The 228887-nt window shown below is 42.0% G+C and carries 245 protein-coding genes, 5 pseudogenes and 2 riboswitches (1 of these 252 cut by a window edge); of the genes and pseudogenes, 134 read left to right on the plus strand and 116 right to left on the minus strand.

Going from position 1 to position 228887, the window contains the following annotated elements; genetic code table 11:
• Positions 1–275: 275 nt before the first annotated feature.
• Both ACZ43M_RS04595 and ACZ43M_RS04600 read right to left on the minus strand, forming a co-directional pair.
• Positions 276–1418: an IS91 family transposase gene (locus ACZ43M_RS04595; RefSeq protein ID WP_464503642.1), complete on the minus strand. Its 1143-nt coding sequence runs from the start codon at positions 1416–1418 to the stop codon at positions 276–278.
• On the minus strand, positions 1415–2281 hold the full coding sequence (locus ACZ43M_RS04600; protein WP_464503641.1) for a tyrosine-type recombinase/integrase: 867 nt from the start codon (positions 2279–2281) through the stop codon (positions 1415–1417). Before ACZ43M_RS04600 ends, ACZ43M_RS04595 begins: the two co-directional genes overlap by 4 nt.
• 424 nt (positions 2282–2705) lie before the next feature.
• Here ACZ43M_RS04600 and ACZ43M_RS04605 point away from each other — a divergent pair, with 424 nt between their 5' ends.
• A complete protein-coding gene (locus ACZ43M_RS04605) occupies positions 2706–3212 on the plus strand; it encodes an N-acetyltransferase family protein (protein ID WP_464506256.1) in 507 nt (168 codons plus the stop codon).
• A gap of 284 nt (positions 3213–3496) precedes the next feature.
• On the opposite strand, the gene ACZ43M_RS04610 is transcribed toward ACZ43M_RS04605, so the two are convergent.
• Complete coding sequence (locus tag ACZ43M_RS04610) at positions 3497–4012, minus strand: RNA polymerase sigma factor (RefSeq protein WP_464506257.1); 516 nt, start codon at positions 4010–4012, stop codon at positions 3497–3499.
• Between the two features lie 856 nt (positions 4013–4868).
• Between ACZ43M_RS04610 and ACZ43M_RS04615 the strand changes: the two genes are divergently transcribed.
• Both ACZ43M_RS04615 and ACZ43M_RS04620 read left to right on the plus strand, forming a co-directional pair.
• Positions 4869–5735 carry a tyrosine-type recombinase/integrase gene (locus tag ACZ43M_RS04615; protein ID WP_464503641.1) on the plus strand — a complete coding sequence of 289 codons (867 nt, stop codon included), beginning with the start codon at positions 4869–4871 and terminating at the stop codon, positions 5733–5735.
• Entirely contained in the window at positions 5732–6874 is a 1143-nt protein-coding gene (locus ACZ43M_RS04620; protein ID WP_464503642.1) for an IS91 family transposase, read from the plus strand. The genes ACZ43M_RS04615 and ACZ43M_RS04620 overlap by 4 nt, the downstream gene beginning before the upstream one ends.
• A gap of 257 nt (positions 6875–7131) precedes the next feature.
• Here the strand turns inward: ACZ43M_RS04620 and ACZ43M_RS04625 are convergent, their stop codons facing one another.
• Both ACZ43M_RS04625 and ACZ43M_RS04630 read right to left on the minus strand, forming a co-directional pair.
• Positions 7132–8715, minus strand: a complete 1584-nt coding sequence (locus ACZ43M_RS04625; RefSeq protein ID WP_464506258.1) for a glycine betaine uptake BCCT transporter — start codon at positions 8713–8715, stop codon at positions 7132–7134.
• Positions 8716–8766: 51 nt separating this feature from the next.
• The gene (locus ACZ43M_RS04630; RefSeq protein WP_464506259.1) at positions 8767–9429 is read right to left on the minus strand and encodes a hypothetical protein; all 663 of its coding nucleotides are present in this window, start codon (positions 9427–9429) and stop codon (positions 8767–8769) included.
• Between the two features lie 206 nt (positions 9430–9635).
• Between ACZ43M_RS04630 and ACZ43M_RS04635 the strand changes: the two genes are divergently transcribed.
• Positions 9636–10187: a cupin domain-containing protein gene (locus ACZ43M_RS04635; RefSeq protein ID WP_464507954.1), complete on the plus strand. Its 552-nt coding sequence runs from the start codon at positions 9636–9638 to the stop codon at positions 10185–10187.
• A 48-nt stretch (positions 10188–10235) separates the two neighbouring features.
• Here the strand turns inward: ACZ43M_RS04635 and ACZ43M_RS04640 are convergent, their stop codons facing one another.
• Positions 10236–10760, minus strand: coding sequence for an ECF transporter S component (locus ACZ43M_RS04640; RefSeq protein ID WP_464506260.1), 525 nt, complete (start codon positions 10758–10760; stop codon positions 10236–10238).
• A 224-nt stretch (positions 10761–10984) separates the two neighbouring features.
• Between ACZ43M_RS04640 and ACZ43M_RS04645 the strand changes: the two genes are divergently transcribed.
• On the plus strand, positions 10985–12514 hold the full coding sequence (locus tag ACZ43M_RS04645; protein WP_464506261.1) for an ATP-binding protein: 1530 nt from the start codon (positions 10985–10987) through the stop codon (positions 12512–12514).
• Between the two features lie 50 nt (positions 12515–12564).
• Here ACZ43M_RS04645 and ACZ43M_RS04650 read toward each other — a convergent pair whose 3' ends face one another.
• The 3 genes from ACZ43M_RS04650 to ACZ43M_RS04660 form a co-directional block, all read right to left on the minus strand.
• Positions 12565–13191, minus strand: a complete 627-nt coding sequence (locus ACZ43M_RS04650) for a metal-dependent hydrolase (protein ID WP_464506262.1) — start codon at positions 13189–13191, stop codon at positions 12565–12567.
• Between the two features lie 237 nt (positions 13192–13428).
• The gene (locus ACZ43M_RS04655) at positions 13429–13902 is read right to left on the minus strand and encodes a DUF3291 domain-containing protein (RefSeq protein WP_464506263.1); all 474 of its coding nucleotides are present in this window, start codon (positions 13900–13902) and stop codon (positions 13429–13431) included.
• Positions 13903–14008: 106 nt separating this feature from the next.
• Positions 14009–14419, minus strand: a complete 411-nt coding sequence (locus tag ACZ43M_RS04660) for a PTS sugar transporter subunit IIB (RefSeq protein WP_464506264.1) — start codon at positions 14417–14419, stop codon at positions 14009–14011.
• 148 nt (positions 14420–14567) lie between these two features.
• Between ACZ43M_RS04660 and ACZ43M_RS04665 the strand changes: the two genes are divergently transcribed.
• Positions 14568–15395 (plus strand): MBL fold metallo-hydrolase, encoded by an 828-nt coding sequence (locus ACZ43M_RS04665; RefSeq protein ID WP_464506265.1) that lies wholly within the window; start codon positions 14568–14570, stop codon positions 15393–15395.
• A gap of 651 nt (positions 15396–16046) precedes the next feature.
• Here ACZ43M_RS04665 and ACZ43M_RS04670 read toward each other — a convergent pair.
• Positions 16047–16457, minus strand: coding sequence for a hypothetical protein (locus ACZ43M_RS04670; RefSeq protein WP_464506266.1), 411 nt, complete (start codon positions 16455–16457; stop codon positions 16047–16049).
• Positions 16458–16705: 248 nt separating this feature from the next.
• On the opposite strand from ACZ43M_RS04670, the gene ACZ43M_RS04675 reads away from it, so the two are divergent.
• The 4 genes from ACZ43M_RS04675 to ACZ43M_RS04690 all read left to right on the plus strand — a co-directional run bounded on the left by ACZ43M_RS04675 (position 16706) and on the right by ACZ43M_RS04690 (position 24163).
• Entirely contained in the window at positions 16706–18946 is a 2241-nt protein-coding gene (locus ACZ43M_RS04675) for an ATP-binding cassette domain-containing protein (RefSeq protein ID WP_464506267.1), read from the plus strand.
• Between the two features lie 55 nt (positions 18947–19001).
• Positions 19002–21335: a helix-turn-helix domain-containing protein gene (locus ACZ43M_RS04680; RefSeq protein ID WP_464506268.1), complete on the plus strand. Its 2334-nt coding sequence runs from the start codon at positions 19002–19004 to the stop codon at positions 21333–21335.
• A gap of 187 nt (positions 21336–21522) precedes the next feature.
• Complete coding sequence (locus ACZ43M_RS04685; RefSeq protein ID WP_464506269.1) at positions 21523–22929, plus strand: MFS transporter; 1407 nt, start codon at positions 21523–21525, stop codon at positions 22927–22929.
• A gap of 46 nt (positions 22930–22975) precedes the next feature.
• Positions 22976–24163 carry an amidohydrolase gene (locus tag ACZ43M_RS04690; protein WP_464506270.1) on the plus strand — a complete coding sequence of 396 codons (1188 nt, stop codon included), beginning with the start codon at positions 22976–22978 and terminating at the stop codon, positions 24161–24163.
• 60 nt (positions 24164–24223) lie between these two features.
• On the opposite strand, the gene ACZ43M_RS04695 is transcribed toward ACZ43M_RS04690, so the two are convergent.
• On the minus strand, positions 24224–25165 hold the full coding sequence (locus ACZ43M_RS04695) for an SDR family NAD(P)-dependent oxidoreductase (protein WP_464506271.1): 942 nt from the start codon (positions 25163–25165) through the stop codon (positions 24224–24226).
• A complete protein-coding gene (locus ACZ43M_RS04700) occupies positions 25165–25761 on the minus strand; it encodes a TetR/AcrR family transcriptional regulator (RefSeq protein ID WP_464506272.1) in 597 nt (198 codons plus the stop codon). Before ACZ43M_RS04700 ends, ACZ43M_RS04695 begins: the two co-directional genes overlap by 1 nt.
• Before the next feature lie 399 nt (positions 25762–26160).
• Here ACZ43M_RS04700 and ACZ43M_RS04705 point away from each other — a divergent pair, with 399 nt between their 5' ends.
• The 3 genes from ACZ43M_RS04705 (at position 26161) to ACZ43M_RS04715 (ending at position 28286) form a co-directional block, all read left to right on the plus strand.
• Complete coding sequence (locus tag ACZ43M_RS04705) at positions 26161–26487, plus strand: PadR family transcriptional regulator (protein ID WP_464506273.1); 327 nt, start codon at positions 26161–26163, stop codon at positions 26485–26487.
• Positions 26484–27131, plus strand: coding sequence for a permease prefix domain 1-containing protein (locus ACZ43M_RS04710; RefSeq protein WP_464506274.1), 648 nt, complete (start codon positions 26484–26486; stop codon positions 27129–27131). The genes ACZ43M_RS04705 and ACZ43M_RS04710 overlap by 4 nt, the downstream gene beginning before the upstream one ends.
• A 117-nt stretch (positions 27132–27248) precedes the next feature.
• On the plus strand, positions 27249–28286 hold the full coding sequence (locus tag ACZ43M_RS04715; protein WP_464506275.1) for a DUF3231 family protein: 1038 nt from the start codon (positions 27249–27251) through the stop codon (positions 28284–28286).
• A gap of 224 nt (positions 28287–28510) precedes the next feature.
• Here the strand turns inward: ACZ43M_RS04715 and rpiA are convergent, their stop codons facing one another.
• Positions 28511–29191, minus strand: coding sequence for a ribose-5-phosphate isomerase RpiA (gene rpiA, locus ACZ43M_RS04720; RefSeq protein WP_464506276.1), 681 nt, complete (start codon positions 29189–29191; stop codon positions 28511–28513).
• Positions 29192–29883: 692 nt separating this feature from the next.
• Here rpiA and ACZ43M_RS04725 point away from each other — a divergent pair.
• From ACZ43M_RS04725 to ACZ43M_RS04770, 10 genes are all read left to right on the plus strand, one after another.
• Positions 29884–30834, plus strand: coding sequence for an ABC transporter ATP-binding protein (locus ACZ43M_RS04725; protein ID WP_464506277.1), 951 nt, complete (start codon positions 29884–29886; stop codon positions 30832–30834).
• Entirely contained in the window at positions 30831–32348 is a 1518-nt protein-coding gene (locus ACZ43M_RS04730) for an ABC transporter permease/substrate-binding protein (RefSeq protein ID WP_464506278.1), read from the plus strand. The genes ACZ43M_RS04725 and ACZ43M_RS04730 overlap by 4 nt, the downstream gene beginning before the upstream one ends.
• 33 nt (positions 32349–32381) lie before the next feature.
• On the plus strand, positions 32382–33224 hold the full coding sequence (locus tag ACZ43M_RS04735) for an SPL family radical SAM protein (RefSeq protein ID WP_464506279.1): 843 nt from the start codon (positions 32382–32384) through the stop codon (positions 33222–33224).
• 280 nt (positions 33225–33504) lie between these two features.
• Positions 33505–33708: an HAD hydrolase family protein gene (locus ACZ43M_RS04740; RefSeq protein ID WP_464507955.1), complete on the plus strand. Its 204-nt coding sequence runs from the start codon at positions 33505–33507 to the stop codon at positions 33706–33708.
• A 66-nt stretch (positions 33709–33774) separates the two neighbouring features.
• Positions 33775–34353, plus strand: a complete 579-nt coding sequence (locus tag ACZ43M_RS04745) for an RNA polymerase sigma factor (RefSeq protein ID WP_464506280.1) — start codon at positions 33775–33777, stop codon at positions 34351–34353.
• Positions 34343–35452 (plus strand): DUF4179 domain-containing protein, encoded by a 1110-nt coding sequence (locus tag ACZ43M_RS04750; RefSeq protein ID WP_464506281.1) that lies wholly within the window; start codon positions 34343–34345, stop codon positions 35450–35452. The genes ACZ43M_RS04745 and ACZ43M_RS04750 overlap by 11 nt, the downstream gene beginning before the upstream one ends.
• 260 nt (positions 35453–35712) lie before the next feature.
• Positions 35713–36114, plus strand: coding sequence for a hypothetical protein (locus ACZ43M_RS04755; protein ID WP_464506282.1), 402 nt, complete (start codon positions 35713–35715; stop codon positions 36112–36114).
• On the plus strand, positions 36114–36677 hold the full coding sequence (locus ACZ43M_RS04760; RefSeq protein ID WP_464506283.1) for a histidine phosphatase family protein: 564 nt from the start codon (positions 36114–36116) through the stop codon (positions 36675–36677). The genes ACZ43M_RS04755 and ACZ43M_RS04760 overlap by 1 nt, the downstream gene beginning before the upstream one ends.
• Positions 36678–36853: 176 nt before the next feature.
• The gene (locus tag ACZ43M_RS04765) at positions 36854–37969 is read left to right on the plus strand and encodes an IS4 family transposase (protein ID WP_464506284.1); all 1116 of its coding nucleotides are present in this window, start codon (positions 36854–36856) and stop codon (positions 37967–37969) included.
• A 364-nt stretch (positions 37970–38333) separates the two neighbouring features.
• Positions 38334–38825 carry an arsinothricin resistance N-acetyltransferase ArsN1 family A gene (locus ACZ43M_RS04770; protein ID WP_464506285.1) on the plus strand — a complete coding sequence of 164 codons (492 nt, stop codon included), beginning with the start codon at positions 38334–38336 and terminating at the stop codon, positions 38823–38825.
• Between the two features lie 45 nt (positions 38826–38870).
• Here ACZ43M_RS04770 and ACZ43M_RS04775 read toward each other — a convergent pair whose 3' ends face one another.
• A complete protein-coding gene (locus ACZ43M_RS04775) occupies positions 38871–39449 on the minus strand; it encodes an HAD-IA family hydrolase (RefSeq protein WP_464506286.1) in 579 nt (192 codons plus the stop codon).
• An 84-nt stretch (positions 39450–39533) separates the two neighbouring features.
• Here ACZ43M_RS04775 and ACZ43M_RS04780 point away from each other — a divergent pair, with 84 nt between their 5' ends.
• Positions 39534–39917 carry a ribosomal maturation YjgA family protein gene (locus tag ACZ43M_RS04780; RefSeq protein ID WP_464506287.1) on the plus strand — a complete coding sequence of 128 codons (384 nt, stop codon included), beginning with the start codon at positions 39534–39536 and terminating at the stop codon, positions 39915–39917.
• 240 nt (positions 39918–40157) lie between these two features.
• Here the strand turns inward: ACZ43M_RS04780 and ACZ43M_RS04785 are convergent, their stop codons facing one another.
• Positions 40158–41645, minus strand: a complete 1488-nt coding sequence (locus tag ACZ43M_RS04785) for a carboxylesterase/lipase family protein (RefSeq protein ID WP_464506288.1) — start codon at positions 41643–41645, stop codon at positions 40158–40160.
• A gap of 529 nt (positions 41646–42174) precedes the next feature.
• Between ACZ43M_RS04785 and ACZ43M_RS04790 the strand changes: the two genes are divergently transcribed.
• The 3 genes and pseudogenes from ACZ43M_RS04790 to ACZ43M_RS04800 all read left to right on the plus strand — a co-directional run.
• Positions 42175–43134 (plus strand): glycine-rich domain-containing protein, encoded by a 960-nt coding sequence (locus ACZ43M_RS04790; protein ID WP_464506289.1) that lies wholly within the window; start codon positions 42175–42177, stop codon positions 43132–43134.
• Between the two features lie 727 nt (positions 43135–43861).
• Complete coding sequence (locus ACZ43M_RS04795) at positions 43862–44605, plus strand: hypothetical protein (RefSeq protein ID WP_464506290.1); 744 nt, start codon at positions 43862–43864, stop codon at positions 44603–44605.
• 34 nt (positions 44606–44639) lie between these two features.
• Positions 44640–45077, plus strand: a pseudogene (locus ACZ43M_RS04800) (Uma2 family endonuclease); the annotation flags it as partial.
• Between the two features lie 132 nt (positions 45078–45209).
• Here ACZ43M_RS04800 and ACZ43M_RS04805 read toward each other — a convergent pair.
• The 5 genes from ACZ43M_RS04805 to ACZ43M_RS04825 all read right to left on the minus strand — a co-directional run bounded on the left by ACZ43M_RS04805 (position 45210) and on the right by ACZ43M_RS04825 (position 50074).
• The gene (locus ACZ43M_RS04805; protein ID WP_464507956.1) at positions 45210–45725 is read right to left on the minus strand and encodes a M15 family metallopeptidase; all 516 of its coding nucleotides are present in this window, start codon (positions 45723–45725) and stop codon (positions 45210–45212) included.
• A 544-nt stretch (positions 45726–46269) separates the two neighbouring features.
• Positions 46270–47277 carry a FecCD family ABC transporter permease gene (locus tag ACZ43M_RS04810; protein WP_464506291.1) on the minus strand — a complete coding sequence of 336 codons (1008 nt, stop codon included), beginning with the start codon at positions 47275–47277 and terminating at the stop codon, positions 46270–46272.
• The gene (locus ACZ43M_RS04815) at positions 47274–48281 is read right to left on the minus strand and encodes a FecCD family ABC transporter permease (protein WP_464506292.1); all 1008 of its coding nucleotides are present in this window, start codon (positions 48279–48281) and stop codon (positions 47274–47276) included. Before ACZ43M_RS04815 ends, ACZ43M_RS04810 begins: the two co-directional genes overlap by 4 nt.
• 73 nt (positions 48282–48354) lie before the next feature.
• Positions 48355–49278, minus strand: a complete 924-nt coding sequence (locus ACZ43M_RS04820; RefSeq protein ID WP_464506293.1) for an iron-hydroxamate ABC transporter substrate-binding protein — start codon at positions 49276–49278, stop codon at positions 48355–48357.
• Positions 49229–50074: an ABC transporter ATP-binding protein gene (locus ACZ43M_RS04825; protein WP_464506294.1), complete on the minus strand. Its 846-nt coding sequence runs from the start codon at positions 50072–50074 to the stop codon at positions 49229–49231. Before ACZ43M_RS04825 ends, ACZ43M_RS04820 begins: the two co-directional genes overlap by 50 nt.
• Positions 50075–50243: 169 nt before the next feature.
• Here ACZ43M_RS04825 and ACZ43M_RS04830 point away from each other — a divergent pair, with 169 nt between their 5' ends.
• Positions 50244–51293, plus strand: a complete 1050-nt coding sequence (locus tag ACZ43M_RS04830) for an NAD(P)/FAD-dependent oxidoreductase (protein WP_464507957.1) — start codon at positions 50244–50246, stop codon at positions 51291–51293.
• Positions 51294–51398: 105 nt separating this feature from the next.
• On the plus strand, positions 51399–52298 hold the full coding sequence (locus ACZ43M_RS04835; protein WP_464506295.1) for a DUF2971 domain-containing protein: 900 nt from the start codon (positions 51399–51401) through the stop codon (positions 52296–52298).
• Between the two features lie 60 nt (positions 52299–52358).
• On the opposite strand, the gene ACZ43M_RS04840 is transcribed toward ACZ43M_RS04835, so the two are convergent.
• Positions 52359–53309, minus strand: a complete 951-nt coding sequence (locus ACZ43M_RS04840) for a C40 family peptidase (RefSeq protein ID WP_464507958.1) — start codon at positions 53307–53309, stop codon at positions 52359–52361.
• Between the two features lie 349 nt (positions 53310–53658).
• Between ACZ43M_RS04840 and ACZ43M_RS04845 the strand changes: the two genes are divergently transcribed.
• On the plus strand, positions 53659–56772 hold the full coding sequence (locus ACZ43M_RS04845; protein WP_464506296.1) for an SNF2 helicase associated domain-containing protein: 3114 nt from the start codon (positions 53659–53661) through the stop codon (positions 56770–56772).
• A gap of 281 nt (positions 56773–57053) precedes the next feature.
• Here ACZ43M_RS04845 and ACZ43M_RS04850 read toward each other — a convergent pair whose 3' ends face one another.
• The 12 genes and pseudogenes from ACZ43M_RS04850 to ACZ43M_RS04905 form a co-directional block, all read right to left on the minus strand.
• On the minus strand, positions 57054–58127 hold the full coding sequence (locus tag ACZ43M_RS04850; RefSeq protein WP_464506297.1) for a sulfate/molybdate ABC transporter ATP-binding protein: 1074 nt from the start codon (positions 58125–58127) through the stop codon (positions 57054–57056).
• Between the two features lie 15 nt (positions 58128–58142).
• Positions 58143–58544, minus strand: a pseudogene (locus ACZ43M_RS04855) (ABC transporter permease subunit); the annotation flags it as partial.
• Positions 58545–58796: 252 nt separating this feature from the next.
• A complete protein-coding gene (locus ACZ43M_RS04860; protein ID WP_464503290.1) occupies positions 58797–60233 on the minus strand; it encodes an IS6 family transposase in 1437 nt (478 codons plus the stop codon).
• A 114-nt stretch (positions 60234–60347) separates the two neighbouring features.
• A complete protein-coding gene (locus ACZ43M_RS04865) occupies positions 60348–60842 on the minus strand; it encodes an ABC transporter permease family protein (protein WP_464506298.1) in 495 nt (164 codons plus the stop codon).
• A gap of 15 nt (positions 60843–60857) precedes the next feature.
• On the minus strand, positions 60858–61709 hold the full coding sequence (cysT, locus tag ACZ43M_RS04870; RefSeq protein ID WP_464506299.1) for a sulfate ABC transporter permease subunit CysT: 852 nt from the start codon (positions 61707–61709) through the stop codon (positions 60858–60860).
• A gap of 134 nt (positions 61710–61843) precedes the next feature.
• Complete coding sequence (locus ACZ43M_RS04875; RefSeq protein WP_464506300.1) at positions 61844–62899, minus strand: sulfate ABC transporter substrate-binding protein; 1056 nt, start codon at positions 62897–62899, stop codon at positions 61844–61846.
• Positions 62900–63027: 128 nt separating this feature from the next.
• Complete coding sequence (locus tag ACZ43M_RS04880; protein ID WP_464506301.1) at positions 63028–63219, minus strand: YezD family protein; 192 nt, start codon at positions 63217–63219, stop codon at positions 63028–63030.
• Positions 63197–63652 carry an RrF2 family transcriptional regulator gene (locus ACZ43M_RS04885; RefSeq protein ID WP_464506302.1) on the minus strand — a complete coding sequence of 152 codons (456 nt, stop codon included), beginning with the start codon at positions 63650–63652 and terminating at the stop codon, positions 63197–63199. The genes ACZ43M_RS04880 and ACZ43M_RS04885 overlap by 23 nt, the downstream gene beginning before the upstream one ends.
• Positions 63653–63941: 289 nt before the next feature.
• On the minus strand, positions 63942–64850 hold the full coding sequence (locus tag ACZ43M_RS04890; RefSeq protein WP_464506303.1) for a phosphotransferase: 909 nt from the start codon (positions 64848–64850) through the stop codon (positions 63942–63944).
• A 20-nt stretch (positions 64851–64870) separates the two neighbouring features.
• Positions 64871–65767: a DMT family transporter gene (locus ACZ43M_RS04895; protein WP_464506304.1), complete on the minus strand. Its 897-nt coding sequence runs from the start codon at positions 65765–65767 to the stop codon at positions 64871–64873.
• A 30-nt stretch (positions 65768–65797) separates the two neighbouring features.
• The gene (locus ACZ43M_RS04900; protein ID WP_464507959.1) at positions 65798–66811 is read right to left on the minus strand and encodes a S66 family peptidase; all 1014 of its coding nucleotides are present in this window, start codon (positions 66809–66811) and stop codon (positions 65798–65800) included.
• Positions 66812–66905: 94 nt separating this feature from the next.
• A complete protein-coding gene (locus ACZ43M_RS04905; RefSeq protein WP_464506305.1) occupies positions 66906–67187 on the minus strand; it encodes a YggT family protein in 282 nt (93 codons plus the stop codon).
• Positions 67188–67349: 162 nt separating this feature from the next.
• On the opposite strand from ACZ43M_RS04905, the gene ACZ43M_RS04910 reads away from it, so the two are divergent.
• Positions 67350–68171, plus strand: a complete 822-nt coding sequence (locus ACZ43M_RS04910; RefSeq protein ID WP_464506306.1) for a pentapeptide repeat-containing protein — start codon at positions 67350–67352, stop codon at positions 68169–68171.
• 203 nt (positions 68172–68374) lie between these two features.
• On the opposite strand, the gene ACZ43M_RS04915 is transcribed toward ACZ43M_RS04910, so the two are convergent.
• From ACZ43M_RS04915 to ACZ43M_RS04930, 4 genes and pseudogenes are all read right to left on the minus strand, one after another.
• The gene (locus ACZ43M_RS04915) at positions 68375–69367 is read right to left on the minus strand and encodes a PTS fructose transporter subunit IIC (RefSeq protein WP_464507960.1); all 993 of its coding nucleotides are present in this window, start codon (positions 69365–69367) and stop codon (positions 68375–68377) included.
• Between the two features lie 153 nt (positions 69368–69520).
• Positions 69521–70165 (minus strand): annotated as a pseudogene (locus ACZ43M_RS04920) (fructose PTS transporter subunit IIA); the annotation flags it as partial.
• A gap of 94 nt (positions 70166–70259) precedes the next feature.
• Positions 70260–71177 (minus strand): 1-phosphofructokinase, encoded by a 918-nt coding sequence (gene pfkB / locus ACZ43M_RS04925; protein ID WP_464506307.1) that lies wholly within the window; start codon positions 71175–71177, stop codon positions 70260–70262.
• Positions 71174–71923, minus strand: coding sequence for a DeoR/GlpR family DNA-binding transcription regulator (locus ACZ43M_RS04930; RefSeq protein WP_464506308.1), 750 nt, complete (start codon positions 71921–71923; stop codon positions 71174–71176). Before ACZ43M_RS04930 ends, pfkB begins: the two co-directional genes overlap by 4 nt.
• A 244-nt stretch (positions 71924–72167) precedes the next feature.
• Here ACZ43M_RS04930 and ACZ43M_RS04935 point away from each other — a divergent pair, with 244 nt between their 5' ends.
• On the plus strand, positions 72168–72359 hold the full coding sequence (locus ACZ43M_RS04935) for a hypothetical protein (RefSeq protein WP_464506309.1): 192 nt from the start codon (positions 72168–72170) through the stop codon (positions 72357–72359).
• Positions 72360–72386: 27 nt separating this feature from the next.
• Here the strand turns inward: ACZ43M_RS04935 and ACZ43M_RS04940 are convergent, their stop codons facing one another.
• The gene (locus ACZ43M_RS04940) at positions 72387–72605 is read right to left on the minus strand and encodes a hypothetical protein (RefSeq protein ID WP_464506310.1); all 219 of its coding nucleotides are present in this window, start codon (positions 72603–72605) and stop codon (positions 72387–72389) included.
• Positions 72606–73191: 586 nt separating this feature from the next.
• Here ACZ43M_RS04940 and ACZ43M_RS04945 point away from each other — a divergent pair.
• From ACZ43M_RS04945 to ACZ43M_RS04965, 5 genes are all read left to right on the plus strand, one after another.
• Entirely contained in the window at positions 73192–73971 is a 780-nt protein-coding gene (locus ACZ43M_RS04945; protein WP_464506311.1) for a CAP domain-containing protein, read from the plus strand.
• A 148-nt stretch (positions 73972–74119) separates the two neighbouring features.
• Positions 74120–74467, plus strand: a complete 348-nt coding sequence (locus ACZ43M_RS04950) for a YkgJ family cysteine cluster protein (protein ID WP_464506312.1) — start codon at positions 74120–74122, stop codon at positions 74465–74467.
• Complete coding sequence (locus tag ACZ43M_RS04955) at positions 74467–75273, plus strand: aminoglycoside adenylyltransferase domain-containing protein (protein ID WP_464506313.1); 807 nt, start codon at positions 74467–74469, stop codon at positions 75271–75273. Before ACZ43M_RS04950 ends, ACZ43M_RS04955 begins: the two co-directional genes overlap by 1 nt.
• Before the next feature lie 327 nt (positions 75274–75600).
• Positions 75601–76473, plus strand: coding sequence for an NAD-dependent epimerase/dehydratase family protein (locus ACZ43M_RS04960; protein WP_464506314.1), 873 nt, complete (start codon positions 75601–75603; stop codon positions 76471–76473).
• Between the two features lie 14 nt (positions 76474–76487).
• The gene (locus ACZ43M_RS04965; RefSeq protein ID WP_464506315.1) at positions 76488–76766 is read left to right on the plus strand and encodes a hypothetical protein; all 279 of its coding nucleotides are present in this window, start codon (positions 76488–76490) and stop codon (positions 76764–76766) included.
• Positions 76767–76814: 48 nt separating this feature from the next.
• Here the strand turns inward: ACZ43M_RS04965 and ACZ43M_RS04970 are convergent, their stop codons facing one another.
• Positions 76815–77255 (minus strand): SRPBCC family protein, encoded by a 441-nt coding sequence (locus tag ACZ43M_RS04970; protein ID WP_464506316.1) that lies wholly within the window; start codon positions 77253–77255, stop codon positions 76815–76817.
• Between the two features lie 60 nt (positions 77256–77315).
• Positions 77316–77822, minus strand: a complete 507-nt coding sequence (locus ACZ43M_RS04975) for a GNAT family N-acetyltransferase (protein ID WP_464506317.1) — start codon at positions 77820–77822, stop codon at positions 77316–77318.
• Between the two features lie 214 nt (positions 77823–78036).
• On the opposite strand from ACZ43M_RS04975, the gene ACZ43M_RS04980 reads away from it, so the two are divergent.
• Positions 78037–78699: a hypothetical protein gene (locus tag ACZ43M_RS04980; protein ID WP_464506318.1), complete on the plus strand. Its 663-nt coding sequence runs from the start codon at positions 78037–78039 to the stop codon at positions 78697–78699.
• 44 nt (positions 78700–78743) lie between these two features.
• Here ACZ43M_RS04980 and ACZ43M_RS04985 read toward each other — a convergent pair whose 3' ends face one another.
• Entirely contained in the window at positions 78744–78998 is a 255-nt protein-coding gene (locus ACZ43M_RS04985) for a DUF3949 domain-containing protein (RefSeq protein WP_464506319.1), read from the minus strand.
• 284 nt (positions 78999–79282) lie between these two features.
• Here ACZ43M_RS04985 and ACZ43M_RS04990 point away from each other — a divergent pair, with 284 nt between their 5' ends.
• The 8 genes from ACZ43M_RS04990 (at position 79283) to ACZ43M_RS05025 (ending at position 85408) form a co-directional block, all read left to right on the plus strand.
• Entirely contained in the window at positions 79283–79918 is a 636-nt protein-coding gene (locus ACZ43M_RS04990; protein ID WP_464506320.1) for a nucleoside deaminase, read from the plus strand.
• 5 nt (positions 79919–79923) lie between these two features.
• Entirely contained in the window at positions 79924–80637 is a 714-nt protein-coding gene (locus ACZ43M_RS04995; protein ID WP_464506321.1) for an MOSC domain-containing protein, read from the plus strand.
• Between the two features lie 672 nt (positions 80638–81309).
• Positions 81310–81714 carry a flavoprotein gene (locus tag ACZ43M_RS05000; RefSeq protein ID WP_464506322.1) on the plus strand — a complete coding sequence of 135 codons (405 nt, stop codon included), beginning with the start codon at positions 81310–81312 and terminating at the stop codon, positions 81712–81714.
• A 12-nt stretch (positions 81715–81726) separates the two neighbouring features.
• The gene (locus ACZ43M_RS05005; protein WP_464506323.1) at positions 81727–82536 is read left to right on the plus strand and encodes a GNAT family N-acetyltransferase; all 810 of its coding nucleotides are present in this window, start codon (positions 81727–81729) and stop codon (positions 82534–82536) included.
• A 10-nt stretch (positions 82537–82546) separates the two neighbouring features.
• Positions 82547–83023, plus strand: coding sequence for a GNAT family N-acetyltransferase (locus ACZ43M_RS05010; protein WP_464506324.1), 477 nt, complete (start codon positions 82547–82549; stop codon positions 83021–83023).
• Positions 83020–83811, plus strand: coding sequence for a protein phosphatase 2C domain-containing protein (locus tag ACZ43M_RS05015; protein WP_464506325.1), 792 nt, complete (start codon positions 83020–83022; stop codon positions 83809–83811). The genes ACZ43M_RS05010 and ACZ43M_RS05015 overlap by 4 nt, the downstream gene beginning before the upstream one ends.
• 11 nt (positions 83812–83822) lie before the next feature.
• Positions 83823–84491, plus strand: a complete 669-nt coding sequence (locus tag ACZ43M_RS05020) for an alpha/beta family hydrolase (protein ID WP_464506326.1) — start codon at positions 83823–83825, stop codon at positions 84489–84491.
• Between the two features lie 80 nt (positions 84492–84571).
• A complete protein-coding gene (locus ACZ43M_RS05025; protein ID WP_464506327.1) occupies positions 84572–85408 on the plus strand; it encodes a DUF4362 domain-containing protein in 837 nt (278 codons plus the stop codon).
• A 171-nt stretch (positions 85409–85579) separates the two neighbouring features.
• On the opposite strand, the gene ACZ43M_RS05030 is transcribed toward ACZ43M_RS05025, so the two are convergent.
• The 6 genes from ACZ43M_RS05030 to ACZ43M_RS05055 form a co-directional block, all read right to left on the minus strand.
• Complete coding sequence (locus tag ACZ43M_RS05030; RefSeq protein WP_464506328.1) at positions 85580–85735, minus strand: hypothetical protein; 156 nt, start codon at positions 85733–85735, stop codon at positions 85580–85582.
• 1 nt (position 85736) lies between these two features.
• On the minus strand, positions 85737–86972 hold the full coding sequence (locus ACZ43M_RS05035; RefSeq protein WP_464506329.1) for a Ger(x)C family spore germination protein: 1236 nt from the start codon (positions 86970–86972) through the stop codon (positions 85737–85739).
• Positions 86947–88056 (minus strand): GerAB/ArcD/ProY family transporter, encoded by a 1110-nt coding sequence (locus ACZ43M_RS05040; RefSeq protein WP_464506330.1) that lies wholly within the window; start codon positions 88054–88056, stop codon positions 86947–86949. The genes ACZ43M_RS05035 and ACZ43M_RS05040 overlap by 26 nt, the downstream gene beginning before the upstream one ends.
• A gap of 6 nt (positions 88057–88062) precedes the next feature.
• Positions 88063–89607, minus strand: coding sequence for a spore germination protein (locus ACZ43M_RS05045; RefSeq protein ID WP_464506331.1), 1545 nt, complete (start codon positions 89605–89607; stop codon positions 88063–88065).
• A 257-nt stretch (positions 89608–89864) separates the two neighbouring features.
• A complete protein-coding gene (locus ACZ43M_RS05050) occupies positions 89865–90242 on the minus strand; it encodes a VOC family protein (RefSeq protein ID WP_464506332.1) in 378 nt (125 codons plus the stop codon).
• 1 nt (position 90243) lies between these two features.
• Positions 90244–90654: a VOC family protein gene (locus ACZ43M_RS05055; protein ID WP_464506333.1), complete on the minus strand. Its 411-nt coding sequence runs from the start codon at positions 90652–90654 to the stop codon at positions 90244–90246.
• A gap of 141 nt (positions 90655–90795) precedes the next feature.
• Here ACZ43M_RS05055 and ACZ43M_RS05060 point away from each other — a divergent pair, with 141 nt between their 5' ends.
• The 5 genes from ACZ43M_RS05060 (at position 90796) to ACZ43M_RS05080 (ending at position 93811) form a co-directional block, all read left to right on the plus strand.
• On the plus strand, positions 90796–91185 hold the full coding sequence (locus ACZ43M_RS05060) for a VOC family protein (RefSeq protein ID WP_464506334.1): 390 nt from the start codon (positions 90796–90798) through the stop codon (positions 91183–91185).
• 488 nt (positions 91186–91673) lie between these two features.
• Positions 91674–92921: an MFS transporter gene (locus ACZ43M_RS05065; protein WP_464506335.1), complete on the plus strand. Its 1248-nt coding sequence runs from the start codon at positions 91674–91676 to the stop codon at positions 92919–92921.
• 14 nt (positions 92922–92935) lie between these two features.
• Positions 92936–93403 carry an HIT family protein gene (locus ACZ43M_RS05070; RefSeq protein ID WP_464506336.1) on the plus strand — a complete coding sequence of 156 codons (468 nt, stop codon included), beginning with the start codon at positions 92936–92938 and terminating at the stop codon, positions 93401–93403.
• A gap of 17 nt (positions 93404–93420) precedes the next feature.
• The gene (locus ACZ43M_RS05075; protein ID WP_464506337.1) at positions 93421–93615 is read left to right on the plus strand and encodes a hypothetical protein; all 195 of its coding nucleotides are present in this window, start codon (positions 93421–93423) and stop codon (positions 93613–93615) included.
• 10 nt (positions 93616–93625) lie between these two features.
• Positions 93626–93811 carry a YnfA family protein gene (locus tag ACZ43M_RS05080; RefSeq protein WP_464507961.1) on the plus strand — a complete coding sequence of 62 codons (186 nt, stop codon included), beginning with the start codon at positions 93626–93628 and terminating at the stop codon, positions 93809–93811.
• A gap of 235 nt (positions 93812–94046) precedes the next feature.
• Here ACZ43M_RS05080 and ACZ43M_RS05085 read toward each other — a convergent pair whose 3' ends face one another.
• Positions 94047–95285, minus strand: a complete 1239-nt coding sequence (locus ACZ43M_RS05085; RefSeq protein WP_464506338.1) for a hypothetical protein — start codon at positions 95283–95285, stop codon at positions 94047–94049.
• 216 nt (positions 95286–95501) lie between these two features.
• Between ACZ43M_RS05085 and ACZ43M_RS05090 the strand changes: the two genes are divergently transcribed.
• Positions 95502–96017, plus strand: coding sequence for a GrpB family protein (locus ACZ43M_RS05090; RefSeq protein ID WP_464506339.1), 516 nt, complete (start codon positions 95502–95504; stop codon positions 96015–96017).
• Between the two features lie 91 nt (positions 96018–96108).
• Here the strand turns inward: ACZ43M_RS05090 and ACZ43M_RS05095 are convergent, their stop codons facing one another.
• Positions 96109–97395: a prolyl oligopeptidase family serine peptidase gene (locus ACZ43M_RS05095; RefSeq protein ID WP_464507962.1), complete on the minus strand. Its 1287-nt coding sequence runs from the start codon at positions 97393–97395 to the stop codon at positions 96109–96111.
• A gap of 487 nt (positions 97396–97882) precedes the next feature.
• Here ACZ43M_RS05095 and ACZ43M_RS05100 point away from each other — a divergent pair, with 487 nt between their 5' ends.
• Positions 97883–98290 (plus strand): NUDIX hydrolase, encoded by a 408-nt coding sequence (locus tag ACZ43M_RS05100; protein WP_464506340.1) that lies wholly within the window; start codon positions 97883–97885, stop codon positions 98288–98290.
• A 50-nt stretch (positions 98291–98340) separates the two neighbouring features.
• On the opposite strand, the gene ACZ43M_RS05105 is transcribed toward ACZ43M_RS05100, so the two are convergent.
• Positions 98341–98772, minus strand: coding sequence for a winged helix-turn-helix transcriptional regulator (locus ACZ43M_RS05105; RefSeq protein WP_464506341.1), 432 nt, complete (start codon positions 98770–98772; stop codon positions 98341–98343).
• Positions 98773–98980: 208 nt separating this feature from the next.
• Here ACZ43M_RS05105 and ACZ43M_RS05110 point away from each other — a divergent pair, with 208 nt between their 5' ends.
• Together ACZ43M_RS05110 and ACZ43M_RS05115 are read left to right on the plus strand one after the other, a co-directional pair.
• On the plus strand, positions 98981–99763 hold the full coding sequence (locus ACZ43M_RS05110) for an MBL fold metallo-hydrolase (protein ID WP_464506342.1): 783 nt from the start codon (positions 98981–98983) through the stop codon (positions 99761–99763).
• 2 nt (positions 99764–99765) lie between these two features.
• Positions 99766–99957, plus strand: coding sequence for a DUF1272 domain-containing protein (locus ACZ43M_RS05115; RefSeq protein ID WP_464506343.1), 192 nt, complete (start codon positions 99766–99768; stop codon positions 99955–99957).
• Between the two features lie 185 nt (positions 99958–100142).
• Here the strand turns inward: ACZ43M_RS05115 and lepB are convergent, their stop codons facing one another.
• Positions 100143–100670, minus strand: coding sequence for a signal peptidase I (lepB, locus tag ACZ43M_RS05120; protein ID WP_464506344.1), 528 nt, complete (start codon positions 100668–100670; stop codon positions 100143–100145).
• Between the two features lie 156 nt (positions 100671–100826).
• Here lepB and ACZ43M_RS05125 point away from each other — a divergent pair, with 156 nt between their 5' ends.
• From ACZ43M_RS05125 to ACZ43M_RS05140, 4 genes are all read left to right on the plus strand, one after another.
• Positions 100827–101444 (plus strand): LysE/ArgO family amino acid transporter, encoded by a 618-nt coding sequence (locus tag ACZ43M_RS05125; RefSeq protein ID WP_464506345.1) that lies wholly within the window; start codon positions 100827–100829, stop codon positions 101442–101444.
• Between the two features lie 73 nt (positions 101445–101517).
• Positions 101518–102684, plus strand: coding sequence for a DNA polymerase III subunit beta (gene dnaN, locus ACZ43M_RS05130; RefSeq protein WP_464506346.1), 1167 nt, complete (start codon positions 101518–101520; stop codon positions 102682–102684).
• Between the two features lie 11 nt (positions 102685–102695).
• Positions 102696–103055 (plus strand): hypothetical protein, encoded by a 360-nt coding sequence (locus tag ACZ43M_RS05135; protein WP_464506347.1) that lies wholly within the window; start codon positions 102696–102698, stop codon positions 103053–103055.
• Positions 103052–103564 (plus strand): P-loop NTPase family protein, encoded by a 513-nt coding sequence (locus ACZ43M_RS05140; RefSeq protein WP_464506348.1) that lies wholly within the window; start codon positions 103052–103054, stop codon positions 103562–103564. The genes ACZ43M_RS05135 and ACZ43M_RS05140 overlap by 4 nt, the downstream gene beginning before the upstream one ends.
• A 357-nt stretch (positions 103565–103921) precedes the next feature.
• On the opposite strand, the gene ACZ43M_RS05145 is transcribed toward ACZ43M_RS05140, so the two are convergent.
• Complete coding sequence (locus tag ACZ43M_RS05145; RefSeq protein WP_464507963.1) at positions 103922–104515, minus strand: LysE family translocator; 594 nt, start codon at positions 104513–104515, stop codon at positions 103922–103924.
• A gap of 118 nt (positions 104516–104633) precedes the next feature.
• Between ACZ43M_RS05145 and solA the strand changes: the two genes are divergently transcribed.
• A complete protein-coding gene (gene solA / locus ACZ43M_RS05150; RefSeq protein WP_464506349.1) occupies positions 104634–105764 on the plus strand; it encodes an N-methyl-L-tryptophan oxidase in 1131 nt (376 codons plus the stop codon).
• Between the two features lie 499 nt (positions 105765–106263).
• Here solA and ACZ43M_RS05155 read toward each other — a convergent pair whose 3' ends face one another.
• Both ACZ43M_RS05155 and ACZ43M_RS05160 read right to left on the minus strand, forming a co-directional pair.
• A complete protein-coding gene (locus ACZ43M_RS05155; RefSeq protein WP_464503228.1) occupies positions 106264–107700 on the minus strand; it encodes an IS6 family transposase in 1437 nt (478 codons plus the stop codon).
• Positions 107701–108105: 405 nt separating this feature from the next.
• Complete coding sequence (locus ACZ43M_RS05160) at positions 108106–109542, minus strand: IS6 family transposase (protein ID WP_464506350.1); 1437 nt, start codon at positions 109540–109542, stop codon at positions 108106–108108.
• A gap of 164 nt (positions 109543–109706) precedes the next feature.
• On the opposite strand from ACZ43M_RS05160, the gene ACZ43M_RS05165 reads away from it, so the two are divergent.
• Positions 109707–110687 carry a quinone oxidoreductase family protein gene (locus ACZ43M_RS05165; protein ID WP_464506351.1) on the plus strand — a complete coding sequence of 327 codons (981 nt, stop codon included), beginning with the start codon at positions 109707–109709 and terminating at the stop codon, positions 110685–110687.
• 786 nt (positions 110688–111473) lie between these two features.
• Here ACZ43M_RS05165 and ACZ43M_RS05170 read toward each other — a convergent pair.
• The 3 genes from ACZ43M_RS05170 to ACZ43M_RS05180 are packed head-to-tail and all read right to left on the minus strand — an operon-like array spanning position 111474 to position 112384.
• Positions 111474–111752 (minus strand): DUF3784 domain-containing protein, encoded by a 279-nt coding sequence (locus ACZ43M_RS05170; RefSeq protein ID WP_464506352.1) that lies wholly within the window; start codon positions 111750–111752, stop codon positions 111474–111476.
• 22 nt (positions 111753–111774) lie between these two features.
• Complete coding sequence (locus ACZ43M_RS05175) at positions 111775–112146, minus strand: hypothetical protein (RefSeq protein ID WP_464506353.1); 372 nt, start codon at positions 112144–112146, stop codon at positions 111775–111777.
• A gap of 25 nt (positions 112147–112171) precedes the next feature.
• Positions 112172–112384, minus strand: a complete 213-nt coding sequence (locus tag ACZ43M_RS05180) for a helix-turn-helix transcriptional regulator (protein ID WP_464506354.1) — start codon at positions 112382–112384, stop codon at positions 112172–112174.
• 154 nt (positions 112385–112538) lie between these two features.
• On the opposite strand from ACZ43M_RS05180, the gene ACZ43M_RS05185 reads away from it, so the two are divergent.
• Positions 112539–113246, plus strand: a complete 708-nt coding sequence (locus tag ACZ43M_RS05185) for a YjjG family noncanonical pyrimidine nucleotidase (RefSeq protein ID WP_464506355.1) — start codon at positions 112539–112541, stop codon at positions 113244–113246.
• Positions 113247–113359: 113 nt separating this feature from the next.
• On the opposite strand, the gene ACZ43M_RS05190 is transcribed toward ACZ43M_RS05185, so the two are convergent.
• The gene (locus tag ACZ43M_RS05190; protein ID WP_464506356.1) at positions 113360–113704 is read right to left on the minus strand and encodes a YqzG/YhdC family protein; all 345 of its coding nucleotides are present in this window, start codon (positions 113702–113704) and stop codon (positions 113360–113362) included.
• A gap of 99 nt (positions 113705–113803) precedes the next feature.
• On the opposite strand from ACZ43M_RS05190, the gene ACZ43M_RS05195 reads away from it, so the two are divergent.
• The gene (locus ACZ43M_RS05195) at positions 113804–114229 is read left to right on the plus strand and encodes a DUF1801 domain-containing protein (protein WP_464506357.1); all 426 of its coding nucleotides are present in this window, start codon (positions 113804–113806) and stop codon (positions 114227–114229) included.
• On the opposite strand, the gene ACZ43M_RS05200 is transcribed toward ACZ43M_RS05195, so the two are convergent.
• Positions 114226–114408: a hypothetical protein gene (locus tag ACZ43M_RS05200; RefSeq protein ID WP_464506358.1), complete on the minus strand. Its 183-nt coding sequence runs from the start codon at positions 114406–114408 to the stop codon at positions 114226–114228. The two genes, ACZ43M_RS05195 and ACZ43M_RS05200, sit on opposite strands and share 4 nt — an antisense overlap.
• Positions 114409–114492: 84 nt before the next feature.
• Here ACZ43M_RS05200 and ACZ43M_RS05205 point away from each other — a divergent pair, with 84 nt between their 5' ends.
• Entirely contained in the window at positions 114493–114990 is a 498-nt protein-coding gene (locus ACZ43M_RS05205; protein ID WP_464506359.1) for an N-acetyltransferase family protein, read from the plus strand.
• A gap of 12 nt (positions 114991–115002) precedes the next feature.
• Here ACZ43M_RS05205 and ACZ43M_RS05210 read toward each other — a convergent pair whose 3' ends face one another.
• Together ACZ43M_RS05210 and ACZ43M_RS05215 are read right to left on the minus strand one after the other, a co-directional pair.
• A complete protein-coding gene (locus ACZ43M_RS05210; protein WP_464506360.1) occupies positions 115003–115137 on the minus strand; it encodes a hypothetical protein in 135 nt (44 codons plus the stop codon).
• A gap of 42 nt (positions 115138–115179) precedes the next feature.
• Positions 115180–115416, minus strand: a complete 237-nt coding sequence (locus ACZ43M_RS05215) for a hypothetical protein (RefSeq protein ID WP_464506361.1) — start codon at positions 115414–115416, stop codon at positions 115180–115182.
• 134 nt (positions 115417–115550) lie between these two features.
• Between ACZ43M_RS05215 and ACZ43M_RS05220 the strand changes: the two genes are divergently transcribed.
• On the plus strand, positions 115551–116123 hold the full coding sequence (locus ACZ43M_RS05220) for a GNAT family N-acetyltransferase (protein WP_464507964.1): 573 nt from the start codon (positions 115551–115553) through the stop codon (positions 116121–116123).
• A gap of 339 nt (positions 116124–116462) precedes the next feature.
• Here the strand turns inward: ACZ43M_RS05220 and ACZ43M_RS05225 are convergent, their stop codons facing one another.
• Both ACZ43M_RS05225 and ACZ43M_RS05230 read right to left on the minus strand, forming a co-directional pair.
• Positions 116463–117155: a Type 1 glutamine amidotransferase-like domain-containing protein gene (locus ACZ43M_RS05225; RefSeq protein ID WP_464506362.1), complete on the minus strand. Its 693-nt coding sequence runs from the start codon at positions 117153–117155 to the stop codon at positions 116463–116465.
• Between the two features lie 22 nt (positions 117156–117177).
• Positions 117178–117351, minus strand: a complete 174-nt coding sequence (locus ACZ43M_RS05230) for a hypothetical protein (protein WP_464506363.1) — start codon at positions 117349–117351, stop codon at positions 117178–117180.
• 128 nt (positions 117352–117479) lie between these two features.
• Here ACZ43M_RS05230 and ACZ43M_RS05235 point away from each other — a divergent pair, with 128 nt between their 5' ends.
• Positions 117480–117779 carry a hypothetical protein gene (locus tag ACZ43M_RS05235; protein ID WP_464506364.1) on the plus strand — a complete coding sequence of 100 codons (300 nt, stop codon included), beginning with the start codon at positions 117480–117482 and terminating at the stop codon, positions 117777–117779.
• 34 nt (positions 117780–117813) lie between these two features.
• On the opposite strand, the gene ACZ43M_RS05240 is transcribed toward ACZ43M_RS05235, so the two are convergent.
• Positions 117814–118431 (minus strand): NUDIX hydrolase, encoded by a 618-nt coding sequence (locus ACZ43M_RS05240; RefSeq protein WP_464506365.1) that lies wholly within the window; start codon positions 118429–118431, stop codon positions 117814–117816.
• Between the two features lie 79 nt (positions 118432–118510).
• Here ACZ43M_RS05240 and ACZ43M_RS05245 point away from each other — a divergent pair, with 79 nt between their 5' ends.
• The 6 genes from ACZ43M_RS05245 (at position 118511) to ACZ43M_RS05270 (ending at position 122605) form a co-directional block, all read left to right on the plus strand.
• Positions 118511–118975, plus strand: a complete 465-nt coding sequence (locus tag ACZ43M_RS05245; protein WP_464506366.1) for a GNAT family N-acetyltransferase — start codon at positions 118511–118513, stop codon at positions 118973–118975.
• Between the two features lie 266 nt (positions 118976–119241).
• Positions 119242–120483 (plus strand): MFS transporter, encoded by a 1242-nt coding sequence (locus tag ACZ43M_RS05250; RefSeq protein ID WP_464506367.1) that lies wholly within the window; start codon positions 119242–119244, stop codon positions 120481–120483.
• Between the two features lie 89 nt (positions 120484–120572).
• Positions 120573–121109 (plus strand): HD domain-containing protein, encoded by a 537-nt coding sequence (locus ACZ43M_RS05255; RefSeq protein ID WP_464506368.1) that lies wholly within the window; start codon positions 120573–120575, stop codon positions 121107–121109.
• Positions 121110–121131: 22 nt separating this feature from the next.
• A complete protein-coding gene (locus ACZ43M_RS05260; RefSeq protein ID WP_464506369.1) occupies positions 121132–121638 on the plus strand; it encodes a GNAT family N-acetyltransferase in 507 nt (168 codons plus the stop codon).
• Positions 121639–121648: 10 nt separating this feature from the next.
• Positions 121649–122050: a GNAT family N-acetyltransferase gene (locus ACZ43M_RS05265; protein WP_464506370.1), complete on the plus strand. Its 402-nt coding sequence runs from the start codon at positions 121649–121651 to the stop codon at positions 122048–122050.
• Between the two features lie 12 nt (positions 122051–122062).
• On the plus strand, positions 122063–122605 hold the full coding sequence (locus ACZ43M_RS05270; protein WP_464506371.1) for a GNAT family N-acetyltransferase: 543 nt from the start codon (positions 122063–122065) through the stop codon (positions 122603–122605).
• Between the two features lie 71 nt (positions 122606–122676).
• Here ACZ43M_RS05270 and ACZ43M_RS05275 read toward each other — a convergent pair whose 3' ends face one another.
• A complete protein-coding gene (locus tag ACZ43M_RS05275; protein ID WP_464506372.1) occupies positions 122677–122901 on the minus strand; it encodes a hypothetical protein in 225 nt (74 codons plus the stop codon).
• Between the two features lie 165 nt (positions 122902–123066).
• Here ACZ43M_RS05275 and ACZ43M_RS05280 point away from each other — a divergent pair, with 165 nt between their 5' ends.
• The 3 genes from ACZ43M_RS05280 to ACZ43M_RS05290 all read left to right on the plus strand — a co-directional run bounded on the left by ACZ43M_RS05280 (position 123067) and on the right by ACZ43M_RS05290 (position 124489).
• The gene (locus ACZ43M_RS05280; protein WP_464506373.1) at positions 123067–123522 is read left to right on the plus strand and encodes a DUF2269 family protein; all 456 of its coding nucleotides are present in this window, start codon (positions 123067–123069) and stop codon (positions 123520–123522) included.
• A gap of 89 nt (positions 123523–123611) precedes the next feature.
• On the plus strand, positions 123612–123917 hold the full coding sequence (locus ACZ43M_RS05285; RefSeq protein ID WP_464506374.1) for a hypothetical protein: 306 nt from the start codon (positions 123612–123614) through the stop codon (positions 123915–123917).
• A gap of 11 nt (positions 123918–123928) precedes the next feature.
• Positions 123929–124489 (plus strand): maltose acetyltransferase domain-containing protein, encoded by a 561-nt coding sequence (locus tag ACZ43M_RS05290; RefSeq protein WP_464506375.1) that lies wholly within the window; start codon positions 123929–123931, stop codon positions 124487–124489.
• Between the two features lie 16 nt (positions 124490–124505).
• Here ACZ43M_RS05290 and ACZ43M_RS05295 read toward each other — a convergent pair whose 3' ends face one another.
• Complete coding sequence (locus ACZ43M_RS05295) at positions 124506–124997, minus strand: YobA family protein (protein ID WP_464506376.1); 492 nt, start codon at positions 124995–124997, stop codon at positions 124506–124508.
• A gap of 105 nt (positions 124998–125102) precedes the next feature.
• On the opposite strand from ACZ43M_RS05295, the gene ACZ43M_RS05300 reads away from it, so the two are divergent.
• From ACZ43M_RS05300 to ACZ43M_RS05315, 4 genes are read left to right on the plus strand one after another with little or no spacing between them, the layout of a single operon-like run.
• Positions 125103–125732 (plus strand): pyridoxamine 5'-phosphate oxidase family protein, encoded by a 630-nt coding sequence (locus tag ACZ43M_RS05300; protein ID WP_464506377.1) that lies wholly within the window; start codon positions 125103–125105, stop codon positions 125730–125732.
• A gap of 13 nt (positions 125733–125745) precedes the next feature.
• Positions 125746–126063, plus strand: coding sequence for an alpha/beta fold hydrolase (locus ACZ43M_RS05305; protein ID WP_464506378.1), 318 nt, complete (start codon positions 125746–125748; stop codon positions 126061–126063).
• A complete protein-coding gene (locus ACZ43M_RS05310) occupies positions 126060–126551 on the plus strand; it encodes a hypothetical protein (RefSeq protein ID WP_464506379.1) in 492 nt (163 codons plus the stop codon). Before ACZ43M_RS05305 ends, ACZ43M_RS05310 begins: the two co-directional genes overlap by 4 nt.
• Positions 126552–126572: 21 nt before the next feature.
• Complete coding sequence (locus ACZ43M_RS05315) at positions 126573–126956, plus strand: hypothetical protein (protein WP_464506380.1); 384 nt, start codon at positions 126573–126575, stop codon at positions 126954–126956.
• Between the two features lie 27 nt (positions 126957–126983).
• On the opposite strand, the gene ACZ43M_RS05320 is transcribed toward ACZ43M_RS05315, so the two are convergent.
• Both ACZ43M_RS05320 and ACZ43M_RS05325 read right to left on the minus strand, forming a co-directional pair.
• On the minus strand, positions 126984–127385 hold the full coding sequence (locus ACZ43M_RS05320; RefSeq protein WP_464507965.1) for a YbaN family protein: 402 nt from the start codon (positions 127383–127385) through the stop codon (positions 126984–126986).
• A 70-nt stretch (positions 127386–127455) separates the two neighbouring features.
• Positions 127456–128241 (minus strand): alpha/beta hydrolase, encoded by a 786-nt coding sequence (locus ACZ43M_RS05325; RefSeq protein WP_464506381.1) that lies wholly within the window; start codon positions 128239–128241, stop codon positions 127456–127458.
• A gap of 144 nt (positions 128242–128385) precedes the next feature.
• On the opposite strand from ACZ43M_RS05325, the gene ACZ43M_RS05330 reads away from it, so the two are divergent.
• From ACZ43M_RS05330 to ACZ43M_RS05340, 3 genes are all read left to right on the plus strand, one after another.
• Positions 128386–128628 (plus strand): hypothetical protein, encoded by a 243-nt coding sequence (locus ACZ43M_RS05330; protein ID WP_464506382.1) that lies wholly within the window; start codon positions 128386–128388, stop codon positions 128626–128628.
• A gap of 210 nt (positions 128629–128838) precedes the next feature.
• Positions 128839–130086 (plus strand): cation:dicarboxylate symporter family transporter, encoded by a 1248-nt coding sequence (locus ACZ43M_RS05335; protein WP_464506383.1) that lies wholly within the window; start codon positions 128839–128841, stop codon positions 130084–130086.
• A 202-nt stretch (positions 130087–130288) separates the two neighbouring features.
• A riboswitch (cyclic di-GMP riboswitch) is annotated at positions 130289–130376 on the plus strand.
• Positions 130377–130429: 53 nt separating this feature from the next.
• The gene (locus ACZ43M_RS05340) at positions 130430–131467 is read left to right on the plus strand and encodes a GGDEF domain-containing protein (RefSeq protein ID WP_464506384.1); all 1038 of its coding nucleotides are present in this window, start codon (positions 130430–130432) and stop codon (positions 131465–131467) included.
• Between the two features lie 78 nt (positions 131468–131545).
• Here the strand turns inward: ACZ43M_RS05340 and ACZ43M_RS05345 are convergent, their stop codons facing one another.
• Positions 131546–132217: a response regulator transcription factor gene (locus tag ACZ43M_RS05345; protein ID WP_464506385.1), complete on the minus strand. Its 672-nt coding sequence runs from the start codon at positions 132215–132217 to the stop codon at positions 131546–131548.
• A gap of 261 nt (positions 132218–132478) precedes the next feature.
• Here ACZ43M_RS05345 and ACZ43M_RS05350 point away from each other — a divergent pair, with 261 nt between their 5' ends.
• Positions 132479–134791 (plus strand): YhgE/Pip family protein, encoded by a 2313-nt coding sequence (locus ACZ43M_RS05350; RefSeq protein WP_464506386.1) that lies wholly within the window; start codon positions 132479–132481, stop codon positions 134789–134791.
• A 483-nt stretch (positions 134792–135274) separates the two neighbouring features.
• Here the strand turns inward: ACZ43M_RS05350 and ACZ43M_RS05355 are convergent, their stop codons facing one another.
• A complete protein-coding gene (locus tag ACZ43M_RS05355; RefSeq protein WP_464506387.1) occupies positions 135275–135694 on the minus strand; it encodes a hypothetical protein in 420 nt (139 codons plus the stop codon).
• The gene (locus ACZ43M_RS05360) at positions 135694–136254 is read right to left on the minus strand and encodes a GNAT family N-acetyltransferase (RefSeq protein ID WP_464506388.1); all 561 of its coding nucleotides are present in this window, start codon (positions 136252–136254) and stop codon (positions 135694–135696) included. Before ACZ43M_RS05360 ends, ACZ43M_RS05355 begins: the two co-directional genes overlap by 1 nt.
• 169 nt (positions 136255–136423) lie before the next feature.
• Here ACZ43M_RS05360 and ACZ43M_RS05365 point away from each other — a divergent pair, with 169 nt between their 5' ends.
• Positions 136424–136831, plus strand: coding sequence for a VWA-like domain-containing protein (locus ACZ43M_RS05365; RefSeq protein WP_464506389.1), 408 nt, complete (start codon positions 136424–136426; stop codon positions 136829–136831).
• Between the two features lie 110 nt (positions 136832–136941).
• On the opposite strand, the gene ACZ43M_RS05370 is transcribed toward ACZ43M_RS05365, so the two are convergent.
• Positions 136942–137049 carry a YjcZ family sporulation protein gene (locus ACZ43M_RS05370; RefSeq protein ID WP_464506390.1) on the minus strand — a complete coding sequence of 36 codons (108 nt, stop codon included), beginning with the start codon at positions 137047–137049 and terminating at the stop codon, positions 136942–136944.
• A gap of 163 nt (positions 137050–137212) precedes the next feature.
• On the opposite strand from ACZ43M_RS05370, the gene ACZ43M_RS05375 reads away from it, so the two are divergent.
• From ACZ43M_RS05375 to ACZ43M_RS05385, 3 genes are all read left to right on the plus strand, one after another.
• Positions 137213–138277: an undecaprenyldiphospho-muramoylpentapeptide beta-N-acetylglucosaminyltransferase gene (locus ACZ43M_RS05375; protein ID WP_464506391.1), complete on the plus strand. Its 1065-nt coding sequence runs from the start codon at positions 137213–137215 to the stop codon at positions 138275–138277.
• A gap of 10 nt (positions 138278–138287) precedes the next feature.
• On the plus strand, positions 138288–138527 hold the full coding sequence (locus ACZ43M_RS05380) for a DUF6886 family protein (RefSeq protein WP_464506392.1): 240 nt from the start codon (positions 138288–138290) through the stop codon (positions 138525–138527).
• Positions 138528–138593: 66 nt separating this feature from the next.
• Complete coding sequence (locus tag ACZ43M_RS05385; RefSeq protein ID WP_464506393.1) at positions 138594–138983, plus strand: nucleoside 2-deoxyribosyltransferase; 390 nt, start codon at positions 138594–138596, stop codon at positions 138981–138983.
• 230 nt (positions 138984–139213) lie between these two features.
• On the opposite strand, the gene kynB is transcribed toward ACZ43M_RS05385, so the two are convergent.
• From kynB to ACZ43M_RS05415, 6 genes are all read right to left on the minus strand, one after another.
• Positions 139214–139840 (minus strand): arylformamidase, encoded by a 627-nt coding sequence (kynB, locus tag ACZ43M_RS05390; RefSeq protein WP_464506394.1) that lies wholly within the window; start codon positions 139838–139840, stop codon positions 139214–139216.
• Positions 139841–139887: 47 nt separating this feature from the next.
• Positions 139888–140751, minus strand: coding sequence for a tryptophan 2,3-dioxygenase (gene kynA / locus ACZ43M_RS05395; protein WP_464506395.1), 864 nt, complete (start codon positions 140749–140751; stop codon positions 139888–139890).
• Positions 140752–140781: 30 nt separating this feature from the next.
• Complete coding sequence (gene kynU / locus ACZ43M_RS05400; RefSeq protein ID WP_464506396.1) at positions 140782–142068, minus strand: kynureninase; 1287 nt, start codon at positions 142066–142068, stop codon at positions 140782–140784.
• 415 nt (positions 142069–142483) lie between these two features.
• On the minus strand, positions 142484–143344 hold the full coding sequence (locus ACZ43M_RS05405) for an amidohydrolase family protein (RefSeq protein WP_464506397.1): 861 nt from the start codon (positions 143342–143344) through the stop codon (positions 142484–142486).
• A 60-nt stretch (positions 143345–143404) separates the two neighbouring features.
• Positions 143405–146479: a GNAT family N-acetyltransferase gene (locus ACZ43M_RS05410; RefSeq protein ID WP_464506398.1), complete on the minus strand. Its 3075-nt coding sequence runs from the start codon at positions 146477–146479 to the stop codon at positions 143405–143407.
• A gap of 478 nt (positions 146480–146957) precedes the next feature.
• Entirely contained in the window at positions 146958–147464 is a 507-nt protein-coding gene (locus ACZ43M_RS05415; protein ID WP_464507966.1) for a nucleotidyltransferase family protein, read from the minus strand.
• Positions 147465–147687: 223 nt separating this feature from the next.
• Here ACZ43M_RS05415 and ACZ43M_RS05420 point away from each other — a divergent pair, with 223 nt between their 5' ends.
• Both ACZ43M_RS05420 and ACZ43M_RS05425 read left to right on the plus strand, forming a co-directional pair.
• The gene (locus tag ACZ43M_RS05420; protein WP_464506399.1) at positions 147688–148212 is read left to right on the plus strand and encodes a sigma-70 family RNA polymerase sigma factor; all 525 of its coding nucleotides are present in this window, start codon (positions 147688–147690) and stop codon (positions 148210–148212) included.
• Entirely contained in the window at positions 148205–149512 is a 1308-nt protein-coding gene (locus ACZ43M_RS05425; RefSeq protein WP_464506400.1) for a DUF4179 domain-containing protein, read from the plus strand. Before ACZ43M_RS05420 ends, ACZ43M_RS05425 begins: the two co-directional genes overlap by 8 nt.
• A gap of 41 nt (positions 149513–149553) precedes the next feature.
• On the opposite strand, the gene ACZ43M_RS05430 is transcribed toward ACZ43M_RS05425, so the two are convergent.
• Positions 149554–149904, minus strand: coding sequence for a VOC family protein (locus ACZ43M_RS05430; RefSeq protein WP_464506401.1), 351 nt, complete (start codon positions 149902–149904; stop codon positions 149554–149556).
• 141 nt (positions 149905–150045) lie between these two features.
• Here ACZ43M_RS05430 and ACZ43M_RS05435 point away from each other — a divergent pair, with 141 nt between their 5' ends.
• From ACZ43M_RS05435 to ACZ43M_RS05465, 7 genes are all read left to right on the plus strand, one after another.
• Complete coding sequence (locus tag ACZ43M_RS05435) at positions 150046–150708, plus strand: HAD family hydrolase (protein ID WP_464506402.1); 663 nt, start codon at positions 150046–150048, stop codon at positions 150706–150708.
• Positions 150709–150902: 194 nt separating this feature from the next.
• Positions 150903–151655 carry a nucleoside phosphorylase gene (locus tag ACZ43M_RS05440; protein WP_464506403.1) on the plus strand — a complete coding sequence of 251 codons (753 nt, stop codon included), beginning with the start codon at positions 150903–150905 and terminating at the stop codon, positions 151653–151655.
• A gap of 15 nt (positions 151656–151670) precedes the next feature.
• Positions 151671–152276 carry an ECF transporter S component gene (locus ACZ43M_RS05445; protein WP_464506404.1) on the plus strand — a complete coding sequence of 202 codons (606 nt, stop codon included), beginning with the start codon at positions 151671–151673 and terminating at the stop codon, positions 152274–152276.
• Positions 152277–152391: 115 nt separating this feature from the next.
• Complete coding sequence (locus tag ACZ43M_RS05450) at positions 152392–153159, plus strand: energy-coupling factor transporter transmembrane component T family protein (RefSeq protein WP_464506405.1); 768 nt, start codon at positions 152392–152394, stop codon at positions 153157–153159.
• The gene (locus ACZ43M_RS05455) at positions 153156–154001 is read left to right on the plus strand and encodes an energy-coupling factor ABC transporter ATP-binding protein (protein ID WP_464506406.1); all 846 of its coding nucleotides are present in this window, start codon (positions 153156–153158) and stop codon (positions 153999–154001) included. Before ACZ43M_RS05450 ends, ACZ43M_RS05455 begins: the two co-directional genes overlap by 4 nt.
• Positions 154001–154792: an energy-coupling factor ABC transporter ATP-binding protein gene (locus tag ACZ43M_RS05460; RefSeq protein ID WP_464507967.1), complete on the plus strand. Its 792-nt coding sequence runs from the start codon at positions 154001–154003 to the stop codon at positions 154790–154792. Before ACZ43M_RS05455 ends, ACZ43M_RS05460 begins: the two co-directional genes overlap by 1 nt.
• A 188-nt stretch (positions 154793–154980) precedes the next feature.
• Positions 154981–155202: a hypothetical protein gene (locus ACZ43M_RS05465; RefSeq protein ID WP_464506407.1), complete on the plus strand. Its 222-nt coding sequence runs from the start codon at positions 154981–154983 to the stop codon at positions 155200–155202.
• A gap of 447 nt (positions 155203–155649) precedes the next feature.
• Here ACZ43M_RS05465 and ACZ43M_RS05470 read toward each other — a convergent pair whose 3' ends face one another.
• From ACZ43M_RS05470 to ACZ43M_RS05490, 5 genes are all read right to left on the minus strand, one after another.
• The gene (locus ACZ43M_RS05470; protein WP_464506408.1) at positions 155650–156723 is read right to left on the minus strand and encodes an ABC transporter substrate-binding protein; all 1074 of its coding nucleotides are present in this window, start codon (positions 156721–156723) and stop codon (positions 155650–155652) included.
• On the minus strand, positions 156720–157526 hold the full coding sequence (locus ACZ43M_RS05475; protein WP_464506409.1) for an ABC transporter permease: 807 nt from the start codon (positions 157524–157526) through the stop codon (positions 156720–156722). Before ACZ43M_RS05475 ends, ACZ43M_RS05470 begins: the two co-directional genes overlap by 4 nt.
• Position 157527: 1 nt before the next feature.
• Entirely contained in the window at positions 157528–158331 is an 804-nt protein-coding gene (locus ACZ43M_RS05480) for an ABC transporter permease (RefSeq protein ID WP_464506410.1), read from the minus strand.
• Entirely contained in the window at positions 158321–159439 is a 1119-nt protein-coding gene (locus ACZ43M_RS05485; RefSeq protein ID WP_464506411.1) for an ABC transporter ATP-binding protein, read from the minus strand. The genes ACZ43M_RS05480 and ACZ43M_RS05485 overlap by 11 nt, the downstream gene beginning before the upstream one ends.
• Before the next feature lie 143 nt (positions 159440–159582).
• On the minus strand, positions 159583–160092 hold the full coding sequence (locus ACZ43M_RS05490) for a DoxX family membrane protein (protein ID WP_464506412.1): 510 nt from the start codon (positions 160090–160092) through the stop codon (positions 159583–159585).
• Between the two features lie 248 nt (positions 160093–160340).
• Here ACZ43M_RS05490 and ACZ43M_RS05495 point away from each other — a divergent pair, with 248 nt between their 5' ends.
• From ACZ43M_RS05495 to ACZ43M_RS05505, 3 genes are all read left to right on the plus strand, one after another.
• The gene (locus ACZ43M_RS05495; protein WP_464506413.1) at positions 160341–161048 is read left to right on the plus strand and encodes an MBL fold metallo-hydrolase; all 708 of its coding nucleotides are present in this window, start codon (positions 160341–160343) and stop codon (positions 161046–161048) included.
• Positions 161049–161060: 12 nt separating this feature from the next.
• A complete protein-coding gene (locus ACZ43M_RS05500) occupies positions 161061–161633 on the plus strand; it encodes a TetR/AcrR family transcriptional regulator (protein WP_464506414.1) in 573 nt (190 codons plus the stop codon).
• Positions 161634–161717: 84 nt separating this feature from the next.
• Complete coding sequence (locus tag ACZ43M_RS05505; RefSeq protein ID WP_464506415.1) at positions 161718–162326, plus strand: exonuclease domain-containing protein; 609 nt, start codon at positions 161718–161720, stop codon at positions 162324–162326.
• A 54-nt stretch (positions 162327–162380) separates the two neighbouring features.
• On the opposite strand, the pseudogene ACZ43M_RS05510 reads toward ACZ43M_RS05505, so the two are convergent.
• Positions 162381–162808 (minus strand): annotated as a pseudogene (locus ACZ43M_RS05510) (VOC family protein).
• A gap of 233 nt (positions 162809–163041) precedes the next feature.
• On the opposite strand from ACZ43M_RS05510, the gene ACZ43M_RS05515 reads away from it, so the two are divergent.
• Positions 163042–163419: a hypothetical protein gene (locus tag ACZ43M_RS05515; RefSeq protein ID WP_464506416.1), complete on the plus strand. Its 378-nt coding sequence runs from the start codon at positions 163042–163044 to the stop codon at positions 163417–163419.
• Positions 163420–163516: 97 nt separating this feature from the next.
• Here ACZ43M_RS05515 and ACZ43M_RS05520 read toward each other — a convergent pair whose 3' ends face one another.
• On the minus strand, positions 163517–164605 hold the full coding sequence (locus ACZ43M_RS05520; RefSeq protein ID WP_464506417.1) for a citrate synthase/methylcitrate synthase: 1089 nt from the start codon (positions 164603–164605) through the stop codon (positions 163517–163519).
• A gap of 113 nt (positions 164606–164718) precedes the next feature.
• Between ACZ43M_RS05520 and ACZ43M_RS05525 the strand changes: the two genes are divergently transcribed.
• Positions 164719–165597: a LysR family transcriptional regulator gene (locus tag ACZ43M_RS05525; RefSeq protein ID WP_464506418.1), complete on the plus strand. Its 879-nt coding sequence runs from the start codon at positions 164719–164721 to the stop codon at positions 165595–165597.
• Between the two features lie 92 nt (positions 165598–165689).
• On the opposite strand, the gene ACZ43M_RS05530 is transcribed toward ACZ43M_RS05525, so the two are convergent.
• Positions 165690–166214 (minus strand): DinB family protein, encoded by a 525-nt coding sequence (locus ACZ43M_RS05530; protein ID WP_464506419.1) that lies wholly within the window; start codon positions 166212–166214, stop codon positions 165690–165692.
• Positions 166215–166342: 128 nt separating this feature from the next.
• Positions 166343–166873, minus strand: coding sequence for a QueT transporter family protein (locus tag ACZ43M_RS05535; RefSeq protein ID WP_464507968.1), 531 nt, complete (start codon positions 166871–166873; stop codon positions 166343–166345).
• Between the two features lie 36 nt (positions 166874–166909).
• Positions 166910–166954, minus strand: a riboswitch (PreQ1 riboswitch).
• Between the two features lie 124 nt (positions 166955–167078).
• On the opposite strand from ACZ43M_RS05535, the gene ACZ43M_RS05540 reads away from it, so the two are divergent.
• On the plus strand, positions 167079–167267 hold the full coding sequence (locus tag ACZ43M_RS05540; protein ID WP_464506420.1) for a DUF4177 domain-containing protein: 189 nt from the start codon (positions 167079–167081) through the stop codon (positions 167265–167267).
• Between the two features lie 38 nt (positions 167268–167305).
• On the opposite strand, the gene ACZ43M_RS05545 is transcribed toward ACZ43M_RS05540, so the two are convergent.
• A complete protein-coding gene (locus ACZ43M_RS05545; RefSeq protein ID WP_464506421.1) occupies positions 167306–167683 on the minus strand; it encodes a VOC family protein in 378 nt (125 codons plus the stop codon).
• Positions 167684–167817: 134 nt separating this feature from the next.
• Here ACZ43M_RS05545 and ACZ43M_RS05550 point away from each other — a divergent pair, with 134 nt between their 5' ends.
• From ACZ43M_RS05550 to ACZ43M_RS05560, 3 genes are read left to right on the plus strand one after another with little or no spacing between them, the layout of a single operon-like run.
• A complete protein-coding gene (locus tag ACZ43M_RS05550) occupies positions 167818–168201 on the plus strand; it encodes a VOC family protein (protein WP_464506422.1) in 384 nt (127 codons plus the stop codon).
• Positions 168202–168229: 28 nt separating this feature from the next.
• Entirely contained in the window at positions 168230–168922 is a 693-nt protein-coding gene (locus ACZ43M_RS05555) for a copper homeostasis protein CutC (protein WP_464506423.1), read from the plus strand.
• The gene (locus tag ACZ43M_RS05560) at positions 168919–169044 is read left to right on the plus strand and encodes a hypothetical protein (RefSeq protein WP_464506424.1); all 126 of its coding nucleotides are present in this window, start codon (positions 168919–168921) and stop codon (positions 169042–169044) included. The genes ACZ43M_RS05555 and ACZ43M_RS05560 overlap by 4 nt, the downstream gene beginning before the upstream one ends.
• Before the next feature lie 155 nt (positions 169045–169199).
• Here ACZ43M_RS05560 and ACZ43M_RS05565 read toward each other — a convergent pair whose 3' ends face one another.
• On the minus strand, positions 169200–169514 hold the full coding sequence (locus ACZ43M_RS05565; RefSeq protein ID WP_464506425.1) for a DMT family transporter: 315 nt from the start codon (positions 169512–169514) through the stop codon (positions 169200–169202).
• Positions 169515–169516: 2 nt separating this feature from the next.
• The gene (locus ACZ43M_RS05570; RefSeq protein ID WP_464506426.1) at positions 169517–169864 is read right to left on the minus strand and encodes a DMT family transporter; all 348 of its coding nucleotides are present in this window, start codon (positions 169862–169864) and stop codon (positions 169517–169519) included.
• Between the two features lie 188 nt (positions 169865–170052).
• On the opposite strand from ACZ43M_RS05570, the gene ACZ43M_RS05575 reads away from it, so the two are divergent.
• From ACZ43M_RS05575 to gtfA, 3 genes are all read left to right on the plus strand, one after another.
• Positions 170053–170460 (plus strand): globin domain-containing protein, encoded by a 408-nt coding sequence (locus ACZ43M_RS05575; protein ID WP_464506427.1) that lies wholly within the window; start codon positions 170053–170055, stop codon positions 170458–170460.
• A 125-nt stretch (positions 170461–170585) separates the two neighbouring features.
• Entirely contained in the window at positions 170586–171539 is a 954-nt protein-coding gene (locus tag ACZ43M_RS05580; protein WP_464506428.1) for a carbohydrate kinase family protein, read from the plus strand.
• A gap of 12 nt (positions 171540–171551) precedes the next feature.
• Complete coding sequence (gtfA, locus tag ACZ43M_RS05585; protein ID WP_464506429.1) at positions 171552–173021, plus strand: sucrose phosphorylase; 1470 nt, start codon at positions 171552–171554, stop codon at positions 173019–173021.
• Between the two features lie 94 nt (positions 173022–173115).
• On the opposite strand, the gene ACZ43M_RS05590 is transcribed toward gtfA, so the two are convergent.
• Positions 173116–174138, minus strand: a complete 1023-nt coding sequence (locus ACZ43M_RS05590; RefSeq protein WP_464506430.1) for a LacI family DNA-binding transcriptional regulator — start codon at positions 174136–174138, stop codon at positions 173116–173118.
• Positions 174139–174300: 162 nt separating this feature from the next.
• On the opposite strand from ACZ43M_RS05590, the gene ACZ43M_RS05595 reads away from it, so the two are divergent.
• The 5 genes from ACZ43M_RS05595 to ACZ43M_RS05615 all read left to right on the plus strand — a co-directional run bounded on the left by ACZ43M_RS05595 (position 174301) and on the right by ACZ43M_RS05615 (position 181639).
• Entirely contained in the window at positions 174301–175608 is a 1308-nt protein-coding gene (locus tag ACZ43M_RS05595; protein ID WP_464506431.1) for an ABC transporter substrate-binding protein, read from the plus strand.
• A 98-nt stretch (positions 175609–175706) separates the two neighbouring features.
• Positions 175707–176588, plus strand: a complete 882-nt coding sequence (locus tag ACZ43M_RS05600) for a carbohydrate ABC transporter permease (protein WP_464506432.1) — start codon at positions 175707–175709, stop codon at positions 176586–176588.
• Positions 176588–177424 (plus strand): carbohydrate ABC transporter permease, encoded by an 837-nt coding sequence (locus tag ACZ43M_RS05605; RefSeq protein ID WP_464506433.1) that lies wholly within the window; start codon positions 176588–176590, stop codon positions 177422–177424. Before ACZ43M_RS05600 ends, ACZ43M_RS05605 begins: the two co-directional genes overlap by 1 nt.
• A 112-nt stretch (positions 177425–177536) precedes the next feature.
• Positions 177537–179207, plus strand: coding sequence for a glycoside hydrolase family 13 protein (locus ACZ43M_RS05610; RefSeq protein WP_464506434.1), 1671 nt, complete (start codon positions 177537–177539; stop codon positions 179205–179207).
• Between the two features lie 215 nt (positions 179208–179422).
• Positions 179423–181639: a sensor domain-containing protein gene (locus ACZ43M_RS05615; protein WP_464506435.1), complete on the plus strand. Its 2217-nt coding sequence runs from the start codon at positions 179423–179425 to the stop codon at positions 181637–181639.
• 201 nt (positions 181640–181840) lie between these two features.
• Here the strand turns inward: ACZ43M_RS05615 and ACZ43M_RS05620 are convergent, their stop codons facing one another.
• From ACZ43M_RS05620 to liaG, 3 genes are all read right to left on the minus strand, one after another.
• On the minus strand, positions 181841–182233 hold the full coding sequence (locus tag ACZ43M_RS05620; protein WP_464506436.1) for a hypothetical protein: 393 nt from the start codon (positions 182231–182233) through the stop codon (positions 181841–181843).
• Between the two features lie 140 nt (positions 182234–182373).
• The gene (locus tag ACZ43M_RS05625) at positions 182374–183729 is read right to left on the minus strand and encodes an MATE family efflux transporter (RefSeq protein WP_464506437.1); all 1356 of its coding nucleotides are present in this window, start codon (positions 183727–183729) and stop codon (positions 182374–182376) included.
• Positions 183730–183872: 143 nt separating this feature from the next.
• Positions 183873–184736: a LiaG family protein gene (liaG, locus tag ACZ43M_RS05630; RefSeq protein WP_464506438.1), complete on the minus strand. Its 864-nt coding sequence runs from the start codon at positions 184734–184736 to the stop codon at positions 183873–183875.
• 202 nt (positions 184737–184938) lie between these two features.
• On the opposite strand from liaG, the gene ACZ43M_RS05635 reads away from it, so the two are divergent.
• The 10 genes from ACZ43M_RS05635 to modA all read left to right on the plus strand — a co-directional run bounded on the left by ACZ43M_RS05635 (position 184939) and on the right by modA (position 192844).
• Entirely contained in the window at positions 184939–186243 is a 1305-nt protein-coding gene (locus ACZ43M_RS05635) for a purine/pyrimidine permease (protein WP_464506439.1), read from the plus strand.
• Positions 186244–186378: 135 nt separating this feature from the next.
• Positions 186379–186798 (plus strand): SRPBCC family protein, encoded by a 420-nt coding sequence (locus ACZ43M_RS05640; protein WP_464506440.1) that lies wholly within the window; start codon positions 186379–186381, stop codon positions 186796–186798.
• On the plus strand, positions 186799–187149 hold the full coding sequence (locus ACZ43M_RS05645; RefSeq protein WP_464506441.1) for an ArsR/SmtB family transcription factor: 351 nt from the start codon (positions 186799–186801) through the stop codon (positions 187147–187149). It abuts the gene before it with no gap.
• A 631-nt stretch (positions 187150–187780) separates the two neighbouring features.
• Complete coding sequence (locus tag ACZ43M_RS05650) at positions 187781–188305, plus strand: PadR family transcriptional regulator (RefSeq protein WP_464506442.1); 525 nt, start codon at positions 187781–187783, stop codon at positions 188303–188305.
• Between the two features lie 99 nt (positions 188306–188404).
• Positions 188405–189397 (plus strand): alpha/beta fold hydrolase, encoded by a 993-nt coding sequence (locus ACZ43M_RS05655; protein ID WP_464506443.1) that lies wholly within the window; start codon positions 188405–188407, stop codon positions 189395–189397.
• A 77-nt stretch (positions 189398–189474) separates the two neighbouring features.
• Entirely contained in the window at positions 189475–190410 is a 936-nt protein-coding gene (locus ACZ43M_RS05660) for a dipeptidase (RefSeq protein WP_464506444.1), read from the plus strand.
• A complete protein-coding gene (locus tag ACZ43M_RS05665) occupies positions 190407–191435 on the plus strand; it encodes a DmpA family aminopeptidase (RefSeq protein ID WP_464506445.1) in 1029 nt (342 codons plus the stop codon). Before ACZ43M_RS05660 ends, ACZ43M_RS05665 begins: the two co-directional genes overlap by 4 nt.
• 2 nt (positions 191436–191437) lie before the next feature.
• Complete coding sequence (locus tag ACZ43M_RS05670) at positions 191438–191668, plus strand: helix-turn-helix domain-containing protein (RefSeq protein WP_464506446.1); 231 nt, start codon at positions 191438–191440, stop codon at positions 191666–191668.
• Positions 191669–191690: 22 nt separating this feature from the next.
• Positions 191691–192065: a DUF488 domain-containing protein gene (locus tag ACZ43M_RS05675; protein WP_464506447.1), complete on the plus strand. Its 375-nt coding sequence runs from the start codon at positions 191691–191693 to the stop codon at positions 192063–192065.
• A complete protein-coding gene (gene modA / locus ACZ43M_RS05680; RefSeq protein ID WP_464506448.1) occupies positions 192065–192844 on the plus strand; it encodes a molybdate ABC transporter substrate-binding protein in 780 nt (259 codons plus the stop codon). Before ACZ43M_RS05675 ends, modA begins: the two co-directional genes overlap by 1 nt.
• 28 nt (positions 192845–192872) lie before the next feature.
• On the opposite strand, the gene trhA is transcribed toward modA, so the two are convergent.
• Positions 192873–193520, minus strand: a complete 648-nt coding sequence (gene trhA / locus ACZ43M_RS05685) for a PAQR family membrane homeostasis protein TrhA (RefSeq protein WP_464506449.1) — start codon at positions 193518–193520, stop codon at positions 192873–192875.
• A gap of 130 nt (positions 193521–193650) precedes the next feature.
• Between trhA and ACZ43M_RS05690 the strand changes: the two genes are divergently transcribed.
• Complete coding sequence (locus ACZ43M_RS05690) at positions 193651–194241, plus strand: DUF1836 domain-containing protein (RefSeq protein ID WP_464506450.1); 591 nt, start codon at positions 193651–193653, stop codon at positions 194239–194241.
• A gap of 13 nt (positions 194242–194254) precedes the next feature.
• On the opposite strand, the gene ACZ43M_RS05695 is transcribed toward ACZ43M_RS05690, so the two are convergent.
• Complete coding sequence (locus ACZ43M_RS05695) at positions 194255–195808, minus strand: glycosyl hydrolase family 28-related protein (protein WP_464506451.1); 1554 nt, start codon at positions 195806–195808, stop codon at positions 194255–194257.
• 405 nt (positions 195809–196213) lie between these two features.
• Between ACZ43M_RS05695 and ACZ43M_RS05700 the strand changes: the two genes are divergently transcribed.
• Positions 196214–197125, plus strand: a complete 912-nt coding sequence (locus ACZ43M_RS05700) for a hypothetical protein (protein ID WP_464506452.1) — start codon at positions 196214–196216, stop codon at positions 197123–197125.
• A gap of 105 nt (positions 197126–197230) precedes the next feature.
• On the opposite strand, the gene ACZ43M_RS05705 is transcribed toward ACZ43M_RS05700, so the two are convergent.
• A complete protein-coding gene (locus tag ACZ43M_RS05705) occupies positions 197231–197971 on the minus strand; it encodes an RDD family protein (RefSeq protein WP_464506453.1) in 741 nt (246 codons plus the stop codon).
• A 129-nt stretch (positions 197972–198100) separates the two neighbouring features.
• Between ACZ43M_RS05705 and ACZ43M_RS05710 the strand changes: the two genes are divergently transcribed.
• Together ACZ43M_RS05710 and ACZ43M_RS05715 are read left to right on the plus strand one after the other, a co-directional pair.
• On the plus strand, positions 198101–198415 hold the full coding sequence (locus ACZ43M_RS05710; RefSeq protein ID WP_464506454.1) for a DUF3892 domain-containing protein: 315 nt from the start codon (positions 198101–198103) through the stop codon (positions 198413–198415).
• Between the two features lie 102 nt (positions 198416–198517).
• A complete protein-coding gene (locus tag ACZ43M_RS05715) occupies positions 198518–199093 on the plus strand; it encodes a GNAT family N-acetyltransferase (RefSeq protein WP_464506455.1) in 576 nt (191 codons plus the stop codon).
• Positions 199094–199135: 42 nt separating this feature from the next.
• On the opposite strand, the gene leuD is transcribed toward ACZ43M_RS05715, so the two are convergent.
• The 15 genes from leuD to ACZ43M_RS05790 form a co-directional block, all read right to left on the minus strand.
• A complete protein-coding gene (gene leuD / locus ACZ43M_RS05720; RefSeq protein WP_464506456.1) occupies positions 199136–199720 on the minus strand; it encodes a 3-isopropylmalate dehydratase small subunit in 585 nt (194 codons plus the stop codon).
• A gap of 3 nt (positions 199721–199723) precedes the next feature.
• Positions 199724–201142, minus strand: coding sequence for a 3-isopropylmalate dehydratase large subunit (gene leuC, locus ACZ43M_RS05725; RefSeq protein ID WP_464506457.1), 1419 nt, complete (start codon positions 201140–201142; stop codon positions 199724–199726).
• A 208-nt stretch (positions 201143–201350) separates the two neighbouring features.
• Positions 201351–202457, minus strand: coding sequence for a 3-isopropylmalate dehydrogenase (gene leuB, locus ACZ43M_RS05730; protein ID WP_464506458.1), 1107 nt, complete (start codon positions 202455–202457; stop codon positions 201351–201353).
• Positions 202458–202486: 29 nt separating this feature from the next.
• A complete protein-coding gene (locus tag ACZ43M_RS05735; protein WP_464506459.1) occupies positions 202487–204031 on the minus strand; it encodes a 2-isopropylmalate synthase in 1545 nt (514 codons plus the stop codon).
• On the minus strand, positions 204018–205049 hold the full coding sequence (ilvC, locus tag ACZ43M_RS05740; protein WP_464506460.1) for a ketol-acid reductoisomerase: 1032 nt from the start codon (positions 205047–205049) through the stop codon (positions 204018–204020). The genes ACZ43M_RS05735 and ilvC overlap by 14 nt, the downstream gene beginning before the upstream one ends.
• Positions 205050–205077: 28 nt before the next feature.
• The gene (gene ilvN, locus ACZ43M_RS05745; RefSeq protein WP_464506461.1) at positions 205078–205599 is read right to left on the minus strand and encodes an acetolactate synthase small subunit; all 522 of its coding nucleotides are present in this window, start codon (positions 205597–205599) and stop codon (positions 205078–205080) included.
• Positions 205596–207323: a biosynthetic-type acetolactate synthase large subunit gene (ilvB, locus tag ACZ43M_RS05750; protein ID WP_464506462.1), complete on the minus strand. Its 1728-nt coding sequence runs from the start codon at positions 207321–207323 to the stop codon at positions 205596–205598. The genes ilvN and ilvB overlap by 4 nt, the downstream gene beginning before the upstream one ends.
• Before the next feature lie 446 nt (positions 207324–207769).
• Positions 207770–209437: a dihydroxy-acid dehydratase gene (ilvD, locus tag ACZ43M_RS05755; RefSeq protein ID WP_464506463.1), complete on the minus strand. Its 1668-nt coding sequence runs from the start codon at positions 209435–209437 to the stop codon at positions 207770–207772.
• A gap of 11 nt (positions 209438–209448) precedes the next feature.
• Positions 209449–210357: a branched-chain-amino-acid transaminase gene (gene ilvE, locus ACZ43M_RS05760; RefSeq protein ID WP_464507969.1), complete on the minus strand. Its 909-nt coding sequence runs from the start codon at positions 210355–210357 to the stop codon at positions 209449–209451.
• A 529-nt stretch (positions 210358–210886) separates the two neighbouring features.
• Positions 210887–211621: an exonuclease domain-containing protein gene (locus ACZ43M_RS05765; RefSeq protein WP_464506464.1), complete on the minus strand. Its 735-nt coding sequence runs from the start codon at positions 211619–211621 to the stop codon at positions 210887–210889.
• On the minus strand, positions 211608–212594 hold the full coding sequence (locus tag ACZ43M_RS05770) for a DUF294 nucleotidyltransferase-like domain-containing protein (protein ID WP_464506465.1): 987 nt from the start codon (positions 212592–212594) through the stop codon (positions 211608–211610). Before ACZ43M_RS05770 ends, ACZ43M_RS05765 begins: the two co-directional genes overlap by 14 nt.
• Before the next feature lie 87 nt (positions 212595–212681).
• Positions 212682–213980 carry an ammonium transporter gene (locus tag ACZ43M_RS05775; RefSeq protein WP_464506466.1) on the minus strand — a complete coding sequence of 433 codons (1299 nt, stop codon included), beginning with the start codon at positions 213978–213980 and terminating at the stop codon, positions 212682–212684.
• Positions 213981–214148: 168 nt separating this feature from the next.
• Complete coding sequence (locus tag ACZ43M_RS05780) at positions 214149–214490, minus strand: MerR family transcriptional regulator (protein WP_464506467.1); 342 nt, start codon at positions 214488–214490, stop codon at positions 214149–214151.
• A gap of 357 nt (positions 214491–214847) precedes the next feature.
• A complete protein-coding gene (locus ACZ43M_RS05785; protein WP_464506468.1) occupies positions 214848–215183 on the minus strand; it encodes a hypothetical protein in 336 nt (111 codons plus the stop codon).
• Between the two features lie 135 nt (positions 215184–215318).
• The gene (locus ACZ43M_RS05790; protein ID WP_464506469.1) at positions 215319–217598 is read right to left on the minus strand and encodes a nitric-oxide reductase large subunit; all 2280 of its coding nucleotides are present in this window, start codon (positions 217596–217598) and stop codon (positions 215319–215321) included.
• Between the two features lie 379 nt (positions 217599–217977).
• On the opposite strand from ACZ43M_RS05790, the gene ACZ43M_RS05795 reads away from it, so the two are divergent.
• From ACZ43M_RS05795 to ACZ43M_RS05805, 3 genes are all read left to right on the plus strand, one after another.
• A complete protein-coding gene (locus ACZ43M_RS05795) occupies positions 217978–218784 on the plus strand; it encodes a basic amino acid ABC transporter substrate-binding protein (RefSeq protein WP_464507970.1) in 807 nt (268 codons plus the stop codon).
• A 107-nt stretch (positions 218785–218891) separates the two neighbouring features.
• Positions 218892–219548 (plus strand): amino acid ABC transporter permease, encoded by a 657-nt coding sequence (locus tag ACZ43M_RS05800; RefSeq protein WP_464506470.1) that lies wholly within the window; start codon positions 218892–218894, stop codon positions 219546–219548.
• Positions 219545–220267 carry an amino acid ABC transporter ATP-binding protein gene (locus ACZ43M_RS05805; RefSeq protein ID WP_464506471.1) on the plus strand — a complete coding sequence of 241 codons (723 nt, stop codon included), beginning with the start codon at positions 219545–219547 and terminating at the stop codon, positions 220265–220267. The genes ACZ43M_RS05800 and ACZ43M_RS05805 overlap by 4 nt, the downstream gene beginning before the upstream one ends.
• Positions 220268–220316: 49 nt before the next feature.
• On the opposite strand, the gene ACZ43M_RS05810 is transcribed toward ACZ43M_RS05805, so the two are convergent.
• The 3 genes and pseudogenes from ACZ43M_RS05810 to ACZ43M_RS05820 form a co-directional block, all read right to left on the minus strand.
• The gene (locus ACZ43M_RS05810) at positions 220317–220826 is read right to left on the minus strand and encodes a hypothetical protein (RefSeq protein WP_464506472.1); all 510 of its coding nucleotides are present in this window, start codon (positions 220824–220826) and stop codon (positions 220317–220319) included.
• Between the two features lie 161 nt (positions 220827–220987).
• A complete protein-coding gene (locus tag ACZ43M_RS05815) occupies positions 220988–222139 on the minus strand; it encodes an RNA-guided endonuclease InsQ/TnpB family protein (protein WP_464506473.1) in 1152 nt (383 codons plus the stop codon).
• A pseudogene (locus tag ACZ43M_RS05820) lies at positions 222136–222733 on the minus strand (IS607 family transposase). Before ACZ43M_RS05820 ends, ACZ43M_RS05815 begins: the two are co-directional and overlap by 4 nt.
• Before the next feature lie 285 nt (positions 222734–223018).
• Between ACZ43M_RS05820 and ACZ43M_RS05825 the strand changes: the two are divergent.
• The 4 genes from ACZ43M_RS05825 to ACZ43M_RS05840 all read left to right on the plus strand — a co-directional run.
• The gene (locus ACZ43M_RS05825) at positions 223019–225775 is read left to right on the plus strand and encodes a dynamin family protein (RefSeq protein WP_464506474.1); all 2757 of its coding nucleotides are present in this window, start codon (positions 223019–223021) and stop codon (positions 225773–225775) included.
• Positions 225776–225920: 145 nt separating this feature from the next.
• Positions 225921–227147 carry an RtcB family protein gene (locus tag ACZ43M_RS05830; protein WP_464506475.1) on the plus strand — a complete coding sequence of 409 codons (1227 nt, stop codon included), beginning with the start codon at positions 225921–225923 and terminating at the stop codon, positions 227145–227147.
• Positions 227148–227980: 833 nt separating this feature from the next.
• Positions 227981–228673, plus strand: coding sequence for a response regulator transcription factor (locus tag ACZ43M_RS05835; RefSeq protein WP_464506476.1), 693 nt, complete (start codon positions 227981–227983; stop codon positions 228671–228673).
• A 2-nt stretch (positions 228674–228675) separates the two neighbouring features.
• On the plus strand, positions 228676–228887 hold the 5' portion of the coding sequence (locus ACZ43M_RS05840; protein ID WP_464506477.1) for a sensor histidine kinase. The gene runs 724 nt beyond the window's last position; only the first 212 of its 936 coding nucleotides appear in the window; its start codon is at positions 228676–228678; its stop codon lies off the right edge, out of view.

The raw sequence follows: 228887 nt of genomic DNA on the forward strand, positions 1-228887 counted from the left end.
GTAAAAAGGCACAGCTAGTGAACTGAACTAGCTGTGCCTTAGTGCTTTCTAATGAAACGCGTCCATTTGCGCAAAATTTTTGATTGCCCGAGAAGAATGAAGTCGCGGCCCCCTTCTCTATGGGGATTCAATCTTTTTCTTACCCTATTAATTTTTGTTTTTTCTTCTATTTTGAATCTGCTACCAGCGTTCCTCTTTGATTTTCATTGTTTTTGGGTAAACTTTCCCCCTCCCCACTGAAGAGGCTTTTTAAAATGGTATTCAGTTTTTTCTGCTTAAGGCAGCCCGTCTGATACGGCAGCCACCAGGTGTGCTTTTTTACAGGAAGGACATAAAGTGATGTCTTTCCCAATAAGTTTAGAAACTATTTCAATGGTACTAAGTCCTTCAAAAGCTGGTTTGTAGACTCGGCTTTGGGTTAAAATCCTGCAGATTCTTAGTTTGGTTTTCTTATTCCGGTTGGCCAGTATTCCGTAATGCCTGATTTTCACTAATCCCTTCGGGAGAATATGCATGAGAAATCGGCGAATAAATTCCACACCTCTCATCGTAATAGTGTTTTTCCGACTATTGTCCCGATAATTTTTTGCCCGAAAGGTGACAGTATCTTTACCAATTGAAATAATTCGTTGATTGGAGATCGCGATTCGATGAGTATAACGGCCAAGATATTGCACCACTGCCAATGGACCTGAGAAGGTTCTTTTCGTATAGCTATACCAGTTTATTGAATAACATTTGTCTATTAACCGCTGAAATTGTTTTGGATCTTCGTAACTCTTTGCCTCGTTATAAAACTGGAGTCGGTTCTGTTCATAATATTGCTTTAAAAAGTATAGATACTTCCCACGGAATTTCTTAGATAACACTTTTACAGGGATGAAAAACTTATGACTGGAGTTACACCAGCGATTTAGTTTGTTTAATCCTCCAGCCAATACCACGGTATGAATGTGAGGATGATAATGCAAATTTTGACCCCAAGTATGCAAGACAGAAAAAAAACCGATTTGGGCTCCCAAATATTTAGGGTCTTGGGCTAGTTCCGATAAGGTCTCCGAGACGGCTTTATACATTAAATCATAAAGTAGTTTCTGATTATGATAAATTAACATGTGCAGCTGTTCCGGCATGGTAAAAACCACATGAAAATATGGGGCGTTAAGGATATCCTTTTTCCTTTTATCAATCCAGACCTCTTTTGTCACCCCTTGGCACGACGGGCAGTGCCGATTCCGGCAAGAATTATAACTTACTTGAGTATGACCACAATTATGACATCCATAGGCATGGCCACCGAGGGTGGCCGTTCTGCAGTTCATGATTGCCCTAGCTGCCTTGGCTTGCCCTTTTGATGGTCTGTACTTTTCTACATACATGGGATAGAATTTCCGAAAAATTTCTTGGATTGTACTCATGCCTTATCCCCTCCGGTATCTAAGGGGCTCTTGATTCCCATGACACTCTTGGAGGTCATATGCAGGTACGTTAAAGTAGTTTTCAAACTCTTATGCCCAAGCATCTGTTGGATGAACACTGGTTCCACCCCATCTTCTAAAAGATGCGTGGAAAAACAATGTCTAAGTGTATGAGCAGAAATATTCGGATCAAGTTGAAGCTTGTCTTTTAACTTAATTAAGGTATTTTTTATCGTTTTGACATGAATAGGGTCCGACTTATCTCGACCTGGAAATAACCAATCATTCCGTGTATAATCTTTGGAAAAGTAATGTTTAAAATATTCCCTCAGCACTATCAGTGCTGTCTCGGATAGAATGGTATATCGATTGGTATTGTGTTTAGCGTTTTGGACGCGAACTCGCATACTCTTACTATCAATATCGCAAATTTTTAATTTAGCTACTTCGCTAACTCGAAGTCCACTGCCGTAAATTAATGCAAGAATGGCTTTATGCTTCAAGTTATTGGTTGAATTTAATAGTAAAAGAACTTCTTCTTTAGGTGGGATGACAGGGAAACTTTGGGCTCTTTTCATCCTCGGAACCTTAATAGAATTCCATTCCTTTTCTAAAACATAGGTATAGAAGAACTTAATCGCAGAAATGTAATTATTAATGGTTCCTGGGGATAGACCCTTGTCTTTTTTGAGGTAAAGGATGTATTGTTGGACATCCTCCAAGGTCATTTCTTCTATGGGTCTAGTGTGTTCCTGCATATAACTCAGAAAAGCGTTCATTCTGCGCCAGTACGATTCTTTTGAGGAATCCGGGGTGCCCTTAAGCTCAAAGTATAACTCCACTTTTTGTTCATATTGATTCATGATGTTTCCTCCTGATGTTGATTAATAGCTAAGTAATAGATCAATAATCAGAAGGCAGGAGGAGCCCTGTTTGGAAAAGGGAAAATATGTAGATTTATTTTTTGGAAAGTGCGTGATATAATCTTCAAGTGAAAAAGTATGTCCTTCCTTGGTTGTTTTGTTTGGCGATAAAACAATACCACAGAGAACATACTTTTTCATTTTTTTTATACTTTTTTAGGTGCGAGTGGGGTTTTAAAAAGCCATCGCGTAGCGATTTCGTTCTTCTTCTGGTTCCCTATGGGGTGTAAGTTGTTAAGCACCAGTGGAACCGTCCCCATGGTGCCCGTTTTGATGACAAAAAATAAAGGAATTTAGCGAGCTGGGTTGAATTAGTAAAGATAAATTCCAGTGAGTAAACCATGAGGGAAGAGGAGTTTGAGTAATGGTACATAGAGTTGAAATTGAAGAATTAGTGGAAGTTGGAGGGAACCTGGATGAGCTTTCTGAGCTTTTGGTAAAGGTTGTTGATGAGGGAGCGTCAATTGGATTTTTGCCGCCAATGGAGGTCGCGGCAGCACGCCAGTATTGGCAGGAGGTGATGCAGCCAGGCGTCATTCTGTTTATTGCCAAAATGGGAGATAAGATTGCCGGCAGTGTGCAACTGCATTTGTGCGGTAAGCAAAATGGGGGACACCGGGCGGAAATCGCCAAATTAATGACCCATCCCGATTTTAGAAGAAACGGAATTGGCCGTTTACTAATGCAGCAAGCGGAAGAACGGGCCAGACAGGAAGGTCGTTCACTTTTGGTACTCGATACAAGAGAAGGAGACCCTTCTAACCAGCTTTATACATCGATTGGGTTTATTGAGGCCGGCCGCATTCCGAACTATGCACAGTCAGCCAATGGGGAATTGCATGCTACCGTCTTTTATTATAAGAACCTTTAAACCAAAGGAGGGGGGGCCAGGGGGACGGTTCTAATATAGGCAATCGGAAGTTTTGCTCAAGTTTCGAAGCACTTTATAAGTAAACGGAATTTTAATCTAAAGGAATTACTTCTAAGGAATTATCGCAAAATTTTTGATTGCCTGAGTAAGCAGGAAGTTTTAAAGTTTTTGTACAAGTAATTCGACATCCATAGTCAAATTTCCTGCTTCTCCTGGTTCCCGTTGAGGTTTATATCATCCGGCGCCATTGGAACCGTCCCCCCGGTTCCTCCGGCTTTTTTCCTTTACGCGCTAATTTGCTCATGGAATAGCTGCTTCAACTGTTTTCTTCCCCGGTGAATTCGTACTTTTACGGTATTAAGGTTTAGGCCAAGGACGCTGGCAATTTCTTGTTCATTTAAGCTCTGATTTACTTTCAGCGTGAGGACATCCCGATACTGCTCATTCAATCCCTGAATCGCACATTCAACTTGCTCCTGCAAAATCGCTGTTTCCACTTCAACCTCTACATTCTGATCCATTTGCTTCCCTAAAATCTCCAGCATTTCTGCCTCAAACGGCAGCCCTTTCCTTTTCCGCTCTCTGCGGATAAAGTCGATGGCTGTTCGAGTGGTAATCGAGGAAAGCCATGCACCTAATTTGCTTCCATCTTCAATCGTATCGATTTTTCTAAAAGCTTTAATAAACGCTTCCTGAACAACGTCTTCTGCTAAATGCCAATCTTTCGTAATGGAATAGCCTATATATAACATTCGTTGCTTATAATTTTCATAAGCCTGCGAAATATCGATTTTACTCATTGTGTATCTCTCCATTCCCGTTCATCTAAAGGAGCTTGGTATATCAAAATGAATCTCGTTAACTCCTAAAAAAATCTTCATAACTATATACCCTTAAAGGGAATGGAAAGTTTGCGAAACTTTGGAAAAAGTTGAGGAGCCTTTTCCCTACAGACAGAAACGCTTTATTCCTGCTGCAGTTCATTATATGAAGGACAAAAAGGGAGGGCTATAAGGAAAAATGTTCCTCATCTAGGTTATGAAGGACAGAACAAGGCAGGACAACAAAAAAATGTCCTTCATCGAGGTTATGAAGGACAAAACACGATTGGACAATTAGAAAAATGTCCTTCATCCAGAGACTGGAACCAGTAGAAGCAGGAAATTTGACTATGGATGTCGAATTACTTGTACAAAAACTTTAAAACTTCCTGCTTACTCAGGCAATCAAAAATTTTGCGATAATTCCTTAGAAGTAATTCCTTTAGATTAAAATTCCGTTTACTTATAAAGTGCTTCGAAACTTGAGCAAAACTTCCGATTGCCTAAATTAGAACCGTCCCCGTGGCCCTCCGCCGGCCCCCCGCAACCCCTCTAAGCAGGACCAACAGAAGAACGAAATCGCTACGCGATGGCTTTTTAAAACCCCACTCGCACCTAAAAAAGTATAAAAAAAATGAAAAAGTATGTTCTCTGTGGTATTGTTTTATCGCCAAACAAAACAACCAAGGAAGGACATACTTTTTCACTTGAAGATTATATCACGCACTTTCCAAAAAATAAATCTACATATTTTCCCTTTTCCAAACAGGGCTCCTCCTGCCTTCTGATTATTGATCTATTACTTAGCTATTAATCAACATCAGGAGGAAACATCATGAATCAATATGAACAAAAAGTGGAGTTATACTTTGAGCTTAAGGGCACCCCGGATTCCTCAAAAGAATCGTACTGGCGCAGAATGAACGCTTTTCTGAGTTATATGCAGGAACACACTAGACCCATAGAAGAAATGACCTTGGAGGATGTCCAACAATACATCCTTTACCTCAAAAAAGACAAGGGTCTATCCCCAGGAACCATTAATAATTACATTTCTGCGATTAAGTTCTTCTATACCTATGTTTTAGAAAAGGAATGGAATTCTATTAAGGTTCCGAGGATGAAAAGAGCCCAAAGTTTCCCTGTCATCCCACCTAAAGAAGAAGTTCTTTTACTATTAAATTCAACCAATAACTTGAAGCATAAAGCCATTCTTGCATTAATTTACGGCAGTGGACTTCGAGTTAGCGAAGTAGCTAAATTAAAAATTTGCGATATTGATAGTAAGAGTATGCGAGTTCGCGTCCAAAACGCTAAACACAATACCAATCGATATACCATTCTATCCGAGACAGCACTGATAGTGCTGAGGGAATATTTTAAACATTACTTTTCCAAAGATTATACACGGAATGATTGGTTATTTCCAGGTCGAGATAAGTCGGACCCTATTCATGTCAAAACGATAAAAAATACCTTAATTAAGTTAAAAGACAAGCTTCAACTTGATCCGAATATTTCTGCTCATACACTTAGACATTGTTTTTCCACGCATCTTTTAGAAGATGGGGTGGAACCAGTGTTCATCCAACAGATGCTTGGGCATAAGAGTTTGAAAACTACTTTAACGTACCTGCATATGACCTCCAAGAGTGTCATGGGAATCAAGAGCCCCTTAGATACCGGAGGGGATAAGGCATGAGTACAATCCAAGAAATTTTTCGGAAATTCTATCCCATGTATGTAGAAAAGTACAGACCATCAAAAGGGCAAGCCAAGGCAGCTAGGGCAATCATGAACTGCAGAACGGCCACCCTCGGTGGCCATGCCTATGGATGTCATAATTGTGGTCATACTCAAGTAAGTTATAATTCTTGCCGGAATCGGCACTGCCCGTCGTGCCAAGGGGTGACAAAAGAGGTCTGGATTGATAAAAGGAAAAAGGATATCCTTAACGCCCCATATTTTCATGTGGTTTTTACCATGCCGGAACAGCTGCACATGTTAATTTATCATAATCAGAAACTACTTTATGATTTAATGTATAAAGCCGTCTCGGAGACCTTATCGGAACTAGCCCAAGACCCTAAATATTTGGGAGCCCAAATCGGTTTTTTTTCTGTCTTGCATACTTGGGGTCAAAATTTGCATTATCATCCTCACATTCATACCGTGGTATTGGCTGGAGGATTAAACAAACTAAATCGCTGGTGTAACTCCAGTCATAAGTTTTTCATCCCTGTAAAAGTGTTATCTAAGAAATTCCGTGGGAAGTATCTATACTTTTTAAAGCAATATTATGAACAGAACCGACTCCAGTTTTATAACGAGGCAAAGAGTTACGAAGATCCAAAACAATTTCAGCGGTTAATAGACAAATGTTATTCAATAAACTGGTATAGCTATACGAAAAGAACCTTCTCAGGTCCATTGGCAGTGGTGCAATATCTTGGCCGTTATACTCATCGAATCGCGATCTCCAATCAACGAATTATTTCAATTGGTAAAGATACTGTCACCTTTCGGGCAAAAAATTATCGGGACAATAGTCGGAAAAACACTATTACGATGAGAGGTGTGGAATTTATTCGCCGATTTCTCATGCATATTCTCCCGAAGGGATTAGTGAAAATCAGGCATTACGGAATACTGGCCAACCGGAATAAGAAAACCAAACTAAGAATCTGCAGGATTTTAACCCAAAGCCGAGTCTACAAACCAGCTTTTGAAGGACTTAGTACCATTGAAATAGTTTCTAAACTTATTGGGAAAGACATCACTTTATGTCCTTCCTGTAAAAAAGCACACCTGGTGGCTGCCGTATCAGACGGGCTGCCTTAAGCAGAAAAAACTGAATACCATTTTAAAAAGCCTCTTCAGTGGGGAGGGGGAAAGTTTACCCAAAAACAATGAAAATCAAAGAGGAACGCTGGTAGCAGATTCAAAATAGAAGAAAAAACAAAAATTAATAGGGTAAGAAAAAGATTGAATCCCCATAGAGAAGGGGGCCGCGACTTCATTCTTCTCGGGCAATCAAAAATTTTGCGCAAATGGACGCGTTTCATTAGAAAGCACTAAGGCACAGCTAGTTCAGTTCACTAGCTGTGCCTTTTTACGCGCAAAACTTCCGATTGTCCCCTATAAGAACCGTCCCCATGGTTCCCTTGCATGCTTCGTTTGCCACTCCTTTGTACGGCCATTTCGCTTTTTAGTCCTTTGAGCAGGGAGAAGCACATGACGATTAGGATGATGGCAAAGGGCAGGGCGGCGGCGATGGAGGCTGTTTGCAGGACGTTCAGACCGCCTGCTAGTAGTAATACTCCGGCCAATGCGGATTGGATGACACCCCATGTCATTTTTATTTTGTTTGATGGATTTAAGGTACCTCCTTCACTCAGCATCCCTAATACAAAGGTGGCCGTATCGGCAACGGTTATATAATAAATGGCAACCACGGCAAACCCCAAAATGCTTAATACCCAACTTAGTGGAAGATAGTCAAAAAATATAAAGATAGACAATTCTGAGTTTCCGGCGATTTCTTTCGCTAGATGTTTGAAGCCGGGTTTTTGGACAATATCAAGCGCAGCCCCGCCAAATATGGACATCCACAGACAGGTACCGAGGGTCGGGACAACCAACACACCAATGACAAATTCCCTTAATGTCCTTCCTTTGGAAACCCGTGCAATAAACATGCCGACAAATGGTGCCCATGCAATCCACCAGGCCCAATAAAAAAGCGTCCAGGAAGCAATCCATTTCCCTTCGCCAAAGGGCTTCAGCCGTAAACTCATATGGATAAAATCATTTAAATAAAGCCCAGTCGTATTAAAGAACACTTTAATAATGGTTACCGTAGGTCCAACAACTAAGATCAAAAGCATAATCGCAAAAGAAAAAATCATCGCCGCATTCGATAAGTATTGGATTCCTCTCTCCAAGCCTGAATTGATGGAGATGATAAAGATGACCGTAGCGACAACAATGACAATCAGCTGAACGAACAATTCGTTTGGCAATCCAAAAATATCATGCATTCCGGCTGTCACCTGCATGGCGCCAAGGCCTAAAGAAGTGGCAATCCCAAAGACGGTTGCAAAAATGGACAGGATGTCAATGGTTTTCCCAATCGGCCCGTAAATCCTGTCACCTAATATTGGGTAGAAGGCTGAACTGATGGCAGCTGGCAGCCTTTTGTTGTATTGGAAAAAAGCAAGCGCCAGCCCGATGACAGTGTAAATCGCCCATGGATGCAGCCCCCAATGAAAAAATGTATACTGCATGGCTGTATTAGCTGCATCAACTGTGAAGCCTTTCCCATAGGGAGGGTTGGTATAGTGCGTGACCGGTTCACCGACACTCCAGTAAACAATCCCGATTCCCATCCCGGCACCAAATAACATCGCCAGCCATGAAGCCGTGTTGAAATCAGGCCGGTCATTTTTTCGGCCAAGCCGAATATCGCCATATTTAGAGAGCAGTAAATAAACAGAAAACACCACAAAGAATAGAGTGGCACCAACGTATACCCAGCCTAGATAATCAATCGAGGCATTATAAATCATGTCGGTGACTTTTGTGAGATTATCCGTAAAGAAGACTCCCCAAACAATGAAAATGAGTGTAAGAAATAAAGAGATGAAAAACACACTGTTTCCTGCATTCTTGTTGTTATCCATAGAAACCTCCGAGTAAGGCTAAGTGTAAGTATATAACGTGATATCGCTAGATCATTTATCGAGGAGATTATATAAAAATTCCCACTTATCGGTATTCATTAACTCTTCCTGCGATAGTTCTAAACCGCCACCCAGGTAAACCGTCCCACCTTTTATGGCGATGACCATTGCTTCAACTGCTTCATGACTGTCCTTCTTTTTATAAATGTCCCCTAAAGTGGGCAAAAGTTCACTGTTAGGAAGATTGCTGGTAATGTCTTGTAAATCTTCGGCTTCAGTACCTTCAGCATTTTGATAATCGATGCGGTGGCTGTCAGGAGCACGCCCGGGAACCATTAATAAGTACTCATAATGCTTGATTCCATGAGAATTGCTAGTAATGACCCCGCGTTGATCAACCGATTCGGCGACATCAATTTCGTTTAATGTATAGGTATCAAGTGAATCAGGCATCGGATTATGGATTAAAACGTAATCTCCGACTTCGGCTTTTCGATTTTGATAGAGCGTATAGGCCTTATGATTAAAAGTAAAGCTGTCCATATCTTTTGGTCTGTATCTCTCCACGCTGGCGGCATTGGTTATATGCTGTGTTAAATCGCGCAATCGTAAAAGATGAACGGAAAGCTTGTACATGGGTTTAACGCCATAAACCTTATGTAGTTCATTGTTATAATAGACAAATTGCCCTTTTCTAACTTGATACAGTTTCATGCAACTGAACCCCTTTCAATCCATAGTTCACCTTAAAAACATTTTTAACATATTTGGTTGGTATTTTTAGATTGCCTTATTTTTGAAAAAACATGTCTGAGGTAATTAAGGGGGGAGAGCAGGAGGCCTAAAAAAATAACAACAATGTACGATTTTTGAATAGGTGCATAGGATGGTTTTATAAAAGGTGAAGGGAAATGAGTAAAATGTACAATCATCCTTATATGAATCATTATCCATATCCTAATTATGTGAATAATGCGACCTATAATTATTACAGACAACCAAGTAACTGGAATTATCAGCATGCATACGGATATGATCCATACCGGCCAACGACAGTGCTAAAAGACTATGGACCAAACCCATTTGTCATTAATATCAATGAGGCAGCAAGGCAAAATAATACGTATCGCACTGCGTTGTGGACGGGAGAGCATTTTCAACTTACATTAATGAGTTTAAATGTTGGCGAAGACATTGGGTTAGAGATTCATCCTCATGTGGATCAGTTCTTACGAATTGAGCAAGGACAAGGAATCGTTCAAATGGGAAAAACGAAAGACAATTTAAACTTTCAAAGGAATGTTTCAGATGACTTTGCCATCTTCGTCCCGGCTGGAACATGGCATAATCTAACCAATACAGGGAATGTTCCATTAAAGCTGTACTCCATTTATGCTCCTCCTAACCATCCATTTGGCACAGTTCACCCAACAAAAGCAGCTGCAATGGCTGCGGAACAAGGTCATTCATAAGAAAATGGCTCGGTCAACGTGAACCGAGCCATTCTCTTTATTTCAAGTCTATAACGCTCTTTTCTTTATGCGTCCTACCAAAGGTACGACAATAATCCCTGCTACGGCAACCTGCAAAATGTTGCCTGGAACGGAGCCGAATGGCTGAATCCAGTTGCCGTATAGGATGACTTCGGTGAAATAGTAGCCAATCACTTTAATAATGAGTGCAGTCGCAATGGCCAGCGTGTTCACAAAATATCGATTACCTGGTACTTTTTCGGAAATGAGACCGACAACATAGCCCATGGTACCGACGATGACAAAGGTAAATGGCGCCCATAGTGCCCACCCGGAGATTACATCGAACAAGCCCATTCCGAACGCGCCGGCAATGGCTCCTGTTTTTCTGCCAAAAACAATGGCTGCGATAAACAGTGGCACGTTGCCAAGGTGGATTAAACCGCCATTCCCCATGATTGGCAGCCTAATGTTGATAAACATAGTGGCTACGAGGGTTAATGCGATGAAAAGTGCATTAATGACCAAGGTTCTTGTTTTTGTTGTTCCACCTGTTGAAATTGTTGTATTCATTACCCTACCCCTTCTTTTTTTAAAAATAATCATATCATATAAATACTTTATCATTGTATAATAAAATTTATTTTAGAGGGTAAAATCAGCCCGCAGGGACCACTAGAACCGTCCCCATGGTGCCATGGTTCCGCCTTGTGTGTGAAAATTTTTATAAATAGAGGAATTTAGTAGAATTTTGTCAAAGTATTAAGTGATATTAATACATAACTTCGAGGGATAAGATGAGCGGGCATATTGAGTATATTGGTAGAAGGGTAATTGAATTAAGCAGAACTATTTTTCAGGGAATCGATTCACTTCCAGGGAATTCATGTCCTTTATTGGAGGAACTGGATGTTCAATTGGACCCCGAGGAGAACCTATTTATTTATATAGGGAAGTTTTTAATTAGCCAGACTGATGAATACAAAAATAAGTTGAATACCTTTGCAGAATTACTTGGTTATAGATTAATTACATCTAGGGCCACTCAAGATCAAATAATTAGTGTTGTGTATCGTTTCCGTCTTTCTATTTTTAATTTACTTGAACAAGAATTACTTCAAAAAAAGATCTCCATTGAAAGCTATTTTGAGTGTGTTAAATTAATTGAAAGTCTATTCCAGCTTATCTCTAGTACTCTTTTAAAATTTTACACAGAAGAAATAACATTTATGAAGCTTGCTTTAGAAGAATCGAAAAAGGATTTAACCATGACCCTTAGAGAACTGGCGGATTTAGAGAGAGCCTTAAATGAAGCGACCATTTTTGCCATTTCCGATCATGAAGATAGAATCTTACATGTGAATGATAACTATTGCAAGTTATTCAAGTATTCAAGAGAAGAATTGATAGGGAAAAACCATAGCATAATTGGTTCAAACTATCATTCTTCTGAATTCTTCCATGAAATATGGGAGACTATCCAAAGTGGGGAAGCATGGAAAGGCGAAATTTATAATCAAGCGAAAGATGGAAGTAAATATTGGCTGGATACAACATTGATTCCATTTATTGATTCAAATGGCGTAAGGTATAAGCATATCTCCATCCAATATGATATTACCGAGAAAAAGAATTCGGAAGAAACGTTACAGAAAACCGAGAAGCTGTCGATGATCGGAGAATTGGCAGCCGGTATTGCTCATGAAATCCGAAACCCGTTAACCACCATTAGGGGATTTGTGCAGCTTTTGAATAATGACGGAATAGAGCCGTATTATGCAGAGACGATTCTTGATGAAATTGATCGAATCAATTTTATTGTCAGTGAATTGATGGTCTTTGCCAAGCCCCATCAGATTCATTTCAGTGACTGTAATATTAATAGTATATTAACTAGTGTCACTAAATTTCTGGAACCGGAAGCCAATCTTAAAAATGTCTATTTTGAATCCAAACTTCCAATTGAGGATGTCGTGATTTCTGGAGAGAAGAATCAATTAAAACAAGTATTTCTAAACTTTATCAAGAATTCAATGGAAGCTATGCCTGCTGGAGGAAAAATAGAGATTATGGTGGAAAGGACAGCTCAAAATATAGTCGTCACCATTAAGGATGAAGGGATCGGCATGGAAGCAGCACAGGTGAAGAAGCTAGGGGAGCCATTTTTTACAACTAAGCAAGAAGGGAATGGTTTAGGGCTTATGGTCAGCTTTAAAATTATTCAAAACCATAAGGGCTCCATTCATGTGGATAGCAAATTGAATCAAGGGACCACCTTTACTATTTCATTTAAAAATCCAGCCAATCAAAGGATCATAAGCAATTAAAAAGGGTGAGACTCCCAAGCGTATTGGGGGTGTCACCCTTTTTTCATAGGTTATATCTCTTTGGAAGACAGTGGTAAAAACAGCTTAACCCCGCGTTTATTAAATGGCAGGATTTTCAAATCCGCCACCAGGTGGCTGATGTACCCAATGAGGCAGGTATAGAAAACCCCTTGTATCCCTAGAGAAGTCTCCAAATGAAAAGCAATCACCCCAAAGAAAACAACGCCCAAGATAGAATGGGTATAGCTGCGATGTGAAGTAAACGACGCAACGACAGTGAAAATCCCCAGTAGAATGATCCAAAGTTCGTCTAATGAAAATCCTCCCGCCAGAACTGCTAAACCTGTAATCGTTAGCATATGCTTTTGCTTAATGAGGGAGGCCACTACGAGAATCAAGCATCCGATTCCCGCTCCAAGCCATCTTTCCATGGATGTTTTTTCTATGAAACTATACAGGATCATCATGATTCCAATGATAGAAGCAGAGAGCCGAATCATCTCATGCGATAGAGTAATTTTCCCGCGAAGTTTCCCGTCAATATCCAGGTCAGGGATTAAGCCTGAGACTGCTCCCAATCCGACAAACAAGAGTGTTGCAGATGGAGAAGTTTCATATGTTTGAGCGACAACAAATCCTGCCGCTGCTCCTATTGCTGCGTGTGATGTACCATTCAATTTGTTCACCTCTAAAAATATGAAAATAGGTCCTTCCTAATTTTATATCAAAACATTTGTTCTGTTCAGGGTCTTAAGACCCCTATAGCTTTCTTTTTTTGGCTTTGTAGGCATTGATTAAGTGTTATAGTTAAATAATGGAATATGTACGGAAGCAACTGTCATTTAAGAACCCTGCATAATGGTGCACAGATTGTCGGGAGGGTTCATTCAGTTCCTGCTATTCATTGGCCCCTCCTATTTAAGCAGGAGCGTTTCTCCACTTTCATCAAATGCCTGCTTCAAGTCAAACGCATACGGAGTTGGCCCATGCTGAATATAATAGTTGTATCGTTTGAAAGCCTCCTCCCAGGATACATCCTTCACCTGCTCTGACCACCACACCACATAGGTGGGGCGTTTCCCTTGATGAGCTTCAATCCACTTGCTCCGATTTTGTAAGGCCTGCATATGTTTGCCATTATAGGTAAAGTGGTGTAGAGATTGAAGGCTTTTCCACACCGTAAGGGTAAGAACAGGCTCACCGTCCCCCTTGATTGTTTCCGTTTCCTTAGGATCTGGCACCCCATAAGTTGAAAACTCCTTGACCATTTGGCCAGAAAATTCAGCCTGCATCATAACTTTGTATCCCACTTCAAAAAATTCACGAGAGGCAGGGTGTTCGTTTGGATGTTTCAGCCTGCCAACCGTATAGATTGCAACAAATGCCATGATCATCTCTCCATCTATGCTTTTTACCAACTTATATTCAAGAGAGGTTTGGTCCATTCCAACTGAATTCTATTAAATAAAAAAAGAGAGAAATTCCTCTCTTTGCTCACTTTGCCTTCATCATTTTTCTATAGGCCACATTTCTGGTAATCCTGATTGTGTTTTCTTCCCCAGGGAAATGCACTGGGTTTATTTTTGTTCTATTGAATAATTCAATGGCATCAATGGCATCTAAAGACAAATCGCGAATATCAAGGAGGCCGTACATTCTTGGAGGCAGAATATAAAACGGTTTATCAGGATGTACAGTATCTATCATTCTTTTCACTTCGAATCGTAAATGAGGGCAGCAGACCACGATATCAAAGTCCTGCATTTTCTCCTTTGCCAATCCAAATGGAGAAAATTCAATATAATATTCATTTTGTAAGTGATGTTCTAAAATATCCTTTTGGACTTTAGTTGCTAACGCACTCGAGGAGAAGCCTCCGCCACAGCATAATAGAATTTTAATCATGTTCAATCCCTCACTAGTAGAAGTTGTTAATCTATTATACTACATTCAGCGACAGCGCTTTCATGTGCTGGATAGATTTTTGAATTTAATGAATAGTCATTCAGTTTATGCTACTATAGAAAAAGGATAGTGCATAGGAGGAGCGTCCATGTGGCTTAAAAAGAATTTTATTCAAACCACCGTAAACGGGGTGCAGATGGGCAATGGAACGGTAGCTTTCCGAGGTGTAAAGCTAAATGTTCATTGCTTCTGCATAGATGGTATTTTAATTGATACAGGTGCAAAGTCATTGGAAAAGTTATTTAAGCCATTTTTTAAACAGCTTGATATAGATAAAGTGGTGCTGACCCACTTTCATGAAGATCATACCGGCTGTGCGGCATTTTTACAGGAGGAGCTTCAGCTGCCGCTTTTCATGAATGACATCATGATTCCATACTGCAGAAAGAAGGCAGACTATCCGCTCTATCGCCAAGCGTTTTGGGGGAAGCGCAAACCGTTTCGTGCAGAACGCATTGGTGACACATTCCATTCTCGAAATGCCACATGGGCAGTAATCAGAACTCCCGGGCATGCCATTGACCATTTGGCCTTTTTAAACGATGAAACAGGTCAACTGTTCACCGGGGACCTCTATTGTCAGGAAAAAACAAAAGTGGTACTAAGGGAGGAGAATATCCCTGTACTGATCGACTCGCTGAAAAAAATCTTAACCTATGATTTTGCTCAGGTGTTTTGCAGCCACGCAGGCCACTTGAAAAATGGACGCATGGCGTTAGAGCGAAAGCTGGAGTATTTATTAGAGCTGCAAGGGAATATTTTAAAACTGTATCATGAAGGAAAGTCCCCTGAAGAAATAAATAGCACTTTGTTTCCAAAAAAATATCCCATTATGTATTTCTCTTCCGGTGAATGGGATTCAGCCCATATTGTCCATTCGATTATTAAACAACATGAAAAAACGCTGATAACCTAATTGATAGGGTGGTTAGACGGGATGTAATGCTCCGGCGGATCACCCCTGCTTTATTTTTACCTGTGAAGTGGTGAAAAGAGGTATAGCGGTAAATATGAAGCCTTGATTTTACCCGAGAAGGCTAAGAAGCAGGGGTCACCGGTAAAAAAGAAGCCTTGATTTTACCCGAGAAGCAGTAAAAAGAAGGACAACGGTAAAAAAGAGACCTCGATTTTACCCGTGAAGTAGTAAAAAGAGGGCCACCGGTAAAAAAGAGGCCTTGATTTTACCCGAGAAGGTTAAGAAGCAGGGGTCACCGGTAAAAAAGAAGCCTTGATTTTACCCGAGAAGCAGTAAAAAGAAGGACAACGGTAAAAAAGAGACTTCGATTTTACCCGTGAAGTAGTAAAAAGAGGGCCACCGGTAAAAAAGAGGCCTTGATTTTACCCGAGAAGGTTAAGAAGCAGGGGTCACCGGTAAAAAAGAAGCCTTGATTTTACCCGAGAAGCAGTAAAAAGAAGGACAACGGTAAAAAAGAGACCTCGATTTTACCCGTGAAGTAGTAAAAAGAGGGCCACCGGTAAAAAAGAAGCCTTGATTTTCCCCGTGAAATAGTAAAATTAAAAAGGATAGATGAGCGGGCCACCATTTGCTCATCTATCCTTCTTGTGATTACTCTATTTTTTCATCGTTAATTCCCAATAACACAATTTGATAAGGCTGTTGATATTCTTTGTCTAGAGCTGCTTTTACATCGGACTTTATCAGATCAGCCACTGCCAATTGTTCTTTAGTATAGGTGTCTATCGATGCTTTGATGGTGATAACAAGCTGACCTTCTGTTGCATACTTGAAATATTCGACCCTATATTCTTTCTTTGCAACCAGGTTTTCAAAAATGGTGTACAAGTCCCGTTTTAGTTTTGTTTCCGGGTCCATCTTGCCAGGGCTGACCGTTCTGATATCTAAAGAAAATTCATTAAAATTGTCTTTTTGAAAATCTTGAATAATCGCCCGAATCTCGTTTACACGTTGTTCTGTATCAGGAAGAATCACGAAAATCTCATCAGACTCCCGATTCATCCCGACAAACTATACCAGCCCAAGGTTAAGCGGATTTAAAAGCTATTATTCTCTGATTTCCATAAGGTTTTGGTTGCCATGATAATATCGCTATTGATATGATTGGATTCCGTATAGGTTGGAAAAAAAGTGTAATAATGGAAGTTTATTTTTTCCAATTAAAAGCTATCATAGAAACTAGACTGTTGTCATGTTTGGAAAGAGCGGATTTTTTGATAGGTGGAAGATTTTCTAAGGAGAGGATTCAAATGGCCCAAGAGTTGATCGAGATTGTGAATGCTAGAGAGAACAACCTGAAAAATATTAATCTGCAGATTCCAAAAGGGAAAATTACTATTTTCACAGGGGTATCCGGTTCAGGGAAGTCCTCGATTGTTTTTGATACGATTGCCCAAGAAGCAGGGCGGCAATTGAACGAAACTTATAGCAGCTTTACACGTCTGTTTCTGCCGCGATACAGCAGGCCGGATGCGGATGAAATAAGAAATTTGTCCACGGCGGTTGTGGTCGATCAAAAACGGTTGGGAGGCAACGCACGGTCTACACTTGGAACCGCCACAGACATTAATCCTCTGTTACGCTTGTTGTTTTCCCGTTTTGCCCAGCCCCATCTCGGTTATAGTAATGCTTATTCTTTTAATGATCCCGCAGGCATGTGCCCTAAATGTGAAGGGATCGGCAAGATTATTACGTTGAATCTCGATGCTGCGCTGGATATGGAAAAGTCCCTAAACGAAGGAGCCATTTTACTTCAAGGATTTGCACCAGGCACATGGCAATGGAAAGCTTATGCTGAATCTGGTTTCTTTAATCAGGATAAAAAAATTAAAGACTATACAAAAGAAGAATTTGATAAGCTGGTCTACGCTGAACCGCAAAAGGTCGTCGTCACGCACATGAATAGTGAATTCAATGCAACCTACGAAGGCTTGGCTGTAAAATTCATGCGTCAGAATGTGAAAAAAGATAAAGAGACGTCAAAAGCTGGCGAGAAGAAGCTGCAGAACTATACAACCACTTGCACCTGCCCTTCGTGCGGCGGGGCACGATATAACGAGAAAGTCCTATCATCCAAGGTCAATGGTTACTCTATTTATGACCTGACCTCGATGCAGTTGGATGAGTTAATCAAAGTTCTTCCGCAGGTTGGTGATTCCCAGGCCAAACCAATTGTAGACGGCATTATGGAACGCTTGAAAAATCTCTGCGAAATTGGCTTGAGCTATATGACTCTCACTAGGGAAACTCCCACCTTATCAGGGGGTGAATCGCAACGGGTCAAAATGGTGAAATATTTGTCCAGTACCTTAACGGGGTTAATGTACATATTTGATGAGCCGAGCACCGGCCTTCACCCACGTGATGTTCACCGGTTAAATGAATTGCTTGTCAAACTGCGCGACAAGGGCAATACCGTTTTAGTGGTCGAGCATGACCCGGATGTTATTCAAATCGCTGATTATATTGTTGATGTTGGACCCAATGCGGGGTCTAATGGCGGAATTATCATGTATAGCGGAAGTTATCAGGACTTCCTGTATTCAGATACCCTTACATCGAACTATTTAAGCCGCAAAACAGAAATTAATCCAAAGCCGAGGCAGGTTTCTGAGTTTTTGGAAAGCCGAAAAAGTAATCTACATAATTTGAAAAACGTAAGTATTCGTGTCCCAAAAGGGGTTTTTACTGCTGTTACAGGAGTGGCAGGGTCCGGTAAAAGTACATTGGTTAATGAAGTTTTTGCAAAGGATTATCCAGAGGCTATTACCATTGACCAAAGTGCGGTACACGCCAATATCCGTTCGAATCCAGCGACATACACGGGCATTATGAATTCCATTCGCAAAGCATTTTCAGATGCGAACAATGTGGAAAGCGGATTGTTCAGCTATAATTCTACTGGTGCCTGTGAAACATGCGGCGGGACTGGAACAGTGAAGCTCAATTTGTCCTTTATGGATGAAATGGAAGTGGAGTGCAGCGACTGCCAAGGCTCCCGTTTCAAACAGGATGTGCTTCACTATCACTACAAGGGAAACAATATCGTCGATGTTATGGAAATGTCAATTGCGGAAGCAGTGGAGTTCTTTGAGGCAAAAGATATCCGAAGCAAATTGAAAAGCCTGAATACAGTAGGACTTGGCTATCTTTCTTTAGGACAGCCGCTGAATACTTTATCGGGCGGGGAATGCCAACGGCTGAAACTGGCAAAGGAACTAACGACAAAGGGGAACATCTATATTCTCGATGAACCTACAACCGGATTGCACATGTCTGATGTATCTAATATTCTGGCTATTATTGATAAGCTGGTAGAAAAGGGCAATACGGTCGTTGTAATTGAGCATCACCTGGACGTGATCAGGAATAGCGATTGGATCATCGACTTGGGACCGGATGGCGGTACGGGCGGCGGCGAAATTTTGTACGAAGGGCCGCCGGCGGGGATTCTGAATTGCGAGCGGTCGGTTACGGCACGGTATTTATAAGCGGATAACTGCCAATTCAATTAATATAATAAAAAAATCGAAAAGAGGGTAATGGATGGAAAAGGCAGATAGTTTCCAATTGCTCTTGCAGAATATAGAGTTTTTATCGTCAAGAATCTACCAAGGAGTAAAAATTCTTCTTGTGCTTGAAGGTGAAATACTCGTTGAAATGGACCACGGATTTTATCAGCTGAAAGAAAATGATGTGCTTGTCATTAATCGAAATGAATTATATCAAGTGCATGCTGTAAGAAATAACACCGTGTTATCGCTGGGAATTCCTGATCCTTTTATCTCAAAGTATTATCCGGAATATCGTCATTATCATTTTCAGTTATTTTCCCAGCAAATTAATCGAGGAAAAGAAAATATCCTAGCACAAATGCGTAAATTCCTCTCTGAATTGCTGCTAGCCTATTGCAGACAAGAAGAAGGAAGTCAGCTTGAGATTCATATTCTAATTTGTAAAATCTTGCTTACTTTAATTCAACAATTTAAGGGAACAAGATCGGATAGTAATCAAATAGATTCGAATGACCAGCGATTACGGGAGATTATCTCCTATGTAAATCAGCATTTTGACGAACCGATTACCTTAGAGGATGTTGCGAAACATTTTTATCTTTCGCCCAGTTATTTTTCACGGTATTTTAAACAGCATTTCGGGACTGGGTTTAGCCGTTATGTCATGAAGATTCGTTTAGAACATAGCGTAAAAGATCTACAATATACCAAGGATTCCATCACCTATATTTCCATGAAAAATGGCTTTCCTAATACAAAATCGTTTTCCACTTTATTTAAAGAGGTGTACGGAGAGACACCCCATACTTTTCGTGAAAAGAACGTGAAAGAACAAGTGAATTTGGTTAAGTATTACCAGTTGGAGGATCGAGGCGCCTTTCTGAATTCCCCTGAAATGATGCTGAAATTAGGTGAATTCCTTTCAGAAGGAGATCAACCAACAACTTATAGTAGGACAGAGACATATTCCGAAGAATTAAACATCGATTTAACATCGGCCAACAGTAAACGATTGACTCATCCTGATCAAATTGTACATATTGGCGAATTGAAGGAATTGCAAAAAGAACACGTCCGCAGGCAAGTGTTATTAGCCAAACAAGGGTTAAATATAACCTATATCAGCATTAATAAATTAATCAGTGGAAGGACGATAAACCAGGCAGTAGAAACGGATGAATTGATTCCAACCACATCTCCTTACTATAACTCGGATGATGTGATCGATTTTTTAAAGACACATAAACTGTCCTTATTCATCCAAGTTACCTTTAGAGGTACCGACGAAGAGTCCTATTTTCAATTACTCCGCCATTTTGTATGCCATTGCGTGCAAATGTTCAGTGAAGATTATGTTGGCTCTTGGCATGTTCTGTATATAACGGATGAAGCTGCATTAGACAGCCGCCAGTCTCAACGATTTTATTTAAGATTGTACCAATTGTTGAAAGGAATCGTTCCTTCCATCCAGGTAGGGGTATACCTGCCATTTTCTTATCAAACCGAAACAACGAATGACGTCCATAAGTGGATTCTCCATCAACATGAACAACTTGATTTCATTGCTTTTCAGGCAAGTCCAAATGAAATTGTCCATTATAAATATGACCTTGATGAAAATTATTTACGGGCAAAAGATTTTATTCGAAAAAAAACAATCAAATTGACTCACTACTTAAAAAGCCACTCGATTGAAAAACCGCTTCATTTAATGAACTGGAGTTCTTTTTCAGGAAATACCAGGTATACAAATGGGACATTTTTTCGTGGTGCGTTAATCTTACATGATGCGATTGCCGTGGCAGAAGAGGTGAAGTCACTGGGTTTCTGGATCAATACCGAAATCCATGAAAGAAATGTAGAGGGTAAGAATATTCCGCTGGAAGGAATGGAGCTGTATCATTATTTTACTGGAAAGCGGCCGGCTTATTATGCTATGTCATTTTTCAACAGGATGAGGGGGAAAGTCGTTTCACAAGGTGCTTATCACATCATGACCGAAAATGAAACGGGCTATCAAATCATTTTAATGAATAACAATATTGTGAATCCCTATTTTTCAATAGAAGATACCTTTCTGCAAAAGTTAGTAAAAGAAGTGCGGGTCACAATCAAAGGAATCCCCAAAGGCGAATATCAGGTGCGTAAGTTTGTCTTTGACAAGGACAATGGCGCCTTGTATAAAAATTGGTGGGAAAATAACAGTAAATATGGATTGGACAAAGAGATTATTGATTATATTACCCGTTCCAGTCATCCATTACTAAAAGTCTTTGATGAGAAAATTGACGGGGAATGGTCGTTTTATTCCTACTTAACGATTAATGCGATTCACTTTTTTGAACTGAGAAGAGCATTCAGGTAAAAAAAATACAGTTAATTTTTGTCTAGATTCTTACCATGTAAATAATATGACCTATATTAGCACTTAAACTGGTTGAAAAATGACTCCTTTAAAAAGGGGTCATTTTTTATAATAAATACATACCGCGGGTGATGTGAAAAATAGTAGCAGATGGCAATAATATGTTGCAATCTAGGAGGTCAATGAAATGGAAACGTACAGAGGGACCAATAAATTAATTACCGGAATTGTATTTGGTGTCATTACATTCTGGCTGTTCGCCCAAGCTATGGTGAACATCGTGCCAGCCGTACAATCAGATTTAGGGATATCGCTTGGAACACTTAATATTGCAATCAGTTTAACCTCACTTTTCTCAGGAATGTTCATCGTCGGAGCCGGCGGCTTAGCAGATAAAGTAGGACGAAAAAAGATTACTTATATAGGGTTGATCTTAAGTATTGTTGGGTCGTTGCTGCTTGTCTTGGCCCAAGGGGCGGCATTATTAATTATCGGCCGTATCATTCAAGGCCTTTCAGCCGCATGTATTATGCCTGCAACCATTGCCTTAGTGAAAGAGTATTTTGAGGGAGCGGAGCGGCAGCGCGCTTTAAGTTACTGGTCAATTGGATCATGGGGCGGTTCCGGTGTTTGTTCCTTCGCTGGAGGTGCGATTGCCACCTATATGGGCTGGAGATGGATATTTATCTTTTCGATTATTTTTGCTCTTCTTGGCATGTGGCTGATTAAAGATACCCCCGAAAGTAAAGCGAAATCAACAGGCGCCTTTAAATTTGACGTGAAGGGTCTAGCTATTTTGGTGGTTACGATGCTGGCATTAAATCTGTTCATAACTCGCGGAGCAGATTGGGGCTGGACAAGCTCCTTTACCTTAATCTGTTTGGCCATCGCGATTGTTGGAATTGTCGTGTTTGTTAAAGTTGAAAGAAATAATGCGATTGCGCTGATTGATTTCTCCCTGTTTAAAAATAAACCATATGCCGGTGCAACCTACTCTAACTTCTTACTAAATGCAGTAGCCGGTACCTTAGTGGTTGCGAATACGTATGTTCAAGTGGCTCGAGGATTTACTGCTTTCCAATCAGGGATGTTATCGCTTGGTTACTTAGTTGCAGTCCTTGGAATGATTCGTGTTGGCGAGAAAATTCTTCAGAAATCTGGCGCTAAATCACCGATGATATGGGGTACTGTCATCACGACAATTGGCGTAGCGCTGATGGGTCTAACCTTCTTGCCGGGCTTTGCTTATACCGTAACGGTGTTCATTGGTTTTGCCTTATTTGGACTGGGACTTGGCATTTATGCCACTCCATCGACAGATACTTCTGTATCCAATGCACCTTCTGATAAGGTGGGAGCTGCTGCCGGAGTTTACAAGATGGCCAGCTCACTTGGCGGCGCTTTCGGAGTGGCGATTTCAGCAGCCGTGTATGCGGGAATTGCAGCTGTCGGCAGTAAGGAAATAGCAGCAACATCCGGGATTATTGTCAACGTCATCTTCGGTGTACTGGCACTCCTTTCCATTATGTTTATGGTTCCAAAGAACGCGGGAAAAGAGCACCAAGAGGTTGTTACGGCTAAAAAGGCTAGTTAATGTAATTCGGAAGCGTAAAGTACAAGATGCAGGGAGGTAATGGGAAATGAAACAACAATTAATGAGCATGTTAGAAAGTCGTAAAGAAGAAATCATTGAGATCCGCCGCTATCTTCATGAACACCCCGAGCTTTCATTTGAAGAAGAGAACACAAGCAAGTACATTGAGGAGTTTTATAAAGGCAAAGATGTCAAAGTTGACACCAAAGTGGGCGGCGGCAATGGTCTGATCGTGACAATTAAAGGCGGTAAGCCTGGAAAAACCATCGGCCTGCGCGCTGATTTCGATGCCCTTCCGATTATGGAAGAAACGGATGTACCGTTTAAGTCGAAAAATCCGGGCGTGATGCACGCCTGCGGCCATGATGGCCATACTGCCTATCTCATGGTTTTGGCAGACTGCCTCATTCAGTTAAAGGATGAAATTCCAGGTACGATAAAAATTATCCATCAACCTGCTGAAGAAGTACCGCCTGGCGGGGCGATTGGAATGATACAATCTGGGTTACTGGATGATTTAGACGATATATTCGGGATACATTTACTGCCGCTTGGCCCAGCAGGTGTGGTCGGCTACAACAGCGGCTATGTTTTTCCAGGCCGTGCCTACTTTAAGCTAAAAGTCCAAGGCACTGGCGGCCATGGTTCTTCGCCACACATGGCTAACGATGCGATCGTCGCGGGCGCTCATTTTGTCACAGCGATTCAAACAGTGATCAGCCGCCGCTTAAACCCATTTGAAATGGGGGTTATCACCATCGGTTCATTTGACGGCAAAGGGACGTTCAATGTCATCAAAGATAGCGTCGAACTTGAAGGCGATGTTCGTGCCATGACAGATGAGACGAGGGAATTGATTGAACAAGAAATTCGCCGGATTGCCAAGGGCATTGAGCAGGAATTTAATGTAACGTGTGAACTGACGTATACACCGGACTATCCGCCATTGTATAACAATCCAGAACTGACCGAGAGGGTGGCTGGATATTTGCAAAATGCCAATGATCAAGACATTACAGAAGTGAAGGAATTCCCTAAAATGTCGCCATCAGAGGATTTTGCCCATTATGCAAAAAAATTCCCAGCCTGCTTCTTTTACATTTGCTGCACACCAAAAGGGGTAGAAAAGCCATATTTCAATCACCATCCAAAATTTGATATTGATGAGGATGCCCTTTTAGTGGCCGCCAAAGCAGTCGGCCAAGTGGTTTGCGGGTATTATAATATAGACTAACTTATCCCCCCTTCATTGAATGTAGGGGGGCTGGATTAACTAAAACATTTGACTAAAAAATTACACGTTTTCGGTAAGCGTGGTGCTCAACTTCCATATTCGATCTACATTTTGAGGATTTGACGCATAGCTAGGGTACGTTTTGTTACCGAGTATGTTCTTTAATTGTGCGAAGCCCGTCTCGGCCTTAGCTGGTTCAATTATTTCTCCTGTATGGTTAATCAGCTGGCCCGTGATCGTTTTAAATTCTTCAGAGGTGCATATGTGAAAATAGTTATCGGCCATCCCAGAAGGCAACGGATTCGTGAGATTCTGCAGGTAAGCAAATATCCTCCAAAAAGAGTGCATCTTTTGAATGGTCTCTTTTGATAGTTTGACACGGTTTATTTGGATAGCATTGACTTTGATGCCTCTGCTTTTAAATTCATCTGCCATTTTAAAGGTTAGCATTAAAAGGGCCATTTTCGAGTCTCCGTACATCTTATAGACACTGTATGGCCTTATCTCGCGCAGTTCTCCGCGCAAATTATCGAACTCAATCTTCCGTTTTGGGTCGAAGAAATGTTTGATGTTTGTCGTGCAGGCATTGAGGACTCTCGGATCTTGAGATTTTTCGAGATGGTCTGCCAACAATCGGGTCAACAAAAACGGACCAAAAGTATTGGTAGCAAAAGACAATTCGATATTCTCGGGACTAAGCTTAAATTCTTTCTCCCCGTGATTTAAGTAGGCGGCGTTATTGATGAGGATGTCTAGGTGCGGGTATGTTGCCTTAAATGCTGTGGAAAATCTACAAATGGAGTCAAAGGAAGAAACATCAAGCTCCATTAAATCTACATTCATATTCTTGGTTCTTTCAATAATTTCTTTTTGTACGGCTGCACTAATCTTCAGATTGCGGCAAGCCATAATCACATGATAGCCTTCAGCCGCAAATTTTAAAGCTGCTGCTTTGCCAATCCCCGAATTTGCACCAGTTATGATTACAATCTTATCGTTCATTATGAACCTCCTGTTTTGTCACCTGAATTTTTACCTTTCCGTATTTGGGCTGAGGTAATGATATCCCCGGCGGTACTGCCCAGCATGTGCATCATTTTTTTCTCGTCAAAATCTTCCGGAAGCAATTCGTTTGCCACCATTATGGAAAGTCCAATCTGGAAAATTCTCATTTTTAATAAGATAGTTCTGAGTTCATAATCAGAAAGGCCCTCGAGTGTAGGATCTTGTTTCATCATTCCAACAAGCATATCCTCATCCTGTTCCAAATTGTTGATGTAATCGTTTTTCTTCATTATAAGGTCGCGAAACAGGGCGCTATACTCCTTAGCAAATTTAAGACTGGCGGCTCCAATATCATGAAATGGATTGCCTGTATTCTGTTCCTTTATCAGTTGTCTGTTCACTTCAAAAGTTTTGTAGATTACTTCCTGAATCAATTCATCAACATCTTTAAAATTTACATAGATTGGAGCGATCGAACTCCCCAGCTTATCAGCCACCTTTCGGATTGTAATACCATCTATTCCTTCAGTTCTGGCGATTTCAAATGCAGCATCGATGATTTGGTCTTTATTGAACTTTGACTTAGGGGCCATGTTATACTCCTTAAAGTTGTATTTCTGTTGAGTTGTTACATATCAAGTGTTATATATCATTTATTATATATTGATTTTATTAATTTGCAACCATATTTTAGGAAAAATAATAGTCCTTAGAAGATTTACCGGCGCTTATAAGGATTTTACCGGCGGTTACACGGACTTTACCGGCGCATTTTGCCTTTTACCGGCGGTTAGAAGGACTTTACCGGCGCATTTAGCCTTTTACCGGCGCTATTTCGTTTTTACCGGCAATTTTCCCGTTTTACCAGCACTTTCCCTGTTTACCGCCACCTAGGGAGGACCTGCTAAAAAATAGCGGTCACTAATCCTTGTGCGTTGCCTAACAACATACCTTGTTATACAATGGTATTAACAAAATTTGGAGGAATTACGATGGACAGGGAGCTATTAAAAGGAAGTATTGAGATTTTGTTGCTGTCCTTGTTGGCTGAACAGGACTGTTATGGCTACGAAATGACGAAAAAGCTGCGGGTGCTTAGTGAGGATGCCTACCATATGAATGAAGGTACCCTATACCCAGCCCTAAAACGATTGGAAACGAAAGATTGTGTGGTTTCCTATTGGCAGGACGGGCTTGATGGGGGCAGACGGAAGTACTACACGATCACAGATACCGGCCGAAAAGTGCTCACTGATAAGCTGCGCAGCTGGAAACAAATCAATCAGTTAATCGACAAAACGCTGGAGGGTTATTCATGAAAAAACTGGATCAGTATGTGGAAAGAATCGTCGCCGATTTGCCGATGGCCGATGAGGAGAGAAAGGACTTCCAGGAAGAGTTGTCACTACACTTGGAGGAGCATGTAAACGAACTAATCATCAAAGGCTACACAGAAGATGAAGCCATTAGGCAGGCAATCAAGGCATTCGGCCATGAGGATAAAATTATTTGGGAAATGAAAAAGGCCATTTTTCCGTTTTACAAGCTTGCGCGGTTTGTTTCGAATGTCCTTTTTGTAACGGCAGGCCTATGTGTCATCTCTTACTCTGTCTCGGAAATTTATCACCCGGAATTTGCTAATACAATTCCTTGGGAAAGTGCCGTCGGTGGATTTTTCATTGTCTTTTTAATCGCAGGGGCCATTGAGGCTATCTATGAGGCGATAATGGATCAATTCAACTGGCGCTGGCTGGCCAATGCCTGGCTTGTCTTTTTACCGCCTGCACTGGTGATTGCGGGCATCCAGACTCTTAACCTAATGGGAAATTCAGAACAGTACCAGGATGGTTTTTGGATAGATTTATATGCGATACCAATCGCGACAATCCTTTATTTAATCGCAAGGCAGCTGTTTACCTTTGTATTTCCTCGCCAGAAGTTGAATAGGAAAACGGCTGTCTGATTGCAAAAAGCCGCTGAAGCCCGTCTTCAGCGGCTTTTACATTTCTTAGAAAAATTCATATGTCAGTGTAATTCGGAGATAGTAATACTAACTAAAAATATGAAAAAGGGAGTCGCTATGGAAACTATAAAGCCAATTAAATTAGGTTCGTTTAAAACAGAAACCAATGAGCCACTGACATCTGCGGAAATGGGAAAACTGTGGGCAACCTATATCGGGAATAGTATGTCCAAATGCGTAATAAGCTACTTCCTTCAGCACTGCAACGATCCCGACATCAAAACCTTACTGAATAATGCCATCCATTTATGCGAAGATTTCATGAAAAGAACGGAAGAAATATTTATAAAGGATAACTTCCCTATTCCAAAAGGATTTCATGAAGAAGATATCAATTTAGGTGCTCCCCGGTTATTTCAAGATGAATTTTATGTTCATTATTTGAAATATACGTCAAAAGCAGGATTAAGCATTTATAGCGTAGGCATCCCTCTCGTTTTTCGGAGGGATGTAAAAGAATTTTTTCGATATTGCATTGATTGCACATTGGATCTAATTGAACAAATTAAAGAAATTCTCATAAGTAAGGGACTTACGATTAAGCCGCCGTTAATTCCCGTTCCAGAAAAAGTGGAATTTATTCAACAGGATTTTCTAAATGGTTTCTTAGGGCACGTTAGACCTTTACATGCGTTAGAAATTGCCCACCTTTATGATAATATCGAAAACAATGTAACGAGTAAGGCCTTGATTATGGCGTTTGCTCAAGTGGTAAAGGATGAAAAAATCCGGAAATTGTTTGAAAACGGTAGAGATATGACAGCTAATAATATTCAAAACTATATGCAAAAGCTACATGATGAAAATCTCCCTGCACCTTCCCTTGTGGATGATTTAGTGACAGATTCCACCTTTGCGCCTTTTTCTGATCGTCTCATGCTATTTCATAAAATGGACATGTTCTCGATTAAAATCCGGGCATTTGGAAATTCTGTAGCTGTAAATGGAAGACATGATATTGGGGCAATGTACTCCAAATCGTTAATGAAAATTTCCCAGTTTGTTGAAAATGCTGCAAAAATTTACGTAGGAAAAGGCTGGATGGAGGAACCGCCAATGGCTGTTGACCGGAACAAGTTAGCAACTGAAAAGTGATATAAAAAATAGCCGCTGATTATTTTCAGCGGTCTTTCTTATTTCTTTCATGATTGGAAGACTGCCCGCGAATTATAGGGGAATTTTTTAAAAAGTCACAAAAATGTATTGTAAAACACTTTTACAACATTTATAACACGGATTTATCGGAAAAATAATAAACAAGGGAGGGAATGCCGGTTAGTCCGGGATTCCCTCCCTGTTTTTTGTTGCGAGGCCAGGCATTATTTTTCTAGGACTTTGATTCCGTCTTGTCCGCCAATAATGACGGTGTCGGTCATGTCGATGAACAGACCGGTTTCCACCACACCTAATACCTGCTTTAATTGGGTATGTAGTTCCTTCGGGTTTGGGATCGCTTCGAACTGACAATCTAAAATATAGTTATGATTATTGGTGACGAAAATCTCACCGTTCTTATTTCTTAAAATGGGTGAGCACCCGAGGTCGGCAATCCGCTTGGCGGTTGTCTCCCAGCCGAAGGGAACAACTTCAACCGGTAACGGAAATTTCCCCAGCTGGGCAACCATTTTTGTTTCGTCCGCAATAATGATGAGCTTTTTTGCTTGAATGTCGACGAGTTTTTCCCGTAATAGTGACCCGCCGCCGCCCTTTGTTAAGTTAAACTCAGGATCAATCTCATCGGCCCCATCAATCGCCAAGTCAAGGTCCTGGACCTCAGAAAAATCGGTCAGGGGGATATTGAATTCCTTTGCCCAACCCTCTGTCCGAATAGACGAGGGGATACCCTTAATTGATAATCCCTGTTGCACCCGTTCCCCCAATTTCTTCAACAGCCAGTACACGGTTGAACCGGACCCTAATCCAAGGACCATCCCATCCTCTACAAATTCAGCCGCCTTTTCTCCGGCCGCCTTTTTCAAAAGATCTGAAGTGTTTAACAATGAGGTCACCTCTTAATTTTATAATGATAGTACCCTAAATATATTTCTAGTTTTATGTTAATTCTGTTTAGCCATTTCCTGCATTTATCATAAATTTTATGTTCGGAACTTGCTTATGTCAATTTTCTAAAATAGATGGCTATCAAGTTAGAAAGATAGCCGATCAGCCTCACCGCTAGTGGGAATCGCCGGTGAATATTCTGCGATTCCATTCGGGGTGATTATGTTTACAACCAGCTTGTTGGCGATGATTGCCTATTTAGGTCTTGTTAAAAAGGGGAGGACAGTGACATCCTCCGAATTACAAAGTACCTAAAGGGGTGTAACCAAATGAAGACTGGCTCTATTAGACAGTTTGAGCAGGTTTCAGTGGTAAAGTGTCTTATAGACTGGTTCTATTAGACAGTTTGAGCAGGTTTCAGTGGTAAAGTGTCTTATAGACTGGTTCTATTAGACAGTTTGAGCAGGTTTCAGTGGTAAAATGTCTTATAGACTGGCTCTATTAGACAGTTTGAGCAGGTTTCAGTGGTAAAATGTCTTATAGACTGGTTCTATTAGACACTTTGAGCGGATTCATTGGTATAGTGTCTTATAGAAAGGTTATAAGTGACAAAGCTTATGAATTTTTAAGAAGGAAATAATGGAAAAAGAGGAATCCTTTAAAATAGCACCTAAAAATAAGGAGTAAACAAATGATTCATTTTGAAAATGTTTCGAAACAGTATGATGATGGAACGACAGCCGTTAAATCATTAAACCTTACCATTCATAAAGGGGAATTTTTCGTTCTGATTGGGCCGAGCGGCAGCGGGAAAACTACCACATTAAAAATGATCAACCGGTTAAACGAAATATCTGATGGTACCATTACTATTAATGGGAAAAGAATAAGCGACTATGATATTCATGAGTTGCGATGGAATATCGGCTATGTGCTCCAGCAGATTGCTTTATTTCCGCACATGACGATTGAAGAAAATATCGCCGTTGTGCCCGAAATGAAAAAGTGGGACAAAGCCGAAATAAGCAAACGAGTGGACGAGCTGCTCGAAATGGTAGGATTAGAGCCGGAAACATATAAACAGCGAAAACCCAGTGAGCTATCAGGCGGACAGCAGCAAAGGATTGGGGTTGTGAGAGCATTAGCGGCCGACCCGGAATTTATTCTGATGGATGAACCCTTTAGTGCGCTTGATCCGATAAGCAGAGAAAAGCTGCAGGATGATATCTTGAAGCTCCAAAAAGCGATAAAGAAAACCATCGTTTTCGTTACGCACGATATGCAGGAAGCTCTAAAGCTGGGAGATCGGATTTGCATCATGAAAGACGGAGAAATCGTTCAAATTGGGACAAGGGATGAATTAATCTATCATCCCATTAATGACTTCGTCAGAGAATTTATTGGGACGAACAATCAAAACGATTTTTATTTTCATCTTGAAAAAGTTCTATCAGGCGTCAATACAGATTCTGAGAATATCCCAGCAATCCCAGTAACGAGTTCATTGGAGCAAACCCTTGAAGCATTATCGGAACATGAACAAGTAGGTGTAGAAAAGGACGGAGAAATCATCGGTTATGTCAATAGACAGATAATGATTCAACATCTGTCAAGCAGCCTGAAAGAAGGTGCAAAACAATGAACGATTTCGTCCAAACCCTTATAACCAGAAAGGGAGATTTGCTAAAGGGCTTACTCGAGCATATCGAAATTTCCTTCATTGCTCTGTTTTTTGCCTTAGTTATTGCGATTCCGCTTGGAATTTACCTGACCCGAAAAAAGAAAGCGGCAGAGGTTATCATTGGGATTGCCGCTGTTTTTCAAACAATCCCGTCATTGGCGTTGTTGGGGCTGCTCATTCCACTTGTAGGGATTGGCACGGTACCTTCGATTATCGCTTTGGTCATTTATGCGTTGCTCCCGATTCTTAGAAACATTTACACCGGTATCAAAGAAGTCGATCCTAACTTAATCGAAGCGGCAAAAGGGTTGGGGATGAACAATCGCAGATTGCTATTAAAAGTAGAGCTTCCTCTCGCTATGCCCGTTATTATGGCCGGGATTCGCACCGCTATGGTGTTGATTATCGGTACAGCGACAATTGCAGCCTTGATTGGAGCCGGCGGATTAGGTGATTTGATTACAGTTGGAATCAGCCGAAATGATACAGACCTTATCCTGTTAGGGGCGATTCCAGCAGCACTATTAGCGTTATTTTTTGACTTTTTACTCCGGCAAATGGAGAAAATGTCATTTAAGAAATCAATGTTCTCGATTGTTTCTGTCATCATCGCAGCATTTTTGATTATCACTGTTTCTTCATTTATACAGCCCAAAAAGGCCGACATTGTGATCGGCGGGAAATTGGGTGCTGAACCGGAAATTTTGATGAATATGTATAAGCTTTTAATAGAAGAGAATTCGTCCCTGGATGTTGAACTGAAACCCAATATGGGCGGAACAACCTTCGTCTATAATGCGTTAACTTCAGGCAGTATCGATATTTACCCTGAATTTACAGGGACAGTCATTGCCGATTTGTTAAAAGAACAGCCCAAAAGCACGGATGCAAAAGAAGTCTATGAACAAGCCAGGGATGGACTGTTAACCAAATTAAATCTAGTTTTGCTAATGCCAATGAAGTTTAATGATACTTATGCATTGGCAGTTCCAGCGTCATTGGCACAGCAGTATAACCTAAAAACTATTTCTGATTTAAAACCAATAGAAGGCTCTATTAAGGCGGGCTTCACACCGGAATTTCCGGAGCGTGAAGATGGCTACCTTGGGATCCAAAAGCTTTATGGACTTAAATTCGCTAAGGTTAATATTATGCAGCCGGAGTTACGGTACGCTGCTGCAAAAAGAGGGGATATCAATCTAGTTGATGCTTACTCAACGGATAGTGAGCTTAAAAGAAATAATCTTATCGTATTGGAAGATGACAAAAATCTATTCCCGCCCTATCAAGGCGCACCTTTATTAAAGAAGGAAACATTGGAAAAATATCCAGAGCTGGAAGCTATTTTGAATAAGCTTTCTGATAAAATTACCGACGATGAAATGCTAAAAATGAATTACGAGGTAGCGGTTGAGAAGAAAAAGGCTAACGATGTGGCCAGAGAGTTTCTGGAAAAAAATAATTTGCTAAATTAAGTACCGATTATTTTTAAAAGGGAGGGCGAGTACATGGGTATGCAAACTAAGGAAGTTCTTGCAAACAAAATCCTGACGGAGGCAAAAGGATATCTGGATGTCGGCTTTACCCATTCATTGAATCCATACAGCGGCTGCGGCTTTTCCTGCAGTTACTGCTATGTTCGAGAGATGCCCCTCCAAAGGTTCAAAGGAATTCCGTGGGGAGAATGGCTCGACCTCAAAACGAACGCAGCCGAAAATTACCGGAAGGAAATCATCAGACTTCGTAAAAGGAACAAGCCTGTGATTATTTTTATGTCGTCGGCAACCGACCCTTATCAGCCTACTGAGCGAAAAGCCGGAATTACACGGGCGATTTTGGAAGAAATGGTGGAAAATCCGCCTGATTTTCTACAAGTGCAAACCCGAAGTCCGCTTGTCACAAGGGATATTGATTTATTGTTGAAATTAAAGGAAAAATGTGATCTCATTGTATCGATGACGCTTGAAACCGATCGCGAAGATATCAAGCAAATTTTTGCTCCGTATGCACCTGGGATAAAATTGCGATTAAAAGCCTTGAAGGAAGTTCATGATGCGGGAATCCCGACCCAGGCTTCGGTTTCTCCGGTGCTGCCATTTACCCCTGACTTCCCGAAACTGTTGGAGGGAATCGTGGACCGTGTTTGGATTGATACCCTTTTAATTGGTGATGGTTCTAACGGAAGACGGTCAGCGAGATTGGGGATGCCCAAATTATTTGCGGAGCATGGTTTATCGGATTGGTACAGTGAGGATATTCATGAGCGGGTAAAAAAATATTTTGGTAAGTACTTTCCTGATGAAATGATTGGAGTTTCTTATAATGAGGCTTTCCCGCAAACAAAATCTTAACTTTTTCATTAATTTCTATTTACCCGACTATTAAATTGTGAAAATAAAAAATGCACTCATACCAGCAAAGGGGATGAGTGCGGTCGTGGTTCCACCGTTCCTAAAAAAATAGACATTTACGGATAGTACTGTCTATATGTTCTAAATTTCTTTACATGACTAGTGATAGTCCGCCAATTGCTAAAATTGGATCGTTCCTTATTGAAGTGTTTAGGAAAAATTATCCATACCCGGCATCCATAAGGCAACAGCCATTGAAAAGCTGATTGGGCATTTAAACATAAACAAAGAAGATACCTTTGCCTACGGAGATGGATCGAACGATATCGAAATGCTCCAATACGTTCAACATGGCATCGCGATGGGAAACGCCAAAGAAACCGTAAAGAAAGCAGCCGATGATATTACGGATACCCACGACGATCACCAGATAATTTCCCCCTATCGCCATTCCAGACGTTTTTTTTTGAAAAGATTTAAATAAAAGTGAAACCCAATGACGGTTCCATTTCGTTTATCCTATGTAACATCCAAAAGGGGAGGTCCCATCTTGAACATTGAACAGGAATTGATGCAAAAAATAAGGGAAGGGGATAAAGAAGCCTTTGGCCTTCTGGTTCGAAATCTCCTGCCCTCTGCCTATAAAACTGCGTTTCTCATCTTGAAGTCTAAAGAACACGCGGAGGATGCGCTGCAAAATGCGCTAGAAGGCGCATATATCAGCATTATGAAACATAAGGAACTGACGAATTTTAAAGCTTGGTTTTACAGTCTCATCTATTCGCGCTCCATTGATCTTTATCGAAAAAATAACCGCGTTGTACATATTGATTTTGATGACAGCAGGGAAGCCCAGAGTAAAAAAGTCTACCAATCGGCACAGCAGGATGCCATTCAAAATGAAACGAAACAAGAAATGCTGGCTCTTATCCTTAAACTAAAAAAAGACCAGAGTTTGCCGTTGTATCTGCATTATTATGAGGATTTGTCACTGAAAGAAATATCCCTCATTCTCAATGAAAATATCAATACTATCAAAACACGAATCAAAAGAGGAAGGCAGCAGCTGACAAAAATGCTTGGGGACTCAAATAACTTTTTTCAGGAGGTAAAGACCCATGGGATATAAGAAAGATGTGAACCTTCCATCATTGGATCACCTGCAGGTGCCTGATACTCTTGAGAAATTTATTGCCGACCTGCCGGATCGCTATGCCAATGGAGAGATTGATCAAGAAATAGAGGCGCAGACGGAACAGGATTATAACACCTTTCGTCATGGGTTAAAGGGGCGTAAAGTCATTTGGAAAAAGGCAGCGGCTGTTACCGTTTCTGTCGCAGCAGCGTTTGGCCTCTTTGTAGGGTCAGCCTTCGTTTCACCTGCCATGGCCCAAATCGTTTCTACCATTCCTTATTTAGGTAACCTATTTATTCAAAAGCCGCTTTTTGAAGAAGTCAAAGAGGCTCTTGATCAAAAACAAATCAAATATGATCAATTAGGAATAGGGATTCGGGAAAAAGAGGTGAGTGTAGGATTTGAGGGGACGGTTGAGTATTATAACCAAGTAAAAACGCCAGTGGAAGACCTGATAAAGGATATTTTGAAGGCTAGAAACAATGATGCTTACAAAGTAAGAGTGTTTCATGACCCTGATGCCAAAAAAAGAGCTGCAGAGCTTTTTAAAAATCTAGATAATGACTTTGACGAAGAGGCTGAAAAGGTAACGGCGATTGCTGGGGAAGTTTTGCAAAAGTATGGATACGAACCGAACGGCATTGGTGTGAGCAGTGATAGAAGAATCAACATTGATTATATTCCCAATACCGAGACAAGGTTAGATCAAATCAAAAATGATATTTTAACTAGACTGCAACAGGAGCAGTTCAAAGAATATAAGATTAAATTTTACCTGTTTGACCCGACAACGAAGGAACGGGAAGGCAGAATGGTACCTTTGTTTCTAACCATGACTGATGGTCTGACAGCCAGAACTGAATTTAAAGTAAGTGGAACCGGTTATACCAATAAAAGAGAACGTTTCTACATCGAAGTCCGGACCACGGTCACCTCTTCCGATTCAGATAAAGAAGAAGTGGCAGCGAAGGTTGAAAAGGTCATCCAGGATTTCATGCAAACAGAGGAAGCCAAAAAAGCAGTCCAAAACGACATATATGAGATTGTTATTTTGAGTAAGGATAAAAAGACTTTGCGGACAATAAAAAATTAAAGATGATTCTTATATTTTCGGGGCTTTTCCGTATAAATGCGGGAAAGCTCTTCTTGTTGTCCGTCCATAAAAAAATTTAGATTTTCTTTAAAAAATGTAAATTCTATTTTAATGAGTAATCCTTTAGTTGTAATTGAGATTGATATTTTTTGAAGCCACTTTTAAAGCCTTGCTGCATATTAATGCAGGAGGTTCTTTTCGTTATGGAGGAAATAGTGCCTTGATTATAGAAATATAGAAAAATAATTGGGGGTGTATTTTTGAAGAAAAGAATATGGATACTCATCATAACCATTCCGTGTTTGTTCCTTTTATTGTTTCCGTTGACATTTATACCGCATAAACTAGTAAATATTGATTCGTCTGGCATTTCTAAGATTATGGTATTCGATGGGAATACAGGATATCAGGTAGAAATTACGGACAGCAACGAAATTAACCATATCATCAATAACCTAAATGAGATAACCTTTAAGAAGGGAAAGCCTTCCTTTATGTATTCGGGTTACAGCTTTCATACCACCATTCTTGACCGTAACGGAGAAATTATTAGGGAATTAACTATAAACTCACCTGACACGGTAAGGTACAAGGGATTTTTCTATACTCCCACAAATCACAACATTGATTATGAATATATTGAAAAGCTGGTGAGAAAGTAATGGAAATTACTCTAATAAGACACGGTAAATCATTGTGGACAGAGAATAAGCCCATTACTGCCAAGGAGTTTAAAAAATGGGTTGAACAGTATGATTCCCAAGGAGTGTATGAGGAAAAGTCCTATCCCCCGGAAACACTTCAAAAAATAAGGACAGCTACTGTTGTCATTACAAGTGATCTGAAACGGTCAAAGGATTCGGCAGAGTATTTAAAACCAAATGGTACCGTCATTTCGGACTCATTATTTCGTGAAACCGAAATGCCTTTTGTAAAGATAGGCGGCTTAAGGTTACATGCGAGTATTTGGGGTGTGATTTTGAGATTGCTTTGGTTTATGGGGTATTCCAATGGATGCGAGTCAGTAAGAGTGGCAAAAATAAGGGCAGAAGCTGCCGCAAGCTTCTTGGCTAAAAGTGCAAAGGAACATTATAATGTTGTATTGGTCGGGCATGGATTTTTTAATAGGATGATAGCAAAGGAATTACAAAAGAATGGTTGGACAGGGAAAAGACAATCAAGTGCCAGGCACTGGGATTCAACAACTTATTGGATTGAAAAATAGGAGGAAGTCCCTTGAATGAAAATATAATAAAAAAACCACTAGTGTTGCATTAATTTAAATTCACTATTAAAAATACTCAAAATGTTCAATATTATTATTTTGTGCAAAGAAAAAGTCCTTTATAATGGATTAGTCAGGTGGTAACCCGTCCAAATCCACTAAAAAAGGACCATCACATGGACAAGATTACACGAAAAACTTCATTTGGACAATGGTTTTCACCTATAAATCTTCAATTATTTGAAGAAAACGTGAAAACGATGAAATTAGATTACTATACGAAAAAATTAACGACAGAGTCATTTCTAAAATTACTACTTTTTGCGCAGCTACAAGAAATTGAAAGTCTGCATGCGCTGGGTGATTGTCTTTTCGATGACCAGCTTCAAAAAGGGATAGACCTTGATTCTATTAGTATTTCTCAGTTGTCACGGCGGTTAAACGGCATAAACCCTGACCTATTTCAAAGGCTTTTCCTTGATTTAGTGTCACAAATTCATGCCAAAACGCATTACACGAAACTCGTGATGCCGTTAAAAATCATTGATTCAAGCACATTGCCACTTAGTTTGACCAATCATAAATGGGCTAAATTCCGCAATACAAAAGCAGGTGTAAAGTTACATTTGCGCCTTGTGTTTATGGAAAAGGGTATATCCTATCCTGAAAAGGCCGTTATGACAACGGCAAAAGAACATGACCGTGGTCAGCTTGAAATCATGGTTGATGACAAGGAATGCATGTATGTGTTTGACCGTGGTTATCTAGACTACGAGCGCTTTGATCGCATGACTGATGATGGCTACTTCTTTCTTTCACGGCTACGCAAAAATGCAGTCATACGGAACGTTTACGATTTTAAGCTACCCAAGGATACAGCTGTTTTATCAGACCAAATGGTGTTGATAGGTACGACTCAAAACCGTGCTGAAAATTACTTTCGGCTTCTAAAAGTGATTGATTCAAAAGGAAATGAACTTCATTTAATTACAAATCGTTTTGATATAAGCGCCGAAGAAATTTCAGAAATGTATAAATCACGGTGGGCAATTGAGCTGTTTTTTAAATGGATCAAACAACATCTCAGCATCAAAAAGTTCTACGGTCAAAGCGAATGGGCGATTCAAAATCAAGTATTTATCGCACTAATTGTTTTTTGCCTACATGTTCTCGTACAAATCGAGACCAGAAGCAAGCGAAAAACCTTACAGATTAGCCGTTATCTAAGGGCTGCATTGTGGAAACCAGCGAATGTTTGGCTTCGAAAGATTGAAGGAAAAGCCATCCCTTAAATATGCAAATTGTCGTCGTTGCAAAAGTCTAATTGTAAATAAATTTCCAAATGGATAGGGCCACCTTTGATTGGGTATTTACTTTTTTGCCTCTAAACAGGGAAGGTGAGTAAACTGAAAATTATGACACTATTTATGCAACACTAGTGTAAAAAAACATTTAAATGAAAAGTATGGTGATTTCAAGCTTGAGAGATTAACCGGTGGCTACACAAATGGAACGTTCCTGTTAACATCGGAAGTGCAAACCCCGGTTACATAAGGTCCAAAACGCGCATTAGAAGTTCAGACGGAATGGGTTAGACGGTTAAAATGGACAATTGAAGCTGACCTATTCTCGTATACGTCATAGGGGGGAGAATTTATGAACGTCCTGATAAGGGATGCAAGTAAGATTGACTTACATTCCATTCTGGAAATCTACAATCAAGGAATAATTGATGGGATCGCCACTTTAGAAGAAGTTCCGAAAGATGAAGCTTACATAAAGGAATGGTTTGAAAAGCACTCCGGCCGGTATAAGGCCATTGTCGCAGAATTTGACGGGCACATTGTCGGCTGGGCATCTTTAAATCAGTACAATAGCCGTTCTGCTTATGATGGAGTTGCTGATATTTCAGTCTATATCTCTAAGGATTACAGGGGAAAGGGAATAGGTCAGAAATTACTCGCCGAACTAGAATCCCAAGCCAAAGAAAATGGCTTTCATAAAATGGTACTGTTCACATTTCCATTCAATCAGCTGGGACAGGGATTATATAAAAAAATGGGCTTTCGTGAAGTAGGGATTTTTCAAAATCAGGGCATTTTAGATGGTAAATTTGTTGATGTCATGGCAATGGAAAAATTACTGTAAAAAAAAGATGAGCTTAGTTAGGTAATAACTAAGTCTCATCTTTTTTTACAATTGCCTGATTACTAAGGGAATAAAGTCAGCATAGCTGTCGATATGAAAATCTGCCTCAATGCTAGGATTCTGATAGGCGACGGTTTTGATGTTAAGCTCTCGTGCCGGAATCAAATCCAATTCGCGGTCACCAACGACCAAGTCTATATGGTGTTTCTTAAGGACATATTCATAGGAAGAGCGATGAGGCTTTCTGGTGAAACCTTGTTCCTCAACCGAGACAATTTCCTTAAAATACTTTTTTAAGTGGAATTTTTCAAGCAGATAAACGGTCGACTCGTGATCGCGATGGGTCACAATCACATTGTTCTCGGCAGCACCTAAGGCATCCTCTACATGCTCAAACGGCTTGCTGATCCTTTTTGAATAATAATTAAAATGGGTTTGGTACTCAGGTCTGCGGCTTTCATCTATGCCATAATGTTTGAAGGCCGTTTTCGAATCCTTTTTCAGCCAGCGTAAAACCTCATTCCGGTCAAGGTCTTGCCCCGCTAATGTTACGAAGCCTTCCACCAATGCCGGATATGTATCAAAAAGTGTTCCGTCGAAGTCCCATAAGATGTTAATATTCATCACTCTTTCGTTAAAATTTTTCCTCTAATGAGAGTACCATATGATATTTTAAAAAGGAACAGAAAGAACAAAAGGGTGATTCCCATGAAAAGAATAATCTATTTATTAACCATTGTTATCTTGATTTTATTAGGGCTCTCCTCCAGAAAATACGGCGATTTCCTCCCGCGCTTTGTAGCAGAAAACGCTGGGGATGCGTTGTGGGCGATGATGGTCTATTTCGGTTTCCGTTTCTTGCTTGTCCGAAAAAGTATTCTCACTGCTGTATTGCTCAGTCTATTATTTAGTTTCGGGATTGAATTCAGCCAGTTATATCAAGCCAGTTGGATCAATCAGATTCGGGGTACCGTGCTTGGTGCATTGGTATTAGGGAAAGGGTTCCTGATGGTGGATCTAATTAGATACACAATAGGTATCATAATTGGTAGTTTACTGGATAGGATAGCATTGAAAAATATGCAGGGATAAACCCGTTCTCTATATGTGACCGAGAGGGAGGAGGAACCGGAATTCGGGTCGAATAGAAGGCGCATATGCGACCGAGAAGGAGGAGGAACCGGAAATCCGGTCGAATAGAAGTCGTATATGCGACCGAAGAAGAGAAGGAAACCGAAGTACGGTCGAATAGCGATAGGGAAAAATCAAAATTTGGATTATAAAGAGAAAAAAGGTCTAACCAGGAATCTACTTGGGCTAGACCTTTTCTAATTAAGCTTTCATCACCGTGGTGACTTGCTCCCACTTCAATCGCTCTTCGCGGTTAGGGTCATTAACGACTGCGCTCTCCAGATCAAAGATCATGGTTGGGCGGAAATTTAAATCATACTTTGGCCATAACGGCAGATCTTCACTGTTTGGATTGCCGGTACGTGCGAAATTGATCCAGGCTTGGTGCATTTGAACCGATACAAGCTTCCGTTCTGGAGAAGAACCTGTGAAATTAGCTGTATTTGCCTTATCCAACGTGTTCCAAACAAATGGAATTTCCAGTGCATGCGTTGCTCCGAGGGCACCGTCAAATACCGGAGTCTCCCAATCAAACCGATACACATAGACAGGTGCGCCTTGATTCACCTGCAGCTCTGCCAGCTGTTGGGCAGGATGGGTAAAGATATGCATCGTCAATAGTTTATTAAAGAGCTCCTGGTTTACTGGACCAGGGAATTGGTTTGATAGAAGGGGAACTAAAGGTCCGAATGTTTTTTCAAAAATGGCCTTGGCCTTCTCCTCATCCGCATCCTTCCACTCAGGATCAAAAACCGTAAAGATATTAAATTCATCTTTGTTGGTGCCAATTAAAATCGCGACATCCTTTGCTGAACCTGCCGCTATTGCCTCGTGAGGAGGTTTTGGCAGTGAAACACCATCCACTACAGGCCCCAAGCTCATTGAAGGCAGGAGATCGGCAGCTTGCAATAAATGTTCAACCGGCATTTCCTCCAGTTTGGCTAGATTCGTAGGTTCTACCTTTAATCCTGCTAATAGAAGGCTTGCCACTTTAGTTGCGGTAGCTGAGGAATGCGCGTTTGCAGCCGCGCCGCTCTGCAAAATGGCTTTTTGGAAAAGACCTTGTGCCGAAGGGAATCCGAGCAATACCCCAACACTCATAGCCCCAGCGGACTCTCCAAAAATGGTTACATCGTTCGGGTCGCCGCCAAACGCCGCGATATTTTCTTGTACCCAGTGCAGTGCTGCCACCTGGTCAAGAATGCCACAGTTTCCGGAAGTCGCATATTCTTCCCCGCCAATTTCCCCGAGGTGAAGGAAGCCCAGTACACCCAAGCGGTAATTAATGGTGACGACCACAACATCCCCTTGAGATGCAAACGAAGCGCCGTCATACCAATGGCTGGATCCAGATCCGGAAACAAAGGCCCCGCCGTGAATCCAAACCATAACTGGCCGCTTCTTATCGTCGGCCCCCGGTGACCATACATTTAAATAAAGGCAATCCTCACTTACATTGGAGACGTCATTGCCGAAAAACGCCATGATTTCCCGTTGTGTCTGCGGGGCGACAGCTGAAAATTTGGTGGCATCCCGGATTCCTTCCCAAGCATCTGGACGCTCAGGGGCACGAAAACGAAGCGGCCCGACTGGAGGCTTTGCGAATGGTACCCCTTTCCATGCAAACACACCATCAACCTGTTCCCCTTGAAGTTTACCGTAAACGGTTTCAACAATTGTTTTAGACATTGAAGCTCTCCTCCCCTTATGTAACTTTGATAATAACATCACTTGGCAACTATCTAATTTTATTCGATAACAAGTTAGTATTTTCCTTTTAATAACAAATATTTTAATGTTAAAAGGATTGCCCTTTTTTAGTTGTTTAATAGGCCGCTGAACCTTGTTCAGCGACCTAACCCATTTTTATTTCTTTAGGGCTGCCAGAGAGCTGCAGCAGCATTTTCAAGTGAGCTCCGGAGTTTTAGTAAACTGCCGATGTTACTGTACTGGCTCCGCCTTCGCCATGTACCATGATAGCCACACATGCTATCCCCGCTGCTTTATACTATAACCATAAACTGTTACCAAATAATGACGGAAGTGTTAATCCACCGTTAAATGTTTATGACAGTTGGAACTTGCTCGAGATCATATACTTCTTTGTAAAGTTTGGGTCATTTTTTCGTAAATGCCCTTAAAATAATAGTTTTATTGTATTATAATTTTACAAAATAGGAAAAGTTTCCAAAAACGACATCACGAGGGGGGATTTAATATGTTCGCGGTTGTAATCATGATTGTAGCAGCTGTTATCATTGGTGTTATTTTAATGGCAAAAAAGCGGCCAAGATTAAAAAAAGAGAACATCCCGGTCGACCTTGCTGTTCTAAGTCATGCCCCTCTAAAGGCTCTAATGAGTCAGTTAGATTCAGCTTTAAGTGAGGACTACATCCGCCTGGTCAAAATGCGCTACCTTCAGGATTACCCGAAACGGAGCGAGGACGATTTTGAATGGCTGTTATTCGAATTAAAACGATATTTCATTATGGCCAACCTTTTAAAAAAAGCACCAATGTTCAGTATTGACGTCGATGATATCTGGCACGAAATGATCCTTTTTACAAGGAACTACGAGAGTTTTTCTGAAAAATTTTTGGGAAAAATGCTGCATCACACCCCGAACATAACCCCCGAGCCAGCACCACAGGAACGCGCCTTTTTTGACTGGGTGTTTTCGCAGCTGTTTGAAATAAACCAGTTTAGCTGGGCTACTTGGGGTGACTTTTTTAAATATCCGGTGGCAAGGGAAGTATTAAAGGATTTCAAGGAAAAGACTTATGATGAATTGATTGAAACCTATTTTCGGCAAAATAATGGCAATCGGGAATTGCTTGAGTACCTGGTTGGCCGGATGAAAGAGCAGTTAGGCGTTTCGGAAAAAATGTACCGCTCCAATCCGAAAGGCGCTTTTTCAAAACAGCGGAAGTATGGTGATATGACTGCGTTGTCGTTTATGATGGTGTTCTTCTCGTTTTATTATTTCGATGAATATTGGGAATACGCGAAGGTTTTTGCTTTTGCGGAAGCTGCCAAATATACAAGCGGCTGCTCAAACGCTGTTTTTTGCGGTTCCGCCTCATCAGATGATTCGGGTTCAGATGGAGGTGGGGGAGGAGATAGTGGTGGCAGCAGCTGCTCCTCCTGCTCAAGCTGCGGCGGTGGATGTTCGTCTTAGTTAAGAACTCTGGTTTCCCAGGGTTCTTTTTACGTCTATAAGGACTATTGGCTACCGAAAGTAGCAGGGCGGAAAAAAATGGGTAGCCAATGAAGCCAATTGGCGACCGAAAGGGGCAGGGAGGAAAGAAATGGGTAGCCAATGAAGCCAATTGGCGACCGAAAGGGGCAGAGCAGAAAGAAATGGGTAGCCAATGAAGGCAATTGGCGACCGAAAGGGGCGGGGAGGAAAGAAATGGGTAGCCAATGAAACCAATTGGCGACCGAAAGGGGCAGGGAGGAAAGAAATGGGTAGTCAATGAAGCCAATTGGTGACCGAAAGAGGCAGGGCGGAAAGAAATGGGTAGCCAATGAAGCCTATTGGCGACCGAAAGAGGCAGAGCAGAAAGAAATGGGTAGCCAATGAAGCCTATTGGCGACCGAAAGAGGCAGAGCAGAAAGAAATGGGTAGCCAATGATGGCAATTGGCGACCGAAACTGGTAGAGCAGAAAGAAATGGGTAGCCAATCGAGAACATATATTACAATTTTGTGAAAACGGTTGATTTTCCCTTTTAATTCCACCGAAATTCGACTTTTAATGCTATAATTTTTTCGACTTCAATAAACTACTTCAGATTCCCCTCTTAATTTGAACACTTTACATACTGGAATTCGACATCTTCCTCCTTAATTTAGAAATGAATCCCAAAATAAAATAATAATAAATATGGAAGGGTTGATCATGAAATGAGTAACCAAGCAACGCTTGATAAGGTAGTTGAATTAGTCCAATCGGATGTTAAATCAAAAAGGTTTCGGCCGGATTATGATGTATCCGAAGAATTAAGGGGTGAAATGGTGAGCGAGGTCTTCCGGGATTTCATGATGTTTGCGCTTGACCGGTATTACGAGGACTGCCTTCCGATGCTCAAGGCGTATGTTGATGAGCACCACCCAAGGAGGAAGAAGCGGGCAGGATTAATCCATAATCTATTCTGGTTTCGGATGTTGTATGATGCAAGCTTGAACCCGAAGAATAATAGTTTTGAAGCCTATATTTCTGAAAACTATCAATACCTGCTAAAGAAGCCATTCATGATTTCTTGGCTCCGGGAATGCGCCAAGGCAGTACCGAAATTCTACTATGTCGGTCATAAGTATAATGATCACGTTTTCGTTGCCATTGATGTACTGGAAGAAAAGCCTCTGGATGTCATCGTTTATGACCCTGCCGCCAGCCCGCCTGAAAAAGGGGAATTCGCCATGGGAATGCTCATTCCGTTAGGTGGAGGACTCTATTTTCCAATCGTTGATTTCTACCATTTCGATTATCAAGCAAGGGAAGCAATGGCAAGCTGCCTGCATCACCACTACCACAAGTATCTTGAAGATTCCACTTTGCACGAAGCCTTCATACACGTCCTGTCAGTCATGCTGCAAATTGAAAAAATTATTTTTACGAAAGAAAAGGGAAAGCAGCCTTTAAAATAGCGTCTTTTTGAAAAATTCCCTCCGCTATTTATTACCTTCGACGAAACATCAGAGATTATCAAGAAGACTTCTTTTTAAATTGGGAAATTTCCTAGAAGGGGAGTCTTGTGAAGTTTTTCATGCTCCATTTGATATTGAATTAAAAAGAGAAAGAATGGAAGGGACGAAAATCGTCATCCCGGATCTTAGTGTCATCTATGAAAAGAGCGGCTTTACTGAAGCCCGATATAATGGGGTGCCAAACCTGATTGTGGAAATCTTAAACCCTTCCAATCAGTCCCATGACCTAGTTACGAAGCTAAATCTTTATATGACATATGGTGTTACTGAATACTGGATTGTCAATCCGATGCTAAATGCGGTGACGGTATATGCCCAGAATGATAAAAACATGTACGAGCAGCATGATATGAAAACTGTAACGGCGAAATTCCTGGAAGGGTTCAGTGTGGATTTAGACGAATTATTTTAAAGAAGTATGTAACAGTTGATAATTATTGTTTTCTATACTAATTACTGGATTATCTGAAACCATGGTCAAGCTTTCTTTTTAACAGTTAAGATATAAGCAGGCACCCCGGGCGATTCGTGTTTGTACACGGAATTATTCGCCCGGGTTGGGTCCTGCTGTCAAAGTATCATTAGGACGCTCACCATTTTGCAAATCGGCAATTGTCAGGCCAAAGTCCATTTGCAGGTGGGGATAATCTTTAAACTGCAGCCAATCCCCGCCCCAAGTAAACCCGAGCGCCTTTGCCATTTCCACGACCTCGCCCCAATCAGCCTTCCCATTTTTATTGCCGTCGTATTGCCTATCCCAGATAACATCTCCGGAAGCATTCTTTAACGCAAAATCAATTGCCAGCCCATAATTGTGAAACGACTGGCCGCCTTTTGCATTCGTGACAATGGTTCCTCCAGCTGTCCGGCCTTTTTCATAAAGCCGGTCCTGATCCGCCGCACTGCGAAAGCCATCGGTAATCACGACGACGATGCCTTTATCTGCAGCTTGCTTGATTAACTGATTCATACTCTCCACCACTACTGGGTGAGATTCAGTCGGGAAAGATGTATCTTTCGGTTGTGAGGAGGGGTTAAATTTATTTATGAAGATGACCATCGCGATAATCACCGTAACTAAAACAAACACAGAACGTCTATTTCGCTTTCGTTTCACACCTCATATTCCTTTCCAAAATGGTCTCATATAGTAAGACGAAAAAACTAAGTCCATAGTTTCATATAGTACTATAATGAAAGCCAGGCAATCAAGCCTGGCTTCGGTTGTTTATTTTTTTTGCGATGCAGAGTAATATTGGTTGGGCTCTACTATGGTGCAATGTTGATTTCACTGTGTAATAAAAATAAACGGAAGAATTCCGGCTAAATTGGGAAATACGCGTATTTCCCTAAAAATAAGGGGAGCTTTTCCGCTTATATGATTCAAATCCTTAGATTTTGTCTGATTTTAAGCAGTTAACCGGAATTTCTCCGCCTATATTCGCTTCTTAAGCTTCCCTTATATACATTAGCAGGAAATTCTCCGCCTAATGTAATGAATTCTTGAACCTACACAAAAACGATTTGGAGAAGGCAAAAAAGCTTCCATTTTGCCTTCTCCTATCAAATGGAGGTCTTGGAAAATGAACCTGTTACCATCAGCCTTATTTTTTCATTAACAAATAGATAAAATAAGGAGCGCCGATCAAGGCGACCATGATCCCTGCCGGTATGCCATCCGGTTCTACGGCATTTCGCCCCACCGTGTCAGCCAGTAACAATAACCAGCCCCCCATGATAATGGAAATGGGGATAAACAATTGATTTCTCGGGCCAACCAGAGCCTTGGCGATATGCGGCGCCAAAAGACCGATGAACGCGATTCCGCCTGTAACGGAAACGGCAGCTGCGGCAAGTGCGACAGCCGTCATCAGCAGGACTATTCGTTCTTTTTCAATCGATACGCCAACACCGATGGCCACCTGTTCGCTAAGTCCGAGCAGATTCAAGCGATTTGCTTTATACAGAGTAAACGGAATCAATACCACCAGCCAAGGGAGGATTGCCCAGATAAACGGCCAATCCGTGCCCCAAATGTTTCCGGCCAGCCATTTTGCGATAAAGTCCACCTTTTGACGTTCTGCCGAGGAGATAAGGACGATCATCGCACCGGAAAGTGCCATCGAAAAACCAACCCCGGTGAGCACCAAGTTAACAGGCTGCAGGCCTGTTTTTCGGCTATAGGAAAATAAATAGATCAATAATGCAGTTAGCAGCGCGCCAATGAAAGCCACGAGCGGCAGCATATAAATGAACGAGCCAGAGTCGATGGGGAATAACAAATAGAATATGGTTATGGCTACGCCTGCTCCCGAGTTTATCCCGATGATCCCTGGGTCAGCCAAATCATTGCGTGTGATTCCTTGTAAAATGGAACCTGACAGGGCAAGTGCCATGCCTGCTAACAAGGTAATCACCATTCGTGGCAGCCGAATCGAAAATAGAACAAACTCTTCTTTGAATGTCCCATTGCCAAGAAAGGTTGGCAGCAACCTGTCATAGGAGACAGTGGCGGCTCCAATCCCCAATCCAATCACGCCTGTAAGAATAATGAGTGCCAGTAAAATAATAAGAATGATTCGCTGTTTTTTTACTAAAGCCGGTTGGATCATGAGAATGCTTTCCCTCCTTTACGGACAATAATGAGGAAGAAAGGCAGGCCTACCAATGCCACAATGGCGACCACTGGTGTTTCATAGGGCGCATTTATGGTGCGGCCAAGCGTGTCAGCCAACATCATAAAAATGGCCCCGATAATGGCGGACATCGGCAGGATGGTACGATAATCGGTTCCAACTATCGCGCGAACAATGTGAGGAACCATTAAGCCGATGAAAGCCATGTTTCCAACAAGGGCTACCGAAGCGCCGGCCAGCATGATGATAACAATAAAAAGGATTGTTTTAATTCTGGTTATATTTTGCCCCAATCCTGTCGCTACTTCTTCGCTTAAGCTTAAAATTGTAAGCTGCCGTGCGAAAAACAAGGAAACAACAATCCCAATAATGATAAAAGGAACAATGATTTGGAGCTGGTTCCAGGAGGTTCCGATCAATCCCCCTGATGTCCACAACGAAACATCTTTTGATATTTTAAAAAATAGCCCAATTCCGTCTGCCACCGCATAAAGAAAGGTGGAAACGGCTGCTCCGGCAAGGACAATCCGCAGCGGGGAAAATCCCCCTCTGTTCATCGCACCAATGCCGAAAACCAGCATTGTTCCGGCTGCTGCGCCTATAAAGCAAGCGATCATCGTGGTGAAATAGTTTGTTGATGGGAAAAAAGCAATCGCGATCGCGAGCGCTGCATTAGCACCGGCGGTTAATCCGAGCAATCCAGGGTCAGCAAGAGGATTCCTCGTCAGCCCCTGCATGATGGCTCCCGATACCGCTAGAGCGGCCCCGACAAAAATGGCTGCCACTTCCCGTGGAATGCGGATTTCTTGCAGCATCAAGGCGGTATCATTTTTTTCGCCGAAGCTGATGGCCTGCCATAGATCCTTAATCGAAGTATCTGCGGCCCCAAATAACATGGAAATCAAAAACATGCCAATAAACGCAAGGATTCCAGCTAGTAAGATATAGACAAAGGGGATGGAACGGTGATTTCTTTTCATAATCAGTCTCTCATCTTCACTTTCCTAGAATAGGCAAAAGGAATTCTTGCGACAAGAATCCCTTTACCACGTATTACTTCCCTAAAAATGATGTTTTAATGAACTCCAGTTGTTTTTCCAAGGTAATGGGGTCACTGAATGATGCGCCTTGCCCATTCATTTCAAATACATGGCCATTTTTCACGGCAGGCATATTTTTATAAGTTTCTGTTTCTTGGAAGGAGCTGTCGGCATCCGCATACTTGCTTAAAATCAAATAATCGCCAACGTATTCAGGAAGTACTTCAGCTGAAATGGAATAGTACCCTTGTTTTAATGCCATTTCCTTTACTTTCTCCGGCATTTTCAGCTTCATTGCCTGATAAAGGATTTCTGTACCGCGGGCCCAGTTTTCACCGAATACATATAGGTCCTTACCAGAGCTTTCAATAACTGTTACGGTTGCATCTTCGCCAACTTTTGCCTTGATATCCTTACCTGCAGCTTCTGCTCGGTTTTTGAAATCATCAACCCACTCTTTAGCCTCCTTCTCTTTGTTTAGCAGCTTGCCGATTTCAATATGCTGGGTCAGGTAATCGGCTTTTCCCCAAGTATAGGTGACCGTAGGAGCAATTTCTTTCAATTTATCGATGTTTTTAATGTTAGATAAACCGATAATTAAATCTGGTTCAAGCTCAATTATTTTCTCAAGATTCTCATCTGAAACTTCTTCCGCATCCTTTAGTTCTTCCTTGAAAGTAGGGTTGTTCTTTGACCATGTATCGACACCGACGACATTTACGCCTAATTGAAGAACATTACCAGTGAAGCCGGAAAGCAAGACGACACGCTTCGGGTTGGCCGGAACTTCAACTGGTCCATTTTCGGATTGATAGGTTATGGTTTTCGCTGAATCCTCCTGACCTGAGTCGGTTTCTTTTTTTTCTGAGTTGTTATTGCCGCAGGCACTAACGATTAGCACTAACAGCAGAATAAACGGGAATAGCCACTTTTTCATTTTTGATGTCTCCTCTTAAAATATTGTAGGTGATGCACATTGGTTTATTTGTTCGCGGATCTCTGCCGATTTCAGCATCAATTTGGAAAACTTGTTTTAAAACATCGTGAGTGATGACTTCTTCACAGGTTCCTGCTTTTACGACCTGTCCTGCTTTTAAAGCAATGATATGATCTGCAAACCGGGCTGCCTGATTTAAATCATGAAGAACCATGACAATGGTCCGGCCTTGTTCGATGTTTAATTTCTGCAGTAATTCCAGTACCTCAAGCTGGTGGGCCATATCCAAGTATGTAGTCGGTTCATCTAAAAAAATAATATCTGTTTCTTGAGCCAAGGCCATGGCAATCCATACTCGCTGACGCTGACCGCCAGAGAGGGCATCAACAGGATGGAATTTGAAAAAGGCTGTTCCTGTTACTTCAAGTGCCCATTCAATGACTTCATAATCTTTCTTGGTTAGGCGGCCGAAGCCTGTTTGATAGGGAAAACGCCCGTAAGATACAAGCTCGCCGACGGTAAGCCCGGCTGCACTCTCCGGGGTTTGCGGCAGGATCGCCATTTTTTTCGCGAGATGTTTGGTGTTGACTTTCGAAATGTCTTTCCCGTCTAAGACAACAGTTCCGGATTGCTGCGGAATAATCCTCGTGATTGCCTTTAAGAGGGTGGACTTGCCACAGCCATTGGCTCCGATAATGGTAGTTATTTTATTATCAGGAATCTCCACGCTGAGATCTTTTACAATTAATCGTTCACCATAGCCAATATTTAATCCCTCTGTATACAGTCGGACCATAGTTGACCTCCAATCCCCATTGATAATGATTATCAATGTCACTTTCTTAACTATAATTTCACCCCTTATTCTTTGTCAACAGATATTTTTTTATTGTCAAAAGAGAGGAAGTGTTATATATTTGGATGAGAATGATAATCAATTACAATTGATTACGGGAGTGAACGGAATGGATAAACAGGAACTTTTTGATGTGACGATCATTGGCGGCGGGCCGGCAGGACTTTATTCTGCTTTTTATAGCGGCCTTCGTGAGATGAAAACGAAGATTATTGATTTCCAGCCCCAATTGGGCGGGAAGTTGCATGTTTATCCTGAGAAAATGATTTGGGACGTTGGCGGACTTACGCCAATGCCAGCAGAAAAATTGATGGGCCAGCTTGTTCAGCAAGGATTAACGTTTAATCCTGAAGTGGTGTTAAATGAAAAAGTGGAATGCATTTCTCGAAATTCTGATGGTATCTTTGTTTTAAAAGCAGCTTCCGGACGGGAGCATTTTTCAAAAACGGTAATAGTTGCGGTGGGGAGCGGAATATTGAAGCCGCAAAAACTTGAAATTGAGGGTGCGGAGAGATATGAAGTCTCCAATTTGCATTACACCATTAAATCGTTGAAATCATTTAAAGACAAAATTGTGGTCATTTCCGGAGGCGGGAATTCGGCGACCGATTTGGCGAACGAACTGGAACCAATCGCTAAACAGGTGTATGTAGTCTATCGAAAAGAAGCTTTCACCGGTCATGAAGCCCAAGTTTCTCATCTATTAAATAGTTCTGTTACTTGTTTTTTCAACACTTCGATAACAAAATTAGTCGCCAGCTCCAGCCGCGAAATGATTGAAAAAGTGGAATTGACCAATCAGCAGAGTGGAGAGATCACCTATTTGCCAATTGATGAGGTGGTTGTCAATCATGGTTACGAACAGGATGCCGCGTTATTGAAAAATAGTGAGGTCAAGATTTCCATGGCTGATGATTTTTATATTCAGGGCAATGAGAACAGCGAATCTTCCGTACCGGGGATTTACGCTGCCGGGGATATTTTAAAGCATGACGGCAAGGTCTACTTAATCGCCGGTGCCTTTCAGGATGCGGCAAATGCTGTCAACAAAGCCAAACAATTCATTCAGCCAGACGCGGATAAATTCGCCATGGTCTCCTCGCATAATGAAGTGTTTAAAGAGCAAAACAGAGAATTAGTCAAACAAATGATGAATTAATGTTCAAAAGCCCTGCCAAGTTTAATTACATTGGCAGGGCTTTTCTTATGCAAGGTTCTCTCCAAAAACTGGAATACTAATAAAAAATTTTGTGGAGGAACCATTTTGGGACAAATCATTTTAGATCGTTTCAGTCAGAAAATGGCGGAATATTTTAAAGATCGGGTTTTTGAAAAATTATCTACCATCCTAAATGGGCCAATGTTGTACCACTATACGTCGATGGAGGCACTGAATAATATTCTCGACCGGGAACGCTGCTTTTGGATTACCCGGGTGGACTTCATGAATGATTACAAAGAGATTTCTTATGTGAACGATATTGTCCGTAAAGTCATTGAGGATGTCGAGGACAGCAGAGAAAAGGAGAGGTTTGTTTCCCTGTACAGAGATTTTGCCTCAACCGAGAGCTATTATAAAGATTTGAATATTTTCGCCTTCTCCTTAACGGAAAATCCGGATTCACTGCCATTGTGGAATAATTATGGGGCGGATGAAGGCTGTAATATCGGAATTGACGGGCCAAAGTTTTTTGATCAGTCATTCAATTCACAGATTACCTTTGTCGGAAAAGTAATCTATGTGGAAGCTCAGCAGCAACAAATCGTAAGCGGGGCAATTGACCGGCTTCTTAAGCTGGTCAGGGATTACCACCTATCTGATGTAGCTTTTTCAAAGTTGATCTTATTTACGTTTGGAATATTAGGCTGTTTTATAAAACATCCCGCGTTTATTTCAGAGGAAGAGTTCCGGTTCATCTTCATTCCTAAATCCGACGAGATGATTCATTTTCGTGTTTCAAGGGGAGCATTTATACCCTTTATTAGGGTGCCTGTATATGCCGTTGATGAAGAAAGTGGAGGGGAGCAACTCTTAGTCCAAAGAATTACCATCGGGCCACGAACCAAATTAGACATCGTCAAGTCAGGGCTGGAATGTTATCTGTCAGTGAAAAAGCTGGAGGGGATTGAGCTTTGTACATCAAAAGCACCTTTGAGGTTTTGAAGCAGGGGGGGTTCTCTGCCTCCCAAAAAAAGAAGCAGAGAACCCCCTGCTTCCTTTTGATTATTTAACGTATCTGCGTGCCCCGGCAAACTCTTTGATCCAGCCCGTGGCCACGATGTCGTCAATGCGAACGTGGGTAGAGGAGTTCGGGGAGTGCAGCATTTTTCCATCGCCGATATAGACTCCGACGTGATGGACGCTGCCTTTGCCTTCCTTGTAAGCGTAGAAAAGCAAATCCCCAGGTTGGAGGTCTTCCCAGGCAATAGGCGTGCCATATTTGGACTGAACAGAAGAGTCTCTTGGAATGTAAATGCCGTTTGCAGCGTAAATGCTGTAGGTAAATCCGGAACAATCAAATCCAAATCCGGATGTGCCAGCCCATAGATAGGCAAGATTCATGAATTTTTTTCCGGTATTGACGATGTCTTCACCGGTTGGCGCTGGTATATCCTCTTGTGCATTATAGATGGACACATCCGCCTTTTTCAGCCACTTCATGCCATGACTTGGCGTCGCTACCAGCACTTCGTTTGCAAATTCTTGCATCACTGGGAGGCGGGTATTGAAACTGAGTTCAAGGAAGGTATTATTTGTGTGTTTGTCGTTATATAGCCAGGCTGTTGGTGAAGTGACTAGTGCGAACGGGCGGTCCAGTTGATTTTCATAGCTTGGTTCTTTTGATAATTGTGCTGCCGGCATCCAGCCCGGATAGCCAACAGTGTTTTTTGGAGTAAATTGATTGTGAACAGCTACCTTTACCCAGTCTCCCTGTCTTTCCAGAACAGTCACCGGGGAACCGTATAGGGCTTGAGTTTCCAGCCTGCCAACAAGGCCAACCTTATCCCCATAAGTCATATCGGAAGTCCACTTTCTTGGATCGGCCGGATTGGTGGTAGATGGGATGTCTACTTCTCTAGTATTATTTGGTTTTGACCAGACAGTCGCTACATTAACGTCTATGTAATACGTGTCCGATGTTGTGTCCTCTGAGATATTGGCGTTAGTGTCCATTGCGGTTGTCCAGCCTGCAGATATAAGCAGTACGCTGACCAGCAGCAGTACAAGTCCCAAGCTTTTTTTCAAATGCAATCATCCTCTCTTTTTTTATGAGTCGTATAAGCCAACTATAAGGGCAATAGGCTTAACCAACATCCGTCCGATTTACCAATTTATTGAAGAATAGGCCAGTCCTTTCGCTTCATTTGCTAGATTGTATGTTTTATAGCAGTTAAATAGAAACAGACTTTGCATTAAATCAAAAATCAGTCTTTCTTAAGATTCTTTCTCCTTTGTGGTAAAATCGGTATATTATATGAAGCAGATAACCATCACTTGCTTCCTCAGGGAAGGAGCATTCCACTTGAATATGCAGTTAAATCATAAAATGATTACAGAAATGTGTGGTCCTGTCTCCTTCAAACGAGGAGATTATTTTTATAAAGCCAATAAAGTTACTTTTGAGCAATTTAGCCCTAATCACTCTAAAGCAACCGTGTTGGGGGAAGAAGAATTCCATGTCACAATCGGAACCGATGAGAATGGTAAAATTCGTGCGAAATGCAGCTGCCCGAAATTGGCTTCTTTTAAAAAGGAATGTCAGCATGTCGCAGCGGTTTTACTGGCGATTTATGACCGAGAGCATCCTCGTCAGGAACTGGCTGAGGGTTTGCTGACAATCTTCGATCAACGACCCGTCCGCTCCAGCGGCCACCAGCGCCATTTTGAAAAAAGAACCGTGATGGATGTGGAGCTAGTTCTTAAACCCGTTGAAATGGGGAACGGACAGTACATTATTGGCATGGAAATGGCCAAAGTGAACGACATCCGCGCGTTTTTGGAACAAGTAAGAGACGGTGTGTCATTTCCGTTTCCGTACGACCCGAACCTGCAGTGTTTTCAGCAAGAGACTGATAATGTCATTCAAGAGCTCATCCACGTGATGCGGGATGAGCATATATATGGCAAGCCTTCAGAGGAAAAGAAAATCCTCCCCATACCTTCGATTTCATGGGAACGGCTTCGTCCCTTACTTTTAAAAACGCCAAATGTGTGGGTGGAGCATGGGGGACAACGATTTGAAGGGGTGAGCGTATCACAGGGCCTGCTGCCATTGACGTTTGATTTTTCGAAAAAAGAATTGGCGATAACCGGTCTGCAGCGCTTGATGATTCTCGATTCCTATCAGTCGGTTCTTTATGACGGAAAAATAAAGCAACTAGAGGACCAAGACTATAAACGACTGCTAGAACTGAAGAAGATGATCACCGCCTCCGGAAGTAATCGAATTCCTATCCCACCCAGCCAGTTGCTCATCTTTATTGAAAAAATTGCCCTCGGCTTAAAACGGTTAGGACAGGTCAACATCGCGGAGTCATTAAAGGAGCAATTAAATTCTGCCCCGCTTGTGACCAAGCTCTATTTGGACAGGGTGAGTAATCGTCTGCTCGCTGGCCTAGAATTCCACTATGAACATATGATGATCAATCCTTTGGATGGGAGCGACCTTCCGGCAGGTGCGATGGTAATCAGGGATGGGGCAAAGGAAGCGCAAATCCTCGAAATCATGGAGGAGAGCGGTTTTGGCAAGACCGATGGCGGCTACTTTCTCCAAAATGAAGAGCTGGAATATGAGTTTTTGGTCCATGTCCTGCCAAAACTTGAAAAACTGGTGCAAATTTACGCGACAACCGCGGTTCGGAATCGAATTGTTCGCGAAAGTTTCTTTCCAAAAATAAGGGTGAAGGTCAAAAAGGAACGGACCAACTGGCTGGAATTCAAGTTCGAAATGAAGGGTATCTCGAATGAGGAAATCCGCGAAGTACTGGAGGCGTTGGAGGAAAAGCGAAGGTACTACCGCTTGCCGAACGGCTCACTGCTGTCACTGCAGACGCGGGAATACGAGGAAATCCAACGGTATCTGAAGTCGCCGCTGCTGCGGGAGAAGGATTTGGCCGACGGTTTGACACTGCCAGTCGAGCAATGTCTGCAGCTTCTTGATACGGTAGAGGTCAGTGACGTTTTTAAGCTCGAAGAATCGTTCCGCTCATTTATGGATGAACTGCGGAATCCGGGCAGGTTGGAGTTTGAGGTTCCTCCAAGCTTGTCATCAACGATGAAAGAATATCAAAAAGTCGGCTTTAAGTGGATGAAAACATTGGCACACTACGGCTTCGGCGGGATATTAGCTGATGATATGGGTCTCGGAAAGACGATTCAAAGTATTGCCTATATCGTGTCAGTTGTTCCTGAAATCCGGGAGGGACGGCAGCCCGTATTAGTGGTTTGCCCGTCCTCGGTAATGTACAACTGGCTGAACGAGTTTGGAAAGTTTGCTCCGGAATTGAGGGCGGGGGTCATTGACGGAAATAAGGATGTACGGTCTAGGCTATTGGCTGGTGTAGCTGATGTCGATGTGCTGATTACCTCTTATCCGCTGCTGCGCCGCGATATCAAATGGTTTGAAAAACAACCCTTTCATACCGTGTTTTTTGATGAGGCTCAAGCGTTTAAAAATCCATTGACGCAGACTGCCAGAGCGGTGAAAAAGCTGGAGGCTGGCCACCGGTTTGCGTTAACCGGTACCCCCGTTGAAAATTCCTCGGAAGAATTATGGTCGATTTTCCACGTCGTTTTTCCGGAATTGTTCCTTGGGCTGAAGGAATTTAGCAGGCTCTCAAAAGGGAAAATCGCCCGCAGAATCCGGCCGTTTGTTTTGCGAAGGGTGAAGGAGGATGTGTTGGCGGAACTGCCTGAAAAAGTGGAGTCGCTGGAGTCCGTTGAACTGTACCCAGAACAGAAGACACTATATGCGGCGTATTTGGCAAAGCTTCGGCATGACACGCTGAAGCATCTCGACAAAGACACAATTCGGAAAAATCGGATCCGAATTTTGGCAGGGTTAACGCGCCTTCGGCAAATTTGCTGTCATCCGGGTTTGTTTGTCCATGACTATGAGGGAGGATCGGCAAAGTTTACGCAGCTGATGGAGATTTTAGAGGAATCCAGGCTGTCCGGACGCAGAGTGCTGATCTTTTCCCAGTTTACAAAAATGCTTGATATAATCGGCCGGTCATTATTGGCAAAGGGCATGCCGTATTTTTACCTGGACGGCAGCACACCTTCGGAGGAACGGGTTGAGATATGCGATCGGTTTAACCAGGGCGAGCGAGATTTGTTTTTGATTTCCTTGAAGGCTGGCGGGACTGGCTTGAATTTGATGAGTGCCGACACTGTCATCCTGTATGATACCTGGTGGAACCCGGCCGTCGAGGAACAAGCCGCCGACCGCGCCCACCGCATGGGCCAGAAGAATGTTGTTCAGGTTATTAAGCTGGTCGCCCGCGGAACCATCGAGGAAAAAATGAATGAGCTCCAGGAAAAGAAACGCCACCTTGTGGAAGAAATCCTTGATTCGGATGAGAAAGTGATGGGGGTTCTTACCGAAGAGGACATTCGGGAGATCTTGATGGTGTAGAGATGCCTTGAGGACAAAAGCAGGTTGAAAAATCGCAAAAATGTCCTCAATAGAGCGTATTGAGGACAAAAGTGGGATGGGAATTCGTGAAAGTGTCCTCAACAAGGCGCCTTGAGGACAAAAGCAGGTTGGAAAATCGCAAAAGTGTCCTCAATAAGGCATCTTGAGGACAAAACAGCATCAAAGCAGAGCAAAAGTGTCCTCAATAAGTTGTCTTTAATTGGCAGAGGGTACCACCCCAAAAAAGCGCCCTAACCTGGGCGCTATAATTACCTATAAAACTATGAATACGCCGAAAACGCCTCACCCCTAACTTTTTCTGAAATCTTAGACCGGCCAGGCTTCTCCTTTTCCTCAAAAATAACAATATTCGTAAACTCAGCATGAAGAATTGCCCCTCTGGAAAACTGGTCAAGCGCACGATACTGCTCCGAAGTGACATCAACTTCAAAAAAGTCATTAGTATCCAGCCGTTTTAGGACAATCCGGACAATGGAGCCGATGGCGTGAACATGGGCTACTTCCGCTTGAATACTGTTTCGTTTGGAAGCCTTGCTTAGCATAATCTCATGCGGCCGGATGAACCCGACAGCATCTTCCCTATCACTTGATAGACCAGCCCCGTGAAACTCGTTCACCCGTCCTAAAAAGCTGTAAACAAACGGATTTGCCGGTCTTTCGTAAACTTCCTGTGGAGAGCCGATTTGTTCAATCTTCCCATGATTCATCACCACCACCGTGTCCGCCATTTCAAGAGCTTCCTCTTGGTCATGGGTTACAAAAACGGTAGTAATATTAAGCTGTTGATGAATCTCCCTTAACCAGTGCCGCAGCTCCTGGCGAACCTTAGCATCGAGGGCACCAAATGGTTCATCGAGCAGCAGCACCTCGGGCTCAACCGCCAATGCCCTTGCCAGTGCAATCCTTTGCCGCTGTCCGCCTGATAGCTGGGAGGGATAGCGGTCGGCTACATGCTCCAGCTGGACGAGTTTTAATAATTCAAATACCTTATCCCTGATTTCCTTTTTCGAGGGGCGCCATTTCCGAGGCTTCACTTTCAAGCCAAAGGCGACGTTTTCAAAAATCGTCATATGTTTAAACAAGGCATAATGCTGAAAAACAAAGCCAACCCTGCGTTCTTTCACGGTTTTGGCGGTATAATCAACCTCATTGAAAAAAATCTTCCCAGTATCCATGCCTTCCAATCCGGCAATCAGCCTTAGCAGAGTCGTTTTGCCGGAACCGGACGGGCCTAATAACGCTACAAAATCTCCGGTTGGTATGTCAAGGTTGATGTTTTCGACCGCTGCGTGGGAACCAAATGCCTTGGTAACTTCCTTAATTGTAATCCCCATTTTGATGATCTCTCCTTAAAAATGCTTCTTTGTTTTCCACTCAACAATACTTTTAAAAATAAGTGTAATAATCGCCAACAGCGCTAGTAGGGAGGCGACGGCAAAGGCGGCCGAAAAATTGTACTCATTGTACAAAATCTCAACATGGAGCGGGATGGTATTGGTCAACCCTCGTATGTGACCGGACACAACCGAAACGGCGCCGAACTCGCCCATGGCCCTGGCATTGCACAAAATGATACCGTACAATAGTCCCCATTTAATGTTGGGGAGGGTAATCCGGAAAAACATCTGCCATCCGCTGGCACCGAGGGTAAGGGCAGCTTGCTCTTCTTCAGATCCTTGTTCCTGCATAATCGGAAGTAACTCACGGACCACAAATGGAAACGTAACAAATAACGTGGCAAGGACAATGGGTAGTGTCAAAAGTTCTATGAAAACTCCTTAAGGGGTTAGGTTCCTTTCCACATATTGGGTGCGTCGGCCCCGCAACCGCTCTTGACAAACACGCCAATGGTTTGAGATTCCTTTATCAAGGGCGACGGGGACAAAAAGAAGGCATGCCAAATAGCCCTTGGTATTTCCATTTTAAACCATTGGCAAGTTCGGTTTGTCAAGAGTTCGCTTCACCGGTTGCTAGTGGGTTCAAGGGCTCTGCTAAACAAAAAGTTAGACTGTTTGTTCAATGATCCAATCTTGAGCTAAACCTATTAATTTAGTCCAGCGTGCAGGCATATTCGGTCGCAGTAAGAGCTCTGGATTAACCACTGGCACATTACCTTCTAACGCTGAGTGAGGCCGTAAAAAGTTAAAGTAAGCCACAAAAAGCGTCACAAACGAAACAGACCCATGTTCGGACCCAAACCCGTGTGTTGAGCGATAATTGCCCTTAAATGTGCGATTGAGTCTTTCAATCACTTGTTTGAGAGGCCTATACTCCTTTGATACAGGATCTTCATTGGTAAGCCCAATGACCTGAGTAATGTCAAAGTGAATATCATGCTGGGCGTAAAAGTGTTGGGCTAAGAGATATATCGGATTGCCGTCCACCACAAATGTAAGATCTTCCGGAATCTCTTTAAATTTCATTAGGACATCATCAATGGCACGGATTGCTGTCGCTGTATCTCGATTTGCTGACACTGGATAAGACAGAATGATCTTTTTTACCGCATCAAAGAAGAAGAACAAGTAATGCCAACGACCTTGAACCCTAATATAGGTTTCGTCCCCACAGAACTGATCAGAAAGCTCGTAGGGATAGTGGTCTACGTAAGGTTTAAGGATTAATGCAACTGCGTTCTCGTAATTTAAAATGCTTTGATGCGATATAGAAACACCATGGATATCTTTCATGAGTGCAGCTGTCTTCCGGGCCGAAAGGCCATAGTTAACGTGATAGGTTAAAATAAGCCCCAATGTATGTGGCGACACATAAAGCCTGGCCAAGTCAACCTTTGGTTTCTTAGGAGAAGCCTTTGACAATGGCTGAAAATCAATGTGGAACTGCCGGAAGATATATCTTAATTTAAAGGCTTGTGGATCCTTTTTAAACTGTTTCTTCTCTTTCGCAGACATGCCATTCAGTTTCTGCTGGTAGTAGGAACAGTCATTATTTTTACACTTGTACACGTCAAAGTCTTTTCGCTCTTTGACTTTCTCAAGGGTCCTAGAACAATGAGGACACTTCAAAATAGCCTCCTTCGAATAGCGATTTTTATCATTGAAAAGACAGGCACACACCTTACATTGAAACTGTCCTTTGCCTCCATTATTGGCATAAAGATAATCCGCTGGAGCACCACACTGCGGACATTTCATTGACTTGGGCACACATGCCTTTGTATTCGAACGCCTTTGAACAGGTTTTAGTTGTTTACCGTTCTTCTCCAGGTATTCGGTTAGGAGGCTTCGGTAATCAAGTTTCTGAATGGTTTCGATGATCGGAAGATCATCCACCTGGAGTTTACGATAAGGTTTATTTACAGGTTTTTCCTCAGGCTTTTCAAACATCCCCTTCCCAATAAGAAGGGTAAGTAATGTTCGAATTATTTGTTCTTGGTACTTAATAAAAGTTAATAAATAGGTTATAATTTGAGGGTACAACTTGTCACTTCCTTAATCTAGGTTGTTGGGTGTGTGGTAACCTCAATTATCCTTAGATTTCAGGGGGTGGCAATTTTTTTGCTTATAAAGCCCTCTATCTAGGTATTTTATAGCCTATTTCTTATAAAAGTTTTTACAATACGGGACAATGCCCGGTACTGCGAATATGATTTTAAAATTGTTAGCTTCCAAAAAAGGCCCCAGCACGCCATTGGATCCGAACAATAGCACAAATACAAGACCGGCGATTACAGGGGAAACTGCAAACGGAATATCGATTAACGTAATCAACACATTCTTTCCTCTGAAATTAAATTTGGCAATCGCCCAAGCAGCAATGACGCCAAACAAGGTATTTACCGGTACGGCAATCACGGCGGTGAGTAAGGTTAATTTTATGGTCGCCAGCGCATCAGGTTCCGTGATCGCTGCAAAGTATAGTTTGATTCCTTTTTCCAAGGCTTCCGAAAAAACGGCCAGGAGCGGAATGAAAATAAAGATTCCTAAGAAACCAAGGGCGACGCCAATCAACAGCCATTTTTTGAGGAGAGCCAGATTGAACCTGCTGGCTCTCGTATTGGTCAACTTGACTATATTACTAGTTTCCATACTTGCAAAACCCCTCTAGGTCAATTGGTGTTTTTTCGCTGTCTTCCACTGCCAAAAATTTATTAAGAATAAGAGAATGAATGAGAAGAGCAGCATAACTGCAGCGATAGCAGCGGCGCCCCCGTAGTTGTATTGCTCTAATTTTGTAATGATGAGCAAAGGAACAATTTCGGTTTTCATTGGCATGTTACCGGAAATGAACACGACAGACCCATATTCCCCCAACGCCCTGGCAAAGGCGAGGGCAAAGCCGGTTAATATCGCTGGAAGAATGGCTGGGAAAATAATTTTGAAAAAAATCTGGCCTGAATGAGCACCAAGGGTAGCGGCCGCTTCCTCGTATTGCTGGTCCAAGTCCTGCAAAACTGGCTGGACCGAGCGGACGACAAAGGGGAGGCCGATAAAGGTCAGTGCAATCATGATTCCATATTGGGTATAGGAAATCTTAATTCCCATGTCCGCGAAATATTGGCCAATCCAGCCGTTTGGAGCGTAAATAGTTGTAAGGGCAATGCCGGCAACTGCTGTCGGCATGGCAAATGGCAGGTCTACAAGTGCATCGATGATCCGTTTCCCGAAGAAGTCGTATCTTACCAATACCCAAGCGATGAGTGTCCCGAATATCGCATTCACTAACGTAGCGATAAACGAAGTGTAAAACGTCAATTTATAGGAAGCTACGACTCTTTCATCGGTCACAGTCTCCCAAAACTCAGCCCAGCTGATGGTGGTGGCTTTTAAAAAAAGGACTGCAATCGGGATGAGAATCAGTAGACTAAGGTAAATAACCGTATATCCCATTGAAAGGCCGAAACCCGGCAGTACCCGGTGGCGTTTGGCTTGTTTAAACACATGAAGCCTCTCCATTCTTAATATTCTCTACAAACGGTTCTATTGGCGCAGTGTGTATTGGCAAAGAAAGGTTTCGCTACGCCAATCAGTCTTATTGGCGCAGTCGAAGCCTCAAAAAGAGCCCCCCACTACGCCAATCGCGCCTATATCTAAGGTTTATAGATTTCGTCAAAAATGCCCCCATCATCAAAATGGGTTTTTTGCGCTTTCGTCCAGCCGCCAAACACTTCATCGATGGTAAATAGCTTGATATCCGGGAACTGGTCGGCATATTTAGCAGCAATATCTTCATTCTGTGGACGGTAATAATTTTTTGCAGCAACTTCCTGGCCTTCCTCGCTGTACAAATAGTCAAGATACGCTTTGGCCACTTCTTCGGTTCCATGTTTCTTCGCGATACTGTCGACAACAGCAACTGGAGGCTCCGCCAAAATGCTGACAGACGGATTGACGATTTCAAATTTGTCCTTCCCAAGCTCATTGATCGCCAGATAGGCTTCATTTTCCCATGCAATGAGGACATCACCGATGCCTCTTTCCACGAAGGTAGTGGTTGAGCCGCGGGCACCCGAATCCAACACTGGAACGTTTTTAAACAGTTTTTCAACAAATTCCTGTGCCTTCTGTTCGTCATTGTTATTATGCTGAAGGGCATAGCCCCATGCCGCTAAGTAATTCCATCTGGCTCCGCCGGAAGTTTTCGGATTTGGTGTAATAACGGATACATCCTTTTTCACCAGGTCATCCCAATCCTTGATGCCTTTTGGATTCCCTTTCCGGACCAGGAAGACGATGGTGGATGTATACGGTGAACTGTTGTCAGCGAGCTCCTTCTGCCAGTCCTTATCCAGTTTGCCAGCTTCAGCAATCGCATCGATATCATAGGCTAGGGCGAGCGTGACAATATCAGCCTCTAAGCCATCGATGACCGACCGGGACTGTTTGCCTGAGCCGCCATGAGATTGGTTAATCGTCACCTTTTGGCCTGTTTCCTGCTCCCAGTAAGCTGCAAAGCTCTGGTTAAATGCCTCATATAATTCTCGCGTTGGGTCATAAGATACGTTTAATAGTGTGACAGGCTCTCTTTTCGCCTCAGCTGCCTTATTTTCAATTTTTGCTGGCTTACTTGTGCTTTGGCTGGAGCATGCGGCCACCCCGGCTAATAATAAAATTGAAAAAAGTGTTATCCAGAATTTTTTGAGCATACTGATTCTCCTCTAATTGTATTTTTTGAGGGCTTTTTTCAATAAAAAAAGCCCATTAGTTATTCCTGTACATGGCCATGTACATTAACTAAAGGGCCTTCGGGTGACCGATCGGCAGCTATTCATTTTCATATTTTCCTTTGGTTGGAACTTTGATTGTTTCCTTTTTTCTGCAGCGGCAGCCGGTGTTTTTCTAACCGGTCAATTTGGGTGATTTGCGAATCATGAACCGTAATTTGAATGGTCCCAAACTCCAATCCATCCAACAGGCTTGTGATTTTTTCCAGTACTTGCTGGTCAAGACGTCCTTTTAACGACAACTAAATCCTCTCCTTTTAGCAGCGAAATTCGGTTTTCCAGTAAATCTTCCAGTGTCGTTTGTTCCAGAATATAGGCAATCGTATCGCGGATTAGCGACCATAGCGGCTTTAATTGGCATCCCTCCTCTAAAGGACATGGTTCGTATTTTGTAATAGAAGCACATGACATGGGTGACAATGGGCCTTCCAATTCCCGGATTACTTCTCCCAAATTGATTTCATCTGGCTGCATGAAAAGCATGTAACCGCCCTTTGCACCGCGCTTACTAGTGACATAGCCTAACTTTTTAAGCTGGAGCAGGATTTGTTCCAAGTAATGAATGCTAACGAGTGTTTTATCTGATATTTCCTGAATACCCATTACGGTTCCTTGGTGATTGCCCAGTAACAGCAGGGCTCGCAGTGCATATTCACCTTTACTTGACACCTTCATTGGCGCCCCTCCTAATGTTGAGTGATTCAGTCAAGATTCACTTTTAAAAATAGATCCCGACAAAGTTATAGGACAAGACTTATCTACTAGGTATTAACTTTTAATAAATATATGCAGTGAATGGGTAGAGGACACTTATCCAACTTTGTCTAGTCAGCCCATTTATTTTAAATCCGATTAACTTTATAGGATTACTTATTTAAAAATCATAATATGCCATTTGCTGAAAATCAAGAACTTTTTGAATTTTATTTTTGGGAAGGAAAATAGAGAGAGTGGAGACGGCACTTCAATCGCTTAAAGCGAATTGTAATGCCGTCATGCAATCAGAAACCAAAAGCTTATCGTTGAGGTTATCCCCATATAGAAGCAGCAATAGAAGAGTATAAACCGCCTTGAACCTCGCCATCCTTTTAATCTCCAGGTTCACATCGCCATACACTTTGAAAAAAGCTTCCCTGCCTTCAGGAGGTAAAAAACTATAGACAATTGAGAGGTCCAGCGCCGGATGACCGATATGGGTATCACCCCAATCAATCACAGCACAAACCCGTCCTTCCTCATCCACCAGCATATTGCGGATATGCAGATCGCCATGAACCAAGGTTTTCGTTTGATCCTTAAATGGTGTTTCTAAAGAGGAATAAAAGGTTTGCAGCATGTCTAAACTGTCCCGTTCTAGCAATCCTTCTGCGTTATCCATGTTCGCTGCCAGCATCGGCTTTCTTTTTGAAAAATCAAGCCGGCCCAACTGATCCTCTGGGATCCCCAGCTTTTCAGCTTCAGAAATAGAGAAAGCATGCAACGTTTTTAAAAACCTGGCCAAAGGTTCAACAGATAGCAGTCTCTGTTCAAGAGTCAAACATGTTGGCACCACGCCGGCTAAAAGCTTATATCCGGCAAATGGCCATGGATAATCTTCATCAGGAACGCCTCGAAAAATAGGATTAGGGACAGGAATTGGCAGTGATGGAGCTACCACAGGAAGCAGTGCGTTCTCCGTTTCTATTAAGCCAGCTGCTATCTCTCTCCGGGGAATCCGAAACACAAACTGTCCATTTACGAGAAATACGGAATTATCAAATCCCTCACCGAGCACCTTGACACTCACTGGTTTCAACTGCGGGAACTGTTTTTCAATCATCATCTCGGCCTTGCTTACAGAGACTTCTATCTCCGGAGACCACGGGTTACTCATCTACCGCACCGCCCATTCTATTAAGAAGTAGTAGTAGGATTATTCTTCCCCATTTTGACCTCAAGCTTTTCACTTAAAAACGTAGAGCCCAAAATTAAGATGCCGCCAATCATTTGCAACAGCGTCATGCTCTCGCCGAAAAAGACGGCAGCGAAAATGACCGCTGAAATGGGATCCATATAGCTAAGGACAGCAATGGTTTGTCCTTTTAATTGTTGGAGTGAGGTGAAATATAAAAAGTATGCAACCCCCGTATGGACAATACCTACGATTAGGATGAACGTAATTGACGAGGAGGTTAGCCCTGTAAAACTAAGCTGTCCGCGCCACAAAATATAAGGGAACAGGACAATGGCAGCGGAGATTAACTGCACCAACGTAAGCTCAAAGCCCGATAAATTTTTAATAAATTTATTCATTAAGATAGCACTGGCATAAAACGCAGCCGCCAGAAGTCCGTAGAGAATACCCAAGGCATGATTGTAGGAACCGGCAGCCCCGGCGGACCCACTTTGTACAATTAAAAACAACCCGGTCATCGCTGCAAGGATACAGCCAATCTTCACGCCCGATATTTTTTCCTTTAGTACCCATGGTGCTAATATCATCACAAAGATAGGGGCAAAGTAATAGCTTATTGTCGCATTTGAGATAGTCGTATAGCGGTAGGACTCAAATAGGAAAATCCAATTCAGCCCAACCGCTCCTCCTGATAAAAGGAGCAGCAAGACATTCTCCTTCAGAGCCTTTAGGGACACTTTATGTTTAATGAGAAGAGTAACGGCGAACAAAAACACACTCCCGATTACCCCTCGCAAAAATGCCAGTTCACTAGAACCGAGATCAATTTTTTTCACAAAAAGGCCAATGCTCCCCCAAATCAGCATGGCCGATAGCAGTTTCACTTTTCCATTCATGTTGCCTAACAGCCCCTTATGTAGTAATCATTATGGCCGGAATGTTTGCACGACCGTTCCTTTGCCATCTCCAACTTCCACTTGTGCAAACGCGCCATTGATAAAGGTCACTTGCGGTGGCAGATGGCCGCAATCGATATCGTATATGATTGGAATCCCAAGCTCGTCAGCAAGATCTTTATAAACATCTTCGATATAGTAATTTTCCACTCGTTTATTATGATCACGTCCAAACATTAACCCGGAACAATGATGAAACCAGCCTGCCAGCTTCATCTGCACCAGTGACCTGCGAAGATCAGCCGTGTTCAGTTCACAATTCTCCAAATACCAAATCACGGGCTCCCTTGAGATATGCTGATTTCTGAAACTAGCAACATCACCGAAAGGAGTCCCAATAAGATGGCGAATAATATCGATACAGCCGCCGAGCAATCGGCCCTCAAATTTTTCACTACTGCCTGAGACTGTTTTCCAAACAGTAGGTTCGGTTAAATGAAAAACACATGGTGTTGGATTATCATGCTGCCATTTCTTTTGATAGTGTTTGGAGGAGTGCTGCAGAATAGAATCTCCGGTCTGCGTTGACAAAACATCCCGCCATAGCGCTGTCGTTTCGTCAGAATATTCTCCGCGCAAATCGATCAGGTTTGTCCCGTGGGCAGTAGCCATCCCGGTTCTTAACGTAATGGCCAGTAATAGTCCGCTTACATCGGAGTAGCCCAATACCCATTTGGTTTTCATAGTTTCAAAGTCAAGATGCTCAAGAATCTCGACTAGTAGTTCGCCGCCCCACGGAGGAAGGATTAAGCCGAAATCGTCATCGGCCATCATATCCTGAAACTCAACTGCCCGTATTAGGGCAGGGGCAGATTTTGCCTTATCTTCCGTCCAAACCGTTTCCCCAACTATTGTTTTAAACCCGTCCCGCTCGAGGCGATTGCAGGCAAGTTTAACCAGATGATGCAGTTGTTCAGGCATCCCGGATGAAGGCGCCGTCACTCCGATGGTCGCCCCTTGTTTTAAAAATGGATAGGTAATCATCGCCATCCCCCTCTATGCTTTTAGATGATTTTACCAAATGTGAGGAAGTTTTGATAGAAAAAAAGCGAACAGTGGCTAGCACTGTCCGCATCCGTTAAATCCCCAAGAAACTCAATGATTGGTTTAGCCCTTCTAAAGCAAACGCGCTTAAATAGCGAAACGCAAAGATGGCGATGATCGGTGAAAAATCAATCGGCCCAAGCGGAGGAATAAACTTCCTGAAAATCCCCAGATAGGGTTCTACGATTTTTGTGACCCACTCCCCGAGTTTTGATGTTTGAAACGCTGGAAACCATGATCCAAAAATAGCGATTATTATCAGCCAATAATAAAAATCAAATACATATTGTCCAATTAGTAAAATATTTGTACCCAATAAAATCTCCTGCCTATTCTAAAATTAATAGTGTATGTATCTTATACGGTTGTCTTCCAATAAGGTTTCATTGATTTCTTTACAATTTCATTAATCAATATTACCATATATAGGTTGTCATAATCCTTTATAAAAGATTCATATAAAAAGGACGTGTCGGGATTGTTGAATCCATTAACAATTAATAAATATGGTGCTGATTGTCAAAAGTGTTTTGGTTTGTGCTGTGTCGCGCTGCCATACGCGAAATCGGCGGATTTTGCTTTTAATAAAGAGGGTGGGAGCCCATGCACGAACCTGCAGTCGGATTACCGCTGCCGGATTCACCAAAATCTCCGCAATGAAGGGTTCCGGGGTTGTACAGTCTATGAATGTTTTGGAGCGGGGCAGAAGGTTTCGCTTGTCACATATGGTGGCAAAGATTGGTGGGAAGATCCTGATTCCGCCAAGGAAATGTTCGAAGTGTTTCCCATCATGCAGCAGCTTCATGAAATACTCTATTACTTAAATGAAGCGCTTCAGTTGGAGGTCACCAAGCCTATTCATGCTGATTTGCAGGCCGCTTTAGTAGAGACGGAAAGTCTCACTTTGCAAAGCCCGGCTGCCATTCTAAACCTGGATGTACCGGCACATCGGGCGAAGGTAAATGAGTTACTTTTAAAAACTAGCGAAATGGTTCGCGCCAAAGTTCCATTGCAGAAAAATAAGAAAATCGGACGGGGAATGGACCTGCTTGGGGCCAAACTAAGGAAGGCCGATTTGAGAGGTGCTAGTTTGAGAGGGGCGCGGCTGATTGCGGCTGATCTTAGAGAAGCGGATATGAGATTCGCTGATATGATTGGCGCCGACTTACGGGACGCCGACCTAAGCGGGGCTGATCTTACCGGGAGCATCTTTTTGACACAGGCCCAGTTGAATGCAGCGCGAGGGGATGCGCGAACTAAATTACCATCGCATTTACGGACCCCGGACCACTGGAAATAACCCGTTCGCGGATATATTCATAATTTCGCGGATATATTGGAAATATCGCGGAAATATTTGACTTTTCGCGGATAAAATCAAAAAATCGCGGATATATCTAATTTTTACGCGGATAAATGGCTCGTAACGACGAGCTCGACCCAAAACCACACAGAAAAGCCCTGTTTTCGCATCGAAAACAGGGCTTTTTTTAAAAATCATACCTATTCACTTACAGGTTTCTTTAATATTCCCAAAAGAATAGCTGAAACAACTGCACCAATAACAACAGACAACAGATACATCAACCAATTGCCGTCAACCAACGGCATGACGAATACTCCGCCGTGCGGGGCACGAAGTCCAATCCCAAACGCCATTGATAACGCACCGGCAACGGCCGAACCAGCCATGACGGATGGAATGACGCGAAGCGGGTCAGCAGCTGCAAATGGAATCGCGCCCTCCGTGATAAACGATAATCCCATGATATAGTTGACACGGCCAGCCTGGCGGTCTTGAACCGAGAACTTCTTTCCGAACAATGTAGTAGCAAGGGCAATGCCTAACGGAGGAACCATACCAGCCGCCATAATCGCAGCCATTGGCTCATATACACCGTTGGCGATTAAGCCTGTACCAAATACATAGGCTGCTTTGTTAACCGGGCCGCCCATATCAAATGACATCATTAAACCTAAGACAATTCCAAGCAATACTGCATTTCCTGTTCCCAGACCGGATAACCATTCGGAAATCGCGGTATTTAACGCACCAACCGGTTTGTTGACAACAAAGACCATGATAAATCCGGTAATCGCAATCCCTAATAACGGATACAACAGAATCGTTTTAATCCCTTCTAGTGAAGCAGGAATTCCAGCCAGCACCTTTTTTAAACCAACGACAACATAACCTGCCAAGAAACCAGCAACAAGTCCGCCTAAGAAACCGGCCCCGCCGCTAGCAGCGAGCGCACCGCCAACCATACCTGCCGCAAAGCCGGGACGGTCTGCGATACTCATGGCGATAAATCCAGCCAATACTGGAACCATTAAGGCAAAGGCGTTTCCGCCGCCGATTTTCATTAAGGCTTCGGCAATGACATTATAGGAAGGATCCTCTGGATTGGCAGAATTAAAGCCCCACAGGAAGCTGATGGCAATTAAAATACCGCCGCCAACCACGAAAGGAAGCATGTTGGAAACACCGTTCATCAAATGCTTATAGATGGTAGAACCAATTCCGCGGCCGCCTTCTGATTCATTTTTTGAAGCAGCACCCGTACCATGATAAATCGGTGGTGCATCTTGCTTTAGCGCCCGCTCAATCAATGCTTGAGGCTTACGAATCCCATCCGCCACCGGCACTTCAATGACATGCTTGCCGTTGAAACGGTTCATTTCCACTTTTGTATCGGCCGCCACAATGACCGCTGTTGCATTTTCAATTTCTTCAGCTGTCAAAACGTTTTTCGCACCGCCGGAACCGTTCGTTTCAACCTTGATATCAACGCCCATTTCTGCCGCTTTTGACTTTAAGGAATCAGCTGACATGTAGGTATGAGCAATCCCAGTAGGGCAGGCTGTTACGGCAACGATAAACTCCTTTTTGCCGGCCATTGATTGCTCTTCTTGTTCATCTTCCTGATCATGAGCATTTATAATCGCCAAGACCTCATCTTCAGTTGCAGCACTTAATAGCTGCTTGCGAACCTCTTCTTTTAAAAGAATTGTTGACAGGCGGGAAAGAGCTTCCAGGTGTGTATTGTTTGCCCCTTCTGTAGCCGCAATCATAAAGAATAGGTGGGCTGGCTGACCATCGAGTGATTCATAATTCACTCCGCTAGTCGATCGTCCGAAGGCAATCGCTGCTTCTTTGACTGCCTTTGTTTTGGCATGGGGAATGGCAATGCCTTCGCCGATTCCGGTAGTACTTTGTGCTTCACGATCTAGGATGGCTTGTTTATATTGGGACCTATCGGATAATTTGCCAGCATGATCTAAAGTCGTCACCAATTCTTCGATTACATCCGCTTTGCGAACTGTTCAAAGAGAGATTGATCGTTTGTTTCGTTAATAGCTCTGTTATTCTCATCGTCGTTCTCCTCTATAAAATAATCTGTTCCAATTGAACTTGGTGCAGTAAACTTTCCATTTGCTCGCGAGTACATAACCCGATGGAAAAAGCAGTACCGCTGCCGGTCGCCACGCTAATCCGGAACGCTTCTTCAATGGAGTTCATGTTTTGATAGGTGGCGATAAACCCGGCTACCATCGAATCACCTGCGCCAACAGAGCTTTTCACTTCACCTTTTGGCACAGTGGCAATATAGGCGGCATCTTTCGTAATCAAGACCGCACCATTTCCGGCAAGCGATACAATCACATTTTGGGCGCCTTGTTTAACAAGCTCTTTCCCGTAAGGAATGGCGTCTTCACAGGTGTTAATCTCGACCCCGAACAAGTCTCCAAGCTCATGATGATTCGGCTTAATCAGAAACGGTTTTAATGGGAGAACTCTTTTTAAAAGTTCACCTTCGGCATCGACAACAAACTTGGTCCTGTTCTCGGCACAGATTTTCGCAAGCTCTTCGTACGTGCTCTTTGGCATTGAGGCGGGGATGCTGCCGGCCAAAATGAGCGTATCCTCATCAGTCAGTCGATGGATCTTCGCTTTTAATGCTTCGAAATTTTCATCCGTTATCGCAGGGCCTTTGGCGTTAACCTCAGTTTCGCTATCCGCCTTAAGCTTGACGTTAATGCGCGTATCTTCTGCGACTCTGACAAAATCAGTATCAATCTCTAATTCTTGTAACAAACTTTCCAGATAATCACCAGTAAAGCCGCCAATGAATCCCAGCGCTTTACTGTTAACATCCAATCGTTTTAATACCTGAGAGACATTAATGCCTTTTCCTCCAGGTAATTTGGTTTCATGTTTCGTTCTATTTAATTCACCCACTTTGACTTGATCAAGTTCTACAATGTAATCAAGAGAGGGGTTTAACGTAACTGTGTAAATCATGCTGTTACCACCTTTATGTTTGTCTTGCTGGAAAAAAGCTCTTTTGTATCATGGTCCATTTCATTGGTAATGATGGCTGCATTGTGAATGTCGGCAATTTTTGAAAAAGCAATCTCGGAAAACTTCGATTCATCCGCGAGAATAAATGCTTCGCGGGTTAAAGAAATCGCCTTTTGTTTAATCAGTGCTTCCTCAGGGTCAGGTGTGGTGTAGCCAAATTGCGGGTGGATCCCGTTGACGCCCATGAAGCATTTATCAAACCGGTAATGCTCGAGGCTTTCCAACGCCCCGCGGCCAATCATTGCTTTCGTTGTCGGCTTGCAATAGCCGCCGATTAAAAAGGTTTTGATATTTTTATCTAGTAGTTCATTGGCATGCATCAGCCCGTTCGTGACAACGACAATATCCTCAGGCAGAAATGGGATCATCTCTAATATTGTCGAACCGGCATCAAGGTAAATGCAATCCCCCTCTTCAACCAACCCTCCGGCATATTGAGCGATTTGACGCTTGGCTTGAAGGTTTTTGGATGATTTCTCCGTCATGCTTGGTTCCTGGAGCTTTCCTTGCAATCTTGCCGCGCCGCCATGAACCCGCTTGAGAAATTTATCTTGTTCCAATTGAATTAAATCACGGCGAATCGTTGATTCTGAGGAATTTGTTAATTCCACCAGCTCCTGCAGCTTGACCGTGTTCTTCGTCTTTAGTGCTTCTAATATGATTTGATGGCGTTCTGGCTCTAACAAAAGTACCGCCTCCTAAAACGCTTTCACTTGAATGAATTTATTTTACTGCTGATTTTATTAAAAATCAATCACAAACATTCATAAACAATCACTACCAATCATAAGTTATCAAAAAAGCGACAATCCTGTTTATTTTTCCTGATTCAGACAAGCTTATGAGGCTAAACAAATGTATGATAAAAAAGGGAAATAGGCGGGTTTTGAAGAATGGATTAAATTATGTAAAAGGATAGGAGGCAAGAAGATGTTTCAAGTATTCTATAATCGTTTTAAACTTATTATTTGGCTGGTTCTGGCAGTACTGCTGGCCAGCGGAGCGGTTTCCAATTACTACAATGGAACCAAAGCAGAGGTGTTTCTAAACGGAGCCCTTGCGGTGGCAGCTTTTATTATTTTTCTGGTGAGTCTTCTAAACAGATTCAAAGCAAAAAAATAAGCCGAAAATAAATTCTCGGCTTAATCATTATCTTTTTTTCTTTTTTGAATCAACGGCGGCAGGTTGATTTTTCTTAAGGGTCTCCAATGTCACCTGAACATGGATATTTTTATCATCAATGCTGTTTACGGCAGTAACCTTGGCTTTCCGGCCTTTGATTTTTAAATTCTCTCCAACAGACGGAGCTTGTTTGCGGAGCTGTGTTAATATTGCGTTTTTGTTTTCGAAAAAATGGACAGCAAACATTCAGCCTCACCCTTTTTCTATAGAGTTATAGAAAATATATGAGGTTTGTTTGTATTCGATAACAGGGTTTGAAATTTTCTGATGAGGCACCGCTGCTTGCGGTGCTTTTGTTTGCAGAACGAAAAGCTGTGGCGGATTCTTTACATTGAGCAATATCGCAATTCCCAGGCAAGAGAGCTATTTTTGAATGACATCATTAAAAGGACCATTTGGTGTTTCTACTGGATATTATTAAATAAGAAGAGGCTGAATAAGAAGTGGCGGGCAGCTAATATATACATTGGCTGCCCGTTTTTATGTAGCTTTTTTAAAATGAATGTAAGCATGGACATGTATCAGAAACCTTTGTAATAAAAGGTGGTTTTTAAAAAGGTAGTCAACCCTCAATTGCCTAATAATTTCTGGAAATGATACAAGTTTTTGCAAATTAGTGGCGATGTAAATTTATCAAGGAATTCCTGCTATAATTGAATCTTTAAAGTTATATAAAATTGACTGACATTTCCTTCCTGAAATATGACAAAAATGCCGTGTTAAGATGAATTTGCAAAGCGAAAAGCAAATGACTTTTGGGAGGAAAATAGTTATGTTAAAGAAAAAGGCAATTCTAACAGTTGCTGCCGCAGCAGCCATCCTAATGGCGAATCCGCTGCTAAATAAGGCAGAGGCGGCAACATTTACCCCTGCCGTTCAGCAAAAAGTGTACGTCTATCAATCTTCTAATGTAAATGATATGAATAAATTTCTGGAATACTTTTATTCACAATTTGGTCTAAAAGTTTCGCAGCAAACAACGGAACAGCCGACTGGACAAACGACTCAACAACCGTCAACAACAACTCAAACAACACAACAACCGTCAACAACGACAGTGACAGAGCCGGCTGCACCGCAAGCTGAAACTACAGCTCAACAAACACAACCATCAACTCAGCCGACAAACACACAGACAACAACAGAGCCAACAACGACGCAAACTGCGAGCACCTTAAGTGCTTATGAACAAAAGGTTGTTGACCTGACTAACCAAGAACGGGTCAAAAATGGCCTGCCTGCTTTGAAAGTGGATCAAACTCTAAGCAAGATGGCACATGAAAAATCTCGCGATATGTCTGCGAACGGCTACTTTAGCCATACAAGCCCAACTTACGGGTCACCGTTTGATATGATGAAACAGTATGGAATCACTTACAGTTATGCAGGTGAAAATATCGCCATGGGCCAGAAAACTCCAGAAGAGGTCGTTAATGCCTGGATGAACAGTGAGGGCCACCGCAAGAACATTCTTAGCCCGAACTTCACACATATTGGAGTTGGCTACGTTTCACAAGGTAACTATTGGACACAGGAGTTTATCGGAAAATAAATAACGAACCAAACAGGACCTTGCAAAGCAGGGTTCTGTTTTTTTCCATAAATTAAGAATTTGTTTTAATTCTAGATAAATTACCAATTTGTGTTAAAATGTAGGGGTGAATTTTAATTGAAAATTAAATAAATAGAGGGGAATTCTTGTGGAGAGCTTACCATGTCAGGGCTGCAGGGGATTATGCTGCGGGCCGGTTTCCATAACGGAGAGGGAATATAAGAAAATAAAGAAAAAAGTGAAAGCGATGCCAGGGTTAAAACGCCAAGAACTTGAAAACCAAACGAGATACCATGGGACCTGCATTTTTTACGATTTGGAGAATGACAAGTGCGGGATTTATTCGGCTCGTCCGGATGTATGCCATAAGTTTGGGTATTATAAGGGGCTCGCTTGTTTTCGCAAGTCTGAATTGGCGACAAAAAATTTGCCTGCTAATAATGAGAGATACATAGGAACGTTGTCGCTAGATTTTACTTGGAAGGATTTTAATTAATGAAAGTACCTGAGGTTGTAATTAAGGTACTGGATACATATTTCAGTTTGATTGATACAAAATTACCGGATTTGCTAGAGTCCTATTATCTTTACGGCTCTGTTTCGCTGGGTGCGTTCGACTCCGGTTCCAGTGATATTGATTTTTTTTCTGTTGTGAAGAGGAGTCTTATGGATTCGGATATCGAAGTTTTAAAACAGGTTCATGCCAAAGTTCAATTGAAATTTCCTGGTCTGTTTTTGGATGGCATGTATGTGGCGGCCGATGAAATAAGAGGAGATTCCGATGCGGTCGGGCCTTATTTTAATGAAGGAAAACTACAGGGATATAAGCATTTTAGTAAGGACCATATCGATGCTTATCAAATTAAGAAATATGGGATTGTGATTAAGGGCGATCCTGAGAAGTATGCTATTTCAGTAGATTGGGATCTGTTACTTGCTAATATGCTTGAAAATCTCAACACTTATTGGGTGAACTGGAAGAAACGCTGCGAAAGGATTGGATCTCATGAATATTTAGGCATGTTATCGAGCTTAGAAATGATTGAATGGGGTGTTCTGGGGGTATCCCGTCTTTATTACACTTTTATGGAAAGGGATATCACCTCTAAGGTTGGTGCTGGGGAATATGCAATCAAGAAACTTCCGGAAAAATGGCACAACATTGTCAACGAGTCGATGAGGGCAAGAAAGAATATCCAAAAATCATACTATCATTCCATTTTCGCAAGACGAAGGGATGCGTTGGATTATATGGAGTTTGTAATTCAGGAGTGTAATAAGCTTAAAAGCTTGAGGGGATGAATCCTCTGTTGATAAAGGACACTTTCCCATCATACAGTCTAAAACTGTCTAATAGACGGCTTCTAAAAGACACTTTGCACATGGTCTGCCTCAAAGTGTCTAATAGACCGCCTCTAAAAGACACTTTATCTATTGCCGTGCCCCGAAGTGTCTAATAGAGCGCTTCTATAAGACACTTTTCAACCATCGAGCCCCGAACTGTCTAATAGAGCTCACTTCAATTTACCTAAACCTAACCATTGCAAATAAACCAGATATGTAATGGTATCACAAATAGTGGAATGTCATACGATCGTATTTAAAAAAAACTATTAGGAGGAAATTTTCATGAAATCAGCATTAATTCTCGGAGGAACCCAATTTGTCGGCAAGGGGTTAGTTCAGCTGCTGCTTGATAATGGGGTAGAAGTGACGATTGCAACTAGAGGGAAGACAGCTGATCCCTTTGGCGACAAGGTATTAAGAGTAATCATCGATCGTGAGGATGCCTCCACATTAAACGAAGCTTTCCAGAACAAAGCGTGGGACGTTGTTTTCGATCAGACCTGCTATTCGTCACAGGAAGCCCATGAAACCCTTCAAGCCCTGGAGGGGAAAGTCAAAAAGTACATCTTTACATCAAGCCAGGCCGTTTATGATTTTGGAACCAATCATAAGGAAGAGAGCTTTGACCCAGCAACCTTTCAGCCTGTTTTAAAAAATCGGCGGGAGTACATTGGCTATGTCGGATACCAGGAAGCGAAGCGGGCCGCTGAAGCTATCCTGTTTCAACAGGCAAAAGTACCGGTTGTAGCCGTCCGTTTTTCCATCATTGTTGGTGAAGATGATTATACAAACCGCTTAAAATTTCATGTTGATCATGTAATGCAAGGAAACCCAATGTACATTGAGCATCCCGATTTCAGGTATAGTTTCATAGACTCAAGGGAAGCTGCACACTTCCTATATAACATTGCCACATCAGATTTCAAAGGCCCTATCAATCCGGGCTCAAGCGGTGATATCAGTCTGCGTGAATTAGTAACATTAATCGAAACCATAACGGAAACAAACGCAACCTTAAGCGCTGAGGGAGACCAGTCGCCATATAACTTGCCAGGCTCATGGTCAACAGACACCAGCCTTGCCGAGTCAATGGGTTACAGGTTTAAACCGTTAAATCAATTGTTGGAGGAATTAGTTAATTACTATTCTCGTTAAAGGCGGGTGAATCAGTGGAAAAACAAAAGCAAATCAGGACTTTTGATAAGCAGGCAGCGAAATACGACAAACGAAGGGAAGACCAGAGTCAAAAGCGCTGGCATGGGATCAGTTCTAACGTCGCTGTTTCCACGCTCCAGAAAACATTGAACCCGCTATTGTACCGATTCTCCGGATGCCATCATACTAGAAACATTCTTGAAATGGTTCGTGAGTCCGGGATGACCATCGAAAAATCAGAAAGCTTTTGGTTCAACATGGCTCATCTAATATGGGCAAAACCGAAATTCTAAAACCAGGATAAATTGATAAAGGACCTCTAGAAGAGCCAACCGGCTCTTTTAGAAGTCCTTTATCATTCCTCCACGCAAGGTCGAAATACCATTTTCTAAATATCCCTTTAAACAAGTCAACATATAAACCCAGCCCTCTTTGTTGTCGACCAATTTAAAGATTAGCTCAGGGTCATTTTCATTGAATCCTTCTTCGACAACTTCAACAATAGCTGCGTTTTGTCCGGCTTCGGTAATGGTAATCGTCACCTTGTGCTCATCATCAGGCGGTCCCCAGAGGAAGGCAATTTTCTTGTCCAATTCAACTTCCGTAACTTTCATATCAAATTCGGCATTGTATTCATCGTACCTCAAGGTAATGGTTTTACCTGATTCCCACCTTTCCGAACTAGAGGAAAACCAAAAGTTCCCGATCTTTGCGGGATCGACAAATGCCTCAAACACTTCATTAGCTGGTTTCAAAATCTTAAATTTCGTTACGTTATTCATATCGTAAATTCCCTCGTCTCAAAAAATTAAGCAATACTATCCTGCCCATTCTAGATGAAATCAATCTCTTTTCCAAATGTAATGTACAAATTTCACTTTACCCCCGTTAAACTCGATTTCATATGGACTCAAAGAAATACGTTTGAAGTTATTTTTTTCTAATACTCTTTGGGAGGCGATGTTATGAGTGGTTGTTTGTGCATGGATTGATCTTATGTTGAATTTTTCGGTCTCTTTTAAAAGAAGCTTAAAAGCAAGAGTTGCCACTCCTTTTCCTGTGAAAGCCTCGCCGACCCGGTACCCCAGTGAACCCGAATGATTCTCCCAATTAATATCGACCAGGTTCATTCTTCCTGCAATCTCTCCTAAACTATTTCGAATCAGATAAAAATAAGAAATCCCCTCACTTTGTTCTTTTAACAATTGTGAGTGTCTTTCGGAAAAATGATTGTAATAATCCTCACCGCGGCTTGGAATCATTTTTTCAAAAAATGTTCGATTGTTATATTCAAATTGAAATAATGCTGGTGCATCTTCTTCCTTTAACAATTCAATATAATATTCCATACCTTCATTTCTCCTTTTTATCAAACTCCCATCCTTATATTACCATTTGGGTGCCGCTCGTAAATCATTTTTTCAGAAGATAAAAACTTTTGCAGGAAAAAAGACATGAATCGAGAAGTCTATAGGTAGAACGATTTGGAAATTGTTGAAATTTGTTTTTCAAATAAAATAATAGATTTTGTATCTTTTTAAAGGGAAGGAGATAGAAAAGTCGATGGTTTCGTTTGAGGAAAAAAAGGTCATTTTCAAATCATTTAAGCTCAAGGAAAAAGAAATTAGCAATGGAAGGGTTAATTTTATTTACCCGGAAAGCAAACAAAAAGGACAAGTATTGGCACGTGAAATACAGCCAAGCGGGAACGGCTATGTCATTGGCAAGTATATGCCGGAAGAGGTCATTGAGAATAACGGTTACAAGGTCGACACCCGCGGCTGGATTTCAATAAAGGATTTCCCTAAGGATGAGCTGGCGAAGTTAATCACAGAAGCTATGAAGTCCATGTCTGGAAAAACGGTTGAGACGGTTAATAGCGCCATTCATGAAGAAGTTCAAGAAGTCCAAGCTGAAATGGCTGTTGAAGTGGCGAAAAAAGAAGACGAGGTCGTTGAAAAAGTCGAAGCAGCTGCTGAAATTAAATCAATCACGACCGAGGTAGAGGCACCAGCGGTTCAGGAACAAGAGGAGCCCCAAAAGCAAAATTCTCCTCAGCAGACCGCTGCCCAGAATAAACCGGAAGACCCATATTTAGAATATGAAAGTTACCCGTTATCTTGTTGGTTCGCTTGGGTAGGCTTGGCTTTATCGACAATGGAAACCGGATTTTTAATTTGGAGAAACTCCATTCGGAAATATGGAGAATTCCGGCGGGAAAAATAAACATAAAAAACTGAAAGCTGTCCTCCGACAGCTTTTTTGTATGATTAAGATTCTTTTGGATGGCGTATTTTGTAGATGAGTGCAGCGATTAAAGTAGACGGTAAATTAAAAAAATTCCCTTGCAAGTTAAATTGCAGCTGCTGTTCTTCAAAGGACATGTCGTCGTAAATTTCATTGTGGGATTTATTTAGCTTTTTAAACCGTTGTTTCGTTTCGGCGATGTAGGAATACTGGACAGGAATCATGATGAGGGCATAGATGGCGTAGACAGAAATAATAATCCATAAAACTAAATCCATGGTAATTTCCCCCTTTTCGAAATAGCCTTTCTATAGTGTACGAATAGGAACGGATGAAAGTTTCATCTAAACGTCAATATGTACTCTCGATTTAATCGATGATTTTTGAATATTGTTAATATTAGCTAGCCGATGTGCTAGAATTTGAGTATCTTACTCAATAAATTAAATGTAGGTGTGTTGTGTATGGAGAATAGTATTTATGAGAATGATCACAAGCTTGCCTTGTTAGTCCTGCAAGAGGCAAATAATATTGAAATAAATCAGTTGGGAGCGGAACTGTAGTGAATTGGTCAGATATTCCATACATATGGCAGGAATGTTTTAATGAAGCGTGGAAATCATTTCAGGAAGGGTCGCGGCCGATTGGGGCTTTGGTTACAAATAGCGAAGGAGAAATTATAGCAAGGGGAAAAAGTGCCACATTTGCTGAGCTCTCGGATTCTGTGATTTCCCATAATGAGTTGGCCCATGCTGAAATGAATGCCCTGTTAAAATTAGATAACCGGGTTCATCAAAAGGTGAATACTTATGTTTTGTACACAACTATGGAACCGTGCCCGTTATGTTTCGGGGCGTTTTATATGAGCGGCATTCGCAATTTGAAATATGCAGCTAAGGATAAATACGGCGGCAGCACGAACTTGAAGGACACGACTCCATATTTGAGCCGTAAGCCCATCAGGATTAACGGGCCGTTTGCTCTTTTGGAGGATCTCTCGATTCTTTTAAATGTTTATTTTGATTTGATGATTGGTTTTGAAAAAAGTGGACCCGTTCAAAAGTTAATGGCGGAGGACTACCCCCGGGTGGTGGCGCTGGCAGATGTTTGGTTTAGCAAGGGAAGATTAATAGATTACCGGCAAATGGAGATACAGAAAGTCTATCAAATGATGCTGGAAGATTTATATATGGGGTGATTGAAGTGGATTTTTCATTGAAAAAGGTTTTTGTTGGGGTGCCAAAAACAGTGGGGGATAAAGATGCCAAAAGTGTAATGGACCGCGAGTGGACCAGTGCGATTTTTAAAGATGCAGTGGAAGGTCCTATTCAGGTTGGAAAAACAGGTCTGACCGGCAATGAGGTATCAGATACGAAAAATCACGGTGGACCAGAGAAGGCAGTGTTTGCCTATTCGCAGGAAAACTATGTTTATTGGCAGAACGAGTTTGGAGATTCGGAAATGGGACCGGGCGGGATGGGCGAGAATTTTTTCTTGGAGAATATGACTGAAGACAAGGTTTGCATTGGCGATACCTACCAGATTGGCGATGCAGTCGTTCAAGTATCGCAGCCGCGCCAGCCGTGCTGGAAACCAGCCCGCCGGTTTAAAATTAAAACCTTGGCACTGCTTATCCAAAACACGGGACGAACCGGCTGGTATTTCCGGGTGTTAAATGAGGGCCTGGTGGAAGAAGGGCAGACCTTTACGTTATTGGAGCGCCCGTACCCACAATGGACGATTCAAAAGTGTAATGAAATCCTTCATGGCAAAGAACCTGATTTTGAAGAAATGCGGCAGCTTGCGAACTGTGAGTTGCTGGCGCCTGGCATGGGGGAAACATTAGAAAAACGCGTGGCATTGAAGGCGATACCGGATATTACTGGTCGGGTATTTGGGCACAATGCTGAAGGGTAACCTGTTTAGGTGCCGTGTGATAAGAAAAGAGTAGATGCTACAAAAACGGAGTAGGGCTCATAGTGCTCTAGAGATAAGGAAAATAAGCCCTCCGGTCACTATGAAGGGCTCATAGCGCCCGAGAGTAAAGAAAAATAAGCCCCCCGGTCACTATGAAGGGCTCATGGCGCCCGAGAGCAAAGGAAAATAAGCCCAGCGGTCACTATGAAGGGCTCATAGCGACCGAGAGCAAAGGAAAATAAGCCCCCCGGTCACTATGAAGGGCTCATGGCGCCCGAGAGTAAAGAAAAATAAGCTAGACGGTCATTATGAAGTGTTCATAGCACCCGAAAGCAAAGAAAAATAAGCTAGACGGTCACTATGAAGGGCTCATAGCGACCGAGAGCAAAGGAAAATAAGCCCACCGGTCACTATGAAGGGCTCATAGCGCCCGAGAGAAAAGAAAAATAAGCCCACCGGCCACTATGAAGGGCTCATAATGCCCGAGAGTAAAGAAAAATAAGCTAGACGGTCGCTATGAAGTGTTCATGGCGCCCGAGAGCAAAGGAAAATAAGCCCAGCGGTCACTATGAAGGGCTCATAGCGCCCGAGAGCAAAGGAAAATAAGCCCACCGGTCACTATGAAGACGTAATAAAGTGAAACCCAATAATCACTGTATCAGGAGGTTTTTTATGATTCTCGACTTCTCCCAATTCCTTGCTAGTTACATAGATTCCTGGAGAAGTTCATCTCTCCAAGACCTCAAGACACTCATCTCAACAGATTACCAAGCCAGGGAAGTGACCAACGGGGCAATAACAGATTTTGGGTACGAGGAATCGATCAACGGCTGGGAGCAGGGATTTCAGTTTGTCCAAGAAAGCAATGCCCAATGGGATCTAACAATTGGACCGATTTACAAATTAAGAGACAATGAGATCATGGTGACAATCGCAGCAGGGCTAATCATCAATGGAAAAACCACAGAAACTGGTAATCTATTTTTCCAAACCTTCCAGGCATCACCACAGGACCAAACCTGGAAATTGGTCCGAAGCTATATTGAAGCAGGGGTTTCAATTTCATCCATTAGGTAAGGAGGATTACCAATGTTTTTAAAGCTTGTTCCGAACGATAACGCCATGGCCGAGGGCAGTCATTTTATTAAAGATGAAGTGCAGTATAACCACATTCACCGAATCACTGAGGAAGCAGATTCTTTATGTCTTAAAACAAAAAATGGAAAAATGATTTTTGCCCAAACACCCGGCCGAAATGGATTCTTATGGTTGGCAAAAGAAGTAATATCAACTGAAAAAGACAAAATCTTTCAGGAATTGGCCAACACCTTGAAAGAATTGCCTGGAATCGTAGCGGCCCCTGAAATAGCCAAGGACTTTGCAAAATTTTATTCAAAAAGTAATGCCGTCACATCCGAAACTGTCATGACGACAGAAGCCTACGTTTGTCCTAAAATAATCTCTCCAAAAAACATCAATGGGGAAATCCGCAAAGCAACGGAGCATCATGCAGACATAGTGGCCCAGTATCTTGCAGGCTTTGTTAGCGACGCATTCGGGACGCCGGTGGAACCCTCGACAGAAGCAGAAAGGGCGAGAAACATGATTGAATCAGGCAACTTGTATCTTTGGATGGTGAACAACCAGCCAGTGTCGATGGCGAATATCGCCCACCGCTCCCCGAGACATGCGCGAATCACGGCGGTGTATACCCCAAACGCGCACCGGAAGAACGGCTTTGCCAGCATGCTTGTTGCTGAGCTTTGTGCCATCATTCAATCAGAGAACCTCATCCCTATGTTATTTGCCGACATAAAAAATCCAGACTCCAACAAGGTGTATCAAAACATTGGGTTCATCCAGAGCGGGCAAATAGAGGAAATCAGATTTCTTAAATAAGGAGCTTTTTATGGATATTCGTTTGGAAAAAGCCGTCAACGTGGATGCGGAGGCTATCTTTCAAATACAGATTAAAGCCTTTCAGCCACTGTTAGAAAAATATAAGGATAATCAAACAAACCCTGCCAATGAAAGTATTGACAGGGTCCTGACAAGAATTAACCGCCCCAATGGTGGGTTTTATAAAATACTAGCCGACCAAACCCTTGTCGGGGCAATTTGTATTCATTGGAAAGAGGAATCTCAATTTTGGATCAGTCCGATGTTTATTCTTCCAGAATTCCAGGGAAAAGGCATTGCTCAGGGAGCGATTCTTTTGGCTGAAAAAATGTTCCCTCACGCTGCAAGTTGGGAACTTGCCACCATTTTAGAAGAAGAACGGAATTGCTATCTCTATGAAAAAATGGGCTATGTTAAAACGGGGGTCCGCAAGAAGCTTAATGAATTGGCAACGCTTGTTTTTTATAAAAGGGAAGTCCTTAAATGATATTACAATGGCTTGGAAACGAAGACCCCTCCATTGGTCAAGTTAAACTGGATTCTTGCTGCAACATAGCAATTGGCAGGTACGGCGGTCATCCAGAGGCAGGGGCTAATAAAAATGAAGATGGGGCAATGGCCGCGAGTGAATCAGATTGGGAATTTGCGATGATTTTGGATGGGCATAACAGTGCGGAAAGTGTCCAGTTAGTCATGAAAACCATTGAGAAGCACTGGCCTCAGCTAGAAACTATTTTAAATGAGCCACTTCCAACAGTTTTTAAAGTTTTAGAAACTAGTTTGCTAAATATTTTTCAATCGCAAGCTTTCCTTGAACAGTGCAAGATGGTTCAGGGGGAAACCGCTTGTTTAATCTGCGTAAGAAAGGAAAATTATCTGTGGTGGTTTTCTGTAGGAGATTGCCAGGTTTATCTCCTGCATGAAGAATTGCATAGGTTGGGGCAATATGCGCTAAACCAGCGGCAATTTTTTGAATGGATTGGCCAGGTCAACACGTTTTCACAGCCTGTTCCTTGCTATTCTTCCGGAGTACGTGAACTCAGGAGGGGGCAAAATCGGATTGTCATGTTAACAGATGGGGTTTTAGAATGTGGTGACCGATTCTATGAAGTTCCTGTAAATCTTTATAGAACCTGCTTAGGGCAAAATGTGGATTACGTTGTAACAACAGTCTTGAATCATGTTCATGATCAATTCGGACGGGACAGTGCTACGATTATTTGTTGGGATTACAACAATCCCTTCCTTGGAGTCTATCCGAGCAATCAAAAATGAGGTGATACCGTATGTATAAATTTGTTGAAGGTCAAGTAGTGAGAAATGAATACTCCACAATCCCGTACACTTGGATTCAAAGCAAACAACCCGTGAAAAGCATCTGCATCATGCTGCCGGGGCTGGGGTACACGACGCAGCGACCGTTATTTCATTATTCGACGGGAATTTGTTTGGAGCAAAATATAGATGTCCTTCACATCAATTATCAATTTGCAAAAAATGAGCATTTTAAAAAGCTGTCAGAGCCAGAACAAGATAACTGGATGTATGAGGATGTCCTTGCAGTAATGGAGGATGTATTAAAAGATACTTCCTACGAACAGTCTTTTCTGTTAAGCAAATCAATTGGGACGATTCCGATGGCAAAGGAATGGGGACGGAGAAATATTACCCATAATGCTATTGGAATCTGGTTAACACCGCTCATCAAAGTTGATGAGGTCTATCAGGCGTTATTGAACACCCAATTTCCCTCCCTTTGTATCATTGGAGACCAAGACCATCACTTTGTAGAAGATCGAATCTCTTCATTGGAAAATAACCGTCTAATCCAAACTGTTGTGGTACATAACACTGAACACAGCCTGGAGGTAAAAGGGGATGTGGCCGCATCACTGGATGCCATGAAGGAAGTTATGACAAGTATTGAAAACTATATCATAAGTTACAAGATTTAATTATTTATATACCCTCATTTCGCCGATAGCTGTAACATTATCCCTCTTTATTCGTCTTTTTTAAAAAAGGATGTGTTGTCGTGAATAAAAGATTGGGTCTTGTGGCTTTTTTCACTTTTATCAGCTTAATCGTGTCAGGCTGTCAAACCACTGAAGCTCCAGCAAAACAAACGGAACCTGACAAAAATGAAGTGGTCGAGACGCATGGTAGTCTAAAAAACTTCCAGAGACTGGACCTCTTTGTAGAAAATGTCCAAAACAACAAAAAGGATAAGGTTCGTCTCACTCGTTACACCATAGAAGGCGATCCCATTTATCATGATTTGGATTACGATGGATCCAATCTGACGCTCACCTATGACACCACAAAGGACAAATTTGGCCAGGGTGAAGTCACAACATCTGATTGCAAGAGCATTGAAAAACAAGAGACGGAGACGGAAACAAAATATCTGTTGGCCGGGTGCTCGGCAAGCCAGATGGGAGAATTAATCGCCATCTCCCACAACGTAGACCAAGAAGACTATTTTGCCTTTGAATTGAAGTATGGCGTAGACAAGAAAAATGTGATTAACACTAAAGAGCAAAAGCTGATCAAGGATCTGCAAAATGGCGAAACAGTAGCTGTCAGCGACTTTCAATTTAGCAAACAGGAATTAAACCAAATCTACAAACTATTAGTGTTCTCCGATTACCTAGGAGAGAAAAGACTTTCTGCCAAATGCAATCAAAAACCTCATGAAAGCTATGAATTAACTGTATGGATTAATGAGGGAAGTCGTCATTTTGAATGGACAGAATGCGATAAGGGCCAAGACGGAGAAGAAATGACCAAACTAGCACATGACATTTTTGCAGTCCTGAAGAATAATCCAACTTATCAAGCCTTGCCTGCTGTTAAAGGCCATTATGAATAAAAAGGGGGCAGTAATTGCCGAACTGCCCCGCATGTTTCTGTTCTAAGAAGTTAAAAAACTCTTCATACCTCTTTCATATTTTATTAACAAATCATCGGTATAGTAGAAAGCAGAGGGGATAGCATAAGTGGCTATCATGGTATTAGGCGAGGCGGAGCCGATACCTAAGCATTAAAGAATCGAAAAAAACGGCAGAACGATAATAGCAAGAGATAGGAACATAACAGCCAGTGCGGCCATTTTCTGTTTTCCATTCCATAAAGTAACCGCAAAACCAAAGGTATATATGATAATGGCCAGCAACACCAGGATTGCGATTATATTCACCTTATTTCCTCCTTCTCGTAGGCTTTTTTCCATAATCCACAATTTCAACTTCCGGCTTTACGGATATATCCGCGTTTACGTACGATTTCGTCCAATTGAATTTTTTCAATTCCTGATTAGTCACAAAATATTTATTGGCATCAAGGGATAAAGGGTACGGTACACCTTTATATTTTTCCTGTGTTTTTTTCAACAGCTTTTCATGCTCTATTTTAAAATGCCTAGCTAATTGCTTCTTTAGGATTTCCCGGTTTTTTTTCTTGTTAAAATCAACATTCGTTGGGTTCGACATGACCTCAAATTGTAACGGTAAGGTAATAACGATTTTTGGTCTTGGCCCCTTAAGGTTCATTTTGACGCTATTATTCTCCCGCTTCATCACCCTGACTGCTATTTGTTTGATTGTGCCGGGAAAAGGACTGGGAATATCGATGATAAAATCCTTGATATTCGTTGTGTCATCAAGGGTATTGACAATATTTGTTTCCTGGCCGGTCAATTTGCCAACCATCCTGCCATTTCGAAATACAACCGAGCCCATAAATTGTGTATCATCTAGCTCACCGGAGGCATTCACTTGCCCGGCATAGTAGTTATCTTCCCCTCTAATTTTCGGATGCTCTCTTTTGGCCGTTGTATTCATTGCCAGAAATAGATCAGTTCCTCTATCTACTGTCTTGAAGAAGCGATAAAGAGTCGAATTAGGAATAAGTCCATTTTGTATTCCATGTTCGATCATATATTGGAAATATTTATGTGGCCTGGTTTCCATTTTTGGGCGATTATTTAAAAAGTATTGACTGGCCTTTTCTTTTGATATGGCCACATAGGTGTTCATCCGAATTTCTTTATCATAGGCTGCATCATATAGAATGGGAAAAAATTCTGGATCTTTTGCGAAATCCTCGGAAACCACAATGACTTTTAATAAATCATAACTAATGACACGGGAAACAATGGTATTAGCCGCTCCTCTAGCTGCGATAAAATCGATGGTATCGAATGAGATGATTTCACGCGGCTTCTCGGTGGAACCACCGCCTCCTTGCATACTCCCCACCTCGGGATTGGCCAGCAGCATTGTCACTTTGATTTTCCCTTCTATTTTGGAGCGATCAAGTCCAAGGCCAATCACATAGGCTTTATCCTCCAATTCGCGGCGATCCCAGCATCCTGTTAAGAGAAAAATAATCATGAACACCAACCATAATTTACATACTGTTTTTGTTTTTCGCATGTTTAAATTCTCCCTTTACTAATGCGGTCAGCCATAAAATGAGTGAAACTGCCGCAAACAACGGTCCTGCAAGGTTTGATATAAACGGTTTCAATTGCACGCTTATATCAGAAGGTGACTCTGGTATGAGCCCAATCAATAAAAAAATAGTGGCAATAGATGGAATTAAATATTCAAAATCCTTTATTTTAAAAAGATGCCCGAACATAAGGGCAGTAATATACAAAAAGGCGGTAAACCGAACAAACGCTTCCATAAGCCAAATGGCAAAAAAGAAGGTTTCAATATTGGGAATATAGCTTCCAAGTGAAATATAGCGAATTAAAGTATGATATGGATAGCCTAATCCTGCTAATGATTTATCAAACATACAAATGTAAAAGAGTGTAGCAGCACTAATTTGGACACTGACAAATATATAGGCAATCCAAGTCCCCTTTTGAAATTCTTTATTGGATTTTAGGAATGGAATGAGCATTGTCAGAAGAAAAAAATTACCAAGCATGTTAAAGTGTCCTGTACTCTTCTTCATAATTTCAAGTATTCCCGGTCCCAAAATAGGCAGGATGGAAAGGATTGTACTGTTTTGTGTGCTTAATATTAAAGCAAAAATCAAAGAGAACAAGACATAAAATACGATTAGGTATGAAACTGTACCTACATGCTGAATCCCCTTTTTCGCACCATAAGCACAGATACCAAGGAATATGGAATAAAGGACCAACATAGGCGTTGTGCTGAAATAATATATTCTAATGATATTTGCATAAGATCTTGAATCAAATGTTATGCCCAAGGAACTTATGACCAAAATAATAAGGCATAAGGCAAAACCCAAGTATTTGCCAAGCAGTTTGTTCATAACAGCAAACAGGTTCTTTCCTTGAAATAACGACATCGTCTTTATCAGTAAATATAACGGGATAAAAAACAGTGCGGCTGAAAGGAACGCCAAAAGCCACCCCGCATTTTGCGCGTTTTGAAATAAAATAGCTGGTGTATCTTCAGTTGCTTTTGCGCCAACCATTAGTATGGCGATGGCTACATATTCCCGAATACCAAGTTTTCCAGGCTGCAGATTCATAGAATTTTAATCCTTTCCTTGTTTTACCATATCCTTCGGTTTTATATAACCTGGGCGGAACCTCAGTTTCATTGGCACTGGCCGAACGAGCAGGTCCTTACTTGAGGTGGTGTGTGGTGCAAATGGTGCAAAATAAGGCACACCGAATGATTGTATGGAGGCCAAATAATACAGTCCAAGGGTAATTAATGCCCCCATGCCATATATCCCCATAAATCCTGCTGAAAAAATAATTAAAAAACGAGATATACGAATAGCAAAATTCAAGCTGGTGTCACTAATAATAAACGAACTTAAACCGCTTAGTGCGATCACAATGATGACAATTGGACTGATAATATTAGCTTGAACAGCTGCCTGACCTAAAATTAACGCTCCCACAATCCCAATCGTCGGACCGATCGGAGAGGGTACACGCAGTCCTGCTTCCCGTATTAGTTCAAAGGCAAGCTCCATCATCAAGATTTCAATAATCGATGGAAACGGTACCCGTTCTCGTGTCCCGGCAATGGCCATTAATAAATCGGGTGGAATCATGCCAACATGGTAGTTGGTAAGGGCGATATATATACCAGAGGCAAACATGGAAATAAATAAAGCTGTAAATCGCAATAGTCTAATAAAATTACCATACGGCGTCCGCAGATAATGGTCCTCAGGTGAATGGAACAAGGACCAAAAGGTGGCTGGCAGGACAAGGCAGTTTGGTGAATTGGACATTAACAAAACAACATGGCCTTCTTCAATAAAGGAAACTGCCCGGTCAGGTCGTTCTGTGTTCAATATTGTGGGAAAGAGAGACCTTGGCCGTTCCTCCAGGTACTGTTCAAGGATACTTAAATCTATCACGCTGTCAGCATCTATAGAATCTATCCTTTTCTTTATTGATTGAAGCAGCTTATCATCTGCCAAGTCTTTTTCATAAACTAGCAAGACGTCGTTTCGGGAACGTTGAGTAACGACCAAATGCTCAACAATCAGGTTTTCATTTTTAATTTTTTTTCGGATGAGCCCTACATTATCGAACAGCTTTTCGTTAAAGGCCTCTTTTGCCCCTCTAACGATGACTTCATTATCGGATTTTTCAATACTACGGCCTTTAATTTCTGTGGTGGCAAATACATAACATCGGTGATCACCCTCGACAAATAGTGTGGTATTGCCACTTGTGATATCTTCCGTGATTTCACCGATTTTGGTTCTTGTAAGTTCTATTGGATAAGAAACAATATTCTCAATCTTCCCTGTGGGCTGATCAATTTCAATCAGTGGCTTTAAAATACTATTCTGGATTTGGTTTCCGTTGACCATGGTGCCGATAAATAGAATAAAAGCACGGCGGTTAAGCGAACGGATGGTAAACTCACGAATCTTGACATCCGTATTCTTGGGGATTGAAAAAATCGATTTAAATATTTCCAGATTTTCCTCATAACGAGTGCTTATATCTTGTTCTTTTATGTTAATTATTTGCTGGTTGGACTTTTCGTTAAATTGTGGTTCTTTGTTAATTAATTTCTTTAGTGAGTTAAAGATGCTTTTTTTCACCATGAACCACCCCCAATTTCTTTCATTTTTTCCAGTAATGCAGGTATTTATGTAAATAAAAACCAATGATGGAAAAAGGAATTTTGAAAAAGTGGAGTAGTGTAGATAGATGAAAAGGTTCATGGTAAATAAAAAACGCTTGGAGCACCAAGCGTTTTGACTTTCATAATGGATTGAGTTTATGCAAGTAGGGCAGTGAAATGTAAAAAGATAAGTGATTGGCTAGGCAAAAGCTTGTCCGACATACTATTTTAAGAAATTTATTGACAAACCCCCAGGGGATTTCCGTCAGGGTCATAAAACGTGAAAAACCTAGACTCTCCCTCGCTGCTCATATGATTCACTTTGACATCCAGCTCAGTTAACATCCTGTAGGTTTCATCAATATTATCTGTTAAAAAGTTATAGTACTTGCCCACACCAAAGTTATTATCTGGGAATTTCATTGGCTCGTGGTTAGGCGTTTTAACAAGGCATACTACTGTTTTGGTATCTTCCCCAATCCGCATAACCGCGGCTTCCTCTTCAAGATAAACGAGCTTAAAGCCCAATTTTTCTGCATACCATATTGCTGAAAAATTAGGATCTTTAACCGGTATAAATACCCCTTCCATACCATTTAATCGGGCAGCACCCATACTAGTTGCCTCCTTGCTTAAAATTTGGACTCAATTCACTCCAAACATCGAATTTATTGCCATCGCAATCATAGAAAACGAAATTTCTGCCGGCGTGGCCTCTATTTTCTATTTCTCCAACCCTCATGCCCTTTCGAGAAAAATCACTATGTATACCTTCTAAGGCGGTTAATCCGTCAACTTCAAATGTTAAGGAAAAGCGCTCCACACCGTTACCATCATAGAAATTGGCACTTTGGTCAGCCTTTGATTTAACCAGGAAAAAACTTTGGCCTGCAAAGTTAACAATCGCTTTCTCTTCATCTTTATAGCTTAATTCCGCGCCTAAGTTGTCTACATACCATTTGGATGATTGCTCAACATCCGTTACAGGTAAATAGGTTGTTCCAACCCTAATTATTTTTTCGACCATATCTATACTCCTTCCAAGATTGTTATAGTAATTTTCCATATAGGCACAGTATTTTCCTGCATCACTACGGAATTATAGGAAAAAGCAGGAAAGTTATCTTGTTTATAGAAATCATAATATAAAAATGTTGGGGGTATTATTATGGTTTTTGAAATTAGCTATCAGGTACGTGTAGTTGGTATAGAAGAGGGCCGCAAGTGGTACGAAACACTGCTAAAAAAGACTCCGGATTTTATCCCTCATGAAGGGTTTATGGAATGGGAAATTATCCCTGGCTTTTGGCTGCAAGTATCGGAAGGGACACCTTCCGTGGAAAGCGGACCGCTGCGTCTCGGAGTAGAGGACATTGGAGTTGAAAGGGAAAGAGTGATAAGCGAATTAAATGTAGAGGAATTTGAGATTTTTTCAACGGAAGGAGTTCCGGTAAAATGGGGCACTTTTGCAGACCCGTGGGGAAATCAAATTGGATTCTACGAATTTTTGGATAAGGAAGAGGAAAAACAGCGGATTAAAACGATTTTGGGACAGTGAGATTGGGTGAGTTTGATGAGGATTAGAAAAGCAGTACCATCCGATGTAAAAGGGATTGCAAAGGTTCATGTCGATTATTTTTAGTTAGGAAGTTTAATAGAATATATTTTAAGCACGAGGTACATTTCCCTAAGGAAAGTACCTTTTTGTTGTTTAAAGCGAAAAAGTGATATTATGTTATAATAAATACTATTAATATTTTGAAATTTATGAAAAGGTAAGTACTTTATTATCTTATAATAGTCTAAAAGACAAGATAGGCGTGCCGGATAGTGAAAGTGTCTAATAGAGCACTTCTAAAAGACAAAATGAATGTGTTAAGTGGGAAAAGTGTCTAATAGATAGCTTTTAAAAGACAAAATTGGCGCATCGAGTGAGAAAAATGTCTAATAGAGCGCTTCTATAAGACAAAATCGTACATCAAGCGGAGGAAGTGTCTAATAGACTGCTTCTAGTAGACAAAAAATGCGCGTTGAGTGAGGAATCCTATGAAAATAAAATATCATTATGCTTGGGTGATTATTTTTATTACCTTTTTGGCCTTGCTGGCTGTTCAGGGAGTTCGTCTTTCATTTGGAGCGTTTGTCCAACCATGGGAACAAGATTTTTCCATGGATAGAGGAACGATATCCCTTATTTCTACGCTTAGCTTTATCGTTTACGGCCTATCCCAGCCAATAATGGGGAGATTGGTAGATAAATGGGGGCCGCGACTGATTCTTTCAGTAAGTACGCTGATTGTCGGGACTAGTATCTTCCTTACTTCCTTTGTTCAACAGCCTTGGCAATTATTCGTGCTTTATGGCTTCTTCGTCTCCATTGGCGTTGGCGGAGCCTCTAATGTGGCCGCAACCGTTCTAGTGACTAAGTGGTTTAATGAAAAACGCGGGCTTGCTTTAGCAATTATTGAGGCGGGCTTTGGTGCTGGGCAGATGCTGCTCGTGCCAGGGGCGCTGCTTTTAATCAACTGGCTTGATTGGAAACTGACCGTCGTCATCTTAGGTGTTTTTCTGGCAGTTATTGTGTTCCCGATTGTCCTTTTACTATTACGAAACAGCCCTCATGAGAAAGGCGAGCAGCCGATTGGCGGGGACCAACAAGAAGAACAAACTGGTCTTCAGCCTCAATCAAACAAGAACTTTTCGATTTGGGATGCCTTTCGACAAAGACAGTTTTGGTTTTTAATTTTGCCATTTGGGATATGCGGTTTTACTTCTACTGGTTTAATAGATACACACCTTATCCCTATGTCCCATGACCATGGGTTCTCAACCGGTGTCACAAGTGCAGCCGTCAGTGTGTTAGCCGGGTTCAACATTATTGGGATTTTGCTTTCAGGAATCGTAGCCGATCGGTGGAGCTGCCGGAAAATTCTATTTGGTTTGTACGCTGCAAGGGCTTTATCGATTGTCATTCTATTAAATAGCCATAACCCGGGATTACTCATTGTATTTGCCGTCCTATTCGGTCTGGTCGACTTTGCCACAGTTGCTCCAACACAATTACTGGCGACTCAATATTTCAAAAATTATTCAATTGGCTTTATTCTCGGGTGGTTGTCGTTAAGCCACCAAATTGGCTCTGCATTAGGCGCATACCTGCCAGGTTTATTCTATAGTCATGCTGGCAGCTATACTATTTCGTTCTATGTTTCTATTATTATATTGGGAATGGCAGCAATTTTTAGCGCACTACTCCCAAAATATATTAATATAAGTAATGAGAAGGCTGCTTAAAAGGGGATTGGTAAATGAAAACAGATTGGAAACAGGATCGAATTGCATCTGCACATCATGATGAAAATCCGATGGTGATTGCCAAGATGAGAAGCGGGTTTGCCGTAATCGGGGATACCCAATTTCTTCCGGGCTACTGCGTGCTTTTACCATCAGAAAAAGTGAATTCGCTTAATGAACTGAACTTCAAGCAAAGAAGCGAATACCTACTGGATATGAGCTTAATCGGGGATGCAATCCAAGCAGTTTGCAACCCAAGGCGGGTAAATTACTCCATTTACGGCAACACAGATGTCTATCTGCATGCCCATATCTTCCCGCGCTATGATTGGGAACCTGAAGAACGGGTTCCGAAGCCAGTTTGGCTGTATACAGAGGACCACTGGTTTGATCCTAAATATCAATTTTCAGTTGAAGAGCATGGCGAAATGAAAGAAAAGCTGGCTCAAAAACTGAATGAGTTAATCAAGAATGCATATTAAGTTTTTCGAGGTGAAACATGAATATAATGGTTGGCTTGGTTTTTTTAATTATCATTGTTGCTTTGGTGGCGACCTTGTTAGTCACGAGGAAACCTGACGAGGACTACAGCGGTTCCGTAAAAAGAAATACAACAAATCTAACATTAATTTATGCTGTTGTTATTGCGGTCGCATTAATTGCGCTAGGAATTTACATTTGGCGGATTTTATAAATTTGTTTGGCTGCTGTTCTATTCAGCAGCTTTTTTCATGAATACAGTTTACGCTGCGTACGGCGGGGTATTTATAGTTCTATCGATTTTATGGGGATGGGGAATAGATAAAAAAGCACCTGATTTATACGACTGGGTGGGAGCTGCAATCTGTTTGGTTGGCGCTTCAGTGATTTTATTTGCACCCCGGCAATAGCGGAAAGGTCCGAATAATGGTAAGTGGGAACATAAAGCGCATGAGGAGGATAATCCAATACGAACGTGTCGTATGAAAGGTTCATAGAGCGCATGAAGATGGGAACCCGAAGCAAACGTGTCGTATGAAGGGCTCATAGAGCGCGGGAAGAAGAAAATCAGAAGCAAACGTGTCGTATGATGGATTCATGCCAGCAGCCGAAAATCCCCCATAGGTTCCCGGCTGCATTGGACTGTCACTGTCCGCTGACCTTTTCATAAAAGTTTTTTTCTTCAGCGGAGACTTTATCCGCAAGACCGTAGATGTTTTCAATGGCCTCCACGGTTCGGGTTTGGCCGATATCCATTTTGTGTTCAGACCGTTTGTCAATATATTCAAATTTTGCTAGATAGTGAAGCATTTCCATAAAAGTGGGAAGACCTTTGGTTTCAATAAAATAATTAGATAGTAAGAATCCGTCCCGGTACATCGAACTTTCTGGATCCGTATAATCAATCTTTCCGAGTTCCTCAATGGTTTTGACAGAACTAGAAACTTCCATGGCTTTAGCAGCTTTTTCCGTTGCTATTTTCGGGTCATAAGTGACCTGTCCGGAAGGGTCCCGAACCACCGTGCCTTCCAAATAGGTCGCAAATCCTTCTTGGATGTAAATGGTTGCATTATCATGAGCTATTTCCCCGACCATTTTGTGTGTAAGTTCATGGGCTAAAAAGCGGAAAATGGTATCAGATAAGGCGGTTGTTATTTTAAGTGACTCTCCGATTTCATTCCATCCACCTAGACTAAGCCAAGGCACAGTCGCGGAAGCTTCGGCGCTGGAGGGATAGATTTTGATGGAAATCGGTTCTGGTTTCCAGCTAAACTTTTTGGAATAAAAGGCGACAATATCATTGGCATCCTTAAACGTTTTTTGGGCGGCCGTCTCTTGCCCTTTTGGATAATAGACCGTCAGATTCCCTGAATCAGAGACCATTTTTTCAAAAGGCACATCATTAAAAACCCACTTATCTCCTGATTTAATCATTTGGTATGTTACCGTGTTCGTCGTACTGCCAAGCTTGGGATGGCTCATCATGACACTGAAACTGACTGTAGCCGTTGTATCGTCATTTTGTTGAAAACTGTACAATTTGATGGAAACGGTGTAGCCTTGCTTTTTCTTAAAATCCACTTCATCAATCCATCTTTGTTGTTCTTTGAAAAATAATGCATTTTCTTCATTCTGATAGCTCATAAATAAGGCTTTGTCATTATCGTCAACAGCCTTGGTAATTTGCTGCAAATCCCATTCTGGTGTGCCCTTTTCAACTACTGGCGTACTATTTGTTTCCTTCTGCTTTTCTTTGGATGTTTCTGCAGAAGGCGCCTTCTCGGTTTGTGGTGTCGCCTTTGTTTTTTCGGTATTTTCGCTGCAGCCTGCTAACAGCACAAAAAGCAGCCCGGCCGCACACCCCGCTTTTTTATAATTCTTCATTTATTTCCCCCCATTATCTAAGTGTAACTTTTAAAATTCGGTAAAAAAGGATTTAATTCCTTCTTTCATTAACCTATAATTCTATGGAAAGGATAAACGGTTAATTTTCCTAGAATGAGGTGGGGCATATGAATAGATTAACTCCAATTGACGCGGCAAATCTTTTGGAGGACGGTTGTTTGAGGGATTTTCATTGGGTAAGGGGGAAATCAACACATGAAAGTTCGGCTGACAGATTATAGTGAAAATTGGCCCCGGATGTTTCAAACGGAGGCTCATTTTCTGGAAACAGTATTTGGGGAAGAAATCATAATTTTTGAACATTTTGGGAGTACGTCTGTCAAAGGCATGAAGGCAAAACCTGTCATCGACATGATGTGTATTGTTAAAGATATTGAAAAAATCGATTCATATAACGAAAAGATGGCTTCACTTGGTTATGATGTGGCAGGAGACTGGGGTATACCAGGCAGAAGGTTATTTCGTAAGGGTGGGGAGAACCGAACCCATCATATTCATTTTTATCAATTTGATAATCCTCAAATTGAACGTCACCTGATCTTTCGGGACTATCTTCGGACACACCCAGAAGAAGCAGCAAATTATAGCCACTTTAAAGAAAATTTGGCGCAACAATTTGAAAGTACGAGTGGCTATAGTCCAGCCAAGAAGGCATGCGTAACTGAAATGGAACAGCGAGCGCTCCTATGGTTTCAGGAAAGCCGGAGATAATAACCATCATCAATATTAAAAAAAACTGACTCAAAAGATTAATCTTTTGAGTCAGTCTTACATATGTTCAATTTTTAAAATGGTGAACAAATTACTTTTTCAATGACTGGGCTGCCATCCATTCCATAATGGTGGTTGTTTTCCCGTTAATGCTTGCTGTTGCTTCGTTGTTGTATACATAAATCCAGGACCAGTGTCCGTTGTACTGGAATGGTGTTCCGTCCGCATTTGTGTATAAGCCGGTAGTATCATGCACATCGTCAAATAAGGAGATTTGAACATTATTGGCACCGGCTGCGATCAATCGGTTATAGGTCGGAACAGTGTTAATTGCAACTGGCAGTGTTGTGTCATTTTTAGCTGCCACAAACCAGAGCGGGGTCTGCTTGATTTTCTCGATGTCATCATCGGAAATGAGGGTATCATTTAAACCTTCGCATACCGGATAGGCGGCTGCAAAGAATCCAGGATAATCGCGGACCATCAGCATCGTCATATAACCGCCGTTGGATGCGCCGCCGATATAGATTCGGTTCGGGTCGATGTCAGGGTTGTTGGCAACATAATCTTTGATTAATGCCATCAGGGCTTCCTCATAAATGGAAGTACCATCAGACCTTCCTGTAAAACCGTCCATCCATCTCGTAGGCGTCTGTGGTACTAATACATACGCGCCATTAAAATAGGATTGGATTTCATCGGTTACAAAATTTACAGCCTTATTTGCGGAAAGTGGAATAGTGGCATCTGTGCCGCCTTCACCGCCGCCATGCAGCCAGATGATTAACGGATTCTTACTTTTGTCTTTTGCAGGCGCATAGTCTGCATAAGTTAAGTTAACATCATCATGAGTGAACTGACCGCTGGAAAAATCGTCTACTAGTACTCGAGTTTCACCGGCAAAGGTGTTAATGATTAGTCCGGTCACGGCACCATAGTTCGTTACAATATCCTTGACCTGGGTGATCGTATAGTCATTGTTAATCCACTCATTGGACCCACCGTAATAGTTGAGCGGGGAACCCAATGAAACAGTCGGGCCGATTTTCATTTCCAATACGGCATATTTGCCTGTCCTAGCAGAATTTCCATCTTTATCGGCAACATAAGCGTTTGTGACAGTGCGGTAGCCCTCTTCCAAAAATGGAGCAGCCAATCGGTCATCACTTCTGGATACATGAACTTTGAACGTATCCTCTGTAACAGAACCCTGCGGTACAGGTTTCCCTAATTCAACAATGACTTTCGTGACTGCGGCACCCCAGTCCTCGATTTCGGTCACCGTGCGGTAAGTTGGTGCTTGCTTCGCAAGTGCGTTCAGTCCGAATGTAAAGGCCATCGCGACTGTAAGCATTATTACCATGAACGCCTTTTTCATCATTCTTTCCCCTCCTGATTCTATGAATCTATTTATTTACAGCATCAGCTTTAGAGCGTCGAATTGAATTCGTCAACATCAAAGCCGGTGGATCTGCCTAAATGGAAGCTTTTCTTTGAAACATTAGCTTGGGACAGCTGTTGCGGAAAGGTAAAAGCGTTTACATGTCTGATTATAATTTAACTAAGTAGTGTCCGCATTTTGGATTTATTGGATTATCTTACGATTTATAGCATTAAATTGGCTGCAACTTTTGTAATGATAAATGCATCCTGGTTTCTTGTGATTTTCGCTTACAAAAATGACAATACATACAGTTCGTTGGTCACATTACCTTTGTTTGTCTGGGTGATTTTTCCTGCAAATAGAAATCCTTAATAAAAAGAAGTTCGAAGGCAAAAGGAAATAGTGAGGAGGAATCTCTTGTTCTAACGAGAATATCCATATAGTAGATGGAGTGAAAAAATAGAAAGGTGAGGTAAAGCAAATGGCACCGCCAAAACATATCGTTTCAGCAGCAACTATCGTATTAAACGAAAACAATGAAATTCTCTTAATCAAGGGGCCGCGCCGAGGCTGGGAAATGCCCGGGGGACAGGTGGAAGAAGGGGAATCATTGCGGGACGCAGCAATCAGGGAAACAAAGGAAGAATCAGGAATTGATATTGAAATAATTAAGTTTTGTGGAATCTTCCAAAACGTCAGTGAATCCATTTGCAATACATTGTTCCTGGCTAAACCTGTTGGCGGAGAATTGACCACAAGTCCTGAAAGCTTGGAAGTGGGTTTCTTCCCACTTGAACAGGCACTAGAAATGGTCACTTGGAACAATTTTAGGCAAAGAATTGTGTATTGTTTAAATGAAGAGGTCCAACCTTTCTGTGTGGAATTTTAAAAAATGGCTTGGGATTTTTCCCAAGCTAATTTTTCTATGCCGCCAAATCATTATAACTGCTCAATTTGCTTTAATATCGGCTTATCCGTATAACTCTCGCATTGTGGACAAACATAAGTTAATCGAACTTCATGGTCACAAGCAGGATCAACTAACCGATAGTATTTTTTTTCAAAATGGTTATTCCCCCAAATGGCAAGTGCAAATAGGACATCCTTCAGGGACCAGCCCTCCTTGGTAAGCTTATATTCATACCTTGGTGGGTGTTGGCTGTATAGTTTGGATAGTATTAAGCCTTCTCTCTCCAGCAATTGTAACCGGTCGGATAAAATATTTGGAGCTATGCCAGTTAAGGATTCTCTTAATTCACTGAATTTGGTAATTCCGTCCATGAGATCCCTTACGATTAATAATGTCCAGCGATCCCCGATTATGTCCAGTGTATTTGCGATATTACATGGTAAATTGTATCTCTTTTTCATTTCCCCACCACCCTTAGGATTAATTTTAAACTAAATAGTAATTTTATATCAACTTAACAAGTAAATTTAAAAATAAAAGTTAGTTGCAAAAAACTACTAACTTATGTAATAATAAGGAAAAGGTTGTGGTAAAAACAGGTAAAAGGAATAATGGGCGGGAGTCTGCCAATAGGAAAGGACAGTAAATCTAAAATAGGGGGAGATTAACTTGAATTTATTAAAATTATCATGGGCAACGGTTTTAGTCGAATCAAAAGCGACTTCTGTTATGATAGATCCATTGGGAGCGCCAATAAAGGGCCAAAATCGGCCGCTTGCGGCCAGACTGGGAGAGCCTTTAGAGTCTTTGGTTCCTCTTGAAAAAATCAACCGCCCTGATGCCGTTTTGATTACTCATTTTCACCCTGACCACTTCGATGTTCAATCAGTCATGGAGTGTTTTGGTGAACTTGTTCCGATTTATATACCTAAAGAGTCAGTCGATTATGCTCAAAAATGCGGATTTAAAAATGTAACAGGGGTGGCACCAAATGATGCCTTCCTAATCAACGAAATAAAAGTCTCGGCATCCTACTCAGTTGATGGTTACGGTTCCCCTCAAGTTTCTTGGGTTGTATCAGATGGTGATTATACAATTGTCCATTGCGGTGATACCCAGTGGCATGGACATTGGTGGAGGATGGAGCAACAATACGGGCCTATACATGCCGCCTGTTTGCCAGTGAACGGGCCTATACTGGATGTTTCAGGACTAAAAACACAGAGCAGTTTGCCAGCTTGTTTAACCCCCGAAGAAGCAGTTGAAGCAGCGAAACTATTAAATGCACAATATTTGGTTCCCATACATTACGGAACATTTCATAATCCCCCATTCTACTGTGAAACTGAAAATGTTGAAGATAGATTAATAGAAAGTGGAAATGAAAAAGGTGTTACTATTAAATTCCTAAAACCAAATGATCGACTTTACATGAGTGAGGAGGAAAATTGAAGATGGCATTGGAAATGCGAAAAAAATGTGAGCGTTGCGACTCTGCTATTGGGGAAAATACTACTGCCTATATTTGTGTATATGAATGTACATTTTGCGAGCCCTGCACCGTAGGGATGAAACATATTTGTCCCAATTGCGGCGGGGAACTTGTAAGAAGACCTAGGAGGCCGCAAAAAGTCAGAACGCAATAATGAAGAACATAAAAAAAGCCTTCCAGCAATAAATTTGCAGAAGGTCTTTTTATGTCGCTTTATTATCTTAATACTCTATCGCCGTTAGTGTTTGGTTGTGATACAACCAGAAATTCCAAATAATGATTGGTGTTATTATGCATTTGATGTGGAACTTGGGGTTTCATGACTAAATCGCACCTGTTCTACTTCACCATTCTTATCTCAGTCAGCGGATAGAAAATAAATTCACTGGTTCCAACGATGGTTTCTTCTTGAATAAAACCGAGGCCATTCCGGCTGTCCATACTCCGCAGGCGGTTGTCGCCCATAACAAAATAATGACCTTTTGGAACAGTTATCGCATCAAAATCGCCCGTTAATTTGCTTCCCAGTTGCTGAGCAGCCTTTAGATTCTCAGATAGATAAGATTCTTTTACCGCCTCACCATTGATAAACAACTGGTCATTTTTCATTTCGACCCGGTCGCCTGGAAATCCAATCACCCGTTTTACGTAGTTTTTCTCCGGACCTTTAATGATGATAATATCCCCTCTTGAAAAATCCCCTGCTTTATTGACAAACACCTTATCTTGATTATGTAGGGTAGGTTCCATTGAGGACCCCTCCACTATGTAAGGCGCAAATAGAAACGTCCTGACCACAAATGCAATTCCAACAGCAATAATTAACGATTTGCCCCAGCTTACTAATTCGCTTTTTGTATCTGTCATCTTCTATCATCAACTCCTTTTGGCGGTTACTGTTGTTGAATGTATTCAACAAATAAAAAGGCGATTCCTTCTAGATGACGTAATTGAGTTGAAAAAGTTACAAGCATCCTCGTTTTATTATAAAATGGAAAAATATAAGTTTATTGGAGGGAACTCATGTTAGCAGCATTACTACACGGTATTGTCTTGGCCTTTGGATTAATCCTTCCTCTTGGGGCGCAAAATGTCTTTGTGTTTAATCAAGGTGCATCGCAGCCAAAGTTTCGCGGGGCTATTCCTGTCATAATCACCGCATCACTCTGCGACACATTGCTAATTTTAGCGGCGGTGTTAGGCGTTTCCGTCATTGTTTTTACAATTCCAATCTTGCAAACTATTTTATTTACGGTTGGAATATTATTTCTTCTTTATATGGGCTGGTCAATTTGGAACAGCTCCCCGGCAAATGTAAGCGAGAAAGAAGCAGCAATGCCAATAAAAAAGCAAATTATGTTTGCCATGTCTGTTTCTTTGCTTAATCCGCATGCGATTCTTGATACCATTGGTGTCATTGGCACGAGTTCACTCGGATACAATGGTTCGGAAAAAGTGGCATTTACCTTCGCTTGTATTGGGGTCTCGTGGCTTTGGTTTCTAGGCTTGGCGATTGCCGGAAAAATAGTAGGGGATTTCGATTCTGAAGGGAAGTTCCTACAAATGCTCAATAAAGTGTCAGCCATCATAATTTGGGGCGTGGCTGTCTACATTGCCATTCAGTTATTCCAGACACTCTAAAAATGAGTAGCAAAAAAACAGGTATTTTGGGTAGTTTTGTCGAAATGGTTTCCCAAGGGGTGGAAAATTTTTCATGGAATTTATCGTAAATAATGATTGTTTTAACAAAGCCATAGGAGAGGTTAGTAAAGCGGTGTCGTTAAAAACACCATTTCCTATCTTGCAAGGCATAAAAATAACTGCGGCCAATGACAGCCTAACTTTGGTAGGGAGCAATTCCGATATTGTGATAGAAAAAGTAATTCCATTAACAATAAATGGAGTTCAAGTGTTGAAGGTGATAGAAACAGGAAGTGCTGTTATACCTGCTAAATATTTTTACGATATCGTTAGAAAATTGCCAGGTGACATCTATGTTAAGGGTAACGCTCAACAACTGATTACGCTTCAATCTGGTGAAGTTATTACCAAATTGAATGGATTCAGTGGTGATGAGTATCCCGTTCTTCCACAAATCGATGATTCTAGTTACATAAAAATTGGCAGCATTCAATTAATGGAACTTTTTAAACAAACGGCATTTGCTGTCGCGAAAAATGAATCAAAGCCGGTACTGACTGGTGTGCATCTAGCCTTCAAAGAAAATCATCTTTCCTGCGCTGCAACTGATTCGCATCGGCTGGCATTGCGAGAATTGGCAATCGACTCAAACGTTGCAGGTTCATTCATTGTTCCAAGCTCAAGTATAACAGAGCTTACCAAACTGCTTACGAATGAGTCAGGTCATGTGCAAATTTCTCTTTCAGACCGCTATATTGTTTTTAAGCTTGACTCCATTTCACTTTTTTCAAGAGTAATAGAAGGCAGCTATCCAAACGTTTCAGGGTTAATTCCGGATGAAGCGAGGACCAAGTTAACACTTGATCGAAATAAGCTGTTACAAGGGATTGACCGGGCCCGCTTGTTTGCGAGCGAATGGAAAAATAACAATGTCCATTTGGAAATCAAAGATGGGGCAAAACTGCTAATATCCTCGAACTCCTCCGAAATAGGAAAAATTGAAGAGCTTCAAACCATTCTTGAGATAACAGGGGAACCTGATTTAAACATCTCCCTTGATGGAAGCTTCTTAATCGATGCACTTAAAGCAATCACTGAAGCAAAAGTCCGATTAAGCTTCGGCGGCTCAATGAGGCCGGTTGTGATTGAAGGGGACCACGGGGACCAAGGGGACGGTTCTAGTGGTTCCTCGACTGGGAGATCTTCCTATATACAGTTGATTTCACCAGTGCGGACTTAAGGTGATTCACTATGAAAATAATAGATATTCAACGAATAGAAGAACTATATAAAACTTTGAATCCCCAATTGGATATGACCAACATTATCATGATTGAGGATGAGTCCCTAGCAAGACTGTTAAACCATTTTCTGTTTTTACAGCAATATGCCGAAAAAATAATTGCGAATTCTTCCTATACCTACGAAGATGTCCTCTATAGCCAATACTATTGGTTTGTTAGGTTTAAAAATCATTGTTCTATAGTAGGTTATGACGGCGAAATGGAACAGCAGGCATTTTTTTTGATTGAAAATCTTTGTAATGAACTGGACGGAAATGTTGATTGGGCGTTGCTAGAGGAAATAGATACACAGGGTGATCTGAAATGATAGAGAGTGTCCCGCGTAAAATCCATATTATCGGGTCAGTGGGAAGCGGCAAAACCACGTTAGCCAGGAAATTGTCCTTGAAGCTAAATATTCCTTTTTATGAGCTGGATAATGTTGTCTGGGCAAGGCATCCATCGGGAGATATCAGGAGAACGGAAGCCGGCAGGGATGAGTATTTAGAAACGATTATTCAATCCGAAAGCTGGATAGTCGAAGGAGTACATAACGAGGATTGGGTGGCGAGTAGTTTTGAGAACGCAGACCTGATTATCTTTTTAGATCCTAGGTACTCAGTGAGAACCTACCGAATTATAAAAAGGTTTATTATGCAAAAGCTGGGAATTGAGCAGGCAAACTATGATCCATCTTTTGAAATCTTTAAGAAGATGTTTAAATGGAATAGGCATTTTGAAGAGGTGGGAAAGCCTAACTTTTTTGAAGAATATGGGGGACATCGAGATAAGATTGTGGTTGTAACCAAGAAGTTTGATATTGAAGAGCATATCTGAGACGGGAAAGAGGCAACTTCGGACAAAACCTCTGCAAAAAGAAGTGAAAGTGTCCGAAGACCAGCGATCTTCGGACAAAACAGCAGCAAAAAGAAGTGAAAGTGTCCGAAGACCAGCGATCTTCGGACAAAACTGCAGCAAAAAGAAGTGAAAGTGTCCGAAGATGAGCGATCTTCGGACAAAACCTCTGCAAAAAGAAGTGAAAGTGTCCGAAGACCAGCGATCTTCGGACAAAACCACAGCAAAAAGAAGTGAAAATGTCCGAAGACCAGTTATCTTCGGACAAAACTGCAGCAAAAAGAACCGAAAATGTCCGAAGATGAGCGACCATCGATTTCAATCGCTACTAGCCCAAATTTAATGTGCCTTTTCCAATGCCAACTTAACACCAAAACCAATCAGTACCGTTCCGGTTAATCCTTCAAAAACTGCTTGTGTCCTTGGCTTTTTCATGAAAGCACTAATCTGGTTTAGCAGATAAACGTAGAACACAAACCAGAGGGCGGTTAATACGGTGTAGGTCATTCCCATTGTTAGAAATGGTACAAACGTGTTGCTTCCACCATCCACGAACTGGGGCAGGAAAGTCAGGAAAAAGACAGCCACTTTTGGGTTTAGCAGGTTTGTCAGAAAACCTTGTTTAAAACAAGATGTATTTTTGTACTTGTATTCAACAGGCAACTCAGCCGCTGTCTTGTTCTTCAAAGCCCATAAAGTCTTTATCCCAAGATACATAAGGTAAACTGCACCAACATACTTGAAAACGGAAAATAACATAGCCGATTTGACAATGATAGCGGACAGGCCCACCACCGCAGCCAATGTATGGATCATTAGGGCGCAGCAAGTACCCAAGATGGTTTTAATACCGCCCGCTCTGCCGACTGTCAGCGTATTATTTGTTGCAATCGCCGTATCCGGACCAGGTAAGATAATGAGTAAAATAGCCATAATCACAAACAGATAAAAATTCTCCACGTATTAACCTCCTTTTCGTTATGATAAAATTAATTTACCACAAATTTTTGGAAAAGTAAGTAAATTAAATAGAAAAGACAAGGTGAAAAAAATGAATCAATTTGATGTAATCGTCATTGGAGCAGGCTCTATGGGGATGGCGGCTGGCTATTTTTTAGCTAGGAGTGGGAAAAAGACATTATTGCTCGATTCCTTTAATCCACCACATAACAATGGCAGTCATCACGGAGATACTAGAATTATCCGATATGCGTATGGGGAAGGGGCGGAATATGTCTCACTAGCACTAAAAGCACAAGAATTATGGAATGACCTCGAGAAAGCAACCGGGAAGCAGTTGTTTCTACAAACCGGGGTACTAAATGTGGGACTCGAGGACACGGATTTTATTCAAAACATTATTTCCAGTTCGAAGACTTACTCCTTGCCTTTGGAGGTTCTATCTTCAGATGAAGTCAATAAGCGCTGGCCGGGCATCTCATTATCTAACAAATACATCGGCTGCTTCGAACCAACTTCAGGTGTATTAAAGCCAGAGGAGTGCATTTCAGCCTATCGAGAACTAGCCGAGCAGCACGGGGCATCCATTGTAACGAATACTAGAGTAAAAGAAATCAATGTCCAAAAGGATAGCGTAACCATCAAAACAGAGAATGGAACATACTCTTCAGATTCATTAGTTGTTTCAGCAGGAGCATGGTCGGGAGAACTTCTTTCCATGCTGGGCTTGAACCTACCTCTTCAGCCGGTGAGGAAAACCTTTGCGTGGTTCGATGCCAATGAAAGTTTATATAATCATAGGGAATTTCCAGCCTTCGCGTTTAATACCTCTCAAGGTCTTTACTATGGCTTTCCAAGTATAGATGGCTCAGGGTTAAAAACTGGACGCCATGACGGAGGAGAGAAAATCAATCCGGACCATCCTATCCCAGGATTTGGGGAACTGCCGGAAGATGAGAATGATTTGATGCAATTTTTGAAGGAATATATGCCTTATACCGATCAATTAAAGTACGGAAAAACCTGCATGTATACCCTCACACCTGACGAAGATTTTATTATCGACCAGCATCCGGCCTATTCCAATGTAGCTATCGCAGCAGGGTTCTCTGGACACGGCTTTAAATTCAGTAGTGCAGTTGGACAGGTCCTAGCAGAAATCATTAATACAGGGAAGACAGCACAGGACCTCTCCCTTTTTGGGATTAAACGATTTATGTAAGACTTGTAACAACCGGGAAAAGCTTAGCCTTCAGTGAATAGGGCTAAGCTTCGCGATTTTGCTAAATGAACAAATAGATTACTATCACATCATCGGTTCAATCATGATTATTGTCGGGGTAATCGGTACGAATCTAAACTAAGATAAAATCTCCTTTAAGAGGGTGGAACGTAAATGAAAGGATTTAATATATTGGGTATTTGTGGGAGTTTAAGAGAGAATTCGATTACCAGAATCAGCTTACTGGTAGTGTCAAAAGTTCTATGAAAACTCCTTAAGGGGTTAGGTTCCTTTCCACATATTGGGTGCGTCGGCCCCGCAACCGCTCTTGACAAACACGCCAATGGTTTGAGATTCCTTTATCAAGGGCGACGGGGACAAAAAGAAGGCATGCCAAATAGCCCTTGGTATTTCCATTTTAAACCATTGGCAAGTTCGGTTTGTCAAGAGTTCGCTTCGCCGGTTGCTAGTGGGTTCAAGGGCTCTGCTAAACAAAAAGTTAGACTGTTTGTTCAATGATCCAATCTTGAGCTAAACCTATTAATTTAGTCCAGCGTGCAGGCATATTCGGTCGCAGTAAGAGCTCTGGATTAACCACTGGCACATTACCTTCTAACGCTGAGTGAGGCCGTAAAAAGTTAAAGTAAGCCACAAAAAGCGTCACAAACGAAACAGACCCATGTTCGGACCCAAACCCGTGTGTTGAGCGATAATTGCCCTTAAATGTGCGATTGAGTCTTTCAATCACTTGTTTGAGAGGCCTATACTCCTTTGATACAGGATCTTCATTGGTAAGCCCAATGACCTGAGTAATGTCAAAGTGAATATCATGCTGGGCGTAAAAGTGTTGGGCTAAGAGATATATCGGATTGCCGTCCACCACAAATGTAAGATCTTCCGGAATCTCTTTAAATTTCATTAGGACATCATCAATGGCACGGATTGCTGTCGCTGTATCTCGATTTGCTGACACTGGATAAGACAGAATGATCTTTTTTACCGCATCAAAGAAGAAGAACAAGTAATGCCAACGACCTTGAACCCTAATATAGGTTTCGTCCCCACAGAACTGATCAGAAAGCTCGTAGGGATAGTGGTCTACGTAAGGTTTAAGGATTAATGCAACTGCGTTCTCGTAATTTAAAATGCTTTGATGCGATATAGAAACACCATGGATATCTTTCATGAGTGCAGCTGTCTTCCGGGCCGAAAGGCCATAGTTAACGTGATAGGTTAAAATAAGCCCCAATGTATGTGGCGACACATAAAGCCTGGCCAAGTCAACCTTTGGTTTCTTAGGAGAAGCCTTTGACAATGGCTGAAAATCAATGTGGAACTGCCGGAAGATATATCTTAATTTAAAGGCTTGTGGATCCTTTTTAAACTGTTTCTTCTCTTTCGCAGACATGCCATTCAGTTTCTGCTGGTAGTAGGAACAGTCATTATTTTTACACTTGTACACGTCAAAGTCTTTTCGCTCTTTGACTTTCTCAAGGGTCCTAGAACAATGAGGACACTTCAAAATAGCCTCCTTCGAATAGCGATTTTTATCATTGAAAAGACAGGCACACACCTTACATTGAAACTGTCCTTTGCCTCCATTATTGGCATAAAGATAATCCGCTGGAGCACCACACTGCGGACATTTCATTGACTTGGGCACACATGCCTTTGTATTCGAACGCCTTTGAACAGGTTTTAGTTGTTTACCGTTCTTCTCCAGGTATTCGGTTAGGAGGGTTCGGTAATCAAGTTTCTGAATGGTTTCGATGATCGGAAGATCATCCACCTGGAGTTTACGATAAGGTTTATTTACAGGTTTTTCCTCAGGCTTTTCAAACATCCCCTTCCCAATAAGAAGGGTAAGTAATGTTCGAATTATTTGTTCTTGGTACTTAATAAAAGTTAATAAATAGGTTATAATTTGAGGGTACAACTTGTCACTTCCTTAATCTAGGTTGTTGGGTGTGTGGTAACCTCAATTATCCTTAGATTTCAGGGGGTGGCAATTTTTTTGCTTATAAAGCCCTCTATCTAGGTATTTTATAGCCTATTTCTTATAAAAGTTTTTACAATACGAGCTTACTGGTAGTGTCAAAAGTTCTATGAAAACTCCTTAAGGGGTTAGGTTCCTTTCCACATATTGGGTGCGTCGGCCCCGCAACCGCTCTTGACAAACACGCCAATGGTTTGAGATTCCTTTATCAAGGGCGACGGGGACAAAAAGAAGGCATGCCAAATAGCCCTTGGTATTTCCATTTTAAACCATTGGCAAGTTCGGTTTGTCAAGAGTTCGCTTCGCCGGTTGCTAGTGGGTTCAAGGGCTCTGCTAAACAAAAAGTTAGACTGTTTGTTCAATGATCCAATCTTGAGCTAAACCTATTAATTTAGTCCAGCGTGCAGGCATATTCGGTCGCAGTAAGAGCTCTGGATTAACCACTGGCACATTACCTTCTAACGCTGAGTGAGGCCGTAAAAAGTTAAAGTAAGCCACAAAAAGCGTCACAAACGAAACAGACCCATGTTCGGACCCAAACCCGTGTGTTGAGCGATAATTGCCCTTAAATGTGCGATTGAGTCTTTCAATCACTTGTTTGAGAGGCCTATACTCCTTTGATACAGGATCTACATTGGTTAGCCCAATGACCTGAGTAATGTCAAAGTGAATATCATGCTGGGCGTAAAAGTGTTGGGCTAAGAGATATATCGGATTGCCGTCCACCACAAATGTAAGATCTTCCGGAATCTCTTTAAATTTCATTAGGACATCATCAATGGCACGGATTGCTGTCGCTGTATCTCGATTTGCTGACACTGGATAAGACAGAATGATCTTTTTTACCGCATCAAAGAAGAAGAACAAGTAATGCCAACGACCTTGAACCCTAATATAGGTTTCGTCCCCACAGAACTGATCAGAAAGCTCGTAGGGATAGTGGTCTACGTAAGGTTTAAGGATTAATGCAACTGCGTTCTCGTAATTTAAAATGCTTTGATGCGATATAGAAACACCATGGATATCTTTCATGAGTGCAGCTGTCTTCCGGGCCGAAAGGCCATAGTTAACGTGATAGGTTAAAATAAGCCCCAATGTATGTGGCGACACATAAAGCCTGGCCAAGTCAACCTTTGGTTTCTTAGGAGAAGCCTTTGACAATGGCTGAAAATCAATGTGGAACTGCCGGAAGATATATCTTAATTTAAAGGCTTGTGGATCCTTTTTAAACTGTTTCTTCTCTTTCGCAGACATGCCATTCAGTTTCTGCTGGTAGTAGGAACAGTCATTATTTTTACACTTGTACACGTCAAAGTCTTTTCGCTCTTTGACTTTCTCAAGGGTCCTAGAACAATGAGGACACTTCAAAATAGCCTCCTTCGAATAGCGATTTTTATCATTGAAAAGACAGGCACACACCTTACATTGAAACTGTCCTTTGCCTCCATTATTGGCATAAAGATAATCCGCTGGAGCACCACACTGCGGACATTTCATTGACTTGGGCACACATGCCTTTGTATTCGAACGCCTTTGAACAGGTTTTAGTTGTTTACCGTTCTTCTCCAGGTATTCGGTTAGGAGGCTTCGGTAATCAAGTTTCTGAATGGTTTCGATGATCGGAAGATCATCCACCTGGAGTTTACGATAAGGTTTATTTACAGGTTTTTCCTCAGGCTTTTCAAACATCCCCTTCCCAATAAGAAGGGTAAGTAATGTTCGAATTATTTGTTCTTGGTACTTAATAAAAGTTAATAAATAGGTTATAATTTGAGGGTACAAATTGTCACTTCCTATCTAGGTTGTTGAGAGTGTGGTAACCTCAATTATCCTTAGATTTCAGGGGGTGGCAATTTTTTTGCTTATAAAGCCCTCTATAATAGGATTCTATAGCCTATTTCTTATAAAAGTTTTTACAATACGAGCTTACTGAAGGGGGGATGTTAATGAAAGCAGTGGTCGTAACAAACTTCGGCGGACCTGAATTTTTATCCTATCAAGATATGGAGATTCCGAAAATTAATGAGGATGAGGTACTGATTCAAGTAGTCAAGACAAGTGTGAATTTTGCCGATATAAAACAGAGGTATGGGAAAAAGGGTGGCAAATTACCTTTCGTTCCTGGTTTGGATGCCGCCGGTTATGTAGTAAAAATTGGGGCGAATGTTTCTAATCTGACAGTTGGGCAAAGAGTGATTGCTTTTACAAAAGGCGGCTCTTATGCAGAATACGCCGTTGCTTCCCAGAAATTAGTGTATCCAATACCTGATGAGTTGGATTTTGAGATAGCAGCAGCTTGTCCAGTGGTGTCATTTTTATCCCATAGATTACTTTACAATATTGCAAGAATAGAAAAGGGAGAATCATTATTGGTCCATGCAGCAGCCGGAGGTGTCGGCACAACCGTCATGCAGCTTGCCAAATTAATGGGGGCAAGTAAGGTGATTGGGACGGTTGGACATCCTGATAAAATAAATACAGCATTGGAAAATGGCGCCGACTATGTGATTTGTTATGAACAAGAGGACTTCGCAGCGAAAGTAAATGAACTGACAAATGGCCAGGGAGTAGATATTATCCTTGATTCCGTATCTGGTGGGGTGACCGAAAACAGTTTCAATTGCTTGGCACACTTTGGCCGGTTGATCCATTTTGGAAACTCTGGGGGACAAGTTGGAAACATTAAAACGGTAGATTTGCATGCAAGCTGCCGAAGTGTTCTTGGTTATAGCTTGGGCACAACCAGGCAGATGAGACCAGAGCTTTTGCAGGATACGGCGCAAAAAGTAATTCCCTATCTCGTAAACAAACAATTAACCATATCGATTGGACATAGATACGATTTAAAGGATGCTGCCAGTGCACACCTTTTGGTTGAAAGTAGGTTAAATAAAGGGAAAATCATACTGAATGTTCTAGAGCAATAGCAAAATTTAGGTGAACGCGTCATGAGGACTCTTTTCATGACGTGTTTGAGGTGGAAATTTGGGTGAAAGCGTCATGAGGACTCCTTTCATGACATAGTTGAGGTGGAAATTTGGGTGAAAGCGTCATGAGTACTCTTTTCATGACGTGTTTGAGGTGGAAATTTGGGTGAAAGCGTCATGAGGACTCTTTTCATGACATGTTCCGGTTAAAAATTTAGGCAAACGCGTCATGAGTACTCCTTTCATGACGTGTTTGAGGTGGAAATTTGGTTGAAAGCGTCATGAGGACTCCTTTCATGATGTGTTTGAAGTGGAAATTTGGTTGAAAGCGTCATGAGTACTCTTTTCATGACATGTTCCGGTTAAAAATTTAGGCAAACGCGTCATGAGCACTCTTTTCATGACGTGTTTGAGGTGGAAATTTAGGCAAACGCGTCATGAGGACTCTTTTCATGACATGTTCCGGTTAAAAATTTAGTCAAACGCGTCATGAGCACTCCTTACATGACATGTTTGGGTTAAAAATTTAGTCAAACGCGTTATGAGCACTCCTTACATGACATGTTCGGATTAAAAATTTAGGCAAACGCGTCATGAGGACTCTTTTCATGACATGTTCCGGTTAAAAATTTAGTCAAACGCGTCATGAGCACTCCTTTCATGACGTGTTCGGGTCAAATAATTTAGTCAAACGCGTCATGAACACAACTCTCGTGACGTGTTTGTGGAAAAGAGCACCCTTCTCGACAATCTGAAAAGCAGGGGAATTCTCCTGCTTTTATGCAATTATTCTACCATCCTGGTATTAACATAGCCAAGCAGAATCACATAACCTACGATCATGATTGGAAATAGTATTTGTGTATCAGGATTGTCAATAAACGCTGCTATTAACATGGCAATCCCGATGACAAGGTTATATCCCCCGACTAATTTTGCAAGTTTTTCTTGGTCTTTCACACGGCTTTGATTAAAGCCTGATAATATCCAAGTTTGCTTTTTTACCCCGATGAGAAATGCTAACGCTAATAGAATGATCCCTGTGACTATAAATCGTTCATTCATCTCCATGCCCCCTAAAATCTTTTTATCCTCTGCGCGCCAGTAACGGAACGATATAGTATGCCACAATAAATGTGAGTGCTAAATAAATGATGAGGTAGCTTGCCTTGACGGAATGTACATTAAGAATCTGATCCGAAACGATTAAGTAAACTAATAAAAGCAGATTGGAAATAGAAAATGTTTGGAAGGAATATTCTCTGATGTTAGCATTGATCCTTTCGTCATACTCTATTTCATTTTTAACATCTTGCCTCTTCACTCTGATCCATTTGGCACTTCCAACACCGACAGCAAGCCCTGCTATAATGCCCAACTGCCATTGCCCGGATAGCAGACTAACAATAGCGCTGCTCACAATTACACTTGTAATGATTTTTAAAAAATGCACTTGCATGGTTACTACCAACTCCCTAAATTAGTTACTCTTCTATCCAAAACAATTCATCCAAGGGGCGCTCGAGGTGCTTGCTGATCAGCAAACAAACACGAATAGTGGGGTTATATTTATTTGCTTCGATTAGGTTCATTGTCTGCCGTGTTACTCCAACCAATTTTGCAAGTTCACCTTGAGTCAAATTATCCTTTTCAATACGGGCAACTTTTACCTTGTTTTTCACAACGACCTCATTCAACTTCATTACCTGCCCTTAAGTTTCTATATTTACATTGTAATATATATTTTACTTTTTGAAAATATATATTACTTCGGAGTTGATTTTATTTGCCAAATGTAAATACATGATAAAATGGTTTAAACCAGTTATTTAAAAGATTTTGGAGGCAGCTATGAGATACGAAACAATCTTGTTTGATATTGATGATACATTGTTTGACTTTGGAAAGTCTGAAGAGAATGCATTCCGTAAGGCGTTTTTGGAGTTCGGATTGCCTGCCGCACTGGAGGATTATCGGCCGCGTTACAAGGAAATCAGCAAGGTGCTTTGGGGAGAATTGGAGCACGGGCTCATTACCTTGTCACAATTGGGTAAGGAAAGATTCAATCGGTTGTTTTTGGAATATGATCTTAAAATGGATGGAGAAGAATTTAACACAATCTATCTCGATTACTTGGGCATGGAGGGCCATCTCGTTGCGGGGGCTTTGGAGGTGTGTACCACACTGGCAGAGGACTGCCGGCTTGCGGTGATCACAAACGGGTTTGGCGAGGTGCAGAAATCAAGAATTGCCAGGTCGCCGCTTTGCTCTGTCTTTGACCAAATCATCGTTTCTGAAGAAGCTGGATTTCAAAAGCCTCATAAAGGCATTTTCGACTATGCTTTTTCCAAGTTGAATATTGCCGAAAAGGAAAAGGTGTTGATTGTGGGGGATTCGCTGACATCTGATATCCAAGGGGGAATCAATTACGGCATTGATACTTGCTGGTTTAACCCACATCATAAAGAAAATACGTTGGGAATTATGCCAACCTATGAAATTCGCGAGTTATGGGATCTTTTAAAAATAGTACAAGTTACAAAAGTGATGTCTCTTTAAAATATTCCGCGGATATATCAAAAATATCGCGGATAAGATGACTTTTCCGCGGATAATTCACCCAAAATCGCGGATATAATGAATCTTAGCGGTGATATACTTTCAGAAGAACTTTATCTTGTTGTCTCCCGATACTTAACACTTAGAATCTTTTCCGTTTTATTATCAAATTCAATATCAATAAATACACCAAATTCTTTTTGAGGTTCTTTCAGCCACAGTTTAAATTTTTCAACAGATGACTGGGGGCCGCTCGTTCTGCCAACATGAAGATAATCCACAATTTGAGCCTGAGGATATTTTTCATGGGTTTTCTTCATGGCAATTTTCCCCCATTTAGCATAAGGCGGAATCGGTTTCTGTTGGGCAATTGAAATAGGAGGAAATCCCACCGAGAAAACACCTTCAGTAAAAAGCAGCACCGTCGTTACCATGAGGCTCAACATGACCTTTCTCATATAAAAACCCCCTTTGTTATTACACCTAGCATGGCATTTTCACGAAAAAATATGTAGGAAACAGCAGCTGCAAATATATCCAATAGGAGTGAATAAAACATGTACGAACAAAAAACAAAACAAACGGACCAAAGTGTAATTGAGTTTATCGAGAATGTGGACAGCCCGAAGAAACGTGAAGATGCATACAAGTTATTAGATATTTTCTCTGAAAGTACAGGGCATGAGGCAAAAATGTGGGGGCCGAGCATAATTGGGTTTGGATCTTACCATTACAAATATGAATCAGGGCATGAAGGGGATGCGCCGCTTGTCGGATTTTCACCGCGAAAGGCCAAGGTTAGTTTGTATTTTGCCCCTGGTGAAACGAAACGGGAGGAATTGTTAAAGACGTTTGGAAAACATACCTCGGGCAAAGGGTGTGTATACATTAATAAAGTTGCTGATATTGATGTTGAGGTTTTAAAACAGTTGATTCTCGAATCGGTCCAATTCTTACAGGAAAAGTATCCAAATCAGGACTAAAGAAATTGTTCAAAGGCTGCTAAAACTACGAAGCCAAATAAAACTAATCCAATAAAAAGGAGGATATCCCTCTTATCATTATGTTCATTTTTCTTGGACATTCTTTTATATAAAGTTTCCCGATAGATTTTTTGAACCCATTGCTGCTTGGAGTAAAACGGACTTCTTTGCGTTTTCATGGAATCACCTTATTTACTTATTTTTACATATTAGACGAATCGTAACGGAGGAAAGTTGCAAATTTTTATGGGGGGAGAATGAAAATGGTTATCAGAGAAATTGAGGTGGAAGATGCTGAACAGCTAACATCGTTAATCCACCAGGTTGAGGCAGAATCTGATTATATGATGATGGAAGCGGGAGAAAGGCAATCGGCACCGGAAAAGCAGCGTCAAAGAATACAATCTATCGAAAAAAGCGAGAACTCCACAATCCTAGTTGCGGAGGATGATGGAAAGTTGGTTGGCTATATGTTTGTCATTGGCGGAACCGCTAGACGGACTAGACATTCGGCTTACCTTGTCGTCGGCATCTTAGCAGAATATCGTGGCCAAGGTGTTGGGACTAAACTGTTTGAAAACCTGGACGTGTGGGCCGCCGACAAGCAGATCCATCGTTTAGAGCTAACAGTCGTGACTCGTAATAAAGCAGCATTGGCGTTATATAAGAAAATGGGGTTTGAGGTTGAAGGGACTAAACGGGATTCTCTGGTGATTAATGGAGAGTATGCCGATGAATTTTATATGGCCAAGCTGGTATAGGGAAGACGCCGCTTAAAGGCGGTCATCTTCCCATGCTCTCGTTGTGTCTTTTATGTTTGCCTTACTTTTTAACGTTTTTTCTGCCTGACTTTGGGCTGCGGGATTATTAAATTGATCAGCAGGAATCCCCTTATTTTCTTTTTTCAAAAAATGACCTCCTCAAAATTAAGCTTAGCGAAAGCTCAGTTTTCACATAGTGAAAAAGCCCAGTGCGTATTTAACCGCTTCATGAATATCCTTTGTTTCGTAAGCATCCATGTCCTCATGGGAAATCTTCATTTTCACACTCTCTAGGTCAAATCCACTATCCAAATCAATTTCCAACAGCACTTCGTATCCTTCGGGACCAACGGTCGAATCAATAATGTTAAACGTACGAATAGCGGACCCTGTTTCGTAATCCGACGGTTCTAGACTATCTGCCATAAACACACCCCGTTATCTTACATTTCTGACTACAGCATTAGGTTTCCAATCGCGCTTGCTGAGTATTCATTTCGTTTTTAAAAAAGGATTTAATCAATGAAACGAGAATATATAGTCGGTAACTAAAAATGGAGATGATTGAATTGAGTGAAGTTTATATCGATTGTGGTGAAATTTATCTGCGCGAATTCAGGCTTGAGGATGTAGATGGGATTTATGAAATCACCTCCCAGCCCGAGGTCTATGAATACTTGCCTGATTGGAAAACAACGCGAGAGCAGCGGTTACATTATGTTGCCAATTATGAAATTCCATCTAATAATCGGCTTCTGGCAGATTTGCCGAATATTGAAGGCCAAACCTATTTGAACCTGGGGATTGTCTTAAAAGAAACGGGAGAGTTGATCGGCTTCTGTCATTCAGGACTGAAACAGGGTTTACCAGTGCCAAATCGGGAAATTGCGTACGGAATCTCCAAGGCTTATTGGAATCGGGGCTATGCCTCCAAGGCGGCAAAAGGCTTAATTGACTTTTTGTTTGAAAAGAGTAATGTGGAAGTTTTAAATGCGGTAGCCGTTCCTAACAATGTTGGGTCGAATCGGGTTATTCAAAAATGTGGTTTTCAATTGATTGGGGATGTTGAAATTGATGGTCAAATCCATCATCATTACATACTTAAGAGAAACGATTGGCAAAATAATAAATAAGATCGGTAGTTCTCATTGAAGACACATACAGTGGATATTGGCTTGGGATTGTCGCCAATGGCCATTATTGAAGACACTTATATCAAAATTTGAAGCCAAACTGTCGTCAATCGGGCTTATTGAAGACACTTTCACTGATTTTGCGCTAGAAAGTGTCGTCAATAGGCCTTGTTGAAGACACTTTTATCAATTTTTAGCTAGAAATTGTCGTCAATAAGCGTTATTGAAGACACTTTTATCGAAATTTGAAGCCAACCTGTCGTCAATCGACTTCATAGAGGACACTTTCGCAAGCAATCCATTCAAAAGTGTCCGCAATCAAAAGCTTCTCCCAAATAACTACCCTAAGTACTCCGTCTCCAGCTCTGTTTCAACAACCTTGCCTTCCCAGCTAACAGAATAAGCCTTTGCTTGCGGCCTTGATCTGACAATCTTATGGATCTCCCCGTCGATATAATGAATCGCCACTCCGTCATCAGCAGCAACTCCTCCTTGGAGGAGCCCAGACTCAACCATTCGTTGAAAAGCCCGCCGTCTATCCGCTTCGCCATCATAATGCGGACAATTACTGCCACGAAGGAACCCTAACGCTTTAATTGGTTCAAGTTGGTCGCCGTAGGAATCCGTAACACCCGCTTCAAACCAGCAAATCGAACCGGCACTGATTCCTGCCAAGATAATTCCCTTCTCCCAAGCCTTCCGCAAAATGGTATCCAAACCCCATTCCTTCCAAAGCACCACTAAATTCTTGGTGCTGCCGCCGCCGACATAGATAATATCTTTTTCCAGTACAAAACTTTCTAAATCTCTTGTAGGCGGTCTAAATAACGATAGATGAGAAGGTTCACAGGGCTGATTTTTAAAAAAGGTATAAAAATTGTTCACATACCCTTCCGCATCTCCGCTGGCTGTCGGGATAAAGCAGATTTTCGGATTCGTTTTCCCCGCTCGCTGCAATATGTACGTATCCAATAAAGGATTCTCCGGTTCCATCGAGAAACCTCCGCCGCCCATCGCTATAATTTGCCTCATAGTTAAACCCTCTCCCCGAAAATTATTTCAAAACATTCAATATAACCATTAATAATAGCCCAATCCCAAAAAAGCTCAAAACAAAATAGCCAAAAAACCTTAATGGTCTTGGCAGTTTCTTTAAATTGCCCTTGCCCGCGTTTCCCTCAACCTTGTCAAAATGGTCTATCACATCATTAAATGGCTCTTTGTCCATTGTGACTCCCCCTATCCATTCACCTATACCTTTACATTCTTCATTAAAAAAGAAAATCCTTCAAAAGCAATTTTTCCTATAAAACCATGATTGTGATATGATTAAGGCGAAGAAGAATGAGGAAAGCAGTGGTAAAGATGAACACGGTAAAAGTACAGGGAATAACCCTTGAAAACATAAAGGTAAGAGAGACAGGCGGTTACAATGGCGTGGAAATTTATTTTACGATACATGGAAACTTGTATAATTTCATGATTGCCAAAACGAATCCACCAATGCCGCTAAATATTATCCACAATTTTAAGGAAAAGGGGATTTGTCCAATATGCAAACGAACGATCTACCCTTATCCGATTGGGAACCAGCCTTGTCTCGAGTTGAAAAAAATCGATCGCTTACTCTTGGAGAAGTTTCAAAGTTTACTGTAATGGTATGGCGCACTTGCCATACCATCTTTTTCATTTAATCTAAGTACACGGGCTGATTCGGATCTTTCAAAAAGGAAAAGGCGAGCCCGATTTGTTCCTTTGTATTCCGCGGGATGGAAAGCGGCGGCAGATCGTTTTCACCAAAGAACTCAACATCACTTGTTTCCACGCCTTCAGCAGCTTTTCCGCCAACGATTTCACATTGGATAAACATTTTGTATACATGATAAGGAGATGGCGGGTGGGGGTGGCGCTTGTAATCGGTGACCGCCAGTAATTTTACCGCTTTAACATCAAACCCTGATTCTTCCTTTACCTCTTTAACGGCCACTTCTCCAGGTGTATAGCCAATATCGGCCCAGCCTCCCGGAAGCGACCATTTGCCATCGTGGTTTTCACGGACCATGAGGATTTTATCGTCTTGAAACACAACCGCCCGTATATCAACCTTTGGTGTCGCATACCCTGTTTCGTTCGCAAACAAATCAGCAATCGTAGTTTTTTCCAACCCAGTGTGTTCTTCCAAGATTTCCACACTTATCTTTCGAATTTCTTCAAACCGCTCCAAGTCAAAGACATCCTTAGAATAGGTCAATCCTGCTTGGGCAATGGACTGCAGCTGCTTTGCCCAGTCTAGCCATTTTGGTTCCATTTTTTATCACCACCTGCTTGTCTCATACTATCATAGTATATTAAATTAATGAAAAATTGTGTCAAAGGGAGGAAGGGTCGTGAAAAATGTTGTCTTAAAAACCGTAGCGCAAGAGAATCATCCATCATTTATGGATTTGCTGCTATTAGCAGATGAAAGTGAAGAGATCGTGAATGAATACATAGATGAAGGAGAAATGTTTTCCATTCAATATGAAGAGAAGCTAGCGGGGGTCATATTATGTATCTTCCATCCCGGACAAATTGTCGAGGTGAAAAACATGGTAGTAATAGAAGACTTCCGTGGAAAGGGTTTAGGAAAAATCGTTCTGAATATGGCATTTGAAGTTTACCGTGACAGGGGCTTGGTAAAAATGATAGTAGGAACAGCCAATTCCAGCATTGCCAACCTAGCATTTTATCAAAAAGCGGGATTCAGAATGACCGAAATTAAACGTGGTTTTTTTGAAAAATACCCAACGCCCATATATGAGAATGGAATTAGGGCATTGGATATGGTGATGTTTGAAAGAATTTTAACTTGAAAAATTGGCTTTTCCAATAATTCCTTTTTCTTGAAAGTGACATACAAATCAAGTAATATGGTAATACGAAATTGCGAAAAGGGTGGACTTATTGCCTATGATCAGCTAATCCTATTTAAGAAGCAATTCGTATAGCTTAAAAACGAACAAATTTCTGGATAGGATTAGTGCGGGTTTTAATAACTGGAGGGCAAAAGTACGAAATGTACTTTGCCTTTTGGTGCCTGTTTTGCCTCCTATTCAGAGTTGGATTAGGAGGTTTTTTAATGGAACAAACCAATTCGGAAATGACACTGGGGTCACTGTTTCGGAATCGTGTTATCCAAACGATTTTATTGTCAACTTTTTTCCTGCAGATTGGGATTTGGGTAAGGAATTACTCTATTCTGTTATTTGTCGTGGAGAAGACCAATGAAGATCCGGTTGCGGTATCGCTCATCTCTGTAGCAGAGTTTGCGCCGATTTTTTTATTTTCCTTCATCGGGGGAACATTTGCTGACCGCTGGCGGCCGAAGCGGACGATGATATGGTGCGATTTCCTTAGTGCCATATCTATCTTTGTCGTACTAATTGCACTAGTATTTGGCAGCTGGAAGGCTATTTTCTTTGCGACGCTGGTTTCCTCGATTCTGTCACAGTTTTCGCAGCCATCGGGTATGAAGTTGTTTAAACTTCATGTTAAAGAAGAGCTTATCCAGATGGGGATGTCCATCTATCAAACGATGTTTGCCTTGTTTATGATTCTCGGCCCGGTTCTAGGGACTTTTGTTTACCAGCGATACGGGATTAATGTCGCCATTGCCATCATGGGGGTTGCCTTCTTGCTGTCTGCCGGAATACTATTCTTGCTTCCGCCAGACTATGAAGTAGAGGAAAAACAGGAAAACACAACGGTCATGCAGGAAATGAAAGCAGGGTTCAAGTATGTTTTTAACAGCAGGGCCCTTACTTTGCTGGGCGGCTGCTTTGCAGCAGCAGGGTTAGCACTTGGACTGACTCAGCCACTTGCTGTTTTTCTTGTAACCGAGCAGCTTGGTTTGCCAAAAGAGCAGCTGCAATGGCTAATGGCGGCCTTTGGAGCCGGAATGATTTTAGGAGGGGGATTGACGGTAGGCCTGGCGAAAAAAACACCGCCGCAAATCCTGCTCGCCCTCGGCATGACAGTAAATGCCATCGGATTTATCATGCTAGGAATATCGGAGATTTTCTGGCTCACGCTGGCAGTTCAATTCTTTACCGGATTATTTATGCCATGTATTCATATTGGAATCAATACGATGATTCTGAAGAATACCGATGCTTCCTTCATCGGCAGGGTCAACGGAATATTAAATCCGGTATTTATGGGAACCATGGTTATTACCATGACTGCAAGCGGCTGGCTGAAGCAAACCTTTTCCCTTGTTACCATGTATGAAAGCTCGGCCATGCTTTTCATTGTCGGAGTCTTTTTCTTGGTTCCATTATTTAAGGGTGCGACTGTTTTGAAAAAAAGTGAAGAGGTTTAATCTGAATCAGGAGCTTACTTTTGTAGGCTCCTTTTTAAGTATATAGAGGGAAATGATGGTAAAATGGACATATCAAAGGGGGGATTTTAGTGGTTATCATTGATAAAGCGCTACAGATTGCCAGTAAAGCACATCAGCGTCAATGCAGGAAGGGAACAGATATCCCATATATTGCGCACCCAGTGGCTGTGGGCATAATCTTACTAAAGGCAGGCTACCGTGATGAAGTTGCCGCGGCAGGAATTTTGCATGACACGGTGGAAGATACTGAACTTACCCTTGAAGATATCAAGCGGGACTTTGGCACGGAAATCGCCGAAATCGTAGCGGGCTGTTCGGAGCCAGACAAGACACTATCTTGGGAGGAACGTAAGGAACATACCATTGAGTTTTTGAAAACAGCCTCAGAGGAAATTCGGGCAGTCGCCTGTGCAGATAAGCTTCATAATATCCGTTCGATTATTAACGATTACGAGAAAGATGGCGAGGCAGTCTGGGACCGGTTTAACCGAGGGAGAGCTCAGCAGAAATGGTATTATACCAGCCTGGTAGAAAGTTTGCGTTATTCTGGTTCGATTCCATTAGTTGAGGAATTAGCGAGGGAAGTATATCGGTTATTTAAATAATGTTTGAAAATGGGGGTTTGACATGGAGATTAAACTATTAGAACCAGAAGATGCTGAAAGCTACTGGCAACTTAGGCTTGAGGCATTACAACAGAACCCGGAGGCCTTTTTAACAAGCTATGAGGATGCCATCAAAAGAGAAAATCCGGTGGAACAGACTGCACGCAATTTCACTGCACAGGAGAACTACACCTTTGGCGCCTTTGATGGGCTAGAACTCATCGGTGTTGTCACTCTAATGCAGGAAACCCCAGACAAAATCCGCCACCGTGCTAACATTTTTGCCATGTATGTAACGCCTGGTAAGCGAGGTACGGGAACCGGAGAGGCCTTATTAACCGCCGCAATCAATAAAGCCAAAGAGATAGATGAAATCGAAAAAATCAATTTGAGCGTTACTGCCGGCAATGAGAAAGCGCAAAACCTATATATTAAATTAGGCTTTAAAGTGTTTGGTTATGAGGAAAAGGCAATGAAAATAAATGGAAAATATTTTGATGAAGAGTATATGGTATTACATTTGAAATAAGGAGAAACTTATGGAAATTAACTATAAAGCCCCCGCTCCATCTGAGTATATTAATCTACGGGTTGAAGGCGGTCTCAGCAGCAAGTCGCTGGAAGCTGCCACAATTGGTCTAGCAAATTCTTTATTCACTGTCTCAATCTACGAAGATAACACCCTGATTGGATTGGGCCGGGTCGTTGGCGATGGCGGGACCGTGTTTCATGTCGTGGATATTGTCGTAAGGCCGAGTTTCCAAGGTCAGGGTCTTGGCAAGATTATCATGCAGGAAATCATGGACTATCTCGATAAAAATACTTACCCAGGCTCCTATGTGAGCTTAATTGCGGACGAACCAGCTAATAAGCTTTATGAGAAGTTTGGCTTCCAATATACCTATCCAAGATCCCACGGAATGTACAAGATGTATAGATAAGGTGGTGAGAATATGTTAACAGGAAAGACTATTTACCTAAGACCATTTATAGAGGAAGATGCAGCCGCACTTCTAGAATTGCAACAGGAGAACCGGCATTTCTTCGAAAAATTTTCTTATGAGCGTAATGAGGATTTCTATACCTTCGCCGCTCAAAAGGAAAGAATCAAAAGTCTCCAAAAGGATTGGCAGGCGGACGAAACTTATACTTTTGGAATCTACTTAGAGGAAAATGAAAAATTAATAGGAACGATCAATCTTTTTCAAGTGATGCGGAGTTCCCTGCAAAGTGCATTTATCGGGTATTTTTTAGATAAACAGCATAATGGAAAAGGCTATACCACAGAGGCCGCAAAACTGATTGTTGAATATGCGTTTAACGAATTGAACCTACACCGGATTGAGGCTGGCGTCATGCCGCACAATATCGGTTCGATTAAAGTCCTCGAAAAAGCAGGTTTCCACAAGGAAGGAATTGCCGTTAAAAATGTGAAAATTAACGGAAAATGGGAGGACCATCAGGTATTGGCCATCATCAATCCCAATGATGTATAGACGCAAAAAACCGGCTAGCCCCATCATGAGCTATGCCGGTCTTTGCCAGTAATGCTTGTCCCATCAAGCATTTAAATCCAAGAAAATCCTCGTCTTCTGTCATCCCAATCGTCGCGGCGATTATCATGACGTCTGTCATCAGTACGATGTCTGTCATCAGTACGACGTCTGTCTTCCTCTTCCACGATGACGCGATTAGCACGAATAATCACTGTGTCAGCATTAATCACGATGCGTCTGTTGTCATTTCGATTGCTAACACCAGCTACTTCTTCATCCATAAAATCTCTGGACATGTATTTCCCCCCTTTCGGACTTATAGTTATTAAAATATGTTTCCACGATAAAAAGGTGTGGACAAACTGTGGGAAATCTCAAAAATATGTAACAAAGCTATTTATATTAAATAACAAGTTTATGATAAAATTTAGGTTGTTAGAGTAATTGGAGGTCGCTGCAACATGATGATTTTCTATAAAATTCTTGTCATATTACATATTTTTTCAGCCATCATCGGGATGGGTCCTGGATTTATTTTAACGACGGTTGTTAAATCGGGGAAAACGATGACAGAATTGCACCATTCCTATGCCATCCGCCACAAATTGCATATTTATGTCATGATTGGCGGCATTATGCTGCTTGTCACTGGTTTGCTCATGGGGGCGATTAATCCAACCCTGTTCCGGATGGGGTGGTATGATACGAGTCTTGTCCTATTTTTGACTGCTTTGGCGATTGGCCCTGTCATGCTGACACCAAGGTCAAGACCGATTAAACAGATGCTGGAATCCCATCAAGGCGAAGATATTCCAGAGGAATATTGGCGGTTATCAAAAGAACTTTTTAAATATGAACACCTTGAGAATTTCATTTTTATCATCATCATTGCACTTATGATAATAAAGCCATTTTAATATAGAAGGAGTGTGTGGTCATGGCGGTTTCCACTCCTTTTTGTTTATTGGTATAATGGTAAATATTTTTACTTGAAAGCGTGTTGATAATGAAGAAAAACCTCATTTTTATTGGAACAGCCATTCTAATACTCTTTGTGCTATTATTTGGGACCTATAAATTAATGAAGAACTCCCGAACACATCAGGTATTTGGTGGATATTCTTCTCCATCAGACAAAATAAAGTATATAAAAGAGAATATTCAACCTGGTTCAATTATTCTTATGCACCCATGGTATGGCGATACTGCAGAAGAATTGATTGCGATTGAAGGAATATTAAAGTTCTTAACGGATAAAGGCTATACATTTGTGACAGTGAATACACTTCAAGAAATGCAGACAAATAATTAGGAGATAAAAAGATGAAAACAGAAAAAGAAAAGATGTTGAATGGCGAGCTTTATGATGCTTCAGATCGAGATTTAAAAAAAGAACGGTTAAACGCTCGAAGATTGACCCGATTATTTAATGAGACACCCGAAACAGAAAAGGTCAAAAAAGTAGAGTTATTAATGGAGCTTTTCGGTTCCACAGGAAAGCATATCAACATAGAACCAACCTTCCGCTGCGATTACGGTTACAATATCCATGTCGGCGAAAATTTCTTTGCCAATTTTGATTGTGTCTTTTTGGATGTATGTGAAATTCGCATAGGCGACAACTGCCTGCTTGCCCCGGGCGTACATATCTATACCGCAACTCACCCATTGGATGTAACTGAAAGAATTTCAGGGGCTGAATATGGAATTCCCGTAACGATTGGCAACAATGTCTGGATTGGGGGCAGAGCAGTTATCAATCCCGGAGTCAACATCGGCAATAATGTCGTGGTCGCATCAGGTGCTGTCGTTACAAAGGACGTACCGGATAATGTAGTTGTGGGCGGGAATCCGGCAAAAATAATTAAACACCTAGACGCTTGATTCAATCAGGCGTTTTTTATTTTTCATCGGCAATTGTCACATTAGTTTCGTCCTCCCCTTGATTGATCAAAACGTCCCAACTATCCAATGTTTCATCGTACTTTACCGATTTTACCGCTGGCACCCCCTGTTGGTTAATGGCATCTGTAACCAAGGCTTTTCGAACGGCTTCGGCTTCGGATAAGTCAGCGTTTTTCGGCTTTGTCTCAGGCAAGATTTGAACCTTCTCCGCTTGTGATTGCCCCGGGTAAGATTCGGCTACAATATCAAACCAAACCTGTACTTTATCGCCGACCTTTACTTTTTCTGGAGCATTAGAAAACCAAATGGCATTATAAAATTCCGCTAATCCCCCTGTAGAACTGAAATCTTTGGGCTTGGAGGCAACGACTAGAATCCGGCCGTTCTCTTTTTTTACAACATACCCTTCCATCCCTGGGTCTTTATGTGTAGTGCAGGCGACCAACCACAGGCTAGAAAGGAACAAGACAACTAATAACTTTTTCATTCAGCTGTACACCCCTTTCTTAATTAGACTATCGCATTTAATTGTGAGTTTCATCTCAAATAGTGTTAAAATTCAAAATATATCAAAGAGAGGGAGAGGGGTTATTTGGATTATTTTAAAAATAAGGTTGAAAACGAAGCGGAACTCCGGTCAATTATTGGCTTTCCTAGTGAACTTGCATCCAAAAAGGTCATTTCATATATTGATCGTCATTGTGCAGAGTTTATTGCTAAATCACCATTCCTTGTCATGTCGACGGCCGATGAACATGGCTTTTGTGATGTATCACCGCGGGGAGACAAGGCGGGATTTGTCCATGTTTTAAATGAAAAACAATTCATTATTCCCGAACGTCCGGGTAACAAAAGACTAGATTCATTGCGTAATATTTTGTCCAATCCCAAAATAGGGCTGCTTTTTTTCATCCCGGGATTAGAGGAGACACTGCGGGTGAACGGAAGGGCAGTCATTGTTAAAGATGAAGAATTGCTTGAAGAAATGGCCATTAAAGGAAAAACACCACTATTGGGTATAGGTGTTGAAGTGGAGGACTGTTTCATTCATTGTGCCAAAGCCTTAAAGCGGTCAGGTTTATGGGATACAGGGTCCTGGCCAGCAAAGGACACGCTGCCTTCGGCTGCTAAAATTCTGTTTGAACATGCCAAACTTCCAGATTCCACGGTGGATACCATTCAAAAAAGTCTTGAAGAAAGTTATACGAAGCGGCTGTATTGAGGAGATAGGGGAAATGAAGTTTATTTTCGAGAAGGAAGTATTATTTTACGATACAGCAGGAAGCGGCCATCCACTAATTATCTTGCATGCGATGGGTACGGATCATCGGTCAATGAAGGCTTGGCTTGAACCGATTTTTCAAGATTTGCATGGATTTCAAAGAATCTATATTGATATTCCGGCACATGGGCGAAGTACTTGCAACAGCGTTCAATCTACCGAGGACATGCGCCGTATCATACTAGCGTTTATTGATGAAGTGCTCGTGGGGAAATCATTCAGTTTAATTGGTCACTCATTTGGGGGGGGGATATTGCGCAAGGAATTTTGAACGCAAAGGCGAATCAAGTGACCGGCATCTGTCTACTTGCATCGGCCGTTCATTTGAAAGAAAGAACCTTGCCGGAAAAGGTGGTTAGAGCAAAAGACGAGGAAAGCCTTGCCTCAGTTGACTCGGATATCCGTGCAGCGGTCGAAACGCTGATGGTATATCAAACACACGAGAACCTGGGACGTTTCTTGGAGGAGGTACAGCCTGGACGACTGTTGGCTAATAAAGACTTTCTTCAATCTAATTGGCGTGAGCGGGGTTATTTTTTCAAAGAGACCCCATTTGAAAATCTTACAAACTTGGAACAGCCTGCCCTCGTGATTTGCGGCAAACAGGATTCTATTTGTGGTTATAAAGATCATGTGTTTTTATTAGATAATTTTTCAAATATGAGCTTTGTCTTGCTTGACCAAGCGGGGCATTTAATGACGATTGAAAAAAGGGAAATGGTACAATCATTGGTGAGTGATTGGTTAATAAATATGTAGGAGAATATCGGAGGATTAGACATGAAGGACATTCAAGCATTTGCCAAGCAATATCAGAAGGAATTGGGATGGGACATTAGCACTGACAGCTATCAAGAAAGCCGCGAATCCTTACTGCATAACTATTTATTATTTACAACCGAAGTAGCAGAGGTTGCGGAAGAGCTGAGAAAGTCCTTTAATTTAACGAGTTCATTTATCGAAGAGGGAATCAGTGAGGAAAAGGCATTCCAACTGGCCAAAGAGCAGATTAAAGAAGACATCGGCAAGGAACTGGCTGATTGCCTTGCTTACATGCTGAAGTTTTATAATTTCTTTGATATTGACCTGGAGGAAAGTTTTTATGCAAAAATGGCCGAGGTGAAGGGTCGCAGGAACAAAGACGCTGTGAAATCTGAGGGATAATTGTAAAAAGACAGGATAATCCTGTCTTTACTCATTTATTGAGCTATTCATAGCTGGTACTGTTTTAATTTTATTGAAGAAATAGTAATACTTATAAGCCACGATTAGCAGCAGCATGATTCTGACGAGGAAATGGTCAACCATAAAGAAAGCTATTGCAATCATTACATCCGCAAACAAAAGAATCGTCCATTTTTGCTTTAGGGTCATAGCTCGTTCCCTGACAAAGCTTTCGAGATGGCGTTTATAAATGCCTGTCCCTTTGAACCAGTGCTCAAACCGCTCCGAGCCTTTCACGAAACAGAACGATGCTAGAAGTAACAACGGTGTCGTAGGCAGTAAAGGTAAAATAATCCCCAGCACGCCCAAGCCTAAGGAAATAAATCCAATTACAATAAAAATAAACTTAATGATACGATTTTGAATGATATAGCACCCCTTTGGATGAGGTTTGAACCGTTTTTTCTTATATTATACCATAATACCGGGTTCGCCTTTTTCAATCCAAAGCTTTATCATCAAACAAATAAGACAATACCCCCGGAATTCTTTCTCGGAAGAAACGATAATGATGCTCCGCATCTTCAATCTCTTCAAAGCGGATATTATCCATTTTGCTGCTCAAAAGTCCATATACCTTCCTAGCTAAATCGATGAAAAGCTGACTTGCTTCCGGATCAGCGGGTACTTCTTTCGTTCCTATATCCATATAAAACTTCTCTATTTCTTCAAGGTTCGATTCCTCAATTAATGCCTCAATGGCTTCTTGATTTCGATAGTAAGCCGTTGATAACACAGCAATTTTTCGGAAAATATGCGGATAAATGCATGCGGCGTAAGTAGATATAAGGGCTCCTAATGAAATCCCAGCCATCGCGGTTTCATTTGGCAACGTGCGATATTTACGGTCGATTAACGGCTTCAGCTCGTCAACAATAAAATCCACATAAGCTTCACCATTTCCGGCAGCGGGACTTAAATAGCCCAAAATCTGCTCGCTTAATTTACCATGAGGCCATGGGCAATAATCATTTAAACGTCCATCACCAACCGAGTTTTGGTCAATCCCGACAACGATGATTTCGAGCCCAGATTGGTCCAAGTAATCCTTTAAGCCCAGGGAAGTACCACCAATGGAGCCCTCATCCTCAAAAACATTTTGCCCGTCGTGCATATATAGAACAGGATAACGTTTCGTTTCATTATGATAATTATCAGGAACATACACAGTGATCATTCTTTCTTGCTGGAACGATGTCATATAAACGGAGAATTTCTCTAACAACCTGGCTCACTTCCAATCTAGAATTCTTTCTTAATAAATTTACCACAACGCCAACTTTTTGCCTAAATTTTTCTATTAAAAGTAAATTTCACCCAGTATAATAGGTGGATTAAAAAAATTCCCCACTATATGGAATGATGCAAAATGCTCACGAGGAAAACAAAAAAGATTCAGAGTACACCAACGAAATTGGAGGTTCCAGTGTATATTTTTGCCGGCCGTCAGGATTACCAAACCCCTTCACCAATAGCAAAGAAATATTTTGATGTTCTGGAATGTCCGTATAAAGAATTTGTCTGGTTTGAACACTCCGCCCATTTATTAAACTTTGAAGAACCGGAGAAATTTTATCAAGAATGTTTAAAAATTAAGAAGAAGCTGGCTTGAACTATAATTTGAACTCCTTTACAAGGGGTTCTTTTTATTTTAATAGAATAAAGTGTACGAATGGTGAAAATGATAGAAAAGAGTGATTTGGGTGTATTTTACCATTGAAATCAAAGTAGATAAAAAATAAAATTATAACAGTATAGCATCTGCATACCGTGATATTATTTATATATAATATTTGATTTCATATATAAAGGAGATGTGTAAATGAAACGAATTAGCTTAGCTTGGCAAATCTTCATTGGCTTGGCGTTAGGTATTACTGTGGGTGCGATTTTCTACGGTAACCCGCATGTAGCTGAATTCCTGCAACCAATTGGAACCATTTTTATTCGCCTCATTAAGATGATTGTTATACCAATTGTTGTTTCAAGTATTATCGTTGGTGTTGCCGGAGTCGGTGACATGAAATCACTAGGAAAGCTTGGCGGTAAGACGCTTCTTTATTTTGAAATCATCACAACGATTGCGATTTTCTTAGGTCTTCTATTTGGTAACGTGTTTCATCCGGGTACCGGAGTTGACCGTTCTCAGCTTACAAAAACTGATATTAATTCCTATGTAGAGACCGCCGAAACGACTCAAACGCATTCGATGGTTGATACGTTTGTCAATATTGTTCCAACGAATATTATTCAGTCGTTAGCGAGTGGGGATATGCTGGCGATCATTTTCTTCTCCGTCATGTTTGGACTTGGAATTGCAGCCATTGGGGAAAAAGGGACCCCGCTGCTTAATTTCTTCCGAGGTACTGCGGACGCGATGTTTTATGTTACCAACCAAATCATGAAGCTGGCACCGATTGGGGTTTTCGCTCTTATTGGTGTAACAGTATCCAAGTTTGGCCTAACATCGTTAATTCCTTTAGGTAAATTAGTTCTAGTAGTTTATGGTGCCATGATCTTCTTTATTATTGTTGTACTGGGCATCACAGCGAAAATTGTCGGCTTCAGTATTTTTAAGTTGTTGAAGTATTTAAAAGATGAATTATTATTAGGTTATTCTACCGCAAGTTCGGAGACAGTACTCCCGAAAATCATGGAAAAAATGGAGAAGCTGGGATGTCCAAAGGCGATTACATCGTTTGTTATCCCAACCGGCTATTCATTTAACCTTGACGGGTCTACCTTGTATCAGGCCATTGCCGCCTTGTTTATCGCCCAAATGTATGGCATTCACATGGGAATTGGCGAGCAAATCACATTAGTTCTTGTATTAATGGTTACATCAAAAGGTATTGCCGGGGTTCCGGGTGTTTCGTTTGTTGTATTGCTTGCTACATTGGGCAGTGTCGGCATTCCTGCTGAAGGACTTGCATTTATCGCTGGTATTGACCGGATTCTTGATATGGCACGTACATGCGTCAATATTGTCGGCAACTCCTTGGCAGCCATTGTTATCTCGAAATGGGAAGGTCACAGCCTTGAAGATGAGCCAGAACAACTGGCAGCGTAATGGACCTAATTACAATATAAAAAAGATATAAAAGGTGCTTGACGTCTTATGTCAGGCACCTTTTGTTATCGGGCCTTTTGGCCTAGTTTAACCAACAAATTTTATATTAAAAATTCCAGTTTTCTGCTAGAATGGAGGTATACTGAGATAATTACTGAAAAGCTGTTTCAGTAGGATAAAGAATTTCTTCATTACCTGTAGGAAATCGATAGGGCAAATTTATTGAAAGATAAAGGCGCAAAGCTATAGGGGCTAAAGGTGAAAAATGACTATGCCAGCCAGCTGCCGTTGTTGAGTAATCAGGCGGGACTAATCGATAAAGATTAGTTGGGAGAGGAAATCAATGAGAAAACCGGACATATCATTGGATGACCTAAAGCGAAGTATTTATCTATGGGTCGTGCCGATAATTATTATTGCTTTAATCTTGAATACTATTTTGCAGAATTTATTTGTTGACGACATGTTCGATGCTTTTGTAAATAGTACTCTAACCATATGGTTTCTTATTAGCTGGGTGCTGCTATACAAAAATCGCTTCGTTGTTTTCACCGAGTATTCTAATTTGCTGTTGATCAGTTTTTATCACATTACCACGTTATTTGATGTCATCTACAACGATATCGTTAAATCCGGCGGTGGAGACCTGGGAGATTTCATTATCTGGACACCGTTATTTTTAACGTTTATCTTTTTCACTCTTGGTGTAAAACGAGGGATTTATTTTTCCAGCTTCATATTTATCATTACATTGATAATCGGGATTGCATTTATTGGTCAACTGCCAACTAGCTCAATTGATTCCCTGGTCCAATTTTATTTTGCAAACTTTGTCTATATTATTGTCCTTAGCTTTACTCAATATCTATTCAGGGCCTTTACGGAGGTTGAACTAGTAAAGAAACATGCTTACCTCGATTCATTAACAGGGATTGCAAACCGTCACCAGATTGACGCGTGGCTTGAAAAAAAACTAGCAGATTCAAAAACGATGGACAAGTCGTTTTCGATTATCTTTTTTGATATCGACCATTTCAAATGCGTAAATGACCGTTTTGGCCATAAGGCAGGCGACTCGGTCTTAATACAATTGGCAGAACATATTAAGAATAATCTTGCCCAGCAGGACTTGTTTGGACGTTGGGGCGGGGAAGAATTTCTCATTATTACTAATGAGGTTGGTCATAATGCCTTCCAGCTTGCAGAACATTATCGAACATTAATCGCCGCTCATGAGTTTACTGGAGTCGGAAGTATAACTAGCAGTTTTGGAGTAACCTGGTGTCAGCCAGATGACAGCATTGACTCCTTATTGAACAGGGTTGATAAAGGACTTTATAAATCGAAGGATAAGGGCCGAAATATGGTCAGTATCATTTAATAGGAAAAAACCGCTTATGAAGTGACCCCCATAAGTTGGACTAATAATCCAGCTTAAGGGGGTTTTTTTGCAAAAAAATTAAAGAATAATTCCTTTTCTCATCCCAACTGCGACTGCCTCTGCGCGATTATTAGTGCCAAGCTTTCTTACAACAGACGTTATATAATCCCGTACAGTGAATTCGCTTACACCCATCCACGAGGCCATTTCTTTTATGGAATATCCGTTGGCAAGATGCTGAAGCACCTCTGTTTCACGCTTGCTCAATATGTTTTTTGTCTGTGTTGGGAGGAAGGGAAATGTAAAATACTCGGAAAGCAATGTTAAATAATTATGCTCAAAAGGATATTCTCCAAGATAGCGGTCAACGATTGCACAGCCTACTACCGTATTGAAAAGACAAATAGGAATAATAGCCATGGTTATGTCCAGTTCCTTTACATATTGTTCAGGAAAATAGCCAAGGCTGTCCTCTGTATTAATAAAAGCCGGCTTATTTCTTGTCAGGGCCTGATAAATCGGAAAAATTGGCCGGACATCTTCCTTGATTCCTCTAATCGAAACCACTTTATCGTTTTCAATCAGTAAGACTCCCTCGCCCAAATAGCTAAGTGGAGAGTATATAAAAAAGGCCGCCCTTTGAAACGGAAAGAACTGCATGCACCCGTGCAGCATATTTTCTACCTTTCGTCTCAGGTCAGAGATTGCTGCCGTTTTCTTTAGATGATTATAGACAGCAGGATTCATCATTCGACAAATTTTCCCCCTACATTTTCAGTAATATTTTTTATAATGCGTTCGTTCTACAATAGAGTGAAAGTTCCTACAATTTTAGCCCTACTACTTTTGACAGAATTCTGATTGCTGCGATAATACGTTTTCGTATCGAAAATGTAGGTTGGGCGACGAAATTGTATTGGGACCAATAAATTATGATTGGGCCGGTTAGTAAAGAAATGAATGAAGGTTCAGTCATATTTTATAATAAAAAGCAGCAAAGGGGGAGTATTTTTGAAAAATTTTTCCGAATTAGCCCTGCTAATGAAAGGGAGGGGTGGGTTTTTAGTACCGCTTCTGGCAGCGGTTGCAATTCCACTCATTTATGCACTCATTTATCTATCCGGGTTGCTTGATCCGCCGGAGACATTGCCGGAATTACCAGTAGCTGTCGTTAATCTGGACAAGGGGGCGGAAAACGACGGAGAAAAGCTAACGGTTGGTAATGATCTCGTCGAGGAGCTGAAGAAAGGAAAATTACTGGGGTGGGAGTTTGTCTCAGAAGAGAAGGCAGACAAAGGCCTTAAGGACAACCGCTATTATTTAGTTATTAAGATTCCTGAAGATTTTTCACAAAAGGCAACAACGGTAATGGATAGCGACCCGCAAAAGCTGGGCCTCGAATACATACAAAACGAGGGGAAAAACGGGCGAATTGCCGAAGTGACATCAGGTGCTGTTGAAACAATCAGGGAAAAGCTGGCCACAAAAATCACGACCAAATACGTAAAAAATGTATTTTCAAGTCTTGGTGATGTAGCAGCAGGATTCCAAACCGCCGCTGATGGGGCTGATAAAATCTATGACGGCTCCACCCAGCTTCACGATGGATCCACTCTGCTCTACAATACCTTAACCGAAAAATCACCTGACATTCAAAAACTTGCGGATGGCACAAAGGAACTAGCTGCCGGAACTAATGAAATGTACACCAACCTAAAAGGGAAGCAAGGGAGCATTTCTGAATTGGCGGCAGGGACTAAGGCTTTGAATGATGGGACTAATCAGTTGGTAGGCGGACTTAAAGCAAAATTACCGGATATCCAAAGACTTGCCGGGGGAACCCAAGAGCTTGCGAAAGGAGCAACTGACCTTACAAAGGGAACTGAAACCCTGTTAAATACCTTTAAAGGTAGTTCGGAAGGTTTTAAAACAAAAGTATCAACTGAATTATATCCAGGTAGCCTAGAACTCAAAGCAGGAACAGATAGGACGAAAACAGGCCTAACTGACTTAACTAAAGCCTTAAGTGAATTAAATACAGGACTAGGGCAATACAAGGAACATCCGGCACTTAAGAGTGATCCAAACTTCCAAAAAATTGTTGCTACATTAAACTTTATTGTAACCAATGAGGAAAAATTACCTGCCCTTAATGCCGGCATGGAACGCATTCAGGGTGGTGCCCAAAAGGTAGCAGAGGGAATTGGAGGACCTGATGGTAGTGGTGGTGTAATAGGTGGTATTCAGCAAACTATAGATGCACTAAACTATCAATTAATTCCTAATCCACCAGAAGGTCAAGATACCATATTTGAAGGAGCAACTAAACTAGAAGCTGGTGCCAAGGAAGTAGCGATTGGTACAGCATCAGTAGAAACTGGTTGGAAAACGTTAATTGCCAGTGCCGGACAATTGAACGACGGTGCAAAGAAGATCAAAGACGGTAACCAAACAGTAGATGCTGGCTGGAAGCAGCTAACCGCAGGTGCGAACCAAATTAATTCTGGTATGGTTCAAGTCAACGACGGCACTCAAACTGTTAATACAGGCTGGGGTGAGTTAACTGCTGGTGTTGAGAAACTGGACAATGGTCTAGGGGAATTAAACAGCGGTGCCAATGAACTCGCTACTGGCTTACATGATGGAGCGAAGGAAACAAGCGCCGTTAAAACTGGGGATAAGAATACCGATATGTTTGTATCTCCGGTCGAGCTAGTCGGCAGCAAGGTCAATGCTTACAGTGAATATCGCGACTCTTCTGCGCCGTATTATCTATCACTTGCGCTATTTGTAGGCTTGCTAATCATGACCCTGTTCGTTGATTTGAAAAATTCAACCACAGGAGTTGGCCCGACATCCTTTGCAAGCAGATTAACGACACTTTCCGTGATTGCCATTGCCCAAGCATTGGTCGTTTCGTTAAGTACATTGCTATTCCTGAATCTAAGTGTCACAAGCAGCTTTGCATACATCCTGTTCATGATTGTGACAAGCCTTGCATTTTTAATGGTCATTCTGGTATTGATTTCATTAGCCGGTCATGTTGGACGCTTTATTGCCTTCGTATTAATCATCCTTCAATTGATTATCTCTGGCGGCGATGCGCCAATCGAGGCATTACCGGATTCCTTGCAGGTACTAAGCAAATTTATGCCAATGACCTATTCCGTGTCAGGCTTCAAGTCATTAATTTCATTAGGAGATACCGGCGCAGCCTGGGGAAGTTTACTACTTTTACTAGTATTCCTGGCAATAAGTTTCGTCATTATCTTTGCATGGAATTTATTCAGAACGAAAAATATTGATGACACCGTTTCAGCTTAAAACGCTCAAACAAGAGAGGTTGCCTTTTGGCTGCCTCTTTTTAATGTGCAAAGAAGATTACCTTCCTAAAAATAGACTTTCCTCCATTCCAATTCAAATGCCCGTACATATTTTAGTAGTATAAAAACCGCAAGGAGGTGTCAAATTTGGAAACTGGAGGACGGCGAAATCCGTTTGGCTTTTGTATTTTTCCGGGGTATCGCTGGTGAGGTCCTGGCTGCAGCGGGCCGGGTGCTCCAATTAATGATGTAGACGATTGCTGCCGACGGCATGACTATTGTCTAAATAGCAGCGTTCATCCATGTCAATGTGATTTTGAGTTCATGGATTGCCTTTACCACAAACGGAATAGACATAGTGACAAAGGCAGAAAAGCCGCGCTTATGTATGACTTTATGAAATTCAAAACAACCTTTACCTGCGGCAGGGAACCGTGGTAAAAAAATAAAGGGGACGCCCACAAAAGGACGTCCCCATTTTTAACTATTTCTTTGGATCATAGTGTTTTCCAACAATCGGACCTTGTCCATCCGGAACACTCCGAGCGCTCTGATAAATCTTCGAATCACCAACGAAATAGGTATAAACCCACCCAGGCTCATTGTCAAATCTGACTTCTAGATGGTAGGGGTTATACTGCCGGCCATCCCTTCGGCGTATCTCCCAAGTTTCCTTTGGATATTTTTCAGCTAAATATTGATTTAACTCCTCTTTTTTAATCTCGACCTGATAATTAATCCAAAAAGGACGTACAACAAAAGATAAACCCAAACCCAACGTTACGACGGATGCCGATAGCATTGCCTTTTTCCGAAACTTAACAGGGACAAAAAGAGCTATACTAAAAAATACAACTACAATCAAAGAAGTCACAATTATTTCGATTACAGTGATTGGATGCATTAACTTAACTCTTCTTTAATAATTGAATACAGCTTTAAATCCCAATGCTGTCCCTTCACGAGCATCCCGTTACGGATAATTCCTTCAAATGACATGCCGACTTTCTCTATCACCCGCTGTGACGCAATGTTTTCCACAAAGCAGCGAGCCTGAATCCGCACCAAATCCATTTTTTCAAAACCAAAACGAATTAGTTCTCTTGAAGCTTCCGGTGTTAGACCTTTGCCCCAATATTCTGGGGAGATGACATATCCGATTTCTGCCGTTCTATGATGGGGCTGCCAGGAAACAAAGTCAATCGTGCCGACAAGCCTGCCTGTTTCCTTATATTCCATCCCCCAAGGTGCAATCAAGCCATTTTCATATTGATTAAGGACGAAGTCGACAAATCCCTTCGTGTCCGCAAATGACCGATGCGTACTCCAGGTTACATATTTAGAAACATCGTCATTTGAACAATAGGAATACATATCCTCCAAATCATCAGGCGTTATTTTGCGAAGTAAAAGCCGCTCCGTCTCTAATACAGGCAAATTACTATAAATATCTGCAATCTCCATTCTTTTCACTCCTGGCATATGTTGGTATCTACTATTATAAAATGAATGATGGAAAAATGGACAAAAATTCTGATTTTTCTTGTCTTGCCGCAATTATCCAAACATAAACATCCTGTTTCTTACCGAAAATATTAGAGCTTGCCCATTTAAAGCAAAGGGGGAAACGGTATTGAAATGGCATAAAAGGATCCTTTCGATGATACAGGAGCGTCAGCATAAAAAGGTTGCTTTAGCAGTGGACACTTCCAGCAGCGAAGCTCCGACCATTCTCATCAATAACATAGTAAAGCTGTTTGAAACGGTAAAACCCGATACGATATTGGTTCAAGCAGATTTTAAAATTAGAAGCATTTCTCCGATAAAGAGTGATTCGATTCAGTATCATAATCACGGGAAATCTTCTTATACATTAGTTCTTGAGTGGGCAGCAGAAGAAAAAATCGACACACTGTTTTATATTACTGATGTCACCGGCTTTTTTTCAGAGGAAATTGAAGTCACTTATGAAATGTTTTGGCTGGTGCCGGGTGTATTCCTGCCAAGGGTGCCGTTTGGCAAAGCCATTAAAGTAGCTTAAAAAAATAAAGGGGACCAAATCGGGTTAAAAGATTTGGTCTTTTTCCATAAAAAAAGGAAGCGCGGGCACCGCGCTTCAAAACCGAACGGATAAGGAGGGTTGTCCAAAAATTAGTAACCGCCGCCCATAAAGCTAGCTCCTACAATAATCAATAGGATAAACAGGACGACAATCAATACAAAATTGTTTGAGCCGTAGCCGCCGCCATAGCCGTACATAGCATCACCTCCCATTATTGAGGTAATAACAATGTATTCAGAAGGTATTAACTTTGTAATGGACAAGCATGGAATTATTGCAAAATAGTACATATGAAAAGATGGTATTGCCTGCGGTAAATACATATAATTATCTTATTATGACGCACTAACAGGAGGAACTATGTCGAAAAAAAAGATTGTGTTTACGGGCGGGGGTACCGCCGGTCATGTAACACCAAACCTTGCAATCATCAGTGAAATACGAAACGAATGGAATATTCAGTACATCGGTTCGAAAAAAGGGATTGAAAAGGAGTTAATCGGAAAAATCAATATCCCCTATCATGAAATTAGCAGCGGCAAGCTGAGACGATATATCGATTTTGAAAATGTTAAGGATGTGTTCAGGGTGTTGAAAGGCTGCCTGGATGCACGAAGGGTGTTAAGAAAGCTAAAACCCGATTTGGTATTTTCTAAAGGCGGCTTTGTGTCAGTTCCGGTGATTGTTGCAGCCAGGTCGTTAAAAATTCCAATTTTCATACATGAAAGTGACATGACCCCAGGACTGGCCAATAAAATCTCACAGCGATTTGCAACCAAAATTTTCACTTCCTTTGATGAGACGGTGAAATTTTTTCCAAAGGAAAAAGCAATAGCAATAGGCTCGCCGATTCGGATGGAAGTATTATCCGGTTCAGCAGAGAAAGGCAGAAGATTTCTTGGTTTCCATGAAGGCAAACCAATTTTGACGATTATGGGCGGCAGCTTGGGAGCCAGAAAAATAAATGAAGCGGTAAGGGCAGCTTTGGAACAGCTCACGGCCAGATACCAAATTGTTCATTTGTGCGGAAAAAATAATCTGGACCAAAGCTTGGAGGGTGTCTCCGGGTATAAACAGTTTGAATATGTTCATGACGAACTGCCTGATATATTGGCGGCGACAAATCTTGTGATTACCAGAGGCGGCTCGAATGCGATTTTTGAATTTTTAGCTTTAAAAATTCCGATGCTAATTATCCCGCTTGGGTTGCAGCAAAGCAGGGGAGACCAAATTTTAAACGCAAAGGCTTTTGCGGAAAAAGGATTTTCGCTTACGCTTGAAGAAGATACTCTTACAAGTGATTCGCTCCTGGAACATTTAGAAACACTTGAGCAAGAGAGCGGGGAAATTCGCGCCACAATGGCTTCCTCACCACAAGGGAATGCCCTGCAAACGCTTGTGGATGAAATAAATAAATATAAATGAGGCGTTTGAAATGCTTTATCATTTCAGTGAAGATCCGAATATCAACGAGTTTGTCCCGCGCAGTATGGAATGTATGCCCCCTGTCGTTTGGGCAATTGATGAGGAACATTCCTTTTTCTACTTTTTCCCGCGTGATTGTCCGCGGGTTATTTTTTCATGGTCACAAGTGCCGAACCTATACCCACTAAGGAATGCATGGGTTCATCGACGATTACTGATTTTTCTATCATCCGGTTTAGGAATGCGGTAGACAGAGAAAATTTTTAGGTAAGAAATTGTAAAAAGCAGGATTTGGCATGGAGAAAGGAAATTTATCATGAAATTTTATATTGCATCAGGTTTGAGTAATAAGGAAGCAGTAAAATTTGTAAGCGGGCGTCTCAAGAATAAGGGATTCATCCATACATATGACTGGACCAAAAATGAAAAGCCAACAACACTGGGACGGCTGCAGAAAATAGGTCAGGACGAATTGGACGGGGTATTGGAGGCTGATTTTTTAATTGTTTTGCTGCCGGGAGGAATAGGAACTCACATAGAATTCGGCATTGCATTAGGACAGGGGAAGAAGATTTTTCTTTACTCAGAGAATGAGGAAGTAAACAATGTTGATACGACGAGCTCGTTTTATCAACTTCCCGGGGTTGAAAAATTTATTGGGACTCTTGATGGGTTGGTTGAGTTTGTTTTGTTAGGTGATAAATAAAGGAAAGTCCTCAACTGATATCGACCATAGAAGGGGTTTAGCAGTCAATAGATGGGTTTGGCAATTGAGCGGCAAGAGAAAAAGGAGAAAGGGTAGCCAATAGAGATGATTGGCGACCGAGCGCCGAGAGAAAAAGGAAAAAGGGTAGCCAAAAGAGGTGACTGGCTACCGTAACTTGTATATAGAATTACAATCACTCGAAACCAATAGCCCCTAACTAAATATAGTGACTAATCCAACTTCCTAATCACCGCACGCACCGGGCTCCCATCTGCCTCCACCAATGGCAGTGGCAGGGCCGCTAATTCATAGTCCCCAGGATCAATAGCATCCAGTACCAATCCCTCCAAAATATGAATTCCGTAACGGCACAATTCATGGTGTGCTAAAAGCTCCTTACTGTCTAACTCATCAACTGAAGGCAAATCAAGTCCAAGCAGCCGCACTCCATAACCCGCAAGATATTCCGCCAAATCAGGCTCAATCGGTGGAATTGATTCAGGAAACCGTCCCCGGTCCGCCCAAGCATCCGTGCGGATTAACAATCGTGTTACTCCGTCTAAATCGACACCGGCCAATTCCTTTACCCCAATACTCGACAAATTTGGTGAATGTACCACCCGTGCCGGCCCAATATACAACTCAATATCCAAATCAATGACCCTTTTTCCATTATTGTCAAAATGAAATGGTGCATCAATATGGGTGCCGGTATGAACGCTCATCGTCACTTCCCCGACATTCACCGACCCGCTGTCTTCCTTGCTCCAGCTTACTTTGTAGCTAAAAGGAGTATCCCCCGGCCAAACGGGAATTTGATTGTCCAGCCGCTGGGAGATATCAATCCATTTGTTCATATAAATCCAGCCTCCAACCCTGCCAAAACTTTCATAATTAAATTTTATTACAGCTTCGTCCTCAAGCTCAACAGCTCCGGGAAAAATTGATGATCCAAGACCCGTTTCAAATAGGTTACCCCGGAGGAGCCGCCAGTTCCTTTTTTATGACCAATAATTCTTTCAACCGTGGTCATATGATTAAATCGCCAAAGTTGCTGTTGGTTACCGATGTCGACAAGCTTTTCAGCCAGCTCATATAAATCCCAGTATTTATCGGTATTGCGATAAACCGTCAGCCATGCTTCCTCGACGCTAAGGTTGTGCTCATAACTCTCCGACCAATCGCGTTTCAGCACAGCCTCATCGACAGGCAAGCCAGTGGCAGCCAAAGCAGAAATGGCAGCATGGTAAATACTAGGTTTCTTAAGTGATTTTACCAAGCGAACATATAGCTCAGGCTCGTGTTTGTATACAGCCAAGGTATGGGCATTTTTTTGTCCCAATGCAAACTCAATCAGCCGGTTTTGATACGATTGGAACCCTGAAGAATGCCCAAGCTTATCCCGAAATTGCATGTAATCGGCAGGTGTCAATGTTGTCAGCACATTCCATGACTGGATTAACTGCTGCTGAATCCGTGAGACACGCGACAGCATTTTAAATGATGGCTCTAAATCATTGCGGAGAATGCACTCTATAGCGGCTTCGAGCTCATGCAGAATCAGCTTCATCCATAACTCGCTCGTCTGATGGATGATGATAAACAGCATTTCATCGTGATGGTCAGAAAGCCGGTGCTGACTCGACAATATCTTCTCCAGATGCAGATAATCACCATACGACATTTCTTTTTTAAAATCAGTTTGAATATCTCGTTCGGGGCCTAATGTCTTGTTGTGTTCAAGTCTTTTCGATTCCTTATTTTCCATTTCATTGCACCCCCTATTTAGATTTATAATTTAAGCGACGACTTCCCGCTCGTTGGCGAACTTTTCGTATTGCTTTTCCGTCATGATGGTTTTGAGTGTTTGTACAACCTGCCAAACTTCCTCATAGGTGTTGTAAAGCGCAACCGGGGCAAGCCGGATGATGTTTGGTGCGCGGAAGTCTGGAATGATTCCATTTTCCTTCAACGACTTGCATATACGTGCTGCCTCCTTGTGTTCAAGACTGACATGTCCGCCCCGGCGCACATCGTCTCTAGGATTGCCAATGGTAAATCCCATATCCACAAGGTCGTGATCAATCAAATCCATCATGTACTGGTTAAGCAGAAGCGATTTTTCACGAATGCGGTCGATACCGGCTTCTGTAAAAATTTCCAAGGAGCCAACTAATGGAGCCATACTTAACACATGGGGTGTACCAATTTGATAGGCTGCAGCATTGCTGGCCTGTGTAAAATCAATCTCAAGGTCAAACTGCTTACTCTTATCGGAACCAAACCAACCGGCTAATCCCGGTGTAGTGCCTAAATGCTTTTGGTTCACATACAACCCGCCGACTGCACCTGGTCCGCCGTTTAAGTATTTATAATTGCACCAATAGGCGAAGTCAACATCCCATTCGCTAAAGGAATGAGGAATGGCTCCAATTGAATGGCAGGCGTCAAAGCCGATTAAAATATTTCTTTTATGGGCTTCGGTCGTCAAACGTTTCATATCAAGGATTTGCCCGCTCCGGTAAAGGATAGTCGGAAGGACTACTATCGCTACCTCTTCAGTCATCGCCTCGATAATATCGTCTTCTTCCAGCATTCTTCCATCCTGGCTCTTCACCAGGAGCAAGTGCTCTTCCGGATTAAGGCCGCGCGATTGGAGCTGACTTTTCAAGGCATACAGGTCACTTGGGAAATTTAACTCATCTGCTAGAATCTTAGTCCTTGTCCCAGTTGGCTTATAGAAGGTTGCGACAAGCTGATGGAGGTTGGTAGTGGTGGAGCCGCTTACAATTATCTCGTCCACAGCAGCTCCGACTAGGGGCGCCATCCTCTCTGCCAATTTTTCCGCCAGGTAAAACCAAGGCTGTAATCCTTTTGTCCAGCCGTCAATTCCGTGGTTCTTCCAATCCTCCAGGGAAGTTAGCAAGGAACGTTCGGCCCGTTTGGAAAGCAAGCCTAAGGAATTGCCATCCATATAGATCGAGTCAGGCTTTATGTAAAATTCCTCGCGAAACGGCGCGAGTGGATCCTTGCTATCCAGCAGTCTGGCAAAATCAAGTGTAGGTTGAAAAGTGTATGAGCTCATTTTATTTCCCTGCTTTCAAAGTAATTTATTACTAGAATCATATCAATGGCTGGGAAATAGTGTCAATCATACAAAGGTCTTTAGTTATGATGAAATAAAGGCAAAAAAAATAGATTGGTGAAAGCACCAATCAAAATTATGGGAAGTTTTAAGAAATGAGTTCAAGTGAACCTATTTCCTAATTAAGTTACCTTTATAATATAGAATAGTTATGTAGAAGTTAGGGTGAAGTTATGTGGAAGTTGTGAAGATTTTCTGTTGAAGGCAAAAAAAATAGATTGGTGACAGCACCAATCAAATTATGGGAAGTTTTAAGAAATGAGTTCTTTGAACCTATTTCCTAATTAAGTTACCTTTATAATATAGAATACTTGTGTAGAATTTATAGGAAACTTGTGTGGAAGTTGTGAAGATTTCACTCTCCAATAAAAGGTTTAATTTTTGGAAATAGCTTTAGGGCCGTATTATAAAACAAATCTTCGTGGGCCTCTGCCGGGATTAATTCCTGGATCAGGTTGATATAAGGTTTTACTGGCACCAACGGCCAGTCGGTCCCAAATAAAAACTTGGAGTAATCGTCGGTAAAGGTAAGCGCATGCTTAAGATGGTTGAAAAACAGCGGCGATTCCAGTTTCTTTCTAATCTCTTCCTCGGTCCCAACCACCAATCCTGACAAATCGGCATACATATTCCGGTTCTTATACAATACCTCAGCACCATCAAGCACCCACGGGTCCCCTAAGTGGGCCATCATAAAGTTAATCTCCCGATACTTCACCGCCACCTCATCTAACGTCAGTGGATGAGCGTACTTCAGCAGACCTCGTTCCGAATAGGTATCCCCTGTATGAAAAACGACAGGCAGTCCATATTTGATCGCCAATTCATAGACAGGACTGTAGACATCATCATAGGCATAGAACGGGTAATAGCCAAGATAGATTTTAATCCCGACTATCTCTGGTTTTTGAAGCAGTTCCTCGAGATCAACCAGTTCCTTTTCTCCTAATCGATAGGGATTAATCCCAGGACAATAGCAGATGTTTGCGGGAACCGTATCCTCCAGATCTAGACCCATTGGTGTTGCCGCGTCGTAATCAGGAAAGCCGTCCGCTTTGGTTTCAGTCAAACCCATCGCAATCCCGAGCACGACATTGGCGTCTCGATATTCCTGCTGCAAACCAGCGGAGGAGTAATCGAGCTTTGATAGGTCGCTAGCGGTATCTTTAAAACTTTGGATATTGGAAAAATGCATATGGGCATCAATAATTTTCATTTTTTGGTCTCCTTCTCCAAACTTCACAGCCCCCAAAACGGACTTCAGGGGCCGCAGAACTTACTTAAACCGTATTGTTTTGAAATCTTGAAGAGCATCCTCAGGAACCGCCTGATCATGGAATAAATAGAAAATTGGCGGTGTCCAGAAAGTATCCCCATGCTTTAATTGTAGTTTAGAAAAAACATTGTGATTTAATACTTCCTTATTTAAATAAAGGTCTGATTGAACCGAGGAATAGTCAGCAATGATTTGCAGCCTGGCCGAAAGGGAAGGGTAACCGACAACAAAGCTTTGCTTCACATCCAGTTCAGTTTCCCCCTTGGCCAAATTGGCCTTCTTCCCAGTTCCGTATTCAATCCAGCCATTTTCCCCAGCTAAATTTGATTTGAGGGAAGCTTGGCTAAACCACGTTTCATTTTTAAAATAACGGTTTGTTTGCTGATTAATCTCGGTGGTGTGGCACATAATCGGTGCTCCAGGCAGCATTAAAAAGTATTGATGAAAGGATAATCCGCTTAAAATCTCATGCTTTACAATCTCAACCTTAAGCTTGATTCCCTGCCATGGATTGCCTTTGTTATCTTTTAACGTAACAAATTCAGCAGAACACTTTTCCTTTAGAAGCGAGTTTGCGGTTACCTTTTGCAGCGCATTCTTGATTCCGCCAGCCCAAGGATTCCACCAAGCTTTTGGCTTAAGCTGAGGGAACGAGGTATCCAGCCATTCCTGTCCGTTATGGGTCATCGAATAAAGGGTCGGGAAAAATTCAGGTGCCGCTTTAAGCTGTATGACACCATTATCAACCTCGTAAACTTGCAATCCGGAATCTTGGCAGATGTCCGTTTTTACCGGGGCATCTTTAACCTGAAGCAACAGTGAACGATGCTTTGAATGACCCATTTTCAGCTTGGCATCAAGCTCGATCAACTGTACCAGCTCGTGAAGAGTAATCTGGAATTCCGTTTGATTTTTCGCCTCTTCTTCCGCAAACACTTGCTTTTGAACCTGCTGCCCCAAACGGAGGCTTAGTTCTCCATCCAAATGAGCCAGTTTCACATCCTTAAATTGAACGGTGGTTTGCTCTTTAACAAAAGGATTATGACCCTCCGGGAAAAATTGAACGGGCTCACAAGGTGGCAATGATTTTTTTGTATTGTTTTTTAACGCAAACGCCCGGAAAGCTTCCCATGTTGGAAAACCGCCAATAGACGTAAAGGTTGGTTTTGTTTTGACACAACTGTTTGCCGGGATGACCCCAAGGTTATGTTCAAAAAATAGGAACCAATGCTGGAAATGAATCTTCGCCTCACCGCTCCAGCAAAAACCGCCGGGCATAGATGGACGGCGATTAAAGATCCAATTTTCATCGAGCTTAGCAGCCTCCCAGTAATCGGTCATGCCATCCTTCATGTCGTTCACTTCTATCACTTGACCATCATACGGAAGAACGCCTTCATAAAGTGTATGGACAAATGCATTACTATCATTGAGCCAAATTTCCTGATTGGTTACTTCGGAGGATAAGTTATGAATCTCGTAATTATGCTCCATTAATCCTTCGGCATAGATTTTGGCGATGGAATAGAGCTGAAGGTCCTTGAACGACTGGGATTGATAGACTGCCTTTAATACAACAGCACCTTTTTCCTCGTAAACCTCTACTTTCTCAGGCCGTTTTTTTGAAAATTCACTGGAAAAAGGCTTCCCTAGCTTTGGATAGAAAAAGAAGGGGTATTCCTCGCCTGAACCGGCCCTTCCGAAATATAGCTTGTTATCAAATTTACTCAGGTAGGCGCGGGATAGTCCGTTGTAGGCATACCAGTAGTCTTCGCTCTCACCAAACAATTTGGCACCGATCCCGTAGAAGGCTAAACCAATATCTTTTTTAAACGAGATGGCTTTACCGGTGACTGTTTTTGCTTCAATTTCCAGCCTTTGCTGATAAAAACCATAATCACTTAACGTATAGTGTATCGGTAGCAGCTTGCGCTCTTTTCCTGCTAGTTTCATTTCAACCCGCTCCTGCTTAAAATGAATAAACCGAGCTTGGGGCAATGTGAAGGAGAAATGGACATCCTCAGCAAAATGATTTTCCAGCTCCAAATAAAATTCCGAATCCGCCTCAACAACTGGCATGTCAGTTGGGATTTTTGCCGTTACCCGGGCCGGATATTTAGCATGAATCCCTAGCTTAAATACCGCTTCTTTGCCGTTTATTTTTACCTTGGCAGAAACAGCCGGGTGGGTCCGCCAACCATTTTGTTCTTCGGCAATCTCGCCGACGAAGAAGCTGCCTTCCACCACGGAGGAACCTGTTACCTTTACTCGCTGGTTTAGCGCAAAGTGAATATTCTGGTCATCGAAGCCTTCAATCTCTATCTCCAATGGCTCCTGGGTTTTATTTTCGATATGAAATTCAATCGGATATTCCGCACCAAAAATCAGCTCCTGCCCTTTGCTAATTGAGGCAGCCACCAGATATTGCTCGGTTTCAATTAACCTCAATCCCCGGCCCTTCCGTTCATATTCCATCCGCAGTTGTCTGCCGTCCTTTTCCCACTTATACTCATAGAAATCAAAGCCGTTTTCCTTGCGGCCATCCGGTTTGACTTCAATCTCCATTTTGCGATCCTGGTACCAATCCGCTTTTTCGAAAAATTCCTTTACTGCCTCGGTGGTGAGAACAGAAGGGATGAAGTTCATTAGATGGACAGTGTCATCGCGTTCCTCCCAAAAGAACCCGCATTTTTTATAAAGCGGAACCGCCTTGGTATTTCCGGCCCAAGTGTAAAGGTCAAGCCGTGGCCACCCCAGCTCGATCGTGCGTTGAACAGAATTCAGGACAAGCAGTTTGCCAATCTTCTTGCCCTGGTATTCGTCGCGGACATTAAGCAGCGGTATGTACAGTGCGCCCCTGTCTTCACGGTACTCGCTGAGCCCGCAATAACCGGCGACCACTTTACCTTCCATTGCTAAGTAGGTGTTGAGGTCAATTGAATTCTCTTCCTGCTGCCTGACGCTTTCCGTGGTGGAAATGTCGTTTCCGCCGCCCCAGCCATCCCGGCTGTGGTTCCACATATCGGCAACTTCGCCGGCCAAATTGTGGTTATACTGTACAATTTTAATATCCATCAGGTTACCCCTCATCTCCTTCGTTTTTTGACTAACCGTCCGCTGTCACCTCAACGTTTGAAATTAATAGACTCATATTGCTCATTTTATAAATCCTCCTTTCGTTTTATTGAAAAAAAATAAAAGACCCCGTATCTCTACAAGGTCTTTTATCAACAAGTTCGTTACTCCTTACGCTGATGGCGGGGAGCAGCAAGACGCTTAAGAAATGTACAGTGATAGTTTATGAAGTTGCTAGTAATCAAACTTGCAAACATCCTGCACACCTCCAGTTAAGGTAATAATTACCACAACTAAAATTATAAAATGAACTTTTGGAAAAGTAAAACACTTTATGGATTAGGGTAGGGTCGTACGTGCCCGTTGAGAAAAAAATAGTGAGTCGGTGGTCACGTAGAAAGGCTCTACGTGACCAATCCGGTGGAAAAACCGATTCGCTGGTAACATAGGCCTCGCCATATAACCGCGACAATCATTTTCAGGTAATCTTCAATAGATTCCAAGTCGCTTTCCAATTCTTTTTAGTAACCCGTGTATCATAGACCTGCCTTAACTCATGAGTAGAAAATAGTGGTGTGGGTTTCACTGTCAAATCTACGACATCTTCAATGCCCCAGGGTGCTGCCAAAATGATCCGATTATTTTCATCAAGCTTAACCCCTAAAGCCGTGACCGTTTCCGGGAAATTAGCAATCCCGTCTACTGATGAGGAGTAGGGAGGCAAATTGTTAATTACATGCATCCTCGCCTGATTTTTCACTGACCAGGGAATATCCGGCTTCAATGCAAGCAGCTTCCCCTCAAGAATCTTTTCGATGGCTTCATCCGTATTTACAGGATCAAAATAAATCACATCAACATCCTGAATGGGCGTCCTAACACTAAATCCATGCAACACATCCCAAATTTTTGAACGGACAAGCCCGGCACAGACCCACCAATCCGGCAGGTTCAATGTTCGGACCACTCCCAAAATTTCCATCATCCAATAATCCTCACTAATTACCTCAATAATATCTTCCTTAGTTTTCAAACCGAACAACACCCCTACAGTTCAAACATAGTTCAACTTTAACCTCTCATAGGCATTTTCTTCAATGTTTTTTCTGAGTATCTCCCCTTTTAAAAATAATTTTCAAAAAACAAAACCTTTTACCATCTTCCTAGTCTAATATATAGACAAAACGGGTTTAAGGGAGGGCAGCAATTTGAATTCAACAGATCCATTAGTAAGGAAGGCCATTTGCGGCGATGACGAGGCGTTTTTACAATTACTCCATCTTCATAAAATCGATCTATATAAAACAGCCCTTTCCTTTCTTCGCAACCAGGAGGACGCCCTAGAGGCAGTGCAGGAGGTTACCTACCGGGCTTATAAAAGTATTCGCACCTTAAAGGAAGCAACTTATTTTAAAACCTGGCTGATTCGCATCATGATTAATTACTGTAATGACCAGTTAAAAAAGAATAAACGAGTGGTATTGAATGACGAACTATTAAAACAGCAAGGAATAACGGAGAAACACGATTTGCTGGAACTAACGGATGCCTTGGATTCTCTCGACGACCGTTCACGTGAGATCCTGTCGCTGAAGTATTTTCACGATATGAAGATAAAGGAGATTGCAGCAACCATGAGGTGTCCGGAAGGCATGGTAAAGACATGGCTAAATAAAGCGCTGAAAGCCTTGCGTGATAAGCTCGAAACGAAAGGAGAAGACCTCCATGTTTGAAAAAGAAGAAGAGAAACTGTCTGAGTATAAGGAGGATTTCAATAACATTGATCTCCCGCTCCAATTATTAGATCAGGCGCTCACATCAGGTTACCAAAAGGCCAAAATGGAGAAAAGACGGAAATCCCGCCATAGAAAATGGATGGTTAGCGTCATGACTGCGGCCATTCTTCTCATAGGCTTTTTCACCTCCATTCGTTTATCACCTGCCTTTGCGGACTACGTTACAAAGATTCCGGGAATGGAAAAAGTGGTCGAACTCATTCGCGGTGACAAAGGTAAAATGCTGGCTCTCGAAAATGATTATTATGAGAAAATAGGCGTATCCCAAGAGGAAAATGGCATTACCTTTACCATCGATGGAGCCATTGCCGATCAGGATGGTCTAGCATTGTTTTACAGCATTACATCCAAAGAAAAACAGACAGAGCTATCCACGACAAATGTTAAGTTAAAGAGTCTGGACGGCGGGAAAGCCGATATTGGCACAGCCTCCTTTGGAAGTCCGTTCTACTCTAATAAAGGAGAAACCAGTTTTAACGATTACTTTGAATTCCATTTTCAATCGCCTCTGGAAGCAAAGAAATTTGAAATCCAGGTAGATGTAGAAGGCAAGACAAGAGTTCAGTTTACTCTTCCATTTCAGTTGAAAAAGGAAATTCAAGCAGCAAAAACCTACCCATTAAATAAAACAGTGACATTTCAAGGGCAGAAAATTACGTTTATCGATGCCAAAGTGTATCCCTTAAGAGCCGCCATCCATGTTAAAATGGACCATGATAACACAAAACAAATTCTCAATTTCGACGATTTGAGGCTTGTGGACGAAAACGGCGAGGCGTGGAATAAAATAAATAATGGCGTAACTGCCAGTAAAATTTCACCTGACGAGGCAATTGTCTATCTGCAAAGCAATTATTTTAAAGAACCAAAGGAACTGTATTTGGTGTTAAATAAGCTTCAAGCTGTCGATAAAGATGAAATGTTTGTGGTGGTGGATACGCAAAAACAGCAAATCCTTAAACAGCCAAAAGAAAACTACTTTAGCAGCCTAAAAGTAACGGGGGATGCAATCCATTTTATCTTTACTCCAGGGAAAGAGTTTAATTATTTTCTTTTTAATAGAAAACTGGAAGAGATTTCATCCAGCGGGGGTTACTCACAAAGCGGTTTTGAAAATGGGGCCATGGAAATTGGCGTCATGATGCCCGCACCGCAAACTCAAGTAAATCCCATTTCCTTAGAATTAGTCTACTTTCCATCTTGGATTAAGGGTGATTATAAAATTAGAATAAAGTAAAAAAATGGAGCCCCTGCATGGAGGCTCCATTTTAGCTTCACTTATTTTTCCCACAGTTCAATCCATCTGCCTTCGGGGTCTGCAATCCAAGTAAACGTACCATATTCACTTTTTTCAGGTTTGCGAAGGAGGGGAACCCCTTTTTGTTCAAGATGCTTTAAACATTCCTCCATACTTTTCACCTGAAAATTCAACATAACAGACTGCTCTTTTGGAAAATAATCACTTTCCTCCGAAAAAAATGAAAAGACCGTTTGATTTCCGGAACCAGGGGTTATAATTGCTCCATTCCATTCCTCCACGGGAATGCCCAGTACCTCACTATACCAAGTTTTTAAAGTATCCATTTGCTTGGTTCTCCAAAAAACACCGCCGAACCCAATAACCTCCATTTATAAACACCTCTATTTCATTTTTTCTATCATTAAAAGTTTCTCCATATTGAAGTAATTTCCTTCAAATATTACCAACATACCCCTAAATAAGGTAAACTCTTTGATATAAGGAACTTCAACATAGATGGGGTGTTTAAATTGATTAAAGCGATAATCTTTGATTTTGATGGTTTAATAGTGGATACCGAAACTACATGGTATGAGTGTTATCGGGAGGTATTAGCTTCCCTTAACTTGGAGCTTTCGATTGAGCAATTTTCAAAGGTAATCGGGACGACAGATGAGGTTTTATATGAATACATCCGAGAAAACCTCAAGAATCCCGTCGATCGAGTGGAAATTGAAAGTGCAGTTAGGGATATTTTTGCAGGAAAAATGGGGGAGCCTACTTTACGGGAAGGTGTCGAGGATTATTTAAAAGAAGCGAAGGAATTAGGGCTGAAAATCGGCTTAGCCTCGAGTTCTAGAAGAGAATGGGTGGAAAGTTATTTGAAAAAGCTGGGGATATTCCACTATTACGAAGTTATCAAAACAGGGGATGAAGTAGCTAAGGTGAAGCCCGATCCTGAACTTTATGTTAAGGCAGTTGAGGAGTTAGGCATCAAACCGGGTGAAGCGGTTGCGTTCGAAGATTCCGTGAATGGCCTCATCGCCGCAATTGGCGCAGGGGTTCATTGTGTAGTCGTCCCTAATCAAGTCACCGCTCATTTAGTGTTTCAAGGTCACAGTCATCGATTGTCATCAATGGCGGAAATGAGTTTGAAGGAAGTTCTTCAGATTGTGGTGGGTGGATGTAATTAAAGGGTTAAAAGGTGCCGGCACCACTATTTGGTGTCTGGCACCTTTTCTCACTTTAAGACTAACCAAAGATTCATATATTTGGTAAAATTGAGATAGAATGAGTTAGCAGAATTTACCTCTTAGATCCCCATCTTATTATTTCCAACTTACTAGATTCCCATTTTTAATTAAACAGACAAAAGGAGCATAGAATAATGGTATCAACACTACAACCTCATATCAGACTAGGAACACAGCATTCCGCACAGTATGCCTTGCTGCCAGGAGACCCTGGCCGTGTCGCCGAAGTGGCAAAGTACTTAGAAAGTCCTGAAGAACTAGCCTATAACCGTGAATTCAAAACTGTCAAAGGCCTTTACAAAGGAATCCCGGTTTTGGTAACCTCCACCGGAATAGGCGGAGCGTCTGCCGGAATCGCCATCGAAGAACTAAAAAATATCGGTGTAAAGGCGATGATCCGCATCGGCAGCTGCGGTGCCCTCCAAGCCCGTTTGCGGATTGGCGATTTGGTCATTGCCTCTGGTGCAGTAAGGAATGACGGGGCATCCAATGCCTATATTGACAAGTCCTATCCAGCCGTACCTGATACGGAATTACTGCTGCATGCGGTAAATGCGGCGAAACGCACTAAAACAAATTATCACGTGGGTATTGTCAGATGTCATGACAGCTTTTATACTGATAGAGAACAGAAAATCGACAATTTTTGGTCAGAGAAAGGGGTCTTGGCCTCGGATATGGAAACAGCCGCCCTGTTTGTGGTCGGGAGCTTGCGCGGCATCAAAACTGCGTCCATTTTAAATGTCGTTGTCGAGAGGGAAGGAGACTTGGAAGAAGGAATCAATGATTACGTTGACTCAAAGTCAGCCAGCAAGCGTGGGGAAGAAGCCGAAATTATCACCGCACTTGAGACAATCGTTTCCTATCATTCTAGTTTTCAAATATAAAAGGGGGTTATAAGGATGAATAACAAAAGCATGTGGTCGTTCCGTTTTTCTACAGCCGCTCTGGTTCTCATTCCAGTGGCAGTCGGTGTCAACTACATCGGGAAGTTTATTGCCGGTGTTTTGAAGCTGCCATTATGGCTGGATTCCATCGGCACGGTTTTGGCAGCAATGCTCGGTGGTCCGATCGTTGGGGCACTAGCCGGAGCTATAAACAATATCATTTACGGGTTAACAGTTGATCCAATCTCATTTGTTTATGGAATTACCAGCGTCGCAATTGGTTTAGCAGTCGGGATTCTTTTTTACAAAGGCTATATCTCAAGCTTCGGGAAGGCGATTGTTGCGGGATTAATTATCGGACTAGTGGCAACCATTGTCTCCACCCCGATTAATATCGGTTTCTGGGGCGGGCAGACAGGAAACGTCTGGGGCGATGCGCTGTTTGCCGCTGTGCTTGCAAAAACAGACTCCGTTTGGCTCGCGTCTTTCCTCGATGAAATTGTCGTCGATGTGCCGGATAAATTATTGGTTGTGTTAATCAGCTTCGGAATTTTTAAAGGCTTACCGCGAAATGTGGTGCAATTATACAATAACAATGACAAAGTGGAAACATTGGATTAATTCTATAACTCTACCAATGAGGGCTCGCCGATTGGCGGGTCTTCATTTAATATTTGACCCTTAAGGTAAATTGCAGGAAAATTAAGGTATATTGAAGGAAAGCTGGTGACGCTTCTTGAAGTCGATTAGCTTGTATGTGGACAGGAAGTCGTTCGTCCATGATGTCGACCCTATCACAAAACTAATCTATATTTTATTTGCCATTTTGATTCCGATTATTCTCCCGACCTTTACGATCTCGTTTATCTGTGTCGGAATAAGTATTTTGCTATTGATATTGGCCGGAGTTTTTCGAAAAGCTTTGCCAGTATTCGGATTTGTCTTCCTTGTCCTGATCACCGTTGTCATCATCCAGGGACTGTTTAAACCGGAGAACGAAACGGTTCTGTTTCAAATTGGCCCAGTGACCATGTATCAGGAAGGACTGCTGTATGCTTTAAAAATTACCCTGAGGGTCATCAATATTGTCGGTGCGTTCATGATACTGGTGCTGACGACGAAACCATCCGACCTTGTCGAGGCATTGGTGCGTAAAGGAATGTCGCCAAGAATCGGCTACGTCATTGTTTCTGTATTTCAAATTATCCCGGAAATGATGGCCTCGATGAGTACAATTACTGACGCGCAACGGTCACGTGGAATGGAGACAGAAGGGAATCTGCTTGTCCGGATTAAAGCCTTCCTGCCGTTATTGGGGCCGGTTGTGTTAGGGTCGTTGATCAATACGAAAGAGCGGGCGATGGCTTTGGAAGTGCGGGGCTTCAATTCCCGGACGCCAAAGACATATTTGAACGAGGAGAAAACCTATACCCACAGCAAATGGATTCAAACCATCCTGCTGCTTCTTACAATAGGAGCCATTGCCTGGAGGATCTTTTTATGAAAAAAATAATCGTCGAAGGACTTAAATATAAATATCCATTAGCTGAATCACTTGCGCTAAAAGATATTTCTTTTGAAGTGGATGCAGGCGAGTTCATCGGAATAATCGGCAAAAATTCTGCGGGGAAATCGACGCTGTGTCAGGCGCTGGTCGGACTCGTGCCGCATTTTTATAAAGGGGCATATGGCGGTAAAGTTCTTGTGGACGGGCTCGAGGTTAAGCAACGTACGATAGCAGAACTTGCATTAAAGGTTGGAATGGTGTTTCAAAACCCGTTCACTCAGGTGACAGGCTCAAAAATGACTGTTTATGAGGAGATTGCCTTTGGTCTTGAGAATATCGGCTTGCCTCGGGAGGAAATGCTGACTACCATTGAAGAAGTACTAGCGTTATTAAAAATACAACACGTCAAAGACCATAATCCCTTTGATCTGTCCGGGGGCCAAATGCAGCGGATGGCCATCGCCAGCATCATCGCCATGAAACCGGAAATTCTCGTGCTTGATGAACCTACTTCCCAGCTAGATCCAGCTGGTTCAGACGAAGTCTTTCGGGCCATTCAAGATTTGAGCCAGCATGGGATCACGGTGGTCATGGCCGAGCACAAAATGGAAAAAGTGGCTCAATATTGCCATCGGGTTTTACTGCTTCATGACGGCCAAATAGTAGATTTTGACACACCTGAAGCCATTTTTTCACGAGATGATTTAGAAGCCTACGGTGTCACAGCCCCTGTTTATACACAAGTGTGCAGAGCGCTGGGGGCGAAAAAAGCAGGCAGTGATTATTACCCGGTTACGCTTCAGGATGCGGAAGCGGCACTGCGAGGTGTTGGCAAATGATGATGAAAGTATCCAATCTAACTTTTTCCTATAATCAAGCCCAGGAGCCGGTGCTTTCCGGAATCAATTTGGAATTCGACCGTCGGTCAACAGCCATAATCGGCCAGAACGGGGCCGGAAAAACCACCTTTGTAAAGCTGTTAAAAGGACTGTTGAAACCGGATGAAGGGGACATTCTGATTCAGAATCACAGTGTAAAAATGAAGACAGCAGCCGAATTAGCCAGAACCGTTGGGCTTGTGTTTCAAAATCCAAACGATCAGATTTTTAAACGAACGGTTCTTGAAGAAGCGATGTTTGGGCTGCTTAATATTAAAATGGGCCGGCATACAGCCGAAAAGCAGGCTGTTAAGGCATTGAAGCTGGTAGGACTTGAAGATAAACTCGAAATGAACCCCCATGACCTTAGCCTTTCGGAAAAAAAGCTGCTCTGTATTGCTTCGATTGTGGCAATGGAACCGGACATCATCATCTTAGATGAACCTACCATCGCTCAGGACCATGCAGGCAAGGAAATCATCGGGAAGATTATTAAGGAGCTGACACAGAAGAATAAGCTCGTCATGACCATCATACACGATATGGACTTTGTTGCTGAGAATTTTCAGAGGACGATTGTGTTTAACAAAGGGAAGGTCCTGCTCGATGGTGAAACCCGGGAGGTCTTTTCTAAAAAAGAAATCCTGGCTGAAGCTAATGTGGAAGCACCAGGGATTACGCAATTAGCAGAACGGTTAGGTTATCAGCATACGATTTTAACGGTTGAAGAATTTATTAAGGCTGCAAAATAAAGAAGGGTGTCAGACACCACCTTAGGGTGTCGTCTGATACCCTTTTTATTTTTTTAAATTAGTGAGTTAATTCACTTTTTTATAAATCCTTTGTGCTATATAATGGATTCAAGATAGTTCACAAAATTGTCAAAAATAAAACTTGTCCAATGTATAGATAGGGAAATCTATTATGGAGGGAACTGGCTATGTTACGCGCGGCAATTGCAGGTGTAGTGGGGTTTGTACTTGTTTTTATCGAATCAATGATCGTTATGAAACTAAAAGGCTATGTCACAATCGAATTTGGCGGAATTGTTCCATTTATTAATGTGTGGGCGATGAACTTCTTCTTCGTCTTTGCCATCATGACTCAGGTAACAAATTGGTATTATAACAGAGAAAGTCTTGAAGAGGATAATAGCTATTAAAAATGGAGCGCCGCAAATGCGGCGCTTTTCTCATGGGTCGAAGAAAAGTGAATTTGATATTGCCCGATGAGGGGCCAGGAGGGGTTTGGCGGGAAAAAAGAAGGCACGATTTTACCCGACGAGGGGCCAGGAGGGGTTTGGCGGGAAAAAAGAAGGCACGATTTTACCCGATGAGGGGCCAGGAGGGGGACTGACGGTAAAAAAGAAGCCATGATTTTACCCGGTGAGGGGTCTGGAGTGGGGTCATCGGTAAAAAACAAGCCATGATATTGCCCGAAGAGGGGTCTGAAGAGGGAGCAACGGTAAAAAAGAAGCCATGATTTTACCCGGTGAGGGGTCTGGAGTGGGGTCATCGGTAAATAAGAAGCCGTGATTTTACCCGATAATGGGGGCAGAAGAGGGCATCGGTAAAAATCCAAAAATAATAAGACCGGGCCGAGCCCGGTCTTACTTCCTATGCATTTTAAACTGCAAAAACAACTCATTATAGTAAGCCAAGTTCCTTTTGCCGAGGTTTTCGTAAACCTCTAGCTTCTCGGTCAATTCTGGTGATGGATAGAACCGCTCATCCTCCACGACATCCTTAGGCAGGTGCTTTAATGCTGCCTTGTTTGGTGTGGAGTAACCGACATACTCTGTATTTTGCGCGGCCACCTTGGCATCAAGCATGAAATTGATGAACTTGTGCGCCCCGTCCACATTTTTTGCTGTTTTCGGAATGACCATATTATCAAACCACAAATTGGAGCCTTCCTTTGGAACCACATAATCCAAATTCTCGTTTTCCGACATGATTTCGGAAGCATCACCAGACCAGACGAGGCCAATAGAAGCCTCTTCATTGGCCATAAGCATCTTGATTTCGTCGCCGACAATCGCTTTAACATTTGGCGTCAACGTATCAAGTTTATTTTTCGCCTTAAGCAAATGCGCTTTATTGGTATCATTTAATGAGTAACCCAAACTATTGAGTCCCATCCCCATAACCTCACGGGCCCCGTCAATTAGGAGAATTTCATTTTTAAAAGCAGGATCCCAAAGATCGTTCCAGCTGGTGATTTTTCTGTTATCCAGCTTGCTTGAATTATAAACAATACCTACAGTTCCCCAGAAGTAAGGAATGGAATATTTATTATCCGGATCGAACGGCAGGTTCATAAATCGCTCATCAATATTCTTTAAGTTTGGCAGTTTCGAATGGTCTAGCGGGATTAACAAATCTTCTTGGCGCATTTTATCAATCATATACTCAGACGGAACCGCCACATCATAGCTGGTGCCGCCCTGTTCAATCTTTGTCATCATCGCCTCATTGGAATCAAACGTTTCATAAATAACTTTGAGGCCGGTTTCTTTTTCAAACCTTTTAATCAAATCCTCATCAATGTAATCGCCCCAGTTATAGACAGTCAGCGTGTTGCCGCCGGAATAACCCTGGGATGCATTCAGATGGGAAATCACCCCTAAAAGAATCCCAGAAACTACGACAATGATCAGAAAAAAACGAACGAGATTCTTCATCGCTTGTGCACCCCCATCCCATTAACCTTGGAAGCCCTTGTAATAAAGTAATAGATGACGACAAGCAGCATTGTAAATAGGAACAAGAGGGCCGACAATGCATTAATATTTAACGAGATACCCCGTCGTGCCAGCGAGTAGATTTCTACTGACAGCGTGGAAAATCCGTTACCTGTTACGAAAAAGGTGACCGCAAAGTCATCAAAGGAATAGGTTAATGCCATGAAAAATCCTGCCCATATTCCTGGGGTAATATAGGGAAGGATGACCTTGGTGAAAATATTCCAACGCCCAGCACCCAAATCCCTTGCGGCATCAATCAGCGATGGACTCATCTCCAACAATTTTGGCAGTACCATTAAAACAACAATTGGAATGCTAAAAGCAATATGTGACATTAACACCGAATAAAATCCGAGCTTTATCCCGGCCATCGTGAACAAGATTAAGAACGAGGCGCCGATGATGACATCCGGACTGACAATTAAAACATTGTTTAATGAAAGCAACGTGTTTTTTGCTTGCCGTTTCTTTGCCAAATAGATGGCTAGCGCACCGATGATCCCTATGATGGTCGAGACCAATGCCGATAACAAAGCAACCACAATCGTATTCAGGACGATGATCAATAGCCTTGTATCCTGGAATAGCTCACGGTACCAATCCAGTGAAAATCCCTCAAATTCATACATTGTATCACCGCTGTTGAATGAATAAAAAATCAGAAAGAAAATCGGTGCATACAGGATAAAAAAGATGATGACCAAAAACAGTTTGGAAAACGGAGTAATTTTTTTATCCACCTTACACACCCCGCTTCCTGGTATTCGTGAGTACCATAATCAAAACCATCGCAATAATTAAAAACACCGCAATGGTTGAACCCATTCCCCAATCTTGAGTAACGAGGAAATGCTGTTCAATCGATGTTCCAAGGGTGATCACTCGGTTTCCGGCAATTAAACGTGTCAGCATGAACAGAGAAAGTGCCGGGATAAATACAACCTGACAGCCAGATTTCACACCATCAAGCGTCAACGGAAAAATCACCCGGGTAAACGTGGTCCATTTCGATGCACCTAAATCGCTGGCTGCATCAAGCAAGGTTGGATTCAGTTCATTTAAGGCATTAAAAATTGGCAAAATCATAAACGGAATAAAAATATAAACCGAGACAAACACAAAGCTGAAATCAGTAAATAGAATTTGCTTCGAACCAATACCAATGAGTTCTAAAAAGCTGTTGGCCGCACCGTAAGTCCCGAAAATTCCAAGGAAGGCATAGGCCTTCAACAATAAATTGATCCAAGATGGGACAATAATCAGCAGCAGCCATAATTGCTTGTGTTTCGTTTTCGTCAACAACAGCGCAGTTGGGTAGGAAATCAACAGTGCGAACGCTGTGATCAAAAATGCATACCAAAACGAGCTTAATGTCATTTTTAAATATACAGGTGTAAAAAACTTTTGATAATTGATCAGTGATAAATTTCCTTCAATATCGAATAAAGAATAATAAACTACGAGAACAATCGGCGCCACTACAAATAAGAGCATCCATAGGAAATAAGGGATGGAATATAGATGGCGGGTCAGTTTATTTTCCATGGCCGGAACCCTGCCCATCATCACCATAAGCTTCTAACCGACGGTCGAATTCTTCCTCAGTCTCCCCGTGCCGCATGACATGAATCGCTTCAGGGTCAAAATAAAGCCCAATCTCATCACCGACATTAGCCTTTTTCGTGGAATGGACGAGCCACTCATTTCCGTCACCATCATAGCAGCTAAGCTCATAATGAACGCCGCGGAATAATTGTGAATCCACTCTAACTTGCAGCTTGCCGCGATCTAAAGTCGTAATCTCTAAATCCTCCGGGCGGATGACGACTTCAACAGCTTCATTCTTATTAAACCCCTCGTCAACACAATCAAATTCCTTACCGGCAAATTCCACTAAGTGATCCCGCAGCATCCGTCCGTCAACAATATTGGACTCACCGATAAAATCAGCCACAAATCGGTTTATTGGCTCATCATAAATATCGGTAGGTGTGCCGCTTTGTTGAATTTTCCCTTTGTTGAGAACAAAAATTTCATCGGACATTGCCAGCGCTTCTTCCTGGTCATGGGTAACAAAAATGAAGGTAATCCCAAGACGACGCTGCAGTTCCCGAAGTTCGTATTGCATTTCAGTACGAAGCTTCAAATCGAGCGCGGATAGCGGTTCATCAAGCAAGATGACTTCTGGCTCGTTTACAATTGCTCTGGCAATGGCGACCCGCTGCTTTTGCCCGCCAGACATTTCTTTGATTTCGCGCGTTTCATATCCTTGAAGGTTAACAAAACTCAATGCTTCTCGAACCTTTTTGGTTATTTCGCTGTTTTTTAACTTTTTTATACGTAAGCCGAATGCGACATTTTCAAACACATTTAAATGGGGGAACAACGCATAATCCTGAAACACCGTGTTCATCTTGCGCTTATTGGCTGGAACATGATTAATTTTTTCCCCATTAAAATAAATATCGCCGCTTGAAGGCTCGGTAAATCCAGCAATTAATCGCAATATGGTTGTTTTTCCACATCCGGAAGGACCTAGTAAGGTGTAAAATTTCCCTCGTTCAATTTCAAAACTAACATCTTGAAGCACAGGTGGATCGTTATCGTATTGCTTTGTAACATGGTTAAACTGGATAATGTCATTATTTGGCAATATAGCCACCCCCTTGTATATTCCTCTATTGCTATTAGATTCGGGAACAATTATACAGTAACTGACTAAAAATTCAATCATTGTTTGTTTATATGCAAAAAAAAGCGCCCCATTCCACAGGGGAACGAGGCGTCTTTTAAAAGTTAAGCGTTGCTTTTGACAGGTTCGCTATTTTTGAAAACTGTTTTGCGGATGAATGGAACCACCCAGCGGTCAAGACCAAAGCGTCCAGCGTTATAACCAGCAGTTAAGATGATGAAACCAAGCAAAATGTCAGTTGGGTTATGAGATACTGTTCCGGCAGCGAAGAAAGAGAAGTTCATCAATAAGCCAAAGAACATGGCAGCAGTTGTTAAGCAGCCCAAGAGTAATCCTAAACCGATCAATGTTTCACCGACAGGAACAACTACGTTGAAAATATCGACGTTTGGAAGAGCGAAACCTTTTAAGAATTCAACATACCAGCCGTAAACCATAGCACCGTCTGGGCCTTTAACCGGGTTAGCAATAACACCTTTCAGGAATCCGGAAGCATCAAACCCGCCAGTTAATTTATGAAGACCTGCAGTAAACCAAGAATAACCAAGATATAGACGTAACACAGTTAGTATACCAGCGGCAATTTTGTTTTCTCTTAACCAATTTGCAAACATTTGAAACATCTCCTTAGAATGTTTAATAAGTTATAAATAATTACTACACTATTAATATAGCAAATTCATTTCGAATTGAGAGTAGTTTGTGCATTTATTCACATTTCTGTAAAAAAGTCTTGAACAATTTGTTACATAGCAATAGTGAAAAGGTTTTCTTTCATAAAATATGGAAAAAACTCTTGATTTAACTAATACAATTAGTTAAAATAAAACTAACGATATTAGTTAAAAGGGAGATGGATAAAATGAGAGTGATTCAAAAGGGGTACTTATATCAAGTGACGTTTATGGCCAATGTGTTTCCGGTTAATTGCTATTTAGTGGAGGAAGAGGATGGTTTGACCCTGATTGATGCGGCACTTGATTTTGGCACAAAGGGAATTATTCAAGCAGCCAAAAAAATTGGAAAGCCGATTACCAAAATTGTCTTGACCCATGCCCATGGCGATCATGTCGGGGCGCTTGATTCATTAAAAAAACTCCTTCCTGATGCTCCGGTTTACATTTCGGCCCGCGACAGCCGATTAATGTCCGGTGATACCTCGCTTGATGAGGACGAGGAACAGACCCCAATTAAAGGAGGAGTTCCTAAAGATTTAAAAACGCAGGCCAATGTATTATTAAAGGAAGGAGACTTCGTTGGTTCCCTCAAGGCTTTTGAGACGCCAGGCCACACACCAGGGTCGATGTCATTTCTGGATACCCGGACCAATGCAATTATTGCCGGAGATGCGTTTCAAACACGCGGAGGAATTGCTGTTTCCGGAGATATGAAGTTGTTTTTTCCATTCCCGGCATTAGCCACGTGGAGTAAAAAAACCGCATTAAGAAGCGCCAAAAAGTTGGTGGATTTACAGCCGAGTTTGCTGGCAGTTGGACATGGGGAACTCATTGATAATCCACTAAATTTAATGGCAAAAGCTGTTCAGACTTTTGAAGGTAAATTGAAATAAAGGAGCATTAGCATGTCACCAAGACCAAAATTTGCACTCGATTTAGCAACGATACTCGAAGCGGCAGGGGAACTGGCCAACGAACAAGGACTGCAGGAGGTTACGCTCGCGAATTTGGCAAAAAGGCTAAATATTCGCCCGCCTTCCTTATATAATCATTTTGATGGACTGTCTGGTTTACGAAAAAACCTTGCCATTTATGGCCTGAATAAACTGTATGAGGAAATGATGCAGGCGGCAGTGGGTGTGTCAGGTACTGAGGCAATCCTTTCAATAAGCCGTGCTTATGTGGTATTTTCCCGAAAGTATCCCGGGATATATGAAGCGACCCTGGCAGCACCTGACCCGAAGGATGTTGTAGCACATCAGGCTGGGGGTAAGATTGTTGAACTATTAGTCCGAGTGCTTCAGACGTATAATTTGGAGGGCGATATCGCCTTGCATGCTGTCCGGGGCTTGCGCAGTATTTTGCACGGTTTTTCCTCCCTGGAGCAAAGAGGCGGGTTCAAAATGGCATTAGATCTAGATGAGAGCCTGGAGATTATTATTAAAGCGTTTATCGAAGGAATCCGTAAGGGAGAATGAGCCCCTTGCGGATTTTTTTCCAGAGATATTAAAGGATAAATTTGATATAATGAAGGAAATTTTTCAATTTAAAGGATGATTGTTATGCGGAAACAGGAAAACTACGGGTTGCTGCTCGACACGGAGACTACCGGATTAGGTCCAACCAAGGATGAAGTCATTGAACTGGCAGTGAAGCTTTTTTCCTACCGGTCTGATACTGGCGAAATACTGGATATCCTCGAAGAAGAATCCTTTCTGCGAGAACCACTTTCTACTACGGCGCGAAGGAATTATAATCAAGCGTTCCGCGTTCACGGCATTCCCTTTGATGATGTAAGAGGGAAAAGTTTTCTCGATGGAAAAATTAAGACTTATTTTCACCGGGCAGAGGCTGTTTTCGCACATAATGCATCCTTTGACCGCAGCTTTCTTTTTCACATGTACCCGGAAGTCAACGACCTAAAATGGTATTGCACGATGAGAAATGTCCCTTGGAAACAGTATGGCTTTCCAAATGGCAAGCTGCTCACGCTTTTGCAAGCGCATGAGATTACAAACTATCAAACACATAGAGCGATGGATGATATTACATACCTGATGGAATTGATGAAAAGGGTTAGTCCAAAGGGAAATCTGTATCTTCACGAAGTCCTGGAAAACGGGCCGATGCGGAAGTACCAGCCTGCCACTTCCAGAACGAGAATGGGTTAACTAAAAAAGCTCTGATGCACACAGGATGCATTCAGAGCTTTTTTGCGTATCTATTTATTGGTGTGCTCCCTCAGTAAACACTTGGAATGTGACCCCAAATTTGTCCGTAACACTACCATAGGCTGGGCTAAAGAAGGTTTCCTGCAGCGGCATTTCTACTTTTCCTCCGTCTGAGAGTCCATCGAACATTTTCTTCGCCTTTTCTGCATCGTCTGTAGAGATACATATCGTTACTTGTGTGCCGGTTTGATGTGGCTGTCCCGGGAATGTATCAGAAAACATAATTTCAGAATCACCCACTTTAATAGTAGCATACTTACACGATCCTTCGCTTCAGCAGGAAGCGGGAAATCAGGATTCTCTGGCATTTCTCCAAAAGATTGTTGAAACAAAACTTGAGCTTCTAAAGCTCTCTCGTAGAATTGAATGGCTTCCCGTGCATTTCCATCCATCACTAAATAAGGTATTAATCGTACTGTCATAAACATTCGCTCCTCGAAAAAATTTTATTAGTTAATTTTTTAAAAAAGAAATCCACACAGGTGACAGTATTAACTAATATTTACATTATAAGACAGAGAACTTATGTTCGCAATGTATTTACTAAATATAAATGAAATAAACATCATGGAAAAGTTGTAAAAGCGGGTAATATGGTGTAAAATTACACTAAATAAGATGGTGATACTATCCTCCAAAGGTGGGAAGGACAATAATGAAAAAAACAGTTATTACCCTGCTGCTGATTTGCCTATTAAGTTTCCCTTACGTTTTTTTCGCCATGTATCTTGATTTTTCTAAGGGGTCCATGTTAGGTTATGGGATCATGGTCGGTATGAGTCTGATATTGGGTTACACAACCAGATTTTCTGCGGCACTTCCAGTTCTCGTTCTCGGAAATCTGCTTTCCTTTGCCATTTCCTATTACCTCAATACGTCAATGGCAGTGAGCGAAAAATGGGGCTGGTATTTCAAACCTCTTACATCACAACAGCTCTTAATACTAGTAAGCATCCTTAACCTAATCCCTCAAATCATTGGAATAAAAAGCTTCCGAAACTCAAAAGACAACGACAAAAAGGCAAAGGTATAATCCTTTGCCTTTTCCATACTATTGGAGAATTTATAACTATCCGCCCGGGGAGGACAAATGTCCACGGGTGGTGCCTGATACCATTGATTGAAATTACTTATTTAAAGGTTCCAATGTACTTCGATTGCGGCCGGTAGATGGTGTTGTTTTCGGCTTGCTCCAAGATGTGGGCTGTCCAGCCGACAATCCTGCTGGCGGTGAACGTTGGTGTGAATAGGTCTGCTTGCATGTTGATGGATTTCATGATGGCTGCAGCATAAAATTCTACATTTGTATAAAGCGACCGGCCTGGTTTTAGTTCCTCCAACACTCTGACTGCTGTTTCTTCTGCAGCGATTGCAAGGTCAAGCCATTCATCCTGTCCAACCAAATCAAGTAATTTCTCCTTTAAGGCAATGGCACGCGGGTCATGCGTTTTATAAACCCGATGTCCAAACCCCATTAATCGCTCGCCTTTCAACAATTTATTGCGCATCACTTTTTCAGCATCCCCAACTGCAGCAACCTCATCCAACAGCTCGATGACTCCCGAAGGAGCACCACCATGAAGCGGCCCTTTCATCGTTCCGATTGCCGATGTCACAGCAGATACCAAATCCGATTCAGTCGATGATGTCACCCTTGCGGAAAAGGTAGAGGCGTTCATGCCGTGTTCGAGGGTGAGGATCATATAGGTTTCGAGTGCTTTCACGTGTGCTGCCAAAGGCATTGTCCCGTTAAGCATATAAAGGTAATTGGCGACATGGTCCAATTCATCCTGAGGGGGGACAAACTCTTTTCCTTCCAATTGCCTTTTGCGATAAGCGATGATTGTTGGAGCGAGGGCTGTCATTCGAATTGCCTGTGTAATGGTCGGCTTCCAGTCATATTTAGTATTTCCGGCCTCAGCGGAAATGACTGTTCTCATCACACTCATCAGATCCGTCCTCAGAGGAAGGAGGTCGATTATTTTTTTCATATATTCCGGTAACTTACGATAACTTACTAACTCCTGTTTCAGAGACCTTAACTGAACTTCATCTGGTAAATAACCATGCCAAAGAAGATAAGCAACTTCCTCAAAGGAGTAACGTTTAGTGAGGCTCCCTATCTCATATCCGCGATAAATAAGCTGCCCCTTTTCACCATCGATATGGCTGATTAACGTTTCAGCAGCGACGACTCCTTTTAACCCCTTTTGAATCATAAAAAATCTCCCCTTTCCTTATTTACTAATAGTCTATAGAATGAATGTAATTAAAAAAATTAAATAATTTTAAATTCATTGATTACTATTTTTAATAAGGAGGAGAGTAGAGTATGGAATTCCAATGGCTTACTACATTTATCACTGCTGCTGAATACGGGAATTTTCGCAGGACGGCCGAAATCCTATATATTTCGCAGCCATCTGTCACCGTTCATATTAAACAATTGGAACAAGAGCTTGGGATTCAATTGTTTGAGCGGGACGGAAAAAGAGTGAAATTGACAGAAGCGGGGAGAAGATATCTGGTTCACGCCAAAAAACTGATACAGGTTTATCAAGGCGGGCTCGAGGACATTCAGTCCTTCAGCCAAGGGTATTCAACGAAGTTTTCTATCGCGATCTCACCCTTGATTGCGGATACGATTCTCCCGTATGTGTTAAAAAGTTACACGAACAAGCATCCAGAAGTGGAGATTTCGGTAAAGATTATAGAATCAGAAGGTATTGAACAAGCGGTTTTAAAAGAGGAAGTGGATATTGGACTGTCTTGTCTCAACAGTCGGCACCCTGAATTAATTAGCAATCTCTTATATAATGACCGGGTAATCCTGGTTGCTCCGCATGACGGACGGGATTCTGAATCGGCACCACCCTTGGATGAAGAAGAGGTGCTAACTTCTAACTATCTATTGACACACAATCATCCAGGTTACTGGGATGGCCTTTGTCACGCGGTAAAAAATAAATACCCAAGTGTGAAAATGATGAAAGTATCCCAAGTTCATATTACGAAAAGATTCATTGTCGAAGGATTGGGGGTCTCCTTTCTGCCAACATCTACAGTCAGAAGGGAGTTGTTAGAAGGAAGGCTCTTAGAAGTAGATTGTCAGACAATCCATTTACCTGAAGCCAACACCTACGCCATCATGAAATACGAGCACACCAAACAAAAAGAATTCCTGGAGTTTATCTCAAACTATCGAATTTAATAATGGTGTCAAAAAATGGTGTCAGGCACCATCCGTGGACAAATGTCCGTGTAGGGTGGACATTCGTCGGTGGTGCCTGACAGTAAAGCCTGTTACTTCAATTTTGTTAGGTATCTTTCGGTTACGATATTTCGGTGGTGAATTTCGTGACCCGCGATGATGTAGGCGATGGCCCGGGTGGTGACCGCGAGATTATTGGCGTTCCCGACGTTTGTCCATGCTTCCTCTGGCATGTTTTCTATTAAAGTGATGGTTGCCTTGCGCACTGCTAGAAAATCTGCAAGGACGTTTTTCAATGGCAAGTCACTCATTTGCGCACCCGCAATATAATCATTTTCATCAAATCCTGCCAGTGGAGTCTTGTCTCCTCGGCCGACCCGAAGCAGCCTGTAGCTCATAATTCTCTCAGTATCGGCCATATGGCAAAGAACTTCTTTTATGCTCCATTTACCAGGTTCGTAGCGAAAATGTTCATCTTCTACTGAAATCCCTTCGAACAACGAAATCACATTTTCTAGGTTTTCTTTTAGAATCGATAAAATATCCCCTTCTGGAACTAATCCAACATATGGTACGTAATAGTCGGGAAACTCATTGTTATTTGGACGCTGAACCACGCTTAAAAACTCCCTTCCAATCATTTATTTTTCCATAAACACTATCCTTATTTTATTATCAATTTCCGTAAAATACCAATAAAAAAGCTGCTGCCCGGTTCAACTACCCAAGCAACAGCTTTTGAATACTATTTAAACATCCTATCAAAACGAACACGCTTGTTTACGAAATACATTACTGGCATACCGACAGCCATGACCACGAATTCACCTGCAGCAGTTGTTAACCATGTAAACATGAATGGCAGATCAAATGCCAAATGTAACTCAAGCGCAATCAGGAACATCGTAAATGTAAATACGACTGTGTTCACAATCATTCGTGCCCAGAGACCTTTGATAAACTTGGCGCACATGATTGTAATGAACAAGGCAATTAACGACTGGCCGACACCGAAGATGAGGTCATAGGCCTTCATTGGCGAGAAAAATAAATTCGTTAAAAATACCCCTAAAATAATTCCATATAAATACTTTTTGTTGAAAACGATGAGGTGGTTGAACATTTCCGAAACCCGGAACTGTACCTGTGTAAAACCGAATGGCTGAATTAATGCTGAAACCACGATATACAAGGCTGCCACGATTCCGTTTACAACAATTTCCTTTACTCTGCTGCCCGACTGACCGGAGGCAGCTGCTCCGTTTCCAGCACCCATTTGTGCCAGTGACTTTGTTGGGTTTTCCATATTCACTTCTCCTTAGTTTTTTATAGTGGGAGGTTCTCGAACCACTCAGTTTTATACTTCCAAACTAATATATTAATATAAACCAATGGCTTGGTCAATTCCACTTTTTTGAAAAATAATGAAACTCCTTGTTTATAAAAACGTATAACATAGAAAAAATAAAGGGGGCGGAACCATGTTTGAATACAAATTTGAAAAAATAGAATTAAGCAAGTTAAGCGGAAAACCGAAAGAAAGCTATCAAGATATCATTCATCAAAATGCTAGGAAAGGATGGCGGCTGGTGCAAATTTTTGCTCCGGGGGTAGGTGCTTACGGGTCGGCGGCTTACTATGAAGCTATTTTTGAAAGAAGAATAGATTGAAAAAGAAGGTGAAGCTGAAGAATCAGCCTCACCTTCCTTTAATTATGGATTTCACTGATTAATGCATGAATATTGTCTTCGCTGTCTTTAAAAAATGTCATCCATGTCTCACTTTGTCCCATCTTTGCAACCACGTGCGGTTCATCAACGAATTCAACGCCCTTTTCCAACAACTCTTTATAACTGAGCTTAATATCTGGGACTTGAAAATAAACCACAGAGCTTGGATGCGCAAACTGCTCCTTTTCTGGAAGGCTCAGCAGAAGACGCAAGCCGTTACATTCGAAGAAGGCCATTGTATCAGTATTAAACAACAGCGGCAGTTCCAGCTTTTCTTTGTAAAATACAACGGCTCTTTCTATATTTTTTACCGGTACCCCAATTTGTCCAACCTTTTGAATATTTGTCATAAACATTCCTCCTACCCCCACTCATCATAAATCATCCATTTGGATAATTATAGCAATTTTAAAAAAATAATCTAGATAGTCCGATTTTTAAAACTGCATTGTTCATGCTACATTGTTAGTATGAGGGAGGGGACCTGCTCGTGCTGCATCATCTTGAAATATATGTTTCCAATTTAAAGAGGACCATCGACTTTTGGGGATGGTTTTTGACAGAACTGGGTTATCAACAATACCAAAAATGGGATTACGGTATCAGTTGGAAGTATGGGGATACGTATATCGTTTTTGTGCAAACAGAGGAACGTTACCTTGATCCACCATACCACCGCCGGAGGGTTGGGTTAAACCATGTCGCCTTTCATGCGGAATCAAGAGAACAGGTTGACGGTATCACAGAAAAGTTAAAGGAGAAGGACGTGAGCATTCTCTATTCAGACAAACACCCGTATGCTGGCGGCGAGAATTATTATGCTGTGTTTTTTGAGGATCCTGATCGGATAAAGGTCGAATTGGTAGCACCTTGAAAAATAGGATGGAAGGAGAGTGCTGTGTATGAGTTTAGTTGAGATTATTGTCCTCAATGATGAGGATGCCCGCACCGCCGAAGCTCATGGGGCGGACAGGCTTGAACTCGTTTCGGCCATTGGGGAGGGAGGGCTGAGTCCAAGTTACGGTATAATCAGAACTGTTGTGGAGAGTGTACGGATTCCAGTAATGGTAATGGTTCGGCCACATAGTTATTCCTTTACGTATCGAATAGGAGAATGGGCAGCAATGCGTGAGGATATTAGAATTATCCGTGACCTTGGTGCTGCGGGAATTGTATTCGGTGCAATCACGGACATGGGCACGCTGGATAGTGAACTGCTTGGAATGATTCTTGAGGAAAGCAGAGGTCTATCGGTCACGTTTCATCGTGCGATTGATGAGGGAAACACTCTGGAGATCTATCGTTCCCTAATTGAGGGACATTTTGGGGTTCAGCGGGTGTTGACTTCAGGTGGAAAACCAACTGCCATTGAGGGCATTGACACGATAAAAAGCATGATGGAAATCGGCGAGGGGAGTACTCAGTCGCCAATTATCATGCCTGGTTCGGGATTGACAGACAAAAATATTGGTAAGGTACATAAGGAACTGCAAGCTTTAGAATACCATTTCGGTTCAGCGGTCCGGCACGACGGAAGCTTCCGTAAGCCAATCAATGGTAAGGTAATTGAAAAAATAAAGCACGACGTTAGTTGAAAGTTTATGTGTTGGCAGCAAAATTAATAAAGGAACCGGCAAAAATGCCGCCAATAAGGGCTATTGGCGGCAAAACTGATAGCGAAACCGGCAAAAATGCTGCCAATAAGGGCTATTGGTAACAAAACTGATAGCGAAACCGGCAGAAATGCTGCCAATAAGGGCTATTGGCGGCAAAACTGATAGCGAAACCGGCAGAAATGCTGCCAATAAGGGCTATTGGCAACAAAACTGATAGCGGACCCAGCAAAAATGCCGCCAATGAAAGAAATACCCCTTACCCCAGCGTCCGCAGCCCAATCACACCGATAATTATCAGCACTACACTTATTAACCGGCCTATGTTTTTCGATTCCCCGAACAAATACATATTAATCAGCACTGCACCAGCCGTACCAATCCCAATCCAAATCGCATAGGCGATGCTTACTTGCAAATAATTAAACGAGTGATACAAAAGAAGAAAGGAAGCGGTAAAGCCACCGATATATAGCACGCCATTGCGCAGTGATTTCATTTGACTGTATAATTTCAAGCCGGCTGCCCCAACAATTTCAGCTGTTCCGGCTAACAGGACAAACAACCAGCCCATCTTTAGGCAGCCCCCTTTAATGCATTTTCATCATCCCTATTGTCCGCCAAGTTCAAGCCAATAACGCCTATCACAATAAGTAACATAAAAAAGAGTTTACCCATACCGATGGACCCGTCGAACAAAAATACATCCATCAACACCGTTCCAATCGTGCCTACTCCTGAAAAAATGGCATAAACCGTACCGGTAGGAAGCGTTTTGCACGCCTCAGGCAGAAAGTGAAAATCGATTAAAATAATCGTGATAACAATCCCCCATTGCCACCACGTTTCCGCAGTATTAAACCCGTACACCCATAACAATTCAAACAAACAGGTCAAAGCGACAAATATCCAGGCTTTATTCATTTTCTCACCTCTTCATTCACGACCCCGTATAGTATTTTAGGATAGCACAATGCCGGGAAGAAGTTGCCACAGGCAGCTTAAATAAACATGGAAAATGGTGTAAAACTCTCCTGAGCGTGATTTATATCACAAAACACCATCTAACAAACCTTTATAATGTTTTAATTATAGGGGAAAATAAACAAGGGATGGTGAATAAGTTGGATATTCCATTTAGATCACTTTATACAGAAATTGGCGGACAGGAGACGATTGATAAACTTGTCGATGCCTTTTATCCGCGTGTCTATGCCGATCCTGAATTGGCTCCATTATTTGTAGGGGATATGGAAGAAATCAAACGTAAACAGCGAATGTTCCTGCCGCAATTCTTGGGAGGCCCGGCACTCTACAGCCAGGAATTCGGCCCGCCTGCGATGCAGCATCGTCATCTTCCATTTGAAGTTACGCCAAGAAGAGCCAAATGCTGGCTTCGCTGCATGAAAGAAGCATTTCATGAAATTGGTCTTGATCAAAACCCTGCAGGTCTCGCGTTCTATGACCGTTTAACCCAAGTGGCCGGAATTATGGTAAATACTCCGGATAAAGAAGATTAAAAGGATGGACCCTTCCCAATCGTGAAGGGTCCTTTTTGTATCTAGGTGACAAACTTACTATTTTTTAATAAAAAAATGAATTATCATGGATAGAGTGCATTTAATAGTAAATCAGGAGGCCAATTATGCTGAGGCTGGATGAAAAAATTGAATTTGCCGATAAAAATAATGATGTCTTGACGGTTGGAGAGCTTCTTATCGATATGATATCGGCAGACTATGATGATTTTGAAAGTAATACATATCATAAGTTTTTCGGGGGATCCCCATCTAATATTGCTATGAATGTGAAGAAATTAGGCATTTCCTCGCAGGTTGCATCAGCGGTTGGGGAAGATGGATTCGGAAAGTTTTTAATCAATTACCTGCATAATGCTGGAATTGATACGAGCCTAGTTCAGCAGGTAAAAGATTCAACCAGCATGGTGGTGGTAACAAAGAGTAAATCAACACCAGTGCCGATTTTTTATCGTGGTGCAGACTTCCATTTGGCTTACACTTCAAAGCTTGAAGAAGCACTCACCCATACGAAAATTGTTCACTTTTCTTGCTGGCCAATATCTAGGAAACCGGCCCGTGACACCATCGAAATCGCAATACAAACAGCTAGAAAAAATGCTGCATTGGTCTGTTTTGATCCCAATTATCATCCAATGATTTGGGGAAAGGACGAAGATGGTGTGGAGTATGTAAAGTCCATTATCAGCAAGATTGATATTGTAAAACCTTCTGAAGATGATGCGGAGAGATTATTTGGACAAGATACACATGACAATCAATTGAAGAAGTTTCTCGATCTTGGAGCAAAGCTTGTCATCATGACCTTGGGCAAGGAAGGTGCTATCGTTTCGAACGGGGAAGAAACAATCAAACTGGATACTCTGGCAACACAGGTAGTTGATACGACGGGGGCCGGAGACGCTTTCTGGTCAGGATTTTATAGCGCTATCATAAAAGGCTATTCCATAAAACAAGCCCTATCCTTGGGGATGGCAGTTAGTGCCTATAAGCTAAAGTTTGCTGGTGCTGTTACCGATTTGCCGAAACTAGAAGCAATCGAAGAAATGTATCATCTATAGGGGGAGTACACCATGGCAGTGAAAAATCAAGTACAACTGATTACCTATCCGGATTCTTTAGGAGGGGATTTAAAGACTCTCAATGAAATACTGCTAAAATATTTTTTCGATATTTTTAAAGGCGGGGTTCATATATTGCCGCCGTTCCCTTCCTCAGGCGATAGGGGGTTTGCTCCAAAAACCTATTTGGAAATAGAGCCGGCCTTTGGCTCATGGGAGGATATTAGAGCCATCGGGGAAAATTTCGATGTGTTGGTCGATTTGATGGTAAACCATATTTCCCAGCAGTCGGAATATTTTCAGGACTTTCTTAAAAAAGGCAGAGAATCGGAATTTGCCGACCTTTTTATTACTTTGGACAAGTTTTGGGAGGATGGGAGCCCTGTTCAAGATGATATTGATAAAATGTTTCTGCGCCGTCAAAAGCCCTATTCCACTTTTACCATCGAGGAAACAGGGAAAGAAGAGAGGGTCTGGACGACGTTTGGAAAAACGGATCCGTCCGAGCAAATTGATTTGGATATTCACTCAAGCAAAGTAAAACAACTGCTAACAGAGTATTTTACCAATTTTAAAAAACAAAATGTAAAAATTGTCCGGCTGGATGCGGTGGGTTATGTCATTAAAAAACTGGGAACCAGCTGTTTCTTTGTTGAACCGGAAATTTATATGTTCCTAGATTGGATAAAGGGATTGGCAGATTCATTGGAGATTGAATTACTGCCTGAAGTTCATAGTCATTACAGCATCCAATACAAACTGGCCGACTATGGCTGCTGGATTTATGACTTTATATTGCCATTCAGAGTTCTCGAAACTTTAATTAACAAGAATAGTGAGGCACTAAAGGATTATCTTAATACTCGCCCGCACAAGCAATTTACGATGCTCGATTGTCATGACGGCATCCCAGTTAAGCCGGATCTCGATGACCTGATGGATACGAAAGAGGCCAGAAAGATTGTTGATGTCTGTCTGGAGAGGGGATCAAACCTCAGCCTAATCCTATCGGAAGAGCATAAGGGTGAAGATGGCTTTGATGTCCACCAAATTAGGGGTACCTACTATTCAGTACTTAACTGTGATGACGATGCCTACCTTGCTGCCAGGGCGATTCAATTTTTTGCACCTGGTGTTCCCCAAGTTTATTATGTAGGGCTGCTCGCTGGGGAAAATGATTATGAAAATGCGGAAAAAACTGGGGACGGCAGAGAAATCAACCGTCACAATTATAGTGTTGAGGAAATACACCAAGCTCTTGGAAAAGAGGTCGTACAACGGCTATTGAAACTCATCAGATTTAGGAATGAATATGACGCCTTCAATGGGAGATTCACAGTATTGGAATCAGCCCAAGATGAAATCCGTCTTTCGTGGAAGAAGGGCCAGAAAAGTTGTACGTTATTTATGGACTTAAAAACAAACAAGACTACTATCGATTATCTCGATGAAGAAGGCAAGACTGCTCAATATATGGTCTAAGAAGAAAAGCGTTCGTTGCAGCAAAAAGCATTGAACGCTTTTTCTATATAAAAAAAGGATCTAACCTTCAAGAGAAAGATTAAGATCCTATTACCTATTTTAAACCTGGATTAAGAGGTTGAGTGCTTTCACGCGGGACAAGATGATGAATCACATTAATATGTGGGGCTATTTGCTCATGCTCACCCCTGCAAAGTTTAATTAGATTTCTGGTGGCTGTCATCCCAATTTCAACGGCTGAATATTCCACTGTTGATAACCGCGGGCGCATTAATTTTGAAATTTCAAGTCCATCAAAACCAAATACCGAAATATCCTCAGGAACATGAAAGCCACGGTCGTTCAGGTAGTTGATGGCCCCTATGGCCATCGAGTCCGAAGAACAAAAGACAGCGGTTGGCCGCTTGCCTCGTTCAAGTATAGCTGCCATAGCATTGCTTCCGCCTTCAATTGTTAAACTGCTCTCCGCAACCATGCTTTCATCCAGAGGGATTCCCGCATCTGCGAGAGCGTTCTGATACCCTCTATAACGATCTCCCCTGACAGTTTCACCTGTATTCGCCCGGATCATGGCAATGTCCCGATGGCCCTTTAAAATTAGATAGGTCACGGCTTCATAAGACGCAGTGATATTGTCAATATGCACAGACGGAATCAAAGGGTTGGAGGAAATTTGCCCCGCTAGGACAACCGGGATAACATTTTTCCTGGTAATCTCTGAAAATTGTTCATCCCATTGATTTCCCATGAATATGATTCCTTGTACGGAAACAACGTTGCTAAATAAATCAATATAGTGTTTCTCATTTTCCTCGGTACTATCGGTTAACCCGATGACAGTGTCGTATCCATATATTTTGCAAACTCGATTAATTCCTACAATTAAATCATCCAGGACTGTGTTGCTGTACTGCGGGCAGATTACCCCAATTAAAGGCGTTTCTTGCTGTAAAGCCAGGTTTTGTGCAACAAAGGGAAGATAATTTGTTTCCTTTAAAACATCTAATACCCGCTTGCGGATTTCCTCGTTAACTGGCTTGCTGTTATTGATGACTCTTGAAACCGTTGATGTTGAGACACCAGCCATTTTGGCAATCTCCTTAAGCGTGATTTTCATTAGATCACATCCTTATATGAACATGTATTTTGCTAAATGAAATGTAGAAAACTTTTAAGAAATAAATATATTGACCTAGGAAATATTCTGTCATATAATCGGTCTGTAGGCAAGATATTTTCCCGAATTGGGAACGCTTTCTTAAATAAAGGAGATGAGTATATGGGGATCAAAGGTTTTTGGAAAAAATCTGCAGCAATTGGTGTTGCAGCGGCATTAACACTTTCATTGGCTGCCTGTGGTGGCGAAAAGTCAACTGAAGAAGCAAGTGGATCAAAAGATGGTAAGGTCAATATCATCGTCACAAATGCTAAAGGTGAAATTGATGCGCAGTTCAAACAAGCAGCAAAGGATTTTATGAAAGCGAATCCAGACATTAAAATTGAAGTGAATTCAACTGCTGTTGGCGATACGCTTAATGTTTTTGATAAACTGACGTCTTCAGGGAAAACGGTTACATTGGCTATGTTTGAGCCATACGCTGCACTACATAAATACAAAGATGTAGGCATTGACCTTTCAGACAAGAAATGGAATGAAGAAACTGACGTAGCTCTAAAAGACGCTGACGGCAAAGTAGTTGGCTTCCCATTTGCAGTAGAAGGCATGGGATTAGTTTATAACCAACAAGTAGTAGAAAAAGCAGTGGGTGGAAGCTTTGATCCATTCTCCACTAATACAAGAGATAAATTTAAAGATCTTTTAGATAAGATCAAAGCATCTGGTGTTAAGTCTCCAGTAGCTTATCAAACTGAAGCTTGGTCTGTAGGTAACCACTATAGCTCACTATTCTTAAATCAGTCTGAAAATCCTACTACTCTAGCTGATAAATTGGCTGCTGGAAAAGAGGACCTTTCCAAGAATGATGTATGGAATGGTTACTATGACACTATGGAACTATTAGCTTCAAAAGAATATAACAAGTTTGGCGATCGCCCAATTGGCCAATACTACGACGCAGCGCACGTAGCTGTTGGTAGTGGTGAATCTGCTATTCTATTCAACGGTAACTGGGCATTTGACTCCTTGAAGGCTCTTGAAGGTTCCAAGTTTGGATTTATGCCGGTACCAGTTGACAACAATCCTGACAATGAATTGAACAATAAAATCGCTGCTGGTCCAACGCAAGTTTTTGTTATCAATAAAAAGGCTTCAAAAGAGCAGCAGGATGCAGCTGAGAAATTTCTTGAATGGCTTGTATATGATGAAGCAGGACAAGATTTCGTTGTAAATAAAGCGCAGATTATTTCTGCCTTCAAGAACAATTCAAACAAAGTAACGAACCCGCTTGGAGTTGCCATCGGTAACGCCATTGAGCAAGGCAAGACTGTTCCATTCAGCACGAACTATATCAATGCTTCAGAGTGGTCTACAACAGTAGGACCTGAAGTACAGAAGTTTATTGCTAAAGAATCAAAAAGAGAAGAATTAGCAAAATTCATTGAAGATAACTTCAAAAATCAAAAGTAATTCTTAATCTGATTGATACATGAAAAAAACCACTGAAGTGGGCGGGGAGTGATGATCTCGCCCACTTGTTTTTAATATAAGGACAGGATGTGAAAAAAATGAAGCGTGGAAGCAAACTGGCCAACTGGGGCAATTCGCTGTTATTCCTGGGACCGACAACGTTATTTTTTGCGATGACAGTAATTATTCCATTCTTATATGGAATTTATCTGACACTCTTCAAAATGAGTAACCCAACTGACCCGATGGTATTTTCAGGACTATTTAACTATGTAAATGCAATGAATGATAAGGATTTCTGGGAATCGCTTTGGTTAACCCTTAAATTCGTATTAGCCACGGTGTTTTTCGTGAATATAGTAGGTTTTGGGCTGGCTTACCTCGTTACTTCGGGAATGAAAATTCAAAACTCGTTAAGAACTGCCTACTTTACCCCAAACTTAATTGGCGGGTTATTGCTCGGATATATTTGGCAATTCGTGTTTGTGCAATCACTACCGGCTATTGGAGAAAAACTGGGGATTAAATGGCTGGAGCTAGGCTGGCTTGGCGATCCGGATTTGGCTTTCTGGTCACTTGTCATTGTTACGATCTGGCAAACATCCGGGTATATGATGATTATTTTCATTGCAGGGTTAATCAGTATCCCAAGGGATTTGATCGAAGCATCCACTATTGATGGGGCAGGTCCATTGAGAAGGCTGATGAATGTGACTCTTCCGTTAATGGTGCCATCATTCGTAGTAACTGTGTTCTTATCGCTGAAGAATGCCTTCATGGTGTATGACTTGAACTTTGCCCTCACTAAAGGCGGTCCTTTTGACAGCACGAAAATGGTTTCAATGCACGTGGTTAATAAGGCCTTTGTTGAATCCAATTACGGAACAGGGCAAGCAGAGGCAATTATTTTATTCGTTATCGTAGCAATCGTCACCGGTGTTCAGGTTTATTCCAGCAAGAAAATGGAGGTTGAGGCATAATGGCAAAACGAAAAATAATTTCTTCAATCTTCACGTATATCATTGCAATCATCGCATTAGTTTGCTTTATATTCCCTTTTTATCTGCTAATCATCAACTCGTTTAAAGATAATGGGGAAATCCTGATCAATCCGTTTTCTTTACCAACAAGCTGGAATTTCTCTCAATTTGCTGATGTAATTGAAAAAATGAATTTTGTCGTTACATTTAAAAACACATTCCTCATTACAACGATTAGTACAATTTTGATTGTGTTTTTTTCAGCGATGTCAGCTTATCACCTAGTAAGAAAACCAACTAAATATAATAAAATATTTTTTACCATTTTAGTTGCCTCAATGGTTATTCCGTTCCAATCATTAATGATTCCGCTTATGCATATTTATGGAGCAAAGCTTCAAGTGATTGATGTGATACCGATTCCATTACTAATTGCCTTCTATATTGGTTTTGGCAGCGCGCTTTCCATCTTTATGTATCATGGATTTATTAAATCGATCCCGCTTGAAATCGAAGAAGCGGCCAGGATCGATGGATGTAACACATTGCAAACCTTTTTCTTGATTGTTCTGCCGATGCTAAGGCCAATAACAGTAACGATTGCCATTTTAAATGTTTTATGGATTTGGAATGACTACTTGCTGCCTTCCTTAATCCTAAATAATGAAAGTGTTTATACCATGCCTGTTCAAATGAAAGTATTCAACGGAACATATATGAACAACTGGGAACTGCTAATTCCAGCGATTCTTTTGACGGTTATTCCAATCTTAATTATGTACATGCTTGGCCAAAAACAAATTATCAAGGGTGTCATGCAGGGATCAATCAAATAATTAAGATTATTAGCGCGAACGAAATAGCCGGAGATACGGGGCTCAGTTAGGACGTGTATATCCGGCTTTTTATAGAGTGAGTCTAATCAAATGTAGGTATGAGAGGTGCGTCATGACAAAAAAGTGGTGGAAAGAAAGTGTCGCCTATCAAGTTTATCCCCGCAGCTTTAAGGATAGCAATGGGGATGGAATCGGGGATTTAAAAGGAGTTACGAGCAAATTAGATTATCTAAAAGAATTGGGAATCGACGTTATCTGGTTATCTCCGATGTTCAAATCACCTAACGATGATAATGGCTATGATATATCTGATTATCAAGATATTATGGATGAATTCGGCACAATGGCCGACTTTAATGAACTGCTCGAGGGAGTTCATAATCGGGGAATGAAAATAATTTTGGACCTCGTAATCAATCATACGAGTGATGAACATCCTTGGTTTGTAGAGTCACGCTCTTCAAAAGATAATTCTAAGCGTGATTGGTATATTTGGCGGGATGGAAAAAACGGCAAGGAGCCTAATAACTGGGAGTCGATTTTTAACGGACCGGCTTGGAAATATGATGAACAAACAGATCAGTATTTCATGCATATTTTCTCAGCAAAGCAGCCTGATTTGAATTGGGAAAATCCGGAGGTAAGGAATGCCCTTCATAATATGGTCAAGTGGTGGCTGGATAAGGGAATTGATGGGTTCCGTGTAGATGCCATTTCTCATATTAAAAAGGAACCGGGCTTCCCGGATATGCCAAACCCGGATGGGCTTGACTATGTACCATGCTTCCCTTATATGATGAACGTGGAAGGCATTGATGCTTTCCTAACGGAGCTCTCCAACAAAACCTTCAAAAATTATGATGTGATGACGGTGGGGGAAGCGAACGGAGTCGGAATTGACGATGTCGATAAATGGGTAAATGAAGAAAACGGTTATTTTGATATGATTTTTCAATTTGAATTTCTCAAACTTTGGAACAAGGCTGGGGACGGCTCAACTGATGTCATTATGCTTAAAAAGAATCTGACAAAATGGCAGCTTGGCTTAGAAGGCAGAGGCTGGAATGCGCTGTACATTGAGAACCATGACCAAACGCGCCGGGTGTCCAGTTGGGGAGATGAACAGAGGTTTTGGAAAGAAAGTGCCAAAATGCTGGGTGCCCTTTATTTCCTCATGAAAGGAACTCCATTTATTTATCAAGGTCAAGAAATCGGAATGACAAACGTTCAATTCCCTAACATTGAGGATTATGATGATGTCGGCATGATCAATTATTACCGGATTGAAACAGGTAAAGGGCGTCCACACGAAGAAGTGATGAAGGTGATTTGGGAAACAGGACGTGATAATTCACGTACTCCGATGCAATGGGATGCTGGTCATATGGCCGGATTTTCAACAGCTGACAGCACTTGGATGAAAGTAAATCCGAATTACACGGAAATTAATGTGGAAGCACAATTAAACGATCCGGATTCGATTTTATCTTTCTATAAAAAATTAATTACCCTAAGAAAAGAAAATCCTTTGTTTGTTTATGGCACATACGAATTGTTGCTGCCTAATCATCCAAAGCTATTCGTGTACATCCGTAAGATGGGCGGCAAACAAGCGATTGTGATCAATAATTTCAGCAGTAACGCAACAAGATTCAGAGTTCCATCCAGCGTCACTTATTCTGCTTCTAAACTGGTTCTGAACAATTATCATGTTGAAGAACAGAAATTAAGAAAAGAATTCACACTGAAGCCTTATGAATCAAGAGTATATCTTCTTAAGTAAGAAAAGACGATTCGGCAATCCCGAATCGTCTTTTTTGCTGACAGGGAATAAGCGGATAACAGTTAATGAACAACATATTATTAGTCGGTGGAATAAAAGGAATGCAAGCGTTGTCAAAATAGTTTTTTGTATGCAATTGTCCAATGTGATAGTTTCTGATATGTTTAGATTATCCTTCATCAATTAACAGTTTGTGGGGACAAGGAGAAATAATTATGAAAAGGTACTTTACAAATTATCATAAACTGACAATTCTTATATTTTGCCTGCTATTATTTTCAGAGCTATTCGAGCTAGCGGGTTCCTACTTTTTTCCGGATATACCATTGCTAAAGCAAATCACCATCATGATCCTTTTCATCACGAGCCCAGTTCTAATTTACGTATTAAAAGATTTAAATAAAAGAGAAGTGGCGTATAACCAAGACAAACAAAGATTAAAAAATATCTATGATACGCTTGATGTTGCGATTTGGTCTCATGATATGAAAACAAACACCCTGTTCATTACGCAGGGAATTGAAAAATTATATGGGTATTCTTCTGATGATTTCTACCGCGACCTGACTCTTTGGAAAAAGGTAATCTATCCTGATGATATCCCTGTGATCATGGAAAGGGAAAAAGACCTCACCAAAGGCGAAGCTGTAACGAGTGAATATCGGATTATTCGGCCTACTGGAGAGGTACGCTGGATTTTGGACCGGGGTTTTCCAACCAACGATGGCAACGGTAAAATGGTATTTTTTAATAGTGTTTTGTTTGATATTACCGACCGCAAGGAAAGCGAAGGACGTTATCGTAGTTTAGTTGAAATGTCACCAGATATTATTGCCGTCGTCAGCCTGGAAAAGATTGAATATATTAACGAAGCGGGCTGTAAGCTGCTGGGGGCTTCTTCTCATGAAGAGATAGTCGGACAAACCCCATTGAAGTTTGTCCCATTTCGTCTTATTAGGACCATAAGGAAAAAAGTCGGTACTTTTGATAATCCTGTGCAGGAAAGAGTGAGTATTGAATTTCAAGTGAAACGGCTTGATGGAAAGACAATCGATGTAGAAATGGCGTCGACACCTATTCTTTATGAAGGCAGATTTGCCATTCAAATTGTTGGCAGGGATATAACCGAGCGGAAAAAGGCGGAAAAAACAATTAAAACAATGGCCTACTACGATACGCTTACCGGCCTGCCCAATCGAAACAGCTTTAGGCAGCATTTAAACGATGTCTTGGCCTATCAAAAAACTAAAATGCTTGCTGTTTTGTTTTTGGATTTGGACAGATTCAAGATTATTAACGACACGAAAGGCCATACCGTTGGGGACCTTATCCTTCAGAAAGTGGCAAACCGCATAGAAACGGCCATCACATACGAAGGGTTCGTTTCACGGCAGGGTGGTGATGAGTTTATTATCCTGCTGGATGATACCAGCAAGGAAAAGGTCAGGGAAACAGCCGGTCGGATATTAAATGAATTCGCCGCTCCTTTTGAAGTGGGTGGACAGGAATTTTTTGTGACCACAAGTATTGGTATCAGTATTTATCCAGATGATGGAAGAGATGAAGAAACATTAATCAAATTCGCTGATACAGCCATGTATCAGGCAAAAGAGCGGGGGAAAAATAACTTTCAATTTTACTCTTCCAATTTAAATGGATTATCCGTTCGTAAAATGGAGTTGGAAAACAGCCTCCGGAAAGCCTTGGAGCAAGACCAATTTATTCTCCATTATCAACCACAGGTGTCGCTGGCAACTGGAGAAATAGTCGGGATAGAAGCACTAATCCGCTGGCACCACCCAGAGAATGGGTTTATTTCTCCGGCTGAATTTATTCCGCTTGCTGAGGAAACAGGCTTGATTGTACCGATTGGAAAATGGGTTTTACGAGAGGCCTGCAAGCAAAGAAAGACATGGTTAGATGCTGGAATACCTATTTTTCCAATCGCGGTAAATGTTTCTGTCCGACAGTTTGAGGATGATGATTTTATAAACTATATCACTAATGTTTTGAAAGAGTTTGAGCTTGATGCTAGTATATTAGAGCTTGAAATTACCGAGAGTATTATGCAGAATCTGGAGCGTTCATCTGTTATCTTCCACCAATTAAAGGAATTGGGTGTCCTTCTTTCCATTGATGATTTTGGCACGGGGTATTCCTCTTTAAGTTATCTGAACCATTTACCCATTAATAATATAAAAATTGATAAATCGTTTGTTAACGAAATATCCAATCACACAAGTCACGGGGCACTGGTAAAGACGATTATTGATATGGGCATGAACCTCCATTTTGGTGTGGTTGCAGAGGGAATTGAAACAAAAGAACAACTGGAGTTTTTAAGAAAGAACGCCTGTGAAACCGGCCAGGGGTATTTCTTTAGTAAGCCGTTGCCTGCCGATGAAGTGGAGGCAATTCTAGTAAAAGATTAAAATGGTATCCCGTGTTAACTGGGATACCATGTTTTTGAATTGTAAGCTAAACAGAATCAATTTCAATATGCTTATCCATGCCCAACACCCTTCCTCCCAAATTACCAATTTAAGATTCGTTTATCCTATTTTACGCTGCCTGAGCGCAAGTAGAACGGAAGCAGGGGACGGTTCTGTGCTGGATTAGAACCGTCCCCTGTTTCATTGGCCCCATTTCATGTTGATGGCTAATGTACAGCAATTGACTGGCTGAGCCTGTGTTGTTTTGGTGGTGAGTTCAAATATTACTCCTGATGGTGTGAATTGGGTCGCAACCGGGATTTTTAAACCAATGGATTTGATCAAGCGGTCAACCTCAGCATTATTTCCCTGCTGGGCGGCCGACATGATCCTACGAGCAAAGGAAACATCCCCTAATCTGTCTAACAGAATACTTCCTTGTGCCATTAGCAGGCGAAATGACTTAACAGAGCTTTCGAATATTTTGGTATCGACCGGCGGATAAGACCGTGTCGGGATATATGGATAGACAGTATAGGCTGGATAAACAGGGCTGGGGGGAGCCATAGGATAATGAAAAGGGTTGTAGTACATTGGTAATCTCCTTCCATAAAGAAAAACATACGGCAATATACGGTATGAAGCAGGGGAAGGTTCTGTGCTTCTATGAGGCACAGAACCTTCCCCTGCTTCATAAAAGAAATGGCATCCCATAATTGGAATGCCATCTATTTTTATGCAGTTAACTTCAAACCCTTTATTCGTTCCCAAGGCTTGCTTACCCAGCGTTTTAAGGCGAAACAGCCGCGAAGCCATTCGTCCGCACCTTGGGCAAGCCATATGCCTAGCAGACCAAGACCGTAATGAACACCAAGCAAGTAACTTAGTGAAACGGCGACTCCCCACATTGACAGAATGCCAATCACGACCGGAAAACGGACATCACCGGCAGACTTAAGTGAACTCATTAAGACGATATTCATCGCTCTTCCTGGCTCCACAAACACAATCGCCCATAGAACAGGAATTCCGACCGCAATAATCTCTGTGTTGGCGGTAAAAGCCTCCAAAAGCGGAGAACCAATCAAAGCAATGATTAAAGAGGTAACCAATGATGCCACCATAGCAATTTTAAGGGTCCGGATTCCCCGGCGCAGTGCCCGATCAAACTGACGCCCGCCAATATAGCGCGCGACAAGCAGCTGTGTACCTTGGGCAATAGCCAACGTAAACAGGAAGCAAACCATACTAATATTCAGAATGTATACCCGGGCTGCCAGTGATGATGTCCCAATGGAAACAACAAAACTTGTAATCACTAATTGCGAAAATTGATAGGAAAGATTCTCACCGGCAGAGGGGATACCGATGGAAAGCAGACCTTTAATATCCTCTTTTTTAGCATTAAAAATATCCTTTATCGTTAGGTTTAAGGCTAAGCGATTATAAACAAGGTAAATTAGTGCACAAACGGCAAAGGCTCTAGCCACTACAATCGACCAGGAGACCCCGGTTACTCCCGTAATTGGCAGCCCGAACATCCCGGAAATGGCAAGAATATTACCGCCTATGCTAATGATATCCATTACGACTGTAACCACCATGGATTCTTTCGTGTAGCCATAGCTGCGCAGAACAGAGCTTAACGCCAAAGAAATAGACTCAAAGAATAGGGAGATGCCGCAAATCCGAATAAAGATGAGTCCGTAATCAAATACTTTCCCATCAATGTCGAATAAACCTAACATCTGTTTACCAAAGCAGAAAACAATAATTGCGACAACGATGCCAAACCAGAAGTTTAAGCCGAAAACAGAACGAGACAATTGTCTGGCCTTATTCAGTTGACCGGCCCCAAGATTTTGACTGATTAATACCGTGGCCCCAATTGACGTTACGTTAAAGATTAAAATAAAAATATTTAATAGCTGATTGGCAACCCCTACACCAGCAGCGGCCTCATCCGAGTAGTGACCCAACATGAAAGTGGCGATGATGCCCACACCCATATGGAGCGCCAACTCTATTAACAAAGGCCAAGAGATGCTAAACAGAGTTTGTTCTTGATACTTATTTGTTTGTGCGTCCAAGATGCTGCTCCTTTAATCTAGTAAATTTAGTAAAAACTAAATCTATTTTACTCCTTTTATTTCGAGATACAAACTATTTTTTTATGGCAAAATGGAGCAGGGGGCAGTACTGTCTTTCTTGACAAAGTACTGCCCCCTGCTTTCTATTTAATATTTATGATCCCACTTGAAACATCCAGATCAATCGCATATTTGCCTGACCCGTATTTTCCCTGAATCATATCTTTATTCTGTACTTGATCCTTTAGTGGCAGGTTGCAGGAAATCTTGCCACTGCTCACATCGCCATTTAAGGTAAAGTCAGCATCATCAGGTAAGTTCAAATTAACCAGCCCGGAGCTGATATCCATTTTAATACTGTCGGTTAACTTATCAACTTGAAGTGCCAATCTTCCAGAACTAACATCTGCAGCAATCCCGCCCGTATAGTGGTCAATATCAAGATTGCCGGAACTGACATCAAAAATCCCTTTTTCTGTTTTAATAAAATCGATATTAACATTTCCAGATGAAACATCTTGATAAAGCTCTTTTACCTCAAGATTGGTCAAGTTCATATTCCCGGAGCCAATATCAACCGATAGTTTCTCCAACTTCATTGGTTTGTTTTTAGATAACCCGGAAAAATTTAGGTTGCCAGAGCCAAGGTCAATTAGCATATCCTGATCATAATCTTCCGGAATATAAAGTTTCAGTTTGCTTTTTGATGGTCCCCAGTTAAACCAATTAAACCATTTTCCCTTTAAGCTAACCTCAACTTCATCTCCCTTTTCCTTCACAGTCAGCTTTTGCTTTCCTTCATATTCTGCACGCAAGTTTGCCCGATCTTCCGGAATGATGGTGGTACGGACACTGCCCACATCCACCTTAATGACTTCCGTATTTTTGGTAATGGCTGCTTCCCCATTTTTATATTTTTTGCTGCTAAAAACATCCAGTACATTTGTTTGATTAAAGGCAATATATAAGCCGGTAATAATCAGCAGAAGTATTAAGATTCTCTTCATTTTTAACATCCCCTTTTCTTCTTACATCTTCTATATTTAGAATAAGAAATCCTTTGTCTTTCCACGATGTACCAGGGATTTAATTTTACCTAAGACCTGAGACGTATTTAGCTTTTTTCCTTCCGGTACAGTTTCCATGTAATGTACAAGGAAATTGTGATATCTTTAGATTCACAAGAGTTATAGAAAGAAGGATTAATCTATGAACGAAATTGGGCAAAAAGACAGCACCCTTTTATCGGGGATTCAAGGCGTCCAATGGGCCATTTTTATGTTAACCAACGTGATTGCCGTCCCTGTAGTAGTGGGTGCAGCCTTTCAGATGTCTCCGGCGGAGATTGCTAGCTTCATGGAAAGAATGCTGCTTATTTCAGGGGCAGCCACATTAATTCAGATTTTCTTTGGCCACCGCATGCAAGTGGTTGAAGGGGCCGCGGGTATGTGGTGGGCGATTTTTATTTTGCTGGGAAGTATGAGCGCCCCTGGTGAACAAGGCCAGCTGCTGCAACAATTGGAAATGGGGCTGCTCATTTCAGGTATCTTTTTGGCTATTCTAGGATTTTTGCCGATTATTGAAAAAGTCCGTAATCTGTTTACTCCAATCGTGACCGGTGTTTATTTAATCTTACTGGTCAGTCAGCTGAGCGGTTCGTTTTTCAAAAGCATTCTCGGTGTAACTGCTACCGGACAATTGAATGGAAAAATTGCTTTCATATGTTTAGTGGAAATAATACTTATTTTACTGATCTCTTTAAAAGCCAAAGGTCTATTAAAAAGCATGGGCCCGCTCTTTGGCATTATGGTTGGCTGGCTATTGTTTTATTCGCTCGGACTCATCCACCCCGGAAAAATATTCGAGCCAGCAGGCTGGTTTTCGGTGCCAAAGCCACTTAGCTGGGGGATGCCGGAGTTTGATACGGGAATCGTCTTGACTTCCATCGTCACCTCGATTGTGCTTATTTCCAATGTCATTGCTAGTATTTTAGTAGTCGGGATTGCGCTGGAGAAGGAAATTAAGCCCGTTCAATACCAAAAGGGTATTTTCGGAAATGGGGTTAATCTGGTTTTATCCGGGCTTTTTTCGGTTGTCGGGGTTGTTCCATTGTCCGTATCAGCGGGATTTATTACAACAACCGGAATTAAAGCGAAACGCCCAGTAATTATTGGCGCACTCTTAATCATTGCAATAGCCTTTTTCCCGTATATTGCCGCATTCTTAGCCACGCTGCCTTTAGAAGTGGCCTATGCGTCCCTGTTTATTCCCTTTTCACAAATGCTGGGGTTTGGGATTCGTGATTTGATGGGGCAAGAGCCTTCACAACGTAATTTGTTGGTTATCGGACTTTCGTTAATGGTCGGCATCGGCTTGATGTTCCTGCCGCCGGAAAGCTTTGCATCAGCGGTACCATGGCTGCGCAATATTTTGGCTAATGGCTTGATCGTAGGGTTGCTGCTGTGTCTTCTGCTGGAACATGTTATTTTTCGCAAAAGAGTCTCTTCACAATGAGTGGAGAGATTTTTTTGCATAAAAAGAGCTACCTTATGAAAAAATAATATATTGACATGAAACCAAAAGGTTTTATATAATTCGTAATGTGAAACCAAATGGTTTTGTATTTTTAGCAGGAAAGTAGGAGAACACATGGTAAATACATTAGAAGATATCAAAAAATCTGTTGTTATCGAGGCACCGATTCAAAAAGTATGGGATCAGGTATCCACCGCTGAAGGGATCGCAGCATGGTTCATGCCAAATGATTTTAAACCGGAAATCGGCCATGAATTCCATTTGCAATCTCCGTTTGGCCCATCTCCTTGCAAGGTAACCGAATTTGACCCGCCAAACAAGCTTTCATTTACTTGGGATACCGAAGGCTGGTTTGCCTCTTTTATTTTAAATGACCTAGGCGGCAAAACCGAATTCACGTTAATCCACGGCGGCTGGAAGGCAGCTGACGAAATCATCGGCAAAGCTGGGCAGAAGTCTTCTGTTATCCGCGATAATATGTCAGGCGGCTGGGAAGGTATCCTGCAAAAATTAAAACGGATCGTGGAGGGCTAAGTGTCCGCACCAGCACAAAAGCATGATGTCTTTCAAGCGATTGCCGACCCGACACGGAGAGAAGTATTAAAGCTTCTTGCCCAAAAAGAACTGCCAATCTCGGAAATCACATCACATTTCTCGATTAGCCGCACGGCCATCGCCAAGCATCTGCAAGTTCTTTCTGAAGCAGAATTGGTCCGGAGCCGCAAACAGGGCAGGGAGAAAATCTACCAGCTTCAGCCTGAACCTTTAAAGGAACTGAAACAATTTTATGACCAGTTCTGGACAAACAGGCTGTCTGTTTTGAAGCATATCATGGAAAATCCCGAGGATTCAGGATTAAAGCTTATTGAAAAGGATAAAGATTAACAAGGGCGCGTATAGTAATAGGTTCCGTTTCCTATCGCAAAACGTCACTTTGCACAGGAAGATGCAAAAAAAGTAATCCTTTTTGCACTATAAAATGCAGGGCAATTTGTAAGGCTAATCAGATTAAAAAACATTAGAAATAGCAAGGGTTCATTCCCTTGCTATTTTGCTGTTAATTGCGAATTAAGAAGTTGGAACCATTTCCTCCTTCTTTGTATCGTTTTTTGTGTTGGTATGAGAATACATAAGCGGAGAATTTCCGGCTAATCCATATAGGGGAGCTTAAGAAGAGAAAATAAACGGAGATATTCCGGGTAACTGCTCTAAATAACACAAAATCCAAAGATTTTGATAATATAAGCGGAAAAGCTTCCCTTATTTTAAGGGAAATATGGGAATTTCCCAATTTAGCCGGAATTTTTCCGTTTATTTTTCATAACTTGTCAAATCAACCAAGATACAGCAGATGATCATTTTTAATGTTTGCGATAGTTAACGGAACCCGTTATACGTTACGTATAGGGTCCTTTTTTTTTGAAAAAAAATTAGGAACAGCGTCTTGACTTCCAGGATATGTATATATTATGATTTGGATATCCAAGGTTGAATATTAAATATTGGAGGTGAAGAGATGTCAAAATTAATCATCCTTGGCTTATTGAAAAATAAGCCTATGCACGGTTATGAAATTCAAACGATTATCCAGGAAAGCAGAATCGATCAATGGGCCAATGTCTTATCAGGGTCGATTTATTATGCCCTTAATAAAATGGAAGACGAAGGCATTATTGAAACAGTAAAAGAGGAACGTACCGGAGCGCGAATTAGAAAAATATATGGAATTACCGAAAAAGGTGAGGCCGAGTATTTTGTGTTACTGAAAGAGTACCTCGGAAGCCAGCCGCATTCGTTGAAATCCGATTTTATGCTATCGCTTGCAATGGTTGGACAGTTGGCGAAAGAAGAAGCCATAAAAATTTTGGAGGACAATTTACGGACATTAGAGGCGGCAAAGCGGGAGTGGGAGTTAGGGCAGGCTAATAAAGCAACCAGCGGCGCTTACAATCCAATTATGGATATTGCTTTTGACAATACGCTGCAGCATATTAATGCGGATATTGAGATGATTCGAAACGTGATGGAGAAACTTAAATAATTTTTTTGACGAATATCCAACCTTGGCTAATAAGGTTGGAAAAAGTTTAGCCAAATATCCAACATTGGATAAACAATCTTTACTAAGGAGAGATTAAGTATGAATTTATTTGTAAAAGAAAGGCCAATTATTGATGAAATGGGAAGGGTAAAGGAAGGAAGCATTGCAGTTTTGGAAAAAGTAAAACTTGGCGGTGTTGAGCAATCTGTATTAATTCGCGAGGAAAACATTGATAATCCAGTCTTGCTGATGATTCATGGAGGACCAGGCCAAAGTGAAATCTATTTGTCCCATCTTTTGAATGGGCCGCTGGAAAAGAAATTTACCATCGTTAATTGGGACCAGCGCGGCGCAGCCAAATCCTATAGCAGAGATGTTAAACCTCAATCCATGAATTTGGAGCAGTTTCTATCGGATGCAGAAGAACTCATTCAGTTTTTGCAACAACGGCTTAATAAGAAAGAGGAAAAGCTCTATCTTCACGGCCACTCTTTTGGAACAATCCTTGGGATGTTAATGGTGAGCCGTTACCCACATTATTTTAATAGCTATGTTGGCGTTGCACAGGTAACGGGGCTTTTGGATAACTTAATAGTTTCTTATGATTATGTGATGCGGAAGGCGAAAGAAACTGGTAATCAGAAAGCGCTAAATGATTTGGAGGCAATCGGCAGGCCGCCATTTAATCATTTTTCAAAGGGGTTGTGGAAGTATTCAGTATGGCTTGAAAAATTCGGCGGTAAAACTCATAACAAACCTGGAAAAGATATCTTCAAGTCAATTTTTTCAGCACCGGAATACAGCCTTGTGGATAAAATTAATTTTTTCAGAGGCTCGTTGTTTAGTGTGAAGCACTTGCATCAGGAGCTGTTGGTGACAGATCTACGTAAATTAGTTAAGAAAGTGGATATCCCGGTATACTTTTTTCTGGGAAGATATGATTATTCGGCACCGTTCCAATTGGCAGAGGAATATTTTGAGTTGCTCGATGCTCCGAATAAGGAAATTATCTGGTTTGAGGAGTCTGGTCATATGCCGCAATACGAAGAAACCGAACGTTATTATCAGGAAATCCTACGTATCTTAAATTAATAGTAGTCGGCTTTTTCATATCAATGACTCCTCTATATGTGATAAACTTTTATAAAAAAAGGAGCGCGACAGCTGAAATGAATATAATTGACTTACATTGTGATGTACTCCTGAAGCTATGGGAGGCTAAAGGTAAGCTCCGGTTTGCTGATGCCCCGGAGCTGCAGGCGAATAAGAACCGCTTGCAGCAGGGAAACGTCAGGGTCCAATTCTTTGCGATTTTTATCGAGCCATATATCCATTCAGACCTAAAATTCCAAGCCGCACTGGAGCAGGTTGATTATTTTTACAAAGAAGTTCTCGGGAAAAATCCTGACATGGTTCATATCAAGGACTGGTCCGACTTTGACAAACTCAAAATCGGCCAGATTGGGGCGGTGTTAACCCTTGAAGGGGTAGACGCAATTGGCAATGACTTAACTAAGCTTGAGACGCTTTATCGGCTTGGCGTCCGTTTGGCTGGCTTAACATGGAATTTCGCCAATTTGGCAGCAGATGGTGCCGGTGAACCGCGTGGCGGAGGCCTGACGCTGTTTGGGAAAGAGGTCGTTAAGTTAAATAACCAATATCAGATCTTGACCGATGTATCGCACCTGAGTGATCGGGCATTCTGGGATGTGATGGAACTTGCGCAGTACCCGATCGCCAGTCATTCCAACGCGAGGCTGCTCTGCAATCATCCCCGCAATTTAACCGATGAAATGGCAAAGGCAATGTTTGATAAAGGCGGCATGGTTCATGTCGTTTATTACCAGCCATTTGTCAAAGAAGGCGACCAAGCAACAATTGGTGACGTTGTGAAACATATTGATCATTACTGTTCGTTAGGCGGGGTCAAGCAAATCGGCCTGGGTTCTGACTTTGATGGGATATCGCAATTCGTTACCAACCTTGAGGATGCTTCCAAATCACAAAATCTGATTAATGAACTATTAAAATATTACTCCGAGGATGAAGTAAGAGGCTTTGCTTCAGAAAACTTCCTCAATCATAGGCCGGGGGTGACAATATGAAGGCAAGAAAATACGGGGTCAAAGTCGGCAGACTTCATCCCGGTTTGAAAAATTGTATTACCGATGTTCCGGGGGTCATGGTTGGGCATGTAACACTGGACTATCACCTGGGTGAAAATAGTGAAGATTATGCCTGCACTGGCGTCACGGCAATCCTCCCGCATAACGGTAATTTGTTTAAGGAAAAGGTGACGGCAGCAAGCTACGTCATTAATGGCTTCGGAAAAACTACTGGATTGGTTCAGGTCAATGAACTGGGTGTATTGGAATCACCGATTATGTTAACCAATACGTTTGGCGTGCCTGCAGTAACCCAAGGGACGCTAGCCTATATGCTGAAGCAAAATCCGGAAATTGGCGATACCACTGGTACCATCAATGTGGTTGTCGGGGAATGCAATGACGGCTACCTGAATTCGATTCGCTTGTTTCCGGTAAAACCGGAACATGCCATTGAAGCAATTAACAGTGCTTCGACACAACAAGCAGATGAAGGAGCGGTTGGTGCCGGCAAAGGAATGGTTTGCTTTGGGTATAAGGGCGGTATTGGCTCTTCGTCACGTGTAGTGGAAGGCTATACTGTTGGCTGTCTTGTTCTTAGCAACTTTGGGAAGCAGGAAGAGTTTCGAGCGTTTCAGTATGATGGGACAGGACTGCAAGAAACGGCTGATGGTTCGATCATAATAGTGTTGGCTACAGATGCTCCGCTAAGTGACCGGCAGCTCCTGCGTGTGGCCAAGCGGTGCGGCATTGGTCTCGGCAGAACTGGGAGCCATTTTGGCAACGGCAGCGGCGATATTGTTATTGCTTTTTCAACATCTCATAAAATCGCTCATGTTTCAGAAGAGATAACCGAAACGCGAACCCAGCTGCGGGAAGACCAGCCAATTATGAATGAACTATTTACGGCTGCAGCAGAAGGGGCTGAAGAAGCGATTCTTAATTCACTATCACAGGCTGTCACGACTAAAGGCAGGGCTGGCCGGGTGGTGAATGCACTTGATTTTACGAAAGTGGGACAATAGAGATGTATCTAACAATAAAAGAAGCAGCAGAATACCTAAACATTCCAGAAGCAACAGTTGAAAAACTAATTGCGCAAAAGAAAATCCGTGCCCTTTTTGACGGCAGTGATTACTTAATTTACAAACAACAATTTGATACTCACCTAAGGCAAATGGAAAAATATAAACAACTCGTAGAAGAAATTCTGAACGAACCCATTCCGGAAGACCTTGATGTAAAAGACGAAGACTAATTAAAAAAATTAAGGTGATTGTATGAGCAATATCTTTTTAAAGCGAATTTATGAGCCCTATGATGAGAGTGACGGATGCCGAATTTTGGTCGACCGGATTTGGCCGCGGGGGATTTCGAAGGAGTCAGCCAAATTGACGTCTTGGTTTAAGGAAATCGCTCCCAGCCCTGACCTGAGGAAATGGTTTTGCCATAAGCCCGAACTGTTTGAGGAATTTCGCGAACGGTATATGCACGAACTCCGCACCGATGAACAGAAACGAAACCTGATCGAGCAAATCCTTGAAAAGGCAGCCAACGAACAGGTGACTCTTGTTTACGGAGCAAAGGATCCGGTTTATAATCATGGTGTCGTTTTGTATGAAGAACTGATGAATCAGGCTAGGGGAAAAAATTAGTGAAAAAGCTTTATTACATACCATTGACTGCGCTGCTCTTCATACTGGTTATTGCTGGATGCTCCGATAATGAGAAGCATCCAGCAGAGAAAGTGGAACTAACTGTTTCGGCAGCGGCCAGTTTACAGGATGCATTAAATAGAATAAAAACGGACTTTGAAAATGAACACCCTAACATAGTAATCAATTATAATTTTGGTGCGTCTGGTTCTCTGCAGCAGCAAATAGACCAGGGTGCACCTGTCGATCTTTTCTTTTCTGCGGCGGAGGATAAATTTGACCAGCTGATAGAAAAGGGCCTAATCGCCGAGGATAAACAAGTCGACCTTGTCGGCAATCATTTGGTGCTGGTAGTTCCAAAGGATTCTTCCGAAGATATAAACACATTTGACGATATTACCAAGGCGGACAAGGTTTCACTCGGCATACCGGAATCGGTGCCTGCTGGTAAATACGCGAAACAAACGTTAGAAAACTTGAAGGTATGGGAAAGTATTGAACATAAAGCAGTCTACGCTAAGGATGTCCGCCAGGTGCTTACCTATGTGGGGACAGGTAACGTGGATGCTGGAATTGTTTATAAAACGGATGCACTACTGTCCAAAAAGGTGAAATTGGTGGCTGTAGCAGAAGAAAACACCCACGAACCGATCGTTTATCCAGTTGGCGTGATAAAAGAAACCGCAAATCCAAAGGAAGCCCAACAACTTTTCGAGTATCTTCAAACGGAAAAATCGCTGGGTGTCTTAAAAAAGTATGGTTTTTCAGAAATAAAATGAAAGAGCCTCCCTCGGGAAGGCTCTTTTTCTATATCACATACAAAAATACACTCAAGAAATGCGCCAGGCTGCCAAGCATAATGAAAATATGAAATATTTCGTGGAAGCCCCAATGCTTGAATTTTAAAAACTTGGGTTTCGTTCCGTAAATTACGCCGCCAACAGTATAGAAAATTCCACCAAGTACTAATAGGAACAAGCCAATCGGGTTCAAACTGCCTGCAAGCGGTGAGAAAACAAACACAATCATCCAGCCCATAGCAATGTATAATGCGGTCGAAATCCAGCGCGGGCAATGGAACCAGACCATTTTAAACACTACTCCGCAGACAGCAATACCGGAAATAATTGAAAACAGGATGGCCCCTATTTTTCCATTTAAGCTGATGAAGCAAAACGGAGTATAGGTTCCGGCTATCAGAATAAAAATCATTGAATGGTCTAACCGTCTCAAAAAGGCGATTACCTTATCTTTGGCCATGACCATATGATAGGTGGCAGATGCTGAATATAGCAAAATCATACTTATTCCAAAAATGATAACAGCCGCAATCGCGAGCGGTGACGGAGAGGTCATGGATACCTTGATGACCATTGCCAGCAGGCCGACAAAAGATAGTATCGCTCCTATTAAATGTGTGAATCCATTAATTGGTTCTCGAACATAAACGTTCATTACATCACCTTCCTATAACATTATGTAGTTTTAATAACTACATATAATGATACAAGGGTATCGCAATCTAGTCAATAATAATCTAATAAGGTATAATGGAAAATATCAGAACATGAACGGAGCTATTTATATGGAAAAAATTAATCAAATCATAGAGGATCTAAAGCTTAATGCGAGTCTCGCTATTGAGGATATCCCGAAAATCGATTTATATATGGATCAAGTCATTCAGCTTTTTGAAAGCAGGTTTTCAGCATCAAGACGCAATGATGAGGAAAAGGTTTTGACCAAGACGATGATCAATAACTATGCAAAGGGCAAATTGATGTTTCCGATTAAAAATAAGAAATATTCGAGGGAGCATCTCATTTTAATTAGCTTAATCTATCAATTAAAGGGTGCTCTCTCTATCAATGATATTCAAACTACCCTTGATGGCTTGAACAAAAGGATTATCAAAGAAGAAATTGACTTGGATTCTTTTTATCAAAGCTACCTAAATATTACTCAAAAAAATGTGGCCGATTTTAAGGAAGACATTAATAGAAGGGTAGAAGAAGTGAGGGAGGAAATCATTGTCGGTCAAGATAGCGGGTCCACCTATCTCGAGCAGGTATTGATGATTTCATCCCTTGTCCATATGGGGAATTTATATCGAAAAATCGCCGAAAGGCTTGTCGATGAAATCGTTGTTGAAAAAGAAGGGAAGCGCCAGAAATGACTTTTGGCGCTTTTTACACAGTTTCTAAGACATCCGTTCTGATATCATTAATATTGAAGCCAATCTCTACAGCCTTTTCCTCTGAGTCCATATTTATATTTTTCAGCAGAATGGATTCGGCCTTATTCTCTCCGCCATACACCTTTATTCCTGCCCCTGCTGTGTTAAAATTTTTGATTGAAACATTCTGCAATACAACCTTCCGTGCCCGATATTGAATCGCTGCCACCGGGTGACCTTTATACTCATAGTCCGGGTTGCCAATACAAGTGAAATGATCGATAACGACATTTTTATACGCGGACACCACCAAGCTGCGGGGTGCCGAATCTTTATAAAGGTCCGTAAAAACAGGTGCGATTGAAGCCAGGTTAACCCCCATAATATTGTAGGCTGACTTTGACTCGGCATCACTACTTTTATGGTGGCCGATGTGGCGAAAATTGAATGAACGGTTATCATTCAAGGAAATATGCCCGACAATAATGACGTTCGAGGCGGCGGATGAATTTTGATGCGCCTTAATTTCCACACCGCCAAAGCATCTGGCACTTGAGTTGTTGGCCAGCACTACATTCCTTGAACCATCGTCGATTTCAATTCCATTACTATTTGAAAAACCATTCTGATGGGCGCGGCCGCTCGGGTCGCACATATGACAGTTGGAAATCAGGATATAATCGCTGTGGTGGGTGGTTATGCCGTCATCGCCAAAGCCGTAGCCTGTTAAGTTGTCGAGCCAGACGTACTTGCTGCCTCCTCGGGCACGATAGCCGTCACCCCCATAATTGTATAGGGTTGAGGAAATATCAAAGCCATGCAGTCCTGGGTTGATGGCTTCGACATCCTTTACCCAGCCGTAGGTTACATTTGCATAGGTAAGGCAGCTTGAATGATTGCCCCAAGTACTAGTTTTTGCAGCATCACCAAGGCGCTCCACATTCCAGTGCAGACTGAGTCCTTGGACAAAGATATGGTGATTGCCGCGCCAATGGCTGGCATTCGTGATCAGCCTCGTTCCCTTTGGTGCCTGATCGTGAAGCTTAATCGTAGTAACCCCTTTTCCTGCACCAACAAGGCATGTCCACGAAGGCAGCGTAATTCCTTTAACTATATAGTCCCCTTCGGGTACGATGACTTTGACCCGGCCGTTTCCGATGGCTTTTCTAAAAGCGCGTGTACAATCCGTTTTTCCATCACCGGCTGCACCGAAATCAGCAACATTGACCTCTCTAGATATTTTAGCGGTAAGCCTATGGTATTCGTGGTCAAGCTGCTCCATCCAATCTGGAATGACGTGGCCCGCAGGATCTATCGAAATCCGGGTTGGCTCCAAAACGTTTGAAGGTCTAGCCAAAAGCCGGAATAGTCCCTCCGCCATTTTTCCCTTAAAAGGGAGTTGTGGTGTTTGACCGTCCGGCAGAGGGGGGATTTTTTGCCCACGGCACTGTTCGAAAAGCTGCGTTGCCTCCTGAACAGCCATCTTTAGGTCTAATTGCTTCCCGGTAATTCCACTGAGGAGTTCACGATTTATTCGCGGATCATGATTTTTCCCTAAATGCAGCATGCTGCTTCACTCCTCCAAAAACAAATCTCTTATTATCAGTATTATAGCCCTATTGCAAAATTTTTTAAAAAAGTGAAACCAAACAGGTGCTGAAAAACGACATACTAGTAGACAGAAAGAAATGGACGGCCCCCATTTTGAACAGAGAACAAGATTGTTCTTTGCTGTCATTACTAGGACCATACGAGATCACAATTACGAGCAAAGATAAGAAAACACTATTAACTAAGACTAAAGATTAAGAGGGCCGGTGCAGTTTTCCGGTCTTTTTTTCTTTGCAAGAATTCTGAACCTTTTGTGAACAGTATTACCGATAATAGGGAAATAGAATGGAATAGGTTAGGATAAGATTAGAAAAACAGAGAATATGACATCTTCAATTTTTTTTGAAGAGAGGTTTTTGTCGTGAAAAATCAAAAAACGGTTACTATTCTTGGCTTGATTATCTCCAGTTTATCCATCGCTGCAACGTCGATTGGGATTCTATCCAAGCAAGGTCCCGGCGAATCCCAGTATCAATCTGTTTTCGGAGGAACGGTAACTCTTTATGGACGAGGGCTCTATCAACATGATTCCGTTGCCATGGCCTCCCAGGCGATTGCCCAGGATTATGTCACCTTGTTTCTAGGTGTTCCGCTGCTTTTGCTGGCGCTGTTTTTAGTAAGAAGAGGTTTGATGAAGGGGAAGTTGCTGTTAACCGGAACGCTGGGATATTTTTTGTACAGCTATGCCTCGTACTCGTTTCTCTCCATGTACAATTACTTATTTCTCCTATACGTTTTGTTGATGTCAGCGTCCTTCTTTGCGTTTACGATTGCGATGATGTCGTTTGATATTGAAAGGCTGCCTTGGGCTTTTTCAGAGAGGCTGCCCTGCAAATTCATTGGCGGATTTTTGCTGTTCACTTCTATTGTATTCGGATTTATGTGGCTTGGAAAGATTGTACCGCCGCTAATGAATCAAACGCCCCCAGACGGACTTGAACACTACACAACATTAGTTATTCAGGCGCTGGATCTCGGCTTTGTGGTACCGGCGGGAATAGTGGCCGGTATCCTCATCATCATGCAAAAGCCATTTGGATACCTCCTGACCCCTATACTCATCATCAAAGAAATCACCTTGCTCACCGCCCTGTCGGCAATGGTCATCCTGCAAATCGCCAATCGAATCACAGTAAGTCCAGTGGTAGTAATAATCGTACTACTACTAAACATCATAATTATCTCTATTATGATTATAATCATGAAAAACGTAAAAGAGGTGTCAGGCACCAATCGTGGACATATGTCCACCTGGGATGGACACGTAAGATAAAGTGCCTAATAAAAGAAAGTCCCTGCATGGCGTGACAGCTTGCAGGGGCTTTCTTAATGATTTTTTTATCTGTTCAAACATTCACAAATTGTAGTGAAAAAAAGTCTAAATGATGATCCCGGCGATTAGCAGGGAAATAGGGAATAGGCTGACGAAGAGCAGGCGTGCTGTACTTACTCTGCCATATAAAACAACAGTACCAATTTGTTTATCCCATGTGGTAAGTCCGTGCTTCTTTAAATCCCTATAGGAGAATAGAAAACAGAGAATGTTGATAAATGGCACTCCGAATCCCATCCCGGCAGCATTGACGAAAATACTTCGTTTTAGAGCAGTAAAGAAATCGATGGGTTCGCCTGTAACCGTTTTCAAGCGTGCATTCAGTAATGTTTTTCCTAATGTATTACCAAACACCGAAATGATGATTGCTTCTGCCAAAATATAAAGAATCACGGACATCATAAATATAAAAAAGGCCGAGGAATCCAAAATGAATTTCGGATGAAAAATAGAAACGAAGGTAATGACGAATAATGAAAATAGTGAGAGATCAAAGAATCTGGCCAAATAGCGTACCATCGGTCTTCCATAAGGGTAAGTATCTTTACCGACTTCCACCCATCCTTCAGCATAGTTTATTTCTTCGGATTCAGTCTGGCTAACTGACTCTGGATAAAATCCAAGTGCTTTGGCCATATACCATGAGTCCAAATCCTTGTGCCAAACAAAACTATCCTCAGTTAAAATCCCTTGCTCAAATAGTTTTCTGAGCTCAAATAATCCAACAGGTCCTTGCTGCTGATGATCCCGGATGTAAAACCAGACATTTCCCTCCGGTATTTCCATTTAATCGCCTCCAATCAGGTCAAGTATAACACAGGAAAAAAGAACCAATTTTTGAACATTTTTCGACAATTACCAGAGGATATTTTCTCGAAAAATAAAAATACTAACAAATGTTCGGAGGTGGAATTTTTGGAGCAAAATGACTATGAGAAAATTTATCAACAATATCGGGAGCAAAGCATGCAGCAAGCCCAAATGAAGGCAAGCATAAGCAATTCTGATGGCAAGGAACAGTTTGTTGCTGTTAAGAAAAATGATGATGGTGACATTATTGCCTTCAAGACCAACGCCGGCCGGGAGCTGGATTATCTGACAGCATTAGACGAAGCTAAGGCAGGGAACATTGCCCATGTCGATGTCTTTCATAAATATGGCCGGGACATCATCCGCAGTGAGCCCGACGGTATTAAGGAAAATAACCTTGATCGACTGCCAGAATTTTAATTGGGAGAAAATGAGCAGAATTCAGATTTTCTGCTCATTTTTTCACTTGGAATAATAATTTCGAGCGGAAGAGAGTAGGTATACATTATTAGGGGTGATTACATGCATTGGTATGAAAAGCTTAATCAATACTTTCCGATTGAAGAAATGAAATCGAGAGAGCATATGGAGACATTATTAAAAGAGCGCTCAGACATTTATCACAAGGACGAGGGACGTTATCATGTGCTGATGTTCGCTGAGCTCAATGACTTTATTTTCATAGATTATCTGTTTGTCTCCAAGGATGCCCGCGGGCAAGGACTAGGACATAAGTTGTTAGAAAAATTAAAGGAAAAAGGAAAGCCGATTATTCTCGAGGTAGAACCCGTCAATTACAAGGACAGCGATACAGAAAAAAGGCTGCGATTCTATAAACGAAATGGATTTGAACACGCCCAATCCATCGGGTATGAACGACGGTCACTAGCAACCAATGAGATGAACAAAATGGAAATCCTCTACTGGGCACCAAATAATGAGTCTGAAGAAAGGATTTTTGAAGGCATGAAAAAAACATATAATTTAATTCACACCTATAAGGATCAAAAATTCTATGGAGAATCGTACCAGCATGTAGATGAGGTGTTAACGTTTAACGAACAATCATCAAATGAAAATATTCTGGATAATGTGTGAGCAAATAAAATGAGCCTGGTGTCCAAGCTCATTTTTATTTGCTTATCTTTGGGCAAGTTCGAATTGCTTAATTTTATCTTCATACGTTAATGTAACGCCGATTTCATCCCAACCGTTCAGCAGCATTTCCTTTGGATATGGAGCGATGTCGAATGTAAATTCAAAGCCTTCGTTATCATAAACTTTTTGCTCCTCAAGGTCTACCGTTAAAGTATATCCCTCAGTTTCCGCTTTTTTTATGATCGTTTGGACTTGCTCGTCACTCGCTTGGATAGCAAGGATGCCATTTTTCACGGTGTTATTTTTGAAAATATCGGCATAGCTAGGGGCGATGATTACTTTAAAGCCAAAATCCTGAATTGCCCATGGCGCATGCTCACGAGAGGAGCCGCAGCCAAAGTTTTCGCCGGCCACCAAGATGGAAGCGCCTTTGTATTGTGGCTGATTCAATGGGAATTTCGGAGTTGGATTACCATCATCATCAAAGCGCCAGTTATAAAATAGGAATTGGCCAAAGCCGCTCCGTTCAATTCGCTTTAAAAATTGCTTCGGAATAATTTGGTCGGTATCAACATTTGTTCGGTTTAATGGGCAGACAAGGCCTTGGTGCGTGCGTAATGGTTCCATAAATTAACCAACCTCCTGTGCAGTAAACTTGCGGACATCGACAAAATGACCCGCAACCGCAGCCGCGGCGGCCATTTCCGGGCTAACCAGGTGGGTGCGCGCGCCTTTGCCTTGACGCCCTTCAAAGTTGCGGTTTGATGTTGAGGCACAACGTTCCCCGGATGGAATGATATCATCATTCATACCAAGGCACATGCTGCATCCGGCATCGCGCCACTGGAATCCTGCTTCTTTAAAGACTTGATCCAAACCTTCTTTTTCAGCGGCCAATTTAACGCTGAAGGAACCTGGGACAACAATCGCTGTAACCGAAGGATTGACCTGTTTGCCGCGAACAATTTCAGCCGCTTTCCTTAAGTCGCTTAGGCGGGAGTTGGTACAGGAACCGATGAACACGTGGTCAATTTTGACGCTGGATATTGGCTGACCTGCTTCTAGTCCCATGTATGCAAGGGCACGTTGGATTTCATCTTTCTCGCTAGGCTTTTCAGTATCATCCGGGCTCGGCACGTTCGCTGTAACCGGGATACACATGCCTGGGTTCGTTCCCCAAGTAACCTGAGGTTCAACTTCTGCTGCATCAATTTCTACGACGGTGTCAAAAGATGCCCCTTCTTCAGTGGCAAGTGCCACCCAGCGGGCTGCGGCTTCCTCAAAGGCTTCTCCTTGCGGGACATTTTTTCTGCCGCGTAAATATTCAACAGTGGTTTCATCAGGTGAGATAAGGCCTGCTCTCGCCCCGCCTTCGATAGACATATTGCAAACGGTCATTCTCTCTTCCATGGAAAATCCACGGATTGCTTCCCCGGTATATTCGATGACATAGCCAGTACCAAATTTGACTCCGTACTTTCCAATAATCGCAAGGATTAAGTCTTTCGCCGTTACGCCTGTCCCAAGCTTGCCATTGACCTTTACGTTCATCGTTTTAGGAGGTGCCTGCCAAAGCGTTTGGGTGGCAAGGACATGCTCCACTTCACTTGTACCGATTCCAAAAGCGAGGGCACCGAAGGCACCGTGAGTGGACGTATGGCTGTCACCGCAGACAATCGTTTTTCCCGGCTGGGTCAAGCCGAGTTCCGGACCGATGACGTGAACAATTCCGTTATCCGGGTGGTGGAGGTCAGCAAGAGTTATTCCAAACTCTTCACAGTTCTGTTGCAATGTATCGACTTGCTTCTTCGAAATCGGGTCATTGATGACCTGTCTTTGGCGGGTAGGGATGTTGTGATCCATCGTCGCATAGGTTAAGTCCGGACGGCGGACTTTGCGTCCGGTTATGCGTAATCCCTCAAACGCCTGAGGGGAGGTTACTTCATGAACGAGGTGCAAATCAATATAAAGTAAATCCGGCTTTCCTTCTTCTTGATGGACCACGTGCTGTTCCCAAATTTTTTGGATGATATTCTTTGGTTTTTGCATAGCTTCCTTCCTCACGTTTCTAGATTTGAAAATCTGATCTTGACCAGTAAACTATTGAAAATGACCAGAAAATCCTCGAAAAAGACCAGAAAATATATAAAATAGACCAGAAAATCTTCGAAAAAGACCAGAAAACTTTTAAAAAAGACCAGAAAACTTAAAAATTATGGGTAAACCGCAAAACTAAGTACGGTTTACCCTCCATTTTTTAATAATAACAACTTGCAATACACTTAGAAGCGTTTTGGGTCCGGATAAAGTCTACAATCAGCTTTGTCATTTCGGCTGTTCCTACCCGGCGGCCGTTCGGAATCTGAAGGTCGGCTGTATGGTAGCCCGCATCTAGGACAGATTGGACTGCAGCCTCGATAATTTTCGCCTCTTCTTCCAGACTGAAGGAATAACGTAGCATTAACGCAGTCGATAAGATCATCGCAACCGGGTTGGCTACACCTTGACCGGCGATGTCTGGAGCGGAACCGTGAACCGGTTCGTACAAGCCCACTCCTGATTCATTTAATGAAGCAGAAGGGAGCATTCCCAAAGATCCTGTTAACACCGAGGCCTCATCACTTAAGATGTCGCCAAACATGTTCTCCGTAACGATGACATCAAAGTGAGAAGGGTTAGTAATTAGCTTCATCGCTGCCGCGTCAACAAGCACGTGTTCAACAGCAACATCCGGATATTGCGCTTTCTTTTCCTCGACAACCTCACGCCACATCTTGCTGGACTCAAGCACGTTCGCCTTGTCAACAGATGTAAGACGGCCACGACGGCCCTGGGCAGCTTGAAATGCTTTGTCTACGATTCTTTCAATCTCGTAACGAGTGTAAGCAAGTGTATCAACAACTGATTGACCATTATCGCGCCGCTCACTTGGGGATCCAAAGTAGATTCCGCCGGTTAATTCCCGGACAATAAGGAGGTCGCTGCCGGCAACGATTTCTTCCTTTAATGGCGAAGCATGGAGCAAGTTTTTGAAACCCTTGATCGGCCTTAGGTTTGCATATAAATCAAGGGCTTTGCGGATTCCAAGCAATCCGCGCTCAGGGCGGAGATGGGAAGGATTGTTATCCCATTTTGGTCCGCCGACCGCTCCAAGCAGTACGGCATCCGCCTGTTTGCAGGCATCGACAGTTGTTTCTGGAAGAGGAGTACCGTACTGGTCAATGGCTGCTCCTCCGATTTCATGGCTTTCGAAGCTGAAGGAGTGATTGTATTCTTCAGCAATTGCAGTTAACACTTCTTTTGCGGAACTCATAACTTCCTTGCCGATACCATCACCGGGAAGTAAAACAATTCGTTTTTTCATTAGAAGCAACCTCCTTATTATTATTTGTTTTATAAGGTAGCAGGCTCTTTAGCGACTGCTCCACTCGTAAAGAATACTCGGTTGACGGCGTTGATGAAGGCTTTTGCTGAGGCCTCCAATACGTCTTGTGATGAGCCGCGACCGCTGACGTCGGTTCCATTTACGTTCATTTTCACATGAACTTCTGCTAGGGCATCGCGTCCGCGTCCGACGGAGCTTAAATTGAAATCAGTTAGATGGATTTCCTCTTTCACGAGTGCTTCCAATGTATTGTATAAAGCTTCGACGCTTCCGCCGCCGGTCCGGGCTGTTTCAACTCTGATGCCTTCAGGCGTATTCAAAGCGACCGTTGCAGTCGGAAGGTTTGCCGAACCATACTGCACCTGGAAGGCAAGAAGCTCATATTTTTTCACATCAATTGTAGCCGTTTGGATGTCCGTTAAAATTGTAAACAAATCTTCATCGGTAATTTCCTTTTTGCGGTCGGTTAATTGCTTAAAGGATTGGAACGCTTCATTAAGCTTTTCTTGAGATAAGCTAAAGCCCATGTTCTCAATTTTGTCCTTAAAGGCGTGGCGTCCGGAGTGCTTGCCGAGAACAAGATCGTTCGATCCGACCCCCACCATGGTTGGGGTAATAATTTCATAGGTTAATGTATTTTTCAACACGCCATCCTGATGAATCCCGGATTCGTGGGCAAACGCATTTTTTCCGACAACTGCCTTATTGCCGGGAACCTTCATTCCGGTAAATCGGCTAACCAAGTCGCTGGTGCGTTTAATTTCTTTTAAAACCATATTGGTTGTGTACGGATAAAAATCTTTACGAATATTCAAAGCGACTGCGATTTCTTCTAAAGATGCATTGCCTGCTCGTTCGCCGATTCCGTTAATCGTACCCTCAACCTGGGTAACCCCGTTTTCAATGGCTGCCAGGGAGTTGGCAACGGCCATTCCCAAGTCATCATGGCAGTGACAGGAGAGGGCGGCTTTATGAATATTTGGCACGTTTTCGCGGATATAGCGGAACATCCGGCCATATTCTGCCGGTGTTGTATAGCCGACTGTATCCGGCAGATTGATTACCGTTGCGCCGGCATCGATTACCTTCGTAATAATTTGAACAAGAAAATCAAGGTCAGAGCGGGAAGCATCCTCTGCGGACCATTCCACATGGGTAAATTTCTTTTTCGCATAAGAAACCATGTCTACCGCTGTCTCCATGACTTCCTCAGGTGTCTTTAACAACTTGTATTGCATATGGATAGGGGAGGTTGCCAGGAAAACGTGCAACCTTGGTTCTGCTGCATCTTTTAAAGCATCCCACGCAATGTCAATGTCGGATTTAGTGGCGCGGGCCAGGCCGGTAACGGAAGAATTCTTGATTGTCTGGGCAATCGCTCTGACCGCTTCAAAATCCCCTTGAGAGGAAGCCGGGAAACCGGCCTCCATGATGTCAATGCCAAGCCGCTCAAGCTGTCTGGCGATTTCCAATTTTTCAAGCTGGTTTAAATTTACACCAGGGGACTGTTCACCATCGCGTAAGGTTGTATCAAAGATGTTAACGTGAACCATGTACCACCACTTCCTTCTTCTGATTTACAGGCTTTTTAATAAAAGGCATTAACGCACGAAGCTCACGGCCGACCACTTCAATCGGGTGGTTGTTTTCGGCACGGTTGATTGCATTAAATTGTGGGCGGTTGGCTTGGTTTTCTAAGATCCAACCTTTGGCAAATGCGCCTGTTTGGATATCCTTTAAAACATCTTTCATGCGGGCTTTTGTATCTTCATTTACCACGCGCGGTCCAGATACGAAGTCTCCCCACTGAGCAGTGTCAGAAATCGAGTAGCGCATGTTTTCAAGTCCTCCTTCATACAGAAGGTCGACGATTAATTTCAATTCATGTAAACATTCGAAGTAAGCAACTTCTGGCTGGTAACCGGCTTCCACCAGTGTTTCGAAGCCAGCTTTGATCAGTGCGGTTGTGCCGCCGCAAAGAACAGCTTGCTCGCCGAAAAGGTCTGTTTCAGTTTCTTCTTGGAAGGTTGTTTGTAACACTCCTGCACGGGCAGCACCGATTCCTTTTGCATATGCAAGGGCAACATCACGTGCTTGGCCGGTGTAGTCTTGGTACACTGCATAAAGGGCTGGAACCCCTGCGCCTTCTGTATAGGTACGGCGAACCAAGTGTCCTGGACCTTTAGGTGCTACCAGGAATACGTCAACATCAGCAGGAGGGACCACTTGACTAAAATGAATGTTAAATCCGTGGGCAAACACTAATGCGTTGCCAGCTTGCAGGTTCGGTTTAATGCTTTCTTCATAAACCTTTGGCTGCATTTCGTCCGGTAAAAGCACCATCACAACATCTGCTTGGGCAGTTGCTTCAGCAACAGTCGTAACCTCAACTCCATCTTCTACAGCTTTATCCCAAGATTTCCCTTGGCGTAAGCCGACCACAACATCAAAGCCGCTTTCTTTTAAGTTAAGAGCATGTGCATGACCTTGTGAGCCATAACCGATGATTGCAATCTTCTTTCCTTGTAAAACTTCCTCTTGAATATCTCCGTTATATAATACTTTAGCCATTATAATCATCCTTTCGAAAATTAGAGTGTTATTTTAATAGGTATGTTGCTGGCAATTCATTTCCTTGCGGCTGATGCCCGCGTTGGAAGGCAGTCAAGCCGGTTCTGGCAATCTCTTTAATCCCATAGGGACGAAGGAGTTCAATTAAAGCATCGATTTTATCCGGCCGGCCAGTAATTTGAACGGCCAGGCTGTCTTTGCTGACATCAATAATCAGGGCGCGGAATGGGTCGATAATCCCGTTAATTTCGCTGCGGAGCTGGGCGCTGCTCGCCACTTTGATTAAGGCAAGCTCGCGGACGACAATTGCTTTATCAGTAATGTCGGAAACTTTTAATACATCAATTTGCTTGTTTAATTGTTTGGTAACCTGCTCAAGCCGCTGGTCGTCTTCTACATCGACAACCAGTGTCATTTTTGACACACCCTCGGTTTCCGTTGGGCCGACAGAGATGCTGGCAATGTTGAATTGACGCCGCTGCAGCACCCCGGTAACGCGGTTCAGGACTCCGGTGCGGTCTTGGACAGTTAGCGAAATTATCCGTTTCATTGTGGTTTCACCCCAATCATTTCATGAAGCCCTTTGCCAGGAGCAATCATTGGAAAAACTTTTTCCTTCTGAAGGACACGGCAATCAATCAACACTGGTCCGTTATGGGCCATCAATTCAGGAAGGGAGGTAATTAAGTCTTCCTGATTATCAATTTTCGCGCCGCGAATTCCATAGCTTTCAGCGAGTTTGACAAAATCAGGCTGTGTCTGGAGTATAGATTCCGAGATTCTATTTTCATATTGTAGTTCCTGCCACTGACGGACCATTCCGAGTGCACCGTTGTTGACGATAATAATTTTTACTGGCAGGTTTCGCTCATAAATGACGGATAACTCCTGCAACGTCATCTGAAACCCAGCGTCACCGACAATCGCAACTACAGTAGCATCAGGAGCGGCCATCTGCGCGCCAATCGCTGCCGGGAAACCAAAGCCCATTGTGCCAAGTCCGCCTGAAGTGATCCAGCGATGCGGCTTATTAAAAGTGTAAAACTGGGCCGCCCACATTTGGTGCTGGCCGACGTCGGTAGCGACAATCGCTTCTCCCTTGGTGACTTTATGAATCGCTTCAACAAGCCATTGCGGGCTCATGCCGTTTGGATCCAGCTTATACCAAAGCGGGAAATCCTTTTTATATTGAGTCAATTTTTCACGCCATTCTTCCGTTTCCGGAGAAACGTCAGCTTCGTTGAGAAGTTGTGTTAACGCGACTTTGGCATCGGCAACAATCGGGATCCTAGTTGGAACATTTTTGCCGATTTCCGCCGGGTCAATATCAATGTGTGCAACTTTGGCAAATGGGGCAAAGTGTTTCAAATTACCTGTTAATCGGTCATCGAAGCGGGCACCAAAGTTGATTAGTAAATCAGTTTCATATAAAGCCATGTTTGCTGCATAGGTTCCGTGCATGCCGCCCATTCCTAGAGACAGAGGGCTGTCGGCAGGGAAGGTTCCTAGTCCCAGCAACGTGGTAACTACCGGAATGTTATGTTTCCCGGCAAAAGCAGTTAATTCAGCAGATGCTTGGCTGTGCAGGACGCCTGCGCCGGAGAGAATAACCGGTTTTTTCGCTTTTGGAAGGGCCTCCGCCAATTTGCGTATCTGCAATGGATTTGGTTTATAGGTTGGCTGGTAGCCAGGTAAATGGATGCTGACTTCTTGCGGCACCATGGTTAAAACTTCTGCTGATATATCCTTCGGTACATCGACGAGGACCGGACCCGGCCTTCCTGTAGAAGCAATGTGAAAAGCTTCCTTTACGATTCTTGGCAGGTCGGCAACAGATTGTACCTGATAATTGTGTTTTGTAATCGGTGTGGTAATTGCCATCACATCCGCTTCTTGGAAGGCGTCTGTTCCGATTACTGAGCGTGCTACCTGACCGGTAAATACGACGAGAGGTAAGGAATCCATCATCGCATCTGTAATTCCTGTTACCAAGTTCGTTGCTCCAGGGCCTGAAGTTCCAATAACGACTCCCGGTTTACCAGTAATCCTGGCATATCCTTCCGCAGCGTGGATCATGCCTTGCTCGTGGCGGAAGAGAACATGGTTGATGGAGCCTCGTGCCCGATAAATCGCATCATAAATCGGCAGGACGGCACCTCCGGGATAACCAAAAATTGTTTCAACACCTTCTTCAATAAGCAGATCAATCAGAAGGTCTGCACCTGTCTTCGGTGCGGTACTGGTTTGGAACTCCAGCTTTGCTTCTACTTTCACGTCGTAATCCCTCCTTATAAGTAATTGAATATTTGAAAAACTCACCATGTAGCTGTGGTTTAAATAAACAACATAAAAAGACCTATTCCTCCCGAATTTACTGCAGTCAAGTACATCAAAAGCAGAAATGTTCGGGGAGAAAAGGCCTTTCATTTTCTCGGTACCACCCGGTTTTACAGCATCCTCACGGATACTGCCTTATGAAGCGACAACGAATCTAACAACGCTTCTTTTTGTAACAGGTGCTCCGAATGAACACCCGGTTAAACCTACTGAGTTAAAAACCGTTCAGATTAACACTCAGGGATGATGTCGGATTAGGCTGTATTACTGGGCTTCCAGCAACCCCAGCTCTCTGAAAATACAAATTCCTAATCCTTTATTCCCGTCATCGATTTTTCTATCCATTTTTCAAAAGGGGAGGGGGCAAACCCGTCCCTGCAGTATTAGAATTTCATAACCCCGCCAGTATTGGCAGAAGTAACAAGCTTCGCATACTTTGCTAAATAACCAGTTTTAATCTTAGGCTCTGGTTTTACCCAGTTTGCACGTCTTTCGGCTAAAACCTCGTCATCAACGAGTAGTTCGATTGAGCGTGCCTCCAAGTCGATTAAAATTTTGTCGCCATTTTCAACAAAGGCAATTGGCCCGCCTTCCGCTGCTTCAGGTGAAATGTGGCCGATGGATATTCCCCGGCTGGCACCAGAGAAACGGCCATCTGTAATTAAGGCAACCTCTTTATCAAGACCGCGGCCAGCGATAGCAGAGGTAGGAGCAAGCATTTCCGGCATTCCCGGCCCGCCTTTTGGCCCTTCGTAACGGATCACGACAACATGGCCAGGCTTTACAGTACCGTTATTAATGTTTTCCTGTGCTTCTTCTTGAGACTCAAATACAATGGCTTCACCTAAGAAGGTCTTGATTGATGGATCAACAGCGCCAACTTTGATAACCCCGCCATCCGGAGCAATATTTCCGTACAGGATGGATAGTCCACCAACAGGGCTATACGGATTGTCTTTTGTCCGAATCACGGTTTCGTTCGTTATTGCTGCATCCTTCACAACTTCTTCCAAGGTGTTTCCGGTAATGGTCAAGCAGCCCTTATGCAAGGCACCTTCCACTTTAAACAGTTCATTTAAGATTGCGCTGACACCGCCGGCACGATGGACATCATCCATGGAATAATCGGATGCCGGCATAATTTTTGCCAGATATGGAACACGTTCAGCAATTTTGTTAATGTCCCGTAAATCGTAATCGATACCTGCTTCATGGGCGATGGCCAGTGTATGTAGCACCGTATTTGTTGAGCCGCCCATGGCCATATCAAGGGCAAAAGCATTATCAATTGCTTCTCTTGTTACCATATCGCGGGGCTTAATATCTTTTTTTACTAATTCGATTAAATGTCGTGCTGCTTGGCGGATTAACTCGTGCCGTTCTTCTGAAGTGGCGACGATTGTTCCGTTTCCAGGGACCGTCATCCCGAGCACTTCCATAAGGCAGTTCATCGAGTTGGCGGTAAACATTCCGGAACAGGAACCGCAGGTTGGGCAGGCACTTGTTTCGATTTCTAATAACTGCTGGGCGGACATTTTCCCACTGTGGTAAGCGCCAACTCCCTCAAATACAGAGGTGAGGGAAAGCTGCCTGCCGGTTGAAGAAACGCCAGCCTCCATTGGGCCGCCTGAGACAAATACCGATGGGACATTGGTTCTAACGGCTGCCATCAACATTCCTGGTGTGATTTTGTCGCAATTTGGAATGTAGAAAACGCCGTCAAACCAGTGGGCATTAATTACTGTTTCAGCACTGTCAGCGATAATTTCGCGGCTGGGGAGAGAATAGCGCATTCCGATATGGCCCATGGCAATTCCATCATCGACACCAATGGTATTAAATTCGAATGGAATTCCGCCGGCTTCACGAATGGCTTCTTTGACAATCTCTCCGAAGGTGTTCAAGTGCTTGTGTCCCGGAATAATATCGATATAGGAGTTGCAAACACCGATAAATGGTTTTTCTAAATCACTTGTTTTAACACCGGTTGCATATAAAAGGCTTCGGTGGGGGGCACGATCAATCCCCTTTTTTATCATATCGCTTCGCATTTTAAAAACTCCTAACTTACAACAGCCTGGTTTGCTCTTTCAGGGTAGCAAGCCACTCCGTCAGTAGTAACGATTCTTCTAAACTCTTCTAAAAGATTATTGGTAACAGGTCCAGGCTTACCATTGTTTATCTTGCGGCCATCCACATCAATTGCGGCAATAACTTCAACGGCAGTTCCAGTTAAAAATACCTCATCAGCTGTGTAAACATCATGTCTGCCAAATGGAGTTTCTCGAACTTCATAGCCCTTTGCCCTTGCCACATCAATAATCGCGTTACGGGTAATGCCTTCCAAAGCCCCCAAGTAAACCGGCGGGGTGAAGATGACACCATTTTTTACAATAAAGATATTGTCTGCAGATCCTTCCGTAACGTAGCCTTGATCATTCAGCATCAACGCCTCTTGGACGCCTGCTTGATTGGCTTCCAGTTTTACAAGGATATTGTTTAAGTAATTCAACGATTTAATCTGAGGGCTTAACACATCCGGACGATTTCTACGGCTTGCAACAGAGGCAATTTTAATGCCGTTTTCGTAAAATTCTTTTGGATACATCGTTAATTCCTCAGCGATGATGATGACGTTTGGATTGGCACAGGAAGAAGGGTCTAGTCCGAGATTTCCTTTACCGCGGGATACGACGACACGGATATATGCACTTTCCAGTTCATTTTTTCTAACGGTGTCGACGATCAGTTGTGTCATTTCCTCCTGTGTGTACGGAATTCTCAACATAATGGATTGAGCTGATTCAAATAGTCTTTTTAGATGGGCATCGAGCCTGAAGACGTTTCCGTTATAGACACGAATGCCTTCAAATACTCCATCGCCATATAAAAAACCATGATCATATACTGATACAACAGCATCCTCTTTCTTGACGAATTGTCCGCCAAGGAATATCCATTGACTTCCCAACATAACCACTCCTTTTAGTGATAAAGTGAAACTTCAATCAGTGGGAGGGTTATCCCCACTGATTGTTAGTTGAACCAATCGGGTTTTTATGGGCAGTTAACCCCAACTGTTAAGATATATGTAATTACAAGGTTGGGGGTTTACTGCCCGTTAAAACGGGATAAAACGCATTAATTGAATAAATTAAAATATGAAAAGAAGAGCCCCGCCCCGGCCTTTTTTATAGGCTGAGGAACGAAGGGACCATTAAATTAGAAACTATTTTCGATAATCTTACACCCATTTTAAGACAGGGTCAACACAAAAATCTGACAATTCAAACTAATCGAACAAATTGGTAGCGTTTACAACCTTGTTTTCATAAGGTTATGTGGAATTTAAGTTTTTTGAAAAATTTTTTTTATGAGGCAATTCTGTCCCTTTTGAGGAGGGGTAAATGGAGAGGAGAAACTAGTAGTATAGAAGGTTACTGCTAATAAGGAGGGGATAATCAATTTATAGAAGGAAAAGGAAAGAAGGAATAAATTTACTATTCTAATGTAGCAAGGTATTGATAAAGCTCGTGTAAATTTTCCATTCCCATGGACTGAACCAATTGGATATAGTGACTCCAAATCCGGGCCGTTAATATTGCATCACCAAGAGCGTGGTGGCGGCCTTTTATTTCAATATTACATTTTTTGCAAACTTCTTCGAGAGGTAACGGTTTATTAGCTGGCAGCGTAATCCGGGTAAGGAAGGATGTATCAATGATTCGGTGATCAAATTTCCTTCTCACTAAATCATGGGTCATCTTTGTCATAAAGACTTGTTCGTGCTTGGCATGGTGAGCAACCAGTACATGATGATGAGTAAATTTAAAAAATCTCATCAACACTTCCGACGCCTCTGGAGCAATTCGTAAGTCCTCGCTCTTAATATTCGTTAGTGCTGAAACAGTCTCTGGCAAAGGGATGTCGGTTTTCACTAGGGAATAAAATGTTTCATTTTCATGGATGTGCGGCCCTGTCATTTTGACAGCCCCAATGGAAATTACCCGGTCGCCTCTTTCAGGATAAAAGCCGGTGGTTTCTACATCAAATACGACGACTTTTAAGTCAGTGAATGGGGTGGTCAGGCTGTCGTCTTTTTGCATTTCCTTTTGCAGTTGTCTAATGAAGGAAATATGTTGAGGGTTGGTTTGGCCATGGACACCTGCATATATACTTGACCCAAGCTTTCCGGATAATTGTCTAAAAAACTGAATCATGTCATTCATCGCCATTACTCTCTTCCTTTTCAATGAACTCTTTCACATAACGGTGTAAGGCTGAACCTGTTTTTAAAATTTCTTTCATTTTTGACTTTTCTTCTTTGGACAGGGTATCCATAGGTAAATAGTGACCATTATCATAATTGATGTGATCGCCATGTTTTAAACGGAATTCAAAGAGTGTTACTAAATGAGACTGATAAAGTTGTTTTTTGTCAGCAGGAATCCATCGTTCTGGCAGCTGACTCAGTCGTGTTAGGGTGGAGGATGAGGTAATGCTTCCTTTTATAGCCAGCAGCCGCACCGAATTTACAATAGGAAACAGAGCCGTTTCCTTAATATTTAAAGTCCCTGCATGAGGTCCATGTGTATCGGTCAGAAATTGACCAAGTACGCCAATACCTTTTTTTCGATACATCGTATTGTTGAGCAGCTTTTTTAGAAGATGGTCCTTTTGAACAGATTGATAAATGAATGATTTTAATTGTTTGATATAAAGTTCCTCCCCGTAAAAGGTACGGCTATCAATAAAAATTAATAATTGCCGGACACTTTCCCAAGAGGATTCGAGAATCCAATCTGCCAGTTGCCGCTGCCATTCATATAAGGATTTGCACCATAATGGATTGTTTGACATGACGCCTCCGTCACAATAATTGTATCCAGTTCGATAAAGGCCATTTGAAATCTCTTCTCCCAGCGCCAGAAAATAGGTCTTTGCCTGTTCGCTTTTTTCGAAATAAACAATCCCGTGGTCCTGGTCGCTCCATACTGACTGCTCAAATCTTCCGGCACTGCCCATGACAAAAAAAGAAAAGGGGCAGGGAGGGGGACCGTCTCTGTCGATTGAAATAGAGATAGCCAGCCTGACAACCTGCTTCATGATTTCGTCATGCAGCAGGTTTAATTTATAGTGGTCTATTGAGGCCAACCCGATATGTTCGTTTCGGTAACGCAGGATTTCTTTATAGCTGTCTGCAGTCATATGTCCCCCCTCCTTCCTATAAGATGTGTGCTCCATCCCCGTTGAATAGGAAAGGGATGGAGTGGATTTTGTTTTATCTCCCAAGTTTTAAGCGTTTAGCTTTGGCTCAGGATGCAGCAGCTTCTCTTTTTTTTCGAATGTTCCTTCTGCCTTTACGATTTCAGGATAGCCATAGCTTCCATGCTCGCTCATATCGAGACCGATAATTTCTTCTTCTTCGGTAACCCGTAAGCCATTCATGACAGCTTTCATGATTTTTAATAGAATAAACGATACGATAAAGGCGAATGCTCCACAAACAAACACACCTAGAGCTTGAACGCCAAGCTGATGTAAACCACCGCCGTAGAATAATCCTGGCTGACCCACGGAAGCCAATTCCGGTGTAGCGAAGAAGCCGGTGGATAATGTTCCCCATATCCCTGCTGTACCGTGTACGGAAAGAGCGGCGATCGGATCGTCGATTTTCATTTTTTCAAAGAATCGAATGCTATAGAATACTAGAATTCCGGCGATGAAACCAATGACAACTGCAGCCCAAGTCTCAACAAACGCACAGGAAGCGGTAATGGCCACCAATCCGGCTAGTGCGCCGTTCAGCATCATCGGGACATCTGCTTTTCCGAGCGCAAGCCATGAGATAATCATCGCCGCAATGACACCTGCGCCAGCGGCTAGGTTTGTATTTACTGCTACAAATCCAAAAAACGCGTTATCAACGGAAATGGTGCTCCCAGCATTAAAGCCGAACCAACCTACCCAAAGTAAAAGGACACTTAAAGCGGTGAATACTTGGTTATGCCCAGCCAGATTATTGGCGGACCCATCTTTATTATATTTTCCTATCCGAGGTTTAAGGATGATGGTAGCAGTAAATGCAGCCATCGCTCCAGTCAAGTGAACGACGGTAGAACCAGCGAAGTCTTGCTTGCCATGCTCTGCCAGCCAGCCGCCGCCCCAAATCCAGTGGGCAATCGGAGGATATACGATAATGGAAAATAGTACAGAAAACACTAGATAAGCGCCGAGTTTAGCCCGTTCGGCAAATCCCCCAAAAGCAATGGTTAACGATATTCCGGAAAAGGCTAGTTGAAATAAGAAGAAAACTGCTCCGGAAAGCCCCAAGCCTTCAACGTCGTAGCCCGAGTAGAAGAAGTCAGAAAGACCAATCAATGAATTTCCTTTACCAAATATTAAGCCATATCCCACTATCCAAAACATAATCGATGCGATCCCAAAAGTCAGGATGGTTTTTCCGGCGATATGACCTGCATTTTTCATTCTGGTTGAACCAGTCTCCAGAAGAATAAATCCCCCTATCATTAGGATGACGAGTACGGCGCTGATCATGACCCAAAGACTGTTCATTAAAAATGTAGTATCCATTTCATTTTCCTCCTTTATGTTGTGAAATTTATTAACAATTGGAATAATTGTATTTTTACATGTATGTAAGATTATTTTCTACAATCATGTAAGGAAATCTCACGTGGTTTTTATAAGAGGGAAAATGAAGACTGTGGTATCAAGGAGTTACACAAAAAAAGAAGCCCTTTATCCATTAGAATAAGGGCCTTTACGTACTCCAAATTGTGCGTTTAACTGTCCTTGAATCATTTTTCGTCTGATTTCCTCCTGGTTTTGCTTCTTCTGTGCTTTCAGCATCTCTTTTCTAATTTCATGCGTTTGTACACCGTCTTCGATTTTATTGGCAATTTCAACTAGTAATTCCACGTCTGCGAAGGAATATTTACGGCTTCCGCCTGGTGTTCGATCCGGGAAAATCAGTTTCCGTTCTTCATAATAGCGTATTTGCCTTTCGGACAGGCCGGTAAGTTCTCTGACAATCCCAATTGTAATGACCTTTTTATCTTTATAAGATGAATCACTTCCCATTCCGGTCCTCACCACTTTTTTGTTTTTCTTCTAGTTTAATAGATATAAAAGAAAATTACATTAACTATGTCAGATTTTCTTACAAGTGATTTTGAAGTCTCCTTAAAAGGTCATGTGTTTGAGAACCAATAATCTTCATGAGTTCCTCATATAATTCGTCACGCAGTCTGTATAGTTGAAGGATTTTTTTTGCCAATATGATTTCATTTTTGTTATACATCCCTACCATCCTTTCTGTTCTATGTGAAAAAGTTATCGGATATTATGTCGTTTGTCAGCTGCTTTGTAAGGGATGTTAACAATAATTTTTTTGCTGACAATCAAAAAAAATCGGGCAGGGCCCGATCCTTTTTGTGATTAATATTCTCCGTCAAAAGGAGTAAATGGAAAGTTAAATCGTCTTTCAACGGCACGAAGACGTTGATTGACACGCTGCAATCTGCGCTGTATTTGATTTACGTCTCGTTCCAGCCTTTCAAGTTCTCTCTGCTGGCGATTGTTTTCTCTCTCAAGCTGGCTTACTCGGCGCTCAAGCTGCTGTGGCTGACGATTCGGGTCGAATTGGTCCTGAGGAAGAAATGGGTTCGATTGCTCTTGTGGTAAATAAGTGTTCATTTGCTCTACCGGTACATAAGAATGATAGTGGTATTCCATCGGCATATGCGGCAGTTGATATTGGCCATACGGATTCATTAGGCATCTCTCCTTGTATGATAAATACACTATACTTTATGTCATGTTTTTTTGGATGAAACGGCGAATGCCCAATTGGCGCCCATCGATAAAACAAAAAGTCCTATTCCAAAAAGCTGGAATAGGACTTTTAAATTAAACATTTTTTCTAGTCGACCCGTCGTAGTCAATTCGGTCATTGGATAGTGACCAGCCTGTCTTAAGGCCAATAATAAACCAGGTTAATGCCAAACCGCCAAGGGAAAACAATGTATCACCAATAATTCTCAGCCAGACGAAGGTGGCGACAATGTCCCGTGACATAAACTCAGCAGAACGGGCGTACCACATACCATGGTTAACGCTAGCCCAAGTTTGCATTAATCCAATTGGCAGCAGGCTTAACAGAACCATGAGAATCAGACCAATGTTAATCGTCCAGAAGGCAAAGGTCAGCGGACCTGTCTTCCATTCTTTTTTGACCGTCAAACCGCGCAGACAGAAGAGCATTAGCCCAATTCCGAGCATGCCGTAAACACCGAATAACGCTGTATGGCCATGGACCGGAGTGGTATTCAATCCCTGCATGTAATATAGCGCGATAGGCGGGTTAATGAAGAACCCAAATAATCCGGCACCGACCAAGTTCCAAAATGCAACGGCAATAAAGAAATAAATTGGCCACCTATACTGAGCGACCCAAGGCTTGGCCCGGCTTCGCGTTAGATTTTCATAAGCCTCAAACCCGATCAATACGAGGGGTACAACCTCTAGGGCACTAAATGTGGCACCAAAGGCGAGTACTCCTACTGGTGTTCCACTGAAATATAAATGGTGGAACGTTCCAATAATGCCGCCGAACAAGAAGATGATGGTGGAAAACAGCACGGAAACAGTCGCAGTCCGCAGTCCCAATAACCCCATTCTCGTAAACAGGAAGGCCATGACCACTGTTGCAAAGACCTCGAAGAAGCCTTCCACCCAAAGGTGGACAACCCACCAGCGCCAATATTCAGCAATAGCCAGGTTCGTATGCTGCCCCCATAACAATGCCGGAATATAGAATACCGGAATTGCGGTCGAGGCAATAAGGAACAGTGCGAGCAAATGTCTGCTTTCCTTTAAATTTTTAAACGCTGGCCACATGGCGCGAACCATCAGGAATAACCACAGGAATAAGCCGACTGTTAAAAACAGCTGCCAGAATCGGCCAGTGTCGGTATATTCGTATCCTTGATGACCAAACCAGAAGTTAGCGGTATGCCCTAATTTCTGCTGGACAGCAAACCATTGGCCAATCATTGACCCTGCAACAATAATTAATAGGCAGATAAATAGGAAGTTAACGCCGAAACGCTGGAATTTAGGTTCATGTCCAGATACAGCTGGAGCTATGAACAATCCAGTTGCCAGCCAAGCGGTAGCAATCCATAAGATTCCCAGCTGCGTATGCCATGATCTTGCCAACGAGTATGGCAGCCATTTATCCAATGGAATCCCATAGAAGCCGCTTCCTTCTACTTGGTAGTGGCCGGTAATTGCACCAAGCAAAACCTGCACCAGCCACAGTAATGCAACGACCCAAAAATATTTCAGAGTTGCTTTCATTGACGGAGTGGGGGATAAAGCGAGCAAGGGATCCTTCTCCGGGAAGGTCTCTTCACCCTCATGGTGCTTCTGTGTAGCATAATACCAAGCCAACGCCCCAATTCCAGCAAGCAGCAATACAAAACTTACGACAGACCAAACGATCATTTCACCGGTTGGCCGGTTATCGATTAAGTTTTCATTTGGCCAGTTATTTGTATAGGTGACTGTATCTCCTGGTCGGTTTGTTTCAGTTGCCCAGGTCGTCCACCAAATATAGCTGATAAAGGCGCTGAGCCGGTCGGAATCTTTGATTACATTCCGCGGCATTGCGTAGGACTCACGCAGATTATCCAATGAGGGATCGTCGGAAAATAGTGCCGCATAATGGGCTCCGATATTTCGAATCGCTTCAGCACGAATAGGTGAAAGAGTAATTTCACCCGTATCCTTATTATAGGTATTTGGCCGAATTTCCTTTTTTAACCGGGCTTGCAGTGCAGCCTTTGCTTCCTCGTCCAAAGCTGAATATTGTTTTCCAAAATCTGACTTAGCCCAGTAGTTTAACAGCCACATTGACTCCCGATGAAGAAAATCGGCATTCCAATCGGGTGCGACATAGGCGCCGTGTCCCCAAATACTCCCGAGTTCCTGACCGCCGATGGATTGCCAAACATTCTGTCCATCTTGAATATCTTTTTTCGTATATAGCACAGTCCCATCAGAAACAACAACTCGTTCCGGGATAGGGGGCATCGTGTTGTAAAGCCTGCCGCCGTAATAACCTAAAATTGCAAAAGATACAATGAAAACAATGGCAAAGCTTACCCATAACCGTGTGTAACGCATTCATACACCTCCATAAAGATTTTTAAACGGTCCCCTAAAAAAAGGAAATCCTACCCAGTAGATTTCCCGTTCTCTTGTGATAAATTCATTATTTTGGAAAGTTATACCTTGTTTACGAAAAAGCCAGCATGTTTCAAGGTGACGCAGCGTAGGATGGTAAAAAGTGCCCAGTTTCCCTGAAATAATATATTCGCAGCAAAGATTTAGTGCATTACTATAGTAAAAAATAAAACTATTGAATATAAATACAAAAACGGTTATAATCCTATATATTCAAAATATTATCAAGATTACAATAAATCACTTTATTAAAATATCTTATGGGCGCGAAGCTGAAATGAAAATGAAAATGGAAATGGAGATGAAAATGAAAATGAAAATGAAAAAGTTCAAATTAGCAACAACAGTATTGGTGGCAGCCTTTGTGTTCATTCTCTCAGCTTGTGGTACAAGCAAGACTGGCGGCGGGGAGGACAAGACACTGAAGGTGGTAACAGATGCGGCATATGCTCCATTTGAATACCAGGACAAAGGCGAAGTAGTGGGGTTTGACATTGATTTCATCAATGCCGTGGCCAAGGAAGCAGGTTATAAGGTAAAGGTTGAGCATGTCGGATGGGATCCATTGTTTGTTGAAATCAAAGGTAAAACAGCAGATATCGGAATCTCCTCTATTACTATCAACGACGAACGCAAACAGACCTATGATTTTTCAGTTCCTTACTTCTTATCTACTAATAAAATCATGGTACCAAAGGATAGCCCTATTAAAAGCGCAGCAGATTTAAAGGACAAAGTGGTCGCTGTACAAAATGGAACCACTGGTCAGGAAGCCGCAGAAAAACTACTTGGGAAAGAAAACAAAAATCTTAAAAAATTTAAAGACAACAATCTGGCAATTATGGAGTTAAAAGGCGGCGGCGCGGATGCAGTAGTTGCAGATAACACCGTAATCGAGGAGTATGTAAAAAATAATCCGAATGAGAATTTCATTGTCATTGAGGATGAAGAGGCTTTTGATAAAGAATTTTATGGATTGTTGTTCCCTAAGGGAAGTAAGTTAAAAGCAGACTTTGATAAAGCGGTAAAAGAAGTATTCGAAAACGGTGAATACGCAAAAATTTATAAAAAGTGGTTCAAGGTTGAACCAGACGTAACAGAAATCAAAGAACAACAAAACAAATAATGCTGAACGTGAATTGCGTAACTCTTTAAACCAGCAGTTACGCAATTTTTATACCTAAAATCATAAATAGACAGACTGCTAGGTTCAAAATTAGGGGGATTTTTAAAATGGATATTCGTTGGGATTTACTTGCTGAATACGCTCCATTTTTTGTAAAAGGGACGCTATTAACAATCGGACTCTCGCTTGTCAGTATCTTGTTTGGAACTGTACTTGGGCTGTTCATTGGGCTGGGAAAAATGGCAAATAACAAATGGATTGCCTTTCCGTTCCATGTTTATATTACGTTTTTCCGTGGCACACCGTTATTGGTACAAATATTATTGGTTCATTTTGGGCTTATTCCGCTCATTATGGGAGAAACAAATGCAATTGTTGCCGCTATTACGGCTCTCTCGTTAAATTCAGCTGCCTATGTAGCCGAAATATTTAGAGCCGGGATCCAATCCATTGATAGAGGCCAAATGGAAGCGGCCCGCTCGCTTGGGATGAATCATGTGCAGGCCATGCGCTTTGTTATTCTGCCACAGGCTTTTAAAAGAATGATACCACCTTTGGGAAATGAATTTATTGTCCTAATCAAGGACTCCTCCTTGGCGGGCATTATAGCAGCAAAGGAACTCATGTATTGGGGACAAGCCATGCAGGGGCAGTACTACCGCGTGTGGGAACCTTACCTTACAGCAGCGGTTATTTATCTCGTGTTAACTTTCTCGTTAAGCTTACTACTATCACGACTTGAAAGAAGGATGGCAGTGCAATGATACAAGTGAAAAATTTAAAAAAGACATTTGGTCAAAATGAAGTTTTAAAAGATATCAGTGTGTCGGTAAAGCCGCAGGAGGTTGTTGTGGTGATTGGTCCTTCGGGATCTGGTAAATCTACTTTTCTTCGCTGTCTTAATTTGCTCGAAACCATAAGCGGTGGTCACGTCTGGATTGAAGGAAGTGATATTACCGACAAAAACACAAATATCAATGAGATCCGTACCGAAGTCGGCATGGTGTTTCAGCAGTTTAACTTGTTCCCACATAAGTCTGTAATAGAAAATATTATGCTTGCACCGATGAAGGTACGAAAGGTTTCAAGTGAAAAGGCAAGGGAAAAGGGGCTGGAACTGCTGCGGAAAGTAGGTCTTGCCGAAAAAGCGGATGCTTATCCGGATTCGCTGTCAGGCGGCCAGAAACAGCGGGTAGCGATTGCCAGGGCACTGGCGATGGAACCGAAAATCATGCTGTTTGATGAACCAACCTCCGCACTTGATCCAGAGATGGTCGGTGAGGTGCTCGAGGTTATGAAACAGTTGGCTAAGGAAGGCATGACAATGGTAGTCGTGACCCATGAGATGGGCTTTGCCAAAGAAGTTGGTGACCGGGTCTTATTTATGGATGGCGGCGTCATTGTTGAAGAAGGGCTTCCCAAAGAGTTGTTTGAAAGTCCTAAGGAAGAACGGACCAAGGCGTTTTTGAGCAAGATTTTATAATGAAAAAGGGAGACATCGACGTCTCCCTTTTTATATGGACTGGTTATAATCAGATTTCAAAATCAAAAACGTCCACGATTTTGTCAGCTTTTATTCGGTTCTGGCACAGCTTAAATAATTGTTCGAAAAATTCTTCAGCCTCTTCTACGGATAAGGGTATTTTAATATGAATTGTTGTGGAACCAACCATTTGCTTAAAATACGCCTTTCGCTGATCATTTTTCCCATCCCGCTTAAGCGGTTTATACGTCCAGACGATATGTGGCGCCCCATCAATGTTTTCGACTTGCCGCAGCTCCGCAACTGTTGTTGATTTATCATGGGCGTAAATAACCAAATAATAAGCACCATTTCGGTGCCAATCGATTAACAAAAAATAATAACCCGTTTCAGTATTTGGGCGGATTACTTCATATCCAGCTAATATAGGTTTCCCATTGGTCCATTGATGAAACTTCGAAAATGTACCTTTAACTGTTACTAATTTCTTTATCTCATAATCTGATGGCATGGAGGAATCAATCATATTAGATAGAAATTGAGCTTGTACTCTTTCCAAGGCAGATACCTGCTACTAAAAACATAAACAAATGTAATCATTCATTTATGCTAGATAATTTCCTGCTTCGTTGAACCCGACCTCGCCGCTTTCCCGCTACTATCGTTTGTTTGGCTCTCCACAGGCGTTAATTCGGATGTAGCCCACCCTACATCTATACATTATCGTGTTGTGATAACTGTATAGTTCATTGCGTATCTTAGATTTAAACTTGCGTTGAAATCCCTTTCTATTTCAATTCCGCATGTATCACATAAAAAAAATCTTTCAGATAATGAAAGCTTAATCTTCTTGTGACCACAGCAAGAACATAGTTTCGAAGAAGGATAGAATCGACTAACCATCCGTAATTCAATTCCCTTCTCCTTGCATTTTTGTTCCAAACATGTGCGGAAATAATAGAAGTTTTGTTTTCTGACGCTATCTGCGAGATGTTTGTTTTTTAACATTCCCTTTATGTTTAAATCTTCAATCGTAATATAGGAGGGCTTGATCTTCACCACTCTGTTTACGACATCCCGTACATATTCCTTCCGAATATTAGTTAATCTAGCATGTGATTTTTGAATTACCTTGACTTGTTTTTGAATGTTTTTATAGCAGGATTCACCACCTTTCTTTTTATGCTCGTACTTGCGGCTAAGCTTCCGCTGTTGCCGTTTTAGGCTTTTTTCAAGTTTCTTGATATGTGAGGAATAATTGATATTTCGATAAACGGCCGTATTACTGCAAACCGCAAAGTTTTTAATTCCTAAATCGATACCTATTCCATGATGGTTGTTAATTGTTTTCTCATTTGGCTGTACTTCGCATAGCACCGAGACAAAATAACGCCCTGCTTTTTGTGAAACAGTTCCACTTCTTATCTGGGCATCTGTTGGTATATAACCAAATTCCTTCAGTTTGACCCAGCCTATGGTGGGAATCTTTACTCTGTGGCGTTCAATTGTCCAGTCGGTTTTATTGTTTCTTGGGAAGTAAGCTTTAACGTCTTGGTTTTTCTTTTTCTTGAACCGAGGGAATTTGGCCCTGCCCTCAAAAAAATTTAAAAAAGCTTTTTCCCCATTCATGATGGCTTGCTTAACAGCTTTACTGGATACATTTTTTATCCAAGGGTTATTCTCAAGGGTGTAAACATTATTGAGCCATTTGGAAAAATCCATCCCTCTTAAAAATTTCTTTTCTTTTTCATAATGCTCTTGATTTGTTTTTAGGTAAAGGTTATAGACATAGCGGCAGACCCCAATTGTCCGGTTCACTTTCTCTATTTGCTTTAGGGCTAGATCAATTTCCGTTTTATACGCCTTTTTCATAACTCTTTATCTTCCTTTAATTTCTTTTTGTATTTCCTTAAACCATATATGCGGTAAGAAAGGACATGTATGATGGAAACTAAATCTTGAACGAGTTCTTCCTGAGGTGAAAGGGCTTCATTGTTTACAACGACTATTTCCGCTCCACATTTTCGCAAAAAGCTTCAAACCATTCAAATCCGAACCGGGCGAACCAATCCTTATGGGAGATTAATATAGTTTCAATCTCTCTGTTCTGTGTCAAGTCTACTAGTTTGTTCCAGTTCTTTCGTTTGTAATTTATTCTACTCCCAATATCCGTCACGACATCACATACTATCCATCCACGTGCGTTAGAAAAGGTTCTTAAAAACTCAATTTGATTTCCCAAATCCTTTTTTTGTCCTTGGTTGGAAACTCTCATAAATGACTGTCTTACCTACTTTATTTTTCAATGGAATCCCCATATATTCCCGGTACTGTGTTTCGGTGTAGTACCTTCTTCCTTTTGGGTTTCGGTAAACGATCAATTTACCTTCATTATCCCAACGTTGGAGGGGGATGACGCTTACGCCCCGCAAACTCCTTTGGTTTGTATACTTTTTCCTTACATATTATAGTTCTTTAGGATATATTTATATATATTTTTGACTACTGTTGATACCTCCTTTAGGTCTTTAGTCTAATTATACGTGAAATAATAGTATGTTCCGATTATTATTTTGTTAATTATTGCGACTGTCTCCAGAATGAAATACATATGATACAATTTAATAAAATCTCTCTGCTAGAATCGTAGAATTGGGACTGAAATTTGAAACTTTCGTCGAATAGTATGAGGAATAATTAGGCCTCTACTCCATATGAATGACATAGAGTGTGTGCGATGGGGGGAAAACAATGACAATTGAGCAGCAATTGAAGGACAAAACTTTTTATAAAATGTTCATTAATGAACAAGAGAATATTCATCCCATTCAAGTATTGGGTGAAGCATTTCAGGAGGAAGCACAAAAGGATTTGCCTGACTTAACGAAAATTCGTTTTGCACAGGGAGAAGTCTATTTTCTTTATAAAGATTATGAGGCTGCAATTTTTAAATGGGAAAATATTATCAATGAACTCGAGCCGTGGGCCCGGAAAAATACGGCTGATGCTTACTTTGAGCTGGGGATATTATCAACGGCAGAGGATATTTATACATCGATTGAAATCGATAACCCTACTTTGTCGGCCGAGGTGGCGTTAAAGCTATTTTCGCTTTATATTAGACGTGAAAAAATGGATGCGGCCGTTTCGACCATTAAAAAAGCAATTGCCGCAAATCCCGATTACGATAATCTTACCAAGATTGCCCGTGACTTTTTCGAAGCGCAAGGTGATTGGGAAAACGCAATTGAATTAGCGGTAAATGAAGCGAAACGGACAGAGTCACTAGGATGGTTTGATATTTTAATAGCGTATGTGAACAAAGGTGTAACAAAGGGGCATACGCCAAGCTATTTCACTCAGGCTTTGGTGACGTTGTTCAGCCTTAATTTAGAGAAATTTGAGGAGCTGGCTGCCTCGTTATGGAACAGTTATCGGAATGAAAATTCCTTTTATACCTGGATCCTGGAAATCAATCATCTTTTATTAAATTTTGAGCTGGAAAAGAGCGGCCGGAAATGGCATGGGCTTTCTAGACTTCATAAAGAAACGTATTTTGGCTACATAAACGGTGGCTACTTGATTAAACAACTTCAGGATTTTATACCTGATTTATTGACGAACTGGCAAAGGCTGGCCGACCCTGCCAATGTGGTGCTGGCATCTGCCGCGGTGCTGTCCTGGAACGAACTGTTTCCGGCAAGTTTAAGTGTTACGATTGTCAAAGAAGCAGAGCAGTTGATCAGTGTGACTGCTGCCGATATCGACGAATTGGAGGAGTGCCTGGCGCTGTTTGATTCGATTACTGAGTGGGCTGCGGACCATGACATGGCCGAAAATAACCGAATGAAATGGGTAGTTGACCAGCTTGTCGATTTTGATACCCAGCATGTGATGGTTACGGGACTAGCTGGCAGTGGCAAATCATCATTTATAAACACAGTCCTCGGCGAAGATTTGCAGGATAGCCCGACATCGTCAGTGGTGCTGTTTAAGCATGAAGACGAGCTGGAAATTAACGAAATTACGGACGAAGGTATTACCAAGCTTGAGGGGTTCACCGATTTTCAGGAACGAATGGACCGGCTCCGCAATGCGTTGGAATCTATCATTGAGTTCAAGCAGCCAAATCCATTTTTGCAGGAAAATAGGCTGGCGTTTATTGATACTCCTGGGTTAAAGGGAAATTACCAAGACCGCTACGAAGTGTTGAAGTACCTGCAAGTGGCGGATTCACTTCTATTTGTAATGGATGCCAATGCACCGTTTACGGAAAAAGAACGCTCAGCCGTGGAGCAGATTCAGGTGCTGGCTCCGGATATTCCGGTTCATTTTCTGTTGAGTAAAATGGATACGATTGTTGATGAACGGGACGCTCAGTTGATCGTGGAGGACACCACCTTGGCAATTCAGGAGTATTTGCCGGATGCCAGGGTGTTTGCTTACTCTTCGCAATATGAAAGTTCCCAGCAGCTGGAGGAATTACAGCGGTTTATCGGTTATATTAAAAATACAAGAAACCTTGAAGATAAGCGGCTGGCGAAGCTGTTGTATTTTATCCGGACCACGATTGCCACTTTGCTGCAAAAACGAATTGATGTTGAGAATCAATTAATCGAAACTGTACGCTGGAATGAGGAAATGAATGCGAAATTAAATGGAGCGGCTCATCAGTTAAATGATACAGTTGTGCATAAATCTCGCGCAATTTCTAAGCTGTACCATGACATGAAGGATAAGATGGAAACAGAGATTTTTGAAGCGGTGCCGAAGCTGCTGAGGGAGTGCTCATCGTTAATACAAGAGGACAGCAATTTCAGCACGATCCATCTGAATTTGAATCATGAAATGAACAACCGATTGCAGGAGTATGTGGAACAGCAGGTCCTGCCAAAGTTCTATCATTCATTATTGGAGTGGATAAAAAACTGCCGGGCGGAATTTACGCAAGGTCAGGAAAATTTGCTGGAGCTTGGTGAAGGTTTCAATCAAATGTACGGGGAAGAGTACTTGAAGCTGGAATGTGATTTTAAAGTGCTTGATGACTGGCGCCGTGATATCGACCGGATGACAAGCCGCTTTCAGCTTGAATCTGTCAATATCTTATTGAAGCGAACCCCATCCCAGTTCCTGTTAAAAAGTGCCGGCAAGCTGTTTGGGGCGTTATCGCAGAACAAATCGATGGTTTACAACAAGTATAAATCGTTTGTCGAGGGCGAGGATTATCTTGATGTAGCCAAAGAGGTCAGTCGTCAATTTTTCCAGCCGTTTGAGCTGTTCGAAAAATCATTGGAGCGAGATCTCGGTTTATTCTTCAAGAGCCCGTTGGCAGTCTTAAACCGTGCTGTTGCTGAGACTAGCTCAGAGGTAGAAACTAATCGAGAAATATTACGAAAGTTGAATACCAATCCAGAATTATTCCGCGACCCGCTGACGTTGTTTGAATTGCGCCTGCGCCAATTCGAATGGATGACCGTCGCTGGGAAAGGAATGCAGACAGTATATTGATGTAGTTGTTGGGAAGATGCCCTTAGTGGGGCGTCTTCTTTTTTTCATGATTGGATTTTATAGAATTTGTCGAACAAAAAATCATTGCCTAAACCCATAGCAAGATGGTAGCCTGTTGATAATATTGTAAAAAGGAGGGAAACTCGTGATTAGAGTAACGGGAACACAAACAGAGGCAAAGGTATTTTCAAATTACCCGCAGGATACGGCGCTTGAGCAAATCCAGGAGCTATGCAACCAAGCTTTTCTAAAGGATACTAAGATTAGTATTATGCCAGACTACCATGCTGGAAAGGGCTGTGTCATTGGCACCACCATCCAGCTGAAGGATAAGGTTGTCCCGAATCTCGTCGGGGTCGACGTGGGCTGCGGTGTCCTGACCGTTAAACTTCAGGAAAAAAAGGTTGATTTTAATAAACTCGATCAAGTCATCAGGACATACGTTCCAAGTGGGCAGGAGATTCATAGCGATGATACGGTTAGTTTCGTTACGACGAGTTTTCCGTCCGTAGAGGAATTTAAAGCAGCCCATATTTTAAGCCAGAATAAAAGCTTATACAGCCTTGGAACACTTGGGGGAGGCAATCATTTTATCGAAGTCTCCGCTGATTCCGACGGTTACCATTATCTAACGATTCATACCGGCAGCCGTTATGTCGGTGCGAGGATTGCTCAGTACTATCAAAAGCTGGCAATCTCTAAACTTCGAAAACATGATTTAACGGAAATGATTGAACAGCTCAAATCTGAAGGTCGTCAAAAAGAGATCCAAGCAATGGTCCAAAGCTATAAAGACAAGAATCCTGTTATTCCAGATGACCTTGCCTATTTGGAAGGTGAGGATTTCAATGATTATATCCACGATATGAAACTGGCTCAGGCTTTTGCCAAGGCTAACCGTGAAGAGATTGCCAGAGCAATCACAGACAATATGGGATTGGACATTGCGGAGAGCTTCGATACGGTTCACAATTATATCGATACCGAAAATCTGATTTTACGAAAAGGTGCAGTTTCGGCCCAAGAAGGCGAGCGCCTTATTATCCCAATTAATATGCGGGATGGCTCGATTTTGGCTGTTGGTAAAGGAAATGAGGACTGGAACTATTCAGCACCGCATGGAGCAGGTCGAGTTCTAAGTCGTTCAAAAGCAATGAAAACCTTAAGCATGGATGATTTTCATAATACAATGAAGGGCGTCTGGACAACATCCGTTTCCGAAGAAACGCTTGATGAGGCGCCAATGGCGTATAAACCGTTGAATGAAATCCTGGAAAAGGTTGAAGAAACTGTAAAGATTGCTAGTTTTATAAAACCAGTCTACAACTTTAAGGCCAGCGAAAAATACATTCCAAAGGGATATAGAAAATAAGCGGAGGAGAGGCTCATTGAAGAATAACGGGTTCCGTTAACTATCGCAAACATTAAAAATGTAATACAAAATGACCTTCAATTTGTATGGTAATTTGGAGGTCTATTTTTGTTGATATAAAGGGATTTCGATTGTTACTTTGGGGGAATTTGTAGTGCGATTTTTATATAAAAATGTGGGGGTACAATAGCCAGTGTACCGCAGCATAATTCACTACATTTTTACATGCAAAATGGATATACACAAAAATTAAGTTTAGGCTCTTCTATATCTTGGTGTTCAATTGACAGGGTATGAAAAATAAACGGAAGAATTCCGGCTAAGTTGGGAAATACCCATATTTCCCTTAAAATAAGGGAAGTTTTTCCGCTTATATTATCAAAATCCTTGAATTTTGTCTTATTTAGAGCAGTTAACCGGAAATCCTCCTCTTATTTTCGCTTCTTAGGCTTCCCAAATATACATTAGCCGGAAATTCTCCGCCTATGAAATTCATACCTACACAAAAACTGGTAGGAAGAAGGCTGGAATGGTTCCAAAATCTTTATTCGTAATTCGAAGAGCAGCCCAATTAACAGCAAATAGCAAGGGAATGAACCCTTGCTGTTTCTAATGTTACTTGCTCTTTTTAGCCTTATAAATTGTCCTGCATTTTATAGTGCAAAAAGGATTACATTTTGGTTTACATTTTCCTGTGCAAATTGACGTTGCGCGATAGGAAACGGAACCCGTTAATTGAAGAAGTCTCTGTTTTTTTCGTTAGATTAAAGGATTTTTCTCTAGGAATATGGAAGTAAACGTATAGGACTTTTGTACGGAAAGGTGTGGGCCCCTTGCAACATAAAATTTTTCTAGTGGAAGATGATACAGCCATAAGCGATATGGTAAAAAGTCAATTTACTAGAGAGGGATTTGAGATTACGACCGCGTATGACGGTGAACAGGCACTGCAATCATTCGCGAACGATACTTTTGATTTGATTCTGCTCGACTTAATGCTGCCAAAGCTGGACGGAATGGAATTTTTAAAAATCATTCGGGAAAAGAGTATGATTCCGATACTAATCATGTCGGCAAAAGACGGAGACTTAGATAAGGCGCTAGGACTGGGGTTTGGTGCCGATGATTATATCGCCAAGCCATTTTCAATGATTGAACTTGTTGCCAGGGTAAAGGCGGCCATCCGCAGGGCGACTTACTATTCGCGGCCGGAGCAAGAAACAAAGATTCTTTCTGTGGGTGATTTAATGCTTGATTTGGATAACTTCTCGGCACAAAAACGGGGATCGGAAATTAAGCTGACCGCCAAGGAATTTCAGATTTTGAAACTATTTATCTCTCATCCAAACCGAGTGTACACGAAGGCACAGATTTATAGCCTAGTGTGGGAGGACGATTATTATGGCGATGAAAATGTCATTAACGTACATATGAGAAGATTAAGAGAGAAAATTGAGGACGACCCTTCATCACCACAATATATCAAAACTTTATGGGGGATCGGCTATAAGCTTGGAGAGTTTTAAAAATGGTTATTTTTCTACTTATCATAATAGCAGTGTTAATCGGACTTAATTATTTTCAATACAAAACAAAGCGGCATCACGATCAAAATTTAACTTATATCCACGAAAAACTAAAAAGGATTATTGATACCAAAACGGATGAAAAGCTGTTGGTCCATACGGATGATGAAGAGTTGAAGAAACTCTTAATCGAAATCAACACTCTCCTGGAACT

The sequence above is a fragment of the Neobacillus sp. B24 genome, assembly GCF_055381825.1.

Bases quoted from the DNA above. Each gene is read 5' to 3' on its own strand.
- ACZ43M_RS04595 (WP_464503642.1), bottom strand. From the start codon at position 1,418: ATGAGTACAATCCAAGAAATTTTTCGGAAATTCTATCCCATGTATGTA.
- ACZ43M_RS04600 (WP_464503641.1), bottom strand. From the start codon at position 2,281: ATGAATCAATATGAACAAAAAGTGGAGTTATACTTTGAGCTTAAGGGC.
- ACZ43M_RS04605 (WP_464506256.1), top strand. From the start codon at position 2,706: ATGGTACATAGAGTTGAAATTGAAGAATTAGTGGAAGTTGGAGGGAAC.
- ACZ43M_RS04610 (WP_464506257.1), bottom strand. From the start codon at position 4,012: ATGAGTAAAATCGATATTTCGCAGGCTTATGAAAATTATAAGCAACGA.
- ACZ43M_RS04615 (WP_464503641.1), top strand. From the start codon at position 4,869: ATGAATCAATATGAACAAAAAGTGGAGTTATACTTTGAGCTTAAGGGC.
- ACZ43M_RS04620 (WP_464503642.1), top strand. From the start codon at position 5,732: ATGAGTACAATCCAAGAAATTTTTCGGAAATTCTATCCCATGTATGTA.
- ACZ43M_RS04625 (WP_464506258.1), bottom strand. From the start codon at position 8,715: ATGGATAACAACAAGAATGCAGGAAACAGTGTGTTTTTCATCTCTTTA.
- ACZ43M_RS04630 (WP_464506259.1), bottom strand. From the start codon at position 9,429: ATGAAACTGTATCAAGTTAGAAAAGGGCAATTTGTCTATTATAACAAT.
- ACZ43M_RS04635 (WP_464507954.1), top strand. From the start codon at position 9,636: ATGTACAATCATCCTTATATGAATCATTATCCATATCCTAATTATGTG.
- ACZ43M_RS04640 (WP_464506260.1), bottom strand. From the start codon at position 10,760: ATGAATACAACAATTTCAACAGGTGGAACAACAAAAACAAGAACCTTG.
- ACZ43M_RS04645 (WP_464506261.1), top strand. From the start codon at position 10,985: ATGAGCGGGCATATTGAGTATATTGGTAGAAGGGTAATTGAATTAAGC.
- ACZ43M_RS04655 (WP_464506263.1), bottom strand. From the start codon at position 13,902: ATGGCATTTGTTGCAATCTATACGGTTGGCAGGCTGAAACATCCAAAC.
- ACZ43M_RS04660 (WP_464506264.1), bottom strand. From the start codon at position 14,419: ATGATTAAAATTCTATTATGCTGTGGCGGAGGCTTCTCCTCGAGTGCG.
- ACZ43M_RS04665 (WP_464506265.1), top strand. From the start codon at position 14,568: ATGTGGCTTAAAAAGAATTTTATTCAAACCACCGTAAACGGGGTGCAG.
- ACZ43M_RS04670 (WP_464506266.1), bottom strand. From the start codon at position 16,457: ATGAATCGGGAGTCTGATGAGATTTTCGTGATTCTTCCTGATACAGAA.
- ACZ43M_RS04675 (WP_464506267.1), top strand. From the start codon at position 16,706: ATGGCCCAAGAGTTGATCGAGATTGTGAATGCTAGAGAGAACAACCTG.
- ACZ43M_RS04680 (WP_464506268.1), top strand. From the start codon at position 19,002: ATGGAAAAGGCAGATAGTTTCCAATTGCTCTTGCAGAATATAGAGTTT.
- ACZ43M_RS04685 (WP_464506269.1), top strand. From the start codon at position 21,523: ATGGAAACGTACAGAGGGACCAATAAATTAATTACCGGAATTGTATTT.
- ACZ43M_RS04690 (WP_464506270.1), top strand. From the start codon at position 22,976: ATGAAACAACAATTAATGAGCATGTTAGAAAGTCGTAAAGAAGAAATC.
- ACZ43M_RS04695 (WP_464506271.1), bottom strand. From the start codon at position 25,165: ATGAACGATAAGATTGTAATCATAACTGGTGCAAATTCGGGGATTGGC.
- ACZ43M_RS04700 (WP_464506272.1), bottom strand. From the start codon at position 25,761: ATGGCCCCTAAGTCAAAGTTCAATAAAGACCAAATCATCGATGCTGCA.
- ACZ43M_RS04705 (WP_464506273.1), top strand. From the start codon at position 26,161: ATGGACAGGGAGCTATTAAAAGGAAGTATTGAGATTTTGTTGCTGTCC.
- ACZ43M_RS04710 (WP_464506274.1), top strand. From the start codon at position 26,484: ATGAAAAAACTGGATCAGTATGTGGAAAGAATCGTCGCCGATTTGCCG.
- ACZ43M_RS04715 (WP_464506275.1), top strand. From the start codon at position 27,249: ATGGAAACTATAAAGCCAATTAAATTAGGTTCGTTTAAAACAGAAACC.
- ACZ43M_RS04725 (WP_464506277.1), top strand. From the start codon at position 29,884: ATGATTCATTTTGAAAATGTTTCGAAACAGTATGATGATGGAACGACA.
- ACZ43M_RS04730 (WP_464506278.1), top strand. From the start codon at position 30,831: ATGAACGATTTCGTCCAAACCCTTATAACCAGAAAGGGAGATTTGCTA.
- ACZ43M_RS04735 (WP_464506279.1), top strand. From the start codon at position 32,382: ATGGGTATGCAAACTAAGGAAGTTCTTGCAAACAAAATCCTGACGGAG.
- ACZ43M_RS04750 (WP_464506281.1), top strand. From the start codon at position 34,343: ATGGGATATAAGAAAGATGTGAACCTTCCATCATTGGATCACCTGCAG.
- ACZ43M_RS04760 (WP_464506283.1), top strand. From the start codon at position 36,114: ATGGAAATTACTCTAATAAGACACGGTAAATCATTGTGGACAGAGAAT.
- ACZ43M_RS04765 (WP_464506284.1), top strand. From the start codon at position 36,854: ATGGACAAGATTACACGAAAAACTTCATTTGGACAATGGTTTTCACCT.
- ACZ43M_RS04770 (WP_464506285.1), top strand. From the start codon at position 38,334: ATGAACGTCCTGATAAGGGATGCAAGTAAGATTGACTTACATTCCATT.
- ACZ43M_RS04775 (WP_464506286.1), bottom strand. From the start codon at position 39,449: ATGAATATTAACATCTTATGGGACTTCGACGGAACACTTTTTGATACA.
- ACZ43M_RS04780 (WP_464506287.1), top strand. From the start codon at position 39,534: ATGAAAAGAATAATCTATTTATTAACCATTGTTATCTTGATTTTATTA.
- ACZ43M_RS04785 (WP_464506288.1), bottom strand. From the start codon at position 41,645: ATGTCTAAAACAATTGTTGAAACCGTTTACGGTAAACTTCAAGGGGAA.
- ACZ43M_RS04790 (WP_464506289.1), top strand. From the start codon at position 42,175: ATGTTCGCGGTTGTAATCATGATTGTAGCAGCTGTTATCATTGGTGTT.
- ACZ43M_RS04795 (WP_464506290.1), top strand. From the start codon at position 43,862: ATGAGTAACCAAGCAACGCTTGATAAGGTAGTTGAATTAGTCCAATCG.
- ACZ43M_RS04805 (WP_464507956.1), bottom strand. From the start codon at position 45,725: ATGGTCATCTTCATAAATAAATTTAACCCCTCCTCACAACCGAAAGAT.
- ACZ43M_RS04810 (WP_464506291.1), bottom strand. From the start codon at position 47,277: ATGATCCAACCGGCTTTAGTAAAAAAACAGCGAATCATTCTTATTATT.
- ACZ43M_RS04815 (WP_464506292.1), bottom strand. From the start codon at position 48,281: ATGAAAAGAAATCACCGTTCCATCCCCTTTGTCTATATCTTACTAGCT.
- ACZ43M_RS04820 (WP_464506293.1), bottom strand. From the start codon at position 49,278: ATGAAAAAGTGGCTATTCCCGTTTATTCTGCTGTTAGTGCTAATCGTT.
- ACZ43M_RS04825 (WP_464506294.1), bottom strand. From the start codon at position 50,074: ATGGTCCGACTGTATACAGAGGGATTAAATATTGGCTATGGTGAACGA.
- ACZ43M_RS04830 (WP_464507957.1), top strand. From the start codon at position 50,244: ATGGATAAACAGGAACTTTTTGATGTGACGATCATTGGCGGCGGGCCG.
- ACZ43M_RS04840 (WP_464507958.1), bottom strand. From the start codon at position 53,309: ATGGACACTAACGCCAATATCTCAGAGGACACAACATCGGACACGTAT.
- ACZ43M_RS04850 (WP_464506297.1), bottom strand. From the start codon at position 58,127: ATGGGGATTACAATTAAGGAAGTTACCAAGGCATTTGGTTCCCACGCA.
- ACZ43M_RS04865 (WP_464506298.1), bottom strand. From the start codon at position 60,842: ATGGAAACTAGTAATATAGTCAAGTTGACCAATACGAGAGCCAGCAGG.
- cysT (WP_464506299.1), bottom strand. From the start codon at position 61,709: ATGGAGAGGCTTCATGTGTTTAAACAAGCCAAACGCCACCGGGTACTG.
- ACZ43M_RS04875 (WP_464506300.1), bottom strand. From the start codon at position 62,899: ATGCTCAAAAAATTCTGGATAACACTTTTTTCAATTTTATTATTAGCC.
- ACZ43M_RS04885 (WP_464506302.1), bottom strand. From the start codon at position 63,652: ATGAAGGTGTCAAGTAAAGGTGAATATGCACTGCGAGCCCTGCTGTTA.
- ACZ43M_RS04890 (WP_464506303.1), bottom strand. From the start codon at position 64,850: ATGAGTAACCCGTGGTCTCCGGAGATAGAAGTCTCTGTAAGCAAGGCC.
- ACZ43M_RS04895 (WP_464506304.1), bottom strand. From the start codon at position 65,767: ATGAATGGAAAAGTGAAACTGCTATCGGCCATGCTGATTTGGGGGAGC.
- ACZ43M_RS04900 (WP_464507959.1), bottom strand. From the start codon at position 66,811: ATGATTACCTATCCATTTTTAAAACAAGGGGCGACCATCGGAGTGACG.
- ACZ43M_RS04915 (WP_464507960.1), bottom strand. From the start codon at position 69,367: ATGAACGGTGTTTCCAACATGCTTCCTTTCGTGGTTGGCGGCGGTATT.
- pfkB (WP_464506307.1), bottom strand. From the start codon at position 71,177: ATGATTTACACAGTTACGTTAAACCCCTCTCTTGATTACATTGTAGAA.
- ACZ43M_RS04935 (WP_464506309.1), top strand. From the start codon at position 72,168: ATGTTTCAAGTATTCTATAATCGTTTTAAACTTATTATTTGGCTGGTT.
- ACZ43M_RS04940 (WP_464506310.1), bottom strand. From the start codon at position 72,605: ATGTTTGCTGTCCATTTTTTCGAAAACAAAAACGCAATATTAACACAG.
- ACZ43M_RS04945 (WP_464506311.1), top strand. From the start codon at position 73,192: ATGTTAAAGAAAAAGGCAATTCTAACAGTTGCTGCCGCAGCAGCCATC.
- ACZ43M_RS04955 (WP_464506313.1), top strand. From the start codon at position 74,467: ATGAAAGTACCTGAGGTTGTAATTAAGGTACTGGATACATATTTCAGT.
- ACZ43M_RS04960 (WP_464506314.1), top strand. From the start codon at position 75,601: ATGAAATCAGCATTAATTCTCGGAGGAACCCAATTTGTCGGCAAGGGG.
- ACZ43M_RS04970 (WP_464506316.1), bottom strand. From the start codon at position 77,255: ATGAATAACGTAACGAAATTTAAGATTTTGAAACCAGCTAATGAAGTG.
- ACZ43M_RS04975 (WP_464506317.1), bottom strand. From the start codon at position 77,822: ATGGAATATTATATTGAATTGTTAAAGGAAGAAGATGCACCAGCATTA.
- ACZ43M_RS04980 (WP_464506318.1), top strand. From the start codon at position 78,037: ATGGTTTCGTTTGAGGAAAAAAAGGTCATTTTCAAATCATTTAAGCTC.
- ACZ43M_RS04985 (WP_464506319.1), bottom strand. From the start codon at position 78,998: ATGGATTTAGTTTTATGGATTATTATTTCTGTCTACGCCATCTATGCC.
- ACZ43M_RS05000 (WP_464506322.1), top strand. From the start codon at position 81,310: ATGATTCTCGACTTCTCCCAATTCCTTGCTAGTTACATAGATTCCTGG.
- ACZ43M_RS05005 (WP_464506323.1), top strand. From the start codon at position 81,727: ATGTTTTTAAAGCTTGTTCCGAACGATAACGCCATGGCCGAGGGCAGT.
- ACZ43M_RS05010 (WP_464506324.1), top strand. From the start codon at position 82,547: ATGGATATTCGTTTGGAAAAAGCCGTCAACGTGGATGCGGAGGCTATC.
- ACZ43M_RS05015 (WP_464506325.1), top strand. From the start codon at position 83,020: ATGATATTACAATGGCTTGGAAACGAAGACCCCTCCATTGGTCAAGTT.
- ACZ43M_RS05020 (WP_464506326.1), top strand. From the start codon at position 83,823: ATGTATAAATTTGTTGAAGGTCAAGTAGTGAGAAATGAATACTCCACA.
- ACZ43M_RS05035 (WP_464506329.1), bottom strand. From the start codon at position 86,972: ATGCGAAAAACAAAAACAGTATGTAAATTATGGTTGGTGTTCATGATT.
- ACZ43M_RS05040 (WP_464506330.1), bottom strand. From the start codon at position 88,056: ATGAATCTGCAGCCTGGAAAACTTGGTATTCGGGAATATGTAGCCATC.
- ACZ43M_RS05045 (WP_464506331.1), bottom strand. From the start codon at position 89,607: ATGGTGAAAAAAAGCATCTTTAACTCACTAAAGAAATTAATTAACAAA.
- ACZ43M_RS05050 (WP_464506332.1), bottom strand. From the start codon at position 90,242: ATGGGTGCTGCCCGATTAAATGGTATGGAAGGGGTATTTATACCGGTT.
- ACZ43M_RS05055 (WP_464506333.1), bottom strand. From the start codon at position 90,654: ATGGTCGAAAAAATAATTAGGGTTGGAACAACCTATTTACCTGTAACG.
- ACZ43M_RS05060 (WP_464506334.1), top strand. From the start codon at position 90,796: ATGGTTTTTGAAATTAGCTATCAGGTACGTGTAGTTGGTATAGAAGAG.
- ACZ43M_RS05065 (WP_464506335.1), top strand. From the start codon at position 91,674: ATGAAAATAAAATATCATTATGCTTGGGTGATTATTTTTATTACCTTT.
- ACZ43M_RS05070 (WP_464506336.1), top strand. From the start codon at position 92,936: ATGAAAACAGATTGGAAACAGGATCGAATTGCATCTGCACATCATGAT.
- ACZ43M_RS05075 (WP_464506337.1), top strand. From the start codon at position 93,421: ATGAATATAATGGTTGGCTTGGTTTTTTTAATTATCATTGTTGCTTTG.
- ACZ43M_RS05085 (WP_464506338.1), bottom strand. From the start codon at position 95,285: ATGAAGAATTATAAAAAAGCGGGGTGTGCGGCCGGGCTGCTTTTTGTG.
- ACZ43M_RS05090 (WP_464506339.1), top strand. From the start codon at position 95,502: ATGAAAGTTCGGCTGACAGATTATAGTGAAAATTGGCCCCGGATGTTT.
- ACZ43M_RS05095 (WP_464507962.1), bottom strand. From the start codon at position 97,395: ATGAAAAAGGCGTTCATGGTAATAATGCTTACAGTCGCGATGGCCTTT.
- ACZ43M_RS05100 (WP_464506340.1), top strand. From the start codon at position 97,883: ATGGCACCGCCAAAACATATCGTTTCAGCAGCAACTATCGTATTAAAC.
- ACZ43M_RS05105 (WP_464506341.1), bottom strand. From the start codon at position 98,772: ATGAAAAAGAGATACAATTTACCATGTAATATCGCAAATACACTGGAC.
- ACZ43M_RS05115 (WP_464506343.1), top strand. From the start codon at position 99,766: ATGGCATTGGAAATGCGAAAAAAATGTGAGCGTTGCGACTCTGCTATT.
- lepB (WP_464506344.1), bottom strand. From the start codon at position 100,670: ATGACAGATACAAAAAGCGAATTAGTAAGCTGGGGCAAATCGTTAATT.
- ACZ43M_RS05125 (WP_464506345.1), top strand. From the start codon at position 100,827: ATGTTAGCAGCATTACTACACGGTATTGTCTTGGCCTTTGGATTAATC.
- dnaN (WP_464506346.1), top strand. From the start codon at position 101,518: ATGGAATTTATCGTAAATAATGATTGTTTTAACAAAGCCATAGGAGAG.
- ACZ43M_RS05135 (WP_464506347.1), top strand. From the start codon at position 102,696: ATGAAAATAATAGATATTCAACGAATAGAAGAACTATATAAAACTTTG.
- ACZ43M_RS05140 (WP_464506348.1), top strand. From the start codon at position 103,052: ATGATAGAGAGTGTCCCGCGTAAAATCCATATTATCGGGTCAGTGGGA.
- ACZ43M_RS05145 (WP_464507963.1), bottom strand. From the start codon at position 104,515: ATGGCTATTTTACTCATTATCTTACCTGGTCCGGATACGGCGATTGCA.
- solA (WP_464506349.1), top strand. From the start codon at position 104,634: ATGAATCAATTTGATGTAATCGTCATTGGAGCAGGCTCTATGGGGATG.
- ACZ43M_RS05165 (WP_464506351.1), top strand. From the start codon at position 109,707: ATGAAAGCAGTGGTCGTAACAAACTTCGGCGGACCTGAATTTTTATCC.
- ACZ43M_RS05170 (WP_464506352.1), bottom strand. From the start codon at position 111,752: ATGAATGAACGATTTATAGTCACAGGGATCATTCTATTAGCGTTAGCA.
- ACZ43M_RS05175 (WP_464506353.1), bottom strand. From the start codon at position 112,146: ATGCAAGTGCATTTTTTAAAAATCATTACAAGTGTAATTGTGAGCAGC.
- ACZ43M_RS05185 (WP_464506355.1), top strand. From the start codon at position 112,539: ATGAGATACGAAACAATCTTGTTTGATATTGATGATACATTGTTTGAC.
- ACZ43M_RS05190 (WP_464506356.1), bottom strand. From the start codon at position 113,704: ATGAGAAAGGTCATGTTGAGCCTCATGGTAACGACGGTGCTGCTTTTT.
- ACZ43M_RS05195 (WP_464506357.1), top strand. From the start codon at position 113,804: ATGTACGAACAAAAAACAAAACAAACGGACCAAAGTGTAATTGAGTTT.
- ACZ43M_RS05200 (WP_464506358.1), bottom strand. From the start codon at position 114,408: ATGAAAACGCAAAGAAGTCCGTTTTACTCCAAGCAGCAATGGGTTCAA.
- ACZ43M_RS05205 (WP_464506359.1), top strand. From the start codon at position 114,493: ATGGTTATCAGAGAAATTGAGGTGGAAGATGCTGAACAGCTAACATCG.
- ACZ43M_RS05215 (WP_464506361.1), bottom strand. From the start codon at position 115,416: ATGGCAGATAGTCTAGAACCGTCGGATTACGAAACAGGGTCCGCTATT.
- ACZ43M_RS05220 (WP_464507964.1), top strand. From the start codon at position 115,551: ATGATTGAATTGAGTGAAGTTTATATCGATTGTGGTGAAATTTATCTG.
- ACZ43M_RS05225 (WP_464506362.1), bottom strand. From the start codon at position 117,155: ATGAGGCAAATTATAGCGATGGGCGGCGGAGGTTTCTCGATGGAACCG.
- ACZ43M_RS05230 (WP_464506363.1), bottom strand. From the start codon at position 117,351: ATGGACAAAGAGCCATTTAATGATGTGATAGACCATTTTGACAAGGTT.
- ACZ43M_RS05240 (WP_464506365.1), bottom strand. From the start codon at position 118,431: ATGGAACCAAAATGGCTAGACTGGGCAAAGCAGCTGCAGTCCATTGCC.
- ACZ43M_RS05250 (WP_464506367.1), top strand. From the start codon at position 119,242: ATGGAACAAACCAATTCGGAAATGACACTGGGGTCACTGTTTCGGAAT.
- ACZ43M_RS05260 (WP_464506369.1), top strand. From the start codon at position 121,132: ATGGAGATTAAACTATTAGAACCAGAAGATGCTGAAAGCTACTGGCAA.
- ACZ43M_RS05265 (WP_464506370.1), top strand. From the start codon at position 121,649: ATGGAAATTAACTATAAAGCCCCCGCTCCATCTGAGTATATTAATCTA.
- ACZ43M_RS05270 (WP_464506371.1), top strand. From the start codon at position 122,063: ATGTTAACAGGAAAGACTATTTACCTAAGACCATTTATAGAGGAAGAT.
- ACZ43M_RS05275 (WP_464506372.1), bottom strand. From the start codon at position 122,901: ATGTCCAGAGATTTTATGGATGAAGAAGTAGCTGGTGTTAGCAATCGA.
- ACZ43M_RS05280 (WP_464506373.1), top strand. From the start codon at position 123,067: ATGATGATTTTCTATAAAATTCTTGTCATATTACATATTTTTTCAGCC.
- ACZ43M_RS05285 (WP_464506374.1), top strand. From the start codon at position 123,612: ATGAAGAAAAACCTCATTTTTATTGGAACAGCCATTCTAATACTCTTT.
- ACZ43M_RS05290 (WP_464506375.1), top strand. From the start codon at position 123,929: ATGAAAACAGAAAAAGAAAAGATGTTGAATGGCGAGCTTTATGATGCT.
- ACZ43M_RS05295 (WP_464506376.1), bottom strand. From the start codon at position 124,997: ATGAAAAAGTTATTAGTTGTCTTGTTCCTTTCTAGCCTGTGGTTGGTC.
- ACZ43M_RS05305 (WP_464506378.1), top strand. From the start codon at position 125,746: ATGAAGTTTATTTTCGAGAAGGAAGTATTATTTTACGATACAGCAGGA.
- ACZ43M_RS05315 (WP_464506380.1), top strand. From the start codon at position 126,573: ATGAAGGACATTCAAGCATTTGCCAAGCAATATCAGAAGGAATTGGGA.
- ACZ43M_RS05330 (WP_464506382.1), top strand. From the start codon at position 128,386: ATGCTCACGAGGAAAACAAAAAAGATTCAGAGTACACCAACGAAATTG.
- ACZ43M_RS05335 (WP_464506383.1), top strand. From the start codon at position 128,839: ATGAAACGAATTAGCTTAGCTTGGCAAATCTTCATTGGCTTGGCGTTA.
- ACZ43M_RS05340 (WP_464506384.1), top strand. From the start codon at position 130,430: ATGAGAAAACCGGACATATCATTGGATGACCTAAAGCGAAGTATTTAT.
- ACZ43M_RS05345 (WP_464506385.1), bottom strand. From the start codon at position 132,217: ATGATGAATCCTGCTGTCTATAATCATCTAAAGAAAACGGCAGCAATC.
- ACZ43M_RS05355 (WP_464506387.1), bottom strand. From the start codon at position 135,694: ATGCATCCAATCACTGTAATCGAAATAATTGTGACTTCTTTGATTGTA.
- ACZ43M_RS05360 (WP_464506388.1), bottom strand. From the start codon at position 136,254: ATGGAGATTGCAGATATTTATAGTAATTTGCCTGTATTAGAGACGGAG.
- ACZ43M_RS05370 (WP_464506390.1), bottom strand. From the start codon at position 137,049: ATGTACGGCTATGGCGGCGGCTACGGCTCAAACAATTTTGTATTGATT.
- ACZ43M_RS05375 (WP_464506391.1), top strand. From the start codon at position 137,213: ATGTCGAAAAAAAAGATTGTGTTTACGGGCGGGGGTACCGCCGGTCAT.
- ACZ43M_RS05380 (WP_464506392.1), top strand. From the start codon at position 138,288: ATGCTTTATCATTTCAGTGAAGATCCGAATATCAACGAGTTTGTCCCG.
- ACZ43M_RS05385 (WP_464506393.1), top strand. From the start codon at position 138,594: ATGAAATTTTATATTGCATCAGGTTTGAGTAATAAGGAAGCAGTAAAA.
- kynB (WP_464506394.1), bottom strand. From the start codon at position 139,840: ATGAACAAATGGATTGATATCTCCCAGCGGCTGGACAATCAAATTCCC.
- kynA (WP_464506395.1), bottom strand. From the start codon at position 140,751: ATGGAAAATAAGGAATCGAAAAGACTTGAACACAACAAGACATTAGGC.
- kynU (WP_464506396.1), bottom strand. From the start codon at position 142,068: ATGAGCTCATACACTTTTCAACCTACACTTGATTTTGCCAGACTGCTG.
- ACZ43M_RS05405 (WP_464506397.1), bottom strand. From the start codon at position 143,344: ATGAAAATTATTGATGCCCATATGCATTTTTCCAATATCCAAAGTTTT.
- ACZ43M_RS05410 (WP_464506398.1), bottom strand. From the start codon at position 146,479: ATGGATATTAAAATTGTACAGTATAACCACAATTTGGCCGGCGAAGTT.
- ACZ43M_RS05415 (WP_464507966.1), bottom strand. From the start codon at position 147,464: ATGATGGAAATTTTGGGAGTGGTCCGAACATTGAACCTGCCGGATTGG.
- ACZ43M_RS05425 (WP_464506400.1), top strand. From the start codon at position 148,205: ATGTTTGAAAAAGAAGAAGAGAAACTGTCTGAGTATAAGGAGGATTTC.
- ACZ43M_RS05430 (WP_464506401.1), bottom strand. From the start codon at position 149,904: ATGGAGGTTATTGGGTTCGGCGGTGTTTTTTGGAGAACCAAGCAAATG.
- ACZ43M_RS05440 (WP_464506403.1), top strand. From the start codon at position 150,903: ATGGTATCAACACTACAACCTCATATCAGACTAGGAACACAGCATTCC.
- ACZ43M_RS05445 (WP_464506404.1), top strand. From the start codon at position 151,671: ATGAATAACAAAAGCATGTGGTCGTTCCGTTTTTCTACAGCCGCTCTG.
- ACZ43M_RS05455 (WP_464506406.1), top strand. From the start codon at position 153,156: ATGAAAAAAATAATCGTCGAAGGACTTAAATATAAATATCCATTAGCT.
- ACZ43M_RS05460 (WP_464507967.1), top strand. From the start codon at position 154,001: ATGATGAAAGTATCCAATCTAACTTTTTCCTATAATCAAGCCCAGGAG.
- ACZ43M_RS05465 (WP_464506407.1), top strand. From the start codon at position 154,981: ATGTTACGCGCGGCAATTGCAGGTGTAGTGGGGTTTGTACTTGTTTTT.
- ACZ43M_RS05470 (WP_464506408.1), bottom strand. From the start codon at position 156,723: ATGAAGAATCTCGTTCGTTTTTTTCTGATCATTGTCGTAGTTTCTGGG.
- ACZ43M_RS05480 (WP_464506410.1), bottom strand. From the start codon at position 158,331: ATGGAAAATAAACTGACCCGCCATCTATATTCCATCCCTTATTTCCTA.
- ACZ43M_RS05490 (WP_464506412.1), bottom strand. From the start codon at position 160,092: ATGTTTGCAAATTGGTTAAGAGAAAACAAAATTGCCGCTGGTATACTA.
- ACZ43M_RS05495 (WP_464506413.1), top strand. From the start codon at position 160,341: ATGAGAGTGATTCAAAAGGGGTACTTATATCAAGTGACGTTTATGGCC.
- ACZ43M_RS05500 (WP_464506414.1), top strand. From the start codon at position 161,061: ATGTCACCAAGACCAAAATTTGCACTCGATTTAGCAACGATACTCGAA.
- ACZ43M_RS05505 (WP_464506415.1), top strand. From the start codon at position 161,718: ATGCGGAAACAGGAAAACTACGGGTTGCTGCTCGACACGGAGACTACC.
- ACZ43M_RS05515 (WP_464506416.1), top strand. From the start codon at position 163,042: ATGAAAAAAACAGTTATTACCCTGCTGCTGATTTGCCTATTAAGTTTC.
- ACZ43M_RS05520 (WP_464506417.1), bottom strand. From the start codon at position 164,605: ATGATTCAAAAGGGGTTAAAAGGAGTCGTCGCTGCTGAAACGTTAATC.
- ACZ43M_RS05525 (WP_464506418.1), top strand. From the start codon at position 164,719: ATGGAATTCCAATGGCTTACTACATTTATCACTGCTGCTGAATACGGG.
- ACZ43M_RS05535 (WP_464507968.1), bottom strand. From the start codon at position 166,873: ATGGGTGCTGGAAACGGAGCAGCTGCCTCCGGTCAGTCGGGCAGCAGA.
- ACZ43M_RS05540 (WP_464506420.1), top strand. From the start codon at position 167,079: ATGTTTGAATACAAATTTGAAAAAATAGAATTAAGCAAGTTAAGCGGA.
- ACZ43M_RS05545 (WP_464506421.1), bottom strand. From the start codon at position 167,683: ATGTTTATGACAAATATTCAAAAGGTTGGACAAATTGGGGTACCGGTA.
- ACZ43M_RS05555 (WP_464506423.1), top strand. From the start codon at position 168,230: ATGAGTTTAGTTGAGATTATTGTCCTCAATGATGAGGATGCCCGCACC.
- ACZ43M_RS05565 (WP_464506425.1), bottom strand. From the start codon at position 169,514: ATGGGCTGGTTGTTTGTCCTGTTAGCCGGAACAGCTGAAATTGTTGGG.
- ACZ43M_RS05570 (WP_464506426.1), bottom strand. From the start codon at position 169,864: ATGAATAAAGCCTGGATATTTGTCGCTTTGACCTGTTTGTTTGAATTG.
- ACZ43M_RS05575 (WP_464506427.1), top strand. From the start codon at position 170,053: ATGGTGAATAAGTTGGATATTCCATTTAGATCACTTTATACAGAAATT.
- ACZ43M_RS05580 (WP_464506428.1), top strand. From the start codon at position 170,586: ATGCTGAGGCTGGATGAAAAAATTGAATTTGCCGATAAAAATAATGAT.
- gtfA (WP_464506429.1), top strand. From the start codon at position 171,552: ATGGCAGTGAAAAATCAAGTACAACTGATTACCTATCCGGATTCTTTA.
- ACZ43M_RS05590 (WP_464506430.1), bottom strand. From the start codon at position 174,138: ATGAAAATCACGCTTAAGGAGATTGCCAAAATGGCTGGTGTCTCAACA.
- ACZ43M_RS05595 (WP_464506431.1), top strand. From the start codon at position 174,301: ATGGGGATCAAAGGTTTTTGGAAAAAATCTGCAGCAATTGGTGTTGCA.
- ACZ43M_RS05600 (WP_464506432.1), top strand. From the start codon at position 175,707: ATGAAGCGTGGAAGCAAACTGGCCAACTGGGGCAATTCGCTGTTATTC.
- ACZ43M_RS05605 (WP_464506433.1), top strand. From the start codon at position 176,588: ATGGCAAAACGAAAAATAATTTCTTCAATCTTCACGTATATCATTGCA.
- ACZ43M_RS05610 (WP_464506434.1), top strand. From the start codon at position 177,537: ATGACAAAAAAGTGGTGGAAAGAAAGTGTCGCCTATCAAGTTTATCCC.
- ACZ43M_RS05615 (WP_464506435.1), top strand. From the start codon at position 179,423: ATGAAAAGGTACTTTACAAATTATCATAAACTGACAATTCTTATATTT.
- ACZ43M_RS05620 (WP_464506436.1), bottom strand. From the start codon at position 182,233: ATGTACTACAACCCTTTTCATTATCCTATGGCTCCCCCCAGCCCTGTT.
- liaG (WP_464506438.1), bottom strand. From the start codon at position 184,736: ATGAAGAGAATCTTAATACTTCTGCTGATTATTACCGGCTTATATATT.
- ACZ43M_RS05635 (WP_464506439.1), top strand. From the start codon at position 184,939: ATGAACGAAATTGGGCAAAAAGACAGCACCCTTTTATCGGGGATTCAA.
- ACZ43M_RS05640 (WP_464506440.1), top strand. From the start codon at position 186,379: ATGGTAAATACATTAGAAGATATCAAAAAATCTGTTGTTATCGAGGCA.
- ACZ43M_RS05650 (WP_464506442.1), top strand. From the start codon at position 187,781: ATGTCAAAATTAATCATCCTTGGCTTATTGAAAAATAAGCCTATGCAC.
- ACZ43M_RS05655 (WP_464506443.1), top strand. From the start codon at position 188,405: ATGAATTTATTTGTAAAAGAAAGGCCAATTATTGATGAAATGGGAAGG.
- ACZ43M_RS05660 (WP_464506444.1), top strand. From the start codon at position 189,475: ATGAATATAATTGACTTACATTGTGATGTACTCCTGAAGCTATGGGAG.
- ACZ43M_RS05665 (WP_464506445.1), top strand. From the start codon at position 190,407: ATGAAGGCAAGAAAATACGGGGTCAAAGTCGGCAGACTTCATCCCGGT.
- ACZ43M_RS05670 (WP_464506446.1), top strand. From the start codon at position 191,438: ATGTATCTAACAATAAAAGAAGCAGCAGAATACCTAAACATTCCAGAA.
- ACZ43M_RS05675 (WP_464506447.1), top strand. From the start codon at position 191,691: ATGAGCAATATCTTTTTAAAGCGAATTTATGAGCCCTATGATGAGAGT.
- trhA (WP_464506449.1), bottom strand. From the start codon at position 193,520: ATGAACGTTTATGTTCGAGAACCAATTAATGGATTCACACATTTAATA.
- ACZ43M_RS05690 (WP_464506450.1), top strand. From the start codon at position 193,651: ATGGAAAAAATTAATCAAATCATAGAGGATCTAAAGCTTAATGCGAGT.
- ACZ43M_RS05695 (WP_464506451.1), bottom strand. From the start codon at position 195,808: ATGCTGCATTTAGGGAAAAATCATGATCCGCGAATAAATCGTGAACTC.
- ACZ43M_RS05705 (WP_464506453.1), bottom strand. From the start codon at position 197,971: ATGGAAATACCGGAGGGAAATGTCTGGTTTTACATCCGGGATCATCAG.
- ACZ43M_RS05715 (WP_464506455.1), top strand. From the start codon at position 198,518: ATGCATTGGTATGAAAAGCTTAATCAATACTTTCCGATTGAAGAAATG.
- leuD (WP_464506456.1), bottom strand. From the start codon at position 199,720: ATGGAACCATTACGCACGCACCAAGGCCTTGTCTGCCCATTAAACCGA.
- leuC (WP_464506457.1), bottom strand. From the start codon at position 201,142: ATGCAAAAACCAAAGAATATCATCCAAAAAATTTGGGAACAGCACGTG.
- leuB (WP_464506458.1), bottom strand. From the start codon at position 202,457: ATGAAAAAACGAATTGTTTTACTTCCCGGTGATGGTATCGGCAAGGAA.
- ACZ43M_RS05735 (WP_464506459.1), bottom strand. From the start codon at position 204,031: ATGGTTCACGTTAACATCTTTGATACAACCTTACGCGATGGTGAACAG.
- ilvC (WP_464506460.1), bottom strand. From the start codon at position 205,049: ATGGCTAAAGTATTATATAACGGAGATATTCAAGAGGAAGTTTTACAA.
- ilvN (WP_464506461.1), bottom strand. From the start codon at position 205,599: ATGAAACGGATAATTTCGCTAACTGTCCAAGACCGCACCGGAGTCCTG.
- ilvD (WP_464506463.1), bottom strand. From the start codon at position 209,437: ATGCGAAGCGATATGATAAAAAAGGGGATTGATCGTGCCCCCCACCGA.
- ACZ43M_RS05765 (WP_464506464.1), bottom strand. From the start codon at position 211,621: ATGGCGATGAATGACATGATTCAGTTTTTTAGACAATTATCCGGAAAG.
- ACZ43M_RS05770 (WP_464506465.1), bottom strand. From the start codon at position 212,594: ATGACTGCAGACAGCTATAAAGAAATCCTGCGTTACCGAAACGAACAT.
- ACZ43M_RS05775 (WP_464506466.1), bottom strand. From the start codon at position 213,980: ATGGATACTACATTTTTAATGAACAGTCTTTGGGTCATGATCAGCGCC.
- ACZ43M_RS05780 (WP_464506467.1), bottom strand. From the start codon at position 214,490: ATGGGAAGTGATTCATCTTATAAAGATAAAAAGGTCATTACAATTGGG.
- ACZ43M_RS05785 (WP_464506468.1), bottom strand. From the start codon at position 215,183: ATGAATCCGTATGGCCAATATCAACTGCCGCATATGCCGATGGAATAC.
- ACZ43M_RS05790 (WP_464506469.1), bottom strand. From the start codon at position 217,598: ATGCGTTACACACGGTTATGGGTAAGCTTTGCCATTGTTTTCATTGTA.
- ACZ43M_RS05795 (WP_464507970.1), top strand. From the start codon at position 217,978: ATGAAAAAGTTCAAATTAGCAACAACAGTATTGGTGGCAGCCTTTGTG.
- ACZ43M_RS05800 (WP_464506470.1), top strand. From the start codon at position 218,892: ATGGATATTCGTTGGGATTTACTTGCTGAATACGCTCCATTTTTTGTA.
- ACZ43M_RS05805 (WP_464506471.1), top strand. From the start codon at position 219,545: ATGATACAAGTGAAAAATTTAAAAAAGACATTTGGTCAAAATGAAGTT.
- ACZ43M_RS05815 (WP_464506473.1), bottom strand. From the start codon at position 222,139: ATGAAAAAGGCGTATAAAACGGAAATTGATCTAGCCCTAAAGCAAATA.
- ACZ43M_RS05825 (WP_464506474.1), top strand. From the start codon at position 223,019: ATGACAATTGAGCAGCAATTGAAGGACAAAACTTTTTATAAAATGTTC.